This window comes from Paenibacillus montaniterrae, from assembly GCF_018403185.1.
GTDB lineage: Bacteria > Bacillota > Bacilli > Paenibacillales > Paenibacillaceae > Pristimantibacillus > Pristimantibacillus montaniterrae.
This window is the reverse complement of the sequence record NZ_BOSE01000004.1, coordinates 115153-345838: the sequence shown is the minus strand read 5'-3', so window position 1 is coordinate 345838 and position 230686 is coordinate 115153. Positions and strand designations below refer to the sequence as shown.

199 protein-coding genes, 1 tRNA gene and 3 other annotated features (2 of these 203 running past the window's edge) are annotated in these 230686 nt (G+C 46.8%); of the genes, 167 read left to right on the top strand and 33 right to left on the bottom strand.

The annotated features are described in order from the left end of the window. From citZ to fni, 6 genes are all read left to right on the top strand, one after another. Positions 1 to 291 carry the 3' portion of a citrate synthase gene (gene citZ / locus KJS52_RS13125; protein ID WP_213515781.1) on the top strand. It extends 822 nt beyond the left edge of the window, so the window shows 291 of its 1113 coding nt (coding positions 823-1113); the start codon falls outside the window, past its left edge; its stop codon occupies positions 289 to 291. A gap of 57 nt (positions 292 to 348) precedes the next feature. Next, complete coding sequence (icd, locus tag KJS52_RS13120; RefSeq protein ID WP_213515779.1) at positions 349 to 1647, top strand: NADP-dependent isocitrate dehydrogenase; 1299 nt, start codon at positions 349 to 351, stop codon at positions 1645 to 1647. Between the two features lie 154 nt (positions 1648 to 1801). After that, positions 1802 to 2755 carry a malate dehydrogenase gene (gene mdh / locus KJS52_RS13115; RefSeq protein ID WP_213515777.1) on the top strand — a complete coding sequence of 318 codons (954 nt, stop codon included), beginning with the start codon at positions 1802 to 1804 and terminating at the stop codon, positions 2753 to 2755. 192 nt (positions 2756 to 2947) lie between these two features. Then, the gene (recQ, locus tag KJS52_RS13110) at positions 2948 to 5164 is read left to right on the top strand and encodes a DNA helicase RecQ (protein ID WP_213515775.1); all 2217 of its coding nucleotides are present in this window, start codon (positions 2948 to 2950) and stop codon (positions 5162 to 5164) included. Between the two features lie 96 nt (positions 5165 to 5260). Beyond that, on the top strand, positions 5261 to 6217 hold the full coding sequence (locus KJS52_RS13105) for a sugar kinase (protein ID WP_213515773.1): 957 nt from the start codon (positions 5261 to 5263) through the stop codon (positions 6215 to 6217). Between the two features lie 127 nt (positions 6218 to 6344). Beyond that, positions 6345 to 7388, top strand: coding sequence for a type 2 isopentenyl-diphosphate Delta-isomerase (gene fni / locus KJS52_RS13100; RefSeq protein WP_246563511.1), 1044 nt, complete (start codon positions 6345 to 6347; stop codon positions 7386 to 7388). Positions 7389 to 7560: 172 nt separating this feature from the next. Here the strand turns inward: fni and KJS52_RS13095 are convergent, their stop codons facing one another. The 3 genes from KJS52_RS13095 to KJS52_RS13085 are packed head-to-tail and all read right to left on the bottom strand — an operon-like array spanning position 7561 to position 11091. Beyond that, a complete protein-coding gene (locus tag KJS52_RS13095; protein WP_213515769.1) occupies positions 7561 to 8661 on the bottom strand; it encodes a Ger(x)C family spore germination protein in 1101 nt (366 codons plus the stop codon). Then, positions 8639 to 9757: a GerAB/ArcD/ProY family transporter gene (locus KJS52_RS13090; RefSeq protein WP_213515767.1), complete on the bottom strand. Its 1119-nt coding sequence runs from the start codon at positions 9755 to 9757 to the stop codon at positions 8639 to 8641. The genes KJS52_RS13095 and KJS52_RS13090 overlap by 23 nt, the downstream gene beginning before the upstream one ends. Next, positions 9754 to 11091, bottom strand: a complete 1338-nt coding sequence (locus tag KJS52_RS13085) for a spore germination protein (RefSeq protein ID WP_213515765.1) — start codon at positions 11089 to 11091, stop codon at positions 9754 to 9756. The genes KJS52_RS13090 and KJS52_RS13085 overlap by 4 nt, the downstream gene beginning before the upstream one ends. A gap of 103 nt (positions 11092 to 11194) precedes the next feature. On the opposite strand from KJS52_RS13085, the gene KJS52_RS13080 reads away from it, so the two are divergent. Then, positions 11195 to 12229 carry an MBL fold metallo-hydrolase gene (locus KJS52_RS13080; RefSeq protein ID WP_213515763.1) on the top strand — a complete coding sequence of 345 codons (1035 nt, stop codon included), beginning with the start codon at positions 11195 to 11197 and terminating at the stop codon, positions 12227 to 12229. Positions 12230 to 12347: 118 nt separating this feature from the next. Here the strand turns inward: KJS52_RS13080 and KJS52_RS13075 are convergent, their stop codons facing one another. Then, the gene (locus KJS52_RS13075; RefSeq protein WP_213515761.1) at positions 12348 to 12887 is read right to left on the bottom strand and encodes a phosphatidylglycerophosphatase A family protein; all 540 of its coding nucleotides are present in this window, start codon (positions 12885 to 12887) and stop codon (positions 12348 to 12350) included. A 124-nt stretch (positions 12888 to 13011) separates the two neighbouring features. Here KJS52_RS13075 and KJS52_RS13070 point away from each other — a divergent pair, with 124 nt between their 5' ends. The 3 genes from KJS52_RS13070 (at position 13012) to KJS52_RS13060 (ending at position 16278) form a co-directional block, all read left to right on the top strand. Beyond that, a complete protein-coding gene (locus KJS52_RS13070) occupies positions 13012 to 14064 on the top strand; it encodes a GerMN domain-containing protein (protein ID WP_213515759.1) in 1053 nt (350 codons plus the stop codon). An 819-nt stretch (positions 14065 to 14883) separates the two neighbouring features. After that, a complete protein-coding gene (gene rph, locus KJS52_RS13065) occupies positions 14884 to 15624 on the top strand; it encodes a ribonuclease PH (RefSeq protein WP_213515757.1) in 741 nt (246 codons plus the stop codon). Beyond that, positions 15625 to 16278: an XTP/dITP diphosphatase gene (locus tag KJS52_RS13060; protein ID WP_213515755.1), complete on the top strand. Its 654-nt coding sequence runs from the start codon at positions 15625 to 15627 to the stop codon at positions 16276 to 16278. Positions 16279 to 16387: 109 nt separating this feature from the next. Here the strand turns inward: KJS52_RS13060 and asnB are convergent, their stop codons facing one another. Further along, the gene (asnB, locus tag KJS52_RS13055) at positions 16388 to 18232 is read right to left on the bottom strand and encodes an asparagine synthase (glutamine-hydrolyzing) (RefSeq protein ID WP_213515753.1); all 1845 of its coding nucleotides are present in this window, start codon (positions 18230 to 18232) and stop codon (positions 16388 to 16390) included. A 128-nt stretch (positions 18233 to 18360) separates the two neighbouring features. Next, positions 18361 to 19254 (bottom strand): AraC family transcriptional regulator, encoded by an 894-nt coding sequence (locus KJS52_RS13050; RefSeq protein WP_213515751.1) that lies wholly within the window; start codon positions 19252 to 19254, stop codon positions 18361 to 18363. A gap of 158 nt (positions 19255 to 19412) precedes the next feature. On the opposite strand from KJS52_RS13050, the gene KJS52_RS13045 reads away from it, so the two are divergent. Then, positions 19413 to 20318, top strand: a complete 906-nt coding sequence (locus KJS52_RS13045) for a DMT family transporter (RefSeq protein ID WP_213515749.1) — start codon at positions 19413 to 19415, stop codon at positions 20316 to 20318. Here KJS52_RS13045 and KJS52_RS13040 read toward each other — a convergent pair. Then, on the bottom strand, positions 20298 to 20978 hold the full coding sequence (locus KJS52_RS13040; protein WP_213516172.1) for a Dph6-related ATP pyrophosphatase: 681 nt from the start codon (positions 20976 to 20978) through the stop codon (positions 20298 to 20300). The two genes, KJS52_RS13045 and KJS52_RS13040, sit on opposite strands and share 21 nt — an antisense overlap. 230 nt (positions 20979 to 21208) lie before the next feature. On the opposite strand from KJS52_RS13040, the gene KJS52_RS13035 reads away from it, so the two are divergent. Together KJS52_RS13035 and KJS52_RS13030 are read left to right on the top strand one after the other, a co-directional pair. Next, the gene (locus KJS52_RS13035; protein WP_213515742.1) at positions 21209 to 21553 is read left to right on the top strand and encodes a hypothetical protein; all 345 of its coding nucleotides are present in this window, start codon (positions 21209 to 21211) and stop codon (positions 21551 to 21553) included. Positions 21554 to 21736: 183 nt separating this feature from the next. Further along, entirely contained in the window at positions 21737 to 22324 is a 588-nt protein-coding gene (locus KJS52_RS13030) for a P-loop nucleotide/nucleoside kinase family protein (protein ID WP_213515740.1), read from the top strand. A 535-nt stretch (positions 22325 to 22859) separates the two neighbouring features. Here KJS52_RS13030 and KJS52_RS13025 read toward each other — a convergent pair. Next, positions 22860 to 23498, bottom strand: coding sequence for a pyridoxamine 5'-phosphate oxidase family protein (locus tag KJS52_RS13025; protein ID WP_213515738.1), 639 nt, complete (start codon positions 23496 to 23498; stop codon positions 22860 to 22862). Positions 23499 to 23602: 104 nt separating this feature from the next. On the opposite strand from KJS52_RS13025, the gene pdxR reads away from it, so the two are divergent. Continuing rightward, positions 23603 to 25135, top strand: a complete 1533-nt coding sequence (gene pdxR, locus KJS52_RS13020; RefSeq protein ID WP_213515736.1) for a MocR-like pyridoxine biosynthesis transcription factor PdxR — start codon at positions 23603 to 23605, stop codon at positions 25133 to 25135. 220 nt (positions 25136 to 25355) lie between these two features. On the opposite strand, the gene KJS52_RS13015 is transcribed toward pdxR, so the two are convergent. From KJS52_RS13015 to KJS52_RS13005, 3 genes are read right to left on the bottom strand one after another with little or no spacing between them, the layout of a single operon-like run. After that, entirely contained in the window at positions 25356 to 26450 is a 1095-nt protein-coding gene (locus KJS52_RS13015; RefSeq protein WP_246563507.1) for an ABC transporter permease, read from the bottom strand. Then, entirely contained in the window at positions 26428 to 27396 is a 969-nt protein-coding gene (locus KJS52_RS13010; RefSeq protein WP_246563505.1) for an ABC transporter ATP-binding protein, read from the bottom strand. Before KJS52_RS13010 ends, KJS52_RS13015 begins: the two co-directional genes overlap by 23 nt. A 2-nt stretch (positions 27397 to 27398) precedes the next feature. After that, a complete protein-coding gene (locus tag KJS52_RS13005; protein ID WP_213515732.1) occupies positions 27399 to 28556 on the bottom strand; it encodes a COG1470 family protein in 1158 nt (385 codons plus the stop codon). Positions 28557 to 29009: 453 nt separating this feature from the next. Between KJS52_RS13005 and KJS52_RS13000 the strand changes: the two genes are divergently transcribed. Next, on the top strand, positions 29010 to 29609 hold the full coding sequence (locus tag KJS52_RS13000) for an RNA polymerase sigma factor (protein ID WP_213515730.1): 600 nt from the start codon (positions 29010 to 29012) through the stop codon (positions 29607 to 29609). Further along, complete coding sequence (locus KJS52_RS12995; RefSeq protein WP_213515728.1) at positions 29593 to 30420, top strand: anti-sigma factor; 828 nt, start codon at positions 29593 to 29595, stop codon at positions 30418 to 30420. The genes KJS52_RS13000 and KJS52_RS12995 overlap by 17 nt, the downstream gene beginning before the upstream one ends. A gap of 74 nt (positions 30421 to 30494) precedes the next feature. Here the strand turns inward: KJS52_RS12995 and KJS52_RS12990 are convergent, their stop codons facing one another. Together KJS52_RS12990 and KJS52_RS12985 are read right to left on the bottom strand one after the other, a co-directional pair. After that, positions 30495 to 31229, bottom strand: coding sequence for a class I SAM-dependent methyltransferase (locus KJS52_RS12990; protein ID WP_213515726.1), 735 nt, complete (start codon positions 31227 to 31229; stop codon positions 30495 to 30497). A gap of 19 nt (positions 31230 to 31248) precedes the next feature. Next, on the bottom strand, positions 31249 to 31920 hold the full coding sequence (locus tag KJS52_RS12985; RefSeq protein WP_213515724.1) for a hypothetical protein: 672 nt from the start codon (positions 31918 to 31920) through the stop codon (positions 31249 to 31251). Positions 31921 to 32120: 200 nt separating this feature from the next. Between KJS52_RS12985 and KJS52_RS12980 the strand changes: the two genes are divergently transcribed. Together KJS52_RS12980 and KJS52_RS12975 are read left to right on the top strand one after the other, a co-directional pair. Then, the gene (locus tag KJS52_RS12980) at positions 32121 to 33353 is read left to right on the top strand and encodes a DNA polymerase IV (RefSeq protein WP_246563543.1); all 1233 of its coding nucleotides are present in this window, start codon (positions 32121 to 32123) and stop codon (positions 33351 to 33353) included. After that, complete coding sequence (locus KJS52_RS12975; protein ID WP_213515722.1) at positions 33350 to 33673, top strand: YolD-like family protein; 324 nt, start codon at positions 33350 to 33352, stop codon at positions 33671 to 33673. Before KJS52_RS12980 ends, KJS52_RS12975 begins: the two co-directional genes overlap by 4 nt. 151 nt (positions 33674 to 33824) lie before the next feature. Here the strand turns inward: KJS52_RS12975 and KJS52_RS12970 are convergent, their stop codons facing one another. Next, positions 33825 to 34310, bottom strand: coding sequence for a glutathione peroxidase (locus KJS52_RS12970; RefSeq protein ID WP_213515720.1), 486 nt, complete (start codon positions 34308 to 34310; stop codon positions 33825 to 33827). Between the two features lie 181 nt (positions 34311 to 34491). Here KJS52_RS12970 and KJS52_RS12965 point away from each other — a divergent pair, with 181 nt between their 5' ends. The 8 genes from KJS52_RS12965 (at position 34492) to KJS52_RS12930 (ending at position 39510) form a co-directional block, all read left to right on the top strand. Continuing rightward, positions 34492 to 34917 (top strand): MarR family winged helix-turn-helix transcriptional regulator, encoded by a 426-nt coding sequence (locus KJS52_RS12965; protein WP_246563503.1) that lies wholly within the window; start codon positions 34492 to 34494, stop codon positions 34915 to 34917. 150 nt (positions 34918 to 35067) lie between these two features. Further along, complete coding sequence (locus tag KJS52_RS12960) at positions 35068 to 35535, top strand: LytTR family DNA-binding domain-containing protein (protein ID WP_213515717.1); 468 nt, start codon at positions 35068 to 35070, stop codon at positions 35533 to 35535. Continuing rightward, positions 35525 to 35941, top strand: a complete 417-nt coding sequence (locus tag KJS52_RS12955; protein WP_213515715.1) for a DUF3021 domain-containing protein — start codon at positions 35525 to 35527, stop codon at positions 35939 to 35941. The genes KJS52_RS12960 and KJS52_RS12955 overlap by 11 nt, the downstream gene beginning before the upstream one ends. Before the next feature lie 19 nt (positions 35942 to 35960). Beyond that, positions 35961 to 36884, top strand: coding sequence for an ABC transporter ATP-binding protein (locus tag KJS52_RS12950; RefSeq protein WP_213515713.1), 924 nt, complete (start codon positions 35961 to 35963; stop codon positions 36882 to 36884). 14 nt (positions 36885 to 36898) lie between these two features. Then, complete coding sequence (locus KJS52_RS12945) at positions 36899 to 37651, top strand: ABC transporter permease (RefSeq protein ID WP_213515711.1); 753 nt, start codon at positions 36899 to 36901, stop codon at positions 37649 to 37651. A gap of 142 nt (positions 37652 to 37793) precedes the next feature. Next, the gene (locus KJS52_RS12940) at positions 37794 to 38477 is read left to right on the top strand and encodes a DNA alkylation repair protein (protein WP_213515709.1); all 684 of its coding nucleotides are present in this window, start codon (positions 37794 to 37796) and stop codon (positions 38475 to 38477) included. A 194-nt stretch (positions 38478 to 38671) separates the two neighbouring features. Then, positions 38672 to 39151, top strand: coding sequence for a DUF6530 family protein (locus KJS52_RS12935; protein WP_213515707.1), 480 nt, complete (start codon positions 38672 to 38674; stop codon positions 39149 to 39151). Further along, on the top strand, positions 39151 to 39510 hold the full coding sequence (locus KJS52_RS12930) for a GIY-YIG nuclease family protein (protein WP_246563500.1): 360 nt from the start codon (positions 39151 to 39153) through the stop codon (positions 39508 to 39510). Before KJS52_RS12935 ends, KJS52_RS12930 begins: the two co-directional genes overlap by 1 nt. A 126-nt stretch (positions 39511 to 39636) precedes the next feature. Here the strand turns inward: KJS52_RS12930 and KJS52_RS12925 are convergent, their stop codons facing one another. After that, the gene (locus KJS52_RS12925; protein WP_213515702.1) at positions 39637 to 40158 is read right to left on the bottom strand and encodes a methylated-DNA--[protein]-cysteine S-methyltransferase; all 522 of its coding nucleotides are present in this window, start codon (positions 40156 to 40158) and stop codon (positions 39637 to 39639) included. A 19-nt stretch (positions 40159 to 40177) separates the two neighbouring features. Then, positions 40178 to 40795 (bottom strand): bifunctional transcriptional activator/DNA repair enzyme AdaA, encoded by a 618-nt coding sequence (locus KJS52_RS12920; protein WP_213515700.1) that lies wholly within the window; start codon positions 40793 to 40795, stop codon positions 40178 to 40180. A gap of 407 nt (positions 40796 to 41202) precedes the next feature. Here KJS52_RS12920 and KJS52_RS12915 point away from each other — a divergent pair, with 407 nt between their 5' ends. From KJS52_RS12915 to KJS52_RS12890, 6 genes are all read left to right on the top strand, one after another. Continuing rightward, positions 41203 to 42747 (top strand): glycine betaine uptake BCCT transporter, encoded by a 1545-nt coding sequence (locus tag KJS52_RS12915; RefSeq protein WP_213515697.1) that lies wholly within the window; start codon positions 41203 to 41205, stop codon positions 42745 to 42747. A gap of 178 nt (positions 42748 to 42925) precedes the next feature. Further along, positions 42926 to 44428 (top strand): spore germination protein, encoded by a 1503-nt coding sequence (locus KJS52_RS12910; RefSeq protein WP_213516164.1) that lies wholly within the window; start codon positions 42926 to 42928, stop codon positions 44426 to 44428. A gap of 10 nt (positions 44429 to 44438) precedes the next feature. Continuing rightward, a complete protein-coding gene (locus KJS52_RS12905; protein ID WP_213515695.1) occupies positions 44439 to 45542 on the top strand; it encodes a GerAB/ArcD/ProY family transporter in 1104 nt (367 codons plus the stop codon). Next, positions 45535 to 46686: a Ger(x)C family spore germination protein gene (locus KJS52_RS12900; RefSeq protein WP_213515693.1), complete on the top strand. Its 1152-nt coding sequence runs from the start codon at positions 45535 to 45537 to the stop codon at positions 46684 to 46686. The genes KJS52_RS12905 and KJS52_RS12900 overlap by 8 nt, the downstream gene beginning before the upstream one ends. Before the next feature lie 14 nt (positions 46687 to 46700). Next, on the top strand, positions 46701 to 46859 hold the full coding sequence (locus KJS52_RS12895) for a hypothetical protein (RefSeq protein WP_213515691.1): 159 nt from the start codon (positions 46701 to 46703) through the stop codon (positions 46857 to 46859). A gap of 143 nt (positions 46860 to 47002) precedes the next feature. Further along, a complete protein-coding gene (locus tag KJS52_RS12890) occupies positions 47003 to 49576 on the top strand; it encodes a cellulose binding domain-containing protein (protein WP_213515688.1) in 2574 nt (857 codons plus the stop codon). A 244-nt stretch (positions 49577 to 49820) separates the two neighbouring features. Here KJS52_RS12890 and KJS52_RS12885 read toward each other — a convergent pair. Beyond that, positions 49821 to 49897 (bottom strand) — tRNA-Arg (locus tag KJS52_RS12885). Between the two features lie 156 nt (positions 49898 to 50053). Here KJS52_RS12885 and KJS52_RS12880 point away from each other — a divergent pair. The 55 genes from KJS52_RS12880 to yajC all read left to right on the top strand — a co-directional run bounded on the left by KJS52_RS12880 (position 50054) and on the right by yajC (position 112034). Further along, positions 50054 to 50998: a hypothetical protein gene (locus KJS52_RS12880; RefSeq protein ID WP_246563498.1), complete on the top strand. Its 945-nt coding sequence runs from the start codon at positions 50054 to 50056 to the stop codon at positions 50996 to 50998. Positions 50999 to 51098: 100 nt separating this feature from the next. Further along, positions 51099 to 52388 (top strand): trigger factor, encoded by a 1290-nt coding sequence (tig, locus tag KJS52_RS12875; protein ID WP_213515686.1) that lies wholly within the window; start codon positions 51099 to 51101, stop codon positions 52386 to 52388. A gap of 238 nt (positions 52389 to 52626) precedes the next feature. Then, positions 52627 to 53214, top strand: a complete 588-nt coding sequence (gene clpP, locus KJS52_RS12870; RefSeq protein ID WP_213515679.1) for an ATP-dependent Clp endopeptidase proteolytic subunit ClpP — start codon at positions 52627 to 52629, stop codon at positions 53212 to 53214. A 31-nt stretch (positions 53215 to 53245) separates the two neighbouring features. After that, on the top strand, positions 53246 to 54508 hold the full coding sequence (clpX, locus tag KJS52_RS12865) for an ATP-dependent protease ATP-binding subunit ClpX (RefSeq protein ID WP_213515661.1): 1263 nt from the start codon (positions 53246 to 53248) through the stop codon (positions 54506 to 54508). Positions 54509 to 54595: 87 nt separating this feature from the next. Then, entirely contained in the window at positions 54596 to 55705 is a 1110-nt protein-coding gene (gene ispG, locus KJS52_RS12860; protein ID WP_213515659.1) for a flavodoxin-dependent (E)-4-hydroxy-3-methylbut-2-enyl-diphosphate synthase, read from the top strand. Between the two features lie 224 nt (positions 55706 to 55929). Further along, positions 55930 to 57636 carry an ATP-dependent protease LonB gene (gene lonB, locus KJS52_RS12855; RefSeq protein ID WP_213515657.1) on the top strand — a complete coding sequence of 569 codons (1707 nt, stop codon included), beginning with the start codon at positions 55930 to 55932 and terminating at the stop codon, positions 57634 to 57636. A gap of 38 nt (positions 57637 to 57674) precedes the next feature. Beyond that, a complete protein-coding gene (gene lon / locus KJS52_RS12850) occupies positions 57675 to 60011 on the top strand; it encodes an endopeptidase La (RefSeq protein ID WP_213515656.1) in 2337 nt (778 codons plus the stop codon). A 4-nt stretch (positions 60012 to 60015) separates the two neighbouring features. Continuing rightward, the gene (gene yihA / locus KJS52_RS12845) at positions 60016 to 60681 is read left to right on the top strand and encodes a ribosome biogenesis GTP-binding protein YihA/YsxC (protein WP_213515654.1); all 666 of its coding nucleotides are present in this window, start codon (positions 60016 to 60018) and stop codon (positions 60679 to 60681) included. A 235-nt stretch (positions 60682 to 60916) separates the two neighbouring features. Further along, positions 60917 to 61510, top strand: coding sequence for a non-ribosomal peptide synthetase module (locus tag KJS52_RS12840; protein ID WP_213515652.1), 594 nt, complete (start codon positions 60917 to 60919; stop codon positions 61508 to 61510). A gap of 403 nt (positions 61511 to 61913) precedes the next feature. Further along, on the top strand, positions 61914 to 62312 hold the full coding sequence (speD, locus tag KJS52_RS12835) for an adenosylmethionine decarboxylase (RefSeq protein ID WP_213515650.1): 399 nt from the start codon (positions 61914 to 61916) through the stop codon (positions 62310 to 62312). Positions 62313 to 62488: 176 nt separating this feature from the next. After that, entirely contained in the window at positions 62489 to 63868 is a 1380-nt protein-coding gene (gene hemA, locus KJS52_RS12830) for a glutamyl-tRNA reductase (RefSeq protein WP_213515648.1), read from the top strand. A gap of 67 nt (positions 63869 to 63935) precedes the next feature. Beyond that, positions 63936 to 64754, top strand: a complete 819-nt coding sequence (gene ccsA / locus KJS52_RS12825) for a cytochrome c biogenesis protein CcsA (protein WP_213515646.1) — start codon at positions 63936 to 63938, stop codon at positions 64752 to 64754. Positions 64755 to 64781: 27 nt separating this feature from the next. Then, a complete protein-coding gene (locus KJS52_RS12820; protein WP_213515644.1) occupies positions 64782 to 65450 on the top strand; it encodes a precorrin-2 dehydrogenase/sirohydrochlorin ferrochelatase family protein in 669 nt (222 codons plus the stop codon). Beyond that, the gene (gene hemC / locus KJS52_RS12815) at positions 65431 to 66387 is read left to right on the top strand and encodes a hydroxymethylbilane synthase (protein WP_213515642.1); all 957 of its coding nucleotides are present in this window, start codon (positions 65431 to 65433) and stop codon (positions 66385 to 66387) included. The genes KJS52_RS12820 and hemC overlap by 20 nt, the downstream gene beginning before the upstream one ends. 1114 nt (positions 66388 to 67501) lie before the next feature. After that, positions 67502 to 69052 (top strand): uroporphyrinogen-III C-methyltransferase, encoded by a 1551-nt coding sequence (gene cobA / locus KJS52_RS12810; protein ID WP_213515640.1) that lies wholly within the window; start codon positions 67502 to 67504, stop codon positions 69050 to 69052. Between the two features lie 233 nt (positions 69053 to 69285). Continuing rightward, positions 69286 to 70287, top strand: coding sequence for a porphobilinogen synthase (hemB, locus tag KJS52_RS12805; RefSeq protein WP_213515639.1), 1002 nt, complete (start codon positions 69286 to 69288; stop codon positions 70285 to 70287). A gap of 29 nt (positions 70288 to 70316) precedes the next feature. Beyond that, on the top strand, positions 70317 to 71606 hold the full coding sequence (hemL, locus tag KJS52_RS12800; protein WP_213515637.1) for a glutamate-1-semialdehyde 2,1-aminomutase: 1290 nt from the start codon (positions 70317 to 70319) through the stop codon (positions 71604 to 71606). Between the two features lie 35 nt (positions 71607 to 71641). Next, positions 71642 to 72607: an RluA family pseudouridine synthase gene (locus tag KJS52_RS12795; protein WP_213515635.1), complete on the top strand. Its 966-nt coding sequence runs from the start codon at positions 71642 to 71644 to the stop codon at positions 72605 to 72607. Between the two features lie 86 nt (positions 72608 to 72693). Beyond that, positions 72694 to 74304 carry a LysM peptidoglycan-binding domain-containing protein gene (locus KJS52_RS12790; protein WP_213515633.1) on the top strand — a complete coding sequence of 537 codons (1611 nt, stop codon included), beginning with the start codon at positions 72694 to 72696 and terminating at the stop codon, positions 74302 to 74304. A 53-nt stretch (positions 74305 to 74357) separates the two neighbouring features. Beyond that, positions 74358 to 74599, top strand: a binding site (T-box leader). A gap of 56 nt (positions 74600 to 74655) precedes the next feature. Beyond that, positions 74656 to 77298 carry a valine--tRNA ligase gene (locus tag KJS52_RS12785; protein ID WP_213515631.1) on the top strand — a complete coding sequence of 881 codons (2643 nt, stop codon included), beginning with the start codon at positions 74656 to 74658 and terminating at the stop codon, positions 77296 to 77298. 88 nt (positions 77299 to 77386) lie between these two features. After that, positions 77387 to 78760 carry a bifunctional folylpolyglutamate synthase/dihydrofolate synthase gene (locus tag KJS52_RS12780; protein WP_213515629.1) on the top strand — a complete coding sequence of 458 codons (1374 nt, stop codon included), beginning with the start codon at positions 77387 to 77389 and terminating at the stop codon, positions 78758 to 78760. A 7-nt stretch (positions 78761 to 78767) separates the two neighbouring features. Then, positions 78768 to 80159: a UDP-N-acetylmuramate--L-alanine ligase gene (murC, locus tag KJS52_RS12775; protein WP_213515627.1), complete on the top strand. Its 1392-nt coding sequence runs from the start codon at positions 78768 to 78770 to the stop codon at positions 80157 to 80159. A 171-nt stretch (positions 80160 to 80330) separates the two neighbouring features. Further along, the gene (locus tag KJS52_RS12770) at positions 80331 to 81824 is read left to right on the top strand and encodes an SPOR domain-containing protein (protein ID WP_213515625.1); all 1494 of its coding nucleotides are present in this window, start codon (positions 80331 to 80333) and stop codon (positions 81822 to 81824) included. A gap of 63 nt (positions 81825 to 81887) precedes the next feature. After that, complete coding sequence (locus tag KJS52_RS12765; protein ID WP_213515623.1) at positions 81888 to 82130, top strand: DUF4321 domain-containing protein; 243 nt, start codon at positions 81888 to 81890, stop codon at positions 82128 to 82130. 31 nt (positions 82131 to 82161) lie between these two features. Next, positions 82162 to 83022 carry a Maf family protein gene (locus KJS52_RS27900; protein WP_246563496.1) on the top strand — a complete coding sequence of 287 codons (861 nt, stop codon included), beginning with the start codon at positions 82162 to 82164 and terminating at the stop codon, positions 83020 to 83022. 248 nt (positions 83023 to 83270) lie between these two features. Next, positions 83271 to 83480 (top strand): DUF4183 domain-containing protein, encoded by a 210-nt coding sequence (locus tag KJS52_RS28010; RefSeq protein ID WP_213515621.1) that lies wholly within the window; start codon positions 83271 to 83273, stop codon positions 83478 to 83480. A gap of 83 nt (positions 83481 to 83563) precedes the next feature. Further along, entirely contained in the window at positions 83564 to 83947 is a 384-nt protein-coding gene (locus tag KJS52_RS12750) for a DUF4183 domain-containing protein (RefSeq protein WP_213515619.1), read from the top strand. Between the two features lie 382 nt (positions 83948 to 84329). Continuing rightward, a complete protein-coding gene (gene radC / locus KJS52_RS12745) occupies positions 84330 to 85013 on the top strand; it encodes a RadC family protein (protein ID WP_213515617.1) in 684 nt (227 codons plus the stop codon). A 41-nt stretch (positions 85014 to 85054) separates the two neighbouring features. Next, on the top strand, positions 85055 to 86083 hold the full coding sequence (locus tag KJS52_RS12740) for a rod shape-determining protein (RefSeq protein WP_213515615.1): 1029 nt from the start codon (positions 85055 to 85057) through the stop codon (positions 86081 to 86083). Between the two features lie 24 nt (positions 86084 to 86107). Beyond that, on the top strand, positions 86108 to 87001 hold the full coding sequence (gene mreC / locus KJS52_RS12735; protein ID WP_213515613.1) for a rod shape-determining protein MreC: 894 nt from the start codon (positions 86108 to 86110) through the stop codon (positions 86999 to 87001). Beyond that, complete coding sequence (gene mreD, locus KJS52_RS12730; protein WP_213515611.1) at positions 86998 to 87522, top strand: rod shape-determining protein MreD; 525 nt, start codon at positions 86998 to 87000, stop codon at positions 87520 to 87522. Before mreC ends, mreD begins: the two co-directional genes overlap by 4 nt. 58 nt (positions 87523 to 87580) lie before the next feature. Beyond that, complete coding sequence (locus KJS52_RS12725) at positions 87581 to 88243, top strand: septum site-determining protein MinC (RefSeq protein WP_213515610.1); 663 nt, start codon at positions 87581 to 87583, stop codon at positions 88241 to 88243. A 3-nt stretch (positions 88244 to 88246) separates the two neighbouring features. After that, the gene (minD, locus tag KJS52_RS12720) at positions 88247 to 89038 is read left to right on the top strand and encodes a septum site-determining protein MinD (RefSeq protein WP_213515608.1); all 792 of its coding nucleotides are present in this window, start codon (positions 88247 to 88249) and stop codon (positions 89036 to 89038) included. A 5-nt stretch (positions 89039 to 89043) separates the two neighbouring features. Next, positions 89044 to 90189 carry an FtsW/RodA/SpoVE family cell cycle protein gene (locus KJS52_RS12715; RefSeq protein WP_213515606.1) on the top strand — a complete coding sequence of 382 codons (1146 nt, stop codon included), beginning with the start codon at positions 89044 to 89046 and terminating at the stop codon, positions 90187 to 90189. Between the two features lie 187 nt (positions 90190 to 90376). Beyond that, positions 90377 to 91090 carry a M23 family metallopeptidase gene (locus tag KJS52_RS12710; protein WP_213515604.1) on the top strand — a complete coding sequence of 238 codons (714 nt, stop codon included), beginning with the start codon at positions 90377 to 90379 and terminating at the stop codon, positions 91088 to 91090. Then, complete coding sequence (locus tag KJS52_RS12705; protein ID WP_213515603.1) at positions 91083 to 91961, top strand: M50 family metallopeptidase; 879 nt, start codon at positions 91083 to 91085, stop codon at positions 91959 to 91961. The genes KJS52_RS12710 and KJS52_RS12705 overlap by 8 nt, the downstream gene beginning before the upstream one ends. Before the next feature lie 635 nt (positions 91962 to 92596). Further along, the gene (locus tag KJS52_RS12700) at positions 92597 to 93808 is read left to right on the top strand and encodes an Rne/Rng family ribonuclease (RefSeq protein ID WP_213515602.1); all 1212 of its coding nucleotides are present in this window, start codon (positions 92597 to 92599) and stop codon (positions 93806 to 93808) included. Between the two features lie 49 nt (positions 93809 to 93857). Continuing rightward, positions 93858 to 93931 (top strand) — a sequence feature (ribosomal protein L21 leader region). A gap of 16 nt (positions 93932 to 93947) precedes the next feature. Beyond that, positions 93948 to 94259, top strand: a complete 312-nt coding sequence (gene rplU / locus KJS52_RS12695) for a 50S ribosomal protein L21 (protein ID WP_213515600.1) — start codon at positions 93948 to 93950, stop codon at positions 94257 to 94259. Positions 94260 to 94270: 11 nt separating this feature from the next. Continuing rightward, complete coding sequence (locus tag KJS52_RS12690; protein ID WP_213515598.1) at positions 94271 to 94615, top strand: ribosomal-processing cysteine protease Prp; 345 nt, start codon at positions 94271 to 94273, stop codon at positions 94613 to 94615. A 16-nt stretch (positions 94616 to 94631) separates the two neighbouring features. Beyond that, complete coding sequence (rpmA, locus tag KJS52_RS12685) at positions 94632 to 94940, top strand: 50S ribosomal protein L27 (protein ID WP_213515596.1); 309 nt, start codon at positions 94632 to 94634, stop codon at positions 94938 to 94940. 133 nt (positions 94941 to 95073) lie between these two features. Then, a complete protein-coding gene (locus KJS52_RS12680; protein WP_246563494.1) occupies positions 95074 to 95808 on the top strand; it encodes a Spo0B domain-containing protein in 735 nt (244 codons plus the stop codon). A gap of 13 nt (positions 95809 to 95821) precedes the next feature. Further along, positions 95822 to 97162: a GTPase ObgE gene (gene obgE, locus KJS52_RS12675; protein WP_213515594.1), complete on the top strand. Its 1341-nt coding sequence runs from the start codon at positions 95822 to 95824 to the stop codon at positions 97160 to 97162. Between the two features lie 140 nt (positions 97163 to 97302). Then, positions 97303 to 97740, top strand: coding sequence for an ACT domain-containing protein (locus KJS52_RS12670; protein WP_213515592.1), 438 nt, complete (start codon positions 97303 to 97305; stop codon positions 97738 to 97740). Positions 97741 to 97770: 30 nt separating this feature from the next. Further along, complete coding sequence (locus KJS52_RS12665) at positions 97771 to 99057, top strand: homoserine dehydrogenase (protein WP_213515590.1); 1287 nt, start codon at positions 97771 to 97773, stop codon at positions 99055 to 99057. A 4-nt stretch (positions 99058 to 99061) separates the two neighbouring features. Next, on the top strand, positions 99062 to 100045 hold the full coding sequence (gene thrB / locus KJS52_RS12660; RefSeq protein ID WP_213515588.1) for a homoserine kinase: 984 nt from the start codon (positions 99062 to 99064) through the stop codon (positions 100043 to 100045). Next, positions 100045 to 100938, top strand: a complete 894-nt coding sequence (pheA, locus tag KJS52_RS12655) for a prephenate dehydratase (RefSeq protein ID WP_213515586.1) — start codon at positions 100045 to 100047, stop codon at positions 100936 to 100938. The genes thrB and pheA overlap by 1 nt, the downstream gene beginning before the upstream one ends. Before the next feature lie 293 nt (positions 100939 to 101231). Next, on the top strand, positions 101232 to 104177 hold the full coding sequence (locus KJS52_RS12650; RefSeq protein WP_213515584.1) for a LysM peptidoglycan-binding domain-containing protein: 2946 nt from the start codon (positions 101232 to 101234) through the stop codon (positions 104175 to 104177). A gap of 160 nt (positions 104178 to 104337) precedes the next feature. After that, positions 104338 to 104964 carry a BofC C-terminal domain-containing protein gene (locus KJS52_RS12645; RefSeq protein WP_213515582.1) on the top strand — a complete coding sequence of 209 codons (627 nt, stop codon included), beginning with the start codon at positions 104338 to 104340 and terminating at the stop codon, positions 104962 to 104964. 252 nt (positions 104965 to 105216) lie between these two features. After that, entirely contained in the window at positions 105217 to 105720 is a 504-nt protein-coding gene (gene ruvC / locus KJS52_RS12640) for a crossover junction endodeoxyribonuclease RuvC (RefSeq protein ID WP_213515580.1), read from the top strand. Further along, a complete protein-coding gene (gene ruvA / locus KJS52_RS12635; protein WP_213515578.1) occupies positions 105717 to 106349 on the top strand; it encodes a Holliday junction branch migration protein RuvA in 633 nt (210 codons plus the stop codon). The genes ruvC and ruvA overlap by 4 nt, the downstream gene beginning before the upstream one ends. A 27-nt stretch (positions 106350 to 106376) precedes the next feature. Then, positions 106377 to 107378: a Holliday junction branch migration DNA helicase RuvB gene (gene ruvB, locus KJS52_RS12630; protein WP_213515576.1), complete on the top strand. Its 1002-nt coding sequence runs from the start codon at positions 106377 to 106379 to the stop codon at positions 107376 to 107378. Between the two features lie 16 nt (positions 107379 to 107394). Further along, a complete protein-coding gene (locus tag KJS52_RS12625; RefSeq protein WP_213515574.1) occupies positions 107395 to 109491 on the top strand; it encodes a SpoIID/LytB domain-containing protein in 2097 nt (698 codons plus the stop codon). 3 nt (positions 109492 to 109494) lie between these two features. Continuing rightward, positions 109495 to 110541: a tRNA preQ1(34) S-adenosylmethionine ribosyltransferase-isomerase QueA gene (gene queA, locus KJS52_RS12620; RefSeq protein ID WP_213515572.1), complete on the top strand. Its 1047-nt coding sequence runs from the start codon at positions 109495 to 109497 to the stop codon at positions 110539 to 110541. Positions 110542 to 110553: 12 nt separating this feature from the next. Then, positions 110554 to 111696, top strand: coding sequence for a tRNA guanosine(34) transglycosylase Tgt (gene tgt / locus KJS52_RS12615; RefSeq protein WP_246563492.1), 1143 nt, complete (start codon positions 110554 to 110556; stop codon positions 111694 to 111696). Positions 111697 to 111716: 20 nt separating this feature from the next. Next, positions 111717 to 112034 carry a preprotein translocase subunit YajC gene (yajC, locus tag KJS52_RS12610; protein ID WP_213515570.1) on the top strand — a complete coding sequence of 106 codons (318 nt, stop codon included), beginning with the start codon at positions 111717 to 111719 and terminating at the stop codon, positions 112032 to 112034. A gap of 70 nt (positions 112035 to 112104) precedes the next feature. Here the strand turns inward: yajC and KJS52_RS12605 are convergent, their stop codons facing one another. Then, positions 112105 to 112485 (bottom strand): TIGR04086 family membrane protein, encoded by a 381-nt coding sequence (locus KJS52_RS12605; RefSeq protein WP_213515568.1) that lies wholly within the window; start codon positions 112483 to 112485, stop codon positions 112105 to 112107. A 375-nt stretch (positions 112486 to 112860) separates the two neighbouring features. Between KJS52_RS12605 and KJS52_RS12600 the strand changes: the two genes are divergently transcribed. Continuing rightward, a complete protein-coding gene (locus tag KJS52_RS12600; protein ID WP_213515566.1) occupies positions 112861 to 113613 on the top strand; it encodes a YetF domain-containing protein in 753 nt (250 codons plus the stop codon). 4 nt (positions 113614 to 113617) lie between these two features. On the opposite strand, the gene KJS52_RS12595 is transcribed toward KJS52_RS12600, so the two are convergent. Continuing rightward, entirely contained in the window at positions 113618 to 115249 is a 1632-nt protein-coding gene (locus KJS52_RS12595; protein ID WP_213515564.1) for a putative polysaccharide biosynthesis protein, read from the bottom strand. Between the two features lie 872 nt (positions 115250 to 116121). Here KJS52_RS12595 and KJS52_RS12590 point away from each other — a divergent pair. The 13 genes from KJS52_RS12590 (at position 116122) to KJS52_RS12530 (ending at position 131452) form a co-directional block, all read left to right on the top strand. Beyond that, the gene (locus KJS52_RS12590; RefSeq protein WP_246563490.1) at positions 116122 to 116361 is read left to right on the top strand and encodes a post-transcriptional regulator; all 240 of its coding nucleotides are present in this window, start codon (positions 116122 to 116124) and stop codon (positions 116359 to 116361) included. 86 nt (positions 116362 to 116447) lie between these two features. Beyond that, positions 116448 to 117683, top strand: coding sequence for a protein translocase subunit SecD (secD, locus tag KJS52_RS12585; RefSeq protein ID WP_213515562.1), 1236 nt, complete (start codon positions 116448 to 116450; stop codon positions 117681 to 117683). Then, positions 117673 to 118593 (top strand): protein translocase subunit SecF, encoded by a 921-nt coding sequence (secF, locus tag KJS52_RS12580; RefSeq protein ID WP_213515560.1) that lies wholly within the window; start codon positions 117673 to 117675, stop codon positions 118591 to 118593. The genes secD and secF overlap by 11 nt, the downstream gene beginning before the upstream one ends. A 195-nt stretch (positions 118594 to 118788) precedes the next feature. Continuing rightward, positions 118789 to 119181: a cation transporter dimerization domain-containing protein gene (locus KJS52_RS12575; RefSeq protein ID WP_213515558.1), complete on the top strand. Its 393-nt coding sequence runs from the start codon at positions 118789 to 118791 to the stop codon at positions 119179 to 119181. A gap of 27 nt (positions 119182 to 119208) precedes the next feature. Next, on the top strand, positions 119209 to 121212 hold the full coding sequence (gene recJ / locus KJS52_RS12570) for a single-stranded-DNA-specific exonuclease RecJ (protein ID WP_213515556.1): 2004 nt from the start codon (positions 119209 to 119211) through the stop codon (positions 121210 to 121212). A gap of 39 nt (positions 121213 to 121251) precedes the next feature. After that, complete coding sequence (locus KJS52_RS12565; RefSeq protein WP_213515554.1) at positions 121252 to 121779, top strand: adenine phosphoribosyltransferase; 528 nt, start codon at positions 121252 to 121254, stop codon at positions 121777 to 121779. A gap of 223 nt (positions 121780 to 122002) precedes the next feature. Then, positions 122003 to 124189 carry a RelA/SpoT family protein gene (locus KJS52_RS12560; protein WP_213515552.1) on the top strand — a complete coding sequence of 729 codons (2187 nt, stop codon included), beginning with the start codon at positions 122003 to 122005 and terminating at the stop codon, positions 124187 to 124189. Positions 124190 to 124203: 14 nt separating this feature from the next. Further along, positions 124204 to 124647: a D-aminoacyl-tRNA deacylase gene (gene dtd / locus KJS52_RS12555; RefSeq protein ID WP_213515550.1), complete on the top strand. Its 444-nt coding sequence runs from the start codon at positions 124204 to 124206 to the stop codon at positions 124645 to 124647. 229 nt (positions 124648 to 124876) lie between these two features. Continuing rightward, positions 124877 to 125114 (top strand) — a binding site (T-box leader). Between the two features lie 102 nt (positions 125115 to 125216). Further along, complete coding sequence (hisS, locus tag KJS52_RS12550; protein ID WP_213515548.1) at positions 125217 to 126461, top strand: histidine--tRNA ligase; 1245 nt, start codon at positions 125217 to 125219, stop codon at positions 126459 to 126461. Between the two features lie 53 nt (positions 126462 to 126514). Continuing rightward, positions 126515 to 128320, top strand: a complete 1806-nt coding sequence (aspS, locus tag KJS52_RS12545) for an aspartate--tRNA ligase (protein ID WP_213516152.1) — start codon at positions 126515 to 126517, stop codon at positions 128318 to 128320. 29 nt (positions 128321 to 128349) lie between these two features. Further along, positions 128350 to 129087 carry a tRNA threonylcarbamoyladenosine dehydratase gene (locus KJS52_RS12540; RefSeq protein WP_213515546.1) on the top strand — a complete coding sequence of 246 codons (738 nt, stop codon included), beginning with the start codon at positions 128350 to 128352 and terminating at the stop codon, positions 129085 to 129087. Positions 129088 to 129272: 185 nt separating this feature from the next. Further along, positions 129273 to 130106: a class I SAM-dependent methyltransferase gene (locus tag KJS52_RS12535; protein ID WP_213515544.1), complete on the top strand. Its 834-nt coding sequence runs from the start codon at positions 129273 to 129275 to the stop codon at positions 130104 to 130106. Positions 130107 to 130138: 32 nt separating this feature from the next. Further along, positions 130139 to 131452, top strand: a complete 1314-nt coding sequence (locus KJS52_RS12530; RefSeq protein ID WP_213515543.1) for a replication-associated recombination protein A — start codon at positions 130139 to 130141, stop codon at positions 131450 to 131452. Positions 131453 to 131513: 61 nt separating this feature from the next. On the opposite strand, the gene KJS52_RS12525 is transcribed toward KJS52_RS12530, so the two are convergent. Beyond that, complete coding sequence (locus KJS52_RS12525; RefSeq protein ID WP_213515541.1) at positions 131514 to 132395, bottom strand: tetratricopeptide repeat protein; 882 nt, start codon at positions 132393 to 132395, stop codon at positions 131514 to 131516. 26 nt (positions 132396 to 132421) lie between these two features. After that, complete coding sequence (locus KJS52_RS12520) at positions 132422 to 133387, bottom strand: ATP-binding protein (RefSeq protein WP_213515539.1); 966 nt, start codon at positions 133385 to 133387, stop codon at positions 132422 to 132424. Positions 133388 to 133645: 258 nt separating this feature from the next. Here KJS52_RS12520 and KJS52_RS12515 point away from each other — a divergent pair, with 258 nt between their 5' ends. From KJS52_RS12515 to KJS52_RS12495, 5 genes are all read left to right on the top strand, one after another. Continuing rightward, complete coding sequence (locus tag KJS52_RS12515) at positions 133646 to 134524, top strand: AraC family transcriptional regulator (protein ID WP_246563488.1); 879 nt, start codon at positions 133646 to 133648, stop codon at positions 134522 to 134524. 13 nt (positions 134525 to 134537) lie between these two features. Continuing rightward, positions 134538 to 135827: an ABC transporter substrate-binding protein gene (locus KJS52_RS12510; protein WP_213515537.1), complete on the top strand. Its 1290-nt coding sequence runs from the start codon at positions 134538 to 134540 to the stop codon at positions 135825 to 135827. Positions 135828 to 135897: 70 nt separating this feature from the next. Next, on the top strand, positions 135898 to 136803 hold the full coding sequence (locus tag KJS52_RS12505; RefSeq protein ID WP_213515535.1) for a carbohydrate ABC transporter permease: 906 nt from the start codon (positions 135898 to 135900) through the stop codon (positions 136801 to 136803). Continuing rightward, positions 136803 to 137624 (top strand): carbohydrate ABC transporter permease, encoded by an 822-nt coding sequence (locus tag KJS52_RS12500; RefSeq protein ID WP_213515533.1) that lies wholly within the window; start codon positions 136803 to 136805, stop codon positions 137622 to 137624. The genes KJS52_RS12505 and KJS52_RS12500 overlap by 1 nt, the downstream gene beginning before the upstream one ends. 36 nt (positions 137625 to 137660) lie before the next feature. Next, complete coding sequence (locus tag KJS52_RS12495) at positions 137661 to 140147, top strand: glycoside hydrolase family 31 protein (RefSeq protein ID WP_213515531.1); 2487 nt, start codon at positions 137661 to 137663, stop codon at positions 140145 to 140147. Positions 140148 to 140730: 583 nt separating this feature from the next. On the opposite strand, the gene KJS52_RS12490 is transcribed toward KJS52_RS12495, so the two are convergent. Continuing rightward, a complete protein-coding gene (locus KJS52_RS12490; RefSeq protein ID WP_213515529.1) occupies positions 140731 to 141858 on the bottom strand; it encodes a CopD family protein in 1128 nt (375 codons plus the stop codon). A 1-nt stretch (position 141859) separates the two neighbouring features. Then, positions 141860 to 142453, bottom strand: coding sequence for a copper resistance CopC family protein (locus KJS52_RS12485; protein ID WP_213515527.1), 594 nt, complete (start codon positions 142451 to 142453; stop codon positions 141860 to 141862). 252 nt (positions 142454 to 142705) lie between these two features. Here KJS52_RS12485 and KJS52_RS12480 point away from each other — a divergent pair, with 252 nt between their 5' ends. Next, positions 142706 to 143878: a CBS domain-containing protein gene (locus tag KJS52_RS12480; RefSeq protein ID WP_213515525.1), complete on the top strand. Its 1173-nt coding sequence runs from the start codon at positions 142706 to 142708 to the stop codon at positions 143876 to 143878. 90 nt (positions 143879 to 143968) lie between these two features. Here the strand turns inward: KJS52_RS12480 and mnmA are convergent, their stop codons facing one another. Next, entirely contained in the window at positions 143969 to 145075 is a 1107-nt protein-coding gene (mnmA, locus tag KJS52_RS12475) for a tRNA 2-thiouridine(34) synthase MnmA (protein WP_213516148.1), read from the bottom strand. Positions 145076 to 145349: 274 nt separating this feature from the next. On the opposite strand from mnmA, the gene cymR reads away from it, so the two are divergent. The 18 genes from cymR to KJS52_RS12385 all read left to right on the top strand — a co-directional run bounded on the left by cymR (position 145350) and on the right by KJS52_RS12385 (position 165951). Continuing rightward, entirely contained in the window at positions 145350 to 145778 is a 429-nt protein-coding gene (gene cymR, locus KJS52_RS12470) for a cysteine metabolism transcriptional regulator CymR (protein ID WP_213515523.1), read from the top strand. A gap of 25 nt (positions 145779 to 145803) precedes the next feature. After that, entirely contained in the window at positions 145804 to 146967 is a 1164-nt protein-coding gene (locus tag KJS52_RS12465) for a cysteine desulfurase family protein (protein WP_213515521.1), read from the top strand. Between the two features lie 138 nt (positions 146968 to 147105). Further along, positions 147106 to 147642 carry a PRC-barrel domain-containing protein gene (locus tag KJS52_RS12460; protein WP_213515519.1) on the top strand — a complete coding sequence of 179 codons (537 nt, stop codon included), beginning with the start codon at positions 147106 to 147108 and terminating at the stop codon, positions 147640 to 147642. A 12-nt stretch (positions 147643 to 147654) separates the two neighbouring features. Then, positions 147655 to 147855 carry a YrzR-like zinc ribbon domain gene (locus tag KJS52_RS12455; RefSeq protein ID WP_213515517.1) on the top strand — a complete coding sequence of 67 codons (201 nt, stop codon included), beginning with the start codon at positions 147655 to 147657 and terminating at the stop codon, positions 147853 to 147855. A 118-nt stretch (positions 147856 to 147973) separates the two neighbouring features. Next, positions 147974 to 149044, top strand: coding sequence for an AI-2E family transporter (locus tag KJS52_RS12450; RefSeq protein WP_213515515.1), 1071 nt, complete (start codon positions 147974 to 147976; stop codon positions 149042 to 149044). A gap of 351 nt (positions 149045 to 149395) precedes the next feature. Then, entirely contained in the window at positions 149396 to 152029 is a 2634-nt protein-coding gene (gene alaS, locus KJS52_RS12445) for an alanine--tRNA ligase (RefSeq protein WP_213515513.1), read from the top strand. 46 nt (positions 152030 to 152075) lie between these two features. Beyond that, positions 152076 to 152336 carry an IreB family regulatory phosphoprotein gene (locus KJS52_RS12440; protein WP_213515511.1) on the top strand — a complete coding sequence of 87 codons (261 nt, stop codon included), beginning with the start codon at positions 152076 to 152078 and terminating at the stop codon, positions 152334 to 152336. Between the two features lie 16 nt (positions 152337 to 152352). Continuing rightward, on the top strand, positions 152353 to 152760 hold the full coding sequence (gene ruvX, locus KJS52_RS12435; protein WP_213515509.1) for a Holliday junction resolvase RuvX: 408 nt from the start codon (positions 152353 to 152355) through the stop codon (positions 152758 to 152760). Positions 152761 to 152776: 16 nt separating this feature from the next. Further along, a complete protein-coding gene (locus KJS52_RS12430) occupies positions 152777 to 153067 on the top strand; it encodes a DUF1292 domain-containing protein (protein ID WP_213515506.1) in 291 nt (96 codons plus the stop codon). A gap of 2 nt (positions 153068 to 153069) precedes the next feature. Continuing rightward, positions 153070 to 153384, top strand: coding sequence for a DUF1292 domain-containing protein (locus KJS52_RS12425; protein ID WP_213515504.1), 315 nt, complete (start codon positions 153070 to 153072; stop codon positions 153382 to 153384). A gap of 94 nt (positions 153385 to 153478) precedes the next feature. Continuing rightward, positions 153479 to 154612: an endolytic transglycosylase MltG gene (gene mltG, locus KJS52_RS12420; RefSeq protein ID WP_246563486.1), complete on the top strand. Its 1134-nt coding sequence runs from the start codon at positions 153479 to 153481 to the stop codon at positions 154610 to 154612. A gap of 33 nt (positions 154613 to 154645) precedes the next feature. Beyond that, complete coding sequence (locus KJS52_RS12415) at positions 154646 to 155578, top strand: peptidase U32 family protein (protein ID WP_213515502.1); 933 nt, start codon at positions 154646 to 154648, stop codon at positions 155576 to 155578. A gap of 527 nt (positions 155579 to 156105) precedes the next feature. Next, the gene (locus KJS52_RS12410; RefSeq protein WP_213515500.1) at positions 156106 to 157362 is read left to right on the top strand and encodes a peptidase U32 family protein; all 1257 of its coding nucleotides are present in this window, start codon (positions 156106 to 156108) and stop codon (positions 157360 to 157362) included. Positions 157363 to 157717: 355 nt separating this feature from the next. Next, positions 157718 to 159751, top strand: coding sequence for a methyl-accepting chemotaxis protein (locus tag KJS52_RS12405; protein WP_213515498.1), 2034 nt, complete (start codon positions 157718 to 157720; stop codon positions 159749 to 159751). Between the two features lie 181 nt (positions 159752 to 159932). Next, a complete protein-coding gene (locus KJS52_RS12400; protein ID WP_213515497.1) occupies positions 159933 to 162146 on the top strand; it encodes a methyl-accepting chemotaxis protein in 2214 nt (737 codons plus the stop codon). Positions 162147 to 162273: 127 nt separating this feature from the next. After that, a complete protein-coding gene (locus tag KJS52_RS12395) occupies positions 162274 to 163287 on the top strand; it encodes an SDR family oxidoreductase (RefSeq protein WP_213515495.1) in 1014 nt (337 codons plus the stop codon). Between the two features lie 147 nt (positions 163288 to 163434). After that, a complete protein-coding gene (locus tag KJS52_RS12390) occupies positions 163435 to 164010 on the top strand; it encodes a hypothetical protein (RefSeq protein ID WP_213515493.1) in 576 nt (191 codons plus the stop codon). 111 nt (positions 164011 to 164121) lie between these two features. Further along, the gene (locus KJS52_RS12385) at positions 164122 to 165951 is read left to right on the top strand and encodes a peptidoglycan D,D-transpeptidase FtsI family protein (protein WP_213515491.1); all 1830 of its coding nucleotides are present in this window, start codon (positions 164122 to 164124) and stop codon (positions 165949 to 165951) included. Between the two features lie 43 nt (positions 165952 to 165994). Here KJS52_RS12385 and KJS52_RS12380 read toward each other — a convergent pair whose 3' ends face one another. Further along, positions 165995 to 167125: an AI-2E family transporter gene (locus tag KJS52_RS12380; protein WP_213515489.1), complete on the bottom strand. Its 1131-nt coding sequence runs from the start codon at positions 167123 to 167125 to the stop codon at positions 165995 to 165997. A gap of 164 nt (positions 167126 to 167289) precedes the next feature. Between KJS52_RS12380 and KJS52_RS12375 the strand changes: the two genes are divergently transcribed. Next, entirely contained in the window at positions 167290 to 168591 is a 1302-nt protein-coding gene (locus KJS52_RS12375) for a polysaccharide deacetylase family protein (protein ID WP_213515487.1), read from the top strand. 111 nt (positions 168592 to 168702) lie between these two features. Here KJS52_RS12375 and ilvD read toward each other — a convergent pair whose 3' ends face one another. Next, on the bottom strand, positions 168703 to 170388 hold the full coding sequence (ilvD, locus tag KJS52_RS12370; protein WP_213515485.1) for a dihydroxy-acid dehydratase: 1686 nt from the start codon (positions 170386 to 170388) through the stop codon (positions 168703 to 168705). A 254-nt stretch (positions 170389 to 170642) separates the two neighbouring features. On the opposite strand from ilvD, the gene KJS52_RS12365 reads away from it, so the two are divergent. From KJS52_RS12365 to KJS52_RS12320, 10 genes are all read left to right on the top strand, one after another. Next, positions 170643 to 171113, top strand: coding sequence for a MarR family winged helix-turn-helix transcriptional regulator (locus tag KJS52_RS12365; RefSeq protein ID WP_213515483.1), 471 nt, complete (start codon positions 170643 to 170645; stop codon positions 171111 to 171113). Positions 171114 to 171293: 180 nt separating this feature from the next. Then, positions 171294 to 172355: a BMP family lipoprotein gene (locus tag KJS52_RS12360; RefSeq protein ID WP_246563484.1), complete on the top strand. Its 1062-nt coding sequence runs from the start codon at positions 171294 to 171296 to the stop codon at positions 172353 to 172355. Between the two features lie 78 nt (positions 172356 to 172433). Continuing rightward, positions 172434 to 173933: an ABC transporter ATP-binding protein gene (locus KJS52_RS12355; RefSeq protein ID WP_213515482.1), complete on the top strand. Its 1500-nt coding sequence runs from the start codon at positions 172434 to 172436 to the stop codon at positions 173931 to 173933. Further along, the gene (locus tag KJS52_RS12350; RefSeq protein WP_213515480.1) at positions 173926 to 174993 is read left to right on the top strand and encodes an ABC transporter permease; all 1068 of its coding nucleotides are present in this window, start codon (positions 173926 to 173928) and stop codon (positions 174991 to 174993) included. Before KJS52_RS12355 ends, KJS52_RS12350 begins: the two co-directional genes overlap by 8 nt. Continuing rightward, positions 174977 to 175900: an ABC transporter permease gene (locus tag KJS52_RS12345; protein ID WP_213515478.1), complete on the top strand. Its 924-nt coding sequence runs from the start codon at positions 174977 to 174979 to the stop codon at positions 175898 to 175900. Before KJS52_RS12350 ends, KJS52_RS12345 begins: the two co-directional genes overlap by 17 nt. 108 nt (positions 175901 to 176008) lie before the next feature. Beyond that, on the top strand, positions 176009 to 176683 hold the full coding sequence (locus KJS52_RS12340; protein ID WP_213515475.1) for a sulfite oxidase-like oxidoreductase: 675 nt from the start codon (positions 176009 to 176011) through the stop codon (positions 176681 to 176683). Then, positions 176684 to 177406 (top strand): nucleoside phosphorylase, encoded by a 723-nt coding sequence (locus KJS52_RS12335; protein ID WP_213515473.1) that lies wholly within the window; start codon positions 176684 to 176686, stop codon positions 177404 to 177406. Positions 177407 to 177422: 16 nt separating this feature from the next. After that, positions 177423 to 178331, top strand: coding sequence for an AraC family transcriptional regulator (locus KJS52_RS12330; RefSeq protein ID WP_213515471.1), 909 nt, complete (start codon positions 177423 to 177425; stop codon positions 178329 to 178331). A gap of 485 nt (positions 178332 to 178816) precedes the next feature. Then, positions 178817 to 180313 carry an alpha-glucosidase/alpha-galactosidase gene (locus tag KJS52_RS12325; RefSeq protein ID WP_213515469.1) on the top strand — a complete coding sequence of 499 codons (1497 nt, stop codon included), beginning with the start codon at positions 178817 to 178819 and terminating at the stop codon, positions 180311 to 180313. Between the two features lie 1340 nt (positions 180314 to 181653). Further along, a complete protein-coding gene (locus tag KJS52_RS12320; RefSeq protein ID WP_213515467.1) occupies positions 181654 to 182937 on the top strand; it encodes an MFS transporter in 1284 nt (427 codons plus the stop codon). Between the two features lie 228 nt (positions 182938 to 183165). Here KJS52_RS12320 and KJS52_RS12315 read toward each other — a convergent pair whose 3' ends face one another. Genes KJS52_RS12315 through KJS52_RS12305 form a run of 3 tightly spaced genes read right to left on the bottom strand, consistent with a single transcriptional unit; the run spans position 183166 to position 186304 of the window. Continuing rightward, on the bottom strand, positions 183166 to 184848 hold the full coding sequence (locus KJS52_RS12315) for a CotH kinase family protein (RefSeq protein WP_213515465.1): 1683 nt from the start codon (positions 184846 to 184848) through the stop codon (positions 183166 to 183168). 17 nt (positions 184849 to 184865) lie between these two features. Beyond that, positions 184866 to 185591, bottom strand: a complete 726-nt coding sequence (locus KJS52_RS12310) for a DUF4956 domain-containing protein (protein WP_213515463.1) — start codon at positions 185589 to 185591, stop codon at positions 184866 to 184868. Further along, positions 185591 to 186304: a polyphosphate polymerase domain-containing protein gene (locus KJS52_RS12305; RefSeq protein ID WP_213515462.1), complete on the bottom strand. Its 714-nt coding sequence runs from the start codon at positions 186302 to 186304 to the stop codon at positions 185591 to 185593. The genes KJS52_RS12310 and KJS52_RS12305 overlap by 1 nt, the downstream gene beginning before the upstream one ends. Before the next feature lie 163 nt (positions 186305 to 186467). On the opposite strand from KJS52_RS12305, the gene KJS52_RS12300 reads away from it, so the two are divergent. Beyond that, the gene (locus tag KJS52_RS12300) at positions 186468 to 187811 is read left to right on the top strand and encodes a purple acid phosphatase family protein (RefSeq protein WP_213515460.1); all 1344 of its coding nucleotides are present in this window, start codon (positions 186468 to 186470) and stop codon (positions 187809 to 187811) included. Positions 187812 to 187819: 8 nt separating this feature from the next. On the opposite strand, the gene KJS52_RS12295 is transcribed toward KJS52_RS12300, so the two are convergent. Then, on the bottom strand, positions 187820 to 189313 hold the full coding sequence (locus KJS52_RS12295; protein WP_213515458.1) for a sensor histidine kinase: 1494 nt from the start codon (positions 189311 to 189313) through the stop codon (positions 187820 to 187822). Continuing rightward, a complete protein-coding gene (locus tag KJS52_RS12290) occupies positions 189313 to 189996 on the bottom strand; it encodes a response regulator transcription factor (protein ID WP_213515456.1) in 684 nt (227 codons plus the stop codon). Before KJS52_RS12290 ends, KJS52_RS12295 begins: the two co-directional genes overlap by 1 nt. Positions 189997 to 190113: 117 nt before the next feature. Between KJS52_RS12290 and KJS52_RS12285 the strand changes: the two genes are divergently transcribed. From KJS52_RS12285 to KJS52_RS12240, 10 genes are all read left to right on the top strand, one after another. Continuing rightward, complete coding sequence (locus KJS52_RS12285) at positions 190114 to 191400, top strand: DUF445 domain-containing protein (RefSeq protein WP_213515454.1); 1287 nt, start codon at positions 190114 to 190116, stop codon at positions 191398 to 191400. Beyond that, complete coding sequence (locus tag KJS52_RS12280; protein WP_213515452.1) at positions 191397 to 192707, top strand: DUF445 domain-containing protein; 1311 nt, start codon at positions 191397 to 191399, stop codon at positions 192705 to 192707. Before KJS52_RS12285 ends, KJS52_RS12280 begins: the two co-directional genes overlap by 4 nt. A 161-nt stretch (positions 192708 to 192868) precedes the next feature. Next, the gene (locus KJS52_RS12275) at positions 192869 to 193216 is read left to right on the top strand and encodes a hypothetical protein (protein ID WP_213515450.1); all 348 of its coding nucleotides are present in this window, start codon (positions 192869 to 192871) and stop codon (positions 193214 to 193216) included. Between the two features lie 149 nt (positions 193217 to 193365). Next, complete coding sequence (locus KJS52_RS12270; RefSeq protein WP_213515448.1) at positions 193366 to 193545, top strand: hypothetical protein; 180 nt, start codon at positions 193366 to 193368, stop codon at positions 193543 to 193545. 60 nt (positions 193546 to 193605) lie between these two features. Beyond that, on the top strand, positions 193606 to 194355 hold the full coding sequence (nfsA, locus tag KJS52_RS12265) for an oxygen-insensitive NADPH nitroreductase (RefSeq protein WP_306433579.1): 750 nt from the start codon (positions 193606 to 193608) through the stop codon (positions 194353 to 194355). A 233-nt stretch (positions 194356 to 194588) separates the two neighbouring features. Then, entirely contained in the window at positions 194589 to 196205 is a 1617-nt protein-coding gene (locus tag KJS52_RS12260; RefSeq protein ID WP_213515444.1) for an extracellular solute-binding protein, read from the top strand. A 76-nt stretch (positions 196206 to 196281) separates the two neighbouring features. Beyond that, positions 196282 to 197184, top strand: a complete 903-nt coding sequence (locus tag KJS52_RS12255) for an ABC transporter permease (RefSeq protein ID WP_213515442.1) — start codon at positions 196282 to 196284, stop codon at positions 197182 to 197184. A 26-nt stretch (positions 197185 to 197210) separates the two neighbouring features. Continuing rightward, positions 197211 to 198092 carry a carbohydrate ABC transporter permease gene (locus KJS52_RS12250; protein WP_246563482.1) on the top strand — a complete coding sequence of 294 codons (882 nt, stop codon included), beginning with the start codon at positions 197211 to 197213 and terminating at the stop codon, positions 198090 to 198092. A 4-nt stretch (positions 198093 to 198096) separates the two neighbouring features. Beyond that, positions 198097 to 200355: a helix-turn-helix domain-containing protein gene (locus tag KJS52_RS12245; protein ID WP_213515438.1), complete on the top strand. Its 2259-nt coding sequence runs from the start codon at positions 198097 to 198099 to the stop codon at positions 200353 to 200355. 29 nt (positions 200356 to 200384) lie between these two features. Then, a complete protein-coding gene (locus KJS52_RS12240) occupies positions 200385 to 202127 on the top strand; it encodes a prenyltransferase/squalene oxidase repeat-containing protein (protein ID WP_213515436.1) in 1743 nt (580 codons plus the stop codon). Between the two features lie 175 nt (positions 202128 to 202302). Here KJS52_RS12240 and KJS52_RS12235 read toward each other — a convergent pair whose 3' ends face one another. Beyond that, complete coding sequence (locus tag KJS52_RS12235; protein ID WP_213515434.1) at positions 202303 to 203520, bottom strand: MFS transporter; 1218 nt, start codon at positions 203518 to 203520, stop codon at positions 202303 to 202305. Between the two features lie 510 nt (positions 203521 to 204030). Here KJS52_RS12235 and KJS52_RS12230 point away from each other — a divergent pair. The 11 genes from KJS52_RS12230 to spoVAE all read left to right on the top strand — a co-directional run bounded on the left by KJS52_RS12230 (position 204031) and on the right by spoVAE (position 220916). Beyond that, on the top strand, positions 204031 to 206379 hold the full coding sequence (locus tag KJS52_RS12230) for a glycoside hydrolase family 95 protein (RefSeq protein WP_213515432.1): 2349 nt from the start codon (positions 204031 to 204033) through the stop codon (positions 206377 to 206379). 96 nt (positions 206380 to 206475) lie between these two features. Then, positions 206476 to 209283 carry a glycoside hydrolase family 3 C-terminal domain-containing protein gene (locus tag KJS52_RS12225; RefSeq protein WP_213515430.1) on the top strand — a complete coding sequence of 936 codons (2808 nt, stop codon included), beginning with the start codon at positions 206476 to 206478 and terminating at the stop codon, positions 209281 to 209283. 142 nt (positions 209284 to 209425) lie between these two features. Continuing rightward, positions 209426 to 211219: a cache domain-containing sensor histidine kinase gene (locus KJS52_RS12220; protein WP_246563481.1), complete on the top strand. Its 1794-nt coding sequence runs from the start codon at positions 209426 to 209428 to the stop codon at positions 211217 to 211219. After that, positions 211212 to 212789, top strand: a complete 1578-nt coding sequence (locus KJS52_RS12215) for a response regulator transcription factor (protein ID WP_213515426.1) — start codon at positions 211212 to 211214, stop codon at positions 212787 to 212789. The genes KJS52_RS12220 and KJS52_RS12215 overlap by 8 nt, the downstream gene beginning before the upstream one ends. Before the next feature lie 382 nt (positions 212790 to 213171). Continuing rightward, complete coding sequence (locus KJS52_RS12210; RefSeq protein ID WP_373871361.1) at positions 213172 to 214062, top strand: ABC transporter permease; 891 nt, start codon at positions 213172 to 213174, stop codon at positions 214060 to 214062. A 12-nt stretch (positions 214063 to 214074) separates the two neighbouring features. Further along, positions 214075 to 214980: a carbohydrate ABC transporter permease gene (locus tag KJS52_RS12205; RefSeq protein WP_213515422.1), complete on the top strand. Its 906-nt coding sequence runs from the start codon at positions 214075 to 214077 to the stop codon at positions 214978 to 214980. Positions 214981 to 215064: 84 nt separating this feature from the next. Beyond that, on the top strand, positions 215065 to 216759 hold the full coding sequence (locus KJS52_RS12200) for an ABC transporter substrate-binding protein (RefSeq protein ID WP_213515419.1): 1695 nt from the start codon (positions 215065 to 215067) through the stop codon (positions 216757 to 216759). Positions 216760 to 216835: 76 nt separating this feature from the next. Next, positions 216836 to 218860, top strand: a complete 2025-nt coding sequence (locus tag KJS52_RS12195; RefSeq protein WP_213515417.1) for a beta-galactosidase — start codon at positions 216836 to 216838, stop codon at positions 218858 to 218860. Positions 218861 to 219054: 194 nt separating this feature from the next. Next, positions 219055 to 219546 carry a stage V sporulation protein AC gene (gene spoVAC / locus KJS52_RS12190; RefSeq protein ID WP_213515415.1) on the top strand — a complete coding sequence of 164 codons (492 nt, stop codon included), beginning with the start codon at positions 219055 to 219057 and terminating at the stop codon, positions 219544 to 219546. A gap of 1 nt (position 219547) precedes the next feature. Further along, positions 219548 to 220564: a stage V sporulation protein AD gene (spoVAD, locus tag KJS52_RS12185; protein ID WP_213515414.1), complete on the top strand. Its 1017-nt coding sequence runs from the start codon at positions 219548 to 219550 to the stop codon at positions 220562 to 220564. Between the two features lies 1 nt (position 220565). Continuing rightward, complete coding sequence (spoVAE, locus tag KJS52_RS12180; RefSeq protein ID WP_213515413.1) at positions 220566 to 220916, top strand: stage V sporulation protein AE; 351 nt, start codon at positions 220566 to 220568, stop codon at positions 220914 to 220916. An 82-nt stretch (positions 220917 to 220998) separates the two neighbouring features. Here spoVAE and KJS52_RS12175 read toward each other — a convergent pair whose 3' ends face one another. Then, positions 220999 to 222114 carry a hypothetical protein gene (locus KJS52_RS12175; protein WP_213515411.1) on the bottom strand — a complete coding sequence of 372 codons (1116 nt, stop codon included), beginning with the start codon at positions 222112 to 222114 and terminating at the stop codon, positions 220999 to 221001. A 312-nt stretch (positions 222115 to 222426) separates the two neighbouring features. On the opposite strand from KJS52_RS12175, the gene KJS52_RS12170 reads away from it, so the two are divergent. The 9 genes from KJS52_RS12170 to yqeK all read left to right on the top strand — a co-directional run. Continuing rightward, the gene (locus KJS52_RS12170; protein WP_213515409.1) at positions 222427 to 223383 is read left to right on the top strand and encodes an AAA family ATPase; all 957 of its coding nucleotides are present in this window, start codon (positions 222427 to 222429) and stop codon (positions 223381 to 223383) included. Positions 223384 to 223395: 12 nt separating this feature from the next. Continuing rightward, the gene (locus KJS52_RS12165) at positions 223396 to 224625 is read left to right on the top strand and encodes a DUF58 domain-containing protein (RefSeq protein WP_213515408.1); all 1230 of its coding nucleotides are present in this window, start codon (positions 223396 to 223398) and stop codon (positions 224623 to 224625) included. Further along, on the top strand, positions 224625 to 226883 hold the full coding sequence (locus tag KJS52_RS12160) for a DUF4129 domain-containing transglutaminase family protein (protein WP_213515406.1): 2259 nt from the start codon (positions 224625 to 224627) through the stop codon (positions 226881 to 226883). The genes KJS52_RS12165 and KJS52_RS12160 overlap by 1 nt, the downstream gene beginning before the upstream one ends. A gap of 179 nt (positions 226884 to 227062) precedes the next feature. After that, the gene (locus KJS52_RS12155) at positions 227063 to 227590 is read left to right on the top strand and encodes a YqeG family HAD IIIA-type phosphatase (protein ID WP_213515405.1); all 528 of its coding nucleotides are present in this window, start codon (positions 227063 to 227065) and stop codon (positions 227588 to 227590) included. Further along, positions 227587 to 228708, top strand: a complete 1122-nt coding sequence (yqeH, locus tag KJS52_RS12150; RefSeq protein WP_246563480.1) for a ribosome biogenesis GTPase YqeH — start codon at positions 227587 to 227589, stop codon at positions 228706 to 228708. Before KJS52_RS12155 ends, yqeH begins: the two co-directional genes overlap by 4 nt. A gap of 24 nt (positions 228709 to 228732) precedes the next feature. Further along, positions 228733 to 229629: a shikimate dehydrogenase gene (gene aroE / locus KJS52_RS12145; RefSeq protein ID WP_213515401.1), complete on the top strand. Its 897-nt coding sequence runs from the start codon at positions 228733 to 228735 to the stop codon at positions 229627 to 229629. Positions 229630 to 229661: 32 nt separating this feature from the next. Next, a complete protein-coding gene (gene yhbY / locus KJS52_RS12140; RefSeq protein ID WP_213515399.1) occupies positions 229662 to 229952 on the top strand; it encodes a ribosome assembly RNA-binding protein YhbY in 291 nt (96 codons plus the stop codon). A gap of 35 nt (positions 229953 to 229987) precedes the next feature. After that, positions 229988 to 230575, top strand: coding sequence for a nicotinate-nucleotide adenylyltransferase (nadD, locus tag KJS52_RS12135; RefSeq protein WP_213515397.1), 588 nt, complete (start codon positions 229988 to 229990; stop codon positions 230573 to 230575). Then, positions 230568 to 230686, top strand: the 5' end (the start) of a protein-coding gene (yqeK, locus tag KJS52_RS12130; RefSeq protein WP_213515395.1) for a bis(5'-nucleosyl)-tetraphosphatase (symmetrical) YqeK. 448 nt of this gene lie beyond the right edge of the window; 119 of the gene's 567 nt are visible here — the first part of the coding sequence; it begins with the start codon at positions 230568 to 230570; its stop codon lies beyond the right edge, outside the window. The genes nadD and yqeK overlap by 8 nt, the downstream gene beginning before the upstream one ends.

The window sequence follows — 230686 nt, the reverse complement described above, 5'->3', positions numbered from 1 at the left end:
GAGCTTGGCAAGCTGACAGGCAATCTGGAGCTTTATGAAATGTCCACGCAAATCGAGGAGCTTGTTACAGGCCGTAAAGGCTTGAAGCCAAATGTCGATTTCTACTCTGCTTCCGTCTACACAGCTTTAAAAATTCCACGTGACTTGTTCACACCAATCTTTGCAGTCAGCCGCGTATCTGGCTGGACCGCTCATATTTTGGAGCAGTATGAAAACAACCGCTTGATTCGTCCTCGCGCAGAATACGTCGGACCAACTCAAGCCGCCTACATTCCAGTGGATGAGCGCTAAGCCGCTTATACTAGAGTAATTTAAGCATTAAACTTTATTGAGGGAGGAAACTATTACATGTCTCTATTTGAAAAATTTGCAATGCCTGTTGAAGGCGAAAAAATTACAATCGATAACGGGGTATTGCAAGTACCGAATCAACCGATCATTCCTTTTATCGAGGGTGACGGAACTGGCCGCGATATTTGGAAGGCTTCCAAGCGCGTGCTTGATGCAGCAGTAGAAAAAGCCTATAACGGCGAGAAAAAAATTGCATGGTATGAAGTATTTGCTGGTGAGAAAGCATTCAACACATACGGCGAGTGGCTGCCTGCTGATACTTTGACTGCGATTCGCGAATATATCGTAGCGATTAAAGGGCCTCTTACTACGCCTATCGGCGGCGGTATTCGCTCCTTGAACGTTGCGCTTCGCCAAGAGCTTGATTTGTATACTTGCTTGCGTCCAGTACGTTATTTCAACGGTGTTCCTTCTCCGGTAAAACGTCCTGATCTTGTAGACATGGTTATTTTCCGTGAAAATACTGAGGACATTTATGCAGGTATTGAGTATCAAGAAGGCTCTGACGCTGTGAAAAAAGTGATCGAATTCCTGCAAAAAGAAATGAATGTCAACAAAATTCGTTTCCCTGAAACATCTGGTATCGGCATTAAGCCAGTATCCTCTGAAGGCTCCAAGCGTCTTGTTCGTTCTGCGATCGAATATGCGATCAAGCACGGCAGAAAATCTGTAACGCTTGTTCACAAAGGCAATATCATGAAGTTTACGGAAGGCGCGTTCAAAAACTGGGGTTATGAAGTTGCTGAACAAGAATTTGCAGATAAAACCTTTACTTGGGGTCAATATGATCGCATTAAAGAAGCTGAAGGCGTAGACGCTGCTAACAAGGCTCAAGCTGAAGCGGAAGCTGCTGGCAAAATTATCGTTAAGGATGCAATTGCCGACATCGCGTTGCAGCAAGTATTGACTCGCCCGACTGACTTTGATGTAATCGCTACGCTTAACTTGAACGGAGACTATCTATCCGATGCGCTTGCAGCTCAAGTTGGCGGTATCGGTATCGCTCCAGGAGCAAACATCAACTACTTGACTGGTCATGCGATCTTTGAAGCTACGCATGGTACAGCTCCTAAATATGCAGACAAAGACGTTGTAAACCCAGGCTCTGTTATTTTGTCAGGCGTTATGCTGCTTGAGCATCTAGGCTGGCAAGAAGCTGCTGACCTGATTTACAAAGGTATGGAAACTGCAATTAACAACAAAACCGTTACTTATGACTTCGCACGTCTAATGGAAGGCGCGACTGAAGTAAAATGCTCCGAATTTGCTAATGAAATTATTAAGCATTTGGCATAATAAGTATTGTAAAGAGAGCCCTCAGTACGGCTCTCTTTATAATATTGTCAGCTTATCCTGATCTGCTGACAGGAAGCTTGTCCAGCAAAGATTGCTGCAGATAGGCTTGAAGCTCGAACGAATAGCGACGCAAACGCTTTAGGAGGGCAAGTCAATGGCGATCAAACGTAAAAAGATATCTGTTGTTGGCGCAGGCTTTACGGGGGCGACAACGGCATTAATGCTTGCGCAGAAGGAACTTGGCGATATCGTGCTGGTAGATATTGAGCCGCTGGAAAATCCGACGAAGGGCAAGGCGCTGGATATGCTTGAGGCTACGCCTGTTATCGGCGTGGACGCCAGCATTACAGGTACGTCAAGCTATGAGGATACAAAGGATTCCGACATTGTCATTATTACAGCTGGAGTTGCTCGCAAGCCGGGAATGAGCCGCGATGATCTTGTTCATACCAACGCAGGCATTGTCAAATCGGTATGCGAGCAAATAAAGGCTACTAGTCCGAATGCTTATGTTCTCATATTAAGCAATCCAGTTGATGCGATGACATTTACGGCTTACCAAACGCTTGGTTTTCCTAAAAACCGCGTTATTGGCCAATCTGGCGTATTGGATACAGCGCGCTACTGCACCTTTATTGCACAAGAGCTTAATGTGTCGGTGGAGGATGTTCGCGGCTTCGTGCTCGGTGGGCATGGCGATGATATGGTGCCGCTGGTACGCTACTCCAATGTAGCGGGAATTCCAATTGAAAAGCTCATTCCAGCAGATCGAATCGAAGCAATCGTGCAGCGCGCTCGCGTTGGCGGCGGTGAAATCGTCAGCCTGCTCGGCAATGGCAGTGCCTACTACGCCCCTGCAGCATCCTTGGTGCAAATGGCGGAAGCGATTCTCAAGGATAAGAAGCGAATTCTTCCTGTTATTGCATATCTGGAAGGCGAATTTGGCTACAATCAGCTATTTATGGGCGTGCCGGCTATTCTCGGCGGCGATGGTATTGAGAAGGTAATAGAGCTTGAGCTGACTGCTGAGGAGAAAGCAGCGCTTGATCAATCAGCAGCCTCGGTTGCAAGTGTAATTGAAGTTGTCAAATCAGGCTTAAGCATTTAAAATGCGGCTTGTATCAGGAGGACCCTGTCGTTCCAGCAGCTTATCGTTCAGCTCAACACGCTGATTGGCAGTTGAAGGAAGACAGGGTTTTTCTACAATAATCGAGAAAGCACCGTTTTTCACATGAAGTATATTACATAGAGCTTTCTATTCACTTATCTCGATCAATAGGATGGAAAATAGGAGGCGAGTATGAATCAGGCTCAGCAATTATTAAAACGTATTTATGGCTTTGATGAGTTTCGTCCTGGTCAGTCCAACATTATTCATAGTATTTTGCAAGGCAAGGATACGCTTGCAATTCTTCCAACAGGAGGCGGGAAATCGGTCTGCTATCAAATACCTGCGCTAATGCTGCCAGGCACTACGCTAGTAATTTCACCGCTTATTTCCTTGATGAAGGACCAGGTCGATGCCTTGCAGCGGCTTGGCGTATCAGCTGCTTTTCTTAACAGCTCGCTTACCGCCGAGCAGTATCGCAGCACCTTAAGACAGGCGTTCAATGGGGAGTTTAAGCTGCTGTATATCGCTCCTGAACGCTTTGACGCACCGATGTTTCAGCAGCTTGCTGAGCATTTGCAAATTCCGCTGATCGCAATAGATGAAGCGCATTGCGTCTCGCAATGGGGGCATGATTTTCGTCCAAGCTATCGCCAGCTTGCGATCGCAATAAGCAAGCTTGACAATCGTCCTGTTGTCGCTGCCTTTACTGCTACTGCAACAAAGGAGGTAGCAGACGATATTGCTGCCAGTCTTGCTCTGCATGAGCCGGCTTCCTTTGTAACCGGCTTTGCCAGACCTAATCTTTCATTATCGGTCGTTACTGGCGTGGACAAGCTTACATTTCTGGCGAAATTTTTGCAGGAGCGCGCTCAGCAATCAGGTATTATTTATACGGCTACTCGCAAAGAGAGCGAGGCTGTGCATGCGCGTATCGTGCAGCAGGGCTATGAGGCAGAGCTGTATCATGGAGGGCTTTCTGATCAGGTGCGAGCTGAAGCGCAGGAAAACTTCCGCTTTGATCGTAGTAAAATTATTGTTGCAACAAACGCTTTTGGCATGGGGATTGACAAGCCCAATGTCCGCTATGTGCTGCATTGGCAAATTCCAGGCGATCTTGAATCCTACTATCAAGAGGCTGGGCGTGCAGGCCGCGATGGCGAGGAAAGTGAATGCGTGCTGCTGTTTGATGCGAGCGACCTTCATATCCATCGCTATTTGATTGAGCAGGGCATGGGCGATGAAGCGAGAAAAGCTGTGCAATCGGCAAAGCTGCATACGATGATGAGCTATTGTCGCACAGATCAATGTCTACAGCAATTTATCGTTGATTATTTCGGAGAGCATGCGGTCGAGCCATGCGGCAAATGCAGCAGCTGCCTCGATACGAGCGAGCGCATTGATCGTACGCAGGATGCGCTGATGGCGCTGTCCTGTGTAGCGAGAATGAAGGGAAGGTTTGGCGTGTCGATGGCGGCCAAAGTGCTGAAGGGCTCGTCAGACAAGCGCCTGCTTGCCGCCCGGCTCGATAAATTGTCCACGTACGGCTTAATGAAGCAATATCCTGAAAAGGAGATTGCCGATTGGCTGAATTGGCTTGTCGCTGAGCAGTATTTGCAGATGAGCGAGGGGCAGTACCCGGTTGTAACGCTGGCAGAGCGGGCTCGCAATGTGCTTGAAGGAAAGGAACAGGTTTGGCAGCGCCGCCGCAGCTCCGTCAAGCAATTGATGAGCAACGCTTCCCAGGACGCTTCGCCAATTTTTGCTGCCTTGAAGGAATGGCGCAAGCAGCAAGCGGCGCATGAGCAAATTCCGCCGTTTATGATTTGCTCTGACGCTACGCTTAGACTTATTGCTGAAGCTAGGCCGGCAACGATTGAAGGGCTAATGGATGTCAAAGGAATTGGACAAGCCAAAGCGATGAAATACGGCGAGGCGATGCTTGAGCAGCTGCGGCGCTTTACCGGCAAAAGCACTGCAGGCGAGGCTTCCGCAGCGATGCAGCTGCCGGCTGCCGCTGACGACTATGCTGCTGATTATTCGGCAGGCATAGCGAGCACAGCCTCTACAGGTGCATCTCATACAGAGCAGGAGGAGGAAGACAAGCGCCCAAGCTATCTATACTCCTATGAGGCATTTGTAGCGGGACTTTCCAGCAAGCAAATTAGCGCTGAACGAGGCTTAAAGCAGCAAACGGTAGAAAAACATATTTTGCGGGCGATTGAGGAAGGGCTGGATATTGACTGGACGCTTATATTCAACGAGGAGGTTGAACAGCTCGTTCTTGACACGGTAGGGCAGGTTGATGCCAGTCTGCTGCGTAATATAAAGGAAGCATTGCCGGACAATGTTTCATATTTTCAAATTCAAGCAGTGCTGCTGAAAGCGGCGCTCGCTGAAACGCACTAATCTATATACCAGCTTTGTGTCTGCTAGAAATATATGCAAAGAAGGTCTACAATTTATTAAGCTTGTCTATATTAGTTGGATACGGGGGCTTTAGCTATGACTAAAAAATCACCACAGGTTGTAACGTTTGGAGAAACGATGACGTTGTTTTTGCCTACGCAGCAGCAATCCATTGAACGCGCCGACAGCTTGCAGCATCGCTTTGGCGGAGCGGAGAGCAACGTAGCGATAGGGCTTGCGCGCTTGGGAGTGGAGGTTGGCTGGTTTAGTGCGTTCGGTGCGGACCCGCTTGGCAAACGCATTGTAAAAACGATTCGCGGAGAAGGGGTCGACGTATCGCGCGTGATCTACAATGATCAAGCGCCAACAGGCATTATGCTGCGCGAGCAGATCAGCGGCAGAAATGCTGTCCATTATATGCGAAAAGGCTCAGCAGCGAGCAAATTTACGCCAGATCAGCTTGATGAGCAATATATTCAAGGGGCTGAGCTGCTGCATATTACTGGAATAACGCCAGCGCTCAGTGAAAGCTGCAAGGCGACGGTTTTTCGCGCGATAGAGCTGGCTAAAGCCAATCAAGTTAAAATTTGCTTTGATCCTAATTTGCGCTTGAAGCTATGGTCATTGGAGGAAGCGCGCGAGGTTATTCTTTCGCTTGCGGCTGAAGCAGATTATTTTCTGCCTGGCTGGGACGAGCTGACGCTGCTCTATGAGACTGAAGATGCTGAATTGATTAGCCAGCGCTTGAACGAGCTGAAGGCAGTCAGTGTTGTTAAAGGAAAAGACAATCGCAATGTCATATACAATCAAGGCCGGCAAACGGAAATTCCATTCGTGTCTGTTGAGCAGGTTATTGATACAGTTGGTGCGGGCGATGCGTTCTGCGCAGGCTTCCTGGCTGGAATTTGCAAAGGAATGAGCATTGAAGAAGCAGTGCGGATCGCAAGCATTAGCGGAGCGTTGGCTGTGCAGACCTATGGCGACTGGGAGGCGCTTCCAGATTGGGGGCAGGTCGAACAGCAGCTGCATGCGAAAGCTTATATTGAACGTTAAGTGGAGGTAGTATGTCAAGCAAGCGAACGAAGCAGCGGGTGAAAAGCTAGTGAAAGCTAGTGAAAGCTGCCACTTCAGACTCGCTCTAATAGATCTGGCTCTGCAGTGAATGATAAAGGAGAGGCTTATGAATCAGCATAATGATCAAACTGTCAAACGAAAGGATGAGCATATCTCAATTTGCCTTGAACAACCTGTACAAGGGCAAGGAATCACTACAGGGCTGGAAAAATGGAAATTCAAGCATTTGTCGCTGCCAGAGATTAATTTCAGCGATATTGATTTATCTACAACCTTATTTGGCAAGCAAGTAGCGACTCCGCTATTAATTAGCTCGATGACCGGTGGTACGGAGCAGGCGAATCGCATTAATCAGACATTGGCTGCTGCGGCAGAGCAGCGAGGCTGGTCGCTCGGCTTGGGATCTATGCGGGTGGCAATAGAGCATCCAGAGCTGGCCTACAGCTTTCAGCTCCGCAGCTACGCCCCGACGATCCCGATTATTGCCAATCTTGGGCTGGTCAGCCTGAACTACGGAATTGGCATAGAGCAGTGCCGGCAAGTCGTTGCACTTGCCGAAGCGGATGCACTTGTCTTTCATATGAATAGCTTGCAGGAGGTGTTTCAGCCCGAAGGCGATACGAATTTTGCAGGCTTGCTGCGCAAGCTTGAGGCAGTAATCGCCAGGCTGGAAGTTCCGGTTGGCGTCAAAGAGGTAGGCTGGGGCATTGATGCAGAGGTGCGTGATCGGATGCTTGCGATCGGAGTGCAGTTCATTGATGTTGCCGGCGCTGGCGGCACGTCCTGGAGTCAGGTTGAGCATTATCGAACGCGCTCGGCGATTCAGCGCGCTGCGGCAACCAGCTTCGCAGATTGGGGCATTCCCACCGCTGATTGCCTGCTGGAGCTTAGAGACGGCATGCAGCAGCATACGCTTATCGGCAGCGGCGGCTTGCATACCGGCATTGATGCAGCCAAGGTGCTGGCGCTTGGCGCAGACGCAGCTGGCTTCGGGCGGACGCTGTTGTCTCATGCGGTAGCGGCAGAGGACGGGCAAGCGATCAATGAAAGGTTGGCAACGATTGAGTATGAGCTTAAAGCAGCGATGTTCGGGATTGGTGCTCGTACAATTGCCCAATTGCAGCGCAATCAACGCCTGATAGCGCATTAGCTGTACTGCATCCGTATTGCAGCTGTACGGCAGAAACGTAGGTCGTGTCAGACCAGTTAACTCGATATCGCGAAAGCAAGCGGAGCTGTCCGAAAGGTAAAGGGTTGAAAGACTGGCAAAGGGGATGGCTAGTCAGTGTCACTTTAACCTTGTACTTACAGGACAACTTCGCTTATTTCAATAGGCCAGTGCCGTGCACAGACATTGTCGTGCTAACATCAAACTTGATGCTCTGGTATATGTCTGGCCATTCCTGCTCGAAATCATGGAGGTGATACTTGGCACGGTAACGCAAGCCAAAGCCAAGCGGATCTACATTCGCTTCCTGAATTTTGACGAGCAATTGCTTGACAGCTTCCGAATAAGCCGTTTCGAGCTGATTAATTGTTTTTTTGGGATCGTTAAAATAGGCGTCAGTCGGCATCTCATCAAATGTTATTGCTTGCTTGATATGCATATTCAAGTGCAATGCCGGTCCATTTTGCTGAAAGTTGTATTTCGTGCGAATCGTTTGGATTGCAATTGCAAATGGAGGACTGTAGAAGCCGCCGTACAGATTTGCTTTTTTCAAATAGGCAAGCAGCTGGATTAACAGCTGCGTTTCGTCGGGCTCCAGCACGATGGAAATTTTTTCTTTATCGAGCAGGGCAACGCGATTGACGATATAGGTGGAGTCCTTTTGCACCATAACGACCGGCAATATAGGGTCCAGTCCTTTTTCATTCAGTCTGCGAAATAAATCAGTCAGCAGCTCAATAAAGGTGTAGGAGGATTCTGTCGCATCGTTGCTGAAAAAAAGGCCAAGCGCATTGCCTGGAAAGCGTTCGATTACTGGCTGCACCTTAACAACACTTTCAGCATCCGGTCTGCCGATTCCAATTGCAGCGACCTTTTGAATATCGCGCCGGCGTGTCATCCAGTTAACAGCCTCCGCTATATTGCTTCGCGCTAGATTTTCCCCAAGTATAAAAACATTGCAATGCCCAAAATCAATTTCTTTATCAACCTGGGCTTTTAGCAGACGAAGTCCTTCTGCAATATTGGAGGTTTCAATGATTTCAACCTGTGTCTTGCTTTTACCAGCATCGATTTCAATCGATGGCACGCCCAGCTTCAGCGTAATCCGATATGGCTTTTCCTCGTTATCCGTCAAGTCGATGCCCATGCCAACCGCAAAATAGCGCTTGTCGATATCTTTAAACCCGCAGCCCGAGGCTACTATACTAATGGAGAGATATACAATTAAAAGACTAAGCCGCATCATTTTTTGCATATTTCCTCACCTTTTTCCTGCTTAATAAGAAGAGCCAAATTGTTGTCACAGCTTCAGAGAATAGACGAAGAATTAAAAAATAACCGCCTAATTGCAGTACCTTCATTTCATCAATTAAAAATTTCAATATTAGCGTAATCAATACGATGCCGACGACAACGTAATAGCTGTATACATGCGGCTCAGGCTCATCCGGGTCAATAACATTGTTCGGGAGCGCACCGCGCATATATTCGATTGAAATATGCCATCCGACTATAGTAAAGGCAACGGCATTATTCATTAGCACGATAATAAATACGAATAGCATCCGCTCAATAAAGCCAAAGTTCATCCTTGTTGAGTCAGCTGTCGCACTCCATAAATAAAGATATTGCGATACCGTTTCGGTGCCATGAATGCCGATCGGCAAAAAAAAGGTAATCAGCAATATAAAAAACGCTGACAATGTAATAAGCCAGCGAAATTTAAACTTGAAGTTTGCCGGCAGCAAGCGGTTGAAAATAAGCAAATTTAAAAAGCCAGTGAATACAAATGAAGCACTGGCGAAGGAAACGAGCGAAGGTGCTTGTGCAACATGATCGGCGACAATATGTATTGCATCCCAGTTCAGCAGCGGATTCGTAAAGGTTTTATAAATGACAAAAGCGACGCCAGGGATATTAATAATGAGCACAATCTCCAATAAAAAATTGACGCTTGCGGTTGATCGTGTAGCTCCATAGGCGCAAACGAGCATCAGCACCATCAAAATAATATAGGGATTGGCATCCGGGTTAAGAAAGCGTGTAACAATTACGGTATAGGAAGAAACGACAAGTGCAGAGGCGAATCCGGTCAGCATAGCTTTATATACAAGAAAAATGCGTACAAACCAAGTCGGGTAATACATGCTGATTATTTCCGGCAGACCCTTGCCAGGGAATTTATTAATGGCGTTAGTTAGCATGTAAAATAAAATGCCGCCAACAATCGGACTGATCAGAATCGCCATTACCGCACCGTCAAACCGATCTGAAATCAGATGATAAGGCACGAGCAGCATCAGGTTAGTAAAGCAAACGATAAAGTAATGGTAGAACACGTAACGGTTCATGTTGGTTTAGTTCCTCCAATATCTCCATGCTGAGAGCTGGCGTTGCCGCGCAATCTGAAATAATATTCCCCGAAGCTGCGCGTGCTGCATAAGCAGGTGATATAGTACAAGATGCCTAGGAAAACGCCTGCTAAGCCGAAAAAGATTGCGGCAACGATGATCGGATATTTTAGAAATCGGATTGCCAGCGACATCGTATGAATAGGCAGTACCAGATTGCTAATCGCAACGAGCGAGGTCACAATAATCATAATGCTGCTGACAAGCCCGGCCTGCTGAATCGCCGTTCCCAAAATGAGACCGCCAACCGTAGTTGAGGTTGAGCCAATAAGCTTTGGCGTGCGTATGCTCGCTTCTAGCAGCATTTCAATCATGACGAGCATTATAATTACCTCAATGAATGAGGGATAAGGCACGATTGAACGGCTTGCCACCAGCGTAAAAGCAAGCTGAAGGCGAAAAATCTCAGGATTGTACGACAGAATCGCAATATATAGGCCAGGCAGCGTCGTTGTAAGAATTAATGCGATATAGCGAATGACGACAATCATTTTAGTCATCCAGTACGATTCGTAGTGATCCTCAACAGAATGCATGAAATCATAGAAGGTTACAGGCAATATAAGCGCGAACTGCGAGCCTTTCAGGATTAGCACGATTTTACCGAAGGATAATGCTCGTCCGATGCGGTCGAAGCGTTCAGTTACGAGCAAGGTCGGGAACAGCTGATATTTTTTTCCGTTAAGCAGCCGCTCCAGCTCTCCGGAAGAGTGAATAAGATCAATATGGATGCTGGATAGCTTGTTTTTGACATTATCAAGCGTATGGTGATTAACCTTGCGTTGATCATAGAGAATATATAAATTTGTTTGCGATATGTTGCCGATCTGCATCTTATCGATCACCAGCTCTGGCGACATATAGGAGTTTCGGATAATATTAAGAGAAATAATAGGATCCTCGCTCAAGGAATGCTGCGGTCCGCGAATGGACGGCTCGAAATTCGAATCAGGCAGATTTAAATATTCGTACTTCAAGGCGTCAAAGGAAAAGATCTGATTCTGATATTCAACTAGCGCTTGGCCGCGCAGCAGCAAATCATTCCATTTCGCGGGGTCCGTAACTCGCTTGAAATTGGCATTGGACAGAAATAAATTCATAATCGGATATTGATTTTTAGAAAAAGGCACTGTGATATAATCATGTATTTTTTGTTCATCGCAAATAGGCAAATAGTAAGCCAGCTCAAGCTTTTGTCTGGTAACAGGGTGGATGATTTCACTTTGCATCAGGTCCTCGGCCGGGGCCAATATGACTTTCAAACGTTCAAGCATCCTATCACATCCTTTTGCTAAGATTGTAAGGATAGTATGACCTTTATTGCCAAAACTATGCTAAAATAGGCACGATCAAGGATAAGGTATAGGAGAGAAGACGATGAGCAATAACAAGCGGGAAGACAAGCAGAAGCGGCAAAGTAGTCCAATTTGGAGCAAATTGTTGCCGTCAATCATTCAAGTTCGCGTTCCTGTGCCTTTCTCGTTAAAGTGGATAAACAGTTACATACTGCTGGAGCAGCAGGGGACATTTACAGTTATTGACCCAGGGCTCCGTACTCCCGAAGCGGAAGCAGTATGGGCAAACGTTATGTCTGAGCTTAAGCTGGAGTGGAGCAGCTGCACCGCTATCGTTGTGACGCATCAGCATCCGGATCATTATGGGCTTTCAGGCTATGTACAGCAACTGAGCGGAGCTCCTGTCTATATGACGCGAGACGCTAAAGCGTATACGGAAAAGCTTTGGGGTGCGGGCAGCGAACAGTTCGAGCGGGATATGAAGCAGCTGCTGCATACACATGGCACTCCTGATGACATAACAGAAGCGATTCTGCTAAATTTGCGCGAGTTTCAAGCGCGAGTGGAGCCGCAGCCGGACGTGACCTATGTGGAAGCGGGAGAGGCTTTATTGGCAGGGGACCGCCATTGGCAATTGATTCATACAGAAGGGCATGCATACGGCGGGATTATGCTGTATGATGCGAATGAAAAGCTGCTGCTTTGCGGCGATCAGGTGCTGCCGCGAATTACACCTCATGTTGGTGTTGTAGCAGGGGAGGATCGTCCAGTGCTGCAGCAGTTTCTAAATCATTTGCAGCAAATTGCTGAACTGGAGGTTTCGCTCGTGCTTCCTGGACATCGCGAACCGTTTACTCGCTATCGCGAGCGGATCGAGTCTATACTGCAGCATCATGAAAGAAGACTGGCGGAACTGTACAGCTACATTGCTGAAAACGGCGCTGTGGATGCGTTTGTTTGCTGTGAGTGGATGTTTGGCAGCCATTTGCGCGACCAGCCGCACAATATGAGGTTTGCTTTGACGGAGGTTATTGCTCATTTGCAATATTTGCAGCAGCAGGGCAAGCTGCTTGAGCAGCCTGATGCAGCTGGCAAATTAATCTACTCTGTGCGCTAGATATTATGCTGCAGAGAAGGAGCAAACAGCAAGAGAGGGTGTTTAGAATGGTCGCTTTCACTGACGATTCTAAACACCCTTTTTCATCAACACAGCATTTTACATGGTTTTATAGCTGTTAGTCTAGCGGAGGTGTCGTAACTCCTTCACGCTCGGCTTGGTTGCGATGTGCCAGTCGGCTGGCTGCAGAGGCAGCAATAGCGCCTACGATATCATCAAGGAAGGTATGAGTGTCCCTGCCATTTTTCGTGTTCAGTCTGACAAGAATTCCAGGCTTTACTTTGTCGATATAACCGAAGTTGGTAAAGCCAATACTTCCATAAACATTAACGATAGACAGTGCCAAAATCTCATCGCAGCCATATAAGCCCTCATCATTTTCGATCATCGCTTGCAGCGGCTGCAGCAGCTGCTTTTGCTCCGCCAATATGTCCAATTGAATGCCGGTCAAAATCGCATTTTGAACCTCACGCTTGGAAAGTACAGCTTCAACGTGCACATTGCAATCCTCGATCGTAAGACCGGGCACATATTTAGCTTGCAGAAAATGTACAAGCTCAGCGATATCCGCTATTGTTACACCGCGCTGCTCCAGCAATTTATATGTAGCCTGCGCTACCTCTTGACTATTCAAACTATATTTTTCTGCATCAGACATATTCCATTCCTCCATACATTTTTCTGGACAAAACTGGTCTAAAATTTAGAAGGGCTCGTATACATATTACTACAAAAGACAAGTTGTACAAAGTTTTCAGACAATATTGAGGAGGATTTATACAATGAGTGCAAAAACATGGTTACGTTCTACTGCAATAATGGGGGTTATGGTTATTCCGGTACTGCTTTCGGGATGTGGACTTTTCTCAAAATCTGTATCTGAGCCAATTGATCCTCCACAGACTGAAGTTATTGAAGATCAAGAGCAGCAGACAAGCAGCTGGTTGAATCAATCCGACAATGCGGAGCAATACATTGTTTATTTGCAGGATAAAAACGGATATCTGGCGCCGATCTCATTGCCTGTAGCAGTAGCGGAAGGTGAAGAGGTTGCAGTCAAGCTGCTGGAGGTCATGGTTGATCAAGGCATGTATGCCAGCTCGCTTCCGCTTGATTTTAGAGCAATGATTCCGCAAGGAACAGAAATTTTAGGCTATCAGCATAATCCTGAAACTGGAATTGCGACGGTGAACCTTTCTGAAGCGTTCGCTGATTACAACGGCCAGGATGAGCGCAGCATGATCGAGTCCATTACCTGGACGCTGACATCGCTTGAAGGCATTAACGGTGTGGAGCTTCAATTGAACGGGGCAAAGCTTGAGGAAATGCCAGTCGCTCAATATCCACTCGATCAGCCGCTTACACGAACAATCGGCATCAACATTGAAATGGATGAAGGTGTAAGCTATTCACAGGCAGCTCCAGTGACCTTGTATTTTTCTTCTGAAACGTCAAACAATGAGCAATATTATGTGCCTGTTACCCGCATGATCCAGCGTACAGATACGATGGAAATCGCAGCAATTGAAGAACTGATCGAAGGTCCGCAAAATACAAAAGCGTTGCAGCCGGTTATTATGCCAGATGTTGCGGTGACTGGCCTTGAAGAGTACGATGGTGTCGTTCATATTGATTTGCAGGATGATGCCTACGAGCCGGGCTTGTTCGTACCTTCGGAAATGCTTAACTCAATCATCTTGTCGGTAGCGGAAAATACGGGCGTATCGAAAGTGCAGGTTCGCGTCAATGGCGATATTAATATTTTCGATGAAAATAATGCATCCTACAGTCAGCCAGTCAGCAAGCCAGTTCACGTAAATGCGTTAAAATTGTAAAGCATTGGACGGACGTCTAGTGAGAGGGGGTTTCAAGCACAGTAGCTTGGAATCCCTTGCTTGCTATTCTGAGAAGGATGTTCAAAAATCCGACTTTGATGACGATGCTGTTTCGTTGTAGCGTAGTCGACGGCGAATATGTCACGCTACCGAAGGCTGCGGTGCTCACGTAGCATTTGCCTACGCTGCGCTCCTCGCCTTCTAGTATCGTGCCATCTTCTTGGTCCTGAAAGCCGAATTTTTGAACTTTCATTGAAAGGGGATGTTCAAAAATCCGACTTTGATGACGATGCGGTTGCGCTGTAGCTTAGTCGACGGCGAATCTTGAACGCTAGCGAAAATTCCGGTGCTCACGTAGCTTGTGCCTACGCTGCGCTCCTCATTTTCTACTAGCGTCCAAGCTTCTTGGTCCTGAAAGCCGAATTTTTGAACTTTCATTGAAAGAGGATGTTCAAAAATCCGACTTTGATGACGATGCTGTTTCGTTGTAGCGTAGTCGACGGCGAATATGTCACGCTACCGAAGGCTGCGGTGCTCACGTAGCATTTGCCTACGCTGCGCTCCTCATTTTCTACTAGCGTCCAAGCTTCTTGGTCCTGAAAGCCGAATTTTTGAACTCTTATTGAAAGAGGATGTTCAAAAATCCGCCTTTGATGACGATGCGATTGCGCTGTAGCTTAGTCGACGGCGAAGCTTGAAATGCCTACTTTAAATGATGCATTTGGTTTATGGCTTTGATACAATAGGTAAGGTTGTTACATTTGGCAGAATGAAGCAAGTCGATAATAGTAGAAAAAGTTTTTAGGAGGCAATTTGAACATGAGAAATGACAGTCGCCAGCCTAATGAGCTTCGTGACGTGACGATTACGACGAACGTTAATAAGCATGCTGAAGGCTCTGTGCTTATCCAATTTGGTGATACGAAAGTAATTTGTACAGCTTCTGTTGAGGAACGCGTACCGCCATTTATGAAAGGACAAGGCAAAGGCTGGGTAACAGCAGAATATTCAATGCTTCCAAGAGCAACCCATGCTCGCAATCAGCGTGAAGCAAATCGCGGCAAGCTTTCGGGTCGGACGATGGAAATTCAGCGCCTCATTGGCCGCGCACTTCGCTCGGTTGTTAATTTGCAGGCATTGGGCGAGCGGACGATTACGCTGGATTGCGATGTTATTCAAGCAGATGGCGGCACGCGCACAACGTCGATTACAGGCGCATTTGTAGCGTTGTGTCTGGCCGTTGAGCATATTGCAAAATCACATCCGTTTCAAGTATATCCGATCAACGATTATTTGGCCTCGGTCAGCGTAGGCATTATCGAGGGAACTCCGATGCTTGATTTGAACTATGTAGAGGATTCCTCGGCCAAGGTCGATATGAATGTAGTGATGACAGGCAGCGGCAAATTCGTTGAGGTGCAGGGCACAGGCGAGGAAGCTCCTTTTTCCCGGACGGAGCTTCAGGAGCTGCTTGACCTGGCAGAGCACGGTATCCAGCAGTTGATCGCTGCACAGAAGCAAGCGCTTGGCGCCGCAAGCGAGCATATAAGAGGTGAGTAGATGAGCAAGCCATTTACGATAGTAATTGCAACGAAAAATGCTGGCAAGGTTAAAGAATTTGCCCACGCTTTTGCGAAGCTGGGCATAGAGGTGAAAAGCCTGCTTGACTATCCCTCGATTCCCGATATTGTCGAGGATGGCGACACCTTTATCGCCAATGCGAAAATTAAAGCGAAAACAGCTGGCGATGCGCTTGGCGTGCCTGTGCTGGCTGACGATTCTGGACTTGCTGTTGACGCGCTGAACGGCGAGCCTGGCGTTTATTCTGCACGTTATGCAGGTGAAGGAGCAAGCGATGCGCAAAACAATGAAAAGCTGTTGGCTCAATTGGCTGACAAAGGCGCAAGGCTGGACGAGCAGCCGTTAGCTAATGGGACAAGCCTGTTGAGCCCGGCACAGTTTCAATGTGCACTTGCGCTTTATTTCCCCGACAACGGACAATTTATGATTGCCGAGGGTATGGTTGAAGGCGTCATTATGGATCGGCCGCATGGAGATGGCGGCTTTGGCTACGATCCGCTATTTTATGTGCCTAAGCTTGGCTGCAGCATGGCTGAGCTGAGCAAGGAAGAAAAGGGTAAAATCAGCCATCGCGGCGAAGCGCTGAAGCAGCTGCTGCCAGCAGTTGAAAAGCTAGTCACAGACACGCCCTAGGATGAAGCAAGGAGTCTTGCTGCTATGTGCTGCATTCAAGCTGCGGCAATTAGCAGCATAGACTCCTTTTTTGCTTGGTTTTGCTTGGCATCAATCAGCCAGTGTACCGCTATACAATTCGTACCTTGTAGGAGCTGAGCCACACATTCATTTGGTATAAATAAGCGTAAAGCTGTGGACCAGACATAAGCTGACCGAACCAAGGCACGAGCGAGGAGGATTGCTCCGACTTTAATAGCTGCTCGATTTTGTCACGTTTAATAAGCTGGAACAGCGGTGCTGATTCATCACTAAGCACATCCTTGATCAGCTTCGTTACTGCTGCCAAGTAAGCGGGATTATGCGTTTTTGGGTAAGGGCTTTTTTTGCGGGTAATAATTTCGTCTGGCAATACTCCCTTTAATGCTTTGCGCAATATTCCTTTCTCGCGGTCGCCTGATGTTTTAAATTCCCACGGAATATTAAACACGTAATCGACAAGTCGATGATCGCAGAACGGCACGCGCACCTCGAGTCCTGCAGCCATGCTCATGCGATCCTTGCGGTCCAGCAAGGTTGGCATAAAGCGCGTAATGTTCAAGTATGACATTTGACGTACGGCACGCAGCTGCTCGTTTTCTCCAGCCAGCTGCGGCACCTCCGCCTTTGCTTCTGCAAAGCGCTGAGCAACATATTGCTCTGGCTGAATCAACGACTGCAGCTCTTCATCAATTAGCTCGCTGCGAAAAGCGGTTGCCAGCGACCACGGAAATTGCTTGGCGTGCAGCGTTTCTTCCTTATGAAACCAAGGATAGCCGCCGAATATTTCATCAGCCGCTTCACCAGAAATCGCTACTGTGGCATTTTTTTTAATTTCTCGGCAAAACAGCAGCAGCGACGAGTCTATATCCGCCATGCCCGGCAGATCACGAGCCAATGTTGCATCATGCAAGGCAGCAATTAATTCCGGCGTGTCGAATTGCAAATAATGATGTACGGTAGAAAGCTGCTTGGTCATCAGCTCAATAAATGGAGCATCGGAATTTGGCTGGAAGGCATGTGCTTTAAAGTGCTTGTCATTGTCTACATAATCAATGGAATACGTATGCAGCGGACTGGCATCCGCTTGTCGATAATACTGCACAGCCATTGCTGTTAAAGCGCTGGAATCCAGTCCGCCAGACAGCAGCGTGCAAATCGGAACATCGCTAATCATTTGCCGATTCATCGTATCCTGCAGCAAGTGATGAACATGCTCGACGGTTTGATCAAATGTATGCTCATGCTCGCGGCTTTCGAGCTGCCAATACGTACGAACTTGCGTGCCCGCTTTCGTCACCGTCATATATTGTCCCGGCTTAAGCTCGGCAAACCCCTCGTAAATGCCATGGCCTGGCGTGCGCGCCGGACCTACTACCAAAATTTCTGCCAGCCCCTCGCGACCGATAACCGGCTGGGCTGCTGGATTGGCGAGAATAGCTTTAAGCTCAGAGCCGAACAGAAGCTGGCTATCCTTTTCATAGTAGAAGAAAGGCTTTACGCCGAGCCGATCTCTTGCAGCAAACAGCTCCTCAGCCTCGATATCCCATATCGCAAACGCGAAGATGCCGTTCAGACGTTCCAGGCATGCTTTGCCCCAGTGCATATAGGCGATCAGCAATACCTCTGTGTCGCAGGTCGTCGTAAATTTCCACCCGTGCTGCTTCAGCTCATGCGTCAACTCAATCGCATTGTAAATTTCTCCGTTATATACAATGACAAATTGGTCATTGCCGCGATAGCGCACCATTGGCTGGGCTCCATTATTAGGATCCATTACAGCAAGCCGGCGATGTCCCAGCGCACAGTGTACGGACAGCCATGTTCCGCCTGCATCTGGTCCTCTTGCTGTCAGAGTTTCTGTCATCGCTTCAAGCGTATCGCTGTGCTGCAGCAAGTTTTGCTGCCAATTAATCCATCCCGTTATCCCACACATCGCCATCAATCCTCTCTATCTTCGCTGTACCGTCACATATTATAACGTATATGTGCAAACAGGAATAAAATGTCTGTCCACAGCATAGGAAATGACCGGGCAATCACGATTTGAATCAGGCCAGCTTTCTAATCCTTGAATTTCTGCCGATATTTTCGAAAATCGTTAGGGGTTTTGCCATGATGTTTTTTAAAGGATTGAATAAAGTGATTGATATGATTGAACCCCACCTTATGGGCAATCTCGGTTATTGAATTGTCTGTCGTTACTAATAATTCGCTGCTTTTTTTAATTCTGTACTTAATTAAATAATCATAGGGCGTCATATGAATCATTTTCTTAAAGCTCCGGGTGCATTCTGAAACGCTTAAATGCGCCGCATCAGCAATTTCCTGCAATGTTATCGTATTTGCATAGTTTTGGTGGATGAAGCTGATCATTAATTGAAGTCTTTCTTGCTGCTGCTTCAAGGTTTTAGAAACCTCCTCAGCAGGAAGTGAAATGTTGGAAATTAATATAAACCATAGTTGTACGGTTTGGATCGCAATCTCATATTGCCAGCCCCAGCTTTTCTTTCTATCGAATTTATCCTTCATAATCCAAAGCATGTCCAGTACTTTGCGTTCCCACTCGAGATCGCCTTTCATTACGAAGGAAACTAAGGAAGAGTTGGTATAAGGCAGTACATAATTTTTTTCCATCACACTATCTGCATAGAAGGCGAGCAGCTTCTCAGGAAAATTAAAACTGACATACTCACCGTTATGCGTCAGATCTGTTGTAACATGAAGGATGCTCTTATTAATTAAGATCGCTTGACCAGTCTCTAATGCATGATCTATTCCATTAACCTGTATAATCAGCTTGCCTCTTGTAACTAAAGTGATTTGCAGTTCTTCATGCCAATGTAAATCATTGAGGCCTCTGCCTTCAGGAATGCTCGTATGAATTGTATGGGTGTACATGATATAAGGAAATGATGCATCAGGGTATTGAATGGTCTCGTGCAATGGTTTTGCCATTTTCAACGGACCTCCTTCTTATGACGATATATCAATATTAATTAAAGATTTATTTACACAAATATAGTCAAAGTGGTGATATTATTATATCAGATCTTAGGCTTGTCGATACAATCCTGTGCACAGACGATTGGATAAAGCATGTTGGAGGCTTATATATGAAAGCTAATCAATCGTCGTTATTTCTTCATCCGTATATGTTGCTTTTCATTAGCATTTTGTCTGTTTCGGTTTCATCCATCATGATAAAGTTCTCGGATACACCAACTTCTGTTGCGGGAATGTACAGATTGTACATATCGGTCATCATTATGCTGCCTTTTGTATCGTGGAAAACGGTCCGATCCATAAATATGAGCAAAAGGGATTGGTGCGCAGTAATGGTAGCGGGTTTATTTCTTGGGCTTCATTTTTTATGCTGGATGGAATCATTAGTATTTACTTCGGTTGCGAGCTCGATGGTCATTTTATCGCTGCAGCCTGTATTTGTCATGATTGGTTCCTTCTTTATGTTTGGTGAGAAAGCAGGCAGCTTGACAGTGTTTTGTTTAGCAGCCGCTGTTGTAGGCTCGTTCATTATAGCTTGGGGAGATATCGGGGTTTCAAAGGAAGCTTTAATAGGAGATGGCTTATCTTTATTAGGCACCATTTTAGTTTCAGCCTATTTGCTGACCGGACAGAAAGTAAGCCGAAAAATTGATGCGAATTTATATAGTGTCATTGTCTTTTTTATTGGTGGGAGCGTGATGCTGGTCTATAGCTTGTTAAATAACATTACGTTGTTTGAATACGAGGCCTCGGACTGGACCTACTTCCTGCTGCTGGCGATCATCCCAACGATATTTGGTCAATATCTTTTTAATGTGCTGCTAAAAACGTTAGGGGCAACGACTATTTCAGTAGGAATCATAGGCGAGCCTGTGTTAGCAATCATTCTCGCCTATCTATTTCTAGGAGAAACAATCTCGATATTTCAGTTTGTAGGAGGTTTGATCGTTTTATTAGGCATGTGCCTCTATTTTAGACTGCGTTCCGCCCATGTATCACGAAATGTCCAGCTCTAAAGGCAGAAAAGCGTATTCTTCATTCTTAATCATTTCACGCTTTCGTACTGGAACAGCATGCTTGAAAATTGGACCGTCAATAACAGTGGTGTGGAACTCGCCGCCTTCCCCGCAAGGATCAATCCCTCGCGCTTCAAGCTCCTTTACAAGCTCGAGCGTGAGCATGCGGCCCAGATCGTCCTCGCGCATGCCTAATGTCAGGTTTACGGTTACGATGATCGCTGTGAAACCCAGGTTAATAAATTGCTCGACAGCTTCACGATGATCCATCTCCCATAGCGGCATGCCCAGCATTAAGCCTGCATTTTTTGTAACCTTGTCATGCCAGCAGCCATGAGCAGGCATATCCAGATCACCTGTGACCAGCACCTCTGCGCCTTGAAGTCTGGCATTTTCCAGCAAGCGGGTAAACTCCCGTTCATAATCGTTCCAGCTGGCTGCCGCCGTATATACCGGCAGCCCTAAAGCGTCAGCTTGAGCCGCAATTACCTCTGGAGGCATTCCGTGTGAGCGAGAGCGTGTCCCTTCTTCCTCCAGCATAACGAGCAGACCAAGCGCTTCGCCAACTTTGCTTGCTTCATATAAAGCAAGTACGCTATCCTTTCCTCCGCTAAAGGAAGCAACAAATTTACGGCCATGAGCGCCATTTTTCCAATCCATATCCGATTCTCCTTTTGCTGTATGCAAATGCTTATTGTCATTGCGGCTATCATTTATCTTCATTTTATCTTTTCTGTACCAGTTTTCATAGCTTAGTTACTGGTAGAGCGGCGCTAAAACGGCCAATGGCTGATATAACCGCCAATAATGGGGAATAATAACGAGCGTAGTAGCTAGTATAATCGCGCTGCATTAGCGCATATATGAGACGCTTGGGAGGATGATACATAATGAATGAACATGATGCTGCTCGTGAGCATGGAGCACGGAAAAGATATTATGTTGATGTGCAGGGCAAGCAGCTGCACTTGCAGCAAGGGGTTGCTTCCTACCATCTGGAGATTGATGCAACGGATGAAGAGGCTGAGCTGATTGAAGCGCAATTTCGCAAGCTGGATGAGCGCGACGAGTCTTCCTTGAATCGGATGATGCGTTATAACTTGACGCAGGGGGAGCAGGTCGCTTATATGAATGATGAGCATGATGAGGAAATGCAGACGCTGTTTCGACTGCTGCACCAATGTGGAACTGATGAAACGAAGCGGCATATTGAAGGTATGAATGTACTGTATTGAAAACATGAATGTACTGCATAGCTTGTAAGGCTTGCAACTTGACCAGCAATTTTCTATAGTATAGAGAGGATGGTAAAGGCTCGAATTTGATGACGAAGTAATGCGTTGAAGTTATTCGACGTCCTGAAATCCGAGCTAAAGAGGATATAATCTTGATACTTACATACGATGGAGGATTTCAAGTTGCAGAAATTAGTGTTTTTTGTTGGCGTTGCAGGTACAGGCAAAACAACAGTTGCCCGCTTGCTGAGCAAGGAGCTGCCCGCGGCCTTTTTGGATCGTGATACGGTTGGCGGACGCTTTGTAGAGGCTATTCTTGAAATGAAAGGACTCGACAAAAATGATCGCGATTCCCAGTTTTACAAGGAGAATTTGCGCGATCTTGAGTATGATACAACTAAGGACATTTGCATCGAGAACCTGGCAGCAGGGCAAAATGTGTTCATGATCTCTCCTTTTACTTCCGAGCTGCGCAACAAGCAGTGGCTTGAGGACGTTATTGCGGCTGCCGGCTTAAGCAAAGAGCAGGTGGATGTAAAGGTTATCGTCGTAACCTTGCAGGATATGGAGCTGCAGCATCAGCGAATTGTTGAGCGCCGCACAGAGCGTGATCGCTGGAAGCTGGACAATTGGGGCGATTTTGAGAAACGTGTCGATTTCGTTCCGCAAATCAACTGGGAGCTTCCTGAAGGTTCTGTGCTTATTTTTGACAATAGCGGCGAGTTGACTGAAGGCAAGAAACAACAGCTAATTAACTTTGTAATGAACTGATAGAGGATGTTTAAAAATCGGACTTTGATGACGATGTGGTTGCGTTGTAGCGTATTCGACGGCGAATCTTGAACGCTAGCGAAAACTGCGGTGCTCACGTAGCTCTGCTCTACGCTGCGCTCCTCGTTTTCTACTAGCGTCCAAGCTTCTTGGACCTGAAAGCCCAATTTTTAAACTTCAATTGGAAAGGGATGTTTAAAAATCGGACTTTGATGACGATGTGGTTGCGTTGTAGTGGATTCGACGGCGAATCTTGAACGCTAGCGAAGGCTTATGCTTCCGAAGTATGTTTCCTACGGAAACATTTTAGGTGCTCACGTAGCAAGTGCCTACGCTGCGCTCCTCGCCTTCTAGTATCGTGCCATCTTCTTGGTCCTGAAAGCCGACTTTTTGAACCTACTTATATTAACATCAATGAAAGCCGTACACAGCTGAAGAGCAGAGAGGGGATATTCTCTGCACCACGCCTGGATACGGCTTTTCTATTCTTGTCTGCTGCTATGCGTTTTACGACTCGCAAGCATCGCTGCAGAGGTTATTCCGCTTCATTGTGCTGCTTGGCATGCGGACAGTAGCGCATCATGAGTTCTGCTGTTTGCTCATCAAGCGCTTGCCCGCGCTGCAATAGCTGCTCGCTAATATGCTGCAGCTTTTTCGGCTTCCAGTTTTGGCCGAATTTGAATTTGGCAGTAAGCTGGTCAATGTCAATCCGAATCACTGCGGTTGCTTTAACATGGCTTGCGTAGCCGCTGTGCTCTAGCGTAATCGGATGGTAGCCTCCTTCAGGCTGAAGCTTGTGCATCAGCTCGTTGAGTACATCGCATTTTTCCTGCAAATCCTCTACAACCTCGGCTTTGCCGGTCATGTATACTGATTTGAAAAATACTGTAGCCGGACAAGCGTAAAACGGGTCCGACATGTAGGAAGGAATTTGCGCATATTCCTTGGCAACTGCAAAGCTTACATTCGGCTTCTGCTTAATGCTGTTCATTTTTTCTCCTGCTTTGCTGCCATGTAAATAGATCGCATCATTGAAATAGACGTAGTTGATCGGCACGACACCCGGGTAATCGCCTTCCTTCCATATGCCGAGAAAGCCAAAGCTCATTTCCTGCAAAAATTCGACTACATCTTCATAGTTTTCATCACCGATAAGAAATTCTTTTCTTCTCATTAGCTTCACCTCGCGATTGGAATGGGAACATTGTACGAGAATCCTTGACATGAAAAAAGATCCAGTTACAATCATTTTTATTGAACCAGTTGGGAGGTGGCGAGATGGAGCTGTTTATTGCTTACGACGATTATATGCAAGCCCACCGTACAAAGCAGGCAGCGTTGTTTCACGCAATGCGCGATGCGGTCTTGAATGGCAGTCTGGAGCCGCATACGAAGCTTCCTTCAACCAGGCAGCTAGCCGATCAATTCGAGCTTTCCCGCGGAACCGTCAACGCGGTGTACGATATGCTGCTGTCTCAAGGTTATATTTATGCGATTGCAGGCAGCGGCACGTTTGTTGGCGATACGCAGCAGCTAAGCCTGAAAGCAAGCGATGAGCATCGGATTGAGGCAAGGCTGTCCGATTGGGGCAGGCGCATTCAAGGCTTGGCGCTGCAGGGATCAGCTTCTGTGCGAACAATTCCCGATGCGGATAAGGCTAAAGCAGGCAGCTATAGCGTTTCTGGCAAACGGCATACGATTGAATTTAGCCTCGGCAAGGTTGAGCTGGCACATTTTCCAATGAAGGAATGGAATCGTCACTTGTATGAGCAAGCGCGTGAGCAGTATCAGCATGAGCTGCGTGATGCCTATTCGAGCGATGGCCATGACGAGCTGAAGCAGGCGATTGCCAGACAGGTGCGCAAGGAGCGGGGCATTGTTGCCGACGCTGACGATATTATGATAGTGAATGGCTCGCAGCAGGCGATTGCGCTGCTGGCGCAATTGCTGCTGAATCAAGGAGACTATGCGGCGATTGAGGACCCACATTATGTTGGGGCAAGGAATGCGCTGCTGTCCGTCGGAGCCAGGCTGGATGCTTTTCCAGTAGATGAGCAGGGCATATGCTTTCGTCCGCAGCATGAAGGCTACAAGCTGCTGCTGCTTACGCCGAGCCGACAGTTTCCAACGGGCGTCGTGCTAAGCATGGAGCGCAGGCTGCAGCTGCTGCAATGGGCGCAGCAGCATAACAGCTACATTATTGAAGATGATTATGACAGCGAGTTTCGTCATGTCGGCAGAGCGATTGAGCCGATGAAATCGCTGGATCAAGCAGGAAGAGTCATTTATGTCGGGACGTTTTCCCGTACTATGCTGCAGGATTTGCGAATTGGCTATGCGATTTTGCCGCAGGAGCTGAAGGAGCCGTTCCGTTACGCGAAAATGGTATATGAGCGGCATCCCAGCTCGATTATTCAGCAGCGAGCGCTTGCAGCCTTTATGAATACAGGCCAATATGATCGCCATCTGCGCAGATTGAAGCGGCTGTACCGCAGGCGCGCCGAGCTAATGCAGCAGCTGCTTGCACAGCGCTTGCAAGGCGTGCTGGCTCCTTATCCGTCGCAGGCAGGCTTGCATATTTATGCTGTCTGGCAAGGGGATGAGCAGCAATTTGGACGTTTTTTGCAAGCCTGTGCCGATCAGGCTGTCTATGTTGTGGATGCGAGAAAATACCAGTTGATGCATAAGGAGCCAGCGCTTTGCCTTGGCTATGCGCATTTGAATGAGCAGGATATCGAAGAAGGCATCGTTCGTCTGCAGCGGGCTTGGGAGGCTGTGCAAGCGGATGCTGCCCAAAATAGGAGGATATGAGCATGAGTTTCCATTGGTCAAGTATGTTTTTTACGATTATTGCGTTTTTAGGCGTAGTGGCAGTTGCCGCTTTCATCGTCATTATAGTCATTCTGATTCGTAAATTGATGGAGAAGAAGTAGTCGTACTTCGTTATTATTTATAGCAAAGTCACTCTATAGCAAGAAGCTCGAGCCTGACTGCATCATGCAGAGTCTCGAGCTTTTGTTATTCAATAGGCTTACGATCTGGCGCGGATTTCCTGACGCATGAACAGGTAGTAGGATAGGCCAAAGCAGACAAAGGTCAAGGCCAGTAGCGCGGTAAGCTGCGGCCAGACGAGCAGGATGCTCTGTCCGAGCGCGAGTGGACTGTCCAGTGCCAATGTTACCTGCTCCATCGTCAGCACGCCAAGCGAACGGACATTGGGCATAAGCAGCGTAGTTGTGATGTCGCTAAACAGCTCGGCAGGGGAAATGCGGGACAGCAAATCCATTTGACCGTAATAGCGCAATATTTGCTCCGTGGTGCCGTTCTGATCAGGGAAGATCGCATTGGACACCAGGTTAATAATGATGCCATAAAAGACGGTAAAGAAAATCCAGATCGCTATCGACGATAATGCACTCGTTGCAGCCTGCTTGAAGCGAATCGAAAGCAAAATCGACAGATTGAGCCAGAAGCCGACGTATACAACTGCTGTCAGCAGGAAGCAGATAACCCGCACAAATTCCTCAGGTGTAGGCGGATAGCCGATGACGACCAGCCCCAACCCCATGACGAGAAAGCCAAGCGAGAAAATGACTACCGCAACAAGCAGCAGTGAGGAAATGAATTTGGCTTTAAGAAAGTCGTCTCGATAGATCGGCTGCGAAATCAGCCTGCTTAGCGTTCCTTTGCTGCGCTCGGTATTGACGGCATCAAAGCCTAGCGCAATCCCCATTAAAGGACCGAGAAAAGCGACGAATTGCGTGAATTGGGGAATGCTTCCGTCTGATAGCGTAAATATTTTCAAAAACAAAAACGTTTGCGTATTTCCAGAGTCGCTTTGCGCCTGCAAAGCAGTAATCGCCGAATAGATTGAGCCAATGCAGGCAAGCACGATTATAGCCAGCAGAATGGAAAAGCGCCATGAACGGATATGATCACCAAATTCCTTCTGCACCATTACCCAAAATGCTTTTCTCGATGCATTGGAATAAGGGCGCTGCTGCGCTGGCGCATGCTCGGAAGTACGCTTGTCGGAAGTGCGCTGGAATAAAGCTTCGGGCTTTAACTTGCCAAGCTTCTCCTGCCAGAGCCGAAGCGCTTGGTTAAGCTTTAGTTGCAGCTTCACGTGCTTCCCCTCCTTCGAAGTAACGGTGGTAAATATCGTCCAGACCGTACACTTGACGATGAATCATATAAAGCTCGCTATGCTCGGAGGCAAGCTTGGCGACGAGCGCAGTAATATCCTCGCTGCATGTAACCGTAACGCGCTGCGCAGAGCCAGGTGCTGCTGTCTCGATGGAAAGGACCTGCTCCAATGCTTCCAGCGCGGTTTTGAGCGGATTGTTCAAGGCAGCGACCTCGAGCTCAATCGTTACGGTTTTCTCTTCATTCAACGCTTCAGAAAGCTGGGCGATATTGCCGCAGGCAACCAGCTCTCCCTGTACGAACAAGCCGACACGATCACAGACCTGCTGCACCTGATGAAGATGATGCGAGCAAAGCAGAACGGTAATTTTCTCTTCCCGGCTCAAGGTGGAAATAAGCTCGAGCAGCTCGCGAACCCCTTCCGGGTCAATACCCAGCGTCGGCTCATCGAGAATAATAATTTCCGGCTGCTTGATCAGCACATCCGCCAGCCCAAGACGCTGTCTCATGCCGCGCGAGAATGCCCCGACCTTTTTGTTGATCGCGTTCTCCAGCCCAACCCGCTGCAGCAGCAGCTCGGCTTGCTGCTTGGCCTGCTTTGCGGCTATGCCATTTAAGCGAGCGGTGTATACGAGATTGTCGATTGCGGTTCGATCCTCGTAGAAGCCGATGTCATCCGGCATATAGCCGACCTTCGATTTAATTTCGATAGCATTGTAATTTGGGTCCAGCCCCAGCACCTTGACATCGCCAGAGGTACGATCCGTCAAGCCGAGCATCATCAAAATCGTTGTTGTTTTCCCCGCGCCATTCGGGCCAAGCAAGCCAAAAACTTCACCGCGATAGAGCGTCAAGTTCAGACCGTTAACCGCTGTATACTGATTGTATTTTTTAGTCAAATTGGTAAGCTCAATGACCGGTTCCACGTTTATCTCCTCCCATAGCGACGGAACAAGCTGTAAATGCCCAGCAGCACCGCTACAATGATCGCGACTCCTATCCAACCCCATAGTACGGAAGATTTAACAGTGACGCGAATCGAGGCGTCAGCAGATTTTTGATCTGTACGTGCTGATACACTCATCGCATAGTCGCCTGGCAGCGCATCCTCGCTGGATGTAATGATCGCTTGCACGGTTGCCGTTTTGCCAGGCTCAAGGCTTGCAATCGTTTTAGGCTCAAATTGCACCTGCCAATTTGTCGGCGTTACAGAGGAGACGCTAATATTTTCAAGTGCAGCCGTACCTGTATTTTCAACAATAAGCTCGATCGTGCTGTTGCCGCCAGCTCGAATCGAGGTGTTCAGCCGCTCGTCGCTTGTTTTAAGGGAAAGATTGTACGAGCCGATAATGGAAACCTCGATTTGCGCCTCTGCCTTGGTTGCATTGTTGTAGGCCGTAATTGGAATTTGATAATCGCCGGCAGCTACGCCCTCCGGAGCCGTTACCTGCACGCTAATCGTTTGAGAGGCGTTAGGCTCTAGCGTAACGGATGATACATAGTTGCTGTTCGACTGGAAGCGCACCTCCCAGCCGCTGGCAGGCGAAGCAGCCAAGGCATAGGTTTGCTCCTCGGCAGTATGGTTGCGCAGCGTAGCGGAGAAGGTGAAGTCAGAGCCGGCATAGCCCTCCATATTTTCCTGCTCGATCTCGAAGTTTGAATTGAACGTTCCTTTCTCAGCAACGACAACGGTCAGATCAAGCGAGGCGTCGCCGGCTGTCACCTTGAATTGATATTGTCCAGCGTCAATTTGCAGCGGCACATCGAGCCGCAAATTCAAGGATTGCGCTTCCCCAGCCTTCACTGCAACTTGCTGAACGTTTTTCCCCCCAGTAGTTAAATCGTAAACCCAGTCTTTATGATTGGTAGTGAAGCCAATATTGGCAAGCTGAGTCGAGCTTGTATGGTTAATAAGCTCGATTGAATACGTAATGGATTCGCCCGGCGCTGCTGTCAGCTGCCTGTATGGTGTATACAGCTCCAAATTGGTGGCAGCCTTGGCTGTCCCGGGACTAAATGCGAATCCCGTCCACAGTAATGCAATTGATAATGCCAGCATAAAAGCTCGGCGGCATGCTTTTAGCATGCTGATCCCTCCTGTCAGTTTTTTAGTGGGTGTTCAAAAAGCGTTGCTTTTTGAACTGCTTTTTTCGTATTCATTTAGCTATACGACAGGTTATAACGGTTTGGATTTATCGCGCATAAAATTTTTTTAGAGGAAGTTCAAAAAGCCCAACTTTGATGCCGATGTAGTCACATGTAGCTTTGTCAGCGTCGAATATGGGTTCAGCCGAAAGATGATGCTTTCGAAGTATGTTTCCTGCGGAAACATTGTAGGTGCTCACGTAGTCTTTATCTACGCTGCGCTCCGTCATTTCTAAGCTTCTCCCCATTTTCTTGGTCCTGAAAGCCGAGCTTTTTGAACTCTCACTTTAAGAAATTTTGAGACAATTGAGCGAGCAAAATTTTTGATTTATGATAATGGTATAGTGGGTTAAATTGGCCTGGTCTACAATGAGCAAAGGAGGAAGCCGTTGAAATGCTTGATAAGCAGTCTGGTACGGAGCTGTTGCAGTCCATACGCGAAGGCTCGCTTGACGCCTTTAATGAGCTGTATCAACAATATGTTCCGCTCGTCATGCATATCGCTCTTAAAATTGTCAATGATCGGATGGAAGCAGAGGAAGTATGCCACGATGTCTTTCTTGAAATTTTGCGCAAATGCCAGCATTATGACAGCAGCAGAGGCTCGCTTGATGCCTGGATTGCAGTTATTGCCCGCAGCCGCAGCAAGGATTATTTGCGCAGAAAGCAAAGGAGAGCAGACGTTGTGCCAATCGGGCAGGAGGTTACTGCAGTGGAAGCGGAGATTACTCCCGAGGCTGTTGCGCTAACCAAGCTCGATCGCGAGCTGGTGCGCGAGGCGCTGGCTGAGCTGCCTATGTCACAGCAAAAAGCGATATATGCCGCTTATTACAGTGAAAAAACACATAAGGAAATGGCCAGTGATTGGAAGGTGCCGCTCGGCACAGTGAAGTCATGGCTTCGATACGGCATCGGAAATTTACGCAAGCAACTGGAGAGAAAAGGTTTGCATGAAGCGAAGGAAAGGAAGGATGCTTATGACCAGCAGACATGAACAGCATTTGTCATGCAGTAATGGATATAGCGAGGAGCAGTGGGTTGATTTTGTGCTCGGCAATTTGAGCCATGCCAAGCGCCAGCTGCTTGAACAGCATCTTGCAGGCTGTCGCGCTTGCCGCCAGCACGTAGAGGAGTGGGGCGATTTGCTGGCAGATCATGGGCAGCTCGCCTGGAGCAATAAAGCTCAAGGTACAGCGGCGGCGCTTTATTCGGCTGGCGAGCAAGCAGCTGAAGGCTTGGAGCAGCCTTATTTATCCGAGAAGCATATGCGGTCCTTGCAGCGCCATGTGAAGCAACAAGCCAGATGGCATCAGCTTAAGACGAAGCTGAGCGAGCATAAATATGTGACGGGTGGTGTGGCTGCGGCTGTCCTGCTGCTTGCATTAATCTTTGCGCCGCAGGAGCCTGCGCAAAAAAATCCGGCGCATGTCGATCAGTATGTGCTTGATCACGAGCCTGGGGCCATGTCGTTTGTCAATGCAATCAACAGCGCAAGATATCGGGTTGAAACGGCTGAAGGGCAAAATAGCAGCGGCTATATTTGGCTGAAGGATGATTTGAGCGAGGCGTTTTTATGGCTGGAAAACTTGCCGCAAATCGGCTTGAACGATTATCAGGCGTGGGCGATTTCGGGCGAGCAGGCGAATAGTCTCGGCATTATACAGGTAGTCGGCTCTGAAGGGCATCTGTATATGGACATGCCGCTGCTGCATCCGAGCGATCTTATTACGCTGACGGTAGAGCCTAAGGGAGGCAGTCTGTCGCCAACCTCCGAGCAAATTTTATTAATCGTAAAGCAAAAGTAAAACAGACAAAGGTGTTCAAAGCGTCAATGGAGTTTGATGCTTTGAACACCTCTTTTTGTTATCGCTCGCTGCCATTACGCCTTGATGGCTGATATGATCAGAAACATGGGGCGCCGCAGCTCGTCCTGCATGTCAGGGATTTGCGCCAGCATGTCTGCTGAAGGCGTAGGCTCCTTGACTGCTGTAATCGTAAAGCCGGCCTCGATTACATCATTCATATAGGTCGATATCGTGCGGTGGTATTTGATTACGTTATCGGTTAAAAATGATGTGCTGCGCAAGCCTTCTGCCTGATAGTGATCGAGCGGCCAATGCAGCCGATTTCCTTCGTCGTCATAATGCCAGTCCTGCTCGCTGCGTGATGTAAAGATTGGGTGCTCTACAGAAAAGACAAAGCTTCCAGCGGGCTTTAGCAGATTATGCACCTTGCTGCATATTGCAGCAAACGATTCAATATAGTGGAATGCGAGCGAGCTAATGACAACATCGAATTGGGCATGTGAAAACTGGATGTCCTCGATTGGCATAAGCTGGTACGAAATGTGCGGATCTTCTGTCATTTCACGGGCTTTGCGCAGCATATTTTCTGAAATGTCTACGCCAATAACAGAGCTTGCCTGCTGCTGGCGCGCATAGCGGCAGTGCCAGCCAAAGCCGCAGCCGAGGTCCAGCACCTGTTTGTTGCGCAAATCTGGCAGCAGCTCGCGCAACACATGCCATTCTCCGGCAGCCTCCAATCCTTGAACAGATCTTGGCATTTGCTCATATTGAGAAAAAAATGCAGCCTCGTCATATTTATTTTGTTTCATCGTAAGTACACTCCTGAATTTATTGATGTAGCTGAGCTTGAAGTTTATTGTAAAATGCCTGCTCCTCCAGAACTTGAACTTGCGTCGTTAAGCCCAGCTCATGCTTATAATAACGAGCCAGCTTGCTTTGTTCAATCTCTTTTAGCTCCGGGTCGGGGTATGCATGCTTGACAAGGTAGTTATCCTCTGCCACCTGATAGATTGTTGTTTCCTCTCCCAATATCCAGTAGCTGTCCGGCTGTTTCACGGAGACTGCCTGCTTTAGAAACAGAACATATTGCTCTTGCGGCTTCATCAGCTTGCTGCTGACGTAATCTGTACAGCTATTTCCAGCCTGCAAAATATGAATCGTATCAAGTGCAGCGTCTCCCTTCCAAACAGTGAGCACCTTTGCTTGCCACAATGTTTTGGGCGAAGGCTGCTCAAGCTCTTCGACTAATTTCAAAATTTCCACACCAACAACGATGTCGGCTTCCTCCGCCGCGCGCTTGAAATCAAATGCTTCAATTGTCTGCTTGCTGTTTCGGGATGCTTCCATAGCGGAACAGAGCCTCGCTTGGCTATGGGTGACGCTTGCATCGGGCAAGGATGCAGCATGCTGCTGCCGGGCATAGCTCGGTTCATAAATGCTGCTCGCCAACAGCAAACTGGCAAGCAGGACAGTAGTTAATACGCTTCTTGCACTTATCATGAGATCACCTCTATTGTTAGTAGACGTGTTGCTATTTACAATAGTTACAAATTACGCAACAATGTTCCACTTTTTTTGTGCGCAGCAGCAGCTGGACTGCCGCTATGCTCTATGTAAAAAAATACCGCTTGAATAATGGCTCACGGCGAGGTGTATAATAATATAGAACATATGTTCTGTAAGGTGGAAGGGTGATAATTATGCAGCGAGTGGTCATGTTAGCTGACTGCCAGTCTTTTTATGCAACAGTAGAAAAAGTCGCTCATCCCGAGTACGCGAATCGTCCTGTCGTTGTTGCCGGTGATCCGGAGCGGCGCTCAGGCATTGTTTTAGCCGCCTGTCCCATAGCCAAAAGCTTTGGGGTAACGACGGCGGAGACGCTGGGGGAAGCGCTAGCCAAATGCCCGCAGCTTGTCGTGATTCGCCCGCGTATGCAGGAGTATATTAAGGTTTCCTTGCATATTACATCGATTTATAACAGCTTTACAGATCTCGTTGAGCCTTACAGCATTGATGAGCAGTTTCTGGATGTTACAGGATCGCTGCATTTATATGGCGGTGATGTGCAAGCGTTGGCCCAAGCCATTCAGCATGAGGTGAAGCTGATGACGGGAGTATATATTCGGATTGGCATCGGCAGCAACAAGGTGCTGGCGAAGATGGCCTGCGACAATTATGCTAAAAAAAATCGTTCAGGCATTTATATGCTGCAGCAGGATGATCTTCGCAACACCCTGTGGTCGCTGCCTGTAAGCAGCATGTTTATGGTAGGACGGCGCATGACGCGCCATTTGAATAGAATTGGCGTGCATACGATCGGCGAGCTTGCCAACACGCCGCTTGCCGTATTGCGGCGCCGCTGGGGAGTCAATGGCGAGGTGCTTTGGCGATTTGCCAACGGAATTGATTTCAGTCCAGTCTCGCCCTCTACGCATCAGACGCAAAAGCAAATCGGGCATCATATGACGCTGCCGCGCGATTATGTCAGCTTGCAGGAGCTAAAGGTGCCGCTGCAGGAGCTAAGCGATCTGGTCTGCCAGAGAGCGCGCGCGAAAGGCTATATGGGCACAACAGTGGCTGTAACTTGCCGTGGAGCTAATTTTGATTATCCAACAGGCTTTCACCGTCAGCTCAAGCTGGAGGAGGCCACCTATGTATCTACGGTCGTATTTCAAACTGTGATGAAGCTGTTTCATCAGCATTGGGACGGCTTGCCTGTTCGCAGCATTGGCGTTTCACTGGCTGGTCTTGTCAGCGATCAAATCGTGCAGCTGTCCTTATTTAACCAAAGTGAGAAGCAGCTTGCCCTGGAGCGTACAACCGATCTGATTAAAGCTCGCTATGGCGAAACTGCGATTATGCGAGCCGTCTCAATAACTGATCCAGGGCAAGCACGCGACCGAGCCAACAAAATAGGAGGGCATTACAAATGAGCAATAAGCTAAGCGGAAATATATTGTGGGAGTCTTCAAGAATGATGCTGCCTGAGCATAAGGAGGCCATCAATCGCTTCAATCAATCGCTGCAAATAAGAAAAAGAGCCCAGCTGGATGAGCAGGAGCAGGAATTGATCAATCGGGCGCTGCAGCAGTCGCTGCGGCATCGCATAGCGCTGACGATTCATATGTACGATCCTTATGAGCAGCTGAGCATCATCGGTGTCGTTGATCGAATTGACAAGCAGCTGCAGCGATTTATGGTTGACGGCGAATGGTTTTGCTTGGCGGAGGTTGTACGCGTTGAGTTTGAATAGCAGCAAAATGAAAATGAACTCAAGCAGGCGGCGAGGGGGAAATGCAATAATCCGCTGCTTGAATCCATGTCCTATACAGTATATGCATCGTTTATTATACTTAGCCATCCAGGGGGCGAAAAGGCGGTGAAAGAGGTCACTGAGCGTGTTTTCAGACACGCCCTAATAGACTGGCAATATAGCTTTCCATGTCCGCCGGATCATCCTTCGGAGCGAAGCGCTTCAACACACGACCCTCTTGATCGACAATAAATTTGGTAAAATTCCATTTGATAGATTTGGAGCCAAGCAGACCAGGCGCTTCCGCCGCTAAATGCTGAAAGAGCGGATGAGCGTTTTTGCCGTTTACATCGATTTTGCCATAAAGCGGGAAGCTTACGCCAAAGTTAAGCTCGCATGCCTGGGCAATCTCATCATTGCTGCCAGGCTCTTGATTGGCGAATTGATCGCAAGGAAAGCCGAGTACAGCGAGACCTTGCTCCTTATAGGTTTCGTAAAGCTTTTGCAGCCCTTTGAACTGGGGAGCAAAGCCGCATTTGGTAGCGGTATTAACAATAATCATTACTTTGCCCTTGTAGGCAGCAAGCGTTTCCTTCTCGCCCCGGATCGTTTGCACCTCGATATTATAAATAGACATTAGCCACAACTCCTCACGAAAATTAATTTATCACAATTAAATTGTATGCAATATAATTTCTAATGTCAAGCTGAAGCTCGGTTTATGCTTTGACATCAGTTTCTGCAGGTGATACTATGAAAAAAATTGTATGCAATTGAATGGTAGGTGAGCAAAGTTGAGCATTCAGGAAACTTTAAAATTGGACGATCAAATATGCTTTGCGCTATATGTTTGCTCGAAAGAGGTTATGAAGCAGTACCGCCCTATTTTGGAGGAAATTGGGCTGACCTATACACAATATATTACGATGCTGGCGCTTTGGGAGAAGGAAAATGTAACGGTAAAGGAGCTCGGCGCCAAGCTGTATTTGGATTCGGGAACGTTGACGCCCTTGCTGAAAAAGCTTGAAGCTGCCGGACTTATTAGCCGTGTGCGCGATCAGCAGGACGAGCGCAATGTAGTGATCACCTTGACATCAGCAGGACGAGACCTGGAGCAGCAGGCTCAAAGCATTCCATGCCGCTTGTTTGAGCAAAGTGAGGTTAGTGTCGAGGAGCTGCAAAGCCTTCACACTCAGCTGCACCGCATGCTAGGCAAATTGAAGGGCGAACAGTCTCAAACCTAATAGATGATAATTGGCCGCTATACTCATAGCGGCTTTTTTCATGCAGCAAAATCTGCAGCTTAAGTACACAAAAGTGCGTCTTATACCGTTATTATAGTGGTATGAAGGATTTACCTGCATAATGGATGCAGGAGCAGGGGGGTTACGAAATTGAAGGTTCGAATCGATGTGGATGCCAAGCATGAGGAAACAGTCATTACGATTCAGGCAAAGGAATGGACCAATGAACTGGCTGAGCTAGTAAAAACAATCCAGCAATCGACTACTGCGACAGGAAGGTTAATCGGAATTGAAAATGAGCGCTCTGTGCTGCTGGAGCCTGCGGAAATTGATTATGTGTATGCAGAAAACCGACGGGTTATTGCTGCTACAGCAGCGAGCAGAATCGAGCTGCGGATGAAGCTTTATGAGGTAGAGGAGCTGCTAGCTCCCAAGCAATTTATGAGGTTTTCCAAATCAGTTATCGGAAACATTGCCCGCATTGCCCGCTTTGAGCTGATGTTCAATGGAAACTTGTGCGTACACTTTAAATCCGGCAATAAGGAATATGTATCGCGCTCATATGTGTCAGCACTAAAGCAGCGACTCATCCTGGGAGGTGACAAAAATGAACGTTAAGGTAATAGATGTGCTGGCGCGTATAATGGGAGGCTTTGGCTTCACGGCAATAATTACCTTCGTCACGTTAACTGCTTTGCTTGTAAACGGAATTGAGCCGCAGCTAGTCGACATCTGGAAAAAAATGCTGGGAAGCATGATTATGGGCGCCTTTTTTGGCCTCGCCTCGTATTTGTTTCAGGTGCCGCACTGGAGTCCGTTAAGACAAATTGCTACACATTTTAGTCTGTCGATTATTATTTTCTTTCCGATTGCAATCTGGGTTGAATGGCTGCCTGCAAAGCCGCTGCCGCTTCTGATCGGACTGCTCACTTTTATGGCGATCTATGCGTGCTTTTGGGCAAGCTTTGCTTTTTACTATCGCCGGGAAATAAAGGATTTGAACAATAAAATAAACGATAAATGACGGGAAGGGAGCTGGAGCAATGAAGGTAGCGTTGCAGCTGGATAACGTATTCAAGCAGTATAAAGCAGGTAAGCAAGCGGTAAATGGAGTCAGCTTTCGCGTAGCAGAAGGAAGCTGCTTCGGACTGCTGGGACCTAACGGTGCTGGAAAATCGACGATTATGAAGCTGATTGCAGGCATTATTCCGTTGGATCAAGGCGAAATTACGCTGCTGGAGCGGCCCATTGCGCAAATGCGCGGCAGGCTTGGCCAAAGCGTAGGCTACGTGCCGCAGGAAATTACGCTGTATGAATCGCTCAACGCATGGCAGAATTTGCACTTCTTCGGTAAAATGTACGGCTTGCGCGGCAAGCATTTGCAGGAAAGAATCGCTCTTGTGCTGGAGCAGGTCGGCTTAAGTGAGCGTGCGCGCGATAAGGTAGGAAGCTATTCTGGCGGAATGAAGCGCCGCATCAACATAGCAGCAGCGCTGCTGCATGAGCCGAAGCTGGTCGTCCTGGATGAGCCAACAGTAGGCATCGACCCGCAGTCCCGCAATCATATTTTTGAGCTGATACGAGGCATGCAGAAAGCCGGCATTACCGTGCTTTATTCGACCCATTACATGGAAGAGGTAGAGCTGCTGTGCGATGAGCTGGCAATATTGGATCATGGCCGGGTCATTGCCGCAGGCGAGCTGCGAGAGGTGCTCGGACAGCATATGGGGTCTGCTGTTTATGTAGAAGTAGATAACTGGCAGGGGCCAGAGCAGCTTTTTGCCAATGCGAAGGTCCGTGCAGAAGGCAATGGCTGGCTCATTGAAGGCAGCAGTGCACTGCAAATTATGCATGAGCTGACAGGGGCATTGCTGCAATCCGGTCATCAGGTGCGGGCACTTGAGCTGCAGCAGCCAACATTGGAAAGTGTATTTATCAAATTAACAGGTGCGGCATTACGAGATTAGAAGGGGGTAGAGCTATGGTATTTTCGTTATTTGCGAAGGAGCTGCGATTGATCTTTCAGGATAAGAGCATGTACTTTTGGATGCTCGCGCTGCCGATTGTGTTTATCGTTATTTTCTCAACTATTTTTAGCGGCGCTGACGCTGAAAATGGAAATGCAGTTGGTCAAATTGTTCCTGGCTACACCGTCATGTTTATGTTCTTCATTATGATCTCGATCGTACAGCACTTTTTGCGTGATCGCGATTCTGGCATGCTGGCGAGACTGAGCAGCACTAGCATTCGCCCCGTTCCATTTATGCTGGGCATGTGGCTGCCGCATATTGTTGTATTGCTTATTCAGTCTGCTGTTTTGCTCGGGTTTGGCCGTGCAGTCTACGGCTTGTCTTTAGGCAATATTGCGTCTGTTATTATGATTGTGCTCGCCTTGGCCATATGTGCAACGGGTCTGGGCCTGGTGCTGGCGATGCTGAGCCGCAGCCTGAATGCAGCCATTGCGATAGTTCAAATCGTTACGTTTGGCGGTGCCGTACTTGGCGGATTATGGTTTCCTTTCAGCAGTCTGCCAGAGGGTGTTCAGGCTGTCGGTCAATTTACTCCTCAGCGCTGGGCGCTGCAGGCGCTGCAAGCGGCCATGCTGGAGCAAGCAGGGCTCCAGGCTGCTGAGGTTTGGCAAGCTGTGCTGCTTCTATTCATGATCGGCGCGGCTGCGGCTGGAGCAGCAATTCTGCTCTATCGACGCTTTGCTGAAAAAAGCTTCAGAACCTAGGGCGTCAAAGCTAAGCAGCTTTCAGCCAGCGAGCTAATTTGTAAATCTTGCTATTTCATTCGATTTCACCCACATCAAGCATTCATTGCGCTACAATAAAATTAAAGTCTAGTTAACTCTGGAACAGATTGGAGCCAATGAGATGGAAAACACGATAAAGCAACAGCTGCTGGAGCTGGCGGATGAAAAGTATAAAGCCTTTACGTCTGCATTAATCCCGAATATAAACAACATAATTGGGGTACGCTTGCCAGAGCTCCGCAAAATAGCTAAGCAGCTTGCAAAAGGAGACTGGCGCACCTATCTTGCGCATGCAGAAGCGGATTGGTTTGAGGAGGTCATGCTGCAAGGGATGGTTATTGGCAGCGTGAAAGCGGAAATTGATGAGGTGCTGCGCTATGTCGCGGAGTTTGTACCTAAAATCGACAACTGGTCGGTATGCGACAGCTTTTGCGCGAGCCTTAAAATAACCGCTGCCCATAAACAAGCGGTATGGCAATTTCTCCAGCCGTATTTGCGGTCCAGTGAGCCGTATGAGATTCGCTTTGCAGTCGTAATGCTGCTGAATTACTATGTGGATGATGAGTATATAGGTGAAGCGCTGGGCTTGCTTGATTCAATCAGACATGAGGATTACTATGTCAAAATGGCGGTAGCATGGGCAGTTTCGATCTATTTTGTAAAGCTGCCCGCCCCGACATTGGCCTATCTAAAGCAATGCACGCTCGACAATGAAACCTATAATAAAGCGCTGCAAAAAATTATCGAGTCCACGCGAACTAGCAAGGAGACGAAGGATTTGATGCGCAGCATGAAACGGAAATAGACTTGGAACAGCCTGGCTCGAAGCAAGGAGCAGGCTGTTTTGCTGTTTTAGGAAACGTTTGTCAGGCGAGTTGATTTGACAGTGAGCTTGACGATAAGCTATAATCCAATTGAAATTAGTAAATCAGTAAATTACTAAATTACTAAATTGAAAAACAGCTAATCATTTTGTAATGAAGGAATGGAGATTCATTGATGAAAATACCAACTACCTTAAAACATAAACCTGTCATTGTTTGTGAAAATTATGAAAATGTAGATGGAAAATATGCCTACAGTTCGGATGCAAAGGGCATTTCGCTAGGCTTGGCGCAATGGAATGACCGCGGTAAAATCGATATTTCAGCTAAGGTATGGAGGCATACCGGGGGAAAGTGGTCCAGACAATCTGAAGAGCTGCCGCTTCATCGTGTTATCGACCTTGCCATTCTTGTTTGTCGGGCGAAGCTTCACTTTCAGGATGCCTACCGCTACGAGAAATTGTATGATCCGGAAAATCCGGTGATCGATAGAGTCGGCATGCAGGGCGACGCCATGACGGTGGAGGTATGTCAGGAGAATGAAATGATCGACGAGGATATTCGTCTATTCAACCAAGTGCTGAGTGATGACGGAGAGCTGCTTGGAGAGAGACTGCGTGTGCTATCAACTATATTGAAAGAGATGGGATATTGATGAATAGGAGAAAAGAATTAATTGAGCAGTATAAGCAAATGAAACCGGATATGGGTATATTTTGGATATGCTCGAAAGCAACGAATAAATGCTTTATTGAAACCTCGCAAAATTTAAAAGGAAAAATGAACAGCACCTTGTTCCAGCTCAATGCAGGATCGCATCCCAATCAAGAGCTTCAGAGAGAATGGACTGCGTCCGGAGCTGACCAATTCAACATCGAGATTTTAGAGCTGTTGAAATATGACAAGGACGAAACGAAAACAGATTATACGGAAGAACTAGAGATATTAAGATTGATGTGGGAAGAGAAGCTGAAGGAAAGAAAGCTGGAGTTTTATAAAAAAAGAGCGGTGTAAGCGCGCAAGGAGCAAGCTGAATATTTTCAAGAACGACGACAACACACAAAGAGCGGCCTTCCAGCAAAGGTCGCTCTTTGTGTGCATTTGTTGCTCCAACCTGCTATTTAAGCGCTTGTCAATTTACTACGGCGCCTGCTGCTCCAGCTTGAGCAGCTTTGCTTTCATGGCCATTCCGCCACGGTAGCCGGTAAGCGCACCGTTTTTGCCAATTACGCGATGACATGGAATAGTAATAAGCACTGGATTGGCGCCAATGGCAGCGCCTACTGCACGCACAGCTCCTGGCTTTTGGATTGCTTGAGCAATATCTGAATAAGATTTTGTTTCCCCATACGGAATGTCAGCCAAAGCTTTCCAGACCGCTTCTTGAAAAGGGGTGCCTTCATAAAAAACCGGAGCTGTAAATTGGCTCAGCTTGCCCTGCAAGTATTGCATAAGCTCATCTGCAAAGGGCTGCAGCCTGCTGTCATCTCTAACTAGCGTATGCTTGGCATATTTGGCTCTGGCCCATGCTTCAAGCTCTGCAAGCGGACGATTGTTGGAGCCGACGAAGATTACTCCTTCCTCATTGGCAGCAACATGGAGCTGCCAGTCATCCAAGCATACAGTTGACCAATAAATTGTCTCGCTTGGTTTCGTTGACATTATGATCACTTCCTTGTTATCATTTGCGGCTTTTTCGATACGCCTCTGGCGTCTGCCCTGTTTTTTGCTTGAACAAGGTGATGAAGTAAGAGGTGTTGGGCAAGCCAACAAGGGACGCAATTTCAGTAATGGGCAAATTTGATTCGCGCAGCATCGCTTTGGCTGCGTTTATTCGTTGCTGCTGTATATAATAAACAGGCGTTATGCCTTTCACTTTTTTGAAGATGCGCTGTAAATGATAGGGAGAACCATGACTAAGCTGAGCAAGCGTATCGAGCGATAACGGCTCCTGATAATGGCTATCTATATAGCTGGTTACGAGATCAATCCATTCTTCGTCAGGCAGACGGCTTCCAGTAGGCTTGCAGCGTTTGCAGGGACGAAAGCGGGCGTTTAACGCCTTCTCTGCCGTTAAAAACATGCAAATGTTCTCTCTGATCGGCAATTTGGATTTACAGGAAGGGCGGCAGAAAATCCCCGTCGTTTTCACTGCATAAAAAAACTGGCCATCGTATGCTGAATCATTATCGGTAATGGCTTGCCATTGCTCATCAGATACAGGCGTTAACAAGGGCTGCTGATGTTCATTGCTGCTGCCTTTAAATAGCTCAGCTTCAGCTTCTTTATTTTTTGACATGCTGCTTGCACCTCCTTCTTTAGTATAGCGCTAAATAGAGGTGCTTGTATGCGAATTGGAATGTAAAAGCAAGATAGTGAAATTAATAGCGAGCTCGCCAATCAATTTCTTGTGATATCTGACGGCCTAATTAAAACCCGATTTAAATAAGCGCATGACTAGGCGCGGGAGATAGACAAGCAGCTCCACCATTACATCCAGCCAATATCCATTTTCAATTGTTTTCTTACTGAATTTTCTTTTCATTTCCATCATTCTCCTTTAACTAAATAGTACGGAGCCGAGCTTAATTGGTTTCAAGTCCTCGCATTCATGCTGCAACAAGCATCTGCATAACAACGTTCAACATGCGCATACTGTGAAGGACATGAAGCAGACATTGGCTGGAGTTAGATGGGAGGATACATATGGTATTTGTGATAACGATTATTATCGTAACACTCTTCGCCCTGTGGGGCATTATTGCGCCTGAGCAACTGGCTACTGTTGCAAACCAGGCATACAATTTTTCCATTCAAAATTTTGGCTGGTTTTATTTAATGGCTACTTTGTTTTTTCTTCTGTTTGCGTTTTACTTGGCGTTTAGCCGCTTTGGGGCGATTCGCTTAGGCGATGACGATGACGAGCCTGAATATTCTACGCTGACCTGGCTGTCGATGCTGTTCAGCGCTGGCATGGGGATTGGGCTCGTATTTTGGGGAGTAGCAGAGCCGCTTTCCCATTATATTTCGCCGCCTGAAGGCGCAGAAGGAGGAACGCCAACAGCGGCAAGGCTGGCAATGCGTTACTCGTTTTTTCATTGGGGACTGCATCCTTGGGCGATTTATACGATTATAGGTCTCGCGCTTGCTTATTTTCAATACCGCAAAGGCTATAAAGGCTTAATCAGCTCTACATTTATTCCGCTTGTTGGACAACGCGCAGTTGATGGCTGGCTGGGGAAAGTAATTGATATTTTAGCTGTTATCGCTACTGTATTTGGTGTTGCAACCTCATTGGGGCTGGGAACGCTGCAAATTAATGGCGGGCTCAATCATTTGTTTGGAATTGCCAATTCGGCCGTTACGCAAATCATCATTATCGTAATCGTGACTGTGCTGTTCCTGGTATCAGCGACTACAGGCCTGAACAAAGGGATAAAAATTTTAAGCAATACGAATCTTATAATCGCCGTTTTGCTGCTGCTGTTTGTATTGGCAGTTGGACCAACCTCGTTTATTTTCGAAACGTTTACGACCTCGCTGGGCAGCTATTTGCAAAATATTATGAATATGAGCTTAAGGCTGACTCCGTTTTCCCGAGATACGTGGATCGGGGCGTGGACGCTTTTTTATTGGGCTTGGTGGATTGCTTGGGCCCCATTTGTCGGCACATTTATAGCGAGAGTGTCAAAAGGGCGAACAATCAAGGAATTTGTTATATATGTCATTATTATTCCGAGCTTGTTCGGTTTCATTTGGTTTTCCGTATTTGGCGGTACAGGTCTGCATTTAGAAATGTTTAATGTGGTCAACTTATCAGACGTGGTGGCGCAGGATACAACGATAGCGCTTTTTGTTACACTTGAGAACCTTCCTTTGGGCACCATTATTGCGTTTATCGCTACACTTTTAGTTACGATATTTTTTATTACATCCGCCGATTCCGCAACCTTTGTGCTCGGCATGCTGACCACGGATGGCAATTTGAATCCGAGCAACAAGGTTAAGCTTGTTTGGGGCGTGTTGCAATCCGCAATCGCGGTTGCGCTGCTGCTCAGCGGCGGCTTAAGCGGACTGCAGACAGCCTCCATTGTAGCGGCTCTGCCTTTTGCAATTGTATTGATCGGGATGTGCTTTTCCTTGCTTAAAGCGCTGCAGGCTGAGGATAAGGAACGGCGCAAAAAAGAAAAGCTGCAGCGCCAAAAGCTGAGACGACTGCTGGAGGAAAATTTGCAACCTAATCCCAATTAAAGCGGAGCGACTTCGCTGCCCAGATATGCCTCTAACAACCTCGAAGCCTATTTACGGTTTCGAGGTTTTTCTTGCTAGCAACGGGCTTCTGCTGCAGGCCAACGTAAATGTATGGATAAAAAAGCGTTGGCTGGAAACGATAAAAGCAATTGATTGGTTTGGAGGGAATGCTTTGGATATGAAACATACGGTAGAAACAATGGACGTACTCTCGACTGATCTTTATGAAAATTTGAAAGCACTAAATACTCTTTTGAATGATCCTAGCGATTTGACCACTAAAGTGATAGCAGTTGGAGGCAGCAAATATAAAGCAGCTATTGTTAGCTTGGAGGGCCTGTCTGATCAGCTGCTGCTCAAGGAACAGGTCATTAATCCTATCCAGCAAAATACGAGCATGTCCGTTGAGTCTCTTCTCAATCCGACTCAGGCTTTACAAGATATTGAGAATCAAATGATTTCTTTGCAGGTGCCTGCACGTACTGGCCAATGGGAAACGATCATGTCTTTTTTATTATCCGGAGATGCTGTGCTGCTGCTTGATGGTGCTGATGAAGCATTAATGATTAAAAGCCGGGACTGGCCTTCACGCAGTATCGAAGAGCCGCAAACAGAGGCGCTCGTTCGCGGACCTCGCATAGGATTTACAGAAAGTATCGAGACCAATATATCCTTGCTGAGAAGACATATCAAGCAACCAGAGCTGATGATCATGCCCCACACCATCGGCAGAAGATCAAAGCAAACGCTGTGCATCGTTTATATTAAAGGGATTGCCAACTCTAGCTTGGTTAATGAAGTCGAGCGTAGAATAAAATCTTTGAATCTGGATTACGCTCCAGAATCGGGAACGATAGAGCAGTGGATTGAAGACAGCTCGCTATCTCCGTTCCCGCAAATTCTTAACACAGAACGCCCAGATAAAGTAACAGCAGCACTGCTGCAAGGGAAGGTGGCGATTTTGCTGGATGGAACTCCGTTTGTGCTCTTGTTGCCATTTACATTTGTTTCCTTGCTGCATTCACCGGAGGATTATTATGAAAGATGGGTTATCGGCTCATTAATAAGGCTGCTTCGACTGGTAGCTGTATTCGCTACGCTATTTTTACCAGCTCTTTATATTGCGATTCTATCGTTTCATCCAGGAATGATACCATTCAAGCTTGTTGTCTCAATCGCTGCCTCCAGAGAAGGCGTGCCCTTTCCGGCAGTTATCGAAGCCCTGTTAATGGAAGTGACGCTGGAATTGCTGCGCGAAGCGGGTATTCGTCTTCCGAAGCCTATCGGTCAAACCATCGGCATCGTAGGCGGGCTTGTCATAGGTGAAGCGGCCGTTCAAGCGGGGATTGTCAGTCCGATTATGGTTATTATTGTAGCGTTAACGGCAATTTCGTCTTTTGCGATCCCATCCTTTAGCGCAGGCATTTCCTTTCGCATGCTGCGATTCATCACAATGATTTCTGCCAGCTTTCTCGGCCTGTACGGAATCGTGATGCTGTTTATTATGATTTGCCTTCATCTCATAAGGCTGCACAGCTTTGGCGTTCCCTACTTGGCTCCAATAGCGCCGTCCTTTAAAGGAGATTGGAAGGATATGTTTTTGCGAGTGCCTGTTACCTGGCTGACAAAAAGGCCGGTATTTATGAAGCCTGGTGACACTCATCGGGCAAAAAAGCGGTGATAGTTAATTTATGAAAAACGAATTGATTAATGAGCAAATGAGCAATAAAGAAATTGTATATACGGTAAGCAATATGATTATTGGCTTCGGCATCCTGACGCTGCCAAATACCATTGTCAAAACGACCGTCTCCTCAGACGGCTGGATCTCTGTTTTGCTTGGGGGCGGAGTGGCCATACTATTTGCATGGCTGATCGGGAAATTGGGGGAGTCTTTTCCGGGCGAACATTATCATACGATGGTGACTCGTATTGTCAATCGCCAAGCAGCACATATATTAACGCTCTGCTTCACCCTATACTTTTTATTATTTGTCAGCTATCAAATTCGCGGTGTATCGACAATTACAAGACTGTATTTATTTGATAACACGCCAGAGGAATTTATCGGGTTTATCTTCTTGCTGGTGCTTGCATATGGCGTCGCCGGTCCAAGCATCGCGCTGGTAAGATTGAACCTGCTGTTTTTTCCGGTACTGGTTTGTATTTTGCTAGCAATCGTTATTTTGAATATTGGGAGCTTTGACGTTCATCATCTGCTCCCTGTATTGAAGTCGGATTTTACTGGTATATTACAAGCGTCCAAAGAAACGATACTATCCTATTTAGGCGTAGAAATTATGTTGTTCTATAACATTTTCGTTTTCAAAAAGAAGAAGGCAACAGCGCCCATCGTTTATGGAGTAATGATTTCAACTGTTTTGTATTTACTGCTTTTTATTGTTGTAATCGCCGTTTTTGGATCAGTTGTAACAGAGCACACCTTATATCCGATAGCTGAATTGGCAAAGGAGGTTGAGGTTCCGGGAGAAGTATTTGAAAGATTTGAGTTTTTCTTCTTTGTCATTTGGCTAATCTCTTTATTCTGTACCAATGTAATGGCCCTTGATGTCGCAATCGTGGGTGTGATGTCGATTTTTCCAAAGGCTCGAAGGATCAGCATCATCACTGCGTTGCTGCCGTTGATGTACATTATTGGCTTGCTGCCTAGCGGCTTGTATGAGCTGCATATATTTGCAGATTGGATCAGCTATTTTGGAATTGGCGTTGCGTGGTTCATTCCAGCGTTGCTGCTTCTAATGGTCAAACTTAAGGGAGGAAGAGCGCATGAATAAATTAATTAAAGCTATGCTTGCTGCTGCTCTTTTATTGCTTATGACAGGCTGCTGGGACCAAATTGAAATTGAAGAGAGAGGCTTTGTTGTCGGATCTGCTTTGGATGTCGCAGAGGATGGGAAAATTGCACTCACCTTTCAAATTGTGCTGCCCGTGCAAATGAAAGGGGGCAGCGGGCAAAAGGATGAAGGAGGCAGTCCGTATATTAACCTTACCTCAACCGCGGACACAGTATTTAAGGCAGCGCGCAATATGTCTAATGAAATGAGCCGCTCGCCCTACTTGGCCCACAATCAAGTCATTATCATTTCCGATGAATTGGCTAGAACAGAACATATGGGAGATATTTTGGACGTATTTGTGCGAGATCATGAAAGCCGGAGAGCCTCTAAAATTATGATCTCCAATGGCAAGGCGAGTGATATGTTGAAAATCAGATCGGGGATTGAGACGCTGCCTGTACAATATATAAGCTCGACGCAAGAAAACCCCGATAAGAGTGAATCAATAACGCCGCCTACTAATATAGGCGATCTGCATGATTTGCTTTTGTCTAATTCAAGCTATGCGCTGCCAAGAGTGCATAAGGTAGAAGGGGACAGAATTTCTACCTCTGGAGCTGCCGTATTTAACGGGAGAGATCATAGGCTTATCGGATATTTGAACGAGGCCGAAACGACCGGGCGAAATATGATTTTGGGCACGGTGAGAACGGCTTCGTTGGAGCTGAATACTGATCAGCGAAAGCTGCTGTTCGAAGTGCGAGAGTTTCGTCGCATGATTAAAGTGAGTGAAGGTCCGCACGGCTTGCCCATGTTTGATCTCATTATATCTGTTAAAGGCGTAATCGGAGAATCAGGTCTGGAGGAAGTAGAAATGATGGAGCAATTAAACGAAGAAATCAAATTGAAGGTGGAAGACAAAATAAAACAGTATATATCCCGGGTTATTGACAAATCACAAAATGAATATCGCTCAGATTTTTTAGGGTTTGGCAGCAAGCTGTACGAGCAGCAGTATCATTTGTGGAAAAAATACGGCGATGACTGGGATCGCGGCGAATTTATATATAGTCAGTGCAACATTAATGTAAAGGTTGATGTGAAAGTTACAACAATAGGCACCGTCACCAAATCAAAATAAAGGAGCGAATCAAGATGGAGCTTCGCTATGACCTGCTGCTTAATCCAATCGTCATCCTATGTACGTTATTGTTAATCGCAATTCCACTTCTGGTGCATTATATTAACCGATATTTGCATACATATGGTGATCCGCCCTGGAAGCAGCCGCAGGAGAAGGAGGAAGAAGAGTAGCGAAAAATGAAATGTAAAAAATTTCTATGTCGATATATTTACAAAAATTGGGGAATATGCTATCTTTTATTTGAAAGCGCTACCATGATCTGATAGATAGAACAATTATTTATCATTTTTTTACATGGAAAGGAAAGATGAAAATGAAACGTTTGTTCCGAAAGTCGAGCGCATTTATCGTTACACTAGCTTTATTGCTTGGATTAATGGTTGTCCCCGTTCAAGCAGACAGCGTCCTTTTCACGATTGAAGGAGAAGACGCACAGCTCACCTCAGATCTTCAAGTAGTGACTCAAATTTACGGACAGCCTAAGCCCGGCTTCTCGGGTGACGGATTTGTCTGGATGCAAAACTCTGGTACGATTACCTTCACGGTAACCGTTCCGGAAACAGGCATGTATGAGATCTCAACTAGATATATGCAGGAGCTTAGTCCTGATGGCAGGCTTCAATATTTAACGGTTAATGGCGCTACGAAGGGCTCCTACATGCTGCCGTATACAACCGAGTGGTCCAATTTCGATTTTGGCTTTCACAAGCTGACGCAAGGAAGCAACACCATCCAACTGAAGGCTGGCTGGGGCTTCGCTTATTTTGACACCTTCACAGTAGATTTTGCCGATCTTGATCCCCTTGATGTGCAGCCAGTCCTTTCCGACCCTCTCGCGACACCTGAAACACAGCTATTGATGAATTATTTAACGGACGTTTACGGCAATCATATTATATCCGGTCAGCAGGAAATTTATGGCGGCGGCAATGACGGCAATTTTGAGCTGGAATTTGACTGGATCTACAATTTGACCGGAAAATATCCGGCGATCCGCGGCTTCGATTTTATGAACTATAATCCATTATACGGCTGGGAGGACGGCACAACCGATCGAATGATCGATTGGGTGAATAACCGCGGCGGGATTGCGACAGCCTGCTGGCATATCAATGTGCCGCGCGACTTTAACTCTTATGAGCTCGGGGAGTTTGTAGATTGGAAGGAAGCCACCTACAAGCCGACAGAAACGAATTTTAATACAGCAAATGCAGTCATTCCTGGTACGAAGGAATATCAGTATGTGATGATGACGATTGAGGATTTGGCGGAGCAGCTGCTCATCCTGCAGGAAAACAATGTGCCGGTAATTTTCCGTCCTTATCATGAGGCGGAGGGCAACGGCGGATTGAACGGCGAAGGCGCGTGGTTCTGGTGGGCTTCAGCAGGCGCAGATGTGTACAAGCAGCTGTGGGATCTGCTCTATACCGAGCTGACAGAGACATACGGCGTGCACAATTTAATCTGGACCTACAACAGCTATGTATATAGCACTTCTCCTGCTTGGTATCCTGGCGACGATCAAGTAGATATTGTTGGCTATGATAAATACAATACCATTTACAATCGTTATGACGGCTTGTCGGGCGTGCCTAATGAGGATGCGATTACTTCAATTTTCTATCAGCTCGTAGACTTAACCGACGGGACGAAAATGGTAGCGATGACAGAGAACGATACCGTACCAAGTCTGCAAAATCTGATAGAGGAAAAAGCGGGCTGGCTCTACTTCTGCCCATGGTATGGCGAGCATCTCATGAGCACCGCCTTTAACTATCCAGCAACTCTGACGACGCTTTATCAAAGCGACTATGTGATTACCTTGGACGAGCTGCCTAATTTGAAGGTTGAAAATCCTAATCCGAGTGCGTCGATCTCTCCCGTTAGCGTCGAATTTGACAAGTATGCGCCTAATCAAAGCGACAAAGCGATAACCGTGAATAGTAACGGCAATACACTAAACGCGATTCGCGCAGGCGGAAATGCATTGAGCGAGAACGAGGATTATACATGGAATGGAAGCACGCTGCTGCTGAAAAAAGAATACCTTGCTCAACTTCCGGTTGGCGAGCATTCGATTGTCTTTGATTTTAATCAAGGGCAAGATCCGGTATTGAAGGTGAAAGTAGTCGATTCGACACCAAGCGCTGCGATTTCTCCTGTAAATGCGACATTTGATAAAGCGGTAAATTTGCAGCAGGATATTGCCGTAACGCTTTCATTAGATGGGCATCAGCTGACTAGCATTGTCAATGGCAATGATACACTACAAGCGGGACAAGACTACGTGGCTTCAAGCACTGAGGTCGTTTTAAATAAATCGTATCTTGCAACGCTGTCGCTTGGCGCAAATGTGATCACCTTCCAGTTTAATGGAGGAAACAACGCTGAGCTTACCGTAAATGTTGTGGACAGCAGCGTCCCTGCACCCGCGGCGGAGTTAACGATTCAAGCCTTCAATGGCAATACGAGCGCCTCTACGAACGGAATTTCGCCTAAATTTAAAATTATCAATAACGGGGATTCGGCGATTCAGCTTAGTGATGTAAAATTGCGCTACTATTACACGATTGATGGCGAGAAAGCTCAAAGTTTCTGGAGCGACTGGGCCAGCATCGGCAGTGCGAACGTAACCAGCCAATTTGTGAAGCTGGATAATCCGGTTGCCGGAGCTGACTATTACTTGGAAATTGGCTTTACGAGCGCTGCTGGAACGCTTAACCCTGGGCAAAGCGCAGAAATTCAAGCTCGCTTCTCCAAAAACGACTGGTCCAATTACAACCAGGCTGATGATTACTCGTTTCATGCAACCGCCAATCAGTTCGCCAATCATGAACAGGTAACCGGCTATTTGAACGGTCAGCTTGTATGGGGGATTGAGCCATAAACGGAGTGCTCACTTTGGAGCCGCGAAGTCGAGGACGAGGTACTTTCTTTTTAGAGAAGCTGGAAATCGGCTTGGCTGATTTGGTTGAGATTGATCGCATATCTCCCAAAGGGGTGGCTGCCGGGAGTTGTTTTGGTGCAATTTAACATTAACCTAGCCTAATAGCAAAAACGCCTGAATCCCAATCATATAAAGGGGTTCAGGCGTTTTCTTATGTATAAAGCCAAGGCTCAAATCGTTCTACTGGCGTCCCAGGAGGGATTCGAACCCCCGACAACTCGCTTAGAAGGCGAGTGCTCTATCCAACTGAGCTACTGAGACGCATGTCTAATAATATAACAGACAATTTTTGAATTGACAATATCTTTTTCGGAAAAAAATAAAAAAAATTTTCGGAGCTGATTTTTTATTTGTTTACATCATGCTATAATTTGACGATAGATAGAGTAAAAGTTTGTTCAAAAAGCCTTATTTCATGTGCGGTTAGGCGGTGTTAATATTTCAGATCAACCAAGTAAAAAGCAAAATCAATCAGACAATGTATATTTATTTCCTTCAATGCTCGATCAGTACCAGCTTCAGCTAACTCAATTTCTTGAAAAGGAAATGTATGAGGAAGCGAAGGAGCTGCTGCGCTTTCTGCTGCAATGCCAGGGCGACGAACGGCAGTATGCGCTTGAATGGGGGAATCTGCTAAGCTGGCTGGAGCAAGCATTTCCCAACGGCGATGCTGCCGATGAGCTGGATGGAAATGAAGAGCTGGAGCAGCAGTTTAGACGTGCTGCCCTAGGCGATTACGGCTCAATCAGCTCTGAGGAGGCAAGCGCTAAAATTATAAGCCTGCTTAGGGACGCGTCTTCGACAGATCAGCATATGCTGGCGCTTGAGCGTGCGGAATTTATTGAGTCTGATCAGCTTGACGAGCAATTGATTGAGTGGCTGACAACAGAGGAGCTTCATCCTGCGCTGCAGTTCAAAGCGCTGCAAACCTTGAAAAAAAGAGGCGCGACTGGTACGGTCGAGCTGGATCGCTTAGGAGAGCGCGTAATACTCGAGATAGAGGCTACACCGCTCACGCTAAATGAGTTTCCGCCGTCTGTAAATGCGATTTTGGAAAAAGCAATCTCTGCGCTGGAATCGGTCGATGTAACGATGCCAATTCTTGTCACTGAGCTATGGATGGAATGCTTGCAATGCTTGTATGGTACGCGCAGCTACGGATGGATGCTGGATGAGGATCAATATATCGAGGATTGCTTTGCAGCCGGGCTGCATACGACGATTCAGCTCATTGTTTACGGGCGCGCGATAGAGGACGATATCCGTGAAATATATGGAATTACGGACGAATATCGCTTCCGCTATGAACAGGCTAGCCGCATAATTCGAGACGTTGCGCTCTATTTGCAGGAGCTTGGTTAATTCATGCCTTGAAAAGAAGTTGTAACTTGTATATAATAGAGTGGTTTATTAGACGTGAAAACATGTAATGCATGAGCATTTTTGGAGGGGAAAGCATAAAATGAAAGCAACTTGGGAAAAAATAGAGCTGAACACTGTATCATTAAATGTTGAGGTTGGTGCAGACAAAGTATCATCAGCTCTAGATCAAGCATTCAAAAAGGTTGTAGCAAAGGTTAACGTACCTGGCTTCCGCAAAGGTAAGGTGCCTCGCGCAATTTTTGAAGCGAAATTTGGCGTGGAAAGCCTGTATCAGGATGCAATTGATATTCTATTGCCTGAGGCATATTCCGAAGCCGTTAAGGAAACAGGCATCGAGCCTGTTGATCGCCCGGAAATCGATGTTACACAATTTGGAAAAGGACAAGAGTTTATCTTTACGGCTAAAGTAACAGTTAAGCCAGAGGTAACACTTGGCGAGTACAAAGGCGTAGAGGTTTCCAAAGTATCTGCAGAAGTGACAGAGGAAGAAATTGCAGCAGAGCTTGAGCGTTTGCAACAACGTCACGCTGAGCTAAACGTAGTTGAAGAAGGCGCTGCACAAGATGGCGACATCGCGATCATCGACTTTGAGGGCTTTGTTGACGATGCTCCATTTGAAGGCGGAAAAGCTGAGCGTTACTCGCTTGAGCTGGGATCAGGCTCATTTATCCCAGGCTTTGAAGAGCAAGTAGTTGGAATGCAGCTAGGCGATTTCAAAGATATTGAAGTTACTTTCCCTGAAAGCTACCATGCAGAAAATCTTGCGGGCAAGCCTGCAGTATTCAAAGTGAAGCTGCATGAGCTGAAACGCAAATCTTTGCCTGCGCTTGATGATGAATTTGCTAAAGATGTAAGCGAGTTTGATACGCTTGAAGAGTTCAAAAAGGACTTGGCTAGCAAACTGCAAGAAACTAAGGAAAAAGAAGCTAAGCAAGCTCAAGAAACAGAAGTGATTTCCAAGGTTGCTGAAGCAGCTACTGTAGAGGTTCCGGCTGCAATGGTGGAAACTGAGCAAAACTACATGCTGCAAGATTTCGAAAATCGCCTGCGCATGCAAGGCATGACGCTTGATCTGTACTACCAATTCTCTGGTCAAGACGAGCAGGCCCTTCGCGACCAAATGAAAGGCGATGCAGAAAAACGCGTATTGAACAACCTTGTGCTGGAAGCAGTAGCTAAAGCTGAATCGCTTGAAGTTTCCGAAGAGGAAATTAACGAAGAGCTGGAAAACCTGTCCAAAGCGTATAACCGTCCTGCAGAGGAAATCCGCAGCATCTTTACGCAAAATGGTAACATGGAAAACCTGACTGAGGATTTGCTGCTTCGCAAAGCAATTCAATTCCTTGTTGACAACAGCGTAGCAGTTTAAGCTGATATACACACGATCAATGACGTAATAAATAAGGCACGTGTCCAGCGTGCCTTATTTTTAAACTTCGGCGCTGCGTACTGACAATGTTAAAATTCACCATACATAACGTTTGAGAAAGTTCGTATACATATAACGATTGTAATTGTTAAAGACTGATGAAAAAATGACATCATCATTCCAACATGATACAATAGAAGTGTTCGCATAAAGTCTAAATTGAAAGAAGGTTGATCGCATGAACTTAGTTCCAGTCGTTGTTGAACAGACGAATCGTGGGGAAAGATCTTACGATATTTATTCCCGCTTGCTTAAGGATCGTATTATTTTTCTTGGAAGTGCGATTGATGATGATGTGGCAAATTCAGTAATTGCTCAGCTGCTGTTTCTAGCTGCTGAAGATCCTGAAAAGGATATCCATCTTTATATCAATTCACCTGGTGGTTCTGTAACTGCAGGGATGGCAATATACGATACAATGCAGTATATTAAACCTGATGTAAGCACGATTTGTATGGGGATGGCTGCAAGCATGGGATCTCTTCTGCTTACTGCTGGTGCGAAGGGCAAGCGCTTTGCATTGCCGAACGCAGAGGTCATGATTCATCAGCCGCTAGGCGGCGTACGTGGGCAAGCTTCTGATATTAAAATTCATGCAGATTGGATTTTAAAGACAAAGCAAAAGCTGAATGAAATCTACGTAGAGCGTACAGGTCAACCATATGAAAAAATCGACCGTGACACCGATCGCGACAATTTCATGAGTGCACAAAATGCAGTGGAATATGGATTGATCGATAAAGTCATTACTGCGCCAGTAGGTTAATTGAAAACTGTTGAGCTGAAGGGGTGAATCAATGTTTAAGTTTAATGATGAGAAGACACAATTGAAGTGTTCTTTCTGTGGCAAATCGCAGGAGCAAGTACGCAAGCTCGTTGCTGGTCCTAGCGTTTATATATGTGATGAATGTATCGATCTTTGCTCCGAAATCGTTGAGGAGGAGCTAGGTCAAGAGGAAGAAGTGGATTTGAAAAATATTCCGAAGCCAGTGGAAATTCGTTCAACGCTTGATTCCTATGTTATCGGCCAGGATTTTGCGAAAAAATCTTTGGCGGTAGCGGTTTACAATCACTATAAGCGTATCAACACAGGCAGCAAAATTGAAGATGTAGAGTTGCAAAAAAGTAATATTTTGCTATTAGGTCCTACAGGATCTGGTAAAACATTGCTTGCGCAAACGATGGCTAGAATTTTAAATGTGCCTTTTGCGATTGCTGATGCTACATCGTTGACAGAAGCAGGCTATGTCGGCGAAGATGTTGAAAACATTTTGCTGAAGCTGATCCAGGCTGCTGACTATGATGTTGAAAAAGCAGAGCGCGGTATTATTTATATCGATGAAATTGATAAAGTTGCACGTAAGTCTGAAAATCCTTCCATTACACGCGATGTATCGGGTGAAGGGGTTCAGCAGGCGCTATTGAAAATTCTTGAAGGTACAGTTGCTTCCGTACCGCCACAAGGTGGAAGAAAGCATCCGCATCAAGAGTTTATTCAAATTGACACAACCAATATTCTGTTTATTTGTGGCGGCGCGTTTGATGGCCTTGAGCAAATTATTAAACGCAGAATCGGTAAAAAGGTCATTGGCTTTAATTCATCTGGCGAATTGACCAAGGACTTGAAGCCAGGCGAATACTTGTCTATGGTATTGCCTGAGGACTTGCTCAAGTTCGGCTTGATTCCAGAGTTTGTTGGCCGTTTGCCAGTCATTTCTACTCTAGAGCCGCTTGATGAAGCAGCACTGGTTCGTATTTTGTCCGAGCCGAAAAACGCGCTTGTCAAGCAGTATCAAAAGCTGCTTGAGCTGGACAATGTCAAGCTTGAATTCAAGCCTGAGGCGCTTGAAGCAATTGCCAAGGAAGCGATTAAGCGAAACACAGGTGCACGCGGCCTGCGCGCGATTATCGAAGGCATTATGCTTGATTTGATGTATGAGGTGCCATCGCGTGATGATGTGACAACATGCGTCATTACGGAGGAAACCGTAACAAGCAAAATCGTTCCTGAGCTTAGCAGCACTGAGAAAAAGAACGGCAAGAAGGAAGAAAGTGCGTAACGTCACTTGAATATCGTCAAAGGCACCACCTCAAGCTTAAAGCAGTTGAGCAAGAGGTGGACTTTGGCATTTATGGGAGAGATAAGTATGTACTTACGTCAGAATACTGTACCTGTCAAGGTTGGCAATCTAACGATTGGCGGCAGCAATGAAGTGCTTATTCAAAGTATGTGTACAACGAAAACAGCGAATGTGGAAGCGACCGTAGCAGAGATTTTACGGTTGGAGGAAGCGGGCTGCCAGCTTGTACGCGTAACCGTCAACAATATTGAAGCTGCAGATGCAATTAAAGAAATTAAGAAGCGTATCCATATCCCGCTAGTGGCTGATATTCATTTTGACTATCGTCTTGCTTTGCGCGCGATTGAAAATGGTATCGACAAGGTGCGTATTAATCCAGGAAATATCGGTCGTCGCGAAAAGGTAGAAGCGGTTGTCAAAGCGTGCAAGGAAAAAGGAATCCCGATTCGTATCGGGGTTAATGCCGGTTCATTGGAAAATCATTTGCTTGAGAAGTATGGCTATCCGACTCCAGAAGCGATGGTAGAAAGTGCGCTATTCCATATTGGTATCCTGGAGGAGCTCGACTTCCACGACATTATCGTGTCATTAAAAGCGTCTGATGTGCCGATGGCGATCAAAGCATACTCGATGGCGGCTGAAGTAATCAAGTATCCACTGCATCTTGGCATTACAGAAGCAGGGACGCTTCATGCCGGAACGATTAAAAGCTCCGCAGGGATTGGCGCATTGCTGTCTATGGGAATAGGCAATACAGTGCGCATCAGCTTGTCTGCCGATCCAGTGGAAGAGGTAAAGGTAGCACGCGAGCTGCTGAAAACGTTCGGCTTGATTACGAACGCTGCTACGCTTGTCTCCTGTCCGACCTGCGGTCGTCTCGATATCGACTTGTTCTCTGTAGCCAATGAAGTAGAAGAATATATTTCCAAAATTAAAGTTCCTATTAAAGTTTCCGTTCTGGGATGTGCCGTTAACGGACCTGGAGAAGCGCGTGAAGCCGACATCGGCATTGCCGGAGCTAGAGGCGAAGGTTTGCTGTTCCGCTATGGACAAATGATCCGCAAAGTGCCAGAGGCTGAGCTTGTAACAGAACTGAAAAAGGAAATCGACGAAATTGTTCGCATTTACGAAGAAACAGGTGAAATTCCTGGCCGAAAAGAGCATGTAAAGAACTAATTCTATATTTTATACTTCGAGCTCCAGCAAGCTGTTGGAGCTTTTTTGCATATTTGCATAATGAAAAGCGATCATTGCGGCAATACCAATGCAGTGATCGCTTTTTTGTGAAACTGATTCTTCTTTTTCTATTCAGCAAGATTATTCCATCTGCTAGAGGGTAATACTAGAGATATGTGAAATTCGAGTGAATGATCTAAATAAATAGGAGAGTGAAGTTCAATATGGATATGAGCATCTTGCTTATGGTAATCCAAGTATTTTTTGCGGTAGTAATCGGTTTATACTTTTTCAATTTGCTGCGTAATCAGAAGCTGAACAAGGCAGCTGTTGATCGAGAATCGAAAAAGGAGATGGAGAAGCTGCGCAAGCTGCGTTCCATCTCCTTAACGAAGCCGCTTGCCGAAAAAACGAGACCGCAGTCAATGGACGATATTGTCGGTCAGAAGGACGGTCTGAAGGCGCTCAAGGCAGCGCTGTGCAGCGCCAACCCGCAGCACGTCATTATCTATGGTCCGCCCGGCGTCGGGAAAACAGCGGCCGCTCGTGTCGTCCTGGAAGAGGCAAAACGCAATGCTGCCTCGCCGTTTTTGCCTAGCGCCAAGTTTACGGAGATCGATGCGACAACTGCACGTTTTGACGAGCGCGGCATAGCCGATCCGCTAATTGGTTCGGTGCATGATCCGATCTATCAAGGAGCAGGAGCGATGGGCGTTGCCGGCATTCCACAGCCAAAGCCAGGTGCGGTGACCAAGGCGCATGGCGGCATTTTGTTTATTGACGAGATTGGTGAATTACATCATGTGCAGATGAATAAACTATTGAAGGTGCTGGAGGACCGCAAAGTTTTTCTGGAAAGTGCGTATTATAATTCGGAGGATAGCAATATCCCGACCTATATTCACGATATTTTTCAAAACGGCTTGCCGGCTGACTTCCGCCTCGTAGGCGCTACCACTCGCTCGCCTCAGGATATTCCTCCTGCGATCCGTTCGCGCTGCATGGAGGTCTATTTCCGTCCGTTGCTGGCTGACGAGGTAGCGGAGATTGCCAACAATGCTGTCATGAAAATCGGCTTCCCGCCTTGTCCTGAAGCGGTTGAGGTGGTTAAGCAGTATGCAACCAACGGTCGGGAAGCGGTCAATATTATTCAGCTCGCTGCTGGCATCGCTTTGTCGGAGAAGCGCGACAAAATTTATGCAACTGATATTGAGTGGGTTGTCAACAGCAGTCAAATTCCGCCGCGTCCAGAGCGGAAGGTTCCATCGCGTCCGCAGATCGGCTACGTGAACGGACTTGCTGTGTATGGCCCAAGTATGGGAGCGCTGCTGGAAATTGAAGTAAGTGCAATACCTGCTGCCAAGGGCAAGGGCACATTTACGATTACGGGAGTGGTGGAAGAGGAAGAGCTGGGCGGTGGCTCGCGCACGCTGCGCCGTAAAAGCATGGCAAAAGGCTCAATCGAAAATGTGCTGACTGTGCTGCGTCTGAAAGGATTGAATCCGCAGGATTATGATTTACATATTAATTTTCCTGGCGGCTCGCCAGTTGATGGACCTTCGGCAGGCATTGCGATGGCAACAGCCATAACATCAGCTATTTTGCAGGTTCCAATCGACAATCGCTTGGCGATGACTGGTGAAATCGGCATTCACGGCAATGTTAAGCCAGTAGGCGGCGTGTTGGCAAAAGTGGAAGCAGCCTTCCAAGCTGGCGCTATTCGTGTTATTATTCCTAAGGAAAACTGGCAGGAAATTTTTGCTGATTTGAATGGGCTGCAGGTTATTGCTGTTTCACGAATCGAGGAAGTGCTTGCCCATGTATTTCCTGAGCTTGCTAATTGGAATGAGGAGGAGCAAACGGAGCAGTGGAGGCTCAATCTTTTTAACAAGCCAACCTATCCATATTTGCAGGCAGATTCATTAGAATGATAAGATGAAGGAAGAGTATAAAGAATGGAGGTGCTGGAATGGGATCTAGCAAATCAAAGACTCGTCGTATTCCATTGCTCCCGCTGCGGGGCTTGCTTGTCTATCCCAGCATGGTGCTCCACCTAGATGTGGGAAGGGATAAGTCAATTCGTGCGCTTGAACGCGCGATGGTCGATGACCAGAACATTTTGTTGGTTTCGCAAGCTGAGGTAAATATCGAGACGCCGCTTGAGGAGGATATTTTCCGTGTTGGTACAATATCCAAGGTTAAGCAAATGCTCAAGCTGCCTAACGGTACAATTCGCGTGCTGGCTGAAGGCTTGATGCGTGCGGAAATCGTGGATTACGTCGGCAACGATGATTTCTATGAGGTGCTGGTCAAGGAGCTGCCAGAGCCGTCTGAGCAATCGCCAGCGATTGACGCGCTGATGCGCTCCGTGCTGACTCAGTTTGAAAACTATGTTTCGCTATCCAAAAAGATTACAGCCGAAACGTACGCTGCTGTTTCAGATATTGATGATCCTGGGCGCTTGGCCGATGTTATTACGAGCCATTTGTCGCTGAAAATAAAGGATAAGCAGCGTATTCTGGAAACGGTTGATGTGGAGAAGCGCCTTGAGGCGCTTCTTGATTTGCTAAACAACGAGCGAGAAGTGCTGGAGATGGAGCGGCAAATTAATTCGCGCGTGAAAAAGCAAATGGAGAAAACGCAGAAGGAATATTATTTGCGCGAGCAGATGAAGGCGATTCAGAAGGAGCTTGGCGAGAAAGAAGGCAGGCTTGGCGAAGTGGAGGAGCTGCGCAAGCAGCTAGAAGAAGCGCAGCTGCCTGAGTCAGTGGAAGAAAAGGTCAGCAAGGAAATCGACCGCTTGGAAAAAATGCCGCAATCATCGGCTGAGGGTGGAATTATTCGTAATTATATTGATTGGCTTCTGGCATTGCCTTGGAGCAAGATGACCGATGACGATCTCGATATAGCCCGAGCAGAGCAAATACTTGATGAGGATCACTATGGGCTGGAGAAGCCGAAGGAACGTGTACTTGAGTATTTGGCGGTACAGAAGCTGGTTAAGAAGCTTAAAGGGCCTATTCTTTGCCTGGTCGGACCTCCCGGGGTTGGTAAAACATCTTTAGCCAAGTCGATTGCCAAGTCGCTTGATCGTAAATTCGTCCGCATTTCGCTTGGCGGTGTGCGGGATGAAGCGGAAATTCGCGGGCATCGCCGCACCTATGTGGGGGCTATGCCGGGGAGAATTATGCAGGGGATGAAATCGGCAGGGACGAAAAACCCGGTTTTCCTGCTCGATGAAATTGACAAAATGGCCTCCGACTTCCGGGGAGACCCTTCAGCAGCGCTACTTGAGGTGCTTGATCCGGAACAAAACAGCACATTCAGTGATCATTTTATTGAGGTGCCATTTGATCTGTCTTCAGTTATGTTTGTGACAACAGCGAACTCCTTGCATACAATTCCACGTCCGTTGCTTGACCGAATGGAAGTGCTTCAGGTTCCTGGCTATACCGAGCTTGAAAAGACAGAGATCGCCAAGCGCTACCTCTGTCCGAAGCAGCGGCGCGATCACGGCTTGAGCGAGGAGCAGCTATCCTTTCAGGATGATGCGATCAGCCTTATTATTCGTCAGTATACACGCGAGGCTGGCGTGCGTAATTTAGAGCAGCAAATCGCCGCGCTATGCCGCAAAGCAGCAAAGGCATTCGTCTCGGATGAAGCGCTGCAGCAAATTGAAATTGACGAGGCGAAGGTGAAGGAGTGGCTTGGCAAGCCAATATTCCGCTACGGCTCAGTCGATGCCAGCCATCAAATTGGCGCAGTTACAGGCTTGGCCTGGACTGAGGTTGGCGGCGATACGCTCGTTATTGAGGTTTCGACGATGCCGGGCAGCGGCAAGCTTAACTTGACAGGCAAGCTTGGCGATGTGATGAAGGAATCAGCGCAGGCGGCATTCAGCTATATTCGCTCGCATGCCGAAGAGCTGAACATTGATCCGGCATTTTATGAGAAGCTCGATATTCATATCCATATTCCTGAAGGTGCAATTCCGAAGGATGGACCGTCTGCCGGCATCACCATGGCAACGGCTCTGATCTCAGCCTTAAGTGGACGATATGTGTCGAAAGAGGTAGCGATGACCGGCGAAATTACGCTGCGCGGCAGAGTGCTGCCAATTGGCGGACTGAAGGAGAAATCTCTCGCTGCACATCGCGCCGGTATTAAAAAAGTGTTGCTGCCTTATGACAATCAGCGTGATCTGGATGATATTCCTGAAAGCATTAAGCAAGAGATGGAATTTGTTCCTGTTGCTCATCTGGATGAAGTGCTGAAGCATGCATTACTGGAGCAAAAGGAGCATTAGATAAATGAAAATTAAGCAAACAGAATTTGTAATTAGTGCGGTTAGACCAAATCAATACCCGGAGGATGGCCTGCCAGAGATTGCTCTGGCAGGTCGCTCTAACGTTGGCAAATCATCCTTGATCAATAAAATGATGCTGCGTAAAAATTTGGCAAGAACGAGCTCGCAGCCGGGAAAAACTCAGCAGCTCAACTACTATCGCGTTAATGAAGCGATTTACCTGGTCGATTTTCCTGGATACGGCTATGCCAAGGTTTCAAAAAAGCAGCGTGAGCAATTTGGCGTCATGATCGAAACTTATTTAAGAGAGCGGCAGCAGCTTGTGCTGCAGCTGCTCGTCATTGATATTCGGCATGAGCCCTCCAAGGACGATGTGCTAATGTATGAATGGCTGAAGCATTTTGAAATTCCTACATGCATCGTTGCCACGAAGGCGGACAAAATCCCTCGCTCCAAATGGGACAAGCATCTAAAGCAGATCAAGCAAACGCTTGGCGCTGATAAGGAAGTGCCGGTCGTTCTATTTTCATCTGAAACAGGGCTTGGCCGCGAGCAGCTGTGGGATACGATTTTGGACGCAATAGATGCAGCGGGCATGCAGCTGCCAGACTCTGGCGGTACAACTGAGGCTATGGTGGAGCTGTCAGAAAATAAGCAAGAGCAATCATAATTGACTTACGGATAAGGTAGCATACAAGAGAACTTTTAAGCAGATTTCGAGGATGCTAACAGATAACTTGAATTTTTTTTGGATATTTCCGTTATTTCGCAGAATACGCTTGAAAATCGGAGCTGAACGGCAGGAATATGAGCTCCAAATCACGTATAATATAACGTATAAGCGTGTATTCGGGCTTTTCTGGATTTGCTATTAACCAGGAAAGCGAAGAATTGAGGAGATTTTTATGGCTAAGCGGATAGCCACAGAGTATGTTCATGCAAGATTTCAGTTGAGCAGTTCAGAGTTGAAAGATTTTATCCAGTTAATGGAGGAGCAGCAGCTATCCCTTCAAGTTCTTGTACTTGAAAATGGCAGCCAATCGCTCGTAGTAGAGGATGTAGCCGGACATGAAAAGATTAAAATGACATTTGAACGTCATTATGATCAGTATGTGTGTGAGATGTCTTGCACCGTTGTCCAGTTAAAGCTGACGAATGCAATGCGCAAGGCGGTTTCCGTATTCCGCGGCAATGCAATCGTAAATCGAATTTATAGCCATTATACGATGCAATATCATTATAAGCAGGGTGCCGTTCAGCTTATTGTAGAAATTAGCGATAAGGGAAGACGGATTGTTTTCGAAAAGAAAAACACAGCACAGAAACTGCAGCATGTATTCGATAGTCGCTTGATCGAAAGAGAAATCAGGCTGATTAGTCTGGATATCGATCATTTGCTAGATCAGCGCATCAGAGCAAGCTCCAACGAGGAAGTTGCTGAGATCGATGCACAATTAAAGGAACTGACCGTCAAGCTGTTTCAGCTTGAGGCGTACTAATCTTTCCGCAGCATGCAAAGCTTGGCAAAAAGCTATGCATGCTGCGGATTTTTTTGTAGCTGTACCGCTTGAGGCTCTTATCATGATTAGCAAATTTTGGCTTAATAAAAAAATAAAATATGAGCAACAGGTAGCAATGATGAGCAATGTTGAGTAAATTAAAGAGAGGCAGCTATCCCTGTTTGATAAGGCAAAAAAACCACAAAAAAACTGTTGCATTTCTCTTCATAAGATGTTATTTTTAATCTCGTTGAAAACATTTAGGTTGTTCAAAATTAGGAACCAGGATTCACTCAGGACATAGTAATGTTGCGAGAGATTAATCCCTCGAGAAGTGAATGACGTAGGTCCTAGCGGATGAAATTTTTTAAACATTTTATTCCTAGGAAGGGGGAACCGAAGGATGGAATATTCAACTTTCGGAAGACACGTTGCTGTTGATGCATGGGGTGTTGATTTTGACTTGCTAAATAGTGCGGAGGAACTGCAATCTCATATGGTTGAGGCGGCAGAAGCTTGCGGTGCTACAGTGCTATCTGTACAATCTAAACAGTTTGAACCTCAAGGCGCTACAGTACTTGTACTGTTGTCGGAGAGCCATCTCTCAATTCATACGTATCCTGAGAAAGGGTTTGCTGCGCTTGATTGTTACACTTGTGGCGAAACCGTTGATCCTCAGCTGGCCATTGATTACATGCTCTCAGTTTTGAAACCTAAAAAAGCTCATGCTAAAAAGCTGGTTCGCGGCATGGGAGAGCTTCAAGTCGTGGAACCTGAATTAAACCAAATTGAGTTAGTATAACGATGATGATATTCGATAACCATAGGCTTAACGTCTATGGTTATTTCTTTACATACTGTGCAATACTAAAGCAATAGTTTTCAAATATTAGTCAAATATGCACCTTTTGAGTATTTAGTATTATGCTATAATTAGAATTATTATAAAAACGTCTTAAGGTAAGGAAGGAGATCACCATGCATATTGTCGTTGTTGGCTTGAACTATCGTACTGCCCCTGTAGAGGTTCGCGAGCGCTTTGCATTGGCAGAAGAACAGCTGGCTGGCGCATTGACTGCATTGAAAGCAACAATGAGCATTATGGAATGTGTGATTATCGCCACCTGCAATCGTACGGAAATTTACGCAGTTGTGGAACGCCCACAAATTTGCGGTCATGATGTGCGCTGGTTTATGGAAAACTGGTTTGGTTTGCCGAGAGCGCAGTTCACCAGCTACTTGTATATGTATGAGGATCATCGTGCCATAGAGCACTTATTTAAAGTTGCAAGCGGACTGGACTCGATGATTATCGGGGAAACTCAAATACTCGGTCAGGTTCGCGACGCTTTTCTGGAAGCGCAAAACCTGAAAACAACAGGAACCATTTTTAATATGCTGTTCAAACAGGCTATTACATTGGCCAAGCGTGCCCATTCCGAGACGAAAATTGGCGAACTGGCGGTGTCTGTCAGCTATGCGGCAGTCGAGCTAGGAAAGCACATATTCGGCAGCTTTAACAATAAAAATGTAGTCGTGCTTGGAGCAGGCGAGACAGGTGAGTTGACTGCAAAGCATTTGCACGGCAACGGAGCCTCGAAAATATCGGTTGTAAATCGTACATTGGAAAAAGCGCAGGAGGTGGCTGCTTCGTTCGGCGGCTTTGCCTATACATTTGATCAGGCAAAAGCGGCGATGGAGCAGGCTGATATTATGATCAGCTCAACTGCGGCAAAGCAGTATATTTTGACGGCAGAGGATGTCCAACGTATTATGGACAAGCGCCGCAATCGACCTCTGTTTATGATCGACATTGCTGTGCCGCGAGATTTTGATCCGCGGATTGCCGAGCTGGATAACGTTTATTTATACGATATTGACGATCTTAAGGATATAGTGGAAAGCAATCTTGCTCAGCGCAAGCAGGAAGCTGTGAAAATCGAAGCGATGATTGCTGAGGAAATCAAGCAATTTGAAAGCTGGTACCAGACGCTTGGCGTTGTACCGCTTATTCGTGCCCTGCACAGCAAGGCAGAGCAGGTTCATGCCGCAACCATGGTCAGCCTAACCAATAAGCTGCCTAATTTGTCAGAGCAGGAGCTGAAGGTCATTCGCAAGCTGACCAAAAGCATGGTCAATCAGATGATTCAGGAGCCTGTTGTGCGCATTAAGGAATTGGCAGGCGAGAAAAAGGCTGATGAAGCGATGGCGTTGTTTACCCAACTTTTTGACTTGGAGCAGGAGCTTGCTCTCCTTGCCGAAGAAAATGACAAGAAGGAAGCACAGTCGACTGCTGTCCAGGAACGCAACTCGCTTGTTCGCTCAGCGAAAAAGCTTGCTGCCTTGGTGCGTTCATAGCTTTTCAATTTTAATGCCCTCAAGTTTCGATTGTACTAATTGAAGTAGAACGCAGGGTGGTGCAATGATGAATTGGGAATTGTGGATATATGACAGTATCGTCTATATATATGCCCTGAGTCTGCTGTTTTACTTTTCTGATTTCATTTATGAAAATCGAAAGGCAAAGCAGCTAGGCACAGGGCTGCTTGTTTTTGTATGGGTGCTTTCAGGAGCATTTTTAATTATGAGAGTTGTAACGGAGCTCAATGCACCAGTTTTTGAGTTTACGAATGTTGATTTGCTGCAATTATTTTCGTGGACAATGATTACAATTTCATTTATTCTTAGCCGATTTTATAATATTGAGCTCATTATATTTTTTGTCAACATTATCGGGTTTTCATTGTTCGCGCTTAATTTATACAGCTTTTCCTTAAAGGGCAATACGCTCGAGCTGTGGCAGACGACGCGTGAGCTGCTCTATGTCCATATTAGTCTAGTGATTAGTGCCTATGCGATTTTAACCGTAGGGGCGCTGCTGGCAATTATGTATTTGATTGTGCATCATGCGCTTAAGAAGAAAAAGTGGATGAAATGGCTGCGGCGCTTTCCTAGCCTTGAGGTTATTGCTAGAACGATGGAGCGGATGGTCATTATCGGCTTCCCGCTGCTCATTATGTCTTTGGCGATCGCTTTAATTTCGATTATTGTAGAAGGCAAGACGCAAATGCTGCTTGATGTGCAAATTATTACGAGCATTGTTGCGATTGGCATCTATGGCTATTTTATTTATCAGCGCTCTGTACATCAGAAGCCTGGTCATGAAATTGCCAGGCTGTATTTGCTAGCCTTTGCGATTCAAATTGTGAATATGCTATCTGGCGAATACTCGTCCTTCCACTAAATTCGCTTGACAAGGGGGCGTTACATGATGGATGAGGTTTACCCTATCATGCTTAGGCTTGGCAGACAACGAGTTGTTGTCGTAGGCGGGGGCAGCATTGCTGCTCGCAAGGTGAACGGCTTGCTCCAAGGAGGCGCTCAATCGGTTACGGTAATTGCGCCTCAGCTGTGCGAGAAGCTGCAGCAGCTCGCTGATGAGGGCAGTATATGCTGGCAAGCGAAACGATACGAAAAGAGTGTGCTGAAGTCGGCTGGATTAGTATTTGCAGCGACTGATGATAGGCGGCTTAATGAGCAGATTAGCAATGATGCCTTGAATTGCGATATACTGGTATGTAATGTCAGCGATGGCGAGCAGGGCAGCTTTATTACGCCAGCTGTGGCAAGAAGCAATGAGTTGACGGTTGCGATATCCTCAGGTGGAAGCAGCCCCGCTCTCGTCAAGCATATGAAGCGGGAGCTGGAGCACAATTACTTGCCACACTATGATCAGGCGCAGCAGCTGCTAAAGCGATTGCGCGCTGATGTGCTTCGCACTGATATGAATGCCCGTCAGCGACAGCATCTGCTGTCGCTTGCTGTATCTGAGGCAGTAGAAGCGGCTGAGCAGCCGTATGAAACGTGGTACGCCTCGTTATATAATAGAACTGTACAGGTTGAAGGTGAGGATGCAGAAAATGAACGCGAAAATAATTAAGGTCGGCACTCGTCAAAGTCAGCTTGCGCTTACGCAAAGCGGTCAGGTGATCAAGCAGCTTGAGAAGCTTTGCCAGCAGCATGGACTGCCGTATACATTTGAGATTCATAAAATTGTAACCAAGGGCGATCAAATTTTGGATGTAACCTTGTCCAAAGTAGGCGGCAAAGGACTTTTTGTCAAAGAAATTGAACAGGCGCTGCTTGATGGCGTCATTGACATGGCGATTCACAGCATGAAGGATATGCCGTATGAGCTGCCTGCAGGCTTGACGATCGGAGCGGTTCCTAAACGGTTGACGCCACAGGATTGCCTCGTATTAAAGCAGGGAGCATCATTTGAAGATTTGCCCCAGGGAGCCAAGGTTGGAACTAGCAGCCTGCGCAGAAGCAGCCAGCTGAAGCATGCGCGGCCAGATCTTGACTTGCAGTGGATACGCGGCAATATTGACTCGCGCTTGCGCAAGCTTGAAACAGAGGGCTTCGATGCGATTGTATTGGCTGCGGCCGGTCTGACACGAATGGGCTGGGAGGAGCGCATTTCGGCGCTATTGCCAGTTGAGCTTTGTGTGCCGGCAGTTGGACAAGGTGCGCTAGGTGTACAATGCCGTGACAATGATAACGAAGTTACGAAGCTGCTAGCCTTGCTGAACGATGAGGAGTCTGCGCTTGCTGTTGCTGCTGAACGAAGCTTTCTTGGCACGCTGCAGGGCGGCTGTCAGGTTCCGATTGGCGCGCATGCTACTATCGTCGAGCAGTCCGCAGCAGGCGCTGTACTAGAGCTTACAGGCATCGTAGGTTCGCCGGATGGAAACACTCTGCTCAAGGAAATCCGACGCAGCACCGACCCGGTGCAGCTGGGGAGGGGTGTGGCGGAGCATCTGCTAAGCAATGGTGCTCGCAACATTTTAGAGGATGTTCAAAAAGCAGGGCTTTGATGACGATGCGCCGCTTCGTAGCGGATTCGACGGCGAATCTTGAACGCTAGCGAAAACTGCGGTGCTCACGTAGCAAGTGCCTACGCTGCGCTCCTCGTTTTCTACTAGCGTCCAAGCTTCTTGGTCCTGAAAGCCCAGCTTTTTGAACCCTCATTTTAAGTGGAAGTTCAAAAAGCTGGACTTTGATGACGATGCGCCGCTTCGTAGCGGATTCGACGGCGAAGCTTGAACGCTAGCGAAAGGCTTGCTTTCGAAGTATGTTTTCTGCGAAAACATTTGAGGTGCTCACGTAGCTCTGCTTCTACGCTGCGCTCCTCGTTTTCTACTAGCGTCCAAGCTTCTTGGTCCTGAAAGCCCCGCTTTTTGAACCCTCATTTTAGAGGAAGTTCAAAAAGCTGGACTTTGATGACGATGCGACTTCTCTGTAGCGGATTCGACGGCGAATCTTGAACGCTAGCGAAAGGCTTATGCTTTCGAAGTTTGTTTTCTGCGAAAACATTTGAGGTGCTCACGTAGCTATTGCTCTACGCTGCGCTTGTTTCGTAGCATAGTCACGTTGAAAGCACCAGCGAAGGAGCAAGCAATCCGAAAAACGAACGTGTGTCGCCTTTAAACCCTTATGCAACCAATAATATTTAATCAATGCATAAGGGTTTAAAAAGCGACTGGAGGAGTGCTTGCTCCGAAGCACTGAAATTCAAATAGCTCAACTTAGATAACGCTGAGTTTGCTTCGCAGCATAATCGACGATGAAAGCCCCAGCGGAGGAGTAAAGCATCCGGAAAACGAAGTGTGTCGCCTTTAACATCGTAATGCAACCTTAAAAATTCAAATAAGAAAGCATAACGATTTAAAAAGCGACTGGAGGAAGCTTTGCTCCGGAGCGCTGAAATTCAAATAGCTCAACTTAGATAACGCTGCGCTTGCTTCGCAGCATAATCGACGGTGAAAGCCCCAGCGGAGGAGCAAAGCATCCGGAAAACGAAGTGGGTCGCCTTTAACATCGTAATGCAACCTTAAAAATTCAAATAAGAAAGCATTACGATTTAAAAAGCGACTGGAGGAAGCTTTGCTCCGGAGCGCTGATATTGAGTAAAGATTGAGGGATAAGAGGATGAAAAAGGGGAAAGTGTATTTGGTGGGCGCAGGTCCTGGCGATCCGCGGCTTATTACGATTCGCGGCATGCAGTGTATTAAGGAGTGCACAGCAATTGTGTATGATCGCTTGGCAAGCCCGCGTCTGCTGCGTTATGCCAAGCCAGATGTGAAGCGCGTTTATGTGGGCAAGCTGCCCGACCGCCATACGATGAAGCAGGAGGAGATTAATCAGCTGCTGGTCGATTTGGCGCTGGAGGGGCATGTTGTTACACGGTTAAAAGGAGGCGACCCTACGATTTTCGGACGGGTTGGCGAGGAGGCTGGCTTGCTCAATCAGCACGGTATTCCTTATGAAATTGTGCCTGGCATTACGTCGGCGATTTCGGTGCCTGCCTATGCGGGAATTCCGGTAACGCACCGCGACCACGCGTCATCGCTCTCGATTGTTACGGGCCATGAAAGTCCAGATAAGCTGGATCGCTCAATTTATTGGGATAAGGTAACAAATGCTACAGGCACACTGCTGTTTCTTATGGGCGTTGCCAAAATCGACTATATTTCAAGACAGCTTATGAAGCATGGCCGAAGCCCCGATACGCCTGTTGCGCTTGTTCGATGGGGAACAACACCAGAGCAGCAAACGCTTGTCGGTACGCTGGAAAATATTGCGGAGCTGGTGAAGCAAACGAAATTTGAATCTCCTGCTGTCATAATTGTTGGCGATGTGGTCAAGCAGCGTGAAGCTTTGCAATGGTATGAGAAAATGCCGTTGTTTGGCATGCGTGTATTAGTGACGCGCGCACGCTCGCAGGCAAGCGAATTTGCAGAGAAAATTGAAGAGCTTGGCGGAGAACCATGCGAGTTTCCGGTCATCGAGGTACGCAAGCCAACAGCTGCCAGCATGCTTGATCAAATTAATGCATGCTTATATCAAGCAGAAGGCTATGATTGGCTCGCCTTTACAAGTGTAAATGGCGTTGACTATTTTTTTCGCGCACTGGTTGAGCAAGGGATTGATGTGCGGCGCTTTTATCGCGCCAAAATTGCAGCTGTCGGTCCGAAGACCGCTGAGGCGCTGCAGCAGCGCGGCTTGAAGGTCGAGCTGCAGGCTGGTCGCTACGATGCAGAGGGCTTGGTTGAGGCGCTGGATGGCGTAATGCAGCAAGGAGAGCGCGTGCTGCTGCCGCGCGGCGATCTGGCCCGCTCCGTGTTGCCGCAGCAGCTGAGAGAGAAAGGCATCGTAGCAGATGAGATCAGCGTTTATGAAACGGTGGTTGCTGAGCAGCAGGACCCGATTGTACTGGAATGGTTGAAGGATAAGCATATTCATATGCTGACGTTTACAAGCTCTTCTACTGTTCATCATTTAATTAAAGTGCTGCAGCATCATGGATTCGAAGATCCAGTCGCGCTGCTTTCACAGTATCCGATTGCCAGCATCGGTCCAATTACGTCAGATACAATCCGCCAGTACGGCTTAACGGTAACCGTTGAAGCGGCAGAAGCGACAATAGACTCTTTAACTGCCGCACTTGTCGTTTACAATGCTGCGAAGCAGCAGCAATAGCATCATGCAAAGTTACAGCACATACTTAGGGCGTGTCTGAAAACCCGCTCAGCGGCCCCTTTCACCGCCTTTTCGCCCCCTGCTTCGTTCCGTTTGTTTGACGTACGCCCGGTACGCCTTCACAAACGCGCCTTGCATGGAACGAAAATTCGGCAAAATTGGCTGTCCTCGGAGTTCTCAGACATGCCCTACAAGACAACTTTGTGTTACAAAAGTTTGAGGAGGGCGACATTATGACATTTCCTATTACTCGCAATCGCAGGCTGCGCCGATCTGCAGCTTTGCGCAGCATGGTGCGAGAGCATACATTGCAGGTAGAAGATTTTATTTATCCGATATTTGTTACCCATGGCGAAGGGGTAAGAGAAGAGATTCCGTCAATGCCAGGCGTATACCATCTGTCTCTCGACCAGCTTAAGCTGGAAATTCAGGAGGTTGTTGAGCTGGGCATTAAATCGGTGCTTATTTTTGGAGTGCCAGCCTATAAGGATGCGCAGGGCAGCTCTGCCTATGATGATGAAGAAATCGTACAGCAAGCGATTGCTGCAATCAAGCAATGGGCGCCTGAGCTCGTTGTCATCGCAGACACATGCTTGTGCCAATTTACCGATCATGGTCATTGCGGAGTCGTGCATGTGGAGGAAGCAACAGGCATCGCTCAGATTGACAATGATCAATCACTGCAGCTGCTAGTTAAAACGGCTGTATCCCAAGCTAGAGCCGGCGCTGATATTATTGCGCCTTCCAATATGATGGACGGCTTCGTGGCCGCGATTCGTCAAGGACTGGACGAGGCCGGCTTTGCCGATATCGCAATTATGTCCTACTCCGTAAAATATGCCTCGGCATTTTATGGACCGTTCCGCGATGCCGCTCATTCAACGCCGCAGTTTGGCGATCGCAAAACGTATCAGATGGACCCTGCCAATTCGCTCGAAGCATTGCGCGAGGCAGACAGCGATGTCGCTGAAGGAGCGGACTTTTTAATGGTTAAGCCTGCGCTTGCTTATTTGGACATTGTACGCACGTTGAAGGAGCAGTTTGATCTGCCGCTCGTAGCCTACAATGTAAGTGCGGAGTACTCAATGGTGAAGGCTGCCGCAGCAAATGGCTGGATCAACGAGCAGGCCGTTGTCCTGGAAACGCTGCTAGGCATGAAGCGTGCTGGCGCATCGCTCATTATTACGTACCATGCCAAGGATGCAGCAAAATGGCTGAAGGATTCTGAGGGTTAGCATTTTTGTAAAGTTGAGGAGGAGCAAGGATGAGCAAACGTGTCGATACTTTATCAAAGCAAGCATTTGAACGTGCGAAGAAAGTAATTCCTGGCGGAGTGAACAGCCCTGTGCGCGCCTATAAATCAGTTGGCTTGACGCCAGTTTACGTAGAACGCGGCGCAGGCAGCAGCATTTATGATATTGATGGGAACCGCTATATTGATTATATTCTGTCCTGGGGGCCGCTTATTGCAGGACATGCTCACCCTAAAGTTGTTGAGGCGCTGCAGGAGACGGCAGCGAAAGGGACCAGCTTTGGTGCGCCAACCGAGCTGGAGACGCTGATGGCCGAGCTAGTTGTTGAGCGTGTGCCATCTGTCGATATTGTGCGCATGGTCAATTCGGGCACAGAAGCGACAATGAGCGCACTGCGTCTGGCGCGAGGCTATACGAAGCGCTCGAAAATTTTGAAATTCGAGGGCTCCTATCATGGACATGCCGACAGCCTGCTCATTAAAGCCGGCTCAGGCGTTGCAACATTGGGCTTGCCTGATTCGCCGGGCGTGCCGCAATCGGTAGCCGAAAATACGATTACGGTGCCTTATAATGATTTGGAAAGCGTAAAGCTGGCGTTCGAACGCTATGGTGAGGAGCTTGCCTGCGTAATTGTCGAGCCGATTGCTGGCAATATGGGGGTTGTGCCACCGCTGCCAGGCTTTCTTGAAGGCTTAAGAGAAATGACGAAGCAATATGGCAGTCTGCTTATTTTTGATGAGGTAATGACGGGCTTCCGCGTCGATTATCATTGCGCGCAAGGTAAATTTGGCATTACGCCTGATTTGACCTGCTTTGGCAAAGTGATAGGCGGAGGTCTTCCAGTTGGGGCTTACGGCGGACGACGCGATATTATGGAGCAAATTGCGCCAAGCGGACCGATTTATCAGGCTGGAACATTGTCCGGCAATCCGTTGGCTATGGCCGCAGGCTATACGACGCTGCAGTTGATGACGCCAGAGGCCTATGCGCAGCTTGAGGCAAAGGCGGCCCGCTTGCAGCAAGGATTCGAGGACAACGCCAAAAAATATGGCGTGCCGCTAACGATCAATCGAGTCGGCTCAATGGTTTGCCCATTTTTTACGGATCAGCAGGTCATCAATTTCGAAACGGCCAAAACGTCGAATTTATCGTACTTTACAAGCTATTTCGGGCATATGCTTGATCAAGGCGTCAGTGTGCCGCCATCACAATTTGAAGGTTTGTTCCTTTCCATCGTGCATAGTGATGAAGATATTGAGCATACGATCGCTGCTCAAGGCTATGCGCTATCACAGCTCTAAACAGCTCTAAACAGCTCTAAACTGAGGTGAATGCTATGTTAGAAGGTTTGCTGACTCGTCAGGGGGCGGATCTCGTCCTTGATTACAAAGGGTTGGCGCAGCGTTTAACAAAAGAGCAGGCCAAGTATCAGCCTGAGGTAGGCAGCCATCCGCATCTTGTGCGGCAATGGCTGCAGGCTTGCTCGATATTGCCTGCAAAATGGGTTAATCGAATCTTTTCGGTAGGCGGCATTACATGGGCTGGCGAGCAGCTGCATTTGATCGCCTATATGTATGCTGACTTGCAGCAAAATGATGATTATCGCGCAGCGCAAACCGAATTAAAATCAGGAGCGGCGCGGCTTGAAATTTTGTATGAGGATGAGCATTTGCTCGTTGCCAACAAGCCTGCGGGCATGCCAGTGCATGGCGCCAACAAAGGGCAGCGCAACAGCCTTGACGTTGCAGTAGCGGTCCATATGCTGCGGCAAAACGATCCGATCATCGTTAGACATATACATAGGCTGGATGATGATACATCAGGCCCGGTGCTTTATGCGAAAAATGAACTGGCGCAGCAGCGGCTTGATGAGCAGATGCGCAACAAGCAAATTGAGCGCTCCTATATCGCAATCGTGCATGGAAAATTGAACAGCAAAAAAGGGACGATTCGCGAGCCGATTGGCAAGGATCGTCATCAGCCAAAGCGGAGAATGGTCACGCCGAAAGGCGAGGAGGCCATTACCCACTACGAGCTGGTTGAAAGCGGAGAGCTGTACTCCGTTGTCAAGCTTGCCCTGGAAACGGGGCGCACCCATCAAATACGTGTTCATATGAGCCATATTCGCCATCCGCTTGTTGGCGACTACTTGTATGGCGGCAATACAGAGCTGCTTAGCCATCAAGCGCTGCACGGGTCAAGCTTAAGCTTTATTCATCCGGTAACAGGCGAGCAGCTTGTTGTTGAAGCCGAGCTTCCAGCCTGGTATGCAGAAATAAAGCAGCATATTACAAAAAGTTAGTCATGCTGAGCCTTCCTTCACCATATAGATAAATAGTGAAAGCTAACGTTAAACAAGCATTCATTATGGTGAAGGGAGGCTTTATCGTGTCTAATGGCAATCATGGACTTCGATTTGATATTTATGAGCGCGTGCATTTGCCCGAAAATGTAGCGGCGATCGACGAGCTGGAGGAAATTGAGCTGGTTCCACGGATTCAAGTGATAGAGCAAGGCGAGAATGCGGTGCTTCAGGGGCAGCTAGTATTGAATGGCATCTATCGTGCTCAAGGAGAAAGGGACGAGCAAGTAGCGCTTGAGCATTGGATTCCAGTAGAAATTACGCTGCCAATGAATAGAGTGACAAGGCTGGATGAAATTACGGTAGATATTGATACATTCGATGTTGTACTACTCTCTTCCAGAGCATTGAATCTGACAGGCATTCTATCGCTGCGCGGCATTGTGCTGGAGCAGGATGAAGAAGCTGACGGCTGGAATGCTGAGGTGTTTACTGTATCCCACTCGCGCGGGGAAGAGGAATCAGCGGAGTACAGCGCTGCTGACTTTCAAGGTCAGACTGAACAGCAGGTAGAGACAGAATATCAAAACGAGACGGACTATCTCAACCAGTCAGCCTATCAAGGAGAAGCTGCGTATCGCGGCGAGGAAGTCTATCACGTTAGCGCAGAGCAGCAAAGCGAAGCGTATTATTATGCTGAAGCTGAAGCTGAATCGGAGCAGCAGACCGAAACCTTCCACGTATATGCCTATGCCGAGCAAGCTGAGAGTCAGCAATTTGCGGCTCAGCCGGAGCAGCATGGCTATGAGGCGGAAGGCTATCGGAACGAGCAGCAGGAAGAGCAGCTTGATGCACATTATGCAGCGCAGCCTGAGCAGCAGCATTACAGCTTTTTGCAGCAGCTTGGACAAAAGTATGCGCAAAGCGCTGAGGAGCTGCACGCTCAAGGCGAGCAAGCGGAATATTTGCATCGCGCTGCAGAGTATAACATAGAGCAGCAAGGCAGCATTGAGACTGCTCAGTATGAGCAGCACGAGCACATAGAGGCAGCATACAGCGAGGCTGAGCATCATGCAGCATATGCTAGAGAAGAAGAGCAAGAGCAGCATGCGCAATATGCTAGAGAAGAAGAGCAGGATCCGTATGCGCAGGAGGCAAGCGATACCGCTCATACACCAGAGCATGATGCTGTGCAATGGTCGGCGTGGGAAGCAGCTGTGGAAGAACAGGCTGAGCGTGAGCAGGAGCAAGAGGTCAATGAAGAACTGGAAGCTGAGGAGCTGGAGTCGCAGCATGTGCACCATGCCGAGCCGACTGCAGAACGCGAGCTGCACATTGCGTTAAACGGCAATACTGCACAAAATGAAACGCAAGGCATTCGCACGATATTAAATTCCAGCTTGCGCGAGCAGGCGGCACAGCAGGCAGCGACGCTGCAGCAGCAGGAGCTTGACCGAAAACAGGCAGAGGAAGAGAAGCAGCGAACTACCGATGATGAAATCGAATGGCAGCAGCTGTTCTTGAACAAGCGGCCAGAGCAAAATGAATTCAAGCGAATTCGGATGTGCATCGTGCAAAAGGAGGATACGCTGGAGCAAATTGCATTGCGCTACAGCATTAATCCTCGTGATCTGTTAATTCGCAACAATTTGCATGAATCGGCGATTACGGAAGGTCAGCTGCTTTATATTCCTTAGCTTGCATATAAATTGACTAGAGCCTCATCTTACGTTATTATAGAGTTATATGTGTAATAATGTTGATGAGGAATAATATACCTACGTTTCCTTCAGAGAGTAGGGCTGTTCGCTGAAAGGCTCTATAGGATAACAAGTATATGGGTCACCTCTGAATTGCCAAGCTGAATGCTGCTTTATTGCTGCTAGTAAGCGAGGCCGGCCGCAGCCGTTATCTGCATCGAGTGCCATATGATGGATTGTTTTCATATGGAATGAAGGTGGTACCACGGAAGCATAGCCTTTCGTCCTTTTTAATAAGGATGGAAGGCTTTTTTTTATGAATAAGATTCACGCATGGAGGATGAAAAAATGTCAGACAATCAGTCGAAATTAAGCATGCCGACGACCTATGATCCGAAGGCTGCGGAACAAAAATGGTATGAGTTTTGGCTAAAAAACAACTTTTTTCAAGCAGGGAAGCGTCCAGAGGCAGAGCCGTTTACAATTGTAATCCCACCACCAAACGTTACAGGCATGCTGCATATCGGGCATGCTTTGGACTTTACCTTGCAGGATATTATTATTCGCACCAAGCGCATGCAGGGCTATGACACGCTATGGCTGCCTGGAACTGACCATGCCGGTATTGCTACACAAACGAAGGTGGAGCAGAAGCTGCGTGAGCAAGGTGTATCTCGTCACGATCTTGGGCGAGAAAAATTTCTTGAGCAGGTATGGGCGTGGAAGGATCAATATGCCAATACGATTCGCGAGCAGTGGGCTAAAATGGGGCTGTCGCTTGATTTTTCACGCGAGCGCTTTACGCTTGATGAAGGTCTTTCCAAGGCTGTACGCGAAGTATTCGTACGCCTGTACGAGAAAGGTCTGATTTACCGCGGCAAAAAAATTATTAACTGGGACCCGGCTGCGCGCACGGCTCTTTCTGACATAGAAGTCATTTACAAGGAGTTGAACGGGCATCTTTATCATTTGCGCTACCCGTTGAAAAATGGCTCCGGATACATTACAGTGGCGACGACCCGACCGGAAACGATGCTGGGCGATACCGCTGTAGCTGTTCATCCTGAGGATGAGCGCTACAAGCATTTGATTGGCGAAATGATCGTATTGCCGATCGTTAACCGTGAAATTCCGATTATTGCCGACGAGTATGTTGAGAAGGAATTCGGTTCAGGCGCGGTAAAAATTACACCTGCGCATGATCCTAACGACTTTGAGGTAGGTGAGCGCCACAGCCTGCCGCAAATCATCGTCATGGACGAGACCGGCACGATGAATGACGAGGCTGGACCGTATAAAGGTCTTGATCGCTTTGAATGCCGCAAGCAGCTTGTAGCTGATCTGCAGGAGCAAGGTGTATGCGTGCTGATCGAGGATCATGTGCATCAAGTAGGCCACAGCGAGCGCAGCGGTGCTGTAGTTGAGCCTTATTTGTCTACACAATGGTTTGTTAAGATGAAGCCGCTAGCTGAAGCTGCGATTGCTGCCCAAAAATCAGGCAAGGGCGTTCAGTTTGTGCCAGAGCGATTTGAAAAAACATATTTGAACTGGATTGAAAATGTGCGCGACTGGTGTATTTCCCGTCAGCTTTGGTGGGGACATCGCATTCCTGCCTGGTACAATGACGAAACAGGCGAGATGATTGTATCCCGCGAGGATCAAACCGATCCAAACTTGCGTCAGGACAGCGACGTGCTGGATACATGGTTCAGCTCTGCACTTTGGCCGTTCTCGACGCTTGGCTGGCCTGAGCAAACGGACGACTTGAAGCGCTACTATCCTACGAGCGTGCTTGTAACAGGCTACGATATAATTTATTTCTGGGTTGCGCGCATGATCTTCACTGCGCTTGAATTTACAGAAGAAATGCCGTTTAAAGATGTGCTGATGCACGGTCTTGTTCGTGACAAGGACGGCCAAAAAATGTCCAAATCACTCGGAAACGGCGTTGATCCGCTTGATGTAATCGAGCAGTATGGGGCAGATGCAATGCGCTTTATGATTTCTACAGGCAGCACGCCTGGCCAGGATTTGCGCTTCCGTTTTGAAAAGGTAGAGCAGGCGCGGAATTTTGCCAACAAAATTTGGAATGCATCGCGCTTTGCTTTAATGAATTTGGAAGGCTTCACCTATGAAGATATCGATTTAAGCGGCAACCTAAGCACGGCCGACCGCTGGATTTTGCATCGCTTGAATGAAACGGTGCGTGATATTACGCGTCTGATGGACAGCTATGACTTCGGTGAAACTGGCCGACTGCTGTACAATTTCATTTGGGACGATCTGTGCGACTGGTACATCGAATTCTCCAAGCTAAGTCTGTACGGAGAGGATGCAGCGGCTAAAAAAGCGACTCAATCGGTGCTTGCTTATGTGCTTGATCGCACACAGCGCTTGATTCATCCGTTTATGCCGTTTATTTCCGAGGAAATTTGGCAGCATCTTCCGCATCAAGGCGAGACGATTACACTTGCTGCATGGCCTGTGTACGACACAGCGCTTGAGGCTCCTGCTGCGGTAAAAGAAATGGAGCTGCTTATGGATATGATTCGCGCGATCCGCAACATTCGCGCAGAGGTCAATGTGCCAATGAGCAAAAAAGTCGAGCTGCTTGTTAAGCCGTCTACTGAGGCGGAATATGCGATTTTGACGTCTAACGAGGAGTTTATTAAACGATTCTGCGGTACATCGTCACTTGAAATTTCATTGCAAATGGCAACGCCGGAAAAAGCGATGTCTGCCATCGTTACAGGCGCAGAGCTGTATTTGCCGCTAGCTGGCTTGCTGGACATTGCCCAAGAGGTGGCTCGTCTTGAGAAAGAGCTTGAGCATTTGAACAAGGAAGTGGAGCGCGTAGAGAAAAAGCTTGCCAATGAAGGCTTTGTAGCGAAGGCTCCAGCCAACGTAATAGAGGAAGAACGGAACAAAATGAAGGATTATGCAGAGAAGCGCGATAAGGTTGTGCAACGCATCGCTGAGCTGCGCGGCTAATCATGCATGAAGGAAAGCTTCTAATGTGCATAAGCGTGCGGGCAGTGTACAACGAAGCTAGAAAAAGTCGAGGAGAAGGTGAGTTGTAATGAGCCATAATCAAGCTAACGCTGCTATGAGCTCCTACACTGAGGCTGTCGAATGGATTAACAGTTTAATTCCATTCGGCATTCGCCCCGGCTTGGAGCGAATCGAAAAATTGCTGGATGCCTTTCAAAATCCACATCGCCGTTTGCGTATCATTCATGTTGCAGGCACCAATGGCAAGGGCTCTGTCTGCTCCTACCTGACTCATGTTTTGCGTAAAGGCGGCTACGATGTCGGTACATTTACATCGCCATATATAACTAAATTTACGAATCGTATCCAATATAATGGTCAAGATATAGAAGAGGAAGTGTTGCTGGAGCTTGCCAATCAGGTAAGACCTTATGTCGAGGAAATGGCTGCAACCGAGCTTGGCTCGCCTACGATGTTTGAAGTAACAACCCTCATTGCGATTTTGTATTACGCGACAGTGACCTACCCTGATTACGTTGTGCTAGAGGTAGGGCTTGGCGGACGTCTGGATGTAACGAATGTTGTGCATCCGATCGTGTCAGTCATTACGACAATTGGCCATGACCATATGGATAAGCTGGGCAACACGCTTGAGCAAATTGCTTACGAGAAAGCGGGAATTATTAAAGCAGGCACTCCTGTTGTCGTTGGGGTAACCCAGCCTGAGGCGCTTCGTGTTATTCAAGAGGTTGCAGAAGCGAAGAAAAGCACAATGTACGTCTATGAGCAGCAATTTGATCAAATGCCGCTGTATGTAGACGAGCATGAGCAGCAATTCCGCTTTGAAGGCTTGTTCAGAAATATTGAAGATGTAACCATTACAATGGCTGGGGCGCATCAGCGGCATAATGCGGCAATTGCACTGATGACCATTGAGCTGCTGCGTCAATATTTTGCGCTTGTAATCGATGACGAGGATTTGCTGGAAGGCATGAAAATGACTTCATGGCCTGGACGACTTGAACAAATCAGCAGCAAGCCTCGCCTGCTTATCGATGGCGCGCATAATCCGGAAGGCGCACAAGCGCTAGCTCAGGCGCTTGACTCAACGTATCAGTACGAAAAGCTACATCTTGTTATGGGGATGATCGAGAATAAGAATCACCATGACACATTTAAGCATATATTACCATTAGCGGATACTTTGATTCTTACAGAACCCAATTATCGTTCGGCCAAGGACGCTGACGAGCTGTATGCTGAAGTGAAGGAGCTTGCAAATGAGCTCGGTTTGCAGGACGCACCGCGCATAACCGTCGAAAAAGACTGGAAGCAAGCGCTAAGGCTGTTGCTTGAACGAACGAATGAATCAGATCTGGCAGTAGTTACTGGTACATTGTATTTAATAGGAGACGTACGCTCGTATATGCTACACAACAAGGATGCGGAAAAAGGCTGGTGAATTCTCTTTGAAAGCAAATGAACAGGTTCATTTCATCGGTATTGGCGGATATGGCGTGAGCGCAATCGCCAAAGTTATGCTGGAAATGGGCTACAAAGTAACTGGATCTGATGTTGCACTATCAGCATTGGCAAAAAAGCTTGTAGAGCGAGGCGTTGACTTCAAGCTCGGACATCATGCGGATAACATCACAGGCGCTTCGCTCGTCGTATACTCGGGTGCTGTTGCGAAGGATAATCCTGAGCTCGTTGCTGCCAAGCAAGCGGGCATTCCTGTGCTGCATCGCGCAGAAATGCTGGCAAGACTGCTCAATGCAACGAATGGGATTGCGGTAGCTGGCGCACACGGCAAGACAACGACCTCTTCGATGATTGCATTGGTAATGGAGCTAACCGAGCAGGACCCTACCTATATTATTGGCGGGGAAATCGTTAATCTCGGGACGAATGCCAAGGCGGGAAAAGGGAGCTATCTCGTTGCGGAGGCAGATGAGAGCGACGGCTCTTTCCTGCAATATCACCCATCTATTGCGGTGGTCACCAATATCGAGGCTGATCATTTGGAAAATTACGATGGGGACTTTGAAAACATTAAAAAAGCCTACGTGCAGTTTTTAAAGCAGGTTAAGCCTGATGGCAAAGCGATTGTTTGTGTCGACGACGCCAATGTGCGCGAGCTGCTGCCGCGTGTATATGACAATGAGCAACTGCGCTCGGAGCAGCTGATCACATACGGCATTCACGAACAAGCCCATTATACCGCGACGAATATTGTGGAGGGCGATCGCTGCATCAGCTTCGATCTGCAGCATGGAGAGCAGCAGCTAGGCACATTTAAGCTGTCTGTGCCAGGCATCCACAACGTCTATAATGCGCTGGCGACCATTATTGCCGCACATGAAGCTGGAGTCGGCTTTGACGCTATTCGTGGAGCTTTAACTAAGTTTGAAGGCGCTAAACGTCGTTTTCAAGTGCTGGCTGATACGAAAGGGATGCTGGTTGTCGATGATTATGCCCATCATCCAACGGAAATTACAGCGACCATTCGTGCAGCGAAATCTACAGGCAAGCGAATTACAGCGGTTTTTCAACCGCAACGCTTTACGCGTACTTACTTTTTATTTGATGAGTTCGGCAGAGCTTTTCCGGAGGCGGATCATGTCATTATTACCGATATTTATTCGCCTGCAGGAGAAGAAGCGATTGAAGGAGTTTCCTCTGAGAAGCTGGTCGCTTTAATCGCGGAAAATGGGCAGCGCAATGTGGAATATATCCCGACAAAGGAGCAGGTGCTGGAGAAGCTGAAGGAAACGATAGCACCTGGCGATGTTGTGATTACGATGGGAGCGGGCGATATTTGGCAGGTGGCTCATCAGCTGGGCGCTCATATCCAGCAATGAGTAAAAGGACGATCAGGCAGATAGCTGCTTTGATCGTCCTTTTATTTTGACATTATGTGATGGCTTAACGCTTTCTTTTCTATCATTCTATCGTTTATTTTTGAGTGAAGCTATCATATATTCGTAGTCTGGCTCATAGAATGATAGTGAAAAGAGAAAGGAGTGAGCGCAATGTCAAAAGCGAATCGTATTACATATCGTTTTGATCGTAATGGAAATAAAATAGATGAGTACGGAGCTCAGGCTCAACAGGAAAATAAATGGAGCGTTATGAGCAGCAAACCTGCTGAACAGCAGCCAACTGAGCAAGCAGCAGGAGCTGCTATTGCAGCGAGCAGAGAGGAGCAAAACAATCGGGCAAGTGCGATGCACGAACCGACTGTGCCGAAGCCAATCCATGCAGCAGTGCATTTGAATGGAGCAGAGGGAGAGGAGCATGAGCCTGGGCCGCCGCTGTATGAGCTTGATCTTGAAGGCCTGGAGCAGCTGATACGCAATGCAGATTCACAGCCAAGCGTTCCCGATGAGGATGAGCTATTGAAGCAGCGTTATGAGCTTGATCGCGAAGATGATTGGATGCTGGGGGCAGAAGCAGAGGCAATGTCCGGGGCAGTGGCAGGAACTGGACATGCCATGACTGGATATGCAACGACTGGACATGCAACGACTGAACATGCAATGACTGGACATGCAGACAAGCAGCATGAAGCAGCCTGGCATAAAGAGCAGGCGTCGGAAGGATGGGAGCGAGCAAGACCTTCAACACGCAAATCCTTTACCTGGATGCAAGGTGCAGTTTCTGTAGCAAGTGCTGTTGCTTCTGGTGTGTTGATCGGCTATTTGCTGCTGACGCTTGTATTCGGCGTTTCGGTTTGGCCGATGTCCGCTTTCGCACAGCCTGACCAACAAAATATCGCTGATCATGCAGAGAGTGGCTTGCCAGTAGAAGAGCAGTCGCTACAGTCTGATGAAGCCACGCCTGAAGCACCGGATTCTGGCAATCAGCAGCCTGTTCAATCCGCAAGCTCTGGCTTGAAGCTGAGCGAGCATGCATTCAGCTATCATTTGCTGCAAGCTGGGGTGTTTACGAAGGAAAGCACACGAGACGAGGTTATCGCAAGCCTGCAGAATGCTGGCTTTGCTGCTCAATATATGAAAGACAGCAGCAATCGCTACTATGTTTACGCTGGATTGGCGTCATCTGCTGCTAACGCAGAGCCGGTTCAAGCCAAAATAAAAGGGATCGAAACGTACCGCAAAGCGTTTACATTTGCGATGCCTGGCACGATGGCATTTAACGGAGATGCAGTGCAGCTTGAGCAATATTTTGTGCAAAGCAATGAGTTGATTGCAATGTTTGCAGACCTGGCGTCGGCTCAGTTTGAGCAAACGAGCTTTAGTGCGATCGGCAAGGCAGCTCAGGAAGCATGGCAGGAAAAGTACGAGCAATGGATGTCGCTGGCCGAGACGGTTGCCAAGCAGTGGGCGGCTCCAGAGGACATAGAGCGGGCAGAATCGCTGCAGGCACAGCTTAAGGAGGCTCAGACGCAGCTGGAGAGCTATCAGGCTCAACCCAAGTCGAGCTATCTGTGGAAGGCGCAATCCGCACTTGTGAAAGCGGTGCTGATACAAAAAGATTGGTTTGAGTCTGCAAACGCATTGTAATCGTCAAATTAGGTGCGTATAATAGATTAGAGTACAATGGATGTTAAGGAAAGGATATGACGGATGAAGAAAAACAAATGGACATTATTGCTGCTGCTTCTGCTTGGCTTATTGGCAGGTTCATTAGTTTCATACTGGCTGGAAGCTGTTCCAGGGCTTTCCTTTTTAACGAATGCAATTACAACAAGCTGGTCGCCATCTTTTGACTTTCATGTCATATCCCTTAATTTAACTCTTAACATCAATATTAGCCTGCTGAGCATTATTGGTATGCTGGCAGCGATTTGGTTGTATCGTAAGCTGTAAAGATTGAAAACCGCAAGGGAGCAATTTTCAGATGAATGACGTACAAAATGAGCATTTACATAAACGGATAAGCCAGCTTGTATTGGCTTCATCTTCGCCGCGCCGGAAGGAACTGGTCGCTTTACTCGACCTTTCCTTGCCGGTTTCTGTTTTTTCAGTAGAGGTTGATGAGCGAATCGATCGTGCCTGGCAGCCAGCTGAAGCAGTGGAACTGCTCAGTATGGCTAAAGCTGAAGCAACAGCTAAAGCGATTGCTGAAGGGAGGGCGCCACACGATATTAACCCGAATTCAGCGTTAATATTAGCTGCAGATACGGTCGTTGTGGTCGATGATCAGATTGTTGGCAAGCCGGCCTCGGAAAATGAAGCCTTTCAAATGCTCAAGAAACTTCAGGGAAGAAGCCATTACGTGTACACAGGCATCATGTTGCTGCACAGCGGTTGCGATAAGACTGGTGCATTACAACAAGTCCAAATGGAGAATGAGATAATGCCTGCATTTGTCCAGGCGACAAGCGAAAGCATCGCAAAGCCGGGCAATAGTGCTGCAGCGGGCGAAAGCATCGCCAGGTTCAACAGTAGAGCTGCAGCTAAGCGTATCGCCTTTGGCGCTTACGGCCAGTATGAGCTTGTTTTTCAATCTGATCAGCTGGCAGCAGTAGTTGGCCACACCTATAGCCAGGTTACATTTCGCTCAATGAGCGATGATGAGATTTATGCCTATATTAAGACTGGCGAACCGTTAGACAAGGCTGGCTCATACGGCATTCAAGGAATTGGCTCTATTTTCGTTGAAAAAATCGAAGGTGATTTTTACAGTGTAATGGGTCTGCCGCTAAATTTGCTCTATCCAACACTGCTGCAATTCGGGATTAGCCCGTTTGCTACTTAATCTAACCCGTTTCCTGCCCGACAAGCTTTAGACACGGACTTATGTCCATTGCACGGTTTTAGCGGAATTCATAAGCTATTTAAAATAACTTGCAATGGAGGGTGTCGAAAGTGGGGCGGAAACGAGCTTGCACAATCCGGCGAGTCCGTACAATTGAAATACGGCCGAAAGTTAAGCGATATTTTTACATTACTCCTACTAATATTGAGTTGACGGAGGATGGCTATGTCATATCTCCCAAGCAATGCATGAATGATCGCGGGAACGCAGCTGAAAGCTTTTGCAATTTCGGCAAAGCAGGGTATTTTAATTTGTATATCAATGGTGTCATGCAGGGAGGAAGCTTATATAAAGTGAACTCCAGAAGACTTGCACTGACAGCTACAGGACAAACCATTTATGAGGGAACTCCAATCATTCTAGAATCTATCGGTTTCTACCTAGTAAAGAAAAAATAGATAGTTTAATGGTATCAATAACCCTGTCATTAGAGCAGATTCTTAATATAAATATAGTATCTGAATAACTAAGGAGGGTTAGTATGGCACTACAACTGATGAAGCTCCAGATTACGGCGTCTTCCACGATTGAAACAGCTCCACAGCAGCAAAGATACTTCTATGTTACGACAGCTGATACAGCGGCAGGTGGAACGCTATCGATTGATGCCGCAAGCTTCTTTGACGATGCTGGTCAAGCCGTCGTTACACTGCCGGATCTTGCCGTAAACAACAGCATCTACAACGTATACATCAACGGCATTATACAAATGGATGGCATTTCAACGTATACGCCCGGAGCAACTGCAGTCGGATCACTAGCCATTAATGTTCCAACAGGCGGAGAACCGATTATTTCCAACTCCCCGATCGTATTAGAAATAATTAATTTTGATCCATCCTCTACCGTTACTTTAAATACATGAAAAAAATTTAATGCATCGAGAGCTCAAGTCCGAGTGCAATCCTGCTCGGGCCAGCTCTCAAAAAACGCATGAAATAGCAGGCTGAGGCGATTCTTCTGCATGTGCTGCTAGGTAATTTATGTATATTGCTTCTCCTGATAAATGTGCTGCAGCGCTTCTTGTTGCTTGATTGGTACGAATTGCGGACAAGCTATCCATCTGCCGCGTTTGCTTTATAGTGCCAATTGCAGTTGTGCAACCCTAATGTGGGTACTATAATGATAAAGTATTTATTTCGCCCAGTGGGACAAGGACTGCAGCGCGCTTCTATTTCTTGTAGCTTGAACGTGAAGTTACTACGCTAAAATTGATAAATTTAGCCAATAGAAAGGCGGGAGCCCAGATGCAACATCAAACGCTGCGCCAGCTTCCCCATAGCCAACGTCCGAGAGAGCGCATGATCACATATGGGGCAGATGCTTTAAGTCATGCAGAATTGTTAGCAATATTGCTTAGAACAGGTACGAAAAATCAATCCGCAGTACAGCTGTCAGCTCAATTGCTGCAGCAATGCGGTTCTTTGCGAGAGCTCGTAGATATGAGTCTTGATGAGCTAACAGCCATTAAAGGAATTGGACAAGCCAAAGCGCTGCAATTGCTTGCAGGCATTGAGCTTGGCAAGCGAGTGGCCAGAAGCAGCCTTGGAGATGTTGTTACCGTGCGCAGTCCTTATGATGCGGCAATGTATGTAATGGAAGAGCTGCGTTATTTGAAGAAGGAGCATTTCATATGCTTGTTTCTTAATACTAAAAATCATATCGTAGGCAAAGAAACGCTATCTATGGGAACTTTAAATGCATCGCTCGTTCATCCCAGAGAAGTGTTTCGAGCGGCGATTCGTTCAAGCAGCGCATCCATTATATGCATCCACAATCATCCGAGTGGCGACCCCTCGCCTAGCCCAGAGGACATACAAATTACTAAACGATTAGCGGAAGCGGGATCCTTGCTTGGTATAGAGATACTTGATCATTTAATTATCGGCGATGGTACATTCGTCAGTTTGAAGGAGCAAGGCTATCTATAATATAATGGATAGGGATTGACCGACTAGAAGGGAGTTACATCATGTTTGGAAGCTTTACGAAGGATTTAGGAATTGATTTGGGAACTGCAAACACATTAGTATATATTAAAGGAAAAGGTGTTGTTGTGCGGGAGCCATCCGTTGTTGCCGTGCGCAATGATACGAAGGAAGTTGTGCAGGTTGGCGAACAGGCTAAGCTGATGATTGGCCGTACACCTGGAAATATTAGTGCCATTCGCCCAATGAAAGACGGTGTCATTGCTGATTTTGATACAACGACAGCGATGATTAAATATTTTATAAAAAAGGCGCAAAAAAGTCGTTCTATGTTTGGGAATCATCCTAATATTATGATTTGTGTGCCTTCTGGAATAACTGCGGTTGAAAAGCGCGCAGTAGAGGATGCTGCCAAGCAAGCCGGCGCTCGTGAAGCTCAAACGATCGAGGAGCCGTTTGCTGCTGCGATCGGTGCTAACTTGCCGGTTTGGGAGCCTACAGGCAGCATGGTTGTTGATATTGGCGGAGGTACAACTGAGGTTGCGATTATTTCACTAGGTGGAATTGTTACAAGCCGTTCTGTGCGCATCGCTGGCGACAGCATGGACGAAGCGATTATTCAATATATTAAGAAAGCCTACAATTTATTAATCGGGGAACGTACTGCCGAGCAATTAAAAATGGAAATCGGGTCAGCTACCAAAATGGAGCAGCCGCTTACGATGGATATTCGCGGCCGTGATATTCTGTCAGGCTTGCCTAAAACGATGACGATTACTTCAGATGAAATTACTGAGGCACTGGCTGATACGATCAATGCGATAGTAGATGCCGTAAAAATTACACTTGAAAAAAGCCCACCAGAGCTTTCCGCAGATATTATGGATCGCGGCATCGTATTGACTGGTGGAGGCGCTCTGCTTAAAAATTTGGATGAACTACTAAAAAAAGAAACGGGAATGCCGGTTATGGTGGCTGATAACGCATTGGATTGTGTTGCAGTAGGTACAGGTCTTGCATTGGAGCATATGGATCTATTCAAGTCCAAGTCAACGTTAAGATCGAAGCGTTAAAGCCCGTAGTCCGGCATATGGCGGGTGACTCATTTGTTTAATTTTCTTAAAAATAAACGTTTATTTATGCTAATGGTCGGTTTTTTAGTGTTGATTGTTTTAATTGGCCTCACAATTGGCGGAAGAGAGAAGATTACGTGGCCAGAGCGATTTCTTAAAGATACCGTTGGATTTGTTCAGCAATTGATTTACAGGCCCGCTGGTGCTATAGCGGGCTTCTTTCAAGATATAAGCCAGTTGAATGAGGTTTATAAGGAAAATGAACAGTTTCGCATGATGGCTGCAGCCTATGCGCGCGATAAGGTTGAATACAACTTTCTCAAAAGCGAAAACGAACGTTTGATGAAAGAGCTGGAATTCAAAATTCATCAAGAGCAAATGTATGATTACAAGTATATGATTGCCCAGGTTATCTCAGTTAACAATGATGCCAACAATCGTACGATCAATATTAATTTGGGCTCCAAGCATGGTGTGGAGAAAAATATGGCGGTCGTGACGTCAGATGGCTTGGTTGGCATTGTAAATTCAGTCTCTGCTTTCTATGCGTCGGTAACGCCTTATACGGAGCTCAGCACAACGTCCACGACGTTTAATGCAATTTCTGCTACCGTCATGGGAAAAGAAACGGAATCATTTGGCATATTGTCGGATTATGATACGGAGCAAGAGCGATTAATTATGAGCAAAATCGGAGAAGAGGATCCAATGGTTCAAGGCGATATTGTGATCACCTCCGGACTGGGAAATATATATCCACGCGGACTTAGAATCGGTGAAATCGAGTCCTTGAAGGTCGGTGACTTTGGTTTGACCTATGTAGCCGAGATTAAACCATTTGCTAATTTGAATAAATTGACTGAGGTGTTTGTAGTAGCGGCTCCAAGCTATGATGAGGAAGAGGAGACTACGCCATGAGCATGAATCGTATCGTGCTGCTCATGCTGGCCATTTTTTTAGTGGAGGGCTCTTTAATTCCGTGGCTAATTCCAGACAGCTACGGTGATCGGATCATTCCTCACTTTACGTTTGTTATCGTCATTTTTTCAGCCTTGTATGGCAGCCGCCACCAAGCTCTTTTTCTGGGGATGGGCTTTGGCCTTTTGCAGGACGTTATTTATTACGGACATATGATTGGACCGCATTTTTTCTTTATGGGGCTTATCGGCTACTTGGTTGGAGTTGTACTGGAGCGTAAAAAAACGACATTGCTGCTGGCGATTTCAGTCGTCGGCTTTGCATGTCTGGCTTATGATTCGGCACTATATTTTGTCTATTCTGTGTTCAAGTTTACGAATGGCTCCTATCCATGGGCGCTCATTCAATATATATTGCCAAGCTTGTTTTTGCAGCTTGTTTTCACGCTGTGCATCTATGTGCCTGTCCGAAAAATGTTTGAAAAACGGATGAGATCTGCAGAATCGTCTGAGGAATTATAGGATAATAGCAGGAAAGTTGCAGGCTGAGCGAGAATACATTAGGTTGGGAGGGACTTAGATGACAGCAAAACAACATATTATGATAAAAGGTGTTAAGGACGGTCTGCTATTCCTTCTCGACGATCAATGTGATTTCGAGGTTATTTTAAGCGAACTGAAACATAAGCTTGAAAAAACGCATCAGCAGTTGCTGTCAGGTCCATTAATTCATATTACGGTAAAGCTGGGACAGCGAGCAATAACTGAAGAGCAGTCCAAGCAGCTGTCAGATATTCTGCGCGCACAGGGCAATTTAATGGTTCAGGCAATTGAAAGCGATGTTCCGCCTGCACGCAAGCTTCGCGCGCATGCTCAGTTGAAGGTAGCGACAACGATTGTTCGTTCTGGACAGGAAATAGACTATGATGGGGACTTGCTGCTGCTTGGAGACGTGCATCCGGGAGGGGTCGTACGCTGCACAGGCGACATTTATGTGATGGGAGCGTTAAACGGAATCGCTTATGCAGGCATCAACGGGCGAAAGGAAGCAATTATTGCGGCATCTGTGCTCAAGCCAACACAAATGAAAATTGCAGACATTATGAGTGATCCTTCAGACGACGTTGAGCCTGGGGATGGTCTGATGGAATATGCATACATAGAAAATGAGCAGCTATGTGTCCAAAAGCTGACGCTATTGCATCGAGAAAATCGTGTGCCAATAATCATGAGAGGAGTGTAGTCTATGGGAGAGGCTATCGTAGTCACATCAGGCAAAGGCGGGGTTGGGAAAACGACGACTTCTGCAAATATCGGTACAGCACTCGCGCTGTTGGGAAAAAAGGTAGTGTTAGTAGATACAGATATCGGCTTGCGCAATTTGGATGTCATTATGGGCTTGGAAAACCGCATCATCTATGATCTTGTTGATGTTGCTGAAAAGCGCTGCAGACTTGAGCAGGCTTTAATCAAGGACAAGCGTTTTGACGAGCTTTACATGCTGCCAGCTGCTCAGACGAAGGACAAGGATGATATTAAGCCAGACCAGATGCTAAATATTATTACAGAATTAAAGCAAACGCATGACTTTGTTATTATCGACTGCCCGGCAGGCATTGAGCAAGGATTTCGCAATGCGATTGCCGGAGCAGAGCGCGCTATCATTGTCACGACACAGGAAACGGCTGCAGTTCGTGATGCTGACCGGGTAATCGGATTATTGGAGCAAAATAAAATTCCTTCCAAGCTCATCGTCAATCGTGTGCGGCCAGCTATGATGAAGCGAGGTGAAGTGCTGGAAATTAACGATATTTGCCAGGTGCTAGCGATCGACTTGCTTGGCATCGTGCCAGAGGATGAAAAGGTGATTGCCGGTTCTAACTTCGGCGAGCCGGTAGCGATGAACCCGACCTTTAAATCCGGCATGGCCTATCGCAACATTGCCAGACGAATGCTGGGGGATATGGTGCCGCTAATGACTTTAGATGAGAAAACAGGAACACTGACAAGGATCCGCAAGTTTTTCGGAATGGGATGATGTAAGTGCTTAACAAAATTAAAAAAATAGATTGGGTCATCGTTTTTATACTGATAGCACTTATGTTTATCAGCTATTTTATTTTGCATAGCGCAACAGCACATACGATTTTGTATGCTGGGTTTGAAAAGACTCAGCTTCTATATTTTTGTTTAGGCTTTTTCGTTCTGTTTGCTATGGTATTTATCGATTATCGTATTTTTTTGAAATTTTGGTGGCTGCTCTACGGGATTGGTCTTGTTTCCCTGGTCCTGATTCTCACAATAGGTAAAACAAAAAACGGTGCAAGAGGCTGGTTTGATATATTTGGCCTTTCTGTCCAGCCCGCTGAGCTCGTTAAAATTTTTCTCATTATCGGGATCGCTTATTTGCTTGGCAGACGAATGGGCGAGCCGTTGAAATTTGTAAAAGATGTCATTCCAATCGGAATTTTTTCAGTCATCCCTTTTGCGCTTGTCATGGCCCAGCCGGACCTTGGCAATGCGATTATTTATGTCGTAATTGTAATCGGCATGCTGTGGATGGGGAATGTCAAGTATTGGCATACGCTGATCGGAATTGGAATTGTAGTAGGCTCCCTGCTGCTATTTGTTTTTCTGTTTACTAATTTCAATGATGAGATTAAGACATTTTTTGAAGATCAGGGAAAGGTGCACTGGTATGAGCGGATTAACACCTTTATCCATCCTGAGCAAGCGACGTATGACGAGAGAATGCAGTCTGAAAATGCGCAGGAGGCAATTGGCTCGGGAGGCTTGTCGGGGCAGGGCTATTTGCAGGGGACGATGAAAAACGGCGGCTTTGTTCCATACTTGTATTCTGACTCAATTTTTGTTGTTATTGGCGAGGAATTCGGCTTCCAGGGAGCTGCCATCCTGCTGCTGCTTTACTTCGTGCTCATATACAGGATGATTCTTGTCGCCTTTACGTGCAAGGATAGGCGGGCAGCTTATATGATCATCGGGATTGTGTCGATGTTTGTGTTTCAAATATTCCAAAACATCGGAATGATGATCGGCATTATGCCGATTACGGGCATCACATTGCCGTTTATAAGCTTTGGCGGTACGTCGCTTATGCTTAATATGTTTTCAATTGGTCTGGTAATGAGCATTCGTGCCCATCAGCATATGTACGAAATTGAAGATTAAATGCATTCAAATATAAGGTCGATTCGCAGGACTACCTTGCTTGGCTTGGCTGAGCTTTGGTAGTCTCTTGTTTTCTGACAGGATAAATAAGTTTTTGGATCAAAAGCAGCTTCCAACCAGCTTCAGCATACTTGTCCTGAACTGAACATAAGGATAAGTATAAGCTGAATAATGGAGTTGATGCGTTATGGACCAAATGGAACGAGATCCTGAGAAGCTGTGGAAGAAGGATAACAACCACTGGAATCAAGCGGGGATGGAGGACCACACTGGCAGTGAGCTGGACGAGAAAAGCTCTTATAGCTTCTTCCAGCATCTGAAGTTTCAAGCGATTTTTGCAATTATTATTTTTGTAGCCTTATTTGCTGCATCCCATGTAAAGCATCCGGTTATTGAGCAGTCCAAAGGCTGGCTCAAAACAGAGCTGGATCGCTCGTTTGATTTTGTAGCCATTGCAGTTTGGTACGAGGAGCTGTTTCAAGGCTCGCCTTCATTTATACCTAGCTTTGGTAATAAAAGCGAGCTTGCACTAGCCAAGCAACCAGCCAATGAGGCAGTAGCTCCGCTAGAGGATGGCGTACTTCTGCACTCCTTTGCCGAGCTGCTGAATGGCGTAGAGATTGCAGGGGACAAGCAAGCACCAGTAAAAGCAGTAGAAAAAGGAAGAGTGATTCTAGTACCTGAGCAGAAGGATAGTGTCATTATTCAGCACGCCAATCAGCGCTTATCGATATATACAAGGCTAGGCGAGGTGGATGTGGAGGTAAGCGACTGGGTTGAAGCGGGGTCAGTCATTGGGCGCTTGGCTCCCATTGCCGGCGAAGATTATAGTGTATTGTTTCTTGCGATGAAGCAAGGGGATCAGTACATTGATCCTCTGGGTGTGGTTACACTTGAATAAATGGACGCAAATCAAGTGGAGCTTGCATCCTTTATTTGTCATGATCCTGCTGCTGTCCGCTTTGACTGGCTATTTTATAGAGCTGCTCACCTTGTTTGCGATAGTTATTGTCCATGAGCTTGGACATGTTATTATGGCGCATGCGATGGGCTGGAGGGTAAGATCTGTAAAGCTGCTGCCCTTTGGCGGGGTCGTTGAAGTAGAAGAGGCTGCTGGCGCTTCTGCTCAGGAAGAGCTGCTAGTTGCGGTTGCAGGACCTTTGCAAAACATTTGGATGATCGTATTGGCTTACGTTTTTGGCGAGCTTGGCTGGTGGTCTTTGGAGTGGACAACCTACTTCATTGAGGCCAATCTATGGATCGCCGTCTTCAACCTGCTGCCTGTCATGCCGCTCGACGGGGGCAAAATTGCTCAGGCGCTGCTTAGCTATCGTTTAAGCTATTATGCAACGCTGCTATGGACAGCGCGTATTAGCGTTGCAATAAGTGCAATGATTATCATATATTCGCTGCTGCCTGTAATATTGAAATCAGGTGGAATCAAGCTGAACGAATTAATGATCGGCATATTTTTACTGGCCTCGAATATGACGACACTGCGCAACATACCATTTCTTTTTTACCGCTTTATGCTGCAGCGGCATGCTCAGCTCAAGCGAAAGGTGCAAGGAAAGAAAAAAGAATTTCCGATCCTCACTCCCGCAAACCAAACCTTGTACGAGGCACTAAAAAACTATCGGAGAAACCGAACGAATTTGCTTTGTATTATTGACCGCCTCGACCAGCCTTTTCGTCTGCTGCCTGAGCAAGAGGCTTTGGAGCATTGTGTGGGGGGGGAGGGGCAGCGTGCAGTAGGAGAACTTTTACGCTAAAATAGTAGGGGATGTTTAAAAAGCTGGACTTTGATGACGATGCGACTCCTTTGTAGCGGATTCGGCGGCGAATCTTGAACGCTAGCGAAAATTCCGGTGCTCACGTAGCAAGTGCCTACGCTGCGCTCCTCATTTTCTACTAGCGTCCAAGCTTCTTGGTCCTGAAAGCCCAATTTTTAAACTTCAATTGGAAGGTGGTTTAAAAAGCTGGACTTTGATGACGATGGATTGCTTCGTAGTGAACCTGACATCGAAGCATGGACCCAAAAGAAAAAAGCACCAGCGGAGGAGCAAGCAATCCGAAAAACGGAAGAGTGTCGCCTTTAACATCGTAATGCAACCTTAAAGATTCAAATAAAAGCATTACGATTTAAAAAGCGACTGGAGGATTGCTTGCTCCGCAGCGCTGAAATTCAAGAAGCTCAACTTAGATGAAGCTGCGCTTGCTTCGTAGCATAATCGACGATGAGCCCCAGCGGAGGAGCAAAGTAATCCGAAAAACGAGAGTGTGTCGCCTTTAACATCGTAATGCAACCTTAAAAAATTGAAATAAGAAGCATTACGATTTAAAAAGCGACTGGAGGATTGCTTTGCTCCGCAGCGCTGACAAGATGTAACAAAGGTGGTGGCAATTAATGAAGCAATTGCTTATTCATATGGATGAAGAGCATACGCAGGCTGCGGTCGTTATGGACGGGCAGCTGACTGACTTTTTTGTCGAGCAGACGAAAGAGCGCAGCCTGGTGGGCAATTTTTATAAAGGGATTGTCAAAAATGTATTGCCAGGTATGCAAGCGGCATTCATCGATATTGGATTGACGAAAAATGCGTTTATATACGTTGATGATTTGCTCGATCCGAACATGGATAAGCAGCCGCAGCAAAAGCCAGTCATTTCTCAGCTTATTTCTCCAGGTCAGGAACTGATCGTTCAAGTTGTGAAGGATGCTTTGGGCAATAAAGGAGCACGAGTGACTACGCATTATAATTTGGCGGGCCGCTGGTTGGTCTATATGCCAAGCGCCGATTATATCGGGGTTTCTAAAAAGCTGCTCGACGACCAGGAGCGCGAACGATTGAAAGGCATCGCAGAGCAATTGCTGCGCTCGCCTGAAGGGCTGATTATGCGGACAGCAGCAATTGGCGAATCGAAGGACGCGCTGGAAAGCGACATTGAGCATTTGCGCCAGCTGTGGCAGACGATTTTAAGCCGGTCGGAGTCTGTAAAGAGTCCGTGCCTGCTGCATAGCGAGGAACAGCTGCTGCATCGTGTGTTTCGCGATTTTTATTCTGCTGAAATTTCCGAGATCGGAGTTAGCTCCAAGGAGCTTGAAGCTGAGGTGAAAATGATTGTAAAGCTTATTTCCCCGCAGCATATGCCCTCTATACGCTGCTATATGCAGCCTGAGCATTCTGTTATTTCGCAGTTTGCAGTGGACAGGCAGCTGCTGCAAGCCTTTGAACGCCGCATCCCGCTAGAAAGCGGAGGTTATCTGATCTGGGAGGAAACGGAAGCCTTAACAGTAATCGATGTTAATACGGGCAAATTTGTCGGCCATCACAATTTGGAGGAGACTCTGTTTCAAACGAATAAGGAAGCAGCTGAGCTGATTGCACGCTTGCTGCGAATTCGTGATACAGGCGGCATGATTATCGTAGATTTTATCGATATGGAGCAGGAAGAAAATCGCTCGAAAATATATAAGCTGCTAAGTCAGGCGGTTAAGTCGGATGTCGCCAAATGCGTAGTGTTTGGCTGGACAAGGCTTGGATTGATGGAGCTGACACGCAAAAAGACGCGGGACAGCTATACGGCAAAGTATTTGCAAGAAATAGTGTTGAAGTGATAGGCATAATATGCTATAATTGTCGGGTATGTTATTTTGTTAAGGAATGACATAGGTACCGCACGAATCGGGTTTAAGCACAGTTAATGCTGTCACCTTGATTAGGCGAGTCTTCGAATTATAAGGAGGTGCACCCATAATGTTCGCAATTATCGAAACTGGTGGTAAACAGTACAAGGTTCAAGAAGGCGATGTCATTTACATCGAAAAGCTTGAAGGAAGCGAAGGCGAAAGCGTTGTTTTCGACCGAGTTCTAGCTGTATCCGGTAGCAACGGTTTTGTAGCAGGTACTCCAACTGTATCTGGCGCTAAAGTGACTGGAACTGTTGAAAAACATGGCAGAGGTCAAAAAATCATTGTTTACAAATACAAAGCGAAAAAGAACTACCGTCGCAAGCAAGGTCATCGTCAACCGTACACTAAAGTAACAATTGGCAAAATCGAAGCTTAATAGGAGCTAAGATGGTTAAAATTACGATTGTACGCGATGACAAAAGCAATCGCATTGTATCGTTTGCTATTGAGGGACATGCTAATTACGCAAAGCATGGCGAAGATATTGTCTGTGCTGGTGTATCTGCTGTATCGGTTGGTACAGTAAATGCGATTGAAGCATTGGCGGGAGTTGAGCTTCCAGTCAAGATGAAGAACGGTTGGCTATCCTCGCGAATTCCGTCTGCAGCAGATGCTGATACGGATGCGAAGATTCAGCTGCTGCTTGAATCCATGATTGTAAGTCTCGATACGATCGCTCAATCATACGGTGATCATGTAAGGCTGCATGATCAAAACTTAAAAGAACGATGAGAAGGAGGGACACGAGATGTTGAAATTAAATCTTCAGTTGTTCGCATCCAAAAAAGGTGTAGGTTCTACAAAGAACGGCCGTGATTCTCACGCAAAGCGTCTTGGCGCAAAACGTGCTGATGGTCAGTTCGTTACTGGCGGAAGCATTTTGTATCGTCAACGCGGTACAAAAATCCACCCAGGAACTAACGTAGGCATCGGTAAAGATGATACACTTTACGCTAAAATTGATGGCGTTGTTAAGTTCGAACGTTGGGGTCGTGATCGCAAAAAAGTGAGCGTATACCCGGTTGAATTGGCACCAGTTGCCGCAGCAGAAGCTTAATAAGCAATAGCCCCTTCCATTGTATGGTCGGGGCTATTTTTTAACCACAATAGCATGGCTAATGCTCGTGATCAAGGCATTCTCAATAGCTGGACTGCTGCAAGCAGGCTATTACCGAAAGGTTGGTTTATAGATGAAGGGTTGGTTTAAATGGCGGCACTGGCTTTGGCTTACTGCGATTATACCTGCGATACTTATCATCTTAATGCCTGGCTACCGTTGGATGAATCTGCTTGCTGTACTGTGGGTGGCGCTGCTTGGTTTAGTAGATGTGAAGGCGCATCAGCTTCGTCATAAGCAGCAGCTGGCAAGCACGATTTTCTCTAATCATAAGCAATGGATTACGGTCATGAACCATCACAGGCATGACTGGATGAATGATCTGCAAGTGCTGTTTGGCTATATACGGCTTGGCAAGCATGAGCAGGTTGCTGAATATGTGGAGCGCATAAAGGGAAAAATGTTAGCGGAAAGCTGTATCTCCAAATTGAAGGAGCCGCATTTGGTGCACTATTTGTTCGGCTTTCGCAGCATGCCCAGCAGCTTTCATTTGGAAGTCGGTTTTGAATATGAGAACGAGCATGACGTTATACAGCTCGATGATGAACAGTCAGGCGAGTTGATCATTCAAATTTTGGCGGCATATCGTTTATACGCAAGCAAGGATACAACGGAGGAGCAGGTGCTGCGACTCGTTTTTCATAAACAACAGGATGGACTACATATCCGATTTAACTATAATGGCAGCTTGAATAATGAGCAGCTTTGGGCACAAAAAATCGAACAGCAGTTGAACAGTCATAGTGCTGCACGCTTGGTTGGCGGATTAAACGCCAAGCAGCTTGTCGTGCAGTTAACTAAGGCATGAACGGAGGCAAGTCATGTTTGTCGACAAGGCAAAAATATTTGTAAAAGGCGGCGACGGCGGCGACGGGTTAATTTCGTTTCGTCGTGAGAAATATGTAGAGAACGGTGGCCCTTTCGGCGGCGATGGCGGAAAAGGCGGAGATTTAATATTCCGCGTTGACGAAGGTTTGCGCACGCTGATGGATTTTCGCTATCAGAAGCATTTTAAGGCAGAGCGCGGTGAGCGCGGCAAGGTAAAGGGCATGCATGGAGCATCGGCGGATGATTTGATCGTGCGGATTCCGCCAGGAACGATTGTCACCGATGATGATACTGGTGAAGTGCTTGCTGATTTGACGCGGCACGGACAAGAGGTTGTCATCGCCAAAGGCGGCCGTGGTGGTCGCGGCAACATGCGCTTTGCAACGCCGACTAATCCAGCCCCTTATATCGCTGAAAACGGCGAGGCCGGGGAAGAACGCTGGGTAACGCTTGAGCTTAAAGTAATGGCGGATGTTGGTCTGGTAGGATTCCCGAGCGTTGGCAAATCAACACTGTTGTCTGTTGTATCAGGCGCGAGACCTAAAATAGGCGCGTATCATTTTACGACCATTTCACCCAATCTCGGTGTGGTGGACGTAGGCGACGGACGCAGCTATGTAATGGCCGATTTGCCAGGGCTGATTGAAGGTGCTCATGAAGGCGTTGGGCTTGGTCATGAGTTTTTGCGCCATGTCGAGCGGACCAAGGTTATTATCCATGTGATTGATATGGCAGCAACGGATGGACGCGACCCGTTCGACGATTGGGTCAAAATCAACAACGAGCTGCGACTGTATAATGAGAAGCTTGCTGAACGTCCGCAAATTATTGCGGCTAACAAGATGGACATGGCCGAGGCTGAGCAAAATTTGCCTGTCTTTCTTGAGCAGCTTAAACAATTTGACGGCGACAAAGAGCATATCATTATGCAAATTTCCTCGCTTACCAAGGAAGGAATTAATGAGCTGATCTACAAGGCGGCAGACGTACTGGATCAGGTTGAGCAGCAGCTGGCGGAAGCTGAGGAGCAGGATTTGACTGCAAGCGAGCAAGCTGAACGCAAAGTATTCAAATACGAGGGCAAAAAGGAAGCGAGCTTTAAAATTTCGCGTGACAATGAGGATTATGTCGTGGAAAGCGAAGAAATTGAACGCTACATGCAGCGCTTTAATTTGAACAGCTATGATGCAGTTATGCGCTTTGCTCGTATGCTGCGTAAAATGGGTGTAGACGAAGCATTGCGAAAACGCGGAGCAAGAGACGGTGATACCGTACGAATCGGCGACTTTTCGTTTGAGTTTTTTGAAGGCTCTGATTATAACCCTTATGATTAAAGGCATAGAAACTGACGATTGTAGAAAACTGCAGTCGTCTTTTTTGTTTTATATTTCGTATAAGCCTATTGAAAATAGAGCGGGGATTCGATATAATGTCCACTATAAGTGAACATATGTCTTTTGTAGGAGGACAAATAATGGCGGCTCGATTTTATGTCGTCCGTGAGGATATTTTGCCTGAGGCGATTGTTAAAACAATTCAGGCAAAGGAAATATTAAAAAGCGGCAAGGCGCAAACGATTAATGAAGCGGTGGAGCATGTAGGCTTGAGCCGCAGCGCGTTTTACAAGTATAAGGATGGCGTCTATGCACTTACTGAAATTTCCAGGGAGCATATTGCGACAATTGCCATGGACTTGGAGCATCGTTCTGGTGTATTGTCTAATGTACTAGCTATTATTGCGATGCATGAAGGAAATGTGCTGACGATGAATCAGAGTATTCCTTTGCAAGGCTATGCCAACGTTGTGCTGTCGGTCGATGTTTCCATGCTGGATATGGAGCTTGAGCCTTTTCTTCAGCTGCTAAAGGCTCAGTCTGGAGTGCGGCGTGCGGCAGTTATTGCTCAAGGATAACGATAGATAGATTGATATGGAGGGAAAGAGATGAAGCCGATTAAAGTTGGGTTATTGGGGTTAGGGACGGTCGGTACCGGTGTTGTGCGCATTGTCGAGAATCATCAGGATGATTTGAAAAATCAGATTGGCAGCGCGATTGAAATCGAAAAGATCGTCGTGTCTAATGTGAATAAAGCGCGCAACATTTCTGTTGCAGCAAGCAAGCTGACTGATGATGCGTGGGAAGTTATTCGCCATCCCGAAATCGATGTTATTATAGAGGTGATGGGCGGTACAACTGCGACCAAGGAGTACATCGTCGAAGCGCTTAAGCTAGGCAAGCATGTCGTAACTGCCAACAAGGATCTAATGGCTTTGTATGGCGGAGAGCTGCTTGAAATCGCCCAGCAGCATGGCTCTGATATTTATTATGAAGCGAGCGTTGCAGGAGGCATCCCAATTCTTCGGACGCTGGTCGATGGCTTCTCATCGGATCGTATTACGAAAATTATGGGAATTGTCAACGGCACGACAAATTATATTTTAACGAAAATGACGCAGGAAGGCGCTTCTTACGCCGATGTGCTGAAGGAAGCGCAGCAGCTTGGCTACGCTGAAGCAGATCCGACAAGCGATGTTGAGGGCCTGGATGCTGCACGCAAAATGGTCATATTAGCTCGTCTAGGCTTTCATACAAGCGTTGATTTGCAGGATGTTTCGGTACAAGGCATTTCCAACGTTACGAAAGAGGATATTCAGTATGCGAAGCGCCTTGGCTATCAGCTTAAGCTGTTAGGGATCGCACAATGCGATGAAAATCAAATTAGTGTGTCCGTTCAGCCGACTATGGTTAAAAATTCGCATCCAATTGCTTCTGTCAATGGCGTGTTTAATGCTGTGCTCGTTACAGGAGAGGCAGTCGGCGAAACGATGTTCTACGGTGCCGGCGCTGGCGAGCTGCCAACTGCAACCTCAGTTGTTGCTGATTTGGTTGCGGTTAGCAAAAATATGAAGCTTGGCATTAGCGGCAAGCGTATAAATTCCGCATTTAAGCAAACTGTACTGAAGACAGACGACCAAATTTCTTCTAAATATTTTCTGCTGCTTGAAGTAGCCGATCGCGCTGGAGTATTGGCGCAAATTACACAAGAGCTGGCTAAATACGAGATCAGCCTGGAGTCTGTGCTGCAGCAGGCAAATCCTAGCTCCAACACTGCGGAAATTATCGTCATTACACATGATGCGAGCAAGGCAGCAATTCAGAGCCTGCTGGACAGATTTAAAGGCATGGACGTTATTCATCAAGTAAAAAGCGTATATCGGGTAGAAGGATAGGGACATGAATAAAATTACAAATGAAACAGTAGTCGTAAAAATTCCAGCCAGCACAGCCAATCTCGGTCCAGGCTTCGATGCGCTTGGCATGGCTCTTTCCTTGTATGCCTGGCTTGAGCTCTCGGTAGCAAATGAGACGGAAGTAAAGCTTTATGGAGCAGGCATGGACGAATTGCCTACAGACTCCAGCAATTTAGTATATCAGGTTGCTCAGCGCGTTTTTGCCAAGGCAGGACTGGCCGAGCAGCCTTTGAAAATAAGTATGTACAGTGATATTCCATTAACAAGAGGATTGGGCAGCAGTGCTTCTGCCATTGTAGGTGCGCTTGTTGCTGCTAATGAAATGCTGGGCGGCGTTTTCGCTCAAGAAGAGCTGTTTCAAATGGCAACCGAGCTGGAGGGGCATCCAGACAACGTAGGAGCCTCCTTGTTCGGAGGAATTATCGTTTCCTCTTGGGATGGTGTTGCAGCTCCCTACGTTAAAATTACACCGCCACAAGCACTTGAAACAATCGTTATTATTCCGGATTTTCAATTATCTACGGAAAAAGCAAGACATGCTTTGCCCGAGCAATATTCTAAATCCGACGTCGTGTTCAATATCGGGCGCAGCTCATTGCTGGTCGCAGCGCTGGCGAGCGGTCAGCTGCAGTTGATCCGATCAGCGATTCAGGATCGCATTCATCAGCCTTATCGGGCATCCTTAATCCCTGGAATGAGCTATATATTAGAGCAGGCCGTCCATCATGGCGCATTAGGGGCTGCTTTAAGCGGTGCAGGCCCTACTTTAATTGCCTTTATTGATTGCCATAGCGAGCAAAAGGCTCAGCTGCAGCAATTTATGGTAGATACGATGAGCAGTGAAGGAATTGCTGCGACGACAATGACACTTGCTCCTGATCAATTTGGCGCGCGTGTAATTTACAAAGAAGAGCAGGTTGTGCGGGATTTGCCGTTTATGGAATTGATAAAAGGAGACGATTGCTGATGGTAACAGTAGCATTGCTGCCAGCGGGATCAGTATCGGATGAAGCTGCGAGGCTGTTTTTTCAACAGGAGGATGTACAATACAAGCATCATCGTTTAATTTCTGATGTGTTTTTGTCAACAGCAAACGATATAAGCCAATACAGCGTTATTCCGATTGAAAATACAATAGATGGTTCCGTAAGCTTGCATATGGATTGGTTAGTGCATGAAGTAGATTTGCCTATCCAGGCAGAATGGATTTATCCGTCCAACCAAAATTTGATCGGGCGGCGCTCAGAGCTGGTTAATGAGCATGGAGAGTATGATTTTTCGCGTGTAAAAAAAATTATTAGTCATCCTGTAGCGATGTCGCAATGCTTGAAATTTATTCGAGAGTATTTACCGGAGGATGTCGAGAAGGAGCATGTTAGCAGCACCGCAGAGTCTGTAAGAATTGTAAGAGATTTGCCTGAACAAGGCGTATTTGCAATCGGGACGAAGACAGCTGCTGTCAACAATGGATTGGATGTATTAGTCGAGTCAGTGACCGATCACCAAAACAACTACACTCGCTTTTTCCTTGTCGGAAACAAACCGTATACGGGCAGAGAGACTGCTCAGATGCGTACAAGCATATTAGTTACATTGCCGGAGGATTTTCCCGGTGCGCTGCATCAGGTGCTGTCGGCATTTGCATGGCGCAGAATCAACCTGACCAGAATAGAGTCCAGACCGACGAAAAAGAAGCTCGGCAGCTACTATTTTTATATTGAAATTAAATATTCATTGAATGAACGGCTGCTGCAGCTGGCGTTAGAAGAAATTACAGCGATTGGCTGTCATGTTCGTGTACTTGGCAGCTACCCGTGCTTTACATACGACCAGCTAATAACTGAGCAGCAGATGTATTGAGTAAAGGCCTTCCCATCGAAAGATGCGGGAGGCTTTTTAACATTTTGTTCCACAAAAAGGAGTGCAAAAGCCTATCCAGACGAGTCTGTCTGCGCAGCATGATTCAGCTTGAAAAAGCAATCTGCACAGCCTGCCAATGCTGTCTGGCAGGCTATTACCCAATTAATGGGCCTGGTCATGCAAAGTTTTTTTCATTTTATGGTGACGACTGCCTACTTGCTGCATAGGATGTATAGACTAAATACGGCAAATGCCCGTATGAGAAGTACATCTTGTATAGGAGGAATCAATAGGTGAAGATACACATTATTAAACAAGGCGATACCTTGTATCATATTGCCCAGAAATATCATGTCACCGTCGACCAGATTTTAAATTATAATCACGGTTTAGACCCTTACAACCTGCAAATTGGAACAAAAATTAAAATACCGTCCTCATCAGGCCACCATGGCGGATCATCCCATCATGAAATCATACATCAGCATGTTGTAAAATCTGGCGATACCATGTGGAAGCTTTCACAAGAGTGGGGCGTTTCCTTGGCAGAGCTGACAGCAGCGAATCAGCATATCAAAAATCCAAATGTATTAATGGTCGGAGAAATCGTCAACATCCCAAAACACGGTGGACATTCTGCAACGCCTGCTGCCTCTGCACATGCTACATCGATCCCTTCACTATTTACGTCACAGCCTGAAATTTCTGCATCAGCCACTAGCTCTGTGGTTGAGCAATTGATGCCAGGCTTACAGCTTCATACAGTATCGCCAGGCGAGACAATTAATGGAATTGCTGCAAACAGCGGAATCAGTCAGGAGGATTTGATGGCATTGAATCCAAGTATCGGAGATCCTAATCAAATGCAGGCTGGAATGAATCTTCTTGTTCCGAAGTCTGTAACTGCACAAAACAATGCTGGCTTTGGAATTAGTCAAGGCTATACCGTTCAGCCAGGAGATACGCTATGGAAGCTTTCACAAGCATGGAATGTATCACTTGATGCGATTGTTGCTGCCAACAGCCAGTTAAGCAATCCCGATCAATTAACACCAGGTCAAGTAATCAATGTGCCGCATAATGTAAGTGCTAATTTGGCTGCTGCTAATGCTGCATCCAATGCAACCGCATTTGGCAAGAAGAATACTGGCGTTATTGCTAAAAGCAATACGAATGTAAAAGGAACAGCTCCAATAAAGGTACAAATTGCACCTACAGCTCAAGCTAAAGCAGAAACCTTACCTGCTAAAATTACGCCGCAAGCAGCAAAAGTAGAAGCGCAAGCGAACAAAGTAATGCCGCAAGCGACGAAGGTTGAAGCGCAGGCGAACAAAGTGATGCCGCAAGCGACAAAAGTTGAAGCGCAAGCGAATAAAGTAATGCCGCAAGCGACGAAGGTGGAAGCGCAAGCGAACAAAGTAATGCCGCAAGCGACGAAGGTGGAAGCGCAGGCGAACAAAGTAATGCCGCAGGCGACGAAGGTGGAAGCGCAAGCGAACAAAGTGATGCCGCAGGCAACGAAAGTTGAAGCGCAAGCGAACAAAGTAATACCGCAGGCAACGAAAGTTGAAGCGCAAGCGAATAAAGTAATGCCACAAGCGACGAAGGTGGAAGCGCAAGCGAATAAGATCATGCCGCAAGCAACGGCTAACAATGCAGCAGCCTATTCGAACAATGTAGCTCCGCTAGCAACGAAAGTTGAGGCGGCAAACAAAATAATGCCGCAAGCTTCAAAGGTAGAGGCGGCGAATAAAATTATGCCGCAAGCTACTAAAGTAGAAGCAGCGAACAAAATTATGCCACAGGCGACGAAAGTTGAGGCGGCGAACAAAATGATGCCACAGTCAAACGGAAACGCGTCCGTGTATTCAAACAATGTAGCGCCATTGACAACAGGAAATACATCTGCATACTCGAACAATGTAGCGCCATACGCCACAGGAAATACATCTGCATACTCGAACAATGTAGCGCCATTGACAACAGGGAACACATCTGCATACTCGAACAATGTAGCGCCATACGCCACAGGAAATACATCCGCCTATTCGAATAATGTAGCGCCATACGCCACAGGAAATACATCCGCGTACTCGAACAATGTAGCGCCATTGACAACAGGAAATACATCCGCGTACTCGAACAATGTAGCGCCATTGACAACAGGAAATACATCCGCGTACTCGAACAATGTAGCACCTTATGCCACAGGGAACACATCCGCCTATTCGAATAATGTAGCACCTTATGCCACAGGAAATACATCCGCGTACTCGAACAATGTAGCACCTTATGCCACAGGGAACACATCTGCCTATTCGAACAATGTAGCGCCATACGCTACAGGGAATGCATCTGCCTATTCGAACAATGTAGCGCCTTATGCAACTGGGAATGCTTCGGCTTATTCCAATAAAGTTGCCCCGTACGCAACGGAAAACTATGCTGCTTATTCGAACAAAATAGCACCTCTATCTACAACCAAGGTGCAATCTGTTGCAAACAAAATAGCGCCAGCAGCAAACAAAGTGGCTCCACTGTCATACGAAATGCCAATTTCGAACAAAATAGCGCCAGCAGCGAACAAAGTGGCTCCATTGTCATACGAAATGCCAATTTCGAACAAAATAGCACCAGCGGCTAATAAAGTAGCTCCTTTTGAAAATAAAGGCTATGCCGGCTATAAGCCGCTTCCTTCAGAGGTAGAGCCATATTCTTATAAAACAAATGCCAATGTAACGTATCCTTACTACGCAGCCAACACATCTGCCTATGCAGCCAATCAAAAGCCAGCAGCATATTCGTCCTATGGCAATGTGCCATATTATTACGGCTACGGCAATTCAACGTATCCTAACGGGGCGAATTGGGGCTATGCCCAGCCGATGAATATGTCCGGCAATACGATGGGAGCAATGAATGCAAATCCTATTACTGCACAATCGGCAATGTATCCTCCAATGAATGCAGCACCAGTAATGCCTGCATACAATCAATGGAATGCCGACTGCGGCTGTGGCGGACCACAGGCCAATATGTATGCGCCTATGAATCAGTCAGCTAATAAATATGCGACGATGAATGAATCTGCCAACAAATTTGTCGGAATGAACGAGTCTGCAAATAAATTAGCGCCAGCCTCTGTCAAGGGCAAACGTGGCGGTAAAAAAGTAAACATTCGCTCTGCAAAAAATCCAGGCAAAAAGCAAAGAGGCGGCAAGCCTTGGCTTAATGTGTAGCATGCAGCAATCATATTAAAAATGATGAGCAGTGTTCTGCGAAGCGGAATGCTGCTCTTTCAATTCATATCCGAAGCAATAATATGTGATGGAAAATTAAAGATTAAAATTGCAAATATTGTCCACACTATGGTTATGACTTGATGAAGGAGACAGCATGATGCAAAATTCAGTTTGGAAAAAAATCAAAAAAAGAATAAGGCGCAAATTAAAACGTTATGGTTCATTAGCTTGGAGTGCCGCTAGATTGTATACGCTGCTTGCCGTGCTACTATCAGCTGTAATCTCTGGCACAGCGACTGTTCATGCAAACGCAATGACTTCGTTTAAGGATGAACTGTCAAGCTGGTTTAGCGATCAACAAAAGCTCAGAGCGATTTTACACCGAGTTTATGTATGCGGCGAAGAAATTGTGGAACTGGGAAACCTGTCTTACGAGAATGTCGTCATATTAATTCAGCAAAATCCGCAGTGGAAGCTTTCTGTTGACCAAGCGCATACGATTATGCGCTTTGAGGAGCATGTAGATGACTTGTCGCCACATTGTAAGGCGAATGCATTTTTTGGAATTGATGATGAAGGCTTGTTCTCATTGTATGACGGCACACCTGCACAGGAAAAAGTAATGAAAACATTTTTTCAATTGAACATCCCTTATTTGGAAAGCCGATTGCCCAAGCAGGAGCTGGAGCATTTACAGCACGGAATTCGAGTGCGAGATATTGAAGAATACGATAGTGTGCTATCGACCTTTAATGAATTTAGGCTGGATCGGGTCAGCCAATAGTTTATCTGCAAGGGAGTTTATACAATTGCATAAACGAGTAAAGCCAAATGACTAAGATCCTGTTACTGATGCCATTTTCAGTAAACAGGATCTTTTTGCTGGATATAGACCTTTTTACTCATATTAAAACAATAATGAAACATTCGTTCTCATAATTCCGTTGATTTGTTATAATGAAGGGTAGACGCTTAAAGAGCTGACTCGGATGCTGCTGAATAGCCTCTTGCGTTATTAAAAGATAGAGGTGAATCAATGAGAGTATTAGGAATCGATCCGGGAATTGCTATCACCGGATTTGGATTCATAGATAAGCAAGGTCATAAGCTGACCCCTGTTCAATATGGTGCGATTACGACAGAAGCACATACTCCTCAGGAGCAGCGCTTGATTCAAGTATATGAATCGGCCTGCGCATTAATGGATCGCTATCAACCAGATGCTGTAGCGGTTGAAAAGCTGTTCTTCAATCGCAATGTAACGACGGCCTTTGCCGTTGGACAAGCTAGAGGCGTTATTATATTAGCCGCTGCGCAGCGGGGCTTGCCGGTAGCCGAGTATACGCCGCTGCAGGTAAAGCAAGCGGTTGTAGGCTATGGCAATGCGGAAAAGCGGCAGGTGCAGGAAATGGTCAAAATGTTTCTCAAGCTGAGTGCAATACCGAAGCCGGATGATGTTGCAGACGCGCTGGCAGTGGCGATCTGCCATGCCCATTCAGCAGTGCTGGTGCAAAAAATTAATGAGGTGAAGCGGTCGTGATCGATTATTTAAAGGGCACAGTGGCTTTTGTTGAAGCCGACTATGCGGTAGTTGAAGTAAGAGATATTGGATATCGCGTGTTTGCTCCTAATCCATATGCGCTAATGGCTGCTCAGCAACCTGTTACTGTACATATTCATTATCATGTGCGTGAGGACGCCGTATTATTATTCGGATTTGAAACTCGAGAGCAGAAGCTGCTGTTCCGCAAGCTGCTGGATGTATCAGGAGTCGGGCCCAAGGTTGCACTCGGCATGCTCTCGACTGGCACGCCGGAAGCGCTTGTGCAGGCGATTCAACAAGAGAATCTGGGCTATCTGACCAAGCTGCCTGGCGTCGGCAAAAAAACGGCGCAGCGTATCGTGCTTGATTTGAAGGACAAGCTTGGCGAGCTTGGCTTTGATATTTTTGCAACTGGCAGCTCGTTTAGCCTGCAATATGAGGATGCGCCTTCTGCTTCCATTCCTGAAGGAAAAAACTGGCGGGATGCGAAGGCTGGTTTAAAGGCGCTTGGTTATACCGATGCCGAGCTCGATCGCGCATGGCAAGCGATGCAGGACAATGCCAGTCAGGATGACAGCGTCGATATTTTAATGAAAAAGGCGCTGCAGCAGCTGTTTAAAGGATAACGATAACGGAAAGGAGCTTGGGACATCATGGATGAACGTATTATTTCTGCCAATTTAATGATGGAAGAGCAAGCGGTAGAGTTAAGCCTCCGTCCACGTTATTTGAATGAGTATATTGGGCAAACAAAGGCAAAGGAAAATTTAACGGTCTACATCGAAGCGGCCAAGCTGCGCAAGGAAGCGCTTGACCATGTGCTGCTGTACGGACCTCCAGGACTCGGTAAAACGACTTTGTCCAATATTATTGCCAATGAGCTTGGCGTTAATTTGCGAACAACCTCCGGGCCTGCAATTGAGCGTCCCGGCGATCTCGCTGCATTGTTAACGAATTTGCAGGAGGGCGATGTGCTGTTTATTGATGAAATTCACCGCCTGCATCGCACGGTCGAGGAGGTGCTATATCCAGCTATGGAGGACTTTGCACTCGATATTATGATCGGTAAAGGTCCTAGTGCGCGCTCGGTGCGTTTGGATCTTCCTCCTTTTACTTTAATAGGTGCGACAACCCGCGCGGGCCAGCTTTCAGCCCCGTTAAGGGACCGCTTCGGGGTAGTTAGCAGGCTGGAATACTATAACGTGGACGAGCTCGCATTTATTGTTGCGCGTGCAGCTGAAATATTAAATGTGGACATTATTGGCGAAGCGGCGCATGAAATCGCGCTGCGCTCACGCGGTACGCCGAGAATCGCCAACCGGCTGCTTAAACGGGTGCGTGATTTTGCGCAAGTTCGAGGCGACGGCATTATTACACATAGCATCGCCAACGCAGCCCTGGAGCTGCTGCAGGTTGATCCTATGGGACTTGATCATATCGATCATAAAATGCTGCGAGCGATGATGACGAGCTTCTCAGGACGCCCTGTAGGACTTGATACGATAGCTGCAACAATTGGCGAGGAGTCGCAAACAATTGAGGATGTATATGAGCCCTATTTGATGCAAATTGGCTTCTTGCAGCGTACACCGCGCGGTAGAGTAGCAACAGAGGGCGCTTATCGCCATCTCGGCATTCCGATGCCAGAAAAATAATAAAGGAAGTGAAGGAATGAACAAGCTTATCAAGCGAAGCACTTTACTATCAGTAATTATCGTTATGCTTTTTTCCTTAGGGGTAGTCCAGCCAGCACAGGCTGCTGTGCCGACGCTTGACAAGATTCGAGTGGCGCTGTTTTTAAATCTGCCTGGAAAATTCACCAGCATTACCAAAAGTGTAACGCTTAGCTCACAGCAGGCGATGAACTTGACTGTCAAGGCGGCTAACAAATCGGTGCAATGGCTGAGCTTTCCGGAAAAGGATCAACTAAGGCTGGCACTTAATGATTATAAAGTAAAGCTGACGGAGACGACGCAGTTCAGCAATGCCCAACAGGTCTATGAAGCAGTGAAAGCGGCAGGCGGCTCGCCTTTCCTTATCTCGCTCAGCAAAAACGATAAGGTTACTTATCAGGTTATAGAAGGCGGCTATGCGACGAACAGCGATGCAACTGCAGCGCTGAATAAATGGAAGGCCAATGCAAGCATTACGAAGCTGGCAGGCTCAAGCATGATCGTTTCTGGTCCTTTCTCGCTAGTAAACGGAGGACATGCCTCCAAGTCGGATGCGCTTAAGGCTGCTGCAAGCTTCGGCTCGCAAGGGCTTGATACCGCGATTGGCATGTCGCTCAACAGCTCTGGCAAGCTGGAGTATGCTGTTTTGGTTGGCTTGGCTGGAACACAAGCAGAGCTGGATATTGTGAAGACAGCAGCAAGCAAAGTAACGACCAAGCTTGAGACGGCAAATGGCAGCGAGGATATGCTTGTTATGCGTGTCGATCATAGTGCGACCGGCACTGCAGGCAGCTCGGACGAGCTATATATGTACAATCCGAAGCTGGCGGTTGCTGTATCGGCAGCAGGAAGCGGCACGATTAAAGTGACGGAGCGCAGTGAGCGCAGCTATCGCGGGACAATTGAAGCGGGTGCGTTAAACAATCAAATGTATGTGGTCAACGAGGTTCCATTTGAGCAATATTTATATTCTGTAGTTGCGATCGAAATGTATCCCTCCTGGCCAATTGAAGCATTGAAGGCTCAGGCTGTGGCAGCCCGTACGTATGCTCTTTATGGCGGCAACAACTTTACTGTTGCCCATGTAGTTGATACGACGACTAGCCAGGCTTATTATGGCGTCAACTCAGAGCATGAGAACTCGACTGCTGCGGTTGATGCAACAAAAGGCGAAGTGCTCATGTATAACGGCAAGCTGGTCGAGACGCTGTTCAGCTCAAGTTCCGGTGGAAGAACGGCAGATTCCAAGGAAATATGGGGCAATGAGGTTCCATATTTGAAAAGTGTAACAAGTCCGGATTCGATTTCAGAAAATGGTTTACATAGCTGGTACCGCGTTGTGCTGCCAAACGGCAAAGTTGGCTATATTCGCGAGGACCTTGTGAAAGATTCGGGCATGAAAAATGCTGCAGGCAAGCCGATATTGCTGTCCACAACAGCCGACACCAATATCCGCCGCAATCCGCTTATTGAAAACAACGTAGCACCTGTTGAGCAAATTAAGAGCGGAGTACAGCTGGTTGCATTGGAGAAGGTTATTCAATCCAATGCGAACACCTGGCGTCGCGGACCGTATACAAGTGCTGAAATGCTGAAGGCAATTAATGCAAAGCTGTCCATTTCTGGCCCAATTACTTCGATGGAAGTAAGTGAAACAGGGCCTTCAGGACGCGCAGTAGCGGTTTCAGTCAACGGCAAGAAGCTGGCAGTTTCCAGTCCATTTGAATTGCGTGCTCTGCTAGGCGTAAATGGCTCACTGCAAAGCACTTACTTTACAATTGAGCAAACAGGCAAGGTTGTTGTTTTGGGAGCCTCCAATCAACAGCGTGTAAAACAAGACGGAGCAGGCAATTTACAGGTGCTTGGCGCTAATGGACAAACTGCGACTGCAAGCGGCGAATATATGTTTGTGCTTGATGGAGCAGGCAATGTGCGAGCGGCAACGAAGGAAGCGGGTTTCCAATTTGATGGAAAAGGCAATGGCCATGGTGTCGGCATGTCGCAATACGGCGCGTACAGCTTTGCCAATCAAGGGTATGACTATAAATATATCTTGCAATACTATTATGCAGGAACAACAATTGCTAAGGAGTAACCAATGAATGTAGATTTATTTGATTTTGAACTTCCAGAAGAACTGATTGCTCAAACACCTTTGCTGGAGCGAACAGCTTCTCGCCTCCTGATGCTTAACAAAGAAAGCGGAGCAGTTGAGCATGGTGTATTTACCGATCTGGCTGACAAGCTGCATGCAGGGGATGTGCTGGTGCTGAATGATACACGCGTATTGCCGGCACGCCTGCTTGGAACGAAGCGGGATACAGGCGCGCGCATTGAGCTGCTTCTGCTTAAACAGCTTGAGAATGATCGCTGGGAGGTGTTGGCGAAGCCGGCAAAGCGGATGAAGGCTGGCACAGTTGTTGTCTTTGGTGAAGATGAAGCGGGCGCTCCTTTGCTTACCGCCAGTGTAGAGGAAGAAGGCAGCATGGGAAGTCGCATCGTGCGCTTTTCCTATCAAGGCATATTCAATGAGCTGCTTGATCGCTTGGGAGAAATGCCGCTTCCGCCTTACATTAAAGAAAAGCTCGATGAGAAGGAGCGCTATCAAACGGTTTATTCCAAGCATGAGGGCTCAGCGGCTGCGCCAACGGCAGGACTGCATTTTACGAAGCCGTTCCTGGAGGCTTTAGAGGCAAAAGGCGTAGAGCTTGCTTATTTGACGCTGCATGTCGGTCTCGGCACATTTCGCCCGATGAGCACGGAAACGGTAGAAGAGCATGAAATGCACGCGGAATATTATGAAATTAGCGAGCAAACGGCAAAAATTTTGCAACGCGCGCGCGAGCAGAAACGTAGAATAGTGGCAGTGGGTACAACCTCAGCTCGAACATTGGAAACGCTGGGGCAGCGGTTTGAGGACAAACCGCTGGAAGCTTGCAATGGCTGGACCTCAATCTTTATTTATCCGGGCCATTCCTTTAAGCTCGTCAATGCGCTGCTGACTAATTTTCATTTGCCGAAGTCAACGCTGGTTATGCTGGTGAGCGCATTAGCGGGACGTGAGCATATATTACAAGCATATCGGGAAGCGATTGAACATCGTTATCGCTTCTTCAGCTTTGGAGATGCGATGTTTATATACTAAAGGAATAGGACAGTGAATAATTTGGCAATCACATACGAATTTATTAAGCAATGCAAGCAATCTGGAGCGCGCCTCGGCAGAGTCCATACTCCGCATGGCGTTATTGATACTCCTACCTTTATGCCAGTCGGAACGCAGGCAACTGTTAAAACGATCAGCCCAGAGGAATTAAAGGAAATTAATGCGCAAATTATATTAAGCAATACGTATCATCTATTTTTGCGCCCAGGCCATGAAATCGTGAAAAAGGCTGGCGGTTTGCACAAATTTATGAACTGGGATCGTCCGATCTTGACTGATAGCGGCGGCTTTCAAGTGTTCAGCTTAAGCGAGCGCCGTAAAATTAGCGAGGAAGGCGTTGAATTCCGTTCGCACTTGAATGGCGAGAAGTTGTTTTTAAGTCCAGAGAAGGCAATGGAAATTCAAAACGCTTTAGGACCGGATATTATGATGGCCTTTGACGAGTGTCCGCCATATCCGGCTTCCTATGAATATGTGAAGCAATCGACAGAGCGAACCAGCCGCTGGGCTGAACGCTGTCTTGCCGCCCATCAGCGCAAGCATGATCAAGCGCTGTTTGCTATTGTTCAGGGCGGCATGCACGAGGATCTGCGTGTTCAGAGCGCGAAGGATTTGACTTCACTGGATTTTCCGGGTTATGCTATAGGTGGACTAAGTGTCGGCGAGCCTAAGCATTTAATGTACGAAGTGCTCGATTATACTGTGCCTCATTTGCCGTTTGACAAGCCGCGTTATTTAATGGGAGTTGGTTCTCCGGATGCGCTTGTGGAAGGCTCGATTCGCGGTATCGATATGTTTGATTGCGTACTGCCGACGCGAATTGCTCGCAATGGTACAACAATGACCAGCCAAGGCCGTCTAGTTGTACGCAATGCCAAGTTTGCAGAGGACTTTGGTCCACTTGATCCTAACTGTGACTGCTATACGTGTAGAAACTATTCAAGAGCCTATATTCGTCACCTGATTAAGGCTGATGAAACGTTTGGCATCAGGTTGACGACCTATCATAACTTATACTTTTTAGCCTCGCTCATGAAACAGATTAGAGAAGCAATCATGAATGATTGTTTGCTTGATTTCAGAGATCAGTTTTTTGAGCAATATGGCTTGCATGACAATGATAAAGGATTTTAATATTGAAAGGGGTGAAATCAATGTCAATATTTTTAGCTGATGCTCCAGCAACCCAGCCAGGAAGTAGTATCTGGGGGTTATTGCTGCCTTTTGTTTTAATGTTTGTTGTATTCTACTTTTTGCTTATTCGTCCACAGCAAAAGAAACAAAAGCAGCGCAATCTGATGCTTCACCAATTGAAAAAGGGAGATAAAATTGTAACAATTGGTGGCTTGCACGGTACGATTGTTGAGCTAACTGATGATACAGTAGTGCTTCGTGTTAACGATACAATGAAGCTTACGTTTGATCGCAGTGCGATTAGCACAGTATCTCAATCTGCTCCTGCCGCAGAATAGATACATATTGATGTACTGAAAAAAATACCTCCAATAGCAGACAAAGCAATAGTCGCTATTGGAGGTATTTTCATTTTCGCAGATTAACTCCTATTATGCCGCCAAATGCCCCGGCAGCTAGCACGGTAAGCAGCAAAATCAGACTGTGCAAAGATAAGGAAACATCGGTTGCCAGAAAGCTGATCAAAATAACGATCAATCCATAAATAATGCCAAGGCTGCCTCCATAATACCAGCCCTTCGAGCTGGCCCGCTTGCCAGCACTGAAGCCTCCCACGAAAGAAGCAAAGCTATGTACGACGAATGCCATCATCCCGAGATTGCTTTCCTTGAATGACGTAAAATGCAGCAGCAGTGACAGCAGCAAAGCGCCTGCTGCTAGCCAGATTAGCGCATAGGTTATGCCAGCCAGCATCGGCATTGTCATCAGCTTGCGTGTATCGGTGTTCATACCGCATATACCTCCTTGTACTTTAAGTGAGCGTTCAAAAAGCACGGCTTTCAGGACCAAGAAGATGGGGGAAGCTTAGAAATGACGGAGCGCAGCGTAGATCACGCTACGTGAGCACTGTACATTTCGGCTGAACCCCATATTCGACGCCGACTAAGCTACTTTTGTGACTACATCGTCATCAAAGTTGGGCTTTTTGAACATCCTCTTTAACCGTTTATTACTTACGATATGCGATTGTCCAATAAATAGTACAAGTTGCCAAGTAATTATTTCTTTAGGTGCATTCCCATATAATACGCAAAACCAGATTGCATGAATGGGATTATTGGCGGTCACAATAGCAGATACGTTAGTAAGAGAGGGTGTAGGTTGATGGATTGGTTCACCTTAACATGGCACACCATTTTAATGTATATCGTTGTGTTTATTGTACTGCGATTGATGGGCAAACGAGAAATCGGCAAGCTGTCTGTACTGGATCTGGTCATTTCAGTTATGATCGCGGAAATTGCCGTAATTGTGATTGAGGATACAAGCAATCATATTATGCATGGCATATACCCGATTGTCCTGTTAGTGCTAATCCAGATGCTTACAGCCTTTATCTCGATGAAAAACCGCAAAGTCAGGTTAATGTTTGACGGCAAGCCCTCGGTCGTAATCGCTCAAGGCAAAATTTATAAGGAAGAGCTGCGCAAGCAGCGCTATAATCTTGATGATTTGATGCTGCAGCTAAGAGAACACGGCATCACGTCGATAGATGATGTGGACTTCGCGATTCTGGAAACGAGCGGCAAGCTGTCCATTGTGCCCAAGCAAGAGCAGCAACAGTCTGAAATGATGGAGTCAAAGGAAATAACATCCACACCAGACAGCAATCAACCAAGCAATCAAAACAAGGATCATCCGGTCATTCCGCCTGGCTTCCGCTATGAAATGCTGCCGATTCCGTTAATTATGGATGGCAAGGTTCAGGATCAGAACCTGGAAAAGCTGGAAAAGACGCGTTTTTGGCTTAAAAACATTATCCAGGAAAAAGGCGCAGCCCAATTTAAAGATGTGCTGCTATGCACAATTGATCATAAAGGCCGGATTTACATCGATGTCAGCGATGAGGACAGATAGCGAATTAATTCTGCTGAAACCATTTGCCAATGTATGGGAGCCTTATTAGATCATGGCGATCAATAATTTTCATTAAGAACATAAAGTACAGGTAGAGAATCATCGTCGTTGCGCAAGCAGCAAGCAGGCTTAGCCAGTCCGGCATCGTATGCAGCAGCGATTTGACATAATGGGCAAATGCACCGGAAATTAAAATCGCAGCGCCAACCTTAACAAAATCTAGCAGCTGCATTTGAAAGCCAACGAAACGTTTTACACTAAGCGCGTGCAGCAAAGTTACGAGCACCGTGTTAACAGCAATGGCAATTAACGCGCCTTTAATGCCTAATGCAGGATTGGAAGCGAGCATAATAATTAAGCCGATTTTTATAATTGCACCGATAAAGGTATTGCCAAGCGCGACTCCTGGTTTTTCCAAAGCTTGCAGCGTAGCCTGCAGCGGCGCCTGCAAGTAAATGAAGATACCAATCGGAGCAATTAGCTGCAGCAGCGGGGCATACTCGCCATGCGCGTACATCAGCTCGCAGATCGGTTCTGCAAACAAAAACATAATGATCGTAAAAGGGGCGCCAGCGACTAAAGAAAGCCGCATGGATTGATGCAATCGCTTGTGAATGATGCTGTATTGTTTTTGGATCGCAGCTTCAGACAACGAAGGAACGAGAGATACGGCAAGCGAATTTGTTAAGGCGGTTGGCAGCAGGATCAGCGGTATAATCATTCCCTGCAATGCTCCGTATTGAGCAGTTGCAATGCCAGTTGCGATTCCGGCAGCTGCAAGGCTTCGAGCAGTAAAAATCGACTCAAGCAAATAGCTGATCGAGCCGACTAGCCTGCTGCCTGTTACCGGAATGGATAAGGAAAGCAGCTTGCCCAATATCGAGCCTTGCCCTTTGCTTTTTTTGCCTTTTTTGCCTGCTGCTAAAGTCTTCGGCTCGCTGTCGCTTTCAGCCGAGCCTGGCTCGGCAGCTATCGCTACATGTGTAAGCGCAGAGAGCCGTTTGTTTTGCTCTCTCCGATAATTGAGCAGCATAATGCCTAAGCCGGCAATTTCGCCTATTACGACACCAAGCATCGCTCCTGCAGCTCCCCAATGCAATCCCCACGGCAAAAAGTAATAAGCAAGCGACAAGGAAAATATGATGCGGAAAATTGTTTCAACTACCTGTGAGAAGGCGCTTGGGATCATATTTTGCTTGCCTTGAAAATAACCGCGATAAACAGCGCTTATGCCAACAATAAGCAGCATAGGCGACATGACAAGGAAGGATTGGTAAACTCTTGGCTCAGGAATAATGTATTTAATAATGAGCGGTGCGAACAGAAGCATCAAGCTTGTTAACGCCAGAGCAATTGAAACACTTAAAACCATCGCAGTGTTAAAAATACGTTTCACCCTTGCTTTATCGCCGACTGATTCTGCTTCGGCAATCCATTTTGCGATGGCGAGCGGAATGCCACCTGTAATAAAGGTTAATAATACGACTAGAAAAGGATAGCTTAATTGATAGATGCCAACCCCTTCAGCGCCAATAATGCGCGGCAGGGTAACTCTGGGAATAAAGCCCAGAATTCGATTGACAATGCCTGCTATTAACAGGATCATCGCTCCCTTTATAAAGCTTTGCTTCGTCATTGCTTACACCTCTCTTAAAGTACGTGTTACATCGCTACGGTGCAAAGCATCCTCCAGTCGCTTTTTAAATCGTAATGCTCTTATTTGAATTTTTAAGGTTGCATTACGATGTTAAAGGCGACCCACTGCGTTTTTCGGATGTTTTGCTCCTCCGCTGGAGCTTTTTTGTGGCTTTCAGGCTTCGATGTCGAATAAGCTTCAAGCTAGTATCAGCGCTACGGAGCAAAGCAACCTCCAGTCGCTTTTTAAATCGTAATGCTTTCTTATTTGAATTTATAAGGTTGCATTACGATGTTAAAGGCGACCCACTGCGTTTTTCGGATGCCTTGCTCCTCCGCTGGAGCTTTTTCATGGCTTTCAGGACCAAGAAGCTTGGACACTAGAAAACGAGGAGCGCAGCGTAGGTGATAACTACGTGAGCACCGGAGTTTTCGCTAGCGTTCAAGATTCGCCAATCGAATACGCTACAAAGCACCGCCTCGTCATCAAAGTCCAGCTTGTTAAACAACCCCTTCCAATGGAAGTTTAAAAAGCTGGGCTTTCAGGACCAAGAAGATGACACGATACTAGAAGGCGAGGAGCGCAGCGTAGGCAAAAGCTACGTGAGCACCGGAGCCTTCGGTAGCGTGGCATATTCGCTGTCGAATATGCTACAGAGAAGTCACATCGTCATCAAAGTCCAGCTTTTTAAACAACCCTAAAGGGTTGTACAATTTATCCTATGCTTGTCACACACACTTCCATGTCAAAATTGATTGGAGAGAGCAGGAAATATGTTTTGGATGACGAACTAGATAACAATAGAAGCAAGGTTAGCAGGTTGTTCTCGTTGACTTGAAAGGATTGGACAGCAGTTGGAGGAGGGGGAGCGCATGTCGAGCATCGAGTGGGATTCAATGATAAAGGAGCTGTGTGAAAGCAAGGCAGAGGAATTCAAGCTGCTAGGTTACGATCATGTCGAGGCAGCTGAGGTGTGGGGCTGTGTTAGCTCCAAATATGTAAAGCATGGCAAGCCGCAGCTACATCAGCTGGTTAGTGATATTTTGTCTTTAAAACCGAACCAATTTATGAACTATCTCATGCTGAATGCTTATAAAGGAAACTCTTTCTAGTATAAAGAAAGAGTTTCTTTTTTTGACGTTGTTTTACTCCATCTGTATAATAGGAATATTGAGATTTTAAGGGGGATAAATGACGCATGGTTAAGAAAAGATTGCTAACCTTTGTCGCAGTGGTTGTTGTCTTGTTCGCAGCAATAGCATGGACAAGCCCTTCAATACTTAAGGATGTTAAGCTGGGACTCGATTTGAAGGGTGGTTTTGAGGTATTGTATGAGGCTTCGCCGTTCGACGAGGGTGGTGAAGTAACCCCGCAAACCTTGAAGCAGACGGCTAAAGCACTCGAGAAACGTATTGACCAATCCGGTGTTGCTGAGCCGGAAATTTTGACAGAAGGGGCCAATCGTATTCGTGTACGCCTGCCAGGTGTAGAAAATGAAGAGGAAATTCGCGAGCTGCTGGCAAAGCCAATTAATTTAACCTTCCGCGCGCCTGATGGCACTGTTATGCTGGATGGTCGGGATTTTAAAGAGAATAGCGCTGGCGTCGCTTACGACAATTTTAACCGCCCGATTGTAACGATCGAGCTCAAGGACGGCGATAAGTTTTATGATGTAACGAGTCAGCTTGTCGGACAAAGGCTATCGATTTATTTGGATGAGGAAATGATTTCTGATCCGGAGGTTACCTACCCGATTCCTGGCGGTTCTGCACAAATTTCACTCGGTAATGCGAAAAAAGCGGATGCTGAGTATTTGCGCGACTTGATCAACATGGGATCTCTGCCGCTTAAGCTGACTGAAAAATATACACAAAGCGTAGGAGCCAAGCTTGGCTTAAACTCTTTGAAGGATACGGTAACTGCGGGGGTAATCGGCTCCTTGATCGTATTGTTTTTCATGGTCATTGTGTTCCGTGTACCAGGCTTTGTTGCGGGTGTATCCATTATTACGTATGCATGGCTGCTGGTACTGGTGCATAACTGGCTCAATGCAACGCTTACATTGCCAGGGATTGCAGCCTTTGTACTCGGCGTCGGGATGGCAGTCGATGCCAACATTATTACAGCTGAACGGATTAAAGAAGAAATTCGCAGCGGCAAGAGCATGTCTTCCAGCTTAAAGGCTGGCTCGAAAAACTCCTTCCGTACGATTATGGATGCGAACATTACGAGTATTATCGCTAGTGTTGCGTTGTATGTCATTGGCGACGGGGCGATTAAAGGTTTTGCGTTAACGATGATTTTCAGTATTATCGTCAGCGTCATTACCAATATTTATTTGTCGCGCTTCCTGTTGTCCTTGCTTGTTAGCAGCAAGGCGTTTAATAAGCCAAAACATTATGGCGTAAAGGAGGAACAGATTCGTGCGCTTTGATACTAATATCCGTTACGATTTTATAGGCAATCGCAAAAAGTTTTTTGCCTTTTCTATTATTTTAGTTGCCGTTGGCATACTGTCGCTGCTTATTTTTCGCTTGAATCTAGGAATTGATTTCAAAGCAGGTACGACGATGGATACTGCAACCGATCATGCTGTAGAGCAGCAAGAGGTTATCAGTATATTAAAAGAGCTTGGCTATAGTGAAATTCCTACAGTCGGAGGAGCGAACAATGATCGGATTTCAGTTCGCTTTGGAGAAGAGCTGGCTAGTGAAAAAATAAGAGAAATTCAAACTGCATTTAAAGCTGAATTTGGCGAGGGCAGCTCTTTCGAGGTTAACGTTGTTTCCGCGGACATGGCTCGGGAGCTGGCGATTAAAACGATTTGGGCCATTCTTGCCGCTTCCGTTCTTATTATGCTGTATGTTATGATTCGCTTCGAATGGCGGTTTGCCTTGTCAGCAAATATCGCAATTTTATATGACTGTTTTGTCGTTGTCGCGGTGTTCTCTATGTTCCGCCTAGAGGTAGATTTGCCGTTTATAGCCGCGGTTTTGACTACGCTGGGCTATTCGATTAATGATAAAATCGTTATTTTTGACCGTATTCGTGAAAATCTGCGCTTCAGCTCGACGAAAAATGATAAGCAGCTGACCGAATTGGTCAATGCAAGTATTTGGCAGACGATGGCCCGCAACTTGTATACGGTGTTGACGGTAATGATCGTTACTGTCTTTATCTTCCTGTTCGGTAGTGAATCAATTCGTCTGTTCTCGTTGGCGATTTTAATTGGCTTGATCAGTGGGGCTTATTCTACTGTGTGTATTGCCAGCTCGTTATGGTACGAGTTTAAGAAAAGAGAAAAGAAAAAGCCTGCAAGTGCTGCTAAGCAACCTACTGTGTAGCTAACTTTCATGAAGGCTGTCTATGGATGAAATTTGTTAAGCCATAGCAGCCTTTATTTTTGCTGTCTGGCAATTTTGCAAGCGGCGATTCATATATTATCGTACTAAAAAACTATGGTATAATTAATAGTTGTAGCGCTAAAGAATGACAGCCGTTACGGAAGAAATTCGGTAATTTATGTCTAGGAGGATACTATGTCTACTGATGTTGATAAGGGAAAAGGCATACTGCAGCGTCTTAAACAGTTTTTTCGCGGCAAGCAGCGTACTGCCAACGAAGCTGGACGTCTGGAGAAGAGTGACGATATTAAAAATGTTGTTCTTCGCATCAATGGCGTCATTGCAGTGGAAGCATGCGAGGCTCGCGAGCAAGGACATTATGTGGTAGCCACCTTAACGATCAATGTTAATCCGAGAATTACGGTACAGGAAGGACATGAAATTGCGCAGCGCGTTCGTTGGCTGCTCATGCATCGCTTTACTCATCTTAGCGATGCAGTTATTTATGTAAAGCCATTTGTGCCGGAATATCCTTACAAAAGCAATGACACAAGCTCCCAAGAGGAGATGACAACGATTTTGCAATAGTTTTACGCAGCGAAAGGGGCTTTCGAGATGATAGAACGTAAAACGCGTTGGCAGCTTGCGTCTTGGTCGGAACAATATGAGCAATTGGCGCAAAGGCTGAGCAGTCAGCTTGGCATACCAAGGCTTGTAACGAAGCTGCTCATCCAACGAGGCTACCGTGATCAGGAAAGCATAGAAGCTTTTTTGAATGGAACGACCGCCATGCTGCATGATCCTTACCAGCTTGCCGGAATGAGCGCAGCGGTTGCCAGAATCAAGCGAGCGCTGGAGCATGCAGAGCAGGTAAGAATATATGGAGATTATGATGCAGATGGGGTTTCCAGCACCTCGCTGCTCTATTATACGTTTGAACGTCTTGGACTGAATTTTGATTATTATATTCCTCACCGCATGCTGGAAGGTTATGGTCTGAATAAAGCAGCGATAGATAAAGCGAAGCAGGATGGCGTTCAGCTAATCGTTACCGTAGATACGGGGATTAGTGCATACGAGGAAGTGCAGTATGCTGCTTCGCTTGGCATTGATGTTGTTGTAACGGATCATCACGAGCCGCCGGAGCAGCTGCCCGAGGCGGCTGCAGTCGTGAATCCGAAGCAGGAGCATTGTACATATCCATTTAAGGGACTTGCGGGAGTAGGGGTTGCTTTTAAACTGGCAACTGCGCTGCTTGAAGCTCCGCCGATGGAATGGAGCGGCATTGTAGCCTTAGGCACAATAGCAGATCTTATGCCGCTGGAAGGTGAAAATCGTGTGCTCGTCTCATGCGGCTTGGCACAGCTGCGCAAAGGAGAGCATATCGGCTTCAATGCACTGGCGGAAGCTAGTGGCGTAAGCATCGACGAGCTGTCTGCAACAAAGGTTGGCTTTGGGCTTGCACCGCGCATCAATGCGGCCGGCCGCTTGAAGCATGCGCGACTTGCTGTGCAGCTGCTGACTACAACAAATGAGCAGGAGGCGGCACAGCTTGCCGCTGAGCTAGATCATTTGAATAAAGAGCGCCAGCAAATTGTTGAGGATATGGTTATAGAAGCAGAGCTGCAATGGCAAAATAAGCTAAAGCAGGCAGCTGACAGCAACCAGGCTGAGCCGCATGTCATCGTCGTGGCAGGAGCAGGCTGGAACGTTGGCGTAATTGGCATAGTCGCCTCCAAGCTGCTGGAGCGTCACTACAAGCCTGTGCTTGTGTTCGGAATCGATGAGGAGACAGGTACAGCAAAAGGCTCGGCACGATCTATAGAAAACTTTGATTTGCATGCCGCGCTTACCGAGTGCGAGGAGTTGCTGTTGCATTACGGCGGACATCAGGCAGCAGCAGGCATGACTGTTGAAGTAGCGAAGCTGGCCGAGCTGGAGTCAAGATTGAGCGAGCTTGCCAAGCAGTGGCTGACGGAGGATGACTGGATTCCTAAGCTGACCATCGATTTGGCCTGCGAGCTGTCTGAAATAACATTGGAAACCATTTCGCAGCTTTCGCTGCTGGAGCCGTTTGGCATGAGCAATCCGTCGCCGCGCGTGCTGATCAGAGGAGCAGCGCTGCGCGAATGGAAAGCGATCGGCAAGGATGGCAAGCACCTAAAGCTTCAGCTTAAGGATCGCGAGCATGTCCTCGATGTGATTGGCTTTGGCATGGGGGAATATGAACGCTTGCTGCAGCAAAACGATCGGCTGCAGGTTGTCGGCGAGCTTTCCATTAACGAGTGGAACTCGTTGCGCAAGCCGCAATTGCAGCTCTATGATATGCATGTCGAAAAAGATCGAATAAAAGTATTCCCTTCACGAGAACAATTTGGTATCATTTATCAGTACATTCGTAAGCAGGGCTCGTTATCGCGAGCAGGCTTAGTTGAACGCTTAAAGGCGATTAGCGGGCTAGGGAACGCTGAGATTCAACTAATAATAGATGTATTTGAAGAGCTTAATTTTATTACGACTCATTCATCGCATATTGAGGCTGTAGCCGCGCCGCAAAAGAGAGAGCTGACCAGCTCATCCTGTTATCACCGCGCGTGGCTGCAGTTTGAAGCCAACTAGCCAGAAATAAAGGAAATGGCATAGAAAGGATTGAACGTGTTGACCAACGCATCACTTAATTTTAAAGACTATATTCGAGTAATCGAGGATTTTCCGACACCAGGCATTTCGTTTAAAGATATAACGACTTTGCTTAAGGATGGCCAAGCATACCGGGCAGCGATTCAAGAGCTGCGCAGCATGGTTGAAAAATATCAGATTGATCTTATTGCAGGTCCGGAAGCGCGCGGCTTTGTTATTGGCGCGCCGCTTGCGCTTGAGCTTGGTGTTGGCTTTGTTCCTGTAAGAAAGAGCGGCAAGCTGCCCGGCGAAACGATTAGCGCTTCCTATTCGTTGGAATACGGCTCGGATCAGCTTGCGATGCATAAGGATGCAATAGTGCCGGGTCAACGCGTGCTTATTGCGGATGACTTGCTGGCGACTGGCGGTACAATTGCTACAGTGGTAGAGCTTGTTCAGAAGCTGGGCGGCGTGATCGTCGGCGCTGCTTTCTTGATTGAGCTGGAGGAGCTGCAAGGCAGAAAGAAATTTGAAGGCATCGAGGTACATTCGCTTGTAACGTACTAATTGCCGATAAATGGATAGAAAGACCGATTACATATGCGCTTGAAGCGTTCAACGTGCATATGTAACGGTCTGTTTTTTTACCGTTATTTTACTTTATGTGGCATAGCACAATCGTTTTTTCATAATCGAACATTGACGTGACGTGCCGTTTACAGGCATAATAATTAGAAAATACTTTAAGTTCGGAAAAGTGAATGTATAGCTTGGAAAGGGAAAATGGATCATGGGCATTGAGCAATTAATTGGGAAAGCATCCGTTTATATGAAAGAGCAAGATCTCATGCTGATTAGAGAAGCCTATGATTTTGCTGATCAGGCTCATAAGGGGCAGATACGTAAATCAGGAGAGCCATATATCCTTCATCCGCTTGCAGTAGCTGATATCGTGCTTGATATGCACCTGGATGTAATCTCAATCGTAACTGCACTGCTGCATGATGTCGTAGAGGATACCACGGTTGATTTGCAAACCGTTCGAGATAAATTTGGCGAAACATGCGCGATGCTGGTCGACGGCTTGACGAAGCTGGAGAAAATTCGCTTCCAGTCGCGTGAGGAGCAGCAAAACGAAAACTATCGAAAAATGTTTGTCGCGATGGCGCAAGATATTAGGGTCATTATTATTAAGCTTGCAGACCGCCTGCACAATATGCGTACGCTTAAATATCAATCTGAGGAATCGCAGCGCAGAATCGCATATGAAACGCTGGAAATTTTTTGTCCGATTGCGCATCGACTCGGTATTTCTGCAATTAAATGGGAAATGGAAGATATTGCACTGCGCTATTTGAACCCGCAGCAATATTACCGTATCGCCAATTTGATGAAGAAGAAGCGGGTGGAGCGGGAAGCATTTATTGAAAATGTTGTTGGCATGATCCGTGAAAAGCTGGCGGAAATGGGCATTGAAGGCGATATATCCGGTCGTCCGAAGCATTTGTATAGCGTCTATCAAAAAATGACGACACGCAATAAGCAGTTTAGTGAAATCTATGATTTATTTGCAATACGCGTTATCGTGGAAAATATTAAAGACTGCTACGCGACACTGGGCATTATTCATACGCTATGGAAGCCGATGCCAGGCCGCTTTAAAGACTATATTGCGATGCCTAAAGCGAATATGTACCAATCCTTGCATACGACGGTAATTGGGCCAAATGGAGAGCCGACAGAGGTGCAAATTCGTACATGGGAAATGCATCGTACGAGCGAATACGGGATTGCCGCCCATTGGGCATACAAGGAAGGGAATCTTGTTCCAGATGCGAGCTTTGGCGATAAAATGACGTGGTTCCGTGAAATATTGGAGCTGCAGCAAGAAACTAGCAATGCCGCAGAATTTATGGAATCGTTGAAAATGGACTTTTTCTCCGATCTTGTTTTCGTGTTTACGCCTAAAGGCGAAGTGTTTGAGCTGCCCGCGGGCTCTGTGCCGCTCGATTTTGCTTATCGCATTCATACCGAGGTTGGCAATCGCACGATTGGGGCGAAGGTCAATGGCCGCATCGTGCCGCTAGATCATAAGCTGAAAACCGGAGATATTGTAGAAATTCTAACCTCCAAGCATTCCTATGGACCGAGCTCGGACTGGTTGAAAATTGCACAGTCCTCACATGCGCGCAGCAAAATCAAGCAATGGTTCAAAAAAGAAAAGCGCGAGGAGAACGTTGCCAAGGGCCGCGAGCTAATCGAGCGCGAGCTTAAGCGACTGGGACTGGAGCCGCATGTCTGGATGACCGATGACAAGCTTCAGGAGGCCGCTGCCAAATTTACCTTTAACGATATTGAGGATATGATGGCGGCAATCGGGTTTTCCGGCATTACTGCGGCGCAAATTGTAACGAAGCTGACTGAAAAGCTGCGCCGTGAGCAGGAGGAAGCCAATCAAATCGAGCTGACCAAGGAAGTAACGGAAATTAAAAGCAGCTCGAGCACCCATCATAATAAAAATAATAACAATGGCATTAAAGTAAAAGGCGTCGATAATTTGCTTGTTCGCTTTGCTCGTTGCTGCAATCCAGTGCCAGGAGATTCAATCATTGGTTATATTACGCGCGGTCGGGGAGTATCTGTGCATCGCATGGACTGCCAGAACATTCCATTCGGAACGGATAATGAGGAAGTTGATCGCGTCATTGAGGTAGAATGGGCGGCTTCAAGCAGCGCTAATTACAGCGTAGATATAGAAATTACAGGAAGTGATCGCCGTGGTCTGTTAAATGAGGTGCTGCAGGCAGTATCAGAAACAAAAACGAATATTAGCGCCGTTTCAGGACGTACTGCTAAAAATAAAATGGCGGTTATTCATATGACTGTGCTAATCAGCAATACGGAGCATTTAAATAAAGTCGTTGAGAAAATCAAGCAAATTAAAGATATTTACTCCGTACATCGAATTATGCAATAAGGGAGACTATAACTGTGAAGGTTGTTGTACAGCGTAGCAAAGCAGCAAGCGTGTCCGTGGACGGCAAGCAAATTGGTGCGATTTCCCACGGCCTGGTGCTGCTGGTCGGCATTACCCATGAAGACACCGAGCAAGATTTGAAGTGGATGGCGGACAAGCTGGCCGGCTTGCGCATTTTTGAGGACGAGCAAGGCAAAATGAATATCGATGTTGTTGAAGCAGGTGGACAAATTTTATCTGTTTCCCAGTTCACCTTGTACGGTGACTGTCGTAAAGGAAGACGCCCTAACTTTATGGACGCTGCGCGTCCAGAGCAAGCAGAACGCTCGTATCTGCAATTCAATGAGCTATTGAAAGCAAAAGGGCTAGTTGTCGAAACGGGTCAATTTGGGGCGATGATGGACGTTCAGCTCGTAAACGATGGACCAGTAACGTTAATTGTAGATAGCAAAGCATAAGCGCTGAGGGAGCGCTTTCTTTTTTGTAATCTGATTGTAATAATATGATAATATTACGTTAACATCGTCGGCCTATAATAATACTCGACCCCCTTTTTAATTATATAATGATGTTAGCCTGTGGAGATGCCGCAGGTTTTTTTCTGTCTAAATATAGAGAATGACGGTACGTATTGTCTTGACTTTACGAGTGCGGGACAGTAAAATTATTTACCAGATACAATTGAATAGTTATTCCATGATGGGAAGAAGTAGCTCAGCAACCGTGCTGACAGAGAGAGATGCCTTTGGCTGCAAGCATCTTAGCAACGATTGAGTGAATAACATCCTTGAGAACATAAAATGAACGACATCGACAGATGTGCTATTAGTTTTGTGCGCGTAACGGGCGATACACGTCAATGAGCGAATAGTTGATTATTCGAAATGTGGGTGGTACCACGGGAGCTGATACTCTCGTCCCTTTTGGCAGCAGTCAAAAGGGGCGGGAGTTTTTTTGTTGCTGCAGCCGGCACGATAGAGGATAAGCAGTTCAGCTAATTATTGGATGAGATGAAGGAGGTTTTGCTATGTCGTTCCAACGATCTCCTGGGACACAGGATATTTTGCCTGGAGTTGTAGAGAGATGGCAATATGTTGAAGAGAAAGCTCGAGATATTTGCCGCCGCTATAATTTCAGAGAAATTCGCACACCGATGTTTGAGTCTACGGAGCTGTTCCATCGCGGTGTTGGCGAAACAACCGATATTGTAGAGAAGGAAACGTATAATTTTATCGATCGCGGCGAACGCAAGCTGACGCTGCGCCCGGAAGGCACAGCTGGCGTTATGCGCGCTTATGTAGAAAATAAGCTTTATGGCGAGCCTGATGTTTCCAAGCTGTACTATATTGGGCCAATGTTCCGTTATGAGCGGGCTCAGGCTGGACGCTACCGCCAGTTCAATCAATTTGGTGTGGAAGCGGTAGGTGCTGTAGACCCGGCTCTGGATGCTGAGGTTATAGCGCTTGGCTATACGTTTTACACTGAGGTTGGCTTGAAGGGCGTACGCGTTGAAATCAATTCGGTGGGCACGCCGGAGGTACGTGCTGCTTTCCGCGAGAAGCTGCTTGCTTATTTGACGCCAAAACGCGACCAGCTTTGCAAGGACTGCCAAAGCCGAATGGAGCGCAATCCACTGCGCGTGCTTGATTGCAAGGTGGATCAGCATCAATTTACCGATGCACCTTCAATTTTGGACAGTCTTGATGAAGAGTGCGAGCAGCATTTCAGTAAGGTGAAGCAGCATTTAACTGATATGGGCATTCCATTTGAAATCAATCACCGCCTTGTTCGCGGCCTCGACTATTATACGCATACCGCGTTTGAATTCAAGGCAGAAGGAATTGGCGCAATTGATACCGTTGGCGGTGGCGGCCGTTACAATGGGCTTGTTGCAGATATTGGCGGTCCTGATCAGCCAGGCGTAGGCTTTGGCTTGGGGCTGGAGCGTACCATTATGCTGCTTGAGCACCAGCAAACGGAAATTCCTCAGCTGCATCAGCTCGATGTTTATATGATTGCGCTAGGGGAAGCGGCTGACAGAGAAGTAACCAAGCTCGTTTATGAGCTGCGCAATGCTGGACTGCGCGCCGAGCGCGATTATCAAGGACGCAAGATGAAGGCGCAAATGAAATCAGCTGACCGCATGCAGGCGAGATTTACTGCGATTTTGGGCGAGGATGAGCTTACCAATGGCGAAATTACGCTGAAGGAAATGGCGACAGGTGAGCAAAGAACCGTCAAATTAACGGAGCTTGCCGTGGCGCTGTCCTAGGGCGTGACTGAAACTTGCAACGATCATAATGAAAAGAGGGAAATACAATGACGATGTTAAGAACAACAAGCTGCGGCACATTGTCGCTCGCTGATGTAGGCAAGGAAGTTATTTTGAACGGTTGGGTACAGCGCCGTCGCGATCTTGGCGGCGTGCTGTTCATTGATTTGCGCGACCGTACAGGAATTGTGCAAATCGTATTCAACCCTGATTTTTCCGGAGAAGCGCTTGAAATTGCTGACCGTGTGCGCAATGAATATGTGCTTGCGGTGAAGGGTACTGTTGTAGAACGTGATCCTGAAACGTTCAACGACAACCTGTTTACTGGAAAAATTGAAGTTCGCGTAACCGAGATCGAAGTAATGAATGCGGCTAAAACCCCGCCATTTGCGATTGAAGACGGCATTGAGGTTGATGAGTCGATTCGCTTGAAATATCGTTATTTGGATCTTCGTCGTCCAGAAATGCTGAAAACTCTTCAGCTTCGCTCGAAAGCGGCTAAAATTTTCCGTGACTTTTTGGATCAAAACGAATTTACTGAAATCGAAACGCCGATTTTGACAAAAAGCACGCCTGAAGGAGCACGCGACTATCTTGTGCCTTCCCGTGTGCATGAAGGAGAATTTTTCGCGCTGCCGCAATCTCCGCAAATTTTCAAGCAGCTGTTAATGGTAGGCGGTATTGAGCGCTATTATCAAATCGCGCGCTGCTTCCGCGATGAGGATCTACGTGCTGATCGCCAGCCTGAGTTTACACAGGTCGATATCGAGACTTCATTCCTGTCGCAGGATCAATTGCTTGCGATGATGGAGCAGCTTATGGCGAAGCTGCTGCGCGAGACAGTTGGCGTAGAGCTGCAGCTGCCGTTCCAGCGCATTACGTATAAGGATGCAATGAACAAATACGGCTCTGACAAACCGGATCTGCGCTTTGGTCTGGAAATTGAAGATATTACCGATATTGTTGCCAGCAGCGATGTAAAGGTGTTTGCTACTGTCGCTTCCAAAGGCGGCGTGGTCAAGGCGCTTAATGCTAAAGGCTGTGCAAGCTGGAGCCGTAAAGAGCTTGATGATCTGCAGCCGTTTGCGGCGCGCTATGGCGGTAAAGGCTTGGCATGGATTCAAGTGAAGGATGGCGAATGGAGAGGTCCGATCGTTAAATTCCTGAAGGAAGAAGAAATCGCGGCTTTGACTGAGCGTCTTAATGTTGAGGAAGGCGATCTGTTAACCTTCTCGGCAGATAAGCCTAAAGTCGTGGCGGACGTGCTTGGCAACCTGCGCTTGAAGCTTGGTAAAGAGCTGAACCTGATTAACGAATCCGAGTTCAAATTTGCCTGGGTTGTCGACTTCCCATTGCTTGGCTACGACGAGGAAGCGAAGCGCTATGTAGCTGAGCATCATCCGTTCACTCGCCCGAATGAGGATGATCTGGCATATTTCGATACAGACCCTGGACAAATTCGCGCGCAAGCGTATGACCTCGTATTGAACGGCTATGAAGTAGGCGGCGGTTCTATGCGGATTTACAAGCGCGATGTTCAAGAAAAAATGTTCAAGGCGCTTGGCTTTACGATGGAGGAAGCGTATGAGAAGTTCGGCTTCCTGCTCGATGCTTTCGATTACGGTACGCCACCGCATGGCGGTATCGCATTTGGCTTTGACCGTCTCATTATGTTGTTGGCTGGACGCACGAACCTGCGTGAAACGATTGCGTTCCCGAAAACAGCAAGCGCGACAGATTTGATGAGTGACGCGCCGTCTGAGGTAGAATTGTCTCAGCTTGAGCAGCTTCATATTCGTACGGTTGTAAAGCCGAAGCCTGCTGCAGCGGTACAAGCTGTCGCGGCTGAAGCTGAATAAACTAGTACGCGGAAGGGAGATCGAGCAGCATGCTACATCAATTTTCTCGTACGGAGCTGGCCATTGGTCCTGAGGGTCTGGAAAAAATGAGGAACAGCACCGTTGCTGTACTAGGCATTGGCGGTGTCGGCTCTTTAGCTGCCGAGGCATTGGCAAGAACGGGAGTCGGACGCATTATTTTGATCGACAAGGATGTTGTAGACATTACCAATATTAATCGGCAAATTCACGCGCTAACGACGACGATCGGTCAGCCGAAGGCAGAGCTGATGCGTGAGCGAATCAAGCTGATCAATCCTGAATGTGATGCGATTGCCTTGCGGATGTTTTATACGGAGGAAACGTATGAAAAGCTGTTCGAGTATAAGCTCGACTATGTAGTCGACGCCTCGGACACAATCATTTACAAGGTGCATCTGATTAAGGAGTGCTTAAAGCGCAATATCCCGATCATCTCGAGCATGGGAGCAGCCAATAAAATGGACCCAACGCGCTTTAGAGTGGCCGATATATCCAAAACGCATACTGATCCAATTGCCCGCGTCGTCAGAACGAAGCTGCGCAAGGAAGGGATTAAAAAAGGCGTCAAGGTCGTTTTCTCTGATGAGGAGCCGATCAAGCCGCGTGAGGATGTAACGCAGCGCATCGTTCCGGAAAATGCGCCGGAAATTCGCAAGGCGCAGCAGCCGCCTTCCAGCAATGCATTTGTTCCTAGTGTTGCCGGACTTGTCATGGTGAGTGCGGTCGTCAAGGATTTGCTGGAATAGGCTGAAATGAGAGGACGTTAAATTAGCAGAACAATGAAGGACTATTTGAGCAGGCTTGACCTTATCGTCTTGCTGGCTCAAGTAGTCCTTTTCACATTTGCAGTATCATGGACGAAGCATGGCAACTCCTGTACAATAGCAGTAATGAGCTTGAATACAATGAACGGGAATGAGGAGTGATGGCGATGCGGTCGACTGAACGCTTTTCAGGACGCTCGAAAACATATAGCAGGCATCGGCCAAGCTATCCGCCGCAGCTTATTGCTTACTTGAAGCTTAACGTTGGCTGGAGCGGGCATGAAAGGCTGGCAGATATAGGAGCGGGAACAGGCATATTTACTGACTTGCTGCTGGAGCAAGGGTATAATGTTGTTGCTGTGGAGCCCAATAATGATATGCGCCAGGAGCTGCTTGCGAGGCTGGGGCAGCAGTATAATGCTGACGAGCAAAGCAACGAGCCAAAAAGCAACAAGCAAGAACATAATGAGCCAAAACATAATGAGCGCGGCCAGTTAACCGTTGTCGCGGGAGCTGCAGAGGCAACGGGATTAGCCGCTGCTAGCGTGGACGGGATTGTCTGTGCCCAGTCGTTCCACTGGTTTGATGCTGAGCTGGCTCGGACAGAGTTTGCAAGAGTGCTCGTGCCGCAGGGCAAGGTTGCACTGCTTTGGAATCAGCGCGATCTCGAGGCTTCACCATTTATGAAGGCATATGATGCGCTATTTATGAAGTATGGCGAGCAATACAGCCAGGTTAAGCATAAGCAAATGAGCGTGCTAACGCTGGCTCCATTTTACGGCGGCAAGCAGCCGACACTTGCAAGCTTTGCCTATGAGCAAAGACTTGATCTTGACGGACTGCTGGGTAGAATTTTTTCTTCCTCGTTCAGCCTGACAGAGCAGGATTCGCGCTACGATGCCTTTATCCGCGATATTCACGAGCTGATTGCTCGATATGAGCAGGCTGGTGAGGTGATGATGATTTACCGTACCGATGTATATTGGGGCAGCCTGAATTAGCACGCCCTTTGCATGATGGAGGATGTGAAGCAATGGATTTATTTACAATGGATGATGAACAGCCATCCGCACAGCACAAGCTTTTGGCTGACCGCATGCGTCCGCAAGCCTTGGATGAATATATTGGACAGGAGCATATTGTTGGACCAGGCAAGCTGCTGCGGCGAGCAATTGAAAGCGATCAAATCAGCTCGATTTTGCTGTACGGGCCTCCTGGCTGCGGCAAAACAACGCTGGCTAATATTATATCGAATCATACAAAGGCAGAGTTCGTTCGTTTGAATGCGGTCGATGCTTCGGTCAAGGATGTGCGCGAGGTAATAGAACGAGCGAAGAACAATAAAGCGCTGTATGGGAAGCGGACCATACTGTTCCTTGACGAGGTGCATCGCTTCAATACATCGCGTCAGGATGCGCTGCTGCCTGCAGTGGAGCAGGGAATTATTATTTTTATAGGGGCAACGACAGAAAATCCGTTTCACCATGTGAACGGAGCGTTAATGTCTCGCTCTACTTTATTTCAGCTGGAGCCATTGGAGCCTAAGCATGCCAAGCTGGCTATGGAACGGGCGCTGCGCGATGCGGGGCGCGGCTTGGGCTTTATGAAGCTGCAGGTGGATGAGGAAGCGCTTGAGCATTTGGCATTGATGGCAGGCGGGGATATACGGCGCGCGCTAAATGCGCTGGAGCTCGCTGCTGTAACGACAAGCTCACAGCAGGACGGCACCGTCCATATTACGCTGGAAATCGCTCAGGAATCGATCCGCAAGCGCACGATTCGCGCAGATACGTCCATGCAATATGATGTGCTGTCCGCATTTCACAAGAGCATTCGCGGTTCCAGCGATGCGGCATTGTTTTGGTTTCTGTATGCAGTAGAAAAGCTTGGAATGGACCCGATGACCTTTTTGCGCCGTTTAATTGTAGCTTGCAGCGAGGATATTGGCCTTGCCAACCCGCAGGCTATGGTGCAGGCGGTAACGGCGATGGACGCCTATCATAAAATAGGCTGGCCGGAAGCGAAATACAATATTACGCAAGCGATTTTGTTTGCGGTAGAAAGTCCGAAGTCCAATGCCGCAGCATTGGCGATTGGCAAAGCCTATCAGTTGATTGAACAGTTTGGCGTTGACGAGGTGCCGCATCATTTGCGCGATACCCATTATAAAGGCGCCGAGCAGCTTGGCCATAAAGGCTATCAATATCCGCATGACTTCCCGAATCATTATGTGAAGCAGCAGTACTTTCCTGATCGAATTGCTAATGTCGAGCTGTATAAAGCAACAGAGCAGGGAGCAGAAGCAAAAATCGCGATTAATCAGGAAAAGCGAAGAAGACAGAAATAAAGCCGCCTTTAGCAGGCGGCTTTGCTCCTTTGCTGTATATGTTTCATAGATTGGCCTGCCTTCATCCTTTGGGACGTCCAAATCTCCAGCCGTAAACCTTAACATGCACAAGCAGCTTGCTGCTCCAGTAAGCAAGCACGTATACGACTAGAAAAATAAGGATCAGCGGCTTGAACAAAAACCAGGCAATTGCCCAGCTTAATAAAATTTGCCAAGGCTTCAGCTTTTTCAACAGCTTGGAGGGAGCGAGCACGATGCGGTAAAAAAGATACGTTTTTTGCAATCCCTCCAAATATTCACTGCGTATTTGTTCATTATCCGGGTCTAGCTGAATCGCATTTTTAAGATAGAGCAGCTGGCTCTGATCATCTCCGCGCTTATCTGCTGCCCAGCTTAAGTACAAATAGACATGCTTCGATTCTACTTCATGTCTGAGCGCTTCTTCCTCCAGCTCTTTTGAAGCAGCAAAGTTGCCAAGCAGCGCTTCAATATAGCTTAAATTCGCCAAGTAGACCGCATAGTCCGGCGCTATTTCCAGTGCGGTCAGCATTAGCTCCTTCGCCTGCTTGAAATTGCTGCGCGTTTGCTCCCGATTGGCTTTGAGAAAATAGTAGGCTGCTTCCTCGGGATCAAGCGCGATCGCATCTTCGACCGTTGCATCGAATTGCTTCCAGCTTTCCATATCATAATAAGTAATCGTTTTTACATACCAGGCCTGTAAATTTTCCGGATCGCGCCGCAGCGCTTCATCGCACCAATAAAGCGCTTTGTCGTATTCATCTAAATGATAGTAAATAAGTGCAGTAATCGCATAGCCCTCGGAATATTCAGGGTCTTCCTGAATCACCTTCTTTGCCTCTTCCAATGCTTCTTTATACCGTTTCCATTCGATCAGCTGATGTACTCTCGAAATGGTAATGATGTTCAGTTCAGGCAGTTCCATATGCTCCTCCCAGCCTTCAATCCGCCTTATTTCAGGCCATTGCTTTTCATATAGGTCAAAATTCCTTCATAATCGCCATTTTGATCACTGAAGGTTGCATAGTTTTTCGCAGTTGAGAACCATTCTAGGGTGGTCGCCTTGCGGCGCTTCGCTGCTTGCAGCAAATCTGCTTGCTCAACAGGCTGGATCTCGCCGGTTTCAAGCGTGCGCTCAAGCGCCCGTTCTACGGCATCGCGCACAAGCTGCTCAAGATCTGCTCCCGAGAAGTATTTCGTATGCTTGGCAATTTGCCCTAAATCGAGCTTGCCAACAGGCTTGTTCGCCAGCTTTAAGCGCAGGATCGTTTCGCGCTCCTGTTCAGCGGGAGGCTGTACAAACATCATATGATTAAAGCGGCCAGGACGCCGCAGCGCAGAGTCAATATACCACGGTGTATTAGTTGCGCCAATAACGAAAACGCCGCTGTTATGCGCTTGTATGCCGTCCAGCTCCAGCAGCAGCTGATTTACGAGCATGCGATCATGATGCTGGCGCATTTGGTTGCGGCTGCCGCCCATTGCATCGAGCTCATCAATAAACACGACACAAGGCTTGTTTTCGCGAGCGCGTTCGAACAGATCATGCAAATTAACCTCGCTTTGCCCGACGTACATGGATAAAATCGCTTGCAGCTCGATATGCAGGAAATTAGCATCGATCTCACCTGCTATGGAGCGAGCAAGAAAGGTTTTGCCGCAGCCTGGAGGGCCAAATAGCAGGATGCTGCCTCCAACCTCCTTGCCGTATGCCGCAAACACCTCAGGCTGCTTAATTGGCAGGATAAAATTGAGTCGGACCTTTTTCTTCACGTCCTCTAATCCACCGACATCCTCAAAGGTTTCCTTCGGTTTTTCAGTAATAACAAGATCCTGTTGATCTTGATCAAAGCGTAATAGCTTTAGCTTTTGTCTTCTTCGTTCGCTAAGTTCATCGAATCCATCGTAATCAGTCATAGAAGTTTATACCTCCAAAATTGTTAATAACCAGCCACATGTAATAAATGATATCGCATAACAAGAGCTTTTGGTAGATTTTGTTTGTAGCCTGCTGTCGTTCCATTTTGAAAAAATAATTACAATTTCAATATAGTTTTCAGCAATATTTGTTAAGTAAGTAACAATTTTCGTGCATATATTGTGACAAAAACGTGTTAATATTTTGAGTGAATTAAAAATTATGCTGATAACAATGATATTTCTCACAAATCGGGGGTGATTTTAATATCACTAATGATTCATACACCGACAAATATTGCGCTTGATAATAACAGGATCTATGTCAGGGATCAAGCAGAGGATTGGCAGTATAACTGGCCGCTTCACACGCATAGAGGGCTGGAGATTTATTACTTTATACAAGGCCAAGCCAATTATATTATCGGTGATGCTATCTATGATCTACAGCCAGGGGATATGCTGCTATTTCGAGGGGACGTGATTCACAGAGTTAATCCAAGCAATGAAGTGAAGTATGTTAGGAGCTATATTAATTTTACGCCTGAATTTATTAAACAGGAATTGTCTAATGAATTGTATGAAAAAATTATGAAAGTATTCGATAATCCAAATGGTTTTCATCTGCACTGGCTGCCGGAAGAGAGAGAAGAAATCGGCAGATATTTTAAAGCGCTTCATAATGAAAATCAGAGAGAGTTTTTCGGCTACCAATACATGCTTAAATCGTTGCTGACACAATTGCTTGTACATGTTTATCGCAAGTCCAAATATTTGATGGAAATTACGCCATCGATGCAGCTTTCCAATAGCCAGTTGACGGTGCAGCGCATTTTGCAATATGTCAATCAAGTATACAAGAGCAATGAAAGTCTCGATACGATGGCTTCGCAGCTGCATTTAAGTAAATACTATATGTGCCATTGCTTTAAGGAAATTACAGGCTATACGATTAACAGCTATATGATGCGCAAGCGTGTTGATGAAGCTAAAAGGCTGCTGCTTGAAAGTGGCGAAACGATTTCAGCGTTAAGCGAGCAGCTCGGCTTTAACTCTACGATTCATTTTAGTAGAACCTTTAAGCAGTATGCTGGCATGTCGCCACAAGCATTTCGCAAGGCAATAAACAACAAATAAGGGGATGAAGCATATGAAAAAGAATTCTAAAGCGATGTTTGTATTGCTAAGCACTTTAATTTTAAGCTTGCTGTTAGCTGCATGCGGCTCTAATGAAAGCGTTAACAGCGGAGATTCAGGCAAGAAGAAGACAAAGCTTGATTTTGTATGGTTTTCAGATGGCGTTGAAGGCGAAGTAATGAAGGAAATTATTGCGGATTATGAAGCTGAAAACAGCCATGTTGATATTGAGCTAATTGAAGTCGCTTACAGTGACTTGCCTACCAAGCTGAAAACGATGATCAGTGGCGGCAAGCCGCCAGCATTGGCACGCATCAGTACTTCAGAAATCGGAGCTTTTTCTTCTCAAGCTGTTGACTTGGCGGAAAAGCTTGGTGGAGTAGACGGCTTCACTTCACAATTCCTGGATTCGATTAAGCCGTATTATGTCGTTGACAATAAAGTAGTGGCTTCACCGATGGATGTAACCGCTAACGGCATTATGTACAACAAGACGCTGTTCGATCAGGCTGGCGTTGAGGTTCCACAGTCGAGCGATGATATTTGGACATGGGATGAATTCAATGAAGCTTTGAAAACGGTGTTAAACAAGTCTGATGCTCAATACGGCTTGGTATGGGACTTCACGCCGCATCGCTGGTCAACTCTGCTTTATCAGTTGGGCGGCAGCATGATGAATAGCGACGGCACTGCTGCAACAATCAATAACGAAGCAGGCGTTAAAGCAGTCGACTACTTCAAGAAAATGCATGACGAAGGCGTTATTCCGACCTCTGTATGGCTTGGCGGCGAAAATCCTAACAATCTGTTCCGTACCGGAAAAACAGCGGCTCATTTGTCTGGTAACTGGATGATTAGCAACTATAAAGATATTACTGATTTTGAATGGGGCGTAACGTACATGCCAATCGGTACAAACCGTTCCTCTGTTCCGGGCGGCAAGTTTGTAATGGCGTTCCAAAAATCTGGCGTTGAGGAAGAAGCAGCAAACTTTATTTCTTACTTGTCCAGCAAGGAAGTCAACTCCAAATTCAACGAGAAATCACTGTTTATGAGTCCGCGCAAGGATAGCGCTGATTTGAACTATGAATTTGGCAAGGAAATGTTCGCACTGTTTGCCGATGAGCTGAACAATACTGTTCCGGCAGCAGCAGAGGACTGGTCCAAGCAGGACATTGTACCGAAGTTCAGCACTGATTTGAAGGAAGGGCTTTCCGATGTAATTGCAGACGGCAAAACATCACAGCAAATGCTCGATGAAATTGCAGAGCTGATTAATGAAGCAATCGAAGATACCAAGTAAGACGATTAAGGCGTTGGGGCTAATCACTCAGGTATTGGCCCCAATGCTTTGAGGCAGAGGAGGTATAAAGATGTCAACAGAGTCTATTGCTGCTCACCCGCAACCGGTGAACAAAAGAAAAAGGAAGCTGCAGCTTGCCCCGTATTTGTTTGTGCTTCCTAACCTGCTAATTTTTACGGTCTTTATTGTTATACCTACTATACTTGGTGCTGTGTATTCCTTTCATGAATATGACGGATTGAATCCGATGACATTTATAGGAATTGAAAATTATGCAGAAATTTTTACGGACGTTAAATTTTGGCAGACATTAGGCAAGACAGCAACCTATGCGATTATTGTCGTGCCGCTCATTTATATATGCGCGCTAGGGATCGCGATTTTGCTCGTACAGCAAATTGTATTGAAGGGCTTTTTCCGGGCGATCTTTTATTGGCCGACGATGATTTCGTTTATTATTGTAGGTTTGACATGGAGATGGATTTTTGGCGAGCTTGGTATTATTAACGGAGTTTTAGAGGCAGTTGGCAAAGATTCCGTTTCTTTCTTGTCTGATCCATTTTTCGCCAAGCTTACGGTCATTATTGCCGCAGTTTGGTCCAGACTGGGCTTTTTCATGGTCATTTTTGTAGCGGGCTTGCTGGCAATTCCTAAAGACTATTACGAAGCCGCTCATTTGGATGGAGCGTCCAAGCTGAGAGCCTTTTTCCATATTACATTGCCGCTGCTTAAGCCGACTACGCTGCTGGTTGTAATGCTTACTACGATTGAGGCGTTCAAGGCATATCCGCTAATGTTTGCATTGACTGGCGGGGGACCGAATAAAGCGACAACCTATATTGTGCAGTATATTTATGAGACTGGATTTGCCAAGCAGGAACTGGGGCTGGCAAGCGCAATGTCGATTGTATTGTTTGTAATCATTACGATATTTACTGTTTTGCAATTCAAGCTAACTAAAGGAGGAGAAAATTAATGACTCCAACGAAAGCGCAGAAAACATTCGTCTATGTTTTATTAATTTTGTTTGCCGCCCTTTGGTTATTTCCGGTCGTTTGGATCTTTTTATCGTCATTCAAAAACAATACCGAGCTGTATCAGTTTCCACCGTCCTTGCTGCCGCAGCAAATTACGTTCGAGCATTTCATCAACGCGTTTGAAAAGGGCAACTTTGGACGCTATTTTGTGAACAGTGCGATTGTAGCTGTTACTTCTACGCTGCTGCTGCTATTAATTAACTCGATGGCAGGCTTTGCACTCGCGAAGTATCGGTTTTGGGGCGGTACATTTTTGCTGCTTGCCTTTATTTCGACGTTAATGATTCCGCTTGAGGTTATTATGATCCCGATCTTTAAAGTGCTGAGCGCGCTGGGGCTTTACAACAGCTTGCTAGCCTTGATTATTCCTCCTGCGGCGACACCAACAGGCGTATTTTTGCTTCGCCAATATTTATTGACTGTGCCCGATGAGCTGCTGGAAGCATCGCGCATCGACGGCGCCAACGAGTGGACGATTTACTGGAAGGTTGTTCTGCCTTTATGCCGACCAATCTTAGCTGCATTGGCGATCTTTTCCTTTATGTGGCGCTGGGATGATTTCCTGTGGCCGCTTATCGCGATCAGTGATCCTAACAAATATACGGTACAGCTTGCGCTATCCAATTTCATTGGCGAATTTAACGTGGATTGGGGCAGTCTGCTGGCGATGTCCGTTATTACGATGATTCCGGTATTGATTGTTTTCCTTGTATTCCAGAAGCATTTGGTGAGCGGTATGGTTACTTCTGGCATGAAATAGATAAGTCCGTTCAGAGATAGAGAGGGGAGAACAATAATGAAAGTCAGCAAGAAATTAATCGAAGTTAAACAGCAAAGCAGTTATGTTGATCTTACAACGGATGGAGCTATTTTCCGCTTGTATGCGCTTAGCGACAAGATCATTAGAGTTCGCTGCAGCTTTGAGCAGCAGTTTGCGCCAGAAGCTTCCTACGCCTTGGTTATGACCGCATGGGAGGATGGAATGGATCAGGTGGTTAAAGGCAGAAAGCGTGTCGAAGCGCTGCCGATCCAGCTTCAGGACCGTGGCGAGTGCTTGTCATGGGCTACGGAAAGCATCGAGCTGCGCATATACAAGGAACCATTTGCAATTGAAATTGCGGATCTGCAGGGCAATATATTGCATCAGGATATAGCGAATCGCAGCTATGTTGAGGACGACAGCAAACGCATTTATCATTATTCGCTCATGAAGGATGATGATTACTACTACGGCTTTGGCGAGAAAAGCGGTATGCTCAATAAGAAAAACCGCAGATTGCGCATGCGCAACGTCGATACGTTGGGCTACAACTCAGAGCATACGGACCCGCTGTACAAGCATATTCCGTTTTATATTAAATTTAATGGCAATGAAGGCGCTGCGACTGGCATGTTTTATCACAACACCTATGATTCGACCTTTGATGTAGGCTGCGAGCGAAGCGGCTACTGGCCGAAATATTCTTATTTTAGCGCCGATGGCGGAGAATTGGATTACTTTTTCATTTACGGACCGACGATTCAACAGGTTGTTAGTTATTACACCGATTTAACAGGTAAAAGCATGCTTATGCCTAAATATTCACTTGGCTATTTAGGCTCGACGATGTTTTATACCGAGCTGGAATCCGGCTCGGATGAAGCGATTATCGGATTTCTAGAAAAATGCAAGGAGCTAGGCATTCCTTGCGACGGATTTTTTATGTCATCAGGCTATACAACAGGCGAGGATGGGAAGCGGTATGTGTTCGAGTGGAATCCAAAGCGGTTTCCACAGCCGGCAAGCTTTGTTGCCAAAGCTGCGGAAAAAGGAGCCAGCCTGTCGCCCAATATTAAGCCAGGCATGCTGCTGACGCATCCGCTATATGACGAGTTTGCAGGAAACGAGCTGTATATTAAAGACGAGCATGGTCAAGCTCCGGTAAAGGAGCGTTATTGGGGAGGCACAGCTTCCTTCGTTGATTTCACCAATCCGGCAGCTCGTGAGAAATGGAAGCATTATATTAAAGAACGCCTGCTGCAAAACGGCATTACCTCTATCTGGAACGATAATAATGAGTATGAGATACAGCAAAGCAACGCTCAGTGCAGCTTTGAAGGGGAAGGCAAGCCGATTTCGGCCGTTTCGTCGATAATGCCTAATTTGATGGCTTTAACGGCTGTAGAGGCGATTCAAGAATATGATCCTGCTATTAGACCTTATGTCACTAATCGTGCAGGCTACGCTGGCATTCAACGCTATGCGCAAACATGGGCAGGCGATAATTATACAAGCTGGAACAGCTTGAAATACAATATTCCGTTAATCCTTGGCCTGGGCTTGTCCGGCGTTGCCAATCAAGGCTGCGATATAGGCGGATTTTTTGGACCAGCGCCAGAGCCCGAGCTATTTGTACGCTGGGTGCAAAACGGCATTTTCCAGCCAAGGTTCTGCATTCATTCCTCTAACACGGATAATACAGTGACGGAGCCATGGATGTATCCAAGCTATACAAAATATGTTCGAGATGCGATTCAGCTGCGCTATCAGCTTATTCCATACTATTATTCTCTGCTTTATGAGGCGTCGGTTTCAGGAGCGCCGATTATGCGTCCGCTAGTTTATGAGTTTCCGGCTGACCGCAAGGTATGGGAAGAGAGCTTTCAATTTATGATCGGCTCCTCGCTGCTAGTTGCGAATATTGTAGATCCAGAGGTTCGCAAGCATACTGTTTATTTGCCGCAAGGTACAGAGTGGATTGAATGGAAAACGAAAAAGCGCTATGCAGGCGGACAAACCATCGAGCTTGATGTCACGCTTGACAGCATCCCGATGTTCATTCGCAGCGGCGGCATTATACCGATTGCCAACGGCTTGATGAATATCCAGCAGGAGGCAATCAGCAAGCTGATCGTACTAATAGAAGGCTCGGAAAGCAATGAATTTATGTACTATGACGACGATGGCCAAAGCAATCACTATCAAGCGGGCCAGTACTATAAGTCCCATATTCACTTGCAGGCAGGGGAATCCACGATCATCTCGTTCCGCGGTGAAGGAGATTACGAGACTGCGATTGAGGAATATGAGCTGCAGCTTATTTGCAAAGAAAACAGTCCTGTTAAAATCGAGCTGAATGATGCTGTCATTCCGAGATTTTTGGATGAGAAGCAATGGGCCGACAGCGAGCTAGGCTGGTACTACAATATTGAGCAGAAGCTGGCACAAATCAAATACCGCAAGCCTGCGGGGGGGTGTCAGATTAAGGTTGATTTTACTGTAAAAGATCTAATCTCAATTTAGAGGTGGTTTAAAAATCCGACTTTGATGACGATGAGATTGCGTTGTAGCGTATTCGACGGCGAATATGTCACGCTACCGAAGGCTGCGGTGCTCACGTAGCATTTTTCCTACGCTGCGCTCCTCGCCTTCTAGTATCGTGCCATCTTCTTGGTCCTGAAAGCCGAATTTTTAAACTTCAATTGGAAGAGGTGGTTTAAAGCTGGACTTTGATGACGATGCGTTGCTTTGAAGCGTAGTCGGCGTCGAATCTTGAACGCTAGCGAAAACTGCGGTGCTCACGTAGCTTTTTGCCTACGCTGCGCTCCTCGTTTTCTACTAGCGTCCAAGCTTCTTGGTCCTGCCCTCAAAAAAAGCTCCAGCGGAGGAGCAAAGCATCCGAAAAACGAAGTGTGTCGCCTTTAATATCGTAATGCAACCTTTAAAAATTAAATAAGAGCATTACGATTTAAAAAGCGACTTGAGGATGCATTGCTCCGTAGCGCTGATTTAAAAAGCGACTTGAGGATGCATTGCTCCGGAGCGCTGATACGCAAAATAAAAGGCAGAGCATAATTGAACACTTTCGTTCAATTGCGCTCTGCCTTTATTTTGTATAAAGCACTAAAGCTGTTATATCGCTTTCCTTTGCTTCCAGCCCGAACATTACTGCGAAATAGACGATTGCGACAGCAACAATGCTGAGCGAAATCATCCAGCTGATGCTGCGGTGCTTGAAGGCGATGGTTATCGCGTACAGAACAAGCAGTGCTGCCGCAAGCAGCAGCAGATTGCTGCTGTTAAACGACCATACCAATTGCAAATCAGGGCTGAATGAGCCTTGATAGATGGCTGTGAATAGCTGTGAAGGTGTTTCTGTTCGCAGTGTTTCTACTACGTTGTGCGGAGGCGCTGTTTGCCCCATAATTGCGGTAAAGCCAAGCACCAGCAATGCTATGACGCTTTCTACACGAAGCAATGTGCGCTGTGACGGCATACTGCTGCTGCGAGCGTAGCGCGGGTATAGAAAGCCGTTGCTGAATGCCAGCCATAGCAACGGGATCAAAGCTGCATGCTTAAGCAGCATTAGTTGTCCATAATTGAGCATAAGTGCGTTGCTGTATTGCGGTGTTGTGTACGTCATCAGCGTAATGCCCGCGATTAGCGCGATTACGACGCAAATAACCGCCAGCGGTGAAAACCATCTCAGAAAGGCATGCCAGTTAAGATCATCTTTGGCGAACCAGCTTACAATAAACAGGATGCCAAGCCAGATCGCTACTGCAGTAAAATGACCGGTATGTACGATCAGCCCGTTGATGGCGTCAAGCGAAGCAACGTGACTGCCGTACCCAAGCCAAAATGTAAGGAGTAGGGTTAGCATTAAGGCGACCTTGGGCATATGGCGATCCTTGGCGAACACAGGCACGCCAACAATGATCGCCAGTCCTGCTGCGCCAAGAGCCGTCCACAGCCATGCTTTGCCAATTTGCAAATCGAGCAGTATGCTCTTCATCATGGCAATATAGCCAAGCTGGAAGGATTCCCCGTAGTCTATTGCCGTCATATGAAGCGGCACATAGGAAAGCAAAGGGATCGCAATGATTGCGCTGAGCAGCATTCCTTTAGGCACCTTAATTGTCGGCTTATAGCGAGCAGGCACATTGAGCAGCAAGCAGCTTCCCATTACGATGGCAAAGCTAATATACAGGAAAAATTCTGAGATGTACTGCATCTTATTTGCGCTTGCGCATTGCAAACACGACGACAACAGCTACAATAGCAACGACAAGGATGTAAGGCCACACAGGATTGCTGCTTTTCTCAGCTGTTTGCTCATCATCGCCAGTCTGATTATTTGCATCTGCAGTCTCGGTAGGAGTTGCTGATTCAGCTGGCTCATTTGTCGGTTCAACCTCTGGTGTCGTTTCTGGCTGCTCGCCTTCGGTATTTTCAGGTGGTGTTGGTTCTCCAGCTTCGGCTAGCTCAACCTGGAAGCTGTAGGAGCCTTCTACAGCATGTCCATCCTCACCAACAATCTTCCATTCCACGCTGTAGCTTCCATCGGCTAGCGAGGCTGTTACGTCGCCGCTAAGCGTATCGTTGTCTACTGTAATATTTTCAACTGGCTGCTCCTCGCCATTTTCGCTAACTACTTTAAATGTGCTGATCGATGAAATACTGGTGTTGAATGTAATCGAAATACGTTCGGGTGCTTCTGTAACTGTAGCGTTTTCCGCCGGGCTTGATTCAGTCATTTTAGAATGCGCAAAAGCATTCATCGGCATTAAAACAAAAAGAACACATAACAACATTAAAACCTTTTTCAACGGTAAATCCTCCTAAATGATCTCTTTAATTTTTTTGAAACTTGCCTCACAAAGCCATCGCTTCAAGCTGGTTTCCATATGCATTATATCAAATGTTGTACGGTAAAAATCAAATTTTCAAGTCGAAAGTTCGAACAAGTAATGAACAAACAAAAATATAGTAACCTTAGAAAGGTTGTAATAACACGCAAGCTATAGCGAATATATATGACGTAATCTGCAATATCAGCTATACATTAATCATGAAGGGAGGTGTATGCCATCTGGCAGCGACCGGGTGGCATAACTGGATTGGATGATCCCGCAATAGGCTGGACGATCCTGAACATAGGCGCGGCTTTCCTCGCATATAGCGCTTATTGGTTAATAAGTGAAGCGATGAGGCATTTGCAGCTGTCAAAATGGTTTAATAAGCCTGCACTGTTAGGTCTCAAGACGATTAGCCGCTTGTTTCCGCTAGGCTGTTTACTCGTAATTGGCGCGGCCATTCTGCAGTTGGCACTGCAGCTTGAGCTTATGCTTGGACAATTTACCGATAAGCTGGCTCTAATATGGCTCTTGCTGCCGCTGCTAGTATGTGCATTACTGGCGCTGGCGGGAGAGCAGGTAGTGCGGCGAGAGCTTATGCGGCGTATGCTTTCAATTGATAGCACTGACAAACAGCATACCGCACACATCAAGACTTCGTATGAGTCGAAAGCGTTGTCAACGTCTAGTGGAATGGTTGACTTTGGTGAAAAAACAGCGAGAGAGGTGATGACACCCAGACTTGATATGATTTGTCTGGAATGGAATGAAAGCTTTCAGCAACATATCGAAACCTCCATTGCTCATATGCGGACTCGTTATCCCGTAGTTCATGAAGATAAGGATGATATTGTTGGATTTATTCATATTAAAGATTTGCTGGCGATTTATGATGATCCGGCTGCACGCGAGCGGTGGCATAAATGGATCAGACCAATTATTACTGTACCGGAAAGCATAGAGATTTCTCAATTGCTGTCGATGATGCAGAAGAAAAAAACGCAAATTGCGCTTCTAATAGATGAATATGGCGGTACATCAGGCATGGTGACGATGGAAGATATTATTGAGGAAATCATAGGCGATATACAGGATGAATTTGATGAGGAAGAGCATACGATCGTGCAGCTGCAGCCGGATGAGTATCGCTTGAGCGCAATGCTGCTGATTGAGGAAGTGAACAGCTACTTTAACATTAATCTAGAGGTGGATGAAATGGATTCGATAGGCGGTTATATGTATGCCAACATTCAATTTCCTCCGCATATCGGGCAAAGCGTTGTATATGAGCATGAGCACTACCGTTATGTATTTACCATTGCTGAAATGGAGCAGCTTCGCCTTACTTCACTAACCGTGAAGCGCTACGCGAAGGAAATGCGCATGCAGGGCAGATAGCAATATCACCCGCTATGGGCCGATTCCGTCTCCGATTTTGTTCAAGGATGCAGCCAGGCTGCATCCTTGAACATGTATTGAGAAAACGGATTACTGCACCTTGTTAACTTTGTCAATGATGCCGCCGCCAAGACAAATGTCGCCGTCATACAAAACAACGGCTTGTCCTGGCGTAATTGCTTTTTGTCGCTCGGCAAATGTAATAAGCGCTTCGCCACCCGCCAGCTTTTGTACGGTAACCTGTTGATCAGGCTGACGGTAGCGGAATTTCGCGGTACATTGGATCGTTTCCGCGCTTTCGTCAGGCAATATCCAATTCATATTTGTTGCAAGCAAGCTTTCCGAGTATAGGCTTGGATGAGCATCTCCTTGCACTACATACAAAATATTGTGCTGCAAATCCTTGTCGGCAACAAACCATGGCTCGCCAGTGCCGCTGCCGCCAATTCCCAGTCCTTGCCGCTGACCAAGCGTATAATACATAAGGCCATCATGGCGGCCTTTCACCTCACCGCTCACGATATCGACCATCTCACCTGGCATGGCGGGCAAATATTGACTTAAAAACTGCTTGAAATTGCGCTCGCCTATAAAGCAAACCCCAGTGCTGTCTTTTTTCTTAGCCGTATATAGGCCTGCTTCCTCGGCAATTCTCCGAACCTCTGGCTTAGGCAAATGTCCGATCGGGAACATAGCTTTGGCGAGCTGCTGCTGATTAAGCGCATTAAGAAAGTAGGTTTGATCTTTGTTTTGATCGACGCCGCGAAGCAGCCGCGTTGTGCCATTCTCCAGACGCTCCACTCTAGCATAATGCCCGGTTGCCAAGTAATCGGCATTAAGCTCCTCTGCTTTTTTTAGAAAATCGCCAAATTTGATTTCGCGGTTGCACATGACATCAGGATTTGGCGTTCTGCCGCGCTTGTATTCCTCAAGAAAATATGTGAATACTTTATCATAGTACTGTTTTTCAAAGTTTACTGTATAATAAGGGATGCCGATTTGTTCGCACACGCGGCGCACATCCTCTGCATCATCCTCTGCACTGCAGTGACCGAATTCATCAGTATCATCCCAGTTTTTCATGAAGATGCCAATGACTTCATAGCCTTGCTGTTTGAGCAAAAGCGCAGCAACCGAGGAGTCTACACCGCCGGACATCCCGATTATGACTCGTTTATTGTTTGACAATGTTAACACCACCTTTAGATTAGGATGTTTAAAAAGCCCAACTTTGATGACGATGATGGGCGTTGCAGCATAGTCGGCGTCGAATCTTGTACTCAGCTCGTCCAAGCTTCTTGGTCCTGAAAGCCGCACTTTTTAAACTATATTCTTTTAAATAAAACTAATTGTATCATAGAAAATCAAGATTTTCATGATTTTGATGTTTGAAATAGCAGACGTTAGTAAATAGATATGATACCATATAAGAATAATGGGAATACAATGATTTTATAAAGGAGTACAATACATGAAAATTTCTACAAAGGGCAGGTATGGACTAACTATAATGATGGAGCTGGCTGCCAAGTTTGGCGAAGGTCCAATTTCACTAAAGAGTATTGCAGAAAAAAACAATTTGTCTGAGCACTATTTGGAGCAGCTTATTGCTCCGCTGCGCAACGCCGGGTTTGTAAAAAGCATTCGCGGCGCGTATGGAGGCTATGTGCTTTCCAAGGCTCCGTCTGAAATTACGACGGGCGATGTAATCAGAATATTGGAAGGGCCGATCTCTCCGGTTGATTTTACTGAAGAGGATGATCCGGCCAAGCGCGATCTATGGCTGAGAATACGCGACAGTATTGCGAACGTGATGGATTCGACAACGCTGGAGCATTTAATTAACTATAATGCAGAAGATAATCGCGATAGTAAAGAAGGCTATATGTTCTATATTTAATACTGCGGTGGAGTGAACAAAATTGATGAAGTCATTTTATTTTGACCATGCTGCCACGACGCCTATGCATCCAAGCGTAATTGAGACGATGGTTGAGGTGATGCAGCAGGGACCTAGCAATGCATCCAGCATGCATCATTACGGCAGACAAGCAAAGGCGCATTTGAATAAAGCAAGAGATACGTTTGCAAAGCATCTCGGCTGCAAGCCGAATGAGCTGACGTTTACCTCTGGCGGGACTGAAAGTGATAATTTGGCTATTATCGGCGCGGCCAGAGCGCAAGCGAAGAAAGGCAGAAAAGGTCTGATTACCTCGTCGATCGAGCATCATGCTGTTTTGCATACGATGCATTGGCTTGCCGAGCATGAAGGCTTCAAGCTGCATATTGTTCCTGTAGACGAGACAGGGCTAATTTCCATAGAAGCACTAAAGGCGGTGCTAGACGATTCGATTGGCGTCATCAGTATAATGCACGCAAACAATGAAGTCGGGACGATTCAGCCAATTGAGCAAATCGGCGAGCTGGCTCATCAGGCAGGGGCGCTGCTGCATGTCGACGCCGTGCAAACACTAGGCCATTCCTCTTATCGGCTTGCGGAGCTTCCTGTTGATTTAATGAGCTTTTCGTCCCATAAAATTAATGGACCGCAAGGAATCGGCGCGCTTTACATTGCTTCTGGCACACCGCTCGAGTCTATTTTGCAGGGCGGTTCGCAGGAAAGAAAACGTCGAGCAGGCACGGAAAATGTCGCAGGAATTGTCGGTTTTGCAAAAGCTCTTGACATTTGTGTGAACGAGTGTGAAAATTGGCAACCTTTTGTCAATGATTTACGTATTAGATGGGTAGAGCTGTTACAACAGGGTCTGGATCAAGACGCCATCGTCATTAACGGCCATGCGACGAATACTTTGCCGCATATTGTCAATATTAGCTTCATTGGGGTGGACACGGAAAGCATGCTGATGAATTTGGATATGGAGGGTATTGCTGCAGCAAGCGGCTCTGCCTGTACGTCAGGTTCATTGGAGCGCTCCCACGTCCTGAAAGCAATGGGGCTAAGCGAGGAAAGATTAAACAGTGCGATTCGCTTCAGCTTTGGCATGGGGAATACGATTGAACAGCTGGAGGAAGCAGCGCCGATTGTTATAGGTATTGTAAAACGCTTATACAAGACGGTCTCGCATTGACAATGATCGCAGCAGTACCTTCACATTCTATTTCTTCACTACTTTGATGCAGTAGCCTTCAACATTTTGGACATGCTATGTAGAGAGTATTGAAAGGATGATCCTTTCAAGCATTTCTTCAGCTTGGAGGCAACGAGCATGATTCGACTACAGCAACTGATCGGATTACCTGTAATTGTGATGGACACTGGCAAGCAAGTAGGCGTCGTTTTGGATGCATGGTTCGATGAGCATTGGCGATTGCAAGGCCTGGTACTTGAATATGCAAAATGGTTTGCTATAAAGGTTCGAACCGTTCCGTGGAGCAGTGTTTTATCTTGCGGCGAAGACGCAGTTTTTATCAAAGACGAGTCGCAATTGATGACAAGCAAGAGGCAGCTCTTGCAGCGCGGCTTTAGTACAGGTGTCATCCATTTAAAGGATATGCCGATCATTACGGTGACAGGATCGCAACTTGGACGTGTATCGGATGTATATTTTCATCCATTACAGGATACACAGATAGTAGGTTATGAGCTAACAGATGGTTTTGTTTCAGATCTTATGGAAGGTCGAAAATGGCTCAAGGCTCCAAGAAATATGCAAGACATATTGCTTGGTCAAGATGCGATTATCGTTCCTGCTGTTAGTGAATCAGAATTGGAGCCAGTCGCAGCTTCCAATTTTAGAGGGTAGGGAGAAATGTGTATGAGATGTCCGAACTGTAACTCGAAAGATATAGGCAAAATTGGAACACATCAATTTTATTGCTGGGGCTGCTATATCGAATTAACAGTCAATGGCGATAAAATGTCAGTTTATCAGGTTGAAGAGGATGGAACGTTAAGCTCACTGGACGATTTGTTTTTTGAAGAGCCTCCAACCGCTGATGTGCATATGAACAACTAAATCACCACTTATATAGTCTAGCTAAACGGCAACTGTTACGGTTGCCGTTTTTTGTGCTGAATACGAATACTTGTACATATAATGACACAGAATAGCTAGAATGAAGGTGGTGAGTAGCGTGGACAGGTTTACAAAAAACCGTTTTTTTATTGTTTTAATTTATACGATCCTGCTTTTATTTGTCGTCTACTTTCTTCTACTGCTAAAGCCGATATTGCTGACGATCTTCTCATTTTTAAAGGCTGTGCTAGGGCCATTTATTGTAGCGATGATTATTTCTTACATATTAAATCCCGTTGTAACGATGCTGCATGAGCGCAAGGTGCCAAGAACAATAGCTGTGCTGTTGATTTATGCCGTGTTTTGCACAATCTTTACGGTACTGCTTGTCAATGTAATCCCGATGTTTATCGATCAGATGCAGGAGCTGAACAAGCATTTACCGGAGCTGTCGATGCGGGCGCAAAGTTTGGTCATTGACATTAACAACAATTCAATGCTGCCGGAAAGCTTCCGTGAAGGAGTTAACAAGTCGCTTGTTCTGCTTGAACGACGAATTTCCGAGACGCTGCTCACCTTTGTGAACAATATAGGTGGAATGGTAAATGCTTTATTTGTCGCATTTGTTGTGCCATTCCTTGCTTTTTATATTTTGAAAGATTTTGAAGTATTCGAGCGGGCTGTCATTAAATATGTGCCGAAATCTCATCGCAAAAATACAATTCGTCTGCTGAAGGATGTAGACACTGCACTCGGCAGCTATATTCGTGGACAGCTGCTTGTGTGCGTCATTATCGGAACCTTCGCATATATTGGATATTTGCTGGTCGGTATGCCGTATGCCTTACTGCTTGCCAGCATTGTCGCGATTACGAATGTCATTCCGTACATCGGACCGTTTATTGGCGCTGCGCCAGCGCTGCTGATGGCGTCCACCATCTCCTTGAAAATGATGCTGCTAGTAGTCATCGTCAATACTGTCTGTCAAATTCTGGAGAGCAATATTATTTCGCCGCAGGTGGTTGGCAGAACGCTGCATCTTCATCCGCTGCTCATTATATTTGCTGTGCTGGTCGGAGGGCAGCTTGCGGGCGTGCTCGGGATGATTCTTGCTGTGCCAATCTTTGCCTCGGGAAAAGTGATTGTTCAGCATATGTTTGCCTACTATGTACGAAGGAAAATTATTTGAAAGCAACATTTGACAGTCCTTCTGGCTCTAGCTATAATTTGTAAAGATGTACATGCTAAAGCGTTGATGAAAACAAGTACGTCATAGCCCATTAGCCAGAGAGAGTGCTCCATTTGCAGAAATGGTTGGAAGAGCGCTTCTAGTGAAGAATGACGGAAAGCTATTTTCAGAGTGCGAGTTAAGCTCGCCGGGTGGACTCGTTATCGTCCGTGAAGGCGATTGCTCTTAATTGGAGCAATAACCAGGGTGGTACCGCGAACAATTATTCGTCCCTGTTTTTTTACAGGGACTTTTTTAATTTCAAGCAATTGCAAATGAAATGATATAAAACGTTTTGGGAGGAATCACACTATGAAAGCAAGTGAAATTCGTGCAAAATGGTTGGCATTCTTTGAAAGCAAAGGACATGCCATTGAGCCTAGTGCGTCGCTCGTACCGCATAATGATCCGTCTTTATTGTGGATTAATGCGGGAATGGCTCCGCTTAAGCCTTACTTTGACGGCAGAGTAAAGCCAGAAAATCCGCGCATTGCCAATTCGCAAAAATGTATTCGTACGAATGATATTGAGAATGTCGGCAAAACGCGTCGTCACCACACCTTTTTTGAAATGCTTGGCAACTTTTCAATTGGCGATTATTTCAAGGAAGAAGCAGTTACATGGGCTTGGGAATTTCTAACCGACAAGCAATGGATTGGCTTTGATCCAGAACGCTTGTCTGTAACGGTATATCCTGAGGACGAGGAAGCGTTCAAGCTGTGGAATGAGAAAATTGGCTTGCCTGCTGAGCGCATCTACAAGCTGGAGGAAAACTTCTGGGATATCGGGGAAGGCCCTTGCGGACCATGTACGGAAATTTTTTACGATCGCGGTGAGAAATACGGCGATTTGAATGATCCGGAATGCTGGCCAGGCGGAGAGAACGAGCGCTTCCTAGAAGTATGGAATCTCGTGTTTTCTCAATTCAACCATAACAAAGACGGCAGCTATACGCCGCTGCCTAACAAAAATATAGATACAGGCGCAGGCCTTGAGCGCTTTGCCTCGATTTTGCAGGATGTTGATTCCAACTTCGATACCGATTTGTTTATGCCGATTATTGAGCGTACATGCCAAATTGCAGGCGTAACCTATAAAGCGAAGGAAGATCAGGACGTAGCGCTTAAAGTTATCGCCGATCATATTCGGACTGTAGCCTTCGCAGTTGGCGATGGCGTTATGCCTTCCAACGAAGGTCGAGGCTACATTATTCGTCGTTTGCTGCGCCGTGCCGTTCGTTACGGCAAAGCGCTCGGCATCGACAAGCCGTTCCTGTATTCGTTAACCGAGGTTGTCGGACAAGTAATGGGCGAATACTATACAACAGTTGTTGAAAAGCGTGAATTTATTGAGAAAGTGATTCGTACGGAGGAAGAGCGTTTCCACGAGACGCTATCTGACGGTCTGGTGCTGCTTTCCAATTTGGTGGCAGAAGCAAAAGCGAATAATATTGCTGTTATTAACGGCGACGATGCGTTTAAGCTGTACGATACGTATGGCTTCCCGTTTGACCTTACTGAGGACTTTGCGCTTGAGCAAGGCATGACGGTAGATCGCGAAGGCTTTGATGCTGCAATGGAGGCACAGCGTGAACGAGCGCGCTCGGCGCGTCAGGATACCGGCTCAATGAAAGTTCAAGGCGGTCCTTTGGCGGATTTGACAGTAAATAGCGAATTTGTTGGGTATACTGATTTAGAGACAGCAGCTACCATTACTGCAATTGTTTTTGATGAGCAGCTTGTTGATGAAGTACCTGCGGGCAATTCCATTCTTGTCCTGCTCGATACAACGCCTTTCTATGCTGAAAGCGGCGGCCAAATCGGAGATCGCGGCGTCATTAAAGGCGACGGCTTCGTCATTGAGGTAGAAAATGTAACGAAAGCGCCGCATGGTCAAAATCTGCATCATGCAACGGTTGTAGAAGGTGTTGCCAAGGCGAATGCTGCCGTTACGGCAAGCGTAAGCAAATCGGTTCGTGAGGACATTATTAAAAACCATACGGCGACGCATTTGCTGCATAAAGCTTTGAAGGAAGTGCTGGGCGATCATGTCAACCAAGCGGGCTCGCTTGTTGAAGGAGAGCGTCTGCGCTTTGACTTCTCCCATTTCGGATCGATTACAGCTGAGGAGCTGGCTGACATCGAACGTCGGGTTAATGAGCAAATTTGGCTGGGCACGCCTGTCGTCATCGAGCAAATGCCGATCGATCAAGCTAAAGCAATGGGCGCAATGGCGCTGTTTGGTGAGAAATACGGCGATGTCGTACGCGTCGTTCAGGTTGGCAGCTATTCAATCGAGCTTTGCGGCGGCTGCCATGTAAGCAATACCTCTGAAATCGGCATCTTCAAGCTGCTCGGCGAAAGCGGAATCGGCTCAGGAGTTCGTCGTATCGAGGCAGTGACAGGCAAGCAAGCTTACTTATACTATGAATCTCAGCTTGACCTGCTCAAGCAAGCAGCTGCACAGCTGAAAAGCAATGTAGCTGATGTGCCAAAGCGGATTGACGCATTGCATGGCCAAGTGAAGGAGCTGCAGCGTGAAAATGAATCACTGCAAAGCAAGCTTAGCCATATCGAAGCAGGCAATTTGCTTGACGGAGTGGTCAAGGTTGGAGAAATTTCTGTTCTATGTGCAAAAGTAAATGCATCTAATATGGAAGCGCTGCGTAATATTGTAGATGAGCTTAAAGCAAAACTCCCTTCAAGCGTAATCGTTTTGGGAGCAGCGGCTGATGACAAGGTGAATTTGGCTGCCGCTGTTTCTCAGGATCTTGTGAAAAAAGGATTCCACGCAGGGAAAATTGTGAAGGAAGCGGCTCAGCATTGTGGCGGTAATGGTGGCGGTCGTCCAGACATGGCACAAGCAGGCGGTAAGGATATCGACAAACTAGATGCGGCATTGAAACTTGCTCAAGATGTAGTAGTTGAACAAGCAAATGTGATATAGTAGAGATATACCATATACCGTGGTTATGTTAGAGGGGGTGTTGCTGATGAGTTCAATGGATCAGACGATGAAGTTTAATGTAACAAATGAGGGAGAGCATTCCTCAGAGGATGTTCTGCTTAAGGTTTACGATGCTTTATTAGAGAAAGACTATAATCCGATTAACCAGATCGTCGGCTATCTATTGTCAGGAGACCCCGCATATATCCCACGACATAATAATGCAAGAAGCATGATCGGCAAGAAGGAGCGGGATGAGCTTATCGAGGAGCTTGTTCGCTTCTATCTCTTGCACAAGAAAAAGTAGCGAGGTATCGTACAGGATGAGAGTCATGGGGTTGGATTATGGTGACCGTCGCATCGGCGTCGCGATAAGCGATGCTTTGCGATGGACGGCACAGGGGCTAACCGTAGTCGAGAAAAGACGTGACGGCGGAGAACTCGACAAGATTGCTGATATTGCAAAGGAAAATGAGGTTTCTGAGGTCGTGGTTGGACTGCCCAAAAACATGAACGGTACGATTGGTCCTCGCGGTGAGATTTGCATAGCATTCGCAGAGCAAATCAGGCAAAAGCTAAATTTACCTGTTCACCTATGGGATGAGAGATTAACTACTGTTGTGGCAGAGCGCACATTGGCGGAAGCGGAAGTCGGTCTAAAAAAAAGAAAGCAAGTTGTTGACAAGATGGCAGCTACGCTTATCTTGCAAAATTATCTTGATTCTAAATGAAAAGGTGAGGGTTAACATGTCAAATCACGAAAATAATTTTGAAGAGCCAGAAATTATTTACATCCCGGATGAGGATGGCAATGAAGAGGAATTCGAGGTCATTATGAAGTTCGAGGTTGATGACTCTGACGCAAAATATATGATGGTCGTGCCTCTGATTTCTGAAAATGAAGACGAGGACGAGGTTTATGCCTTCCGTTATACGGAGGATGGCGACGATTTGCAGCTTTATACGATTGATGATGAGGAAGAGTGGGCAATTGTTGAAGAAACGTTCAATACATTGCTTGGCGAGCTGGAGGAGTAAAAATGACATTTCAATATCCACAGTCGGCTCCAAAGCCTGCATCCGTATTGCATGAGCATTTCGGTCGCGAAATTGAGCTGCTAACTGACGATGGTGTCGAACAGTCTTATCATATTAAGCAGGAGTTTGTATGGGGCGATATTACGTATGTCGCCTTGCAATCCGAAGCGATGAAGGCTGAAGACGAGGTCGAGTTTATGAGAGTCATTTCCGAGCAAGATGAAATCGAGCTTGAGAGCATCGTCGACGAGGATGAGTGGGAAGCCGTGTCGGAGGCTTACGATGATTTGCAATTCGTTAATGATGAAAGACCTTAATTGAAAAGCAATCTCAAAAGAGCGGCCGATCACCGCTCTTTTTGATGAGGTTTAACAGATTGCGGCTGGCAATACAATAGAGGGGGGTACAGCATTGAATCATATAGACGAGGAAGTGCTACAATCTAAGCCGGAGAAAGTAAAAAAGCCGAAACGCAAAAAACCGAGGGTATGGCTCGTTTCCTTTTGGGTTTGCTTCTCTTTGCTTTTTCTAATGCTTGTTGTCGCAGTAAGTGGCCTGTACTATGTGTGGAATCAGCTTGGACCTACAAAGGCTGGGGAGCCTGTAGAGGTGACGATTACGAAAGGGATGTCAGCGAACAGTGTTTCCAAGCTGCTTGAGGAAAAAGGCATTATTAAAAATAGCTTTATTTTCGGATATTATTTGGTTCTGAAGGATGAAGGAGCTAATTTCCAAGCAGGCAAGTACGAGCTTACACCTGGAATGGACAAGGTTGAGGTAATTGCCAAGCTGAATGCCGGCGATGTCATTGCCGAGGATACGATCATGTTTACTATTCCAGAAGGCTTCACGATTGAGCAAATTGCTGAAAAGCTGGCTGCCGAGGGCTTGGGCGATCGCGATACTTTTGTTGCACTTGCGAACGAGGACCGCACCTGGTCGGGAGCAGAAACGGTGCTGCTGATGCCTAAGGAAGCAGCAAATGTGAAGTATCGTCTGGAGGGCTATTTATTCCCTGACACCTACGAATTCGCCAAAGGCATTACAGAGGAAGAATTAATTCTGAGATTGCTTAAGGAGCAGGATCGCAAGCTTGCTTCGCTGCCTGAGGATTGGGTCGATCAGCTGGACAAGCTAGGCATTACGATGCATGAGATGCTTACGATCGCCTCATTAATTGAACGTGAGGTCGTTGTGGATGAAGAAAGAGCGAAGGTGGCAGGGGTTATTTACAACCGTCTGGCAGAACCGATGCGTCTGCAAATCGATGCAACGATTCAATATGCGCTTGGAGAACAGAAGGAAGTGCTAAGCTATGAGGATACAGAGCTGGACAGCCCGTACAACACCTATCGAATCGATGGCCTGCCGCCAGGACCGATAGCGAATCCAAGCTTGGATTCTATCCGAGCTGCGCTTTATCCTGAGGAGCATGACTATTTATTCTATGTTACGAAAAAGGATGGCACGAATACGCACTTATTTGCAAAAACGTATCGTGAGCATCAGCAAAATATTGAGAAAAGCAAGCAGACGGCCGAGTAGTGGCCGTCTGCTTAAAGATGGGGTGAGGATTCAATGTCATATATTCCTGAGCTGCTGGTTACAGCTGCTAGCCTGGAGGAGTGTGAGCAGCTGCTTGAAGCTGGCGCAACAGCGCTTTTAGTTGGGGAAGCGAAATTCGGCAGCAGGCTAGCTGGGCAATTTAATTTGGAAATGATCGAGCAGGCTGTGAAGCTGGCCCATCAAAAGGGGGCCAAGCTGTATGTATCGATGAACAACTTGATCGATAACGCGACGGTAAATGAGCTGCCGTCATATATTTCATCGATTAACTCGTTCGGGGTAGATGCGATCGTATACGGCGATCCTGCTGTGCTTATGGCGGCCAGAGAGCATGCGCCAGCGATGAAGCTGCATTGGAATGCAGAGATGACTTCTACCAACTACGCAACTGCCGATTATTGGGCTAGACGCGGAGCTACGCGCTATGTGCTGGCGCGTGAGCTTAATATGGAGCAAATTTTCGAAATCAAGCAAAACAGCAAGCTGGAGATTCAAGTTCAAGTGCATGGTATGACGGCAATCTATCATTCCAAGCGTTCACTCGTTCAAAGCTATGCTGAGCATCATCGCCAGCAGTCGGACTATGCCAAGCTGCAGCAGGCTTCAGGCTTGTATCTGATGGAAAATGATCGACCTGACGAGCGCTTCCCTATTTTCGAGGATGAGTATGGCACTCATATTATGAGCTCGGATGATATTTGCATGCTGGAAAACTTGCATGAGCTGTTGGAAGTGAAGATTGATAGTTTCAAGATTGAAGGCATTCTAAAGTCAACGGAATATAATGTTGCGGTAGTGAAGGCCTATCGCGCAGCTATTGATGCATACTTGGCAGATCCTGAAAACTATACGTTTGATGAAAGTCTGCTGGATTCTATTCGTGAATTACAGGATCCGGGACGTGAGCTGAGCTTCGGATTCTTCTTCAAAGAACAAGTCTACTGAGATGTAGTTCAAAAAGCACGACTTTGATGACGATGTATTGCGTTGTAGCGTAGTCGACGTCGAATATGTCACGCTACCGAAGGCTGCGGTGCTCACGTAGCAAGTGCCTACGCTGCGCTCCTCGCCTTCTAGTATCGTGCCATCTTCTTGGTCCTGAAAGCCGTGCTTTTTGAACTTTCATTGGAAGAGGTGGTTCAAAATACTGGACTTTGATGACGATGTGATGCTTCGCAGCGTAGTCGGCGGCGAATCTTGAACGCTAGCGAAAACTGCGGTGCTCTCGTAGCATTTGCCTACGCTGCGCTCCTCGTTTTCTAGCTTCGTCCAAGCTTCTTGGTCCTGCACTCAAAAAAAAGCTACAGCGGAGGAGCAAAGCATCCGGAAAACGAATGTGGGTCGCCTTTAACATCGTAATGCAACCTTAAAATTCAAATAAAAGCATTACGATTTAAAAAGCGACTGTAGGATGCTTTGCTCCGGAGCGCTGATATAAGCAAGTATAGTAATAGATTCAGGAGGGGTTAGTTATGAGCACAGCAATGAAAAGAGCTAGACGCTATAATGGCAAGCGCAATCGTTTGGAGCGTCCTGAGCTGTTGGCTCCGGCCGGCAATTTGGAAAAGCTTAAGTTTGCTGTTCACTATGGTGCGGATGCGGTTTATATTGGCGGACAGCAGTATGGCCTGCGCTCCAACGCTGATAATTTCAGCTTTGAAGAAATGAAGGAAGGCGTAGAGTTTGCCAAGCGCTATGGTGCTAAAGTGTTTGTCGCGACGAATATTTACGCGCATAATGAAGATTTGGCAGGTATTGAGGATTATTTGCGCAATTTGGAGGCAGCTGGTATTGCAGCGATCATTGCTGCTGATCCGATTATTATTGAAACGGCGCAGCGCGTTGCACCAAAGCTGGAGGTGCATCTTAGCACGCAGCAGTCGGTGCTGAACTGGAAAACGGTGCAGTTCTGGAAGGAAGAAGGCTTGCCGCGTGTTGTTCTGGCACGTGAAACGAGCTTTGAAGAAATTGAAGAGATTAAGCAGCATGTCGACATTGAAATTGAAGCTTTTATCCACGGTGCAATGTGCTCTTCCTTCTCGGGAAGATGCGTGCTTTCCAATCACTTTACAGACCGCGACTCCAACCGCGGCGGCTGCTGCCAGTCTTGCCGCTGGAAGTATGATTTATTTTTGGAGGATGCGCCAGTCAATAAGCCTGAGGATGATCCGTTTACGATGGGCTCCAAGGATTTGTGCATGATTGAGCATATTCCGGATTTGATTGACGTCGGGATCGACAGCTTTAAAATCGAAGGCCGTATGAAGAGCATTCATTATGTGGCGACAGTGGTCAATGTTTACCGTCAGGCGATTGATGCTTATTTTGCAGATCCGGATCATTATGAGCTGAAGCCGGAGTGGCTGGAGGAAATTCAAAAAGCGGCCAATCGTCCGCTTAATACAGGCTTTTTCCTTGATGTACCGGGTGCAGAGGATCATATTTATGCGGAAGAGCAAAAGCCGGTGCCGTATGATTTCGCTGCTGTAGTTCATGATTATGATCCAGCAACAGGATTTGCAACGATTGAGCAGCGCAGCCATTTCAAGCTTGGCCAGGAAATTGAATTTGTTGGACCAGGCGGCCGCTTCTTCAAGCAAGCTGTAACTGAGCTGACTGATCTTGACGGCAATGCCTTGGATGTAGCACGCCATCCGCTGCAAAAGCTGCGCATTCGCACACTACAGCCAGTTGAGCCAATGGATATGATGCGCAAGAAGATTCGTTAACAATCTGCGATAAATTAGCAAAAGCAATATCGTGCAGAAAATCGCCCTTCCGTAAAAGTGATAGAAACGATCCTTTTACAGGAAGCGGCGATTTTTTATTACTATAATTATGACTCGAGAACTACTCTTCCCCTTTAAAACGTGTGCAATCGACGTTTTTCTTGCACAGCCTCATTGACATTTCGATGCGCATCCCAAATAATAGAAGTATATTTCAACTGAAAGCGAATACATACATAATTGTTGTTGAAAGCGTTTTATCTCATCCAAAGGGCGGTGCTTAAGTGTGGGGAACGATCATAAAGAATCGAATCATGAAATGCAGAAGACAAAGCAGAAAAAGTCAACGAAAAGTATGAATCCGCTTCAATCAGTAGGACTTAAGCTATTTGTTTATATCATTGGCGGGATTTTGGCTTGTGTACTGACGATGGGTATTTTAGCCTACAATGAATCGAAGAAGATCATTGAAACGAAGGTGTCGCAATCCAGTCAACAGACGATAACCCAGCTGGCAGTAAATTTAGACAATGTTATGAAAAAGTATGATGACATTACACTGCAAATATTAGTGGATTCAGCCTTTCATGAGCTGGTTGATACGCTGCAAAGCAGCACGCTGGGGGAATATGAAAAATTCGAAGCGACCAAGGAGCTATCGAACAAGCTGCAGAGCATTATATTTGGCAATGACAATATAGCGGGCATGGCATTAATACCGGTTAATAATGACCAGTTAAGCATTATAACGGCAGGCAACTCCCAGCTGTCCAAAGTGGAGAGCTTGCTGGAGGAGCCGTGGATTGAGCAAGTGCAGGAGTTGGGGGGACGTACGCTTTGGCTTGATTCACGAGCCAATTCGCTTACCTCCAATAATACAATGCCGAGCTTTGGCGTTGCACGCTTGCTTAAAAATACGTCCTCCAGCGTAGCACATTACATACTGCTGCTCGATATTCCGACAAAAGGCATACTGGATGAACTAAATAAAGTGTCCTTGGGTGAAGGCAGTCAAATTTCAGTAGTAAATGAGGACCACAATTTTATGGTGCATGGAGATAGTGCCAGCATTGCCACACCAGCAGCATTTGCGCTGGACGGCAGTGAGCACAATAGCGTGAGCCAATCGATCGAAGGTATTGGCGACGTGCTGCTCATTCACCATAAGCTTGCATTTGCCAGCTGGTATCTCGTCGGCAGCATTCCGGTCGAGGAATTAGTAAAGGATGCGATTGTCATTCGGACATTAACGGTGCAGGTTGCAATTGCCGCGGCTTTGATTGCGATTTTGATTGCGATCATTGTTATGCTGACGATCGGCAAGCCGTTAATTCAGCTGCGTGATCTGATGCAGGAAGGAGCGAAAGGAAATCTTACAGTACGCTCTAAAATACGCAAGCGCAAGGATGAGATTGGCCAGCTTAGTGACAGCTTTGATCAAATGATGACGCAAATTACAAATTTGGCGGTCCAAACGAAAACGTCGGCTGATGCAGTACTAACGACAGCTTCGGTGCTTACAGACGCCTCGAAGAAAACAGCAATATCCGCCAAGGAAATTGCTGTAGCAACCGAAGAAATTGCCAACGGCTCTACCAGTTTAGCGGTGGAAGCGGAGCGGGGCAATGATATAACGCTGGCGATTAACGACCAAATGAAGCAGGTGCTGGCTTCTAACGAGCAGATGGTGCAATCTGCCTACGAGGTTGAGCAGGCGAGCGGCAAAGGAACAGCCTATATGGCAGAGCTGATCGATAAAACAGGGCAAACGGAGGAAATGACGCGTGAAATGGTCACTAAGGTTGACGCCTTGAAGGACAGCACACGTTCCATTGTGCAAATTCTTGATGTGCTCAATGCGGTTACGAAGCAAACGAACATTTTATCATTGAATGCAACGATAGAAGCATCGCGGGCTGGGAGCGCGGGCAGAGGATTTATGGTCGTCGCCAATGAAATCCGGGAGCTTGCTGACCAGTCTACGCAGTCAATAGATGTTGTAGGGCAAATTACAGGTCGCATTCAAAATGAAATTGTCGAAACCGTAGAGGTGCTATCGCGCGCGTATCCAATGTTCCAGGAGCAAATTCATTCTGTTAAGGAAGCCAATCATATCTTTGTAAATGTACAGCAGCAAATGGGTCGCTTAATTGCCAAGCTGGAGGAAGTAATGAGCTCGGTTAAAGCGCTTGAAGCGTCGCAAAATGTACTTAATGAAGCAATGAGCAATGTTAGTGCTGTAGCCCAGCAGTCATCTGCTACCTCGGAAGAAGTAGCCAGCCTAAGCGCTGAGCAGCTGAATGTTAGCGATAATTTGGTGCTGCTGTCAACAGAGCTGAGCCAGGTATCTACGGCGCTGAAGGAAACGCTGTCTCAATTTAAAGTATAGGTGAAAAGATGTTAAGCGAATGATCAATTACGACTATTGATCATTCGCTTTTCTTATGCTTGTCACAAGAATATTAGAAAATTGTAGAAATATGTAGGAGTTTGGTGGTATGATTATAGTTGTTTGATTTATGAACTTTACTTCATTAGTTGTACATTATCTGAAGGTGGTGTTTGGCAGCATGAGGAAAGGTAATAACAAAAATTCTTCATCAGCAAAAAGCAAAGAAGAAGTGAAAGTGAAGGAGAAAGAGCAGGTAAAAGAAAAGAAGGATAAAAAGTCGAATGCACTGGTAAGCAGTGCGAAATCACAGCTTAGCAGCTTGAAGCAGGACAGCAGTATCAATATTTTTCAAAGCATTGGCGCGAGGTTATTGCTCATTATTTTTGCCAGCATTGTAATATGCGTATCGACGGTAGGGATAGTGTCTTACCAAAAGGCAAAGGGCTTGCTGGAAACGAATGTCGCGGACGCCAGCATGCAAACGATCAAGCAGGTTGGCAATAGCATAGATACAGTATTAAAAAGTTACATAGATATTTCGTTTCAAATTATGTTTGATTCGATAATTGTAAAATCGATGGAAGTCATAACATCGACAGACAAAACATATGAGCTTCTTGAAGCGAACCGCAACATTAATGAAAAGCTGTCGAACTATATGGTGACAAACAATACGATTAAAAATATTGCACTTATTCCGCTGACTAAAGCTGATCCGATTATTAACGGCTCTCTTACGCAAAATACGTTGAACATGAAAACAGGGGATGAATACAGAAGCGCTGCATGGTTTAAAGCTGCAGAAGAGGAATCTGGAGCGACAATATGGATCGAGCCTCAGGCGGAAGGGATTTTAGATACGACGCCTTATGAGTCGGTTGCGTTGGCTCGTTTATCGCGCAATCTGAGCAATGCTGATCTTTCATTTATGATTGTCATTGAATTCAACGCAGACCAGCTTTTCAACGCGGCATACACCGTTGATTTTGGCGATGGCAGTGAAGTTGCTGTAATGGACAATAACTTGAATTATGCGTTCAGCCAAAATAAAGAACGGTACGGCTCGGAGCCGAATGTAGCAATTGAGGAAACGACTACTGAACTAACATCCAGCTCAAGAACGGTTACTGGTGCTGATGGGCAAAGCTATCTGGCAGTATTCCAAACACTGCAAAACTATGATCAGTGGAGAATACTAGGGACGATTCCAATCGAGCGTCTGGCAGAGCAAGCTGCGCCAATCAGTCAAATTACCATTATTATTTGTATTATAGCGGGTATTATTGCAGTCGGTATCGGCATTTTCGTTATGAAAAACGTTGGAGCACCGCTGTCTCAGCTTAGTAGACAGATGGAAAAGGGTGCCAAGGGCGATTTAACCGTACGCGCTTCGGTTAAAACTCGCAAGGATGAAATCGGCAAGCTTGCGTTTAGCTTTGACGCAATGATGGAGCAAATTTCGGCGCTTGCTACTCAAACGACGCATTCAGCAGCAGAAGTGTTGAAAACAGCCTCGCAGCTATCGGAAACGTCGAATAAAACAGCGATTGCAGCGAAAGAAATAGCAGTCGCTACTGATGAAATTGCTGGCGGTGCAACGAGTCTCGCAGTCGAGGCTGAAAAAGGAACCGATCTGACGAATAAAATTAATGAGCAGATGGAGCAGGTTAACGAATACGCTGATCAAATGTCAAGCTCGGCGCGTGAGGTGGAAAATGCCAGTCAGCAAGGGTTAAGCTATATGTCCGAGCTGATTGACAAAACCGCTTCAACAGAGCAAATGACGCGGGCGATGGTCGACAAAGTTAATTCTTTACAGGACAGTACAAAATCGATCGTCAAAATTTTGGATGTGCTTAACTCGATTACACAGCAAACGAATATTTTGTCACTCAATGCGACAATTGAAGCAGCCCGTGCCGGAGCTGCAGGCAAAGGCTTTATGGTAGTAGCTGATGAAATTAGACAGCTCGCCGATCAATCACGCCATTCCATTGAAGTGGTAGGACAAATTACAGCTCAAATTTCAAATGAAATTAAAGAAACTGTAAATGTATTGACAGAGGCGTATCCTTTATTCCAGGAGCAAATCGGCTCAGTTAAAGAAGCAAATCAGCTGTTCCTTTCAGTTCAAGCTCAAATGGAGCAATTCAAGAACAATATGAATCTTGTAACGGAAGCATTTGAAGAGCTGAACAAGTCGCAGGAGATTTTAAGCGATTCAATGAACAGTGTAAGTGCTGTAGCCGAGCAGTCTTCAGCAACAAGCGAAGAGGTTGCTTCATTAAGCACAGAGCAGTTGAGCATTAGCCAGAATCTTGTTCAATTGTCAGAGCAACTCCAGCAAGTATCGAATAACTTGAAGGACAGCTTGACGAAATTTAAAATTTAATAGGTGTCAGCGAGCAAGGGATGAGGACCTTAGTTGTCTTCGTTCTTCTGCTCGCTTTTTTAATCTGGTAAAATGCAGTAATAGATAATATAATAGTGGCACTCGTACTATTTTTGGAGGTGGATTTATGAAAGCGCTATTTATTGGAGGAACAGGAACGATCAGCAATGCGATTACGAATCAGTTGCTTGAAACAGGCTGTGAGCTTTATCTGTTGAATAGAGGGAATCGCAATGAACATTTGCCTAAAGGAGTCAAAATTATTCAGGCAGATATTCAAAATGAGGAGCAGGTTGCCCAACTCATCGAAAACGAGCAGTTCGATGTTGTCGCTGATTTTATTGCATTTCATCCATCGCAGGTGGAAAGAGATTTTCGTTTATTTCGTGGAAAGACGAAGCAATTCATATTTATTAGTTCTGCTTCCGCCTATCAGACTCCGCTTTCAGATTATAGAGTAACGGAAGGGACTCCGTTATCCAATCCGTATTGGGAATATTCCCGCAATAAAATAGCTTGCGAGGAATACTTAATCAAGCAGTACCGCGATCATGGCTTTCCAATTACGATTGTGCGGCCTAGTCATACCTATGACGAGCGATCAATACCGCTTGGTGTGCATGGCAGACGCGGCTCGTGGCAGGTAGCAAAGCGGATGCTGGAAAATAAGCCTGTTATTATCCATGGTGACGGTACATCGCTTTGGACAATGACGCATAATAGCGATTTTGCCAAAGGCTTTATTGGGCTGATGGGAAATATTCATGCAATAGGCGAGTCCGTTCATATTACCTCTGACGAAACAGTCACCTGGAATCAAATTTATCAAACAATCGCCGATGCACTTGGTGTAAAGCTGAATGCCGTACATGTTTCCTCTCATTTTTTAGCTACTTGCGACGATCAATTTACAGGCGGGCTGTTGGGTGACAAGGCCAACTCTGTTGTATTTGACAACTCCAAGCTTAAAAGGCTTGTCCCGGAATTTGTAGCTACAACTCGCTTGGATCAAGGCATCAAGCGAACGATCGAAAACATTTTGGCTCATCCTGAGCTGCAAATTGAAGATCCGGAGTTTGACAGCTGGTGCGACAAAGTAATCGCAGCACTCGATCAAGCCGTACAAGCCGTCAAAGCATAATAGTTGTCGTAAGATGAATTGCTCAGCTTCTCAAGTCATTCCTTGCTATTAGCAGGAAACAATGACCCGAGAAAGCTGGGCTTTTCTATTTGGATGATAAAAAGATGCACAGGAAATGCTATAGCAAAAAGGATTAGGATGAATGAAATGAAGCGAAAGTTATTAGTAGCATCGCTCTTCTTGTGCATTCTGTTTTGCCAGCTTATTTGTGTCAATCAGGCACTTGCAGCCGAAAATGAGCTTCTCGAGCCATATGAGTATCCTTACTTTAGATATGGATATACCTCATTAGAAGAAGCTGTAAGTGAAGCTGAACAGCATTTCAAGCAAAACCTGAAGCTGCCTTATAGAATTCCACCACTCGAATTTACCCACATCTTTGCCAGATTTAATCAATTGCAGGGTGAAAGAAATGACTCGCTGGAGATAACTTTTATTAGCGAAAACTTTCCTGCACATCATTACAAAATAGATGTACGGCCTATTCAGTACAAAATTACAGTAAGCGATAAAAAGCTTAAAGGAGTTTATAGCCTGAACAATGGGACTGAAGCATTGTTAATCGATGTACCTGTTTTTCATGTACTAGCTTTTGAGCATGACCATTGGCAATATATGCTTGGAGTAGACAAAAGAGCTTCCGACAAAGTAACTGTCGAAGCTTTGGTTGAAATCGCGAACTCGCTTGTTGCTTTTTGTGAAAGCAGCGAGCTGGAGCGCTAGTGATTTACTATGCCAACGAGCTTGCTTATGACGTTTACCGCTTATTTTATATAGGCATACTGATGATGTAGCTGTTTAGGCTTTTAGCAATTCATCAGGAGGTAAGCATACATGCAGCGAAGAGCGTTTATCGTTGGCATCCTGTTCTCACTCATCATTGTAGTCTATACGATTCGCCTGCTCGTGCTGCAGGTAGTCCCAACATCAATGACCTGGCCGACAGCCAATAGCAAATACAAGCTGAATAATTGGAAGCGTACGGCGGTCGCTCAGCGCAGCAAACAGCTGCAGCTAAGCGACGGACGCGGGATTTTTTTGGACGAGCATTACAAGCCCTTGCAGTCAGAGCAGTATATGACGGTCGCATTTTTTCCGGTAAGAAGCTGGGAGCTGTATCCGAAGGCAAAGCTTGCAGAGCTTGCACAGCTGTTAAAGCAGGATCCGGACAAGCTGCGAGACTGGCTTACTGCTTTGGAATATGCAGAATATATATATGATGAGATGAGCCTGCCTATCCGCTTGTCCGAGGAGCAGATAAACCGACTTAAGCGGCTGCAAACAGAGGGTTTTGAGCTTGTTCGTTATACAGCAAGATATGGGCATCAATCAAGCTTCAAGCACTTGATCGGCTTTACGGGTGAGCATCCCGAATGGGTGGAGCAGCATTATGCAGCAGAAATTAAACAGCTTGCCAGCTGGGACCGCAATACGAAAATCGGAGTAAGCGGTCTTGAGCACTCGCTTGATCGGCTCATTCATGGCGTTGGACCGTCTTACATCTCTTATACTTTAGATGCCAGCTCGCGCTATATGTCCGGCATTGGTCCGCGAGTGGTTGAGGCTGACAATCCTTATTATCCGCTAAATGTCGTGACTACACTCGACCTGCAGCTGCAAGCAGCGCTGGAGCAGCTGCTGGATAAGCAAGCTATTGCAGAAGGAGCAGTTGTACTGCTGGATGCCGCCAATGGAGACATTAAAGCGATGGTTTCGCGCCCTGCGCTGCTGCCCGGGCAATGGAATGAAGTCGATAAAGACAGCTGGAGAAACCATGCATTAACAGCATATGAGCCAGGCTCTATCTATAAAATTGTTACAGCTGCTGCCGCGCTTGAGTACGGAGTCGTTAAGGAAAACGAGACGTTCCACTGCAATGGCGAATACGGAAAATACGGCTTGTCCTGCTGGAAAAAAGGAGGGCATGGCGAGCAAACACTTGAACAAGCCTTCGCCAATTCCTGCAACATCGTATTTGCAACACTGGCTGAACGGTTAACCGCCCAGCAGCTTTACGATACGGCCAGCGCCCTAGGGGCTATCCATCCTGTCGGTTGGCACAATAATGAGGCAGACGGGCCGTTTACAGCGCCGCTGCGCCTGCTGGAAGAGGAAGAAAGAGGCATCGCAATTTTGGATTTACTGCAGCATGATGGCGGCATACTGGCGCAAACCGGCATTGGCCAGCGCGATGTAAGGCTGACTCCGCTGCAAGCAGCCAATATGATGGTAACGATTATTCATGGAGGCAGACAATTTGAGACGAGAGCGGTATCCAGCATTAATTATGCTGATGGGCTGCCCGTTATGCAATTTCCCGTTCATGAAGGCCATGAGCATCGCTTCCGAATTCATGCTCAAACAGCAAGAAAGCTGATGAGCTATATGAATGGTGTTGTTGAATTTGGTACGGCTCGTCAGATTGGCAGCGGAGGAGCTTGGAAGCTTGCAGGAAAATCAGGAACAGCAGAATTAAGCGGTGCGTCTAAAGGGCTGAATAACCAATGGTTTGTCGGCTACGGTCCGGCAGACAAGCCCAAATATGCTGCTGCGGTATTGGTTCGCAAGGCCAAGCAAGGAAGCAGCAATAAAGCGACACAGCTGTTCAAACAGGTAATGGAGCTGGCAGCCGAGCATGACCGAAATGAGCAGTCGACAAAATAAAAAAACAGCCTGCTGAATTTGCACAGCAGGCTGTTTTTGCATCTTATTTATCTTTATCAACATCTTCTTCGACCGGCTCCATCGTATCATATTCACCGATAGGCTTGCGAATCCATTGCTTAAAGTATCCTTGCTCATAGAGCGCTTTAATCAAAATAACTAACACCGGCGACAAAATCATTCCTGCGACGCCGAACAAGGAAAGCGAAATAATCATAAAAGCGAGCATCGTAAATGCGGATACGCCCAGCGAATCGCCTGTAATTTTTGGCTCAAGCAGCTGACGCGCTAAAATGACAACGAGCCATAATGCAGTAATCCAAATGCCCAGAGAGTAATCTCCAACAATAAATAAATAAGTAATCCATGGTATAAAAATTGTGCTGACGCCAAGCAATGGCAAAATATCGAACAAGGCGGCAACTAAGGAAATGACAAGTGAATGCTCAACACCAAGCAGCAGCAGCGAAACAAGAATAACGAGAAAGGTTACGCTAATCAGCTTGGCCTGTGCCTTTATATATACCCAAATTCCTCTCAGTACGTTGTCACGCAAAAAGAAAAATGCTTTTTTAAATGTATTTGGCGTTTTCTCATTAGCGATTCGTTTCCAGTCCAATATTTCAATACTAAGGAAGTAAGCTAAAATCAAGCCGACAGCAGCATTAAACACAAAGGAAGTAAACGACGTAATCGAACTAATGACAAAGGTTAGCCCAGCCATCAGCCACTGCTGGATCTTGTCTGAAGCGCTTTGCAATGCCGATGTAAGCTGATTAACAACGTCAAAATCAAAAGGCAGACGTCCAAGCTGCTCTTGCAGATACAGCGTGCCGTTTGTAATGTTGGCGGTCAGCATCTTTTGATATTTCGGCAAGTTGGAAATGAGCTCAGTGCCTTGTACCGTTGCAATAAAAATAAGTGCTCCGATTGCTCCAAGTACAATTAAGGTGAACAGGATTGCTGAGATGGCCGCAGCAATGCTTTTTTTCATTCCAAGCTTATGCAGCCGTTTGGCTAGCGGCTCGATACAAACAAAGATGACCAGTGCAAAAAAAATCGGCTTTGCAACATTATAAATTAAACTAAACAGCCACATAGCAAGGAAGACAGTTAGTACAATTAGACCAATATCGAATATAGTCCTCCAGTACTTCTTATAAAAAGGCAGCAAATAAAACCATCCTTTCTTTTTCTACGAAACATATTTTTACTATAGTTAATTCTAGTGAGAAAAAAGTGAGAATATGCTACAATATTAGCTAGTGTCTTTAACAAAATATTTAAATATGATTAGCATATATTGACTATATCATTTTTTAGGTGAGGAATACAATCATGGAAAATCTATTGACCTGGGGCTTTTATTTTATGACCTTCTATGCATTTATTCCAGGCTTGCTGAGCAGAGTTTTTGGTTATCGCGTATTTAAAAGAGGTATTGTCAAGCAAGAGCTCGCGCTAACCTTCGATGATGGTCCTGATCCTGTATATACTGAACAATTGCTAGATTTGCTGAAAAAGTATGATGCCAAAGCAACGTTTTTTGTCGTTGGCGTACATGCCAAACAGCATCCTGAGCTTTTAATGCGCATGAAGAATGAAGGTCATACAATAGGAGTTCACAACTACGAGCATAAGACCAACTGGTTTATGCGTCCGAAAACCGTTAAGAAGCATATCGAGCTTACTAATGATATTATTGAGAGCGTAACAGGCGAGCGTTCGATTTACTATCGTCCGCCTTGGGGCATTATGAATCTGTTTGATTATCGTAATGTATCACAGCTTAACATTGTACTGTGGTCAGCTTTATTTGGCGATTGGTCGGAAAAGCTGACTGCGGAGAAGCTGAAAAAGCGAATGCTGAAAAAGGTTGCTCCAGGAGAGGTGCTGCTGCTGCACGATTGCGGTCGCACATTAGGTGCGGATGTAGATGCGCCGCGCAATATGCTTATTGCTTTGGAAGCTTATATGCAGGCTGCAACGGAAAAGGGACTGAAAATGGTAACAGTGGATGAGCTGATAAAGCTGACTGACAAAAGAGTGAAGCAACAGCGTTCTTTAGGGAAACGGCTCGTTATTAAGCTATGGCTTGCCTGGGAAACACTGTTTCATAAAATCATGCGCTTGAAATCTGTCTACGTTGCCGGATCGCCATTTTTCCACTATCGACTCCTTACCTATAAGGGGAAAGAGCTGCCGCTAGAAAATGGAGAGCTGCTGCGCAAGGGAGATTTGTTCGTCGAGCTGCATTTTGATAATAAGAAGCTGTCAGAAATCGCATTTACCTCAAAAAATCCGTTAGCCATCGCGATTAAAATGATCCGCGAGGTGGAAAGAGCATTGCCGCGTCTTGCAAGCATGCTGCAAGAGGAGGTTAGAGACAAGCCAATTAAAGCGATTCAAGGCATTACGATGATTAATCGTGGCGCGGACAAGCTTGGCTTTACGATCCATGACTTGCCTAACGGACTTTTTAAAAGGAGCACGAAGCTGTATCTGGATATGTTAATGAAGGTGTTAACACCAAAGCAAAAATCTACAGTTCAGCAAGCAGCTACCCAAGCGAAAACGATAGAAGAGCCGAAAATATTGCTCATGTCTACTCGTTATTTAATGGAGAATTTCAAGCATTAGTATGCAATCATCATATTACTATACACAAAGGGGTTGTCCGTACTGGACAACCCCTTTGTGCTGCTAAAATTCATTTTATAGAAGCTTTGTCAAGCCTTACAGCAAAGCTGATTACATTTTCATTACTGCGCCTGTATTTGCGCTTGTAACAAGGTGTGCGTAGCGAGCGAGGTAGCCGCGCTTGATTTTTAGCTCGAAGCCCGGCCAAGCCGCTTTACGAGCTTCCAGTTCCTCATCGCTAACAAGCAAATTAATAGTGCGGTTATTCATGTCGATTTCAATGATGTCGCCATCTTGAATAAGAGCAATCGGACCACCGTCAGCAGCCTCAGGCGATACGTGACCGATGGAAATACCGCGGGACGCGCCAGAGAAGCGGCCATCCGTAATAAGTGCAACCTTAGCACCAAGACCCATACCAACAATTTGCGATGTTGGAGCAAGCATTTCAGGCATGCCAGGACCTCCGCGAGGGCCTTCATAGCGAATGACAACGACATCGCCTTCTTTAATTTTTCCATTTGCCAGACCAGCAAGACATTCATCCTGAGAGTCGAAGCAAACAGCAGGGCCTTTATGGTAGCCGCCAACCGATTTGTCAACTGCGCCCGTTTTAATAACAGAGCCGTTCGGAGCAAGGTTACCGAATAGAATAGCTAGTCCGCCGCGCTCAGAGTGCGGATTTTCTAGTGGATGAATAACATCATGATCCTTAATTTCGCAGCCAGCTACATTTTCGCGCAGCGTTTTGCCTGTAACAGTGATGCACTCAGGATGCAAGGCGCCTTCTTTCTTAAGCAGCTCGTTAATAATTGCACTTACGCCGCCAGCGTTGTGCACATCCTCAATATGGTAATCGGATGCAGGCGCAATTTTAGCCAAATGCGGCACGCGCTCTGCAACAGCATTAATATCTTCAATGGAGTAGTCGATGCCAGCTTCATGAGCAATCGCAAGCGTATGAAGCACTGTATTCGTTGAACCGCCCATCGCCATATCCAAAGCGAAGGCATTGTCAATTGCTTCTTTCGTTACGATGTCGCGCGGCTTCAAGTTCAATTTAATCAGCTCCATCAATTGACGAGCAGATTGTTTAACAAATTCCTTGCGCTCAGGTGATACAGCGAGAATTGTGCCGTTGCCAGGCATAGCAAGACCAAGAATTTCAGCCAGACAGTTCATAGAGTTTGCTGTGAACATGCCAGAGCAGGAGCCGCAAGTTGGACAGCCGAATTGCTCAAGCTCTTGTAATTGCTCATCGTTAATAAGGCCGGATTGGTGAGCACCTACGCCTTCAAATACGCTAGTCAAGGAAATGGCGCGGCCATCGGATGTTCTGCCCGCTTTCATTGGACCACCGCTTACAAGCATTGTAGGGATGTTGACGCGAAGCGCGCCCAGAATCATGCCCGGTGTAATTTTGTCACAGTTTGGAATGCAGACCATGCCGTCGAACCAATGCGCATTGACAACTGTTTCGACAGAGTCAGCAATAATTTCGCGGCTCGCAAGCGAGTAGCGCATGCCGATATGACCCATCGCAATACCGTCGTCTACACCAATCGTATTAAATTCGAAAGGAACGCCGCCAGCTTCACGGATCGCTTCTTTTACAATTTTACCAAATTCCTGCAAATGTACATGTCCTGGAACGATGTCGATATAGGAGTTACATACTGCAATAAACGGTTTGTCAAAATCCTCTTCCTTAACACCGGCAGCGCGCAGCAGGCTGCGGTGAGGTGCGCGGTCAAAACCGCGTTTAATCATATCAGAACGCATTCTTTGTCTTGCCATAATGAAGATCCTCCTTGTATGAATACAATGCAATGACGCAAATTGTCATTGCTTGCGCAGTAAAAGTGTAAAAACATAAAAGCTTATAGTTGTAATATTAGCACACTGAGCTTGTTCTGGCTACAAAGTTGTCACGGATATTGCAAGGAAATAGAGCAGGCAAAACATTAATTTGCTATACTGAATATATGTACATTTGACAGTGATAAGGCGAAACATGATGGATAAAGTTGAAAGGAGAGGAGCAGCAAAAAATGACGATACAAGAAAAGCAGGATATCGAGCTGATGTATCAGCTTGATGAATTGTTTCGTGAAATTCGCAGCATGATTAACAACTATTGGGCCAAGCACAGCACGGTAGGCATTGGCTTGACGCATGCTCGCCTGTTAACGACGATTGCCGATCAAGGACCGATGAAGGCTTCTAATTTGGCGGACAAGCTTCATATTACTTGCGGTGCAGTAACAGGGTTGGCGGACAAGCTGATCGAATATGGCTTGGTTACAAGGGAAAAGGATAAAAGTGACCGAAGAGTCGTTATGCTTTCATTAACTGAGCAAGGCAGACAGCGAGCAGAGGAAATCAAGCAAATTCGCAGAGAGCTGATGCTGCATTTATTTGCCGAGATGAGTAATGAGGAAATGAGGTTTGGGTTACACTTATTTACAAAGCTGCGCGGCAATATGCTTCAATACGAAGAAGAGCTGCAGGCAGCAGAATAATAAGGATAAAACCGATAGGCAGAAGCATAAGCGACAAATGTACAATGTTATCACAATGTAATCGTTTATAAATGTGTCAAATTTGTGAAGAATATAAATTTCTGCTTAAAAATTTTCGCTGATTGTGTAAGATGAAGTAGGAATTTGTCGAATAAAACATTAAAGAGGAGAGAACAAACTGTGAAAAAGAGACTGGCTGTACTTATGACTCTGGCTCTAGTTATTGGTTTGCTTGCAGCGTGCGGCGGCGGCAACAATGGCAATCAGGGAAATAATGCTGCTAACACTGGCAGCAACAATGCTTCAAACACGGATAGCGAGAAAAAAGATATGAAAATCGCTCTAGTGCTACCTGAGGAAATTGGCGTTAACCCATTTTTCGAATTGATGGATAAAGGCTTTCAACAAGCAGGAAAAGATTTCGGCGTTGAAGTAAAAACGATCGAATCCTCCGATGCTAGCGCATTCGAGCAAAACTTCCGCGCTGCTGTAGCTGAAAAATATGATTTGATCATTACAGCAACGTTCCAGGCAGAGGATGCATTAAGAAAAATCGCGGCTGAAAATCCTGAATTGCCGCTAGCCATTATTGACCAGGTTGTTCCGGATGTACCGAATGTTCGCAGTGTTGCCTTTAAAGAAAATGAAGCATCGTTTCTACTTGGCGCGGCAGCAGGGCTAATTACTGAAAGCAATGTCGTCGGCAACATCGTTGCAATTGAGGGCGAGCTAATGGACAAGTATACAGTCGGCTTTGAAAAAGGCTTGAAGCATACAAATCCTGACGCCAAGGTGCTTGTAAGCTATGTTGGCGGCTTTAACGATACAGCTAAAGCGAAAGAGCTTGCGATGGTGCAGCATTCTCAAGGCGCTGACTTTATTGCAGGCATGTCTGCTGTAAGTGACTTTGGGGTATTTGATGCTGCCAAGGAAAAAGGCTTCTACACTTCTGGTCAGGACGTTGACCGTACAATTAACGACCCTGAGCATATCATTCTTTCCCAGCTTAAAGGTGTAGATACAGTTGCTTACGAAACAGTAAAAGAGTTCGTGGAAGGTACGTTTGAATATGGTCCGTCTTACTATGGTTTGGCAGAAGATGGTGTTGGTCTTACATTTGTAACAAGAGACTCTGAATCTCCGCTAAGCGAGGCAATTGGTGAGGAAAATATTGCAAAGCTTAAAGAAATTGCAGAGGGCATTAAAAACGGCGAGATCGACGCTTCTGTTACGAAAGAATAGTTTTACGCCGCTTAACGATTAGTTAATTGCCGGCTGCAGCCTATGCAGCCGGTTTCATTGTTTGAAAGGAGCGTTTGTATGCTGCTTGAGATGGACAGCATTACGAAGTCATACGGCTTGGTCACGGCGAATCGAAATGTCAGCTTTAACTTGCGCAAAGGCGAGGTCCATGCACTGATTGGGGAAAATGGTGCGGGGAAAACTACGCTAATGCGCATTTTGTACGGTATGGAAAGTCCTACAAGCGGGCATATCAAAATAAACGGGCAGCCAGTTGTTTTTCACGATCCAACCGATGCGATCAAGCATAAAATCGGCATGGTGCATCAGCATTTTATGCTGTTCCCAGCATTCTCAATCGCCGAAAACATCGTAATCGGCAGAGAACCAAAGAAGAGCATGATGTTTGACCGCAAGAAGGCAATCGAAGAAACGATTTCAATTTCGGAAAAATACAATATGCCTGTTGATCCGAAGAAAAAAGTAGCAGACTGCTCGCTTGGCATGCAGCAGCGGGTAGAAATCTTAAAAGTACTGCATCAAGGTGCGGAAATTATTATTCTTGATGAGCCTACTGGCGTCTTGACGCCGTTAGAGGTAAAAGAGCTGCTGGCCTCCATTAAATCGTTGGCGGCACAAGGCAAAAGCTTTATCATTATTAGCCATAAGCTCAGTGAAATTATGGAGGTATCTGACCGTATTACGGTGCTGCGCGATGGCGTCGTCACGGGGACTGTTAACGCTGGCGAGACGAATGAAGAGCAGCTTTCACGGATGATGGTTGGACGCGAGCTGGTTAAGCTGGAACGGAGCACGCTTGAGACTGGCAAGCCGGTCATTGATGTAAGCGGGGTGTCGATTAAAGGCAATAAAGCAAAGCCATTGCTGGACCGCATCAGCTTTCAGGTGCGTGAAGGCGAGATCGTTGGCGTAGCCGGCATATCAGGCAATGGGCAATCCGAGCTTTTACAGGCTATTTCAGGACTTATGGCGATTGATGAAGGAACAATTGTTATTCAGGATCAGAACGTAACCGGCGCTTCTGTAAAGCAAATTCGAGACAGCGGCTTGGCGCATATCCCGGAGGATCGCTATCTATGGGGAGTATCGAAGGAAGCGACCGTTTCAGATAATGGCATTATGGGGCATTTAGCCTCGACGAGCAAGCGAGGTATTCTTAATCGCAAGGCGATTCGCACGCTTGTGTCGGAATGGGTAGACCGATTTGCAATCAAGACGGGCTCCTTGAACACGAAAGCACAGTATTTGTCGGGCGGTAATTTGCAGAAGCTGATTGTGGCACGGGAAATTGCCCAGCAGTCTCCATTTTTAATTGCTGCAGAGCCAACGCGCGGAGTTGACGTAGGCGCAATGGAAATTATCCATGGCGAGCTGCTTAAGCGCCGTGAAGAGCGTGCGGCTATTCTGCTCGTTTCTAGCGAGCTGACCGAAATTATGAAGCTTGCGGATCGGATTCTTGTCATGTATGAAGGTAAAATAGTAGGCGAGCTTGATGCTGCAACTGCAACAGAGGAGCAAATCAGCTTGTTGATGGCAGGAGGGAAAGCGGTTGGATAAACTGAAGGATACTTTACAAGCACTGATACAGCCGCTGCTCGCTATCGTTGCCGGCCTGCTGGTTGGAGCCATCGCGATTTTGCTTGTAGGCGGCGATGTGCTGGAGACCTATCGTGAAATGTGGAAGGGCGCATTTGGCAATTTTTTCTTTCTGACTAATACATTAGCGCGTGCAACGCCTATTATTTTAGTTGGACTCGGGGTTGCGCTTGCCTTCCGCGCAGGATTTTTCAATATGGGAGCAGAAGGGCAGATGGTGCTGGGGGCGTTAAGCGCTGCCTTGACTGCCTTGTATATCCCGGGACCTGGACTAATTAAAATGCTGGCAGCCATTATTGCGGCAATCATTGTCGCCGGACTATGGTCGGCATTTGCCGGCTGGCTTGATTCACGCTTTGGCATGAACCTGCTTATTACGACACTGCTGCTCAACTATATCGCCACATTGTTTGCAGGCTATATGGTCGCCTATCCGTTTAAAGATCGGACAGGCTCCTCGGCCTTGTCACAAACACAAATGATCGATGCGAGTGCAATGTTTCCGAAGCTGTTTCAAGGGATGACCGTACATCTTGGCTTCGTAATCGCGATTGTGCTGGCGCTTGGAATGCATCTGTTTATGAAGCATACAACGAAGGGCTATGAAATTCGCATGATGGGCGGCAATCCGCTGTTTGCTAGCTACGGTGGAGTAAATCGCGGCAAGCTTATGATTATAAGCATGTTTGTCAGCGGTGCGATTGCCGGATTGGCCGGAGCATCGGAAGTACTCGGGACTCAATATCGTTTTCTTGACGGTTCATTAACGGCAGCCAATTATGCATGGTCTGGCATTATGGCGACGCTGCTTGCCAATTCCAATCCGATTGGCACTGCCTTTGCTGCTTTATTGCTGTCAGCGCTGCAAACAGGCGGCATGGGCATGGAGCGCAATACCGATGTGCCACTGGAAATTTCCAGCATCATTCAAGCTGTTTTAATTTTGTTTATCTCAGCTAAAATTACTATTTCATTTATTAAACGTAAGAAAGCGGGGGCAAAAGATGGATCAGCTGTTTGATGTGTCATTGTTCGCTGCAGCATTACGTATGGTTGCTCCGATTTTGCTGGCAGCACTTGGCGGAGCAATATGCGCTCGTGTCGGCCTATTTAATGTCGGCCTGGAAGGGATGATTTTGGTTGGAGCCTTCTCGGCAATTTTGGGCAATTACTTAACGGGAAGCATTACGATGGCTGTGCTGTTCTCGGTCGTTTGCACCTTGGTCTTTTCACTGCTGTTTGCTTATATGAGCATCAATTTGCAGGCCAATGTGATCGTCGTCGGGATTGCACTCAATTTCCTGGCCACAGGATTAACGACCTTCTCCTTGCGGGCAATATTTGATGTAAAAGGCGCTTATTATGACAAGGATATGAAGGGACTGCCCAAGCTGGACATTCCTGTACTGAAGGATATTCCATGGCTTGGCGACGTGCTGTCGGGACAGTCGATTCTCGTATATGCAGCGATCATTATTGTCATTGTGCTGCAAATTTATTTGTACAAAACAGTTGCTGGCTTCCGCTTGCTGGCAGCAGGTGAAAATCCTATCGCTGCAAGAAGCTTGGGACTTCATGTGAAAAAGACGCAGTATGTAGCCGTGCTTATTTGCGGCGCGTTGTGCGGCTTGGCAGGAGCTCAGCTTTCTCTCGGCAATGTAACGATGTTTACGGAAGGAATGACCAATGGTCGCGGCTTTATTGCGCTTGTCGCAACGATGCTTGGCCAATCCAATCCAATTGGCGTAGCGGGAGCAAGCTTGCTGTTCGGTTTTATGGAGGCGTTAAGCTATCGTCTGCAAAACTTCTCGATTCCGTCGAATATTACAGCGATGCTGCCTTTTGTCGTTACGATTATCGCCATGATATTCTTCAAAAATTCAGGCTACAAGGATGAAGCTAAAAAATCAAGCGGCAGCTCACGCTAAGGCTGAGCAGCCCTGATTTTGCATTTGCATAAGCCGGTCATGCTGCAGTGTGCTTGCAGCATGCGAACATAACATGAAAAACATCTATGATTTGGAGGAGGATATACTATGCATAAAAAAGCTGAGCGTTTGAAAAAAACGAAGGCCCCGTTAGCTGTAAATGTACCGCCTGAGCTGGCACATCGCGTTCCCCCTGGTCAAACAGTAACAGATCGTTTTCCGATTCTGCATGAGGGAGACGTTCCTGAATATGATCTTGCAACGTGGAGCATTAAAGTATTTGGCGAGGTTGAGCGGGAGCTAAGCTTTAGCTTCGATGAGCTGATGAGCATGCCGCAAACGGATATAACATGCGATATTCATTGTGTGACTCGCTGGTCGAAGCTGGATACGCACTGGACTGGCATTAAATTTGCCGATTTGTTTCCAAAGCTTGGCGTAAAGCCGGAAGCGAAATACGTAATGGTGCATGGCGACAACGATTATACGACGAATATTCCGCTGGAGGATTTGCTGCGCGACAACATACTGCTGGCACATGCCTATGAAGGCGAGCCGCTAACGGCTAAGCACGGTGGTCCGATGCGCCTTATTGTGCCTCACCTTTATTTCTGGAAAAGCTGCAAATGGATTACCGGCTTTGAATTTATGAAAGAGGATGCACCGGGCTTCTGGGAGCAAAATGGCTTTCACAACTATGCTGAGCCATTTGCCGAGCAGCGCTTTTCGGGAGAAGGCTTTGATTTGCCTGAGGATGAATGGCACGGGAAGGAGTACGACTAAATGTATCTATCGATTTTAGAAGTAAATGCGGAGCAGCTGCCAAAGCTGGCGATTGTTTGCGGTGATCCGAGACGCGCGAAAAAAATCGCGGACAAGCTGGATAATGCCAAGGAGCTGGCCTATGCGCGTGAATACCGCACCTTTGTTGGCTCCTATAAAGGAGTTGAGCTGGCTGTAGTTAGTCACGGCGTTGGCTGTCCTGGCGCTGCAGTATGCTTCGAGGAATTGATTAAAGGTGGCGTACATACGCTGATTCGCGTCGGTACGGCCGGCTCTTATTCGGCAGAGCATCCGGCTGGCAGCCTTATCGTCAGCACAGGCGCGATCCGCACCGACGGCTTAACGAAGCAGCTTGTGCCAGATGGCTTTCCTGCGATTGGCGACAGCGAGGTCGTTCAAGCGCTTTATCAAGCGGCGCAGGCTCAAGGCGGCATCGTTAAGAAGGGCTTAACTGTTACGCTGGATGTTTTCTTTAATGGGGTAGTCGAAATCCCGCATCAGCAATATAAAGCAGCAGGTGCGCTGGCAGTTGAGATGGAAATTGCCGCGCTGTATGTTATAGCAGCACTGCGCGGTGTGCGCGCGGGCGCAATTGTAGCGTTGGACGGCTACGCTGATGCCGATTTGGCAGCAGAATACGATCCGCATACAACGGTCGTAAGCGATGCCGTTGAACGTGAAATTCAAGCAGCATTAGAGGCGATTGCAGCATTAGCATCATAAAGCAGGTGGGGATAGGATGGGCAACTTATTTGATGCGCATCAGCTAGAGCATGCCAGTCAGCCGTTGTTCAGCGCTTACTATTACAGACAGTGGATCAATTATGAAATGGACTTTCACCAGCATCCTTCCATTGAAATTATGTATGTCATTAACGGGCACTGCCATATCGAGCTGTTGCCTGCGGGCTCATCAGCATCGGTTCTTTTTCAAATGAAAAAGGGCGAGTTCATTATGCTGGACGGCAAAGTGCCGCATCGTTTGCTCGTAAAGGAAGAAGGCGGCTGCAGAATGCTTAATGTCGAATTTACCTTCCAGTGCAGCAAGCGAGTGCTGCCCACGATTAGCGAGCTTGCCGCGCAAAGCGAGGAGCTGGCATACCTGCTGCGTCATATTGGTGCCTATGTCGTACTGCGCGATGTTGATGAAGTGTATGCGGCACTGAAAGGTCTCGTGCTGGAGCTTGATCAGCAGCTTGAGCAGGGCAGTCTGAAGCAGGAGTTGCTGTTTACGCAGCTTATGCTGCTGATCGCTGGCTTGTACCGCGCTTCAGCCGATTCACCACCGCGCGCCTCAGCAGCCCAGCATTATGTGAGGCAGGTGCAAAGCTATATTCAACAGCATTACGATGGCACACTGTCCGTTCAGCAGCTTGCCAAATACGTCAACGTCCATCCGAATTACTTGCAGCGCGTCTTTCGAGCGGAGACCGGAATGACAATTATCCATTATCTTAACCAGTTTCGTCTGGACAAGGCGAAAATGCTGCTAAGAGAAACAGATATTGCGATGTCCGATATTTGCGAATTCGTCGGCATTAACAGCCGCCAATACTTTCACGAGCTATTCAAAAAGCATACTGGACTTACCCCCATACAATATCGCGAACAAAGCAATCGCCAATATTACAATGGGCTAGAACAATAATGTAGATTGAAGTTTAAAATTAGGGCTTTCAGGACCAAGAAGATGGCACGATACTAGAAGGCGAGGAGCGCAGCGTAGGCAAAAGCTACGTGAGCACCGCAGCCTTCGGTAGCGTGCCATATTCGCCGTCGAATCCACTACGAAGCACCGCATCGTCATCAAAGTCGTGCAATTTGAACCTCACTTATAATGAAAGTTTAAAAATGGGGGCTTTCAGGACCAAGAAGCTTGGACGCTAGTAGAAAGCGAGGAGCGCAGCGTAGGCACAAGCTACGTGAGCACCGGAGTTTTCGCTAGCGTTCAAGATTCGCCGTCGAATATGCTACAAAGAAGTCACATCGTCATCAAAGTCCCCATTTTTAAACCTCCTCTCAAAAAGGTTAGAATAGTTGACAGGTATTAATATATAATAGTCACAAACCCGATAACGCTTCCTTGCTTGCTGTTGCTACAATAAAGGCGACAACAGACAAGGAGGCGTTTTTATGTCGACATTTAAAATTACGTTTATCGGTGCAGGCTCAATCGGCTTTACGCGCGGCTTGCTGCGCGATTTACTGGCAGTGAAGGAATTTCACAATATCGAGATTGCATTCACGGACATTAGTGAGAAAAATCTTGAGATGGTGCGTGCGCTATGTCAGCGAGATATTGATGAAAACGGCTTGAGCATCAACATTTCGGCGACAACAGATCGTAGAGAAGCGCTGCGCAATGCGAAGTATGTCATTTGCACGATTCGCGTCGGCGGTCTGGAGGCGTTCACGACCGATATTGATATTCCGCTCAAGTACGGCATTGATCAATGTGTCGGCGATACGCTTTGTGCTGGTGGCATTATGTACGGTCAGCGAGGTATTGCAGAAATGCTCAATATTTGCCGCGATATTCGCGAGGTGGCTGCAAAAGATGTGTTGCTGCTTAATTATGCGAATCCGATGGCCATGCTTACATGGGCCTGCAATCAGTACGGAGGAGTTAAGACGATCGGCTTATGTCATGGCGTGCAGGGCGGTCATCGGCAAATTGCCGAAGCTTACGGGCTTGAGAAAAAAGATGTTGATATCATTTGTGCTGGCATTAACCATCAAACGTGGTACATTTCCATTAAGCATAAAGGCAAGGATTTGACAGCTGGCTTACTAGAGGCATTCGAAAATCATCCTGATTTTAGCCGTACGGAAAAAGTAAGAATTGATATGCTGCGTCGCTTTGGCTATTACAGCACAGAGTCGAACGGACATTTGAGCGAATATGTGCCTTGGTACCGCAAGCGCAGTGACGAAATTATCGACTGGATTGATTTAAGCTCATGGATTAACGGTGAAACTGGCGGCTATTTGCGCGTATGTACGGAAGGGCGCAATTGGTTTGAAACAGATTTCCCAAATTGGATGAAGGATGAGCCGATGCGGTTCATTGAGGAAAATCGTGGAGAGGAGCATGGCTCCTACATTATTGAAGCACTGGAGACAGGACGCATATATCGAGGGCATTTTAATGTTGTCAATCGGGGCATTATTACGAATCTGCCAGCGGATGCAATTATTGAAGCGCCCGGCTACGTCGATCGTAATGGCATTTCGATGCCTGTCGTTGGTGATTTGCCGCTCGGACCAGCCGCAGTATGCAACGCAAGCATATCGGTGCAGCGTCTCGCTGTCGAGGCAGCGGTGCATGGGGATGAGCAATTGCTGCGCCAAGCGTTTATGATGGATCCGCTTGTTGGAGCAGTATGCAATCCGAAAGAAATTTGGCAGCTTGTTGATGAAATGCTGGTAGCACAAGAGCAGTGGCTGCCGCAGTATGAGCAGGCGATTGCTGCAGCCAAGCAGCGTCTCGCTGCCGGACCGCTTATCCCAACTAAGCAGTATGCAGGAGCTGCAAGGCTGAAGGTGAAAACAGTAGAGGAAATGGAGCAGGATCGCGAAGGGGCTAATAGGAATGCAGGTGAATCGGATAAAGCCAAGCAACGCTTATAGTGGTAGTTCAAAAAGCTGGACTTTGATGACGATGTAGTTGCGTTGAGGATTACTCGACGGCGAATATGTCACGCTAGCGAAAACTGCGGTGCTCACGTAGCAAGTGCCTACGCTGCGCTCCTCGCTTTCTACTAGCGTGCCATCTTCTTGGTCCTGAAAGCCCAACTTTTTGAACCTTCATTGGAAGAGGAGCGTTCAAAATCCGACTTTGATGACGATGCGGTTGCGTTGTAGTAGATTCGACGGCGAATATGTCACGCTACCGAGTGCTCCGGTGCTCACGTAGCAAGTGCCTACGCTGCGCTCCTCGCCCTCTAGTATCGTGCCATCTTCTTGGTCCTGAAAGCCGAATTTTGAACGTTCATTGGAAGGGGTAGTTCAAAAATCCGACTTTGATGACGATGTAGTTGCGTTGTAGCGGATTCGACGGCGAATCTTGGACGCTAGCGAAAACTGCGGTGCTTACGTAGCAAATGCCTACGCTGCGCTCCTCGCTTTCTACTGGCGTGCCATCTTCTTGGTCCTGAAAGCCGAATTTTGAACGTTCATTGGAAGGGGTAGTTCAAAATCCGACTTTGATGACGATGTAGTTGCGGTGAGGATTACACGACGGCGAATATGTCACGCTACCGAGTGCTCCGGTGCTCACGTAGCAAGTGCCTACGCTGCGCTCCTCGCCCTCTAGTATCGTGCCATCTTCTTGGTCCTGAAAGCCGAATTTCGAACCTTTATTGGAAGAGGAGCGTTCAAAATCCGACTTTGATGACGATGCGGTTGCGTTGTAGTGGATTCGACGGCGAATCTTGGACGCTAGCGAAAGGTTATGCTTCCGACGTATGTTTCCTTCGGAAACATTGTAGGTGCTCATGTAGCTTTTTGCCTATGCTGCGCTCTTCGCCATCTACTAGCATCCAAGCTTCTAAGGACCTGCCTGAGAAAAAGCACCGTAGCGCTGAACTTTGATCCGCTACGCTTGCTTCGTAGCGCACTCAACAACAAAAAAAAGCACCAGCGGAGGAGCAAAGCATCCGAAAAACGCAGTGGGTCGCCTTTAACATCGTAATGTTACCTTAAAAATTAAATAAGAGCATTACGATTTAAAAAGCGACTGGAGGATGCATTGCTCCGCAGCGCTGACTAGAGGATGCATTGCTCCGCAGCGCTGACTAGAGGATGCATTGCTCGCAGCGCTTAAATTGTTCTCATTACTGGATGAGTACACGTACGTATAAACGATAATTTATATCGGTCTTTTTCTGTTTAGCCGCTCACGAGGCTGTATTGTATGGTAAACTGATCAATGATTGGAGATCAACTTACATACAAGGGAGAGAAGCTGTATGTCACAGTGGAGCCTCATTGCAAAAATTCGCCAACGATTTTCCAGCAGTCCAGTACCACCAGATCAACGCTTAGGCAGGGAAGCGATTATTTCGTTAATTATTCATGCCAGCTTTCAATTCGGCGCGTCGATGTCAGGGCTGTTTCTTAATTTGTACCTGTGGCGCTTGACAGAGGATTTTACGATCAATGCTATTTACAACATCGTCAACTTTGCGATGACTCCGTTTGCTTTTGCAATTGGAGGATTAATTGCGAAAAAGCTCGACCGAATGGTCGTTTATCGGCTTGGCATTATGCTTTGCGCGGCTTTTTATTTGCTGGTCATTATTACTGGCGAATCGGTGCCCGATTACTTTATTTTGTTTGCGTTGCTTAACGGCATCTCTTCCGGCTTCTATTGGACAGGATATTTGATCCTGCAATACGATGTGTCTACGGATCGTAATCGTGTCCGCTATTTGGCCATTAATATGGTAACGTTCAACTCGGCTGGTTTGGCCGGTCCTGCATTAGCAGGCTCTATCATTTCAAGAATGGAAGGGCTGCAGGGCTATCTGACAATTTTTATGTTTGCATTTGTGATGTTTGTCGTGGCTGCCATTATTAGTACGAGAATTAAGGCGATTGTCAGCCATCATAAAGCCTATTATTTGAAATATGTCGGGCTTGTTATGAAAAAGAACAAGCTGTGGCTTTACAGTCTTTGCGGTTTTTTTGTATTTGGCTTGTTTCAAGGCATTATGCTGTTTTTGCCTAATATATTGCTGTTCCAGGCAGTCGAACGAGAGGACCTTGTCGGTTATTTCGGCGTTTTGTTCTCGGGCATTACGGTCGCGACTGGCTATGTAATTTCGCGCAGAGCGCAGAAGGAGCAGGCGCGCAAATACATTTTGTATGCAACAATTGCAGTAGTGCTGGCTGCGTCTATGCTGTTAATTGAAGTAAAGCTGTGGTCGGTCATTATCTTTATGGTCGTATTTTCGGTTTGCAATCCGCTTACAGTAAATTCGATGACCTCATATTTTTATCGTTTAATAAGCGGCTTGCCTCTAAAGGGACAGCTTAAGGTTGAATCGGTCGTAATGCGCGAGGCGTTTCTTAACGCCGGTCGCGTAGTGGCGATTTCTATTCTTATTATGCTGGCAACTGATTTGCAATCAATATGGCTGGCAATTGTTATTCTGGCAATGGCTGCTGCGCAGTTTTTGCTGCTGCTGTTCATCCGGCCAGAGCAAGCCGAGCAGGCTGAGACGGCTGCATCTGTTGCAGCGAACAAATAGAGCTTTCAGAAATATAGACATACTTAAACGGGGACGTTCTGTCAAAGGAACGCCCCCGATTTTTCTGAAAAGCTGTTGTGTTGGCTTTATTACTCATTTCTATTCTGTTGTTATCAAGCTGCTCCAAGCATTATAATACGCTCAAGAAAGAGCTTGAAATTGACGAAGCTTAGTATAATACAATGAGAATAATCGCCTGCATCATTAACTTCCAAGTTTTTACGATCTTTAAAGCGATTTTCTGCGCCATAATACGATGATTAGACAGCCAATTATTAATAGTGCTGCACATATTAGTGTTGCTTTAAAGTGGTTTTGCTGGTCTTGAACGGATACAGTAGCTGAACCAGCTTCGCCATTCATAAAGCCCCCAGGGAATTGTCCATTGAAGCCACCTTGACCTCGCCCTCCCCAGTTTTGCTGGCCGTCCGGCATCTGTCCGTTGCCGAAGTCTGGCAACTGCCCTTGCTGGCCGTCCGGCATTTGCCCGTTGCCGAAGTTCGGCATTTGAGCTTGCTCGCCATCAGGCATTTGCCCGCCATTAGGCATTTGAGCTTGCTCGCCATTAGGCATTTGCCCATTGCCTCGGTTGCCTCTTCCGCCGCCAAACATATCGCCGCCCATGCCACCGCCTGGACCATTGCTTGCCGAGCCTGAACCGTCTCCAGCGCTAGCTATTTCTCCGCTAAGCTGCTTATTAATGGAATCGACCTGTGTACTGGCGAATTCGATTAAAGCGTCTACTCCTTGCTCGAATTGCTCGAACGTAACAAAGGCAGTAGCATCGTTTTGCACTGCGTCGCTAATTAACGCTTGCAGCTCGCGAGCGCGGCTTTCGAATTGGCCATCTGTAAAGTACGTATTGATCATATCCTCAATAATTTGGTGATACTGCTCGCGATAGGTATCGTCCGCAATGAGCTTGGCGATTAGCGGGCGGCTGGCCAAGGCAACGCCGGTTGGCTCATCTATCAGTATGCCTGATCCGCCAAAGCCGCCAAACGCCATATTAAGATCCCAAGGTATGATCGTAAAGCTGCCATCCAGCTCATACAAGTAATAATTGTGCTTGAAATTTCCTGCATAGCTGTCCATATTGGCCGTAACTGTGTTAAAGGCGATAAAGCGCAGAGCTGCTTCAACATCAAGCACCTCACTGTAGCTGGAGGCCTCGCCATTGTTAAGTGTATCCGTCATGGCAACCAGTGCCTGCTCATCTGCATTTCCATGCTTCACATCCAGCCCGGTATAATCCTCAAATGCTTCAAGCGCAGTCAAGTCGGCGCCATTTCCTCCATTTGATTTATACAATGTTCCTGTAGTTGTGCCAAATTCACGCTCCAGAAAAGCGGTGCTCATTTGCTCAACCGCGGTATACAAGCCCCATAGCTCGCCATTAATGTATACGTTGACGAAGGAGTATTTTGGTGTTGGAATGCCCATGCCCTCGGCGATTTCGTAAGCTAAAAACTCGCGAATATAGCTTGCATCGCTGTACTCATTGTTCAAATTAATTTTAGTAATGCCGCCTATGCTTTGTGTAACATATTCATCCAGTGAAAGCTTAAAGCTGTAGCGGTTTGAATTGCTCATTCCTGCCACGGACCGCAAGCTGGAGTTGCCTTTGGTGCGAAATCCAATGTTTTCAAGCAAATTTCCGTTATAATTAACACTGGCCTCATAATACTGCTCGGCAGTCGGATTATCCAATATCGCTTGAAAATCAGCTTCATCGATCGTTATTTTGACGTCGACAATGCTATTTTTAGGGAAAATGGTTTCATCCAGCCCGTCTTCTGATATAGTTGCAATTGTTTTCGTAGAAGGCTTGGAATCAGCATTCGAGCAGCCGGACAATACCGCGATCAACAGCAATACATATAAAGCACAGGTTTTGCTATGCTGCTTCATTAGAGTTCCCCCCTCTTCTATGAAACATAGTCGCCGTTATAGCTGATTAGTACCGCGCTTTGTACGTCGGAAATGCTGGAAATTCCATTTACAAAGGAACCGGACTGCTGCTTCAAACGCACCTCATACGTAACCTCGATGTTGCCGGCGGTCACTGTTTTTTGCTTAACATTGAATTTCTTGACTGCTTTGGCAACCTGCTGCTCGACGGTTTGCTCTGCTTGATCGCTGCTGCAGTTGACTACCAGCAAATAAGGAGCTTCTGGTGAGCTTCCTTTAATGAAGAAGAACAGAATTAGCCCAACAATTAATGAGCCGAGTATAGCTAGTGTATAGAAGCCTGCGCCTGTCACAATGCCGGCAACAGCAGCCCAGAACAGGAAGATTAGATCTGTCGGATCCTTAATTGGCGTTCTAAAGCGTACAATGGATAATGCGCCAACCATCCCGAGCGATAGCACCAAATTGGAATTAATGGCGATAATAACGGTCGCGGTAATCATCGTCATGCCGATTAATGCGACATTGAAGCTTTTGGAGTAAAGCACGCCGCTAAAGATACGACGATATAAGAAATAAATAAATAATCCGAGTAAAAATGCTACACTTAAAGAGATTAAAATTTCGCTAATGGCGATGTCTGTCCCGAAGTTTTCCAATACGGAATTTTTAATAATATCCGTAAAGCTTGTTGAAGTAGTTGATGTTTCTGCTGCTGTGGCAGCTTGATTTGTTGTGTTCATTAATAGTCCTCCCAATTATTCGTCTTATTGTATTTGCGGCAGATAACATATTTTGAAGCTGATGTGCGGTGCAGTCCGTCAAGCTGCAGAGCGGCTTGAATTGGTGCAGGTAAAAACTCATCATATTTAATTTCCATAATGATTTTGTCGTCATCCAGTGCGGAGACAGGCTTCAGCTCAGGGTTGAAAATATCGGTTTGATTTAAGCCCGTGCGCAAATATTTATCAAACGTAATCCGCACATTGCCGTATTTGTAGACGTAGGGCTCACGCACATAGTCAACGATTACTACTGGTCGGAGCAAATAGTGCTTCATCTGCTCATAGACCTCCAGCAGCAGCGGCCTGCTGCCGATTTTCAGCACCTCATAGTCGCCTTGGATCAGCCTTTCATACATGTCGCGGGTGATCGGCTCCTTCACTTTGGCGATATATTCGCGATATTTAATTTTTTTCTCAAAGTGAATGACTTGATCGCATTTGTTGTAAATGCGAATGCGATATTTTGCACGCTGGCTAATGCCGCCGAGCTTTTCATGAAGCGCTGTGTTGGCCGCATCATCAAAATAGAGGCTGCGAATATGGTATTCGCCGCGTTCAGCTGCATGCTGATCAAGCTTCACGATTCCTTTTAGCTTCTGCGTTATAAGAAATCGCTGGTGAGGGCTAATATAATACTTGAATTCGTTACGGTATTTTAGCGACTGGTTCATCGTACACCTCGTTTCTTGTTACAATGTTTGTTTGATAGACTCATTGTAGGAGACAATGCTTATACGAATCTGAAGCAAAACTGAAAGTCCGCTGAATGCTTGTCAAGTAAAATCTGTGTTAAACTTTTGTAAATGAAGTAGAGGCATAAGGAGTTGATTTAAAGTGAAGAAATATACGATTGCGTTTATTGCACTCATTGCTTTCATGCTGTTAGTGGTTGGCTCTATCGAATGGTTAAAGGAGAAGGAGCAGAAGGGGACAGAGATTGACGTAGCGGTAGAGACCGAAGCAGCGACAGATGCTGAGGCAAGGACAGGGGTAGGAGCAAAGACAGGAACAAAGGCAGGAGCAGAGGCAGGAGCCGGGCCAGAAGCGGGAGCGGAGGTAGAGAACAGCATTTACGGGATGACACTGTCCTTTGCCAATGAGCAGCAGCGGGTATTTACGTGGCTCTCAGATGAGCGTTATGAGCAAAGCGGCTTACAAATAAAAAAGAAGGCTGAAAGCTGGCAGCAAGGCAGCACAGTGCTGCTTGAAGCGGAGCTTGCAAGCTACAGCAATGAAAATGGCCAGCAGTTGTACAGCTATACGGCAACGCTTGATCAGCTGGAAGAGCAGCAAACCTATACCTATCGGGTAGTTGCAGCAGATAAGGTGATTTCGCAGGAATATTCGTTTACGACTTATGGAGAGCAGGAGGAATCCTTTCAGTTTATCCATGTAACAGATTCTCAAGGGGTGACGGAGGCTGACTATGCCCAATGGGGCATAACGCTGCGGCAGGCGCAGTTGGCCGCGCCGCAGGCAAGATTTATCGTTCATGGCGGTGACTTGACGGATGACCCGGCGAAGGAGCAGGAGTGGAAATGGTTTTACAGCAAGGCGGAGGCGCTAACCTCGGTTCCGTTCTTTCCGACAACCGGCAACCACGAGCTTGTTGATGATGATGCAAGCTCTTATGCCATTCGCTTCCGCATGCCTGCTAATGGCGCTAATGCATTGTCTGAGCAAACAACCTACTATATGAGCTACCAGAACCTGCTATTGATCAGCATGAATACAGAAGAAGCGATCGATGAGCAAACGATATGGCTGCAGGAAGTGCTGGAGCAGCATGCGGACAGCTATGACTGGATCGTCGTTTCCATGCATCGCGGCGTATATGGCGCCAGCCGCTTCAAGAAGGCTGAGGATTGGACGAAGCTGTTTGACGAATACGGCGTCGATCTCGTACTGCAAGGCCACAATCACTCCTATTCGCGCAGCTATCCGCTTGTCAAGGGCGAAGCAGCTGCAGGAGATGGGCAAGGAACCGTATACGTTACATTAAATGCAGCCGGCAGCAAGCTGAATGATAAGAAAAAGGAAAAAGCTTATCAGGCAGTCGCTTTTCAGAACGGCAAGCAGATGTATGCCATTGTTGATGTATCAAGCAAAGAGCTTACCTATTCCGCTTATGATGTCGACGGGCAGTTGCTGGATCAATTTACGCTGGAGCCATCTTAAGCTTCGCGCTAGCGGCTTGATTCATCTGCATGAGCCTGCAGAAGCGGAAAGCTGATCGTAAAGGTAGAGCCGCTGCCCAGCTCGCTTTCGACCTCTATATGAGCTTGATGCGCTTCGACCAATCTTTTTGTAATTGAGAGGCCTAGCCCAGCGCCGCCTGCTGCACGGGTTCGCGCTTTGTCAATTCGGAAGAAGCGCTCAAACAGCTGCTGCTGATGCTCCTTGGCGATGCCTGTGCCATTGTCGGAAACAGCCAGCATGACCAGCGATCCTCTCTGTAAGAGGCGAATTGCAATGAGACCGTGCTCGCTATCGGTATGCTGGATTGCATTGCTGATCAGATTTAATAGTATTTGCTTAATGCCGTGCGGGCTGCCCCAAATTTCATAGCGTTCGCTTCCATTGTACTCCAGAGTAATTTTGCGCTTGCCGGCCATCAGCTCAAGCTGCAGCAGCATCCCTTTTATGAGCGGCGGCAGCTGCAGTCGCTGGAAGTCATCCAGCATTTGCTCATGATCAGGTTGATCGAGCTTGGCGAGCTGCAGCAAGCTCTCCACCAACGTTTTCATTCTTGTCGATTCCTGCTCCATCGCCTTCAACGACAGCTCCAGCTGCTTGGGCTGCTTCATTGCGCCGCGCTGCAGCACTTCAATAAAGCCATGAATCGAAGTAATCGGCGTACGCAGCTCATGTGAGGCGTCGGCAATAAACTGACGCATTCGCTCGCTTGTCATGCGCTCGGACTCAAAGGCTGTCTCCAGTCGCGCCAGCATGTCATTGTAAGCAGCGGCAAGCTGATCCAGCTCCTGCTGCTGCATCGCAGGCAGCTGCTCAGTCAAATTCTCGGCGTTTGTTTGCTCGACCGCGGCAATCATTTGATGAAGAGGCATTAGTGCCTTGCGCAGGCTGATCAATGTGAGAACAGAGCCGGCAAGCAGTGCAAACAATGCAGCAAGAATATAAATGCCGAGCTGCGTATAAAGCTGCTTCTTAAGCGATTCCAGCTCGATGCTGACCTGCAGCATATCGCCAGAGCTCATGTGCCCGCCCATTTCGCGAAACAGCACCATATAGTCATTGCCTTCCGCATCTGAAAACTCATAAAAGCGCTTCGCCTTGTCCAGGCGGTATTGCTCAAAAATGTCAGCATATTGCTGCTCGCTTATGATAGGTGCAGCTTGCACAGTATGGTCGGATAACATCGTTTGCTCGCCATTAGCGCCTATAAGACTTACGATCATGCCAGGCTGGAATATGATCGGGCGATTTGGTGCCCGTTCTCCGGGCGGTCCCCATTCTTTGACTGCTCCATTATTGGAGAGGAAGGCGGGCTCTGGCGGCCAGGAGCGAATTTGCGCATGCAGCGCATCAGCTTTATTGTTATATAGAAAGTCCTTCATAAAGGCGAACTGCAGCACGCCGATCAGCAAAAATAGAAAGGCAATAATGAATAGGGTGAGCGCGGTTATTTGGCCACGCAGCGTTCGATTCCATCTTTTCATCACAAATCCATCCTGTAGCCAGCACCGCGCAGCGTGCGAATGATGCGATGCTCCTTGTCGCCCAGCTTTTCTCGCAGAGAACGAACATACACTTCCACAATATTTTGCTCGCCGCCAAAGTCATAGCCCCATACCTTGTCCAATATAACCGTTTTGCTCAGCACGCTGCCGTGATTGGCTAGCAGCAGCTTTAGCAGCTCGTATTCGGTAGGAGAAAGCTCCAGCACCTCTTCGCCAAGCTTAATTTCTTTGCGTCGATCGTCAAGCGTGAAGTCGCCGTAGCGCACTGCGCTTAGCAGCATCGGAAACTGATTTCGGATGCGGGCGTGAATGCGGGCAAGCAGCTCTGAAAAGCTGAATGGCTTGACGAGGTAATCGTCAGCACCCAGTCTCAGGCCCTGTACGCGATCAGCGACATCATCCTTTGCAGTCAGCATAATAATCGCAATATTATTGCCGTTCTCCTTAAGCCGTTGGCAGGTGTCAAAGCCGTTAAGCTGCGGCATCATCACATCTAATACAACGATATGCGGCTTGAACGCGCCAGCTATGCTGATCGCAGCTTCGCCGTTCGTCGCAGTTTTAATAATCGCGCCTTCATTGCCGAGCCCCAGCTCTAAAAATTGTAAAATGCTTTCCTCGTCATCGACGAGCAATATTTTAATGCCTTCCAGTTGCCTCATTGCAAATTTCCTCTCTACTTGTGTCATTATCTTCATGTTTTGCCACGAAGGGATGCTTAACTAAAAAAAGGATAGTATAATATCATACATATATTACTAAATTACAGGAGCATCTACATGAAATTTAGCTTAAAACAACGAGTGAATGGTTTAATTGTACTTGCACTAATCGGAATGTTTATCAGTTTTCCATTTCAAGGCAGCTTTATCGGCGGCTTGCTGTTTGCAGCCTTTACTGCAGCGACAATTGGCGGACTGGCGGATTCTTTTGCGGTTAGCGCATTGTTCGGCCAGCCGCTGCGCATCCCTTGGCCGCGCTGGATGGGCACCAACATTATTGCCCGTAATCGTCAGCGGCTCATTAATGAGCTGGTCGATATGGTTGAGCATGAATTACTGTCTACGGACATTATTGCCGCCCAGCTAAAGCAGTATAACGCCGCTAAAGTATTGGCCAATTATGCAGCAAGCCCCTCAGGGCAGCTTGCGATTAAGCAGCTAGTCACGAAGTTGATTTCCGATTTGCTGAAAATAAGCAACCCTGCTGTTCTAAGCTTAGCGTTAAATCGGCTGTTTGAGCAAGGCTTGCGCAAAACAGAGCCTGTCAAGCTGGCTGCCAAGCTGCTGCAATGGCTTATTGATTCGCGCTATGACGCTGTTATTGTGAAAGAATTAAGCAAGCAATTAAAGCAGTTTGTTGAGCAAGCGGAGGTTAGGCAATTTGTGCATGAGTTTATCGCTACAGCGCTGCGTTCCTATGAGCGCAACAAAAAGGGGAGACAGTTTGTAAACAGCATTGCGGGCTTGAACGCCGATGAGCTGACGGATAAGGTGATGGCTTTTGCGAGCAAAACGTTGACTGAGCTTGAGAACGGCGAGCATGCTTGGAATGAAAAGTTTCGCAAGCAGCTGCAGCAAACGGCAGAGGACTGGGAGCAGCCAGGTGAAGGGGCAGAGCGCTGGAATGAACGCTTTAGACAAGCTGGACAGTTTTTGCTGCAGCGCGTGTTGACCGAGCAAATGGTAGAAAAATGGAGGGTGGAGCTCATTGCCCAGCTTGATGCAGATAAGCAGCAGGGCAGCAGCGGTCGATTTAAAATTTGGCTGGAGCAAAGGCTTGAAGAGCTGCTGCAGCGTCTAGCCGGGCAAACAGAGCTGCTGCAGCAGCTGAATCAGTATGTTGTAAGCTCGTTAAACGCATTTATTGAGCGCAACCATCGCTATATTGGCAAGCTGGTACGCGACAAGCTGGAGCAATTTGACGAGCAGCAGCTGATTCAGCTGGTTCAAGATAAAGCAGACAAGGATTTGCAATATATTCGCTTGAACGGCACCTTGGTCGGCTCTTTGATCGGCATGCTGTTATATTTGCTTCAGGCTTTAATTGGAGGGCTGCTATCATGACAATGCGAAAGTATGCTAATTTAAGTCTGCTGCTGCTGGCGTTATTATTTGTCGCTGCACTGGCTCTATACTGGTATTTCGATCAGCCGTGGTGGGCCAAGGCAATGCTGTTTATAGCCGAGGCTGGCATGGTCGGCGCGCTTGCCGACTGGTTCGCGGTTACGGCTTTATTCCGTCATCCGCTCGGCATGCGCTGGATTCCTCATACAGCGATTGTACCGCGCAATCGCGACAAGCTGATTGACGGTGTTGTCAACCTTGTGGAGGAGCAGCTGTTGAATAAAGCAATGATCGAGGAGCAGCTGCAAAAGGTTAATTTCACGGCGCTGCTGATCAAGCTGCTTGAGCAGAAATGGAATGCCAAATTTTCTGAGCAGCTGTTGCGAAATTTACTGCCTTTGCTGCTTAAAAATGTGCAGGCAGATCGTGCTGCGCAAAGCATTGAGCAAAGCTTGAAGCAAACTGCTCAGCAAAAAAGGCTGGCGCCATACTTAAGCAAAGGCTTGGCCTATTTACTGGAGAAGGGCTATGATCAGCAGCTGCTTGACTATATCATTAATGCGGCTCAGAAGCGTGTGCTGCATAGCGACGTCAAGCCTGCTATTAAAGCCCTGCTCGAGTCGGAAAAGGATAAAATGCTGGACGGAGACGGTGGCGGCTGGCTGGCCAAGGCGCTGTTCTCCTTTGCTCAGGCAGCTGATGCTGTTAACTTTGATGATGCCGCTGATGTGCTCTATCGCGATCTGCTGCTTTTGCTGGCACAGCTGAAGGATCATGATCATGAGCTAAGACTGCTGCTGCAGAGACAGCTATATGAGCTTGTGCGTCTGCTGGAAAAAGAGGAGGTAATCGATGCGCTTGAGCAGTGGAAGCAGCAGCTGCTGCAAAAGCTGTCAATTTCGCCAACGATCCAGCAGCTGCTGCAGGGGTTGCTGGAGCAGCTGGGGCAGGACCCAGCTGAGAAGGATGCTGACGCAAGCATTTTGCAAAAATGGCTTGCCCGCTTTATCCATCAGTATTGGCAATGGCTCAAGGAGGATGAAGCTTCACAGCAGCTGGTGGAGCAAAAGCTGAAAAGCTTTTTGCATCATCTCATTGAACAGGAGCATGTGGTCATTGGCAAGGTTGTCCGCAGTACGCTGAACACTTTTTCCGAGGAGCGTCTCGTCGAATTTATCGAAAGCAAGGTAGATATTGATTTACAGCGCATTCGCGTAAACGGCGCCTTGATTGGAGCCGTTGTTGGCGCTATATTGTATGCGTTGTTCTATGGAATTTACGAGCCGCTGCTGGCGAATTTGACATAGCAGGCAGTCCATTGCGGATACAGTTTTCGGACTTGCTGCAAGCTTATTGGAATGTTGTGCGCTTTTTGCTCATATGATTGTCCTAAAGCCTTTGCTTACAAATTGTTACTCATGTTCGATGAGGCATAGCTAAGCAGTCAATAAGCTGTAGGGGTGATCAAATGAACAAGCTGATTAGTCGATATTATCAGTTAAAGCAAAAGAGTAAAGCGATTGAACAGGAGCTTGCCGAGCTAAAGGAGCAAATTGTTCAACATATGAATAATGAAAAAGTGACAGAGCAGACATATGGCAGCTATAAGGTCAGAATGATTCTTTCCGAGCGCAAGGAGTATCACGAGACGCTGCTGTACAACGCGCTGCCTGATCCTGAGCTGTGGCGCATGCTGTCCAAGCCGGACCAGGGCAAAATTACTGGTCTGCTAAAGGTAGGAGCGTTGAAGGAGGACCACTTGAAGGATACGTACACGGTGAAGCAGCAGGTAGCGCTGATCGTGGACAAAAAGTAAAGCCTCTTAAGCGTCTGCCTTATTAAAAAGCAAGCACAGATGCAAGACTGATCGAACGGAAGGGTCAGCTTTAGCATCTGTGCTTTTTTAGTTGCTCTTTAATTGGTTAGGAAATAAATGGTATACTACTAATTATAAGGGGGGATTCGATGATTGCTTATGCGATATTTGTGCTATGCATCATATTGCTTTACTTGAACCATTTGAAAATGATCGAGAAGATGCACGCCAAGCATGATTATGATCCGAATAAAGTACTTGCTGTAGCATTAATAATTGCAGCAGGCGTCTCCTTGTTTATTGCATTCATATTGATTGTCCAAGGATAAAACACGAATGAATAACTAAAATTAGTAGGGATAGCGTCCATTTAATGAAGCGAGGAATGTATGGTGAATCAGACGATTGATTTGTTAATGAAGCATTGCTCCATTCGCAAATACAGTGCGGAAAACATTACGCAGGAGCAGCTGCATGCGATTATTGCAGCAGGCCAGCAGGCCTCAACCTCAAGCAATATGCAGGCATACAGCATTATCCGGATTACGAACAAGCAGCTTAGACAACAGTTTGCCAAGCTGAGCGGCCAACAGCAGCATGTAGTGGAAGCAGCAGAATTTCTTGTATGGTGTGCTGATTTATGGCGTATTCATGCGGCTGTGAGCGAGCGGCTTGATGAGGAAAATGATAATTTGGAGCTGACTGAAAACTTCATCGTAAGTACAGTAGACGCTGCACTCGCAGCGCAAAACAGTGCAATTGCAGCAGAATCAATGGGGCTGGGCATCCTCTATGTTGGCGGCATTCGCAATAAGATCAAGCAGGCTGCAGAGCTGCTGCAGCTGCCACGTTATGTTTATCCGTTGTTCGGCATGTGCATCGGTTACCCGCTGGAAGAGCCGCTGCGCCGGCCACGCTTGCCGCTGGAGACAGTGCTGCATGAAAACAGCTATAGCCGCGAGAAGCAGCAGGCCGGCATTGAGCAATATGATCAGCAGCTGCTGGACTATGTCAAGCAGAGAAGCGGGGGCAAGCAGCAGTTTAGCTGGAGTGATGCGATGACGAGAAGGCTTGCGGCAAGCCAGCAGCGCTCGGATATTTTGCCATTTTTACAGGAACGAGGCTTTATTAAAAAATAAGCGAATAGCGAAGCGAAGAGGATGGACCATCCTGCAGCTTCGCTATTTTTTATGTGTGCAATGCTGAAAAACCGCGTTATTATAACGTTTATCGGCACTATTATAGAGAATTGTATAGTATACAGAATCATGTATGTTGACCCTCTTGACAGCTCGAGCTTATGATTCAAATGCAACAGGTTGCCAGCAGCAAGGCGTTAACCACTTTCATGACTAAAAGGAGAGGGTAATGAATGAAAGCGCTTAAAAGGGTCGGTTCAGTAGCATTCGCAGTAATGCTATGTATTGCTTTACTAGTCGGATGCAGCAGCAATTCCTCAACAGGCACCGGGAGCAATACGGCAGGATCAGCTGCAAAAAATGAAAAAAATGATAGCGGCAGCAAGGAGAGAGTAACGCTAAAGGTTGAGGTATTCGATCGCGGCAATTCGCCTGAAGGAATGACAGTGACGAATAATCTTATGACGAAGTATGTTCAGGAAAACTTCGGCGACCCGAACAATATCGATGTAGAGTTCGTTGCGGTGCCGCGCAGCGAGGAAATTAACAATTTGAATGTGCTTATGGCTGCCGGCACGGCACCGGATATTATTTTCACCTATAATGAAGGCGCTGTTTACAGCTGGGCGCAGCAGGGCGGGCTGATGGATCTGGGTCCGGCAATTGAAGAGCATGGTCCGCAATTAAAGGAATATCTTGCTGACTCGCTGCAGTATGGAATATTCGACGGCATGCAATATGCGGTGGTGGCGCGACGCGTTAATTTGCAAAAATATTCAAGTCTGATTCGCAAGGACTGGCTTGATGCGCTGTCGCTGCCAATTCCAACAACAACAGAGGAAACCTATGAGGCGCTTAAGGCCTTCAAGCAAAATAATATGGGCGGGGAGCGTACGATTCCATTTGGCTTTGCGCTTGCGCCTGACTCCTATGAGCCGGTTATTTGGTCTTTTATTAAGGAGCAATCCGATGAAGCGCGTTATTTACGCTCGGTTACGATCGGCTCGCGCGAATATCCAATTTTAATGGACGGACATAAGGATGCGCTGCAATTTTTAAACAAGCTTTACAATGAAGGCTTGCTTGATCCGGATTTTGCACTGGATAAGGACAAAAAGAAAAAGGATGAGCATTTTGTAAACGGCTATACAGGGCTGTACAGCTTTGATTCAGGGCAAGCTTTCGGCAACGGCGAATCCTCAGCTGTCATGACGCTGGAAAGCAATGTTTCAGGCGCTGAGGTTGCGCCAGTGCTGCCATGGACGGACTTTGAAGGGAAAAACAGACAGCCCGCATATAATCCAAGCGGCATGTACATTATGGTTCCTTCCTTCAGCAAGCGTACGGCGGAAGCAATCAAGTATTTGAACTGGATGGCTCAGGATGAAGTGATTCAATATATGGCGTTCGGTGAGGAAGGCGTGCATCACAATCTCGTCGATGGCTATCCTGTGCGCAACTCCAGCGAAGAGGATCAAAAGCTGCTCTATAATACCGGGGATATGCTCATTATTACGAATGGCATAGATTTTGGTTCAGCAGAGAACAACAATGAATATATGGCATTAAGTGTTGTAGAGAAGCACCGGGAGTTGGCTATTCAGTCAAGATCGTTTGCCGACAAGGATGCGGTGCAGCAGCCGATCAGCTTTGATAAGCCGCTTGATTCCGAAGCCAAGTATTCAGTCGTAATGCTGGAAAAATACGAGGAGCTGCTGGTCAAGTCAATTATGAGCAAGCCTGAGGAGTTTGACAAAGTGTATGAAGTAACGCTTAAGGATTTCATGGATACGGCTGGAACAGAGGTTTTTGAGGAACGCAAGGTAGCATATGAGGCGATGCAACAATAAGCCGGCGCAAGCTTCGGGCGGGAAGGTTTCCCGCCCACCGCTGTCCATGACAAGCAACATTTCGGGAGTGAGAGCGATGATACGGAAATCATATGTAATAAAGCATTGGCAGCTCTATGCGATGCTAATTCTTCCACTTGCCTATTTTATCGTGTTCAAATATTTCCCCATCTATGGCGTAACGATTGCCTTTAAGGATTTTAACGTATTTAAAGGGATCACGGCTAGCGAATGGGTCGGCTTGGATGTATTCCGCGACATCTTTTCGCAAAAAAGCTTTTACGTTGCGCTGCGTAATACGTTTATGCTAAATGGGCTTGATTTGCTATTTGGCTTTCCTGCTCCGATTATTTTGGCGATTTGCTTGAATGAGCTGCGCCTGAAAGCATTCAAAAAGCTTTCGCAAACGCTGCTCTATTTGCCGCATTTTATTTCATGGGTCATTATTGGCGGTATTGTATACCAGGTGTTCGCTACCAATTACGGCATCGTTAATTTGCTGCTGGAGAAAATCGGGCTTGGACCGTTTCCTTTTCTATCAGATAAGCTTTACTGGCTCGCTACCTATACAAGCGTTGGCATATGGCAAAGCGTCGGCTGGGGCAGCATTATTTATTTGGCAGCGATAACAGGGATTAATAAAGAATTGTATGAAGCGGCTGAAGTCGATGGGGCAAGCCGCTTAAGGAAAATATGGCATATTACGCTGCCTGGCATTCGGACGACGATCATTGTTTTGTTAATTTTAAAAATTGGTGATATGGTCGATATCGGCTTTGACCGTCCATATATTATCGGCAACGTAATGGTTAGAGAGTACTCCGACGTGCTGAGCACTTATATTTACCGTATAGGGCTGCAGAGCGGACAATTTTCCATCGCGACAGCAGTCGGGCTGTTCCAGGCAGTAGTTGGGCTTGTGTTTATTTTATCAGCCAATTATATTTCCAAAAAAACAACCGATGAGGGCATTATTTGATATGATTTAAGAGAGGAGCAATGAGGATGGAGAGAAGAGGCAAATTTACGATGTTTGACGTCATCAATACACTATTCATTTTAGGCTGTGTCATCCTCTGCTTGGCGCCGTTTCTGCACATTATGTCCGTCTCCTTAAGCTCAAACGCGCCGATTATGTCGGGCAGGGTAACGATTTATCCGATCGACCTTAACTTTGACGCATACACTCGCGTATTGTCGGACATGAGTATGATTCGCTCACTGCTGTTTACCATTTTGCTGACGCTTGCCTTTACCGCCTCGGCAATGGTTATGACGACGATGGTGGCGTATACCTTGTCAACTGAAAAGCTGAAAGGGCGCAAGCTGTTTATGCTATTGATTGTGTTTACGATGTTTTTTAGCGGCGGCCTAATTCCTGAATATTTGCTTATAAAGTCGCTTAATTTACTGGATTCTTTGCTTGTGCTTATTTTGCCAGGACTAATCAGTCCGTTTTATATGATTATTATGATTACGTTTTTCCGCTCAACGATTCCAGAAAGCTTGAACGAGGCGGCTGAAATTGACGGCTGCAGCGACTTCGGCAAGCTGTTTCGCATCGTGCTGCCGCTTTCGCTGCCTGTACTGGCTACTTTAAGCTTATTTTATGCTGTAGGCAGATGGAATGGCTTCCGCGACGCGCTGTTCTATATTACGGATCAAAATTTGTATCCATTGCAGCTCAAGCTCTATCAGATGGTGATGAACAATATGATATCGGAGGTGACGCTCGCTGAAGGGGCCAATGCTGCTGCAGTACAATACTTGCCAGAAAGCTTGAAGGCTGCAAGTATTATGTTTGCAACGATTCCGATTTTGATTGTATATCCTTGGCTGCAACGATATTTTGTAAGCGGTTTAACACTTGGCTCAGTAAAGGGATGATGGTATGGCTATGAAAAAAAACTGGTATACAAAAACAGTGCTTTCATATATTCCAACACTTTATTTGACGATTGCCATTGTAGTATTCATTGCGATTTTTGTAGTTAGCGAAGTTTCTATGAAGGAGGCAGAGCGCACGAATAAATATTCGATGGAATACATCGTCAATACGCTTGAGACCTCGTTAATGTCAGTTGAGCGGCGCATGCTGGAGGAGCTGCGCTTTGGCGATGTGCTGTTCAGTTTTTTTGAGCAGAAGGGAAACGCGGAGGAACGGATGCTTAATTATGAGGCCAATAAGAAGCTGAGGCAATTTGTTACCGAGTTTCCGATTATTCATTCGATGTATTTGTACCGTATAGAGGACAATATGGTGCTCTCGCTTAGCGCCTATGAGTCATTAAGCGAATTCGGCGATCAGGCTTATGTGCTTAATGAGCTTGAACGGTACAGCTTTGACCGAAGCTGGTCGCTGCCCCGCAGCTACAGCGATGGGGTAGGGATTGATGCGCAGCATGTCAATGTTATTTCCTTCAGCCAGCGGACGCAGCTGCCAATGGGCAATCAGGGCATCATTGTCGTGAATGTGTCGCTTGATGCGCTGCTGGCCAATATTAATAAAATGATTGACCCTGGTCAAACGTATTTGCAAATTACTGCTGGAGATGACATGCTCGTATACTCCTCGGCTGAAAGCGGAGCAGAGCGGCATGAGGTAATGAATGAGCTGGGCTCGGACTATATGCAATGGCATTTTACTAGCGGCATTCAAACTCATTTCTCCTTTGCTTCGCTGCAATTGCTTTCCCGTATTTGGATTGCCATTGGTGTCGTTTGCATTATCGCCAGCTTTATTTATACGTTGTTTATAACGAAGCGCAACTATCGCCCGATAGAAAACATCATCAGCCAGATACAATCCTTCCAAAATAAACGGGCGCTTGAAAAGGGAGCTGCAACCGACGAATTTTCTTTTATTCAGAAGGCGATAGAACGGCTCAACGATGAAAATATGCAGTATGAGGCCGAGGTGCAGGAAGCGAATCAGCATAAACGGAAGCAGTCGTTTTTGCAGCTGCTGGAAAGCAGCGAGGCGCTGAACGAAAGTAAATGGAAGGAGTCACTGGAGCGATTTGGCTATCCGAGCCAATTTCAGCATGCTTATGTGACCGTCATAGAAATCGACCACTATGCTGAATTTGAGGAAAAATATAAAAAAAGCTACGATCAAGGGCTTATTAAATTTGCGATGAGCAATGTGCTGCAGGAGTATTTGCATGATCTGGGCTGGATTTGGTCAGAGTGGACGAGGCTAAATCGTATGCCTGTCATTCACTGCTTTGATCGTGAGCTGCAGCAGGAATGGCTGGCTCGCTTGGAGAAGTTTAGAGTGTGGGTCGCTGTAAACCTGGGACTTACCGTGACGATCGGAGTTGGCGAGCGTGCTGAAGATTGGAGTGAGCTGCATCGCTCCTATGATGAGGCGGTTGATGCTTTGCGCTATAAAATGTCTTGCGGCCGCAATTGTACGCTCGCCTTTCAGCAGGTGGCGCCATTGCGAAGCAACAACATCCATATATATTATCAAGAAATTAATGCGCTTGTACATGATTTCCGGCTTGGCAATAGCGATTGGAGCGAGCGCGCACAGGCAACCCTAACGACGTTGCAGCGTGGAGTGCTGACTAATGAAGAAAATGTGCATCTGCTGCAATATTTTAAGAGCTTGCTAGAGCAGCTGCAGGAAAAGCTGCCGCTGGAGCTGCAGCAGCAATGGAATGAGCAAATTATGCCAGAGTGGAATCTACTCATGCGCAATGAATATTTGGGAGAGATTGTGCCGCGGCTGCAGGAGCTGCTGCAGCAAGCGCATCAAGCCTATCTCGGTTATGTCAAATCAAAGGACAGCAAGCAGACGATTCACGGTATTCGCGCCTTTGTTGAAGAGAATTATATGAATCCTGAGCTGTCCCTTAATCTTATTAGCGAGAAATTCAAGCTTAATAGCAAATATATAAGTCAGCTGTTTAAAGAGCAGCTGGGCATTAATTTTGCGGATTTTGTAATGGAGCTTAGAATTGAGCAGGCAAAGCGGCTGCTGCTTGTAACAGACGGAACGATTAATGAAATCTCCTCGCAGGTTGGCTATGAAATTCCGCTCTCATTCGGCCGCGCATTTAAAAAGCAGGTAGGGGTCAGCCCGAGCGACTATCGAAAAAATATGAGCTCTATCGAGCAATTGGAAGAGGCTGTCCACAATTGACGAGAAAATAATGACCGGAGGCATTTAGCATGCATACAAATGTACTAGAGAAATTAATTAGGTTCAATGATCGTGATGTGCAGTTTGCCTTGGCGCATCAAATTAGCGACGGCAGTCGCAATGACGGCGGGGTAATAGATCCGGGAAGCGGCTTGCCAGCGGCGAGTCATGGCGGAACCGCAGCCTATATCGCTTCGATGACGGCCGCGCTTTATTCGGCAAAGTCCAGCTATTATCGCAGCGAAACGGTGCTTGCTGCACTGGATCGGGCACTAGCCTTTATGCTTCGCAGACAGCATGACGATGGAACGATTTCGCTTGGCAGCACTAATTTCAACTCACCGCCTGACACCGCATTTGTCGTAAACGGGATCGCTCAAATCTATTTGCTGCTAAGCGAAGGGGAATGGGAAGCAGGAAAGCTGCAGGCTGAAAAAGCGAAGATGTTTTTGCAGCGGGCTGTTCCAGCTATGCTGACTGGCGGCGGGCATACGCCGAACCATCGCTGGGTGCTAGTGGCAGCATTAAGCTGGCTGTACCGCATTTTTGACGATGAACGCTTGCTCCAGCGAGCAGAGCAATGGCTGGCAGAAGGTCTGGACTGTACCGCCGATGGAGAATGGACCGAGCGCAGCAACGGAATTTACAATGCGGTCAGCAATATTATGATGATTTACGCTTCAATCTGGTTTAAGCGGCCACAGCTGCTGGAGCCGGTGCGCCGTAATTTGCACATGATGGCTTATATGGTGCACGAGGATGGAGAGGTTGTTACAGATTACTCTGGTCGGCAGGACTGGGGCTCGCAGCACAATTTATCTGAATACTTTCTGTGCTATCAATGGATGGCCGAGCATGATCTCGATCCGTTATTTGCGGCTATGTTTGATTTGACAGCTGCAACGATGACTCATCTTGGACCGGTGAACAACCATGCCTTGCTCGGCAGCCTGATATTTCCTTGCAAGCAGCTGGAGCAAGTGCCGCGTATAGCACTGCCTGACCATTACAGAAAGGTATTTAATACAGGCTATCCCGTTAGCGAGCAGCTTGAGCTAATGAAGCAGGCGGGACATCATGGCATTATTCAACATAGCAGCATGCACACTTCCTTTGGCGCGCCTGTCATGCGTATGAAAGAGGGTCGGCAAAGCGCAACGATTATGACGCATTCCCCTTCCTTTTTCTCCTTGCGGTACGGGGAGGCCAAGCTGCTTGCTGTTAGCGCAGCAACGGCATTTACGCCAGGCATCGTACCTTTGGAGCAATTCGAGGAAACAGAGACTGGCTGCAGGATGCAGGCGACGATGGAAAAAGGCTATTACGGTCCGCTAGCGGCAGAGCATTTGCCTGCATCTGCCCAGCAGGAAATTAGCGCATGGTATTTACTGCCGCACCACCTTCGTCCGCAAACGCATGTTCAGCAGCATCAGCTTTCCGTTGAGCTGGTGCAAGGAGCGGGCGAGTGGACGATACGCCTGTCGAGCGATCAGCGCTATGATGTTATGACGCAAATTGTGCTGCTGTTTCCGAAGGAGGCACAGCTTATTGGCGAGGAGCTGCAGGCAGCAGGAGAGCATAGCTGGATATGGGGCGGAGGAGCGTTGCTTTGTACGAGTGGCAGCGATTGCTTGCAATTGAGCGGCGGTGCGCGGCAGCATGAAGCAATGCATATGAGAAATTCCTTGCAGCAGGGCGGCGCCCAAAAGGTAGTCATTAATCTCGTAACACCATTTGTCCATGAGCTGAAAATATCGCTGCTGCAAATTTAGCAGTAAGCTGGAATTTTTGATTGGCAGCCAGCCTGGTGGTCAAGGCTGCTTTGTACATATGAAAAGGGAGTATTCAGAAAGTCAGTGAATAATTACAATGACATTCTGGATACTCCCTATTTTTGTTGAAGGCCGAGTTCAATGCCTATGCAGCAGTTGCTTTTTCGACCTCGCCTTATTTACTAACAGTTTGCTGCTTAGGCGCAGTCAAATACTTTCTGCCAGTCGCAAGCGACAGCAGGAAGCAGAGGAATAATACGAGTCCCGCCACCCAGTATGGATAGTCGATATTGACGTCGTACAAGGCGCCAGCAACGATTGGACCAACGATATTGCCCAAGCTCGTATACGCTGAGTTAAGTCCTGCCACATAGCCTTGCTGGTTAATCGTCATTTTCGACATGAGTGTGCCGAGAGCAGGCCGTAGCACATCCATTGCCAGGAATACAAGAAAAGTTACTGCAAAAATAAGCCAATATTTATGAACAAATAATGTCAATACGATAAAAATAGCTGCTCCCAGCAAGCAGGTTGTAATGACTTTGAACTCGCCAAACTTGTTAAGTATTTGGCCGAAGATTGTAGCCTGGATGACAGCTCCTGCGATAGAGCCGAACGTAATAATGTACGCAATATCAAGTGTGGTGAAGCCAAACTTGTCATCCATATAGAGGGTGAAGATCGTTTCAAAATTAGCTAGCCCGAAGCTGGCAATAAAGATGATGATTAAGCTAATGAAGTAAGGCTCCTTAACGGATAAGGCTAGCTGCTTCCATAATGGCAAGCTCTCCTTCTCATCCAATACATGCTCAGCTTCATCAGACTCGGCTTTCTGCGCTCCCGGCAGCAGCAGAAACGTAATCGTTGCAGCTACCAACCCAGCAATCGCTGCACAGTAGAACGGTACGCGTACACCGAATTGTGCGACAAGTCCGCCAATCCCCGGACCGATAATAAAGCCGGTTGTAATGGCGGCATTAATAAAGCCGATTCCTTGTGCGCGCTCCTGCTGCGTAGTGACATCAGCAGCATAGGCCAGCACAGCCGGCATAATAAGCGCCGCTCCTACCCCTCCCAATATCCGGGCAATAAACAACAAAGCAACATTGTTCGATGCGCCAAACATCCACTCGGATACTGCGAATATAAGCATGCCTGCTACAATGATTGGCTTGCGGCCAATTTTGTCAGAAAGTCGACCGGCAACAGGCGAAAATACAAGCTGAGAGAGTGAAAAAGCTGCAACCATCAAGCCGATTGTACTGCCGGTAATATGCAGCATATCCATAAATTTAGGCAAGATCGGAATGACCAGGCCAATCCCCACGAATACGATAAAAATGTTAATCATTAATAACAAAATCGACCCGCGATTACGAAGTAATAATGACATAAAAACCTCCAAGATGCAGATAAAATGATGCTAAATATAGGTGTGGCATGTGCGAATGCCATGCCAGCTCACGCTAGAAGAAATAGGAATAACGGGCAAGAACGAGATTGGGCATATCACTATAACATACCACATATTGTTAAAGAAGTAAATAGAAAAATGTGCAAACTGGCTTCAAATCTGAACGTACAGGCTCGGATATCGTATCGTGCGCATATACTACATGTATCATCACGAGAGGGGTATGTGCCTATGAGTAAAAAAACGATCAAGATGATTTCTCTGCTGCTATATATACTGTTCATTGCAACGGCAGTGCTCTCATATTGTGCGCATCAAGGTTAATAATAATCGTTTTTGCTTGTGAAGGAAGGATTTGCATATATTCATCTCGTATAAACATGGAGAAAGACTAATTTGCATATGAAAAGTTCTAGAAAGTATTGGGTGTTATCTACCCGCATTCGTGAGCTATGATGAAAAGTATATTTATTACTGGGAGACGGTACAATGCTAAACAAACCTTTACATCATTTATGGTACAAGCAGCCAGCGCTGGAATGGGAGCAAGCATTGCCAATCGGCAACGGGAAAATTGGCGCTATGGTGTTTGGCACAATTGAACAAGAACAACTGCAATTGAATGAAGATACGTTATGGTCAGGCTTTCCGCGCGACACCAATAATTATGAGGCATTGCGCCATTTGCAGCGGGCAAGACAGTTGATTAGCGAAGGCAGCTATGCCGAAGCGGAGGCATTGATTGAAAGCAAAATGTTAGCGCTTAATTGCCAGGCTTACCAGCCCTTTGGCGATTTGCTGGTGCAATGGCATAATGCTCCTGCCGAAGTCGACTATTATGAACGCGGCCTCGATCTGCAAACTGCAGTAGCCTACACTCAAATTAAGGCAGATCAGTCGCATTACAGCAGACAAGCCTGGGTTAGCGCAGCGCATCCCGTTTATGTGCTGTCCTATGTCAGTGAAGGTCAGCAGGCTGCAATGAGTATGCAAGCCAGCTTCAAGCTGCCGCATCCATACAAAACGAGCGCAACGAGCCAATTTTATATAGTTGACGGGCGCTGTCCATCGCATATTGCCGACAACTATTTTGGCGATCATCCCTATTCTGTCCAATATGAAGACGATAAAGGCATCATTTTCCAATCCAAGCTGAAGGCGATCAGCGATGGTCGGATTAGCTATAGTGAGCAAGGCATTACAGTCGAGCAAGCGACCTATGTGCATTTTATAGGCAGTGTCGCAACGAGTTTTACTGCGTTTAATGAGCAGCCACATCAAAGCTATGAACGTCTGTCAGCGCAAAATGATGAGTATCACGCCCAAATTGCAGGCTATAGCTATGAGGAACTGCTGAACGCGCATATTTTGGAGCATCAGCGCCTGTACAGTCGAGTCGGTTTTTCGCTTGAAGCAGAGGCGGAGCTGGAAGCTTTGCCAACAGATGAACGTTTGGAGCGATACAAGCAAGGCGGGCAGGATAACGGGCTGGAAAGCCTCTATTTCCACTATGGCCGCTACTTGCTCATTACGAGCTCCCGGCCTGGCACACAGCCTGCCAATTTGCAAGGAATATGGAACCATCGCGTGCAGCCGCCTTGGAACAGCGACTATACGACAAATATTAATACACAAATGAACTACTGGCCTGCGGAGCTGGTATCGCTTAGTGAATGCCATGAGCCGCTGCTGCGGATGGTTGAGGAGCTTCAGGAAACAGGCTCGCGCACAGCACGAATCCATTATCATGCTTCTGGATGGGTTGCCCACCATAATGTTGATTTGTGGCGCATGTCGAGTCCGACAGCAGGCCATCCAAGCTGGGCGTTCTGGCCGATGGGCGGGGTTTGGCTTGCTCAGCATCTATGGGAGCGCTACTTGTTCCACCCTGATGCTACCTATTTAAAAGAGCGTGCTTATCCAGTGTTGAAGGGCGCAGCTCAATTTTGCCTGGATTGGCTTGTGGAGGATGAGCAGGGGCGCCTGATTACATCGCCGTCATCTTCTCCAGAGAACAAATTTGAATATGGAGACGGTCAAGTAAGCAGCGTTGCGCAAGCTTCCGCGATGGACATTACATTAATTAGCGAGCTATTCCAGCATATTATTGAAGCCTCACAAATTATCGGCGAGGATGAGCGGTTCAGGCAGCAGGTGCAGAACGCTTTGGACAAGCTGCCAAAGCTGAAAATCAATGAACGAGGCTTGCTGCAGGAATGGGACACTGATTTTGCCGAGCATGAGCCGGGACATCGGCATGTGTCGCATTTATACGGCTTATATCCAGGCACAACGATTGATCAGCCTGAGCTGATAGAGGCTGCGCGCAGCACGCTTAAGAGCCGCATTGCCAATGGTGGCGGCCATACAGGCTGGAGCTGTGCCTGGCTCATTAATTTATATGCGCGGCTGGAAATGGAGCAGGAAACGCATCAGTTTATTCGCACACTGCTTGCTCGTTCCACTTATCCGAATTTATTCGATGCGCATCCTCCATTTCAAATTGATGGCAACTTTGGCGGCGTAGCCGGCATAGTCGAAGCGCTGGTGCAAAGCCATAAAGGAGCGATCGAGCTGCTTCCTGCACTTCCGTCAGTCTGGCAGCAGGGTGAAATTAGCGGTCTAACCGCTAGAGGCGGATTCCAGCTTAGTTTGAGCTGGCAGCAAGGCAAGCTGACGCACGCCACAATTAAATCGTTATACGGCCAGCCGCTTGTCGTTTCCTATAAAAAAGGCAGCATCAATATTGTAGATGAAGCGACAGGCCAGCGCTACAGCGGCAATGAGCAGCTGAATACGATCAAAGGCGGCAGCTATTTAGTGCAGCTGACGCCATAAGCAGCTGCTCAGCGGCAACGACAATGGCCCCTGTTAGCAATGATACATGTTCTAATTAAGCCTGGTTAGATTGACAACAAAGGAGAGTTTATACCAATGAAGCAATATCCATTTCAGGACCACACCCTTCCACTTAATGAGCGGGTCAACGATTTAATATCACGCTTTACATTAGAAGAAAAAATAGAGTCAATGGTGCAATATCAGCCAGCAATTGAGCGTCTCGGCGTGTCTGCTTACAAGCATGGTACAGAAGCTGCGCACGGCATGGCGTGGCTAGGTGAAGCAACTTCATTCCCGCAGCCTATCGGGCTTGGCTGCACGTGGAATCCACAGCTTATGAAGCAAATCGGTTCAGCAATCGGTGATGAGGCACGCGTATTTTATCAGCGCAATCCTGAGGTGAACGGTTTGACGCTTTGGGCGCCAACCGTTGATATGGAGCGCGATCCGCGTTGGGGCCGTACAGAGGAGGCTTATGGCGAGGACCCTGTGCTTACAGGTGAATTGACGGCCGGTCTGGTGCAGGGGATGCAAGGAGATCACCCGACCTACTTCAAATCAATTGCAACTTTGAAGCATTTTATCGGCAACAACAATGAAGTGAACCGCGGCAGCTGCTCGGCAAGCATTGACCCGCGCAATATGAAGGAGTACTATCAGGCGGCATTCAAGCCTGCTTTTGTCAAAGGCGGAGCGAAGTCGATGATGACCAGCTACAACGCTGTTAACGGTACGCCGACGATTTTGCTTGATGATGTAAAAAAGGTAGTCAAGGAAGAATGGGAAATGGACGGCTTTATTGTAAGCGATGCGGGTGATTTGCTCGGCATTGTCAATGACCACCATTATTACGATAACTACAAGCAAGCGGTAGCTCATGCAATTAAAGCAGGAATTGACAGCATTACAGATGACAAGGAAAAGTCGTGCACAGCCATTCGCGAAGCGTTGGAAGAAGGGCTGTTGTCCGAGGCGGATTTGGATCAGGCGCTGTTCAACACGTTCCGCGTGCGCTTTATGCTCGGTGAGTTTGATCCGGATGAGCTGAATCCGTATGCGAATATGCCTGAATCGAAGCTGATGTCAAGCGAGCATGCACAGCTTTCCTTGCAAGCGGCGAAGGAATCAATTGTGTTGCTGAAAAATGAGCGTCAGCAGCTGCCGCTAAAGGCTGATGTATTGAAATCCGTTGCCGTAGTTGGACCACTGGCAGATGTTGTTTACCGTGACTGGTATGCAGGCACACTGCCGTATAAAGTAACGATTTTGGATGCGGTAAAGCGCAAGCTTGCTAATGCCAACGTTGCTTACAGCTCTGGCAATCATTATGTAACGCTTGCTCCGGCGAAGCAAGGAGCTGTATTCGCAGCAGCTAATGATGAGGAAGCAAAGCTGCAGCTTGTGGAGGACGAGCAGCAGGCAACGGTGTTTGAGCTGGTTGATTGGGATTGCGGCAGCTATACGCTAACGAATTTGAGCACTGGCAAGCTGCTGACAACAGCAGATGACAAGTATTTGGCAGCTACAGCTGAAGAAGCGTATGGCTGGTTTGTTAAGGAAGTTATTCGCTTGAAGCAGCAAAAAGACAGCTTGTATGCGATCCATTCCTGGAACAATAAAGCGATCAAGCTGCCTGCTGAACTGGGTGGCTACGTTACGGTTGAGGAGCAAGGGGAAGCAACGGAGCAGGACCTGCTGCGAGTTGAACAAGTGAAGGATGGAATTGCTGAAGCGAAAGCATTGGCAGCAGCGGCTGAGCAAGCGATCGTTGTTGTCGGCAGCAATCCGCTTATTAACGGCAAGGAGGAGATTGATCGTCCTAGTCTGATGCTGGCTGAGGAGCAGCGCAAGCTGATTGAAGAAGTGCTTGAGGTAAATGCCAACACCGTTGTTGTAATCGTTGGCGGCTATCCATTTGTGCTGGGCGAGCTTGCTGAGCGTATTCCAGCTATCGTTTATATATCTCATGCAGGGCAAGAGCTTGGCAATGCGGTTGCTGATGTATTGTTTGGCGAATATTCGCCTGCCGGGCGCTTGAATATGACATGGTATCAATCCGAAGAACAGTTGACGGATCTAATGGATTACGACATTATGAGCTCAAAGCGCACCTATATGTTCCTCGAGGAAAAGCCGCTTTATCCATTTGGACATGGCTTAAGCTATGCTTCATTTGCCTATAGTCAATTCCATATTGCAGACGCGTTTAATGATAAAGAAGAGCTGATTGCGTCCGTTGAGGTAACGAACAATTCTAGCTTTCAAGCTGATGAAGTTGTACAGCTTTATGTTTCCGTAGAGGGCTCCCGAGTTAAGCGTCCACAGAAAAAGCTGGTTGCCTTCCAGCGCGTTACGCTTGAAGCGGGACAAACCAAAACGGTAGCTTTGCCAATTGCAAAAGACTATTTGCAAATCTGGGATGTGACGCGCGATCGCTTTGTGCTTGAGCAGGCAAGCTATACCTTTGCAGTCGGTTCCACCTCTGAGCTTATTCATTTGACAAAGACGGTTAGCCTTGCGGGCGAGACAATTCCTCCGCGCAGCTTGGCAGTCTGGACCAGAGCTGAAAATTATGACGCTTATAATTCCGTTTATTTGGATGAATCGAAGGAAGGAACAACGTGCATTGCCGCAAGCAAGCAGCAGGGCAGCATCACCTTCAAGGATATTGATCAAAGCCAGGTCTACAGCGGCATTCAAGCACGTGTTGCAGGAGGCGAAGCGGGTGGCAAGCTAATCGTTCAGGCAGCTGGACGCTTGCTCGCAGAGCTGGAAATTTCACCCTCTAGCGAGCAGCAGTGGAGCGATGCAGCAGCCCGGTTTGAAGGCGCAGCAATCAACGAGCTGACTATGATTATAAGCGGTACAGTTAAGCTGAGTGGCTTCCAGCTGCAGCCATAACAGCTGAACTTTTCGTGACGATAACCCATTACGAGCCGATCCTGGCGTCGTATTGGGTTATCGTTTTGTTGCGATTGTGTTATGATACGTTTAACTATAAACGATCAGCATAATGGAAGAAGAGGTAGGAAGCATGCTTTATTTGATCAGGAAAATTTTCTCCCTGCTGGACAATGTTCGCTTGAAAAAAAAGCTGTTTATTTCTTATATTGTCGTGGCATTCGTCCCAATTGTGATCGTTGGCGTTTACTTGACAGAGCAGTTTCGCAATCATGTGCTGGAGCAGGCGACTGAACAGTCCTACAACAATGTAGAGCGTATCAAGACTCAGCTCGAGGATGTCGTTCAGCGACCAATTGATATATCAGGCGTATTAATGAGCGACACAGATTTATCGAAGATTACGAATACGCAATTTGCAAGCACTTACGAGGTTGTGGAAGCGTATCAAAACTATCGCAGCTTTAGGGATTACATTAATCTGTACAGTGAAATTTACAATATTCGTTTTTATATGGACAACCCAACCTTGCTGAACAACTGGGAGTTTATCCAGATCACGAAGGACATCTCGACGTCTGCCTGGTACAACTATACGGATCAGAGCGGCTTGATTTACTGGGGCTACATTCCTGACGAAACTAAAAAAAATGAATCATTCGTTTCATTGGTACGCAAGGTTGAATTTCCGCTGTATCGCTCCAAGGGCGTGCTGGTGATGAATATAAACCCGGCCGCACTGCAAAATATAGTGCGTCAGGAAACCTTTGATACGTACATTATCGATAGCAGCAATATTATCGTAGCAGCCAAAAATCAACAGTTTGTGGGCAAGCAGCTTTCTGAGCTGGACTTTTCCGTTGGACGCAGCGATTGGGAGATCGGCCAGTATGAAATAGAGGTGGATGGACATCCATCGCGCATTATCGTTGAGGAATTAAAGCCGCAGTACAGTCAAAACGGGTTTAAAATTATGTCGATCTTTACAATTGACAGCATAGTGGAAGGAGCAGAGCGCATTTCCGTGCAGGGGTTGTTAATTATTTTGGCCAGCCTGCTGTTGTCTATGGTATTGATCTATGCGACCTCGTCCTTGCTTTCAAAACGGATCCTGTCGCTTGTTAAAAATATTCATAAGCTCGGTACAGGCGATTTGACTGTCACCTCTACTATTGCTGGCAACGATGAGGTCGGTTTGCTGTCGCGGCAGTTCAATAATATGGTCAGCAGCATACGCGAGCTAATGGATCGAGTGCGCGACACTGAAAATCAGCGCAATCAGCTCGAGCTGCGGCAAGGTGAAATTAAGCTGAAAATGATGGCCAGCCAAATCAATCCGCATTTTCTGTTCAATGCGCTCGAATCGATTCGCATGCATGCGCATATTAAAGGCGATAAGGAGCTGGCAAGCATCGTTCGCATGCTTGGCAAGCTTATTCGCAAAAATCTTGAGGTTGGCTCCGGCTCGGTCAAGATTGCGGATGAGGTGGAAGTGATTCGCTATTATTTGGCGATTCAGCAGTTTCGATTTGGCCAGGAGCGGCTTGATTTTGAGCTGCATGTGGATGAGGCCGCGCTTGAAACGAAGCTGCCGCCGCTGCTTATTCAGCCTATTGTCGAAAATGCGGTCGTTCATGGCATGGATCAAGTGCTGGAGGAAGGCAAGGTTACGATTAAGATTTCGTTAGAGGAGGACAAGCTGCAAGTTGTTATAGCCGATAACGGAACCGGCATGGATGAAGCTCGCATGCAGCAGGTTATTGAAATGATGAATCAGCAGGATGAAGTAGAAGGAACACGGATTGGCTTGCGCAACGTGCATCAGCGTTTAATCTCCATTTTTGGCGATGAAGCTGGCTTGCATATTGCTTCGAAGCCAGGAGAAGGAACGACTGTGTCTTTTTCAGTTCATATGGGAGGCCAAACGGATGTTTAAAGTAATGATTGTTGACGACGAACCGATGATCAGACAAGGCTTGCAATCATTAGTGGAATGGGACCATTATCAATTTGAAGTGTGCGCAGTTGCAAGCAATGGCGTAGAAGCACTGGAAAAATACAAAGAGCATCAACCAGAGCTTATACTGGTCGATATTCGCATGCCGATCATGGATGGCTTGCAAACGATTCATGAGCTGCGCAAGCTGGGAGCAGATTGTCGAATTTTAATTTTAAGCGGTTATGGCGAGTTTCAATATGCGCAGCAAGCGATCCGCTACCGTGTTGATGGATATGTGCTGAAGCCAATCGATGAGGACGAACTAATCGGGTTTATTGAAAAAATTAGCAAGGAGCTTATAAAAAAACGCAAGGAGCAGGAAATTAGCTCACAAACAGTTGGCTTGCTGAAGGAAGAGTGGCTAAAAGGATTTGTAGCTTGTGAATTGCCTGAGGAGCAGCTAACTGCTGAGCATTGGCAAAGGCTGTTTCATGCAGCTGAGGACAAGCTGACGCTGCTTTTGATTGAGACCTACAGCCGTGAGCATTCCTTGACGATTCGCAATCAGATCAAGCAGCAGCTTGCACAATTCGTTTATGAGCAAGGCTGGGGCGATGTATTTGCCAGTGAAGCCTTTATCGGAATATTGCTGCACCAGCTAAGCATGAACAGCTTCAAGCAGGAACGAGTTGAGGAAGTGCTGCGCCAGGCTTGCGGCGAGAGTGTGTATTATGTTGCTTTGCTCAGTGAGGAGCATGAATCGGCTCGTTCGCTGTATGAGCAGGTTCCTCAAATGAAGGAGCTGTTGAAGCAGCGTTTTTTTCTTCAAGAAAATAAAATGTACAGCTTAACGGAAATTAATGAAAGCTTGCAGCGTCCGGGAATAGCAGTTGAGCTTGGCAGCTCGGCGATTATTGAGCAAGGCTCGCAGCGGCTGTTGTATGGCATTGATGTTGGCAACAAGGAGCTTGTGAGCGAGCTGCTGGGTGAAATTGACCAACAGTTCAGAGCGCTGGGCCTTGCAGAGCAGCAAATTAAAAGCAGCTGGGCACAGCTGCTGACGCTCGTCATGAACCGATTGTCTACGCTTTATCCGAAGCAGCAGCTTGAGCAGGATTTGAAGGTTGTGACTCAGCTTTATTTGGCCCATCATAATCATTTGATGCTGTCGCGCCTAAAGGAGCAGCTGCATTCGATAATAGATCGCATCAGTTCAACGGAAAACAGCAATACGACAGTAATGAAGCAAATGATCGATTTTATTGATCGCCATTATATGGAGCCGCTGCGGCTGGAAACATTGGCTGAAATTTTCAATTACAATAGCGGATATTTGGGCAAGCTATTTAAAAATCATTCCGGAGAAAGCTTCAATACGTATTTGGATCATGTTCGCATCGAGCATGCAATCAAGCTGCTGCAGGAAGGCAAAAAGGTGCATCAGGTTGCAGAGCTGGTTGGCTATGCCAATGTTGATTACTTTCATAGCAAATTCAAAAAATATAAAGGCGTTTCCCCATCCACCTTTAAGCCCGGCGGAAGCCAAAGTGCCCAGGACATGAGCTAATAATATAAACAAAAAATTAGCCGAGGAGCAATGCGCTGTTCCTTAGCGACGCAAAAAAGGGTTTATTCAGATAGTCGGTTTTCATCGACTTTCTGAATAAGCCCATTTTTAATTCTTGATTTCATTACGCTGCATTAGTAATATTTTTAGCTGACTGCGATGTTTTTTCTAATTTTTATGGTGAAAATCGATAAAGTTATATGATTTTATGACAAATAATTTGGGTATTGGAGCGCTTTCAACTGTACTAAAATAATAGTAATGAATATGCTTTCACAGAACGAAGGAGCATCATGTAGTAGGAGGAAGTCGGATGAAATCGCAAACAACAGAACTGAGCAGTCCAGCAAATGTAAGCAAGACAAAGCGTTTCTTTCGAACGATGGTTCAACAGAAATACTTGTATCTAATGTCTTTGCCATTTGTTATTTGGGTCGTTATTTTCAGCTATGTTCCAATTTGGGGCTGGCTAATGGCTTTCCAAAATTACAAACCGCGAAATGGTATTTTAGATCAAGAGTGGGTCGGTTTTAAGCATTTTATCGAATTGTTTTCCGATGAGCGCTTCTATCTAGTACTGCGCAACACGCTGGCGATGAGTACGATGGGCTTGATTGTAAGCTTTACAGTGCCAGTTATATTCGCACTATTGCTGAATGAGCTTCGCCAGCAGTTTTTCAAGCGCACCATTCAAACAATTGCTTACTTGCCGCACTTTGTGTCTTGGGTCGTCGTATCGGGTATCGTTACGAAAATGCTATCGACAGATGGCGGTGCAGTTAATGAATTGCTAATGAGTCTCAATCTGATTGATCAGCCTATTCAATTTATGGCCAAGGGCGAATGGTTCTGGGGTATAGTGACGGTAGCTGATGCCTGGAAAGAAACCGGCTGGAATACGATTATTTTCCTGGCAGCCATGTCGGGGATAGACCCCGAGCTGTATGAAGCCTCGACCGTTGATGGAGCGGGAAGGTTCAGGAAAATGTGGCATATTACGCTGCCGGGTATTCGGACAACCTTTATGGTATTGTTCATTCTATCCATCGGTCACTTGATCAGTATCGGATTTGAAAAGCAGTTCTTGCTAATGAATCCATTAGTTATTGATTATGCTGAGGTATTGGATTTATACGCATTGAATTACGGCATTAACCTGAGCAGATATTCTTATGGTACGGCCATCGGTATCTTCAACTCGGTAGTCAGCATAATTCTCGTATTCCTTGCCAACTTTATTTACAAAAAGGTTACGAAAGAATCTGTCATCTAGGAGGAAATAACGATGAGCACGCAAAAAGGCTTGCTAAAGCAACGTTCGATCGGCGATAGAGCATTTGATATTTTCAACATTCTGTTTATGATAACAGTTGGAATTGTGACGCTTTATCCTTTTCTAAACGTATTAGCCATATCATTCAATGATTCAGTTGATACAGTCCGCGGCGGCATAACGATTATTCCTCGTGAGTTTACGTGGGAAAACTATAAAACGATTTTTGCCTATGACACGCTGCTGACTGGCTTGCGCAACACGGTGCTTCGTACCGTGCTGGGAACGGCGATCGGTGTTATGACGGCGTCCATGCTTGCCTATACGCTTAGCCGGGTCGACTTTCAAGCCCGCAAGTGGATGTCGCCGCTGTTCGCTATGACAATGTATTTCTCTGGCGGTATGATTCCAATTTATATGCTTATGCGTCAGCTAAGCCTGATCGGCACATTTGAAGTATATATTTTGCCGGCATTGTTAAGCGTATGGAATGTGTTTATCGTCCGCTCATATATCGACGGCTTGCCGTATGCGCTGCAGGAATCCGCCAAGCTGGACGGAGCGAATGACTGGGTTATTTTTTGGAGAGTCATTCTCCCGCTATGTACACCTGTACTGGCGACAATCGCCTTGTTTGTTGCAGTCGGTCACTGGAATGCCTGGTTTGATACTTACCTGTACAACAATCAGAAGCCGGAATTTACAACCTTGCAGTACGAGCTTATGAAGGTGCTGCAATCAACCTCGACTGGCACCAACTATCGCGATCCGAATGCACAGCAAGCGATTGCTTCTGTATCGCCGGAGTCAATTAGAATGGCGATTACGATCGTGGTTACGGTACCGATTTTGTTCATCTATCCGTTTTTGCAAAAGTATTTTGTTAAAGGGATGACATTGGGAGCTGTAAAAAGCTAACCCGAATTTGATATTACTGGGATGCCAGGTCTAAACCAGGCATCTCAATAATATAGATCCACATATAAAAAGGGAGGCACTACGATGAAGAAAGTAAAACTGGGTCTTAGCTTGCTGCTCGTTATGACGATGTTGTTTTTAGCAGCATGCGGCAATAATAACGGCAACGCTGGTACAAGCAATTCTGGCAGCGAGACTGGCAATGGAGAAAGTCTTGAGCCGATGACAATTCGCCTTGCATCAGGCGACAACAACCCGCAATGGGACAATATGCAAAGCGATATTGGTAAATTTCTACAAGAAAAAACAGGAATTACAATTGAGCAAGAGTTTCCAGTAGGCGGCTCTGATGCCGATATGTTTGCACTTATGGTAGCTAGTGATGAGTACCCTGATCTTGTTATGCCTAAAGGCAATGTCAACAAGCTGGTTGATGCTGGAGCATTACTCGACCTTCGTCCACTGCTTGAAGAGCATGCGCCTAACATTATGAAAGTATATGGAGAATACATGAACCGTCTTGCTTACAGCAAGAATGATGATGCAATCTACACACTGCCGCTTGATCCTGTAGACCATACTTATTTTGACGCTGGCGGCGGCTTCCAGATTCAGCACCAAGTGCTTGAAGAGTTGGGTTATCCGGAAATTAAAACAGTAAAAGATTATGAAAACGCCATTAAAACTTATTTGGAGCAAAATCCAACAACTGAGGATGGACAGCCACGTGTCGGTCTATCGCTTAACGGTGGCGAATGGCAAATTTTGATTTCTGTTACGAATCCTGCGTTCTATGCAACGGGCGCACCAGATGACGGTGAATTCTACGTTAACCAGGACACTTATGAAGTTATGATGCACTATCAACGTCCAGAGGAAAGAGAATATTTCCGCTGGCTGAACCATATGAACGATATTGGCTTGCTTGACAAAGAATCGTTTGTACAAAAATATGACCAGTATAAAGCGAAAGTTGCATCTGGTCGTGTCATCGGTCTGATTGACCAGGATTGGGACTATGCTGAAGCAGAAAATGCATTGAAGGCTGAAGGCAAGTTTGATCAAACGTATGCAAACTTCCCTGTAACACTTGATGAAACTTTTAAAGATGCTTCTTACATGGGCACTGGTTATCTGGCTAGCTATGGCATCGGAATTACAGTAGATGCAAAAGATCCTGTTCGCATTATTAAATTCCTTGACTACCTGGCTTCTGAAGAAGGTCAAATTCTTGTAAACTGGGGTATTGAAGGCAAGCACTACAATGTAGATGAAAACGGCAAACGCGTCATCCCTGCGGATGTGCTTGAACAAAAAAATAACGATAACAACAACTTCAAGAAACAAACAGGTATTGGCAACTACTTCATGTCTGCTCGTTATGGCGATGGAGTGCAAGATTCAACTGGCAACTACTATACAACGAACTTCCCAGAGCAAATTATTGCGGCATATTCTGAAGCCGACAAGAAAACACTTGCAGCATACGGCAAAACGGTATACAAAGATTTCTGGCCATCTGAGGATGAGTTCGAAGAGCGCAAATACGGTGCAGGCTGGACAATCAACTTTGACACTGCATCGGATGCAAATGTTACGTTCCAAAAATCTCAAGATTTGATGAAGAAATATATTCCACAAGCGATTCTTGCTGATCCAGCAGACTTCGACAAAATTTACGACGAGTTCCTTGCTGAGCTGGATAAAATCGGCGTTCAAAAAATGAACGAAGAGTACTCCCAGTTAATTAAAGATCGCGTTGAAATGTGGGGAGAATAAGCAATTATAAATGTTAATGGCAAGAGCCCAGCAATGGGCTCTTCGCTGTATTGTAGAGCAGAGGAGAGAGCGGTTAATGATTAATGAGAAGTTGCCGAAGATGTGGTATGGCGGAGATTATAATCCCGAGCAATGGGACGCAGCGACTATGGAAGAAGATATTCGCATGTTTAAGCTTGCCAATATTGATGTTGCGACTGTTAACGTATTTTCATGGGCGTTAATCCAGCCATCTGAGGATGAGTATGATTTTTCCAAGCTTGATGCGATTATTGAACGCTTGACCAAGGATCAAATTTATATTTGCCTCGCTACCAGCACTGGTGCTCATCCTGCCTGGATGGCTCACCGCTATCCGGATGTCACGCGCGTCGATTATGAAGGGAGAAAACGCAAATTTGGCGGTCGCCATAATTCATGCCCGAACAGCCCGACATACCGCAAATATTCGGCAGCGATTGCAGAAAAGCTGGCAGAACGCTATGCAAGCTATGAAGGACTTGTCGTATGGCATGTATCCAATGAATACGGCGGCTATTGCTACTGTGACAATTGTGCAGAGGCGTTCCGCAGCTGGGCAAAGCAGCGCTACGGTACACTTGAAGCCTTGAATAAGGCTTGGTATACAACATTTTGGGGCCATACCTTTTATGATTGGGCTGAAATAGTGCCGCCAAACGCGCTAAGCGAGGAATGGAGCGGCAATCGCACTTCGTTCCAGACTATTTCTCTCGATTATCGCAGATTCCAATCCGACAGCTTGCTGGAATGCTTCAAGCTGGAATATGACGCGATTCGCAAATATTCCAAGGATGTGCAAATTACGACCAACCTAATGGGAACATACCCGGAGCTTGACTATTTTAAATGGGCAAAGGAAATGGATGTAGTATCGTGGGACAACTACCCATCGCTCGATACGCCGTTCAGCTTTACGGCGATGTCGCATGCTTTAATGCGCGGCTTGAAGAGCGGGCAGCCGTTTATGCTGATGGAGCAGACACCGAGCCAGCAAAACTGGCAGCCATACAATTCCTTGAAGCGTCCTGGTGTAATGCGGCTGTGGAGCTATCAGGCTGTAGCACATGGTGCGGATACGGTCATGTTTTTCCAGCTTCGCCGCTCGATTGGCGCCTGTGAAAAATATCATGGCGCAGTTATTGAGCATGTAGGGCATGAGCATACTCGTGTATTCCGCGAGTGCGCAGAGCTGGGCGCGGAGCTTGTCAAGCTGGGCGATACGCTGCTTGATTCTCGCCATCAATCGAAGGTTGGCATTGTCTACGACTGGGAAAATCGTTGGGCGCTTGATTTAACAAGCGGGCCAACAATCGATTTGAAATATGTGGAGCAGGTTCATCGCTATTACGATGCATTCTTCAAGCAAAACATTCAAGCAGATATGATTAGCGTTGAAGAGCAGCTTGATCAATATGAGATCGTGGTCGCGCCTGTCATGTATATGGTCAAGCCGGGTTTTGCACAAAAGGTAGAGCAGTTTGTCGCCAATGGCGGCACATTTATTACAACCTTCTTCAGCGGAATCGTAAACGAGAACGATCTCGTTACGGTTGGCGGCTATCCTGGCGAGCTGCGCAAGGTGCTCGGCATATGGGCAGAGGAAATTGATGCGCTGCTGCCATCGCAAAGCAATCAAATTGTAATGAAGGATGCTTATGGTGCCCTTCAAGGGGAATACTTCTGCAACATTTTGTGCGACCTTATTCATAGCGAGGGTGCGGAGGTGCTGGCAACCTACGGAAGCGATTTCTATAAAGGCATGCCGACCTTGACTAAAAATCGCTTTGGCAAAGGCGACGCCTGGTATGTTGCGACAAATGGCGACGAAGCATTTTTAAGCGATCTGATTAAAACAATTGTTGAGCAGCGGGGAATTAAGCCGTTAATTGCCCCTGTCGCTGGAGTAGAAGTAACTGAGCGGGTGAAGGGGGAGCAGCGCTTTTTATTCGTGCTTAACCATAACAATGAAGCAGCGGAAGTTGATTTAGGCGATATTTCCGGCATGGATTTGCTTACCAACCAAGCCGTAAGCGGCCACGTTTCATTAGCAAGCAAAGGCGTAATGATCATCTCATATTAATAATTGGGACTACAGCGCTAAAAAAGGATTGTTTGGATTGTCAGTTTTTCACTGACTTTCTGAACAATCCTTTTTTTTACAGTAGGCCTTTGATAACGCAGCAGTCGTACATAGCCGACCGTCACTTTAATGAATGTTTTACATAGAAACTTTTTAAGTTGTAAACAATATTAGCAATGCAAGGAGGATGAAAGATGAGTAAACAAAAACAACAATCTAAAAAATATTCGAGATCTAATTTGAGCGCTCAGGAGTATCAAAGCTTGGCTAAAACGAAGGAGCCTCCGAGAAGCATTTTGAAAAATTGTATCATGTCATTTCTTATTGGCGGAGCGATTTGCTGCTTTGGTCAAGGGGTAACTGAATTTTATATGTACATTTTCAAAATGACCTCTCAACAAGCGTCAGACCCAACCGTTGCAACATTAATATTAATTGCGGTCATCTTAACGTCATTTGGCGTTTATGACAAATTCGCTCAATTTGCCGGCGCTGGCTCGGCAGTTCCCGTAACGGGCTTCGCCAACTCTGTTTGCTCTGCGGCGTTAGAGCACCGCAGCGAAGGCTTAGTGCTTGGTGTGGGCGGCAATATGTTCAAGCTTGCCGGCTCCGTTATCGTATTTGGTACGATTGCAGCATTTTTTGTCGGGATCGCCTATATTGTGCTCGGCATAGGAGGTCATTAATATGCTTGCAGGACAACAAACCTGGAAGTTTCAGCGCCAGCCTCATATTATTAGCACAGCGACGATTGTCGGGCCCGATGAAGCGCTAGGACCGCTTAAGGACAGCTTTGACAAATGCTACGATGAATTGGAAATTTACGAAAAATCGTGGGAAAAAGCAGAGCGCCGCTTGCTGTCAGAGGCAACCTCGCTTGCCTTATCGAAAAAAAATTTGACGGCGGATGATTTGCAAATTTATGTAGGTGGAGATTTACTTAATCAAATTATTACGAACAACTTTGTGGCAAGAGAACTGAAGATTCCATACTTAGGTGTGTTTGGAGCGTGCTCTACCTCAATGGAAGCGTTGGCGATTGTCGCTCAGCTCGTCAGCACTGGCGCGGTTAAAAAAGGAATGGCTGCCGCTAGCAGCCACAACTGTACAGCCGAGAAGCAATTCCGCTACCCGACAGAATATGGTGCGCAAAAGCCTCCAACTGCCCAGTATACGATCACGGGAGCTGGAGCAGCTGTCGTGGCGCTGGACGGAGACGGACCTGCGATTGAAGCTGCTACAATCGGCAGAGTCATTGATCTTGGCATTACTGATCCGTTCAATATGGGAGCAGCGATGGCTCCTGCTGCAGTCGATACGATTATTGCCCATCTTAATGATATGAATCGTACGCCAAAGGACTATGATCTTATCGTCACAGGCGACCTAGCCAGAGTAGGGCATCCGATTGCTACCGATTTGCTGCTGAAGGAACAGGTGCCAATTAATACAACGCATTTTGATGATTGCGGCTTGATGATCTATAACATTGATGATCAGCAGGTGGAAGCTGGCGGCAGCGGCGCAGCTTGCTCAGCAGTTGTCACCTACGGACATATTATGAACGAGCTTAATAAAGGACATTTGCGCCGAGTACTCGTCGTCGCAACTGGAGCTTTGCTTTCTCCAATTTCCTACCAGCAAGGAGAATCCATTCCATGCATTGCCCACGCTGTAGCCTTGAAGGGCAAGGGGGTGGAGTAGGATGATTTATTTATGGGCTTTTATTGTTGGCGGGCTTATTTGTGTAATTGGTCAGCTGATGTTTGATGTGGCGAAGCTGACCCCTGGTCATACGATGTCTATTCTGGTTGTTACGGGCGCCATTGTGGACGGCCTCGGCTGGTATGAGCCGCTTGTCAAATTTGCGGGTGCGGGCGCTACTGTACCGATTACAAGCTTTGGCAATGCGCTTGTGCACGGTGCTCTGACCGAGCTGTATGAAACAGGCTGGATAGGCGTAATTTCCGGCATATTCAAGCTGACGAGCGCGGGGATTTCATCAGCGATTATTTTCTCCTTTCTCGCAGCTTTGATTGTAAGGCCAAAGGGCTAATGTTGTGCAAAATAAAACTAGAAAACAAGCAAGGGGTGTCCCTCGTCTGCATGACGAAAGGGACACCCCTTGCTTTGTGCTGCTAGCTCTCAGACACACTCTTATCTCGAGCGGACTGCAGAACTTCACGAATGCTAGCTACAAGTATTTGCTCGATTTCATGCAGTTTGTTTTTTATAAGCGCTCCTTCAGTCAGAATCGCCCGTTCCTCTTCAAAGCTTGCAGCCTCAGCCAGCGCGGCATTGCTAAGCTTCATCTGTGCACGATAGCGTTCAGCGACCTCCTGCAGCTCAGCTTTGAAACGTTCATCGGTGTGCGGGGCAATAGCAATTTGATACATATCGATAAGTTCATCGCTTTCCAGCACCGGGTCATATTCATGCGGCGCCGTGCTATCGAATATAGCAAAGCCGAGCGGGCGGCAGATGACCATATCCAGGCTGTCCGGATCTAATCCGCACTGATAAACCTCAAGCTCGTAGCCAAGCTCTTCTCCTCTTGCGACAAGCTTGCGGAGCAGGGTAGATTTGCCTGAGCCAGGACGGCCTTTAATAAAATAGCGCTTAAGTCCGGCAGTCAGCTCTGGTACAAAATCAATCGCTCCCTTCGGCGTTGCTGCACCTAGAAAGCGATAAATGGGCTCATTTCGCTCGTCTGTCAGCTCGCGATCAGGAAATAGCTGATGCGCAAGCTGATCAGCAAACGCATTGGCAGCTCTAAAGTTGCTTTGTTCAATATAAATTTTTTCCCATTCATCATGAATACGTAGCGCTTGCTCGTAGCCGCGATAGGCTTGATGGTGCTTGGTAATGATCTCAGTTGTCAAACGATCGATGCGGTTTAGCAGCCCCTGAATTTTTTTCATATCATAGAAATCAAATACATTAAGTATTGCAGCGGGTCCTTTATGGAGGTCTAGCAGAATCCGGCTTTCAGGGGTTGAGCTGAAAACAGCCATTTTAATCTCAGGGAATATAATGCCTTGCAGATGGTCAGGGCTGGATGGATGGTAAACGAGCTCCAAATGTTCAACATCCTCATGCAATGTCTCATATAGACGCTGCATAATTACACAGTTATCTGACAAGTAAGGCCCATCAACCACACATAGGTACTTATAGTGCTTTAACGTATTCTGGATTAGACTTTTATATCCTTTGGCGGTATTTCCCGATAAAAAATATGAAATCTGTGTCAAGTGCTCACGCACCTTTCCTGAAGAACTTTGGGGAACAGTACATAGTATTTACTTAAGCCCAAATGTGTGCATCGTCCAATTGAACAGCAGCCAGCATGACAGGCCTGCAATGTCAAATTTAGATAAATTAACAAAGGAAATTGTAATTGCCTACAGAAATATACAAACAGCAGCCATTTTGATATATATCCGTTTGCAGATGCTCTATAATTGAATAAGCAGCTAGTGTTTGCAGCTTGTATTGATAAAGACTAATAGAGGTATTTCAAAAAGCAGCCTTTTTGGAATTCGCATTTACTAGGAGGAAATCATATGAACAATCGTTCAATTGCCATGCAAGCTTGTAATCAAATATTGCAGCAATTAAGCTCAGCTATTTTAGGAAAAGAGAATGAAATTGAGCGGTTACTTATAGCGATTCTCGCTGGAGGGCATGTTTTGCTAGAGGATGTGCCCGGAACGGGAAAAACTCAGCTGGTCAAGTCGCTCGCTACCGTATTGGGCGGCCAGTTTCGTAGAATCCAGTGCAACCCCGATTTGCTTCCTACTGATATTACAGGCGTATCGATTTTCCATCCAGCAGAGCAGCGTTTTGTATTCCGCAGCGGGCCTGTACACACCAATGTTTTACTAGCAGATGAAATTAACCGCGCTACGACTAAAACCCAGTCTGCCTTGCTTGAAGCGATGGAAGAAGGCTATGTTACGGTTGATGGCGAGGGATACAAGCTTCCAGAGCCGTTTATTTTGCTGGCCACGCAAAATCCGATTGAATTTGAAGGCACCTATTCGCTGCCTGAAGCGCAGCTTGACCGTTTTATGCTGAAGCTTACGCTGGGCTATCCTTCCGCAAAGGATGAGCAAGCGATGATTCAGCAAATCGAGCGCATTCATCCTGCCGATCATATAAAGCCATGCATTGAAATCGGGCAGCTCATTCATATTCGTCAGTTTGTCGATGCTGTGCATTTGGATGATTCCGTAGCAGCGTACTTGCTTGCTTTAATTCAAGGAACGAGGGAGCATGTCTACCTGCGTCTCGGCGCTAGTCCGCGCTCTTCGATTTCTTTGGCGAAGGCTGCTCGTGCCAGAGCTTTTCTGCATCAGCGAGATTATGTCATTCCAGATGACGTGAAACTGTTGTTTCCTCATATTATTGGACATCGCGTTTTGCCAAGCATGGAGGCAAAAATGCAAGGAGTGACAACGGAGCAGGTGCTTCAGCAATTGCTGGACGCCACTCCAATTCCGCTATCCGTATTGCGATAGGGGGATGACCAGATGAAGCGTAAAACAAAATGGCTCGCATTGCTTGCTTTATACAGCACCAGCTTGCTTTATTATTTGTTTCAGGGCGGCCGCAGCTCCATTTTATTATTTGGCATATTGAATGCGCTGCTGTTGTATTTGCTGCTTTATTATGTACTAGGCATGCGCAAGCTGACAGGCGCTCGCCAAATCGGAGAGAGCAACCAGCATGATAAGCAGTATATGGCCGGTCAAAAAATAGCTGTGCAGGTTCGTCTGCAGCACAGCAGTCTTATTCCAATGCCTTATATGAAGCTGGAGGAGCAGCTGGTGCGCCATGACGGAACCGTCCAGCACATGCAAGGCACGGTTATTCCAAATGTATTTCGCGAGGTGGAGTGGACTTACTCCTTTGATCAGTTGAAGCGGGGCATTTATCAGTTTAGCCCGCTTGCCTGCTCGACCTTTGATGTTTTTGGTTTGATTGAATATAAGCGAACGATTGACAGCCCCGATCAGTTTCAGGTGCTGCCGCGCCTGATGAGCGATGTTAACTGGGAGCAGCTGTTAAGCGGCAACAAAGGCCGCTACCACCTGCATTCCCATGACCGCATGGCGAAGGAAAGCAATCAGCAAAGCGGGATTCGCGATTACGTATACGGCGACCGCTTGAGCCGTGTACACTGGAATGCAACGGCTCGCACGGGCCACTGGAAATCAAAGGATTACGAAAAGGAAGCGATGCCGAAGGGGATCGTCATTCTGGATCGTTATCGCCCATTGGGCGCTGCGGACAAAGCAAGGGATGATGATTCATTTGAAGCGCTTGTTTCGATCGCTGCCTCCTTGCTGCAGTATGGCATGCAGCAGCAGCAGCTGTTCGCGCTGCTTTCTCCGGGCAAGGAGCTTTGGAGCAGCAGCAGCTTTTACGGCACGGCGGCATATTGGCAATCGATGAAGCATCTTGTAACGGTTGAGCCGGACAGTGAACGGCCACTAAGCCTATTGCTGCAGCGGGCCATGCTGGATTTGCCGCTGGGCAGCACATTAATGATCGTCACGGCCGATGCATCCTCCGAGATGGCTGCAGCCGCTGCGTTATTGAAGCAGAAAGGCTTTTCTCCGATTATTTTCTATACGAAGGGCCAGCGCAAGGAGCAGGCTCATGATTCGGGGATGCGTGCCTTAGCTTATTCCGGTATTCCTTTTCATGACTTAAGCGCTCACGCACAAATGCTTAAGGCAGCAGGAGGTGAGGGCTAATGGGTAAAATGGGCAAGCATCATCTCATTGACCGCTTGCTGCCCTTGCTGGCAGTTTTGTTTGTGCTGGATATTTTAGCGGTATTCAGAGGCTATTGGTGGAGGGACACGTATCATTCCATCTATTGGTCGCTTGCGATCATTGCAATTATTAATTTCATATTCCCAAAGCGCCATTTTGCACTTCGCATACCAATGGATATATTGATCAGCATACTCGTTGTTTTCCGAGTTACATGGCATCGCCAGCCGGAGCTGGTTGAGCATTTCTCGGAGCGGCTGCCGATCATTCATCCGTTTATGGAAATTACGATAGGTGTTGTGCTTGTGTTGATGCTGCTGGAACGGCTGGCAGTAAACAAGCGGAGGCTGGCGATCGCATTTGCCATTGGTCTGCTCATCCTGACGATTCGCGATTCTTTTTCGCCGCTGCGGCTTTGGCTTAATATCGCGATTTTGGTCATTCTATTTTTAATATGGCATACGCTGCAGCACTATCGTGCATTGGACAGCGGCACCTTTACCAAGCTGATGAAGCGGCCGTTTGCCGCCTTCGCCCCGGCGGTTGCAGTTTTGCTGTGCATTACGATGGTCGGCGTCAGCTTGCCGCATGGCCCGCCGCTGCTCGAGGATCCGTATGCGCTGTGGAAAAAATCAAGAGGCGAGGTCATCCCCGCTTTTCTGGGGGACAAGGGCTATGTCAACACCAATTCGAATCTGGTCACGACTTCAGGCTACAGTCGAGATACCTCTCAGCTTGGCGGCGGCTTCAATTATGACTACTCGGCGGTTATGTCGGTTGAAACAACACATAAAGGCTATCTAAGAGGCGAAACCAAAAGCATTTATGATGGCAAGGGCTGGATCGACAATCAGGATCTTGCGTTAAGTGAAATCATCAAGATTGGAGAGGACCTTGCAGCTCGTAATGAGCCGCAAGCGCAATATAATGAGGTTGTGCAGAAGATCAGCATTAACGAAAAGCGCACCTTCCCGGTTTTATTTGTCAACGGGATTGCCGAGCGGATTGAGGAATATGTTCAGGATATTGGCGGGTCGCAGCGCGAGGAACCGCGGCTGCAGCCGCTAGGAGCAGGCTTTCCGCTAAGAGATTATAATTGGGACAGAAATTCCAACAGCATTATAGCATTTCCAGAAGTTGATCCGATTCCTGTTGCTCATTATGCTGTCACCTCCAAGGCGATGATTATTGATACGGAAGGACTAAAGGCAGCAGAATCGTCGCTCGATGCTTTTGCCGAGCAAAACGTACTGCATCAGTTTTATGTCGATGTGCCGGAGGTTGTGCCAGCACGGGTATATGAGCTGGCTGAGACGGTTACAGCGGCAGCTAAAAATGATTATGAGCGCGCTTTGCTGCTGGAGCAGCATTTGCGTATGAACTATGCCTATACCAACCTGCCGGATACGTCGCTTTTGACCGGACAATCTCAGGATTTTGTTGATCAGTTTCTATTCGAGCTGCAGCAGGGCTATTGTGATTATTTTTCTACTGCGATGGTGATTATGGCCAGAACGCTAGGTATGCCTGCTCGTTGGGTTAAAGGCTATACGGCCGGCATTAACGAGCAAGATCAGCTAATGATGAATAGCAACCCTTATTTTCAGGAGCAATGGGAGCCGAGCACGAGCGGCACATTTACGGTCCGCAATGCGGATGCTCACTCATGGGTTGAAATTTATTTTGAAGGCTATGGCTGGGTTCCATTTGAGCCGACACCAGGCTTTTCGATTCCGCAGCAATACGGCTCGCAGCAGCAAGCGGATGATCTTCTGCTAGAGCTGCTGCCTTCAAGTGAGCCAGCTGCTGAAAGCGAGACAGCTACAGTGGAAAAAGACTGGACGCTCACTGACAAGCAAAAAAGAATGATCTGGTGGACGAGCGCATTATTGCTGCTTGTCATTGTGGCTGTGCTGCTTTGGTACTATCGCAAAGGTGTAGCGACCAATTGGCGCAATTTGCGGTATAGATCGTACACAAGCAACCAACGAATTGTAGAGGAAACGAATCGCTTGCTTAAGCAGGGCAAACGGAAAGGCTTGCCGTTCAGCAGCACCTCGACATTGCGCGAAACGCTGCAGAAGTGGAAGGAATACTATCCGGCGCTGGCTGCGGAGCTTGATGAGCTGCTGCAGCTCTTTGAAGCGGCGAGCTACAGCAAGCTGACGATGACTGAACAGCAGGTGGAGCAAGCAAGAGCTATTGCAGAGAAAGTAAAACTGCAATGGAAAAAATGAAAATAGAGTAGTCATTTCATTCTTTTTCTTCTATTATATATAGTGGAAGATTAAAAGAAATGGATTGCGATATTGACCCCGTCCGCAAGCTTCGATTTGTGGGCGGGATTTTGTTTTGCAACCGATTGAAAAACTATGGTATAGTTTCGTAAGAAACACGATGCAGAGGAGTTCGATGAATGATCGAAGTATTTCTTCCCAAATTAAAGGTAAGGTCGATATACGATATCCCGCTGGACGAGCTGTACGCACAAGGGATACGCGGCGTCATTACCGATCTCGATAATACATTAGTCGGAGCGAAAACTCCGCTTGCTACCGAAGCGCTAGTGAAGTGGCTAGCAACCGTAAAGGAAAAAGGAATTAGAGTCGTGATCGTGTCCAACAATGATGACAGCAGAGTCGGGAAATTTGCGCTGCCGCTTAGCTTGCCATATATTCATGCAGCGCGCAAGCCTGCGCAGCGGGCATTTCGCCAAGCGCTGAAAATGCTGGAGCTGGAGCCGCAGCAGACGCTGATGATCGGCGATCAGATGATGACGGATGTATTGGGCGGCAACCGCATGGGCCTGTACACGGTGCTGGTTGCACCAATTGCGCCGCATGAGGAAGGATTGGGAACCAAAATCAATCGCCGATTGGAACGAATCGCGATTGCAAGGCTGCGCAGGCGCGGCTTATGGCAGGAGGAGGAAAACAAATCGTGACACAACATCAACAGAATGAGCTGAGCTGTGCAGGCTGCGGCGTGCGGATTCAGACAGAGAGCAAGGAGCTGCCGGGCTTTGTACCAGTGTCAGCATTGGAAAAGGAACCATTAATATGTCAGCGCTGCTTCCGTATTAAGCATTACAATGAAGCGGCATCTGTAGCGGTAGATCAGGACGATTTTTTAAGGCTGCTGAGCGGAATTGGCAATACGAAAGCGCTGGTCGTGCATATCGTGGACATTTTTGATTTTGAAGGCAGCTTGATTTCCGGCTTGCAGCGCTTTGTCGGCAACAATCCGGTTTTGCTTGTTGTCAACAAAATTGATTTGCTGCCCAAATCGCTTAATATGAATCGAGTTCGCAACTGGGTGCAGCGTCAAGCGAAGCAGGAAGGCCTGCGTACCGTCGATGTTGTCCTGTGCAGCGCCAAGCGCAACATTGGCTTTGAGCGAGTGATTGAAGAAATCGAGCGCTATCGCGAGGGCCGCGATGTATACGTAGTAGGTGCGACAAATGTGGGCAAGTCAACGCTGATTAACCGCTTGATTCACGATTACAGTGATTTGGAGCAGGAGCTGACTACATCGCGCTACCCTGGCACGACGCTTGATGCGATTCATATTCCATTGGATGATGGCAAGGCGATTATTGATACGCCAGGCATCGTCTACAGCAGCAGATTGACGGAAATCGTTCCACGCAGCTTTCTTGGCACGCTGCTGCCAGACAAGCCGATCAAGCCGCTAGTCTATCAGCTTAACGCTGGACAAACGTTGTTTATGGGCAGCATTGCCAGATTTGATTTTGTAGAAGGGGAGCGCCAATCCTTTACGCTTTATGTTGCTAACGGACTGAATATCCACCGTACGAAGCTGGAGCGAGCCGATCAGCTGTATGAAGAGCATAAGGGCGGCTTGCTGGGCGGTCCTGCGAAGGAGCAGCTGGAGGAAATTCCAGCCTGGACGCGCCATTCCTTGCGAGTCAAGCAAGGCAGCTACAGTGATATTTATATTTCCGGATTAGGCTGGATTCAAGTAAATAGTGACAGTGGCGCGCTTATCGACGTTTACGCGCCTAAAGGCGTCAAGGTCATTCAACGTCCTTCGATGATATAGTGCATAGTTGAGGTGAATAAGTGCATGACAGATAGCAGCTTGGATTTAAGCGGGTGGCGAGCGGCCAACCCGGATAAAGCGTTGTACGCGGTAATTGGCGATCCGATTGCGCAGTCTAAATCGCCGATAATGCATAATCGGGCATTTGCCGAGCTTGGGCTTGATGCGGAATATCGTGCGTTTCTCGTAAAGGAAGAGCAGCTGGAGCGCTTTATCGCCGAGGCGAGAGCAAGCCGCTTAGCCGGCTTGAATGTGACGATACCGCATAAGCTTCATGTAATGAAGCATCTTGATGACATCGATGCGGATGCAGAGGAGCTTGGCGCAGTCAATACAATCGTCAATGATAATGGCAGGCTGATTGGCTACAATACGGATGGAATCGGCTATGTGCGCTCATTGAAGGAGGAAGCGATTGCTTCCTTGCAGCAAAAAGAAATTGTTGTTATTGGCGCTGGTGGGGCGGCAAGAGGAATTGTGCATGCACTGCTGAAGGAGCAGCCTGCGAGCATCGCGCTTGTCAATCGAACGGTAGCGCGCGCTGAAGAGCTGGTTGCATCCTTAAAGCATCAGGGCGAGCTGCGTGCTTGCGGCACTGATCAGCTGCAGCTGCTATGCGCTTCGGCAGATGTTGTTATTAATACGACCTCCGTCGGCATGTATCCCCATGAGGATGAGCAGCCGGCGCAGGGCAGCTGGCTAAAGGCGGGAGCTGTCGCCAGCGATCTAATTTATAACCCTTTGTATACGAGCTTTGTAGAGGATGCCGAGCAGCATGGCTGCATAAAGCACGGCGGACTTGGCATGTTTATTTATCAGGGAGCGTTTGCCTTTGAATATTGGACAGGCAAGCAGGCTCCAGTAGAGGCAATGAGGCAGGCCGTATTGGCGGCCTTGAAGCAAAAGCACATTGTCGAATAATGGACTATATTGTAATGAGAGAGGTTTATTGAATGCTAACTGGAAAACAAAAAAGATTTTTGCGTGCGCAAGCCCATCATTTGACGCCAATTTTTCAAATCGGCAAGGGCGGCAGCAATGAGCAATTGATTCGCCATATCGAGGAGGCGATTGAAAAGCGCGAGCTGATCAAGCTGTCCGTCCTGAACAATTGCCTTGAGGACCCGAAGCAGCTTGGGCAGGAGGTAGCTGAAGCTTCAGGGAGCGAGCTGGTGCAGGTCATCGGCAAGACGATAATCCTTTATAAGGAGTCCAGAGATCATAAGACGATTGAGTTGCCTTAGAGGACATCAAGGTTTATCGCACAGGGAGTGGCAGCATGAGCAGGATAGGAATTATGGGGGGCACATTTGATCCGATTCATATCGGTCATTTAATTGCGGCTGTATCTGCTATGGAAGCAGCGGAGCTGGACGAGGTATGGTTTATTCCGGCGGCTACCCCGCCGCTAAAGCCTAATGCTCCGATAGCAGATGAGCAGCATCGTCTGGAAATGGTTAAGCTCGCTACCCGTCATGAGCCGCGTTTTCGCGTACTCGATATTGAACTGAAGCGAGGCGGCACAAGCTATTCCATTGATACGATTGCCTCATTGATGGAGCAGCACGAAGGGTGTGACTTTCATTATATCGTCGGCTCGGATCGCATCCATGATTTGCCGCAATGGCATCGCGCCGAGGAGCTGCGGCAGCGTATCGGCTTTATTGGCTTGAATCGTCCATCCGCACCGCTGCAGCCTGAGCTGCTGCCGCAAGCATGGCGATCAAGCGTGGCGATCATAACGGCGCCGCAAATTGAAATTTCCTCGACAGAGCTGCGCAAGCGGGCTGCTCAAGGAAAATCGTTGCGCTATTTTGTAGCAGATGAGGTCGAGCAGTATATAAGGAGGTATCATCTGTATGAATAGAGAAGAAATAATAAAGTCGGTATCGGGCCAGATGCCCGAGCGAAGATGGATTCATACACTTGGGGTAATGAGCACCTCGAGACAGCTGGCTGAGCAATACGGCGAGGATCC

What these genes read in the sequence shown, in the direction of transcription:
- KJS52_RS13050 (WP_213515751.1), bottom strand. Translation starts at nt 19,254, where the DNA reads ATGGCAAAACCATTGCACGAGACCATTCAATACCCTGATGCATCATTT.
- KJS52_RS12765 (WP_213515623.1), top strand. Translation starts at nt 81,888, where the DNA reads ATGAAGAAAAACAAATGGACATTATTGCTGCTGCTTCTGCTTGGCTTA.
- KJS52_RS12605 (WP_213515568.1), bottom strand. Translation starts at nt 112,485, where the DNA reads ATGAACACCGATACACGCAAGCTGATGACAATGCCGATGCTGGCTGGC.
- KJS52_RS12700 (WP_213515602.1), top strand. Translation starts at nt 92,597, where the DNA reads ATGAAGCAATTGCTTATTCATATGGATGAAGAGCATACGCAGGCTGCG.
- KJS52_RS13000 (WP_213515730.1), top strand. Translation starts at nt 29,010, where the DNA reads ATGCTTGATAAGCAGTCTGGTACGGAGCTGTTGCAGTCCATACGCGAA.
- KJS52_RS12165 (WP_213515408.1), top strand. Translation starts at nt 223,396, where the DNA reads ATGAAGCGTAAAACAAAATGGCTCGCATTGCTTGCTTTATACAGCACC.
- speD (WP_213515650.1), top strand. Translation starts at nt 61,914, where the DNA reads ATGGAATATTCAACTTTCGGAAGACACGTTGCTGTTGATGCATGGGGT.
- KJS52_RS12385 (WP_213515491.1), top strand. Translation starts at nt 164,122, where the DNA reads ATGCAGCGAAGAGCGTTTATCGTTGGCATCCTGTTCTCACTCATCATT.
- KJS52_RS27900 (WP_246563496.1), top strand. Translation starts at nt 82,162, where the DNA reads ATGAATGACGTACAAAATGAGCATTTACATAAACGGATAAGCCAGCTT.
- KJS52_RS12795 (WP_213515635.1), top strand. Translation starts at nt 71,642, where the DNA reads ATGTTAGAAGGTTTGCTGACTCGTCAGGGGGCGGATCTCGTCCTTGAT.
- KJS52_RS13035 (WP_213515742.1), top strand. Translation starts at nt 21,209, where the DNA reads ATGAATGAACATGATGCTGCTCGTGAGCATGGAGCACGGAAAAGATAT.
- KJS52_RS12490 (WP_213515529.1), bottom strand. Translation starts at nt 141,858, where the DNA reads ATGCAGTACATCTCAGAATTTTTCCTGTATATTAGCTTTGCCATCGTA.
- KJS52_RS12595 (WP_213515564.1), bottom strand. Translation starts at nt 115,249, where the DNA reads ATGACGAAGCAAAGCTTTATAAAGGGAGCGATGATCCTGTTAATAGCA.
- KJS52_RS12900 (WP_213515693.1), top strand. Translation starts at nt 45,535, where the DNA reads ATGAATAAATTAATTAAAGCTATGCTTGCTGCTGCTCTTTTATTGCTT.
- KJS52_RS12155 (WP_213515405.1), top strand. Translation starts at nt 227,063, where the DNA reads ATGATCGAAGTATTTCTTCCCAAATTAAAGGTAAGGTCGATATACGAT.
- KJS52_RS12920 (WP_213515700.1), bottom strand. Translation starts at nt 40,795, where the DNA reads ATGTCAAAAAATAAAGAAGCTGAAGCTGAGCTATTTAAAGGCAGCAGC.
- pheA (WP_213515586.1), top strand. Translation starts at nt 100,045, where the DNA reads ATGGTAACAGTAGCATTGCTGCCAGCGGGATCAGTATCGGATGAAGCT.
- KJS52_RS12195 (WP_213515417.1), top strand. Translation starts at nt 216,836, where the DNA reads ATGATTAATGAGAAGTTGCCGAAGATGTGGTATGGCGGAGATTATAAT.
- KJS52_RS12945 (WP_213515711.1), top strand. Translation starts at nt 36,899, where the DNA reads ATGGTATTTTCGTTATTTGCGAAGGAGCTGCGATTGATCTTTCAGGAT.
- KJS52_RS12455 (WP_213515517.1), top strand. Translation starts at nt 147,655, where the DNA reads ATGAGATGTCCGAACTGTAACTCGAAAGATATAGGCAAAATTGGAACA.
- secD (WP_213515562.1), top strand. Translation starts at nt 116,448, where the DNA reads ATGGTTAAGAAAAGATTGCTAACCTTTGTCGCAGTGGTTGTTGTCTTG.
- KJS52_RS12315 (WP_213515465.1), bottom strand. Translation starts at nt 184,848, where the DNA reads ATGAAGCAGCATAGCAAAACCTGTGCTTTATATGTATTGCTGTTGATC.
- spoVAE (WP_213515413.1), top strand. Translation starts at nt 220,566, where the DNA reads ATGATTTATTTATGGGCTTTTATTGTTGGCGGGCTTATTTGTGTAATT.
- KJS52_RS12465 (WP_213515521.1), top strand. Translation starts at nt 145,804, where the DNA reads ATGAAGTCATTTTATTTTGACCATGCTGCCACGACGCCTATGCATCCA.
- KJS52_RS12235 (WP_213515434.1), bottom strand. Translation starts at nt 203,520, where the DNA reads ATGTCATTATTACTTCGTAATCGCGGGTCGATTTTGTTATTAATGATT.
- yhbY (WP_213515399.1), top strand. Translation starts at nt 229,662, where the DNA reads ATGCTAACTGGAAAACAAAAAAGATTTTTGCGTGCGCAAGCCCATCAT.
- KJS52_RS12170 (WP_213515409.1), top strand. Translation starts at nt 222,427, where the DNA reads ATGAACAATCGTTCAATTGCCATGCAAGCTTGTAATCAAATATTGCAG.
- icd (WP_213515779.1), top strand. Translation starts at nt 349, where the DNA reads ATGTCTCTATTTGAAAAATTTGCAATGCCTGTTGAAGGCGAAAAAATT.
- KJS52_RS12245 (WP_213515438.1), top strand. Translation starts at nt 198,097, where the DNA reads ATGGCTATGAAAAAAAACTGGTATACAAAAACAGTGCTTTCATATATT.
- KJS52_RS13025 (WP_213515738.1), bottom strand. Translation starts at nt 23,498, where the DNA reads ATGAGAAGAAAAGAATTTCTTATCGGTGATGAAAACTATGAAGATGTA.
- KJS52_RS12320 (WP_213515467.1), top strand. Translation starts at nt 181,654, where the DNA reads ATGTCACAGTGGAGCCTCATTGCAAAAATTCGCCAACGATTTTCCAGC.
- KJS52_RS12895 (WP_213515691.1), top strand. Translation starts at nt 46,701, where the DNA reads ATGGAGCTTCGCTATGACCTGCTGCTTAATCCAATCGTCATCCTATGT.
- KJS52_RS12365 (WP_213515483.1), top strand. Translation starts at nt 170,643, where the DNA reads ATGACGATACAAGAAAAGCAGGATATCGAGCTGATGTATCAGCTTGAT.
- KJS52_RS12340 (WP_213515475.1), top strand. Translation starts at nt 176,009, where the DNA reads ATGCATAAAAAAGCTGAGCGTTTGAAAAAAACGAAGGCCCCGTTAGCT.
- hemB (WP_213515639.1), top strand. Translation starts at nt 69,286, where the DNA reads ATGACATTTCCTATTACTCGCAATCGCAGGCTGCGCCGATCTGCAGCT.
- ccsA (WP_213515646.1), top strand. Translation starts at nt 63,936, where the DNA reads ATGAATTGGGAATTGTGGATATATGACAGTATCGTCTATATATATGCC.
- KJS52_RS12290 (WP_213515456.1), bottom strand. Translation starts at nt 189,996, where the DNA reads ATGAGGCAACTGGAAGGCATTAAAATATTGCTCGTCGATGACGAGGAA.
- KJS52_RS12275 (WP_213515450.1), top strand. Translation starts at nt 192,869, where the DNA reads ATGAACAAGCTGATTAGTCGATATTATCAGTTAAAGCAAAAGAGTAAA.
- spoVAD (WP_213515414.1), top strand. Translation starts at nt 219,548, where the DNA reads ATGCTTGCAGGACAACAAACCTGGAAGTTTCAGCGCCAGCCTCATATT.
- KJS52_RS12680 (WP_246563494.1), top strand. Translation starts at nt 95,074, where the DNA reads ATGAAGGGTTGGTTTAAATGGCGGCACTGGCTTTGGCTTACTGCGATT.
- KJS52_RS12785 (WP_213515631.1), top strand. Translation starts at nt 74,656, where the DNA reads ATGTCAGACAATCAGTCGAAATTAAGCATGCCGACGACCTATGATCCG.
- KJS52_RS12600 (WP_213515566.1), top strand. Translation starts at nt 112,861, where the DNA reads ATGGATTGGTTCACCTTAACATGGCACACCATTTTAATGTATATCGTT.
- KJS52_RS12215 (WP_213515426.1), top strand. Translation starts at nt 211,212, where the DNA reads ATGTTTAAAGTAATGATTGTTGACGACGAACCGATGATCAGACAAGGC.
- KJS52_RS13095 (WP_213515769.1), bottom strand. Translation starts at nt 8,661, where the DNA reads ATGCAAAAAATGATGCGGCTTAGTCTTTTAATTGTATATCTCTCCATT.
- KJS52_RS12910 (WP_213516164.1), top strand. Translation starts at nt 42,926, where the DNA reads ATGAAACATACGGTAGAAACAATGGACGTACTCTCGACTGATCTTTAT.
- KJS52_RS12925 (WP_213515702.1), bottom strand. Translation starts at nt 40,158, where the DNA reads ATGTCAACGAAACCAAGCGAGACAATTTATTGGTCAACTGTATGCTTG.
- KJS52_RS13105 (WP_213515773.1), top strand. Translation starts at nt 5,261, where the DNA reads ATGACTAAAAAATCACCACAGGTTGTAACGTTTGGAGAAACGATGACG.
- KJS52_RS12750 (WP_213515619.1), top strand. Translation starts at nt 83,564, where the DNA reads ATGGCACTACAACTGATGAAGCTCCAGATTACGGCGTCTTCCACGATT.
- ruvB (WP_213515576.1), top strand. Translation starts at nt 106,377, where the DNA reads ATGGATGAACGTATTATTTCTGCCAATTTAATGATGGAAGAGCAAGCG.
- KJS52_RS12260 (WP_213515444.1), top strand. Translation starts at nt 194,589, where the DNA reads ATGAAAGCGCTTAAAAGGGTCGGTTCAGTAGCATTCGCAGTAATGCTA.
- recJ (WP_213515556.1), top strand. Translation starts at nt 119,209, where the DNA reads ATGATAGAACGTAAAACGCGTTGGCAGCTTGCGTCTTGGTCGGAACAA.
- lon (WP_213515656.1), top strand. Translation starts at nt 57,675, where the DNA reads ATGGGATCTAGCAAATCAAAGACTCGTCGTATTCCATTGCTCCCGCTG.
- queA (WP_213515572.1), top strand. Translation starts at nt 109,495, where the DNA reads ATGAATGTAGATTTATTTGATTTTGAACTTCCAGAAGAACTGATTGCT.
- hemC (WP_213515642.1), top strand. Translation starts at nt 65,431, where the DNA reads ATGAACGCGAAAATAATTAAGGTCGGCACTCGTCAAAGTCAGCTTGCG.
- KJS52_RS12950 (WP_213515713.1), top strand. Translation starts at nt 35,961, where the DNA reads ATGAAGGTAGCGTTGCAGCTGGATAACGTATTCAAGCAGTATAAAGCA.
- KJS52_RS13045 (WP_213515749.1), top strand. Translation starts at nt 19,413, where the DNA reads ATGAAAGCTAATCAATCGTCGTTATTTCTTCATCCGTATATGTTGCTT.
- KJS52_RS12530 (WP_213515543.1), top strand. Translation starts at nt 130,139, where the DNA reads ATGGATTTATTTACAATGGATGATGAACAGCCATCCGCACAGCACAAG.
- KJS52_RS28010 (WP_213515621.1), top strand. Translation starts at nt 83,271, where the DNA reads ATGAATGATCGCGGGAACGCAGCTGAAAGCTTTTGCAATTTCGGCAAA.
- KJS52_RS12840 (WP_213515652.1), top strand. Translation starts at nt 60,917, where the DNA reads ATGGCTAAGCGGATAGCCACAGAGTATGTTCATGCAAGATTTCAGTTG.
- radC (WP_213515617.1), top strand. Translation starts at nt 84,330, where the DNA reads ATGCAACATCAAACGCTGCGCCAGCTTCCCCATAGCCAACGTCCGAGA.
- minD (WP_213515608.1), top strand. Translation starts at nt 88,247, where the DNA reads ATGGGAGAGGCTATCGTAGTCACATCAGGCAAAGGCGGGGTTGGGAAA.
- KJS52_RS12590 (WP_246563490.1), top strand. Translation starts at nt 116,122, where the DNA reads ATGTCGAGCATCGAGTGGGATTCAATGATAAAGGAGCTGTGTGAAAGC.
- KJS52_RS12935 (WP_213515707.1), top strand. Translation starts at nt 38,672, where the DNA reads ATGAAAATACCAACTACCTTAAAACATAAACCTGTCATTGTTTGTGAA.
- KJS52_RS13060 (WP_213515755.1), top strand. Translation starts at nt 15,625, where the DNA reads ATGAGCAAGCCATTTACGATAGTAATTGCAACGAAAAATGCTGGCAAG.
- hemL (WP_213515637.1), top strand. Translation starts at nt 70,317, where the DNA reads ATGAGCAAACGTGTCGATACTTTATCAAAGCAAGCATTTGAACGTGCG.
- KJS52_RS12500 (WP_213515533.1), top strand. Translation starts at nt 136,803, where the DNA reads ATGACTCCAACGAAAGCGCAGAAAACATTCGTCTATGTTTTATTAATT.
- KJS52_RS12335 (WP_213515473.1), top strand. Translation starts at nt 176,684, where the DNA reads ATGTATCTATCGATTTTAGAAGTAAATGCGGAGCAGCTGCCAAAGCTG.
- recQ (WP_213515775.1), top strand. Translation starts at nt 2,948, where the DNA reads ATGAATCAGGCTCAGCAATTATTAAAACGTATTTATGGCTTTGATGAG.
- KJS52_RS13085 (WP_213515765.1), bottom strand. Translation starts at nt 11,091, where the DNA reads ATGCTTGAACGTTTGAAAGTCATATTGGCCCCGGCCGAGGACCTGATG.
- KJS52_RS13075 (WP_213515761.1), bottom strand. Translation starts at nt 12,887, where the DNA reads ATGTCTGATGCAGAAAAATATAGTTTGAATAGTCAAGAGGTAGCGCAG.
- KJS52_RS12560 (WP_213515552.1), top strand. Translation starts at nt 122,003, where the DNA reads ATGGGCATTGAGCAATTAATTGGGAAAGCATCCGTTTATATGAAAGAG.
- KJS52_RS13040 (WP_213516172.1), bottom strand. Translation starts at nt 20,978, where the DNA reads ATGGATTGGAAAAATGGCGCTCATGGCCGTAAATTTGTTGCTTCCTTT.
- KJS52_RS12415 (WP_213515502.1), top strand. Translation starts at nt 154,646, where the DNA reads ATGTCATATATTCCTGAGCTGCTGGTTACAGCTGCTAGCCTGGAGGAG.
- KJS52_RS12495 (WP_213515531.1), top strand. Translation starts at nt 137,661, where the DNA reads ATGAAAGTCAGCAAGAAATTAATCGAAGTTAAACAGCAAAGCAGTTAT.
- fni (WP_246563511.1), top strand. Translation starts at nt 6,345, where the DNA reads ATGAATCAGCATAATGATCAAACTGTCAAACGAAAGGATGAGCATATC.
- hisS (WP_213515548.1), top strand. Translation starts at nt 125,217, where the DNA reads ATGTCGTTCCAACGATCTCCTGGGACACAGGATATTTTGCCTGGAGTT.
- nadD (WP_213515397.1), top strand. Translation starts at nt 229,988, where the DNA reads ATGAGCAGGATAGGAATTATGGGGGGCACATTTGATCCGATTCATATC.
- ruvC (WP_213515580.1), top strand. Translation starts at nt 105,217, where the DNA reads ATGAGAGTATTAGGAATCGATCCGGGAATTGCTATCACCGGATTTGGA.
- yajC (WP_213515570.1), top strand. Translation starts at nt 111,717, where the DNA reads ATGTCAATATTTTTAGCTGATGCTCCAGCAACCCAGCCAGGAAGTAGT.
- KJS52_RS12205 (WP_213515422.1), top strand. Translation starts at nt 214,075, where the DNA reads ATGAGCACGCAAAAAGGCTTGCTAAAGCAACGTTCGATCGGCGATAGA.
- KJS52_RS13070 (WP_213515759.1), top strand. Translation starts at nt 13,012, where the DNA reads ATGAGTGCAAAAACATGGTTACGTTCTACTGCAATAATGGGGGTTATG.
- KJS52_RS12410 (WP_213515500.1), top strand. Translation starts at nt 156,106, where the DNA reads ATGAGCACAGCAATGAAAAGAGCTAGACGCTATAATGGCAAGCGCAAT.
- KJS52_RS12355 (WP_213515482.1), top strand. Translation starts at nt 172,434, where the DNA reads ATGCTGCTTGAGATGGACAGCATTACGAAGTCATACGGCTTGGTCACG.
- KJS52_RS12505 (WP_213515535.1), top strand. Translation starts at nt 135,898, where the DNA reads ATGTCAACAGAGTCTATTGCTGCTCACCCGCAACCGGTGAACAAAAGA.
- ispG (WP_213515659.1), top strand. Translation starts at nt 54,596, where the DNA reads ATGTACTTACGTCAGAATACTGTACCTGTCAAGGTTGGCAATCTAACG.
- KJS52_RS12940 (WP_213515709.1), top strand. Translation starts at nt 37,794, where the DNA reads ATGGAAAACACGATAAAGCAACAGCTGCTGGAGCTGGCGGATGAAAAG.
- KJS52_RS12955 (WP_213515715.1), top strand. Translation starts at nt 35,525, where the DNA reads ATGAACGTTAAGGTAATAGATGTGCTGGCGCGTATAATGGGAGGCTTT.
- nfsA (WP_306433579.1), top strand. Translation starts at nt 193,606, where the DNA reads ATGGTGAATCAGACGATTGATTTGTTAATGAAGCATTGCTCCATTCGC.
- KJS52_RS12395 (WP_213515495.1), top strand. Translation starts at nt 162,274, where the DNA reads ATGAAAGCGCTATTTATTGGAGGAACAGGAACGATCAGCAATGCGATT.
- KJS52_RS12690 (WP_213515598.1), top strand. Translation starts at nt 94,271, where the DNA reads ATGGTTAAAATTACGATTGTACGCGATGACAAAAGCAATCGCATTGTA.
- KJS52_RS12970 (WP_213515720.1), bottom strand. Translation starts at nt 34,310, where the DNA reads ATGTCTATTTATAATATCGAGGTGCAAACGATCCGGGGCGAGAAGGAA.
- KJS52_RS12345 (WP_213515478.1), top strand. Translation starts at nt 174,977, where the DNA reads ATGGATCAGCTGTTTGATGTGTCATTGTTCGCTGCAGCATTACGTATG.
- cobA (WP_213515640.1), top strand. Translation starts at nt 67,502, where the DNA reads ATGAAAAAGGGGAAAGTGTATTTGGTGGGCGCAGGTCCTGGCGATCCG.
- KJS52_RS12225 (WP_213515430.1), top strand. Translation starts at nt 206,476, where the DNA reads ATGAAGCAATATCCATTTCAGGACCACACCCTTCCACTTAATGAGCGG.
- KJS52_RS12975 (WP_213515722.1), top strand. Translation starts at nt 33,350, where the DNA reads ATGAGCAATAAGCTAAGCGGAAATATATTGTGGGAGTCTTCAAGAATG.
- KJS52_RS12890 (WP_213515688.1), top strand. Translation starts at nt 47,003, where the DNA reads ATGAAACGTTTGTTCCGAAAGTCGAGCGCATTTATCGTTACACTAGCT.
- asnB (WP_213515753.1), bottom strand. Translation starts at nt 18,232, where the DNA reads ATGTGTGGGATAACGGGATGGATTAATTGGCAGCAAAACTTGCTGCAG.
- rpmA (WP_213515596.1), top strand. Translation starts at nt 94,632, where the DNA reads ATGTTGAAATTAAATCTTCAGTTGTTCGCATCCAAAAAAGGTGTAGGT.
- aroE (WP_213515401.1), top strand. Translation starts at nt 228,733, where the DNA reads ATGACAGATAGCAGCTTGGATTTAAGCGGGTGGCGAGCGGCCAACCCG.
- KJS52_RS12430 (WP_213515506.1), top strand. Translation starts at nt 152,777, where the DNA reads ATGTCAAATCACGAAAATAATTTTGAAGAGCCAGAAATTATTTACATC.
- KJS52_RS12525 (WP_213515541.1), bottom strand. Translation starts at nt 132,395, where the DNA reads ATGGAACTGCCTGAACTGAACATCATTACCATTTCGAGAGTACATCAG.
- thrB (WP_213515588.1), top strand. Translation starts at nt 99,062, where the DNA reads ATGAATAAAATTACAAATGAAACAGTAGTCGTAAAAATTCCAGCCAGC.
- aspS (WP_213516152.1), top strand. Translation starts at nt 126,515, where the DNA reads ATGTTAAGAACAACAAGCTGCGGCACATTGTCGCTCGCTGATGTAGGC.
- alaS (WP_213515513.1), top strand. Translation starts at nt 149,396, where the DNA reads ATGAAAGCAAGTGAAATTCGTGCAAAATGGTTGGCATTCTTTGAAAGC.
- KJS52_RS12460 (WP_213515519.1), top strand. Translation starts at nt 147,106, where the DNA reads ATGATTCGACTACAGCAACTGATCGGATTACCTGTAATTGTGATGGAC.
- KJS52_RS12905 (WP_213515695.1), top strand. Translation starts at nt 44,439, where the DNA reads ATGAAAAACGAATTGATTAATGAGCAAATGAGCAATAAAGAAATTGTA.
- rplU (WP_213515600.1), top strand. Translation starts at nt 93,948, where the DNA reads ATGTTCGCAATTATCGAAACTGGTGGTAAACAGTACAAGGTTCAAGAA.
- KJS52_RS12230 (WP_213515432.1), top strand. Translation starts at nt 204,031, where the DNA reads ATGCTAAACAAACCTTTACATCATTTATGGTACAAGCAGCCAGCGCTG.
- KJS52_RS13005 (WP_213515732.1), bottom strand. Translation starts at nt 28,556, where the DNA reads ATGCTAAAAGCATGCCGCCGAGCTTTTATGCTGGCATTATCAATTGCA.
- ruvX (WP_213515509.1), top strand. Translation starts at nt 152,353, where the DNA reads ATGAGAGTCATGGGGTTGGATTATGGTGACCGTCGCATCGGCGTCGCG.
- pdxR (WP_213515736.1), top strand. Translation starts at nt 23,603, where the DNA reads ATGGAGCTGTTTATTGCTTACGACGATTATATGCAAGCCCACCGTACA.
- tig (WP_213515686.1), top strand. Translation starts at nt 51,099, where the DNA reads ATGAAAGCAACTTGGGAAAAAATAGAGCTGAACACTGTATCATTAAAT.
- KJS52_RS12285 (WP_213515454.1), top strand. Translation starts at nt 190,114, where the DNA reads ATGAAATTTAGCTTAAAACAACGAGTGAATGGTTTAATTGTACTTGCA.
- KJS52_RS12400 (WP_213515497.1), top strand. Translation starts at nt 159,933, where the DNA reads ATGAGGAAAGGTAATAACAAAAATTCTTCATCAGCAAAAAGCAAAGAA.
- KJS52_RS12665 (WP_213515590.1), top strand. Translation starts at nt 97,771, where the DNA reads ATGAAGCCGATTAAAGTTGGGTTATTGGGGTTAGGGACGGTCGGTACC.
- KJS52_RS12725 (WP_213515610.1), top strand. Translation starts at nt 87,581, where the DNA reads ATGACAGCAAAACAACATATTATGATAAAAGGTGTTAAGGACGGTCTG.
- KJS52_RS12990 (WP_213515726.1), bottom strand. Translation starts at nt 31,229, where the DNA reads ATGAAACAAAATAAATATGACGAGGCTGCATTTTTTTCTCAATATGAG.
- KJS52_RS12425 (WP_213515504.1), top strand. Translation starts at nt 153,070, where the DNA reads ATGACATTTCAATATCCACAGTCGGCTCCAAAGCCTGCATCCGTATTG.
- KJS52_RS12310 (WP_213515463.1), bottom strand. Translation starts at nt 185,591, where the DNA reads ATGAACACAACAAATCAAGCTGCCACAGCAGCAGAAACATCAACTACT.
- hemA (WP_213515648.1), top strand. Translation starts at nt 62,489, where the DNA reads ATGCATATTGTCGTTGTTGGCTTGAACTATCGTACTGCCCCTGTAGAG.
- KJS52_RS12280 (WP_213515452.1), top strand. Translation starts at nt 191,397, where the DNA reads ATGACAATGCGAAAGTATGCTAATTTAAGTCTGCTGCTGCTGGCGTTA.
- KJS52_RS12645 (WP_213515582.1), top strand. Translation starts at nt 104,338, where the DNA reads ATGCAAAATTCAGTTTGGAAAAAAATCAAAAAAAGAATAAGGCGCAAA.
- KJS52_RS12250 (WP_246563482.1), top strand. Translation starts at nt 197,211, where the DNA reads ATGGAGAGAAGAGGCAAATTTACGATGTTTGACGTCATCAATACACTA.
- KJS52_RS12295 (WP_213515458.1), bottom strand. Translation starts at nt 189,313, where the DNA reads ATGAAAAGATGGAATCGAACGCTGCGTGGCCAAATAACCGCGCTCACC.
- lonB (WP_213515657.1), top strand. Translation starts at nt 55,930, where the DNA reads ATGGATATGAGCATCTTGCTTATGGTAATCCAAGTATTTTTTGCGGTA.
- clpX (WP_213515661.1), top strand. Translation starts at nt 53,246, where the DNA reads ATGTTTAAGTTTAATGATGAGAAGACACAATTGAAGTGTTCTTTCTGT.
- KJS52_RS12740 (WP_213515615.1), top strand. Translation starts at nt 85,055, where the DNA reads ATGTTTGGAAGCTTTACGAAGGATTTAGGAATTGATTTGGGAACTGCA.
- KJS52_RS12980 (WP_246563543.1), top strand. Translation starts at nt 32,121, where the DNA reads ATGCAGCGAGTGGTCATGTTAGCTGACTGCCAGTCTTTTTATGCAACA.
- KJS52_RS12390 (WP_213515493.1), top strand. Translation starts at nt 163,435, where the DNA reads ATGAAGCGAAAGTTATTAGTAGCATCGCTCTTCTTGTGCATTCTGTTT.
- KJS52_RS13080 (WP_213515763.1), top strand. Translation starts at nt 11,195, where the DNA reads ATGAGCAATAACAAGCGGGAAGACAAGCAGAAGCGGCAAAGTAGTCCA.
- KJS52_RS12375 (WP_213515487.1), top strand. Translation starts at nt 167,290, where the DNA reads ATGGAAAATCTATTGACCTGGGGCTTTTATTTTATGACCTTCTATGCA.
- KJS52_RS12160 (WP_213515406.1), top strand. Translation starts at nt 224,625, where the DNA reads ATGGGTAAAATGGGCAAGCATCATCTCATTGACCGCTTGCTGCCCTTG.
- KJS52_RS12255 (WP_213515442.1), top strand. Translation starts at nt 196,282, where the DNA reads ATGATACGGAAATCATATGTAATAAAGCATTGGCAGCTCTATGCGATG.
- KJS52_RS12325 (WP_213515469.1), top strand. Translation starts at nt 178,817, where the DNA reads ATGTCGACATTTAAAATTACGTTTATCGGTGCAGGCTCAATCGGCTTT.
- KJS52_RS12270 (WP_213515448.1), top strand. Translation starts at nt 193,366, where the DNA reads ATGATTGCTTATGCGATATTTGTGCTATGCATCATATTGCTTTACTTG.
- KJS52_RS12710 (WP_213515604.1), top strand. Translation starts at nt 90,377, where the DNA reads ATGGACCAAATGGAACGAGATCCTGAGAAGCTGTGGAAGAAGGATAAC.
- KJS52_RS12305 (WP_213515462.1), bottom strand. Translation starts at nt 186,304, where the DNA reads ATGAACCAGTCGCTAAAATACCGTAACGAATTCAAGTATTATATTAGC.
- mreD (WP_213515611.1), top strand. Translation starts at nt 86,998, where the DNA reads ATGAGCATGAATCGTATCGTGCTGCTCATGCTGGCCATTTTTTTAGTG.
- KJS52_RS12200 (WP_213515419.1), top strand. Translation starts at nt 215,065, where the DNA reads ATGAAGAAAGTAAAACTGGGTCTTAGCTTGCTGCTCGTTATGACGATG.
- KJS52_RS12540 (WP_213515546.1), top strand. Translation starts at nt 128,350, where the DNA reads ATGCTACATCAATTTTCTCGTACGGAGCTGGCCATTGGTCCTGAGGGT.
- KJS52_RS12575 (WP_213515558.1), top strand. Translation starts at nt 118,789, where the DNA reads ATGTCTACTGATGTTGATAAGGGAAAAGGCATACTGCAGCGTCTTAAA.
- KJS52_RS12330 (WP_213515471.1), top strand. Translation starts at nt 177,423, where the DNA reads ATGGGCAACTTATTTGATGCGCATCAGCTAGAGCATGCCAGTCAGCCG.
- cymR (WP_213515523.1), top strand. Translation starts at nt 145,350, where the DNA reads ATGAAAATTTCTACAAAGGGCAGGTATGGACTAACTATAATGATGGAG.
- KJS52_RS12510 (WP_213515537.1), top strand. Translation starts at nt 134,538, where the DNA reads ATGAAAAAGAATTCTAAAGCGATGTTTGTATTGCTAAGCACTTTAATT.
- KJS52_RS12670 (WP_213515592.1), top strand. Translation starts at nt 97,303, where the DNA reads ATGGCGGCTCGATTTTATGTCGTCCGTGAGGATATTTTGCCTGAGGCG.
- KJS52_RS13090 (WP_213515767.1), bottom strand. Translation starts at nt 9,757, where the DNA reads ATGAACCGTTACGTGTTCTACCATTACTTTATCGTTTGCTTTACTAAC.
- mdh (WP_213515777.1), top strand. Translation starts at nt 1,802, where the DNA reads ATGGCGATCAAACGTAAAAAGATATCTGTTGTTGGCGCAGGCTTTACG.
- ilvD (WP_213515485.1), bottom strand. Translation starts at nt 170,388, where the DNA reads ATGGCAAGACAAAGAATGCGTTCTGATATGATTAAACGCGGTTTTGAC.
- KJS52_RS12995 (WP_213515728.1), top strand. Translation starts at nt 29,593, where the DNA reads ATGACCAGCAGACATGAACAGCATTTGTCATGCAGTAATGGATATAGC.
- KJS52_RS12930 (WP_246563500.1), top strand. Translation starts at nt 39,151, where the DNA reads ATGAATAGGAGAAAAGAATTAATTGAGCAGTATAAGCAAATGAAACCG.
- KJS52_RS12625 (WP_213515574.1), top strand. Translation starts at nt 107,395, where the DNA reads ATGAACAAGCTTATCAAGCGAAGCACTTTACTATCAGTAATTATCGTT.
- yihA (WP_213515654.1), top strand. Translation starts at nt 60,016, where the DNA reads ATGAAAATTAAGCAAACAGAATTTGTAATTAGTGCGGTTAGACCAAAT.
- KJS52_RS12820 (WP_213515644.1), top strand. Translation starts at nt 64,782, where the DNA reads ATGGATGAGGTTTACCCTATCATGCTTAGGCTTGGCAGACAACGAGTT.
- KJS52_RS12770 (WP_213515625.1), top strand. Translation starts at nt 80,331, where the DNA reads ATGTCAAAAGCGAATCGTATTACATATCGTTTTGATCGTAATGGAAAT.
- KJS52_RS12535 (WP_213515544.1), top strand. Translation starts at nt 129,273, where the DNA reads ATGCGGTCGACTGAACGCTTTTCAGGACGCTCGAAAACATATAGCAGG.
- KJS52_RS12440 (WP_213515511.1), top strand. Translation starts at nt 152,076, where the DNA reads ATGAGTTCAATGGATCAGACGATGAAGTTTAATGTAACAAATGAGGGA.
- KJS52_RS12915 (WP_213515697.1), top strand. Translation starts at nt 41,203, where the DNA reads ATGGTATTTGTGATAACGATTATTATCGTAACACTCTTCGCCCTGTGG.
- KJS52_RS12405 (WP_213515498.1), top strand. Translation starts at nt 157,718, where the DNA reads ATGAATCCGCTTCAATCAGTAGGACTTAAGCTATTTGTTTATATCATT.
- clpP (WP_213515679.1), top strand. Translation starts at nt 52,627, where the DNA reads ATGAACTTAGTTCCAGTCGTTGTTGAACAGACGAATCGTGGGGAAAGA.
- KJS52_RS12210 (WP_373871361.1), top strand. Translation starts at nt 213,172, where the DNA reads ATGGTTCAACAGAAATACTTGTATCTAATGTCTTTGCCATTTGTTATT.
- spoVAC (WP_213515415.1), top strand. Translation starts at nt 219,055, where the DNA reads ATGAGTAAACAAAAACAACAATCTAAAAAATATTCGAGATCTAATTTG.
- KJS52_RS12240 (WP_213515436.1), top strand. Translation starts at nt 200,385, where the DNA reads ATGCATACAAATGTACTAGAGAAATTAATTAGGTTCAATGATCGTGAT.
- KJS52_RS12520 (WP_213515539.1), bottom strand. Translation starts at nt 133,387, where the DNA reads ATGACTGATTACGATGGATTCGATGAACTTAGCGAACGAAGAAGACAA.
- rph (WP_213515757.1), top strand. Translation starts at nt 14,884, where the DNA reads ATGAGAAATGACAGTCGCCAGCCTAATGAGCTTCGTGACGTGACGATT.
- KJS52_RS12985 (WP_213515724.1), bottom strand. Translation starts at nt 31,920, where the DNA reads ATGATAAGTGCAAGAAGCGTATTAACTACTGTCCTGCTTGCCAGTTTG.
- KJS52_RS12780 (WP_213515629.1), top strand. Translation starts at nt 77,387, where the DNA reads ATGAGCCATAATCAAGCTAACGCTGCTATGAGCTCCTACACTGAGGCT.
- obgE (WP_213515594.1), top strand. Translation starts at nt 95,822, where the DNA reads ATGTTTGTCGACAAGGCAAAAATATTTGTAAAAGGCGGCGACGGCGGC.